This window comes from Pseudomonas sp. 2hn (genome assembly GCF_019646095.1).
Classification (GTDB): Bacteria; Pseudomonadota; Gammaproteobacteria; order Pseudomonadales; family Pseudomonadaceae; genus Aquipseudomonas; species Aquipseudomonas peradeniyensis.
Genome location: NZ_CP081016.1, coordinates 5479001 through 5702986, shown reverse-complemented (window position 1 = coordinate 5702986; position 223986 = coordinate 5479001). Strand labels below are relative to the sequence as shown.

Annotated in this window: 204 protein-coding genes and 2 pseudogenes (1 of these 206 running past the window's edge); 103 read left to right on the top strand and 103 right to left on the bottom strand. The window is 65.3% G+C overall.

Features of this window, described 5'->3' with window-relative positions; genetic code table 11:
• The 3 genes in view from lpoB to K2O50_RS25700 are tightly spaced (at most 21 nt apart) and all read right to left on the bottom strand, a layout consistent with a single transcriptional unit that may run on beyond the window.
• Window positions 1-520: the 5' portion of a penicillin-binding protein activator LpoB gene (lpoB, locus tag K2O50_RS25710; RefSeq protein ID WP_028689243.1), read on the bottom strand. The gene continues 68 nt to the left of window position 1, outside the view; the window shows 520 of its 588 coding nt (coding positions 1-520); it begins with the start codon at window positions 518-520; its stop codon lies off the left edge, out of view.
• Between the two features lie 21 nt (window positions 521-541).
• Window positions 542-910, bottom strand: coding sequence for a YcfL family protein (locus K2O50_RS25705; RefSeq protein ID WP_050707479.1), 369 nt, complete (start codon window positions 908-910; stop codon window positions 542-544).
• Window positions 911-924: 14 nt separating this feature from the next.
• On the bottom strand, window positions 925-2316 hold the full coding sequence (locus K2O50_RS25700; protein ID WP_050707478.1) for a COG3014 family protein: 1392 nt from the start codon (window positions 2314-2316) through the stop codon (window positions 925-927).
• A gap of 289 nt (window positions 2317-2605) precedes the next feature.
• On the opposite strand from K2O50_RS25700, the gene K2O50_RS25695 reads away from it, so the two are divergent.
• Together K2O50_RS25695 and K2O50_RS25690 are read left to right on the top strand one after the other, a co-directional pair.
• Window positions 2606-4549 carry a cytochrome c/FTR1 family iron permease gene (locus tag K2O50_RS25695; RefSeq protein WP_050707477.1) on the top strand — a complete coding sequence of 648 codons (1944 nt, stop codon included), beginning with the start codon at window positions 2606-2608 and terminating at the stop codon, window positions 4547-4549.
• A gap of 133 nt (window positions 4550-4682) precedes the next feature.
• Window positions 4683-5135, top strand: coding sequence for a YaiI/YqxD family protein (locus K2O50_RS25690; protein ID WP_050707476.1), 453 nt, complete (start codon window positions 4683-4685; stop codon window positions 5133-5135).
• 114 nt (window positions 5136-5249) lie between these two features.
• Here K2O50_RS25690 and elbB read toward each other — a convergent pair whose 3' ends face one another.
• A complete protein-coding gene (gene elbB, locus K2O50_RS25685; protein ID WP_050707475.1) occupies window positions 5250-5918 on the bottom strand; it encodes an isoprenoid biosynthesis glyoxalase ElbB in 669 nt (222 codons plus the stop codon).
• 113 nt (window positions 5919-6031) lie between these two features.
• Between elbB and K2O50_RS26765 the strand changes: the two are divergent.
• A pseudogene (locus K2O50_RS26765) lies at window positions 6032-6610 on the top strand (sterol desaturase family protein); the annotation flags it as partial.
• 549 nt (window positions 6611-7159) lie between these two features.
• On the opposite strand, the gene K2O50_RS25675 reads toward K2O50_RS26765, so the two are convergent.
• Window positions 7160-7804 carry a DedA family protein gene (locus K2O50_RS25675; RefSeq protein ID WP_082337832.1) on the bottom strand — a complete coding sequence of 215 codons (645 nt, stop codon included), beginning with the start codon at window positions 7802-7804 and terminating at the stop codon, window positions 7160-7162.
• Window positions 7805-8011: 207 nt separating this feature from the next.
• Between K2O50_RS25675 and hemB the strand changes: the two genes are divergently transcribed.
• Window positions 8012-9022 carry a porphobilinogen synthase gene (gene hemB / locus K2O50_RS25670; protein ID WP_050707473.1) on the top strand — a complete coding sequence of 337 codons (1011 nt, stop codon included), beginning with the start codon at window positions 8012-8014 and terminating at the stop codon, window positions 9020-9022.
• 19 nt (window positions 9023-9041) lie between these two features.
• Window positions 9042-11282: a polyphosphate kinase 1 gene (gene ppk1, locus K2O50_RS25665; protein ID WP_050707472.1), complete on the top strand. Its 2241-nt coding sequence runs from the start codon at window positions 9042-9044 to the stop codon at window positions 11280-11282.
• Window positions 11283-11423: 141 nt separating this feature from the next.
• Here the strand turns inward: ppk1 and ppx are convergent, their stop codons facing one another.
• Entirely contained in the window at window positions 11424-12926 is a 1503-nt protein-coding gene (ppx, locus tag K2O50_RS25660; RefSeq protein WP_050707471.1) for an exopolyphosphatase, read from the bottom strand.
• Window positions 12927-13171: 245 nt separating this feature from the next.
• Between ppx and trxA the strand changes: the two genes are divergently transcribed.
• The 4 genes from trxA (at window position 13172) to K2O50_RS25640 (ending at window position 17707) form a co-directional block, all read left to right on the top strand.
• Window positions 13172-13498, top strand: coding sequence for a thioredoxin TrxA (trxA, locus tag K2O50_RS25655; protein ID WP_050707470.1), 327 nt, complete (start codon window positions 13172-13174; stop codon window positions 13496-13498).
• Between the two features lie 309 nt (window positions 13499-13807).
• Window positions 13808-15067 carry a transcription termination factor Rho gene (gene rho / locus K2O50_RS25650; RefSeq protein ID WP_011536308.1) on the top strand — a complete coding sequence of 420 codons (1260 nt, stop codon included), beginning with the start codon at window positions 13808-13810 and terminating at the stop codon, window positions 15065-15067.
• 205 nt (window positions 15068-15272) lie between these two features.
• Complete coding sequence (gene ubiD, locus K2O50_RS25645; RefSeq protein WP_050707469.1) at window positions 15273-16739, top strand: 4-hydroxy-3-polyprenylbenzoate decarboxylase; 1467 nt, start codon at window positions 15273-15275, stop codon at window positions 16737-16739.
• Window positions 16739-17707, top strand: coding sequence for a CDP-6-deoxy-delta-3,4-glucoseen reductase (locus K2O50_RS25640; protein WP_050707468.1), 969 nt, complete (start codon window positions 16739-16741; stop codon window positions 17705-17707). Before ubiD ends, K2O50_RS25640 begins: the two co-directional genes overlap by 1 nt.
• Window positions 17708-17772: 65 nt before the next feature.
• Here K2O50_RS25640 and K2O50_RS25635 read toward each other — a convergent pair whose 3' ends face one another.
• Entirely contained in the window at window positions 17773-17976 is a 204-nt protein-coding gene (locus K2O50_RS25635; protein ID WP_256206042.1) for an AraC family transcriptional regulator, read from the bottom strand.
• On the opposite strand from K2O50_RS25635, the pseudogene K2O50_RS26760 reads away from it, so the two are divergent.
• Window positions 17935-18111: pseudogene (locus tag K2O50_RS26760) on the top strand (type II secretion system F family protein); the annotation flags it as partial. The gene K2O50_RS25635 and the pseudogene K2O50_RS26760 overlap by 42 nt on opposite strands.
• A 78-nt stretch (window positions 18112-18189) precedes the next feature.
• Here K2O50_RS26760 and K2O50_RS25630 read toward each other — a convergent pair.
• Genes K2O50_RS25630 through K2O50_RS25620 form a run of 3 tightly spaced genes read right to left on the bottom strand, consistent with a single transcriptional unit; the run spans window position 18190 to window position 20455 of the window.
• Entirely contained in the window at window positions 18190-18450 is a 261-nt protein-coding gene (locus K2O50_RS25630) for a DUF3613 domain-containing protein (protein WP_050707467.1), read from the bottom strand.
• A 2-nt stretch (window positions 18451-18452) separates the two neighbouring features.
• Complete coding sequence (locus K2O50_RS25625; RefSeq protein ID WP_050707466.1) at window positions 18453-19184, bottom strand: lipopolysaccharide assembly protein LapB; 732 nt, start codon at window positions 19182-19184, stop codon at window positions 18453-18455.
• Between the two features lie 26 nt (window positions 19185-19210).
• Window positions 19211-20455 carry a type II and III secretion system protein family protein gene (locus K2O50_RS25620; protein WP_050707465.1) on the bottom strand — a complete coding sequence of 415 codons (1245 nt, stop codon included), beginning with the start codon at window positions 20453-20455 and terminating at the stop codon, window positions 19211-19213.
• 364 nt (window positions 20456-20819) lie between these two features.
• Between K2O50_RS25620 and K2O50_RS25615 the strand changes: the two genes are divergently transcribed.
• Complete coding sequence (locus K2O50_RS25615; RefSeq protein ID WP_050707464.1) at window positions 20820-21470, top strand: gamma-glutamylcyclotransferase; 651 nt, start codon at window positions 20820-20822, stop codon at window positions 21468-21470.
• Between the two features lie 16 nt (window positions 21471-21486).
• On the opposite strand, the gene tcyN is transcribed toward K2O50_RS25615, so the two are convergent.
• Genes tcyN through tcyJ form a run of 3 tightly spaced genes read right to left on the bottom strand, consistent with a single transcriptional unit; the run spans window position 21487 to window position 23721 of the window.
• Window positions 21487-22248, bottom strand: coding sequence for an L-cystine ABC transporter ATP-binding protein TcyN (gene tcyN, locus K2O50_RS25610; RefSeq protein WP_050707463.1), 762 nt, complete (start codon window positions 22246-22248; stop codon window positions 21487-21489).
• A gap of 1 nt (window position 22249) precedes the next feature.
• Window positions 22250-22918: a cystine ABC transporter permease gene (gene tcyL / locus K2O50_RS25605; RefSeq protein ID WP_046857530.1), complete on the bottom strand. Its 669-nt coding sequence runs from the start codon at window positions 22916-22918 to the stop codon at window positions 22250-22252.
• Window positions 22915-23721 (bottom strand): cystine ABC transporter substrate-binding protein, encoded by an 807-nt coding sequence (gene tcyJ / locus K2O50_RS25600; protein ID WP_050707462.1) that lies wholly within the window; start codon window positions 23719-23721, stop codon window positions 22915-22917. Before tcyJ ends, tcyL begins: the two co-directional genes overlap by 4 nt.
• Before the next feature lie 362 nt (window positions 23722-24083).
• Here tcyJ and epsC point away from each other — a divergent pair, with 362 nt between their 5' ends.
• Window positions 24084-25022 carry a serine O-acetyltransferase EpsC gene (gene epsC / locus K2O50_RS25595; RefSeq protein ID WP_050707461.1) on the top strand — a complete coding sequence of 313 codons (939 nt, stop codon included), beginning with the start codon at window positions 24084-24086 and terminating at the stop codon, window positions 25020-25022.
• A gap of 310 nt (window positions 25023-25332) precedes the next feature.
• Entirely contained in the window at window positions 25333-27294 is a 1962-nt protein-coding gene (betT, locus tag K2O50_RS25590) for a choline transporter BetT (protein ID WP_162232990.1), read from the top strand.
• A gap of 100 nt (window positions 27295-27394) precedes the next feature.
• Here the strand turns inward: betT and tauD are convergent, their stop codons facing one another.
• From tauD to tauA, 4 genes are all read right to left on the bottom strand, one after another.
• On the bottom strand, window positions 27395-28228 hold the full coding sequence (gene tauD / locus K2O50_RS25585; RefSeq protein WP_050707493.1) for a taurine dioxygenase: 834 nt from the start codon (window positions 28226-28228) through the stop codon (window positions 27395-27397).
• A gap of 132 nt (window positions 28229-28360) precedes the next feature.
• Complete coding sequence (gene tauC, locus K2O50_RS25580; RefSeq protein WP_050707459.1) at window positions 28361-29200, bottom strand: taurine ABC transporter permease TauC; 840 nt, start codon at window positions 29198-29200, stop codon at window positions 28361-28363.
• Window positions 29197-29976, bottom strand: a complete 780-nt coding sequence (gene tauB / locus K2O50_RS25575) for a taurine ABC transporter ATP-binding subunit (RefSeq protein ID WP_050707458.1) — start codon at window positions 29974-29976, stop codon at window positions 29197-29199. Before tauB ends, tauC begins: the two co-directional genes overlap by 4 nt.
• 13 nt (window positions 29977-29989) lie before the next feature.
• On the bottom strand, window positions 29990-30961 hold the full coding sequence (gene tauA, locus K2O50_RS25570) for a taurine ABC transporter substrate-binding protein (RefSeq protein WP_050707457.1): 972 nt from the start codon (window positions 30959-30961) through the stop codon (window positions 29990-29992).
• 540 nt (window positions 30962-31501) lie between these two features.
• On the opposite strand from tauA, the gene K2O50_RS25565 reads away from it, so the two are divergent.
• The 8 genes from K2O50_RS25565 to K2O50_RS25530 all read left to right on the top strand — a co-directional run bounded on the left by K2O50_RS25565 (window position 31502) and on the right by K2O50_RS25530 (window position 38706).
• Window positions 31502-32830, top strand: coding sequence for an OprD family porin (locus K2O50_RS25565; RefSeq protein WP_050707456.1), 1329 nt, complete (start codon window positions 31502-31504; stop codon window positions 32828-32830).
• Window positions 32831-32994: 164 nt separating this feature from the next.
• Window positions 32995-33633, top strand: a complete 639-nt coding sequence (locus tag K2O50_RS25560) for a peroxiredoxin (RefSeq protein ID WP_050707455.1) — start codon at window positions 32995-32997, stop codon at window positions 33631-33633.
• A gap of 343 nt (window positions 33634-33976) precedes the next feature.
• A complete protein-coding gene (ssuE, locus tag K2O50_RS25555) occupies window positions 33977-34570 on the top strand; it encodes an NADPH-dependent FMN reductase (RefSeq protein WP_028689218.1) in 594 nt (197 codons plus the stop codon).
• A 95-nt stretch (window positions 34571-34665) separates the two neighbouring features.
• Window positions 34666-35631, top strand: a complete 966-nt coding sequence (locus tag K2O50_RS25550) for a sulfonate ABC transporter substrate-binding protein (protein WP_050707454.1) — start codon at window positions 34666-34668, stop codon at window positions 35629-35631.
• A gap of 60 nt (window positions 35632-35691) precedes the next feature.
• On the top strand, window positions 35692-36840 hold the full coding sequence (gene ssuD / locus K2O50_RS25545) for an FMNH2-dependent alkanesulfonate monooxygenase (protein ID WP_050707453.1): 1149 nt from the start codon (window positions 35692-35694) through the stop codon (window positions 36838-36840).
• Between the two features lie 11 nt (window positions 36841-36851).
• A complete protein-coding gene (gene ssuC / locus K2O50_RS25540; RefSeq protein ID WP_050707452.1) occupies window positions 36852-37649 on the top strand; it encodes an aliphatic sulfonate ABC transporter permease SsuC in 798 nt (265 codons plus the stop codon).
• The gene (ssuB, locus tag K2O50_RS25535) at window positions 37649-38461 is read left to right on the top strand and encodes an aliphatic sulfonates ABC transporter ATP-binding protein (protein ID WP_028689214.1); all 813 of its coding nucleotides are present in this window, start codon (window positions 37649-37651) and stop codon (window positions 38459-38461) included. Before ssuC ends, ssuB begins: the two co-directional genes overlap by 1 nt.
• 29 nt (window positions 38462-38490) lie before the next feature.
• Entirely contained in the window at window positions 38491-38706 is a 216-nt protein-coding gene (locus K2O50_RS25530) for a molybdopterin-binding protein (protein ID WP_008095172.1), read from the top strand.
• 123 nt (window positions 38707-38829) lie between these two features.
• Here the strand turns inward: K2O50_RS25530 and K2O50_RS25525 are convergent, their stop codons facing one another.
• From K2O50_RS25525 to K2O50_RS25510, 4 genes are all read right to left on the bottom strand, one after another.
• Window positions 38830-39462 (bottom strand): TetR/AcrR family transcriptional regulator, encoded by a 633-nt coding sequence (locus tag K2O50_RS25525; RefSeq protein ID WP_050707451.1) that lies wholly within the window; start codon window positions 39460-39462, stop codon window positions 38830-38832.
• Window positions 39462-41039 (bottom strand): glutamate--cysteine ligase, encoded by a 1578-nt coding sequence (gene gshA, locus K2O50_RS25520; RefSeq protein ID WP_162232989.1) that lies wholly within the window; start codon window positions 41037-41039, stop codon window positions 39462-39464. Before gshA ends, K2O50_RS25525 begins: the two co-directional genes overlap by 1 nt.
• 229 nt (window positions 41040-41268) lie before the next feature.
• Window positions 41269-41652 (bottom strand): PaaI family thioesterase, encoded by a 384-nt coding sequence (locus tag K2O50_RS25515; protein ID WP_050707449.1) that lies wholly within the window; start codon window positions 41650-41652, stop codon window positions 41269-41271.
• On the bottom strand, window positions 41652-43976 hold the full coding sequence (locus tag K2O50_RS25510) for a Tex family protein (protein WP_050707448.1): 2325 nt from the start codon (window positions 43974-43976) through the stop codon (window positions 41652-41654). The genes K2O50_RS25515 and K2O50_RS25510 overlap by 1 nt, the downstream gene beginning before the upstream one ends.
• A 229-nt stretch (window positions 43977-44205) precedes the next feature.
• Between K2O50_RS25510 and ompR the strand changes: the two genes are divergently transcribed.
• Window positions 44206-44946, top strand: coding sequence for a two-component system response regulator OmpR (gene ompR / locus K2O50_RS25505; RefSeq protein ID WP_050707447.1), 741 nt, complete (start codon window positions 44206-44208; stop codon window positions 44944-44946).
• Window positions 44947-45040: 94 nt separating this feature from the next.
• The gene (locus tag K2O50_RS25500; protein ID WP_050707446.1) at window positions 45041-46354 is read left to right on the top strand and encodes an ATP-binding protein; all 1314 of its coding nucleotides are present in this window, start codon (window positions 45041-45043) and stop codon (window positions 46352-46354) included.
• Between the two features lie 114 nt (window positions 46355-46468).
• Here K2O50_RS25500 and rimK read toward each other — a convergent pair whose 3' ends face one another.
• Window positions 46469-47374 (bottom strand): 30S ribosomal protein S6--L-glutamate ligase, encoded by a 906-nt coding sequence (rimK, locus tag K2O50_RS25495; RefSeq protein ID WP_011531656.1) that lies wholly within the window; start codon window positions 47372-47374, stop codon window positions 46469-46471.
• Window positions 47371-47853, bottom strand: a complete 483-nt coding sequence (locus K2O50_RS25490) for an ATP-dependent zinc protease (RefSeq protein ID WP_050707445.1) — start codon at window positions 47851-47853, stop codon at window positions 47371-47373. The genes rimK and K2O50_RS25490 overlap by 4 nt, the downstream gene beginning before the upstream one ends.
• A 109-nt stretch (window positions 47854-47962) precedes the next feature.
• On the opposite strand from K2O50_RS25490, the gene K2O50_RS25485 reads away from it, so the two are divergent.
• The 6 genes from K2O50_RS25485 to gcvP all read left to right on the top strand — a co-directional run bounded on the left by K2O50_RS25485 (window position 47963) and on the right by gcvP (window position 55916).
• Entirely contained in the window at window positions 47963-48364 is a 402-nt protein-coding gene (locus K2O50_RS25485; RefSeq protein WP_050707444.1) for an RNA-binding S4 domain-containing protein, read from the top strand.
• 123 nt (window positions 48365-48487) lie between these two features.
• Window positions 48488-49489, top strand: coding sequence for an extracellular solute-binding protein (locus K2O50_RS25480; protein ID WP_050707443.1), 1002 nt, complete (start codon window positions 48488-48490; stop codon window positions 49487-49489).
• A 116-nt stretch (window positions 49490-49605) separates the two neighbouring features.
• Entirely contained in the window at window positions 49606-51228 is a 1623-nt protein-coding gene (locus K2O50_RS25475) for an iron ABC transporter permease (RefSeq protein ID WP_050707442.1), read from the top strand.
• Window positions 51229-51352: 124 nt separating this feature from the next.
• On the top strand, window positions 51353-52435 hold the full coding sequence (gcvT, locus tag K2O50_RS25470) for a glycine cleavage system aminomethyltransferase GcvT (protein WP_220689955.1): 1083 nt from the start codon (window positions 51353-51355) through the stop codon (window positions 52433-52435).
• A 49-nt stretch (window positions 52436-52484) separates the two neighbouring features.
• Window positions 52485-52868, top strand: a complete 384-nt coding sequence (gene gcvH, locus K2O50_RS25465; RefSeq protein ID WP_050707440.1) for a glycine cleavage system protein GcvH — start codon at window positions 52485-52487, stop codon at window positions 52866-52868.
• A 174-nt stretch (window positions 52869-53042) separates the two neighbouring features.
• Window positions 53043-55916, top strand: a complete 2874-nt coding sequence (gene gcvP / locus K2O50_RS25460; RefSeq protein ID WP_050707439.1) for an aminomethyl-transferring glycine dehydrogenase — start codon at window positions 53043-53045, stop codon at window positions 55914-55916.
• A gap of 148 nt (window positions 55917-56064) precedes the next feature.
• Here the strand turns inward: gcvP and K2O50_RS25455 are convergent, their stop codons facing one another.
• The 3 genes from K2O50_RS25455 to K2O50_RS25445 all read right to left on the bottom strand — a co-directional run bounded on the left by K2O50_RS25455 (window position 56065) and on the right by K2O50_RS25445 (window position 58568).
• On the bottom strand, window positions 56065-56379 hold the full coding sequence (locus K2O50_RS25455; RefSeq protein ID WP_050707438.1) for a DUF2388 domain-containing protein: 315 nt from the start codon (window positions 56377-56379) through the stop codon (window positions 56065-56067).
• 92 nt (window positions 56380-56471) lie between these two features.
• Window positions 56472-58154 carry a GspE/PulE family protein gene (locus tag K2O50_RS25450; RefSeq protein WP_050707437.1) on the bottom strand — a complete coding sequence of 561 codons (1683 nt, stop codon included), beginning with the start codon at window positions 58152-58154 and terminating at the stop codon, window positions 56472-56474.
• A gap of 99 nt (window positions 58155-58253) precedes the next feature.
• On the bottom strand, window positions 58254-58568 hold the full coding sequence (locus tag K2O50_RS25445; RefSeq protein ID WP_050707436.1) for a hypothetical protein: 315 nt from the start codon (window positions 58566-58568) through the stop codon (window positions 58254-58256).
• 126 nt (window positions 58569-58694) lie between these two features.
• On the opposite strand from K2O50_RS25445, the gene K2O50_RS25440 reads away from it, so the two are divergent.
• Complete coding sequence (locus K2O50_RS25440) at window positions 58695-59165, top strand: Lrp/AsnC family transcriptional regulator (RefSeq protein ID WP_050707492.1); 471 nt, start codon at window positions 58695-58697, stop codon at window positions 59163-59165.
• A 57-nt stretch (window positions 59166-59222) separates the two neighbouring features.
• On the opposite strand, the gene K2O50_RS25435 is transcribed toward K2O50_RS25440, so the two are convergent.
• Window positions 59223-60602: an inorganic triphosphatase gene (locus K2O50_RS25435; RefSeq protein ID WP_050707435.1), complete on the bottom strand. Its 1380-nt coding sequence runs from the start codon at window positions 60600-60602 to the stop codon at window positions 59223-59225.
• A 134-nt stretch (window positions 60603-60736) separates the two neighbouring features.
• Between K2O50_RS25435 and argE the strand changes: the two genes are divergently transcribed.
• Together argE and argA are read left to right on the top strand one after the other, a co-directional pair.
• Window positions 60737-61882: an acetylornithine deacetylase gene (gene argE, locus K2O50_RS25430; RefSeq protein ID WP_050707434.1), complete on the top strand. Its 1146-nt coding sequence runs from the start codon at window positions 60737-60739 to the stop codon at window positions 61880-61882.
• A 109-nt stretch (window positions 61883-61991) separates the two neighbouring features.
• Window positions 61992-63290 carry an amino-acid N-acetyltransferase gene (gene argA / locus K2O50_RS25425; protein ID WP_050707433.1) on the top strand — a complete coding sequence of 433 codons (1299 nt, stop codon included), beginning with the start codon at window positions 61992-61994 and terminating at the stop codon, window positions 63288-63290.
• Window positions 63291-63483: 193 nt separating this feature from the next.
• On the opposite strand, the gene K2O50_RS25420 is transcribed toward argA, so the two are convergent.
• A complete protein-coding gene (locus K2O50_RS25420; RefSeq protein WP_050707432.1) occupies window positions 63484-64860 on the bottom strand; it encodes a glutamine synthetase family protein in 1377 nt (458 codons plus the stop codon).
• 667 nt (window positions 64861-65527) lie between these two features.
• Between K2O50_RS25420 and K2O50_RS25415 the strand changes: the two genes are divergently transcribed.
• The 7 genes from K2O50_RS25415 (at window position 65528) to K2O50_RS25385 (ending at window position 73826) form a co-directional block, all read left to right on the top strand.
• Window positions 65528-66886 (top strand): glutamine synthetase family protein, encoded by a 1359-nt coding sequence (locus K2O50_RS25415; protein WP_028688542.1) that lies wholly within the window; start codon window positions 65528-65530, stop codon window positions 66884-66886.
• Window positions 66887-66934: 48 nt separating this feature from the next.
• Complete coding sequence (locus K2O50_RS25410) at window positions 66935-68296, top strand: aspartate aminotransferase family protein (protein WP_050707431.1); 1362 nt, start codon at window positions 66935-66937, stop codon at window positions 68294-68296.
• Between the two features lie 169 nt (window positions 68297-68465).
• Entirely contained in the window at window positions 68466-69563 is a 1098-nt protein-coding gene (locus K2O50_RS25405) for a polyamine ABC transporter substrate-binding protein (protein WP_011536274.1), read from the top strand.
• A 161-nt stretch (window positions 69564-69724) separates the two neighbouring features.
• On the top strand, window positions 69725-70819 hold the full coding sequence (locus K2O50_RS25400) for a polyamine ABC transporter substrate-binding protein (RefSeq protein WP_050707430.1): 1095 nt from the start codon (window positions 69725-69727) through the stop codon (window positions 70817-70819).
• A 57-nt stretch (window positions 70820-70876) separates the two neighbouring features.
• A complete protein-coding gene (potA, locus tag K2O50_RS25395) occupies window positions 70877-72019 on the top strand; it encodes a polyamine ABC transporter ATP-binding protein (protein WP_028688539.1) in 1143 nt (380 codons plus the stop codon).
• Between the two features lie 35 nt (window positions 72020-72054).
• Window positions 72055-72936, top strand: a complete 882-nt coding sequence (locus K2O50_RS25390; protein WP_177330865.1) for an ABC transporter permease subunit — start codon at window positions 72055-72057, stop codon at window positions 72934-72936.
• Complete coding sequence (locus K2O50_RS25385; protein WP_050707428.1) at window positions 72933-73826, top strand: ABC transporter permease subunit; 894 nt, start codon at window positions 72933-72935, stop codon at window positions 73824-73826. The genes K2O50_RS25390 and K2O50_RS25385 overlap by 4 nt, the downstream gene beginning before the upstream one ends.
• Window positions 73827-73920: 94 nt before the next feature.
• Here the strand turns inward: K2O50_RS25385 and K2O50_RS25380 are convergent, their stop codons facing one another.
• Window positions 73921-74376 carry an REP-associated tyrosine transposase gene (locus K2O50_RS25380; protein ID WP_050707427.1) on the bottom strand — a complete coding sequence of 152 codons (456 nt, stop codon included), beginning with the start codon at window positions 74374-74376 and terminating at the stop codon, window positions 73921-73923.
• Window positions 74377-74669: 293 nt separating this feature from the next.
• Between K2O50_RS25380 and K2O50_RS25375 the strand changes: the two genes are divergently transcribed.
• From K2O50_RS25375 to K2O50_RS25290, 18 genes are all read left to right on the top strand, one after another.
• Window positions 74670-75758 (top strand): efflux RND transporter periplasmic adaptor subunit, encoded by a 1089-nt coding sequence (locus K2O50_RS25375; RefSeq protein WP_050707426.1) that lies wholly within the window; start codon window positions 74670-74672, stop codon window positions 75756-75758.
• Complete coding sequence (locus K2O50_RS25370; protein ID WP_050707425.1) at window positions 75755-76822, top strand: efflux RND transporter periplasmic adaptor subunit; 1068 nt, start codon at window positions 75755-75757, stop codon at window positions 76820-76822. The genes K2O50_RS25375 and K2O50_RS25370 overlap by 4 nt, the downstream gene beginning before the upstream one ends.
• Complete coding sequence (locus K2O50_RS25365; protein WP_050707424.1) at window positions 76819-79884, top strand: efflux RND transporter permease subunit; 3066 nt, start codon at window positions 76819-76821, stop codon at window positions 79882-79884. Before K2O50_RS25370 ends, K2O50_RS25365 begins: the two co-directional genes overlap by 4 nt.
• 259 nt (window positions 79885-80143) lie before the next feature.
• Complete coding sequence (gene oscA / locus K2O50_RS25360) at window positions 80144-80326, top strand: sulfur starvation response protein OscA (protein WP_016489716.1); 183 nt, start codon at window positions 80144-80146, stop codon at window positions 80324-80326.
• A 48-nt stretch (window positions 80327-80374) separates the two neighbouring features.
• Window positions 80375-81382, top strand: coding sequence for a sulfate ABC transporter substrate-binding protein (locus K2O50_RS25355; RefSeq protein WP_050707423.1), 1008 nt, complete (start codon window positions 80375-80377; stop codon window positions 81380-81382).
• A 190-nt stretch (window positions 81383-81572) separates the two neighbouring features.
• Complete coding sequence (gene cysT, locus K2O50_RS25350; protein WP_028688531.1) at window positions 81573-82391, top strand: sulfate ABC transporter permease subunit CysT; 819 nt, start codon at window positions 81573-81575, stop codon at window positions 82389-82391.
• Between the two features lie 12 nt (window positions 82392-82403).
• Window positions 82404-83276, top strand: a complete 873-nt coding sequence (cysW, locus tag K2O50_RS25345; RefSeq protein ID WP_050707422.1) for a sulfate ABC transporter permease subunit CysW — start codon at window positions 82404-82406, stop codon at window positions 83274-83276.
• A gap of 3 nt (window positions 83277-83279) precedes the next feature.
• The gene (locus tag K2O50_RS25340; protein ID WP_011536261.1) at window positions 83280-84269 is read left to right on the top strand and encodes a sulfate/molybdate ABC transporter ATP-binding protein; all 990 of its coding nucleotides are present in this window, start codon (window positions 83280-83282) and stop codon (window positions 84267-84269) included.
• Between the two features lie 385 nt (window positions 84270-84654).
• Window positions 84655-85443, top strand: a complete 789-nt coding sequence (locus K2O50_RS25335; RefSeq protein ID WP_050707421.1) for an energy transducer TonB — start codon at window positions 84655-84657, stop codon at window positions 85441-85443.
• Between the two features lie 30 nt (window positions 85444-85473).
• Complete coding sequence (locus K2O50_RS25330; protein ID WP_028688527.1) at window positions 85474-86196, top strand: MotA/TolQ/ExbB proton channel family protein; 723 nt, start codon at window positions 85474-85476, stop codon at window positions 86194-86196.
• A gap of 1 nt (window position 86197) precedes the next feature.
• Complete coding sequence (locus K2O50_RS25325) at window positions 86198-86599, top strand: biopolymer transporter ExbD (RefSeq protein ID WP_028688526.1); 402 nt, start codon at window positions 86198-86200, stop codon at window positions 86597-86599.
• 231 nt (window positions 86600-86830) lie between these two features.
• Entirely contained in the window at window positions 86831-87412 is a 582-nt protein-coding gene (locus K2O50_RS25320; RefSeq protein ID WP_050707420.1) for an alpha/beta hydrolase, read from the top strand.
• A gap of 62 nt (window positions 87413-87474) precedes the next feature.
• Window positions 87475-88422 (top strand): sigma 54-interacting transcriptional regulator, encoded by a 948-nt coding sequence (locus tag K2O50_RS25315; RefSeq protein WP_050707419.1) that lies wholly within the window; start codon window positions 87475-87477, stop codon window positions 88420-88422.
• 181 nt (window positions 88423-88603) lie between these two features.
• On the top strand, window positions 88604-89389 hold the full coding sequence (locus K2O50_RS25310; RefSeq protein ID WP_050707418.1) for a MetQ/NlpA family ABC transporter substrate-binding protein: 786 nt from the start codon (window positions 88604-88606) through the stop codon (window positions 89387-89389).
• Between the two features lie 553 nt (window positions 89390-89942).
• Window positions 89943-90608: an amino acid ABC transporter permease gene (locus K2O50_RS25305; protein ID WP_050707417.1), complete on the top strand. Its 666-nt coding sequence runs from the start codon at window positions 89943-89945 to the stop codon at window positions 90606-90608.
• Window positions 90589-91248 carry an amino acid ABC transporter permease gene (locus K2O50_RS25300; RefSeq protein WP_050707416.1) on the top strand — a complete coding sequence of 220 codons (660 nt, stop codon included), beginning with the start codon at window positions 90589-90591 and terminating at the stop codon, window positions 91246-91248. Before K2O50_RS25305 ends, K2O50_RS25300 begins: the two co-directional genes overlap by 20 nt.
• Window positions 91245-92018, top strand: coding sequence for an amino acid ABC transporter ATP-binding protein (locus K2O50_RS25295; protein WP_050707415.1), 774 nt, complete (start codon window positions 91245-91247; stop codon window positions 92016-92018). Before K2O50_RS25300 ends, K2O50_RS25295 begins: the two co-directional genes overlap by 4 nt.
• A complete protein-coding gene (locus tag K2O50_RS25290) occupies window positions 92015-92887 on the top strand; it encodes a transporter substrate-binding domain-containing protein (RefSeq protein ID WP_050707414.1) in 873 nt (290 codons plus the stop codon). Before K2O50_RS25295 ends, K2O50_RS25290 begins: the two co-directional genes overlap by 4 nt.
• An 84-nt stretch (window positions 92888-92971) precedes the next feature.
• On the opposite strand, the gene K2O50_RS25285 is transcribed toward K2O50_RS25290, so the two are convergent.
• Window positions 92972-95338 carry a penicillin acylase family protein gene (locus K2O50_RS25285; protein ID WP_050707413.1) on the bottom strand — a complete coding sequence of 789 codons (2367 nt, stop codon included), beginning with the start codon at window positions 95336-95338 and terminating at the stop codon, window positions 92972-92974.
• A gap of 88 nt (window positions 95339-95426) precedes the next feature.
• On the opposite strand from K2O50_RS25285, the gene K2O50_RS25280 reads away from it, so the two are divergent.
• On the top strand, window positions 95427-95993 hold the full coding sequence (locus tag K2O50_RS25280) for a sugar O-acetyltransferase (protein WP_050707412.1): 567 nt from the start codon (window positions 95427-95429) through the stop codon (window positions 95991-95993).
• On the opposite strand, the gene K2O50_RS25275 is transcribed toward K2O50_RS25280, so the two are convergent.
• Window positions 95972-96529 carry a DUF6436 domain-containing protein gene (locus K2O50_RS25275; RefSeq protein ID WP_050707411.1) on the bottom strand — a complete coding sequence of 186 codons (558 nt, stop codon included), beginning with the start codon at window positions 96527-96529 and terminating at the stop codon, window positions 95972-95974. The genes K2O50_RS25280 and K2O50_RS25275 overlap by 22 nt on opposite strands.
• Before the next feature lie 191 nt (window positions 96530-96720).
• Here K2O50_RS25275 and K2O50_RS25270 point away from each other — a divergent pair, with 191 nt between their 5' ends.
• The gene (locus K2O50_RS25270; RefSeq protein ID WP_050707410.1) at window positions 96721-97647 is read left to right on the top strand and encodes an alpha/beta hydrolase; all 927 of its coding nucleotides are present in this window, start codon (window positions 96721-96723) and stop codon (window positions 97645-97647) included.
• Here the strand turns inward: K2O50_RS25270 and K2O50_RS25265 are convergent, their stop codons facing one another.
• A complete protein-coding gene (locus K2O50_RS25265; protein ID WP_050707409.1) occupies window positions 97648-98400 on the bottom strand; it encodes a DUF2059 domain-containing protein in 753 nt (250 codons plus the stop codon). It abuts the gene before it with no gap.
• 121 nt (window positions 98401-98521) lie between these two features.
• Between K2O50_RS25265 and K2O50_RS25260 the strand changes: the two genes are divergently transcribed.
• Window positions 98522-99145, top strand: a complete 624-nt coding sequence (locus K2O50_RS25260; RefSeq protein ID WP_050707408.1) for a 2OG-Fe(II) oxygenase — start codon at window positions 98522-98524, stop codon at window positions 99143-99145.
• On the top strand, window positions 99132-99635 hold the full coding sequence (locus K2O50_RS25255) for a DUF523 domain-containing protein (protein WP_050707407.1): 504 nt from the start codon (window positions 99132-99134) through the stop codon (window positions 99633-99635). Before K2O50_RS25260 ends, K2O50_RS25255 begins: the two co-directional genes overlap by 14 nt.
• Before the next feature lie 176 nt (window positions 99636-99811).
• On the opposite strand, the gene K2O50_RS25250 is transcribed toward K2O50_RS25255, so the two are convergent.
• A complete protein-coding gene (locus K2O50_RS25250; RefSeq protein WP_050707406.1) occupies window positions 99812-100294 on the bottom strand; it encodes a transporter substrate-binding domain-containing protein in 483 nt (160 codons plus the stop codon).
• Between the two features lie 228 nt (window positions 100295-100522).
• Between K2O50_RS25250 and K2O50_RS25245 the strand changes: the two genes are divergently transcribed.
• Complete coding sequence (locus tag K2O50_RS25245) at window positions 100523-100999, top strand: DUF4399 domain-containing protein (protein ID WP_050707405.1); 477 nt, start codon at window positions 100523-100525, stop codon at window positions 100997-100999.
• A gap of 58 nt (window positions 101000-101057) precedes the next feature.
• Here the strand turns inward: K2O50_RS25245 and K2O50_RS25240 are convergent, their stop codons facing one another.
• Window positions 101058-101927 carry a LysR family transcriptional regulator gene (locus tag K2O50_RS25240; protein WP_050707404.1) on the bottom strand — a complete coding sequence of 290 codons (870 nt, stop codon included), beginning with the start codon at window positions 101925-101927 and terminating at the stop codon, window positions 101058-101060.
• Between the two features lie 168 nt (window positions 101928-102095).
• Window positions 102096-104327, bottom strand: coding sequence for a heavy metal translocating P-type ATPase (locus tag K2O50_RS25235; protein WP_050707403.1), 2232 nt, complete (start codon window positions 104325-104327; stop codon window positions 102096-102098).
• Between the two features lie 110 nt (window positions 104328-104437).
• Here K2O50_RS25235 and cadR point away from each other — a divergent pair, with 110 nt between their 5' ends.
• The gene (gene cadR / locus K2O50_RS25230) at window positions 104438-104881 is read left to right on the top strand and encodes a cadmium resistance transcriptional regulator CadR (RefSeq protein ID WP_050707402.1); all 444 of its coding nucleotides are present in this window, start codon (window positions 104438-104440) and stop codon (window positions 104879-104881) included.
• 205 nt (window positions 104882-105086) lie between these two features.
• Here the strand turns inward: cadR and K2O50_RS25225 are convergent, their stop codons facing one another.
• From K2O50_RS25225 to K2O50_RS25210, 4 genes are all read right to left on the bottom strand, one after another.
• Window positions 105087-106052 (bottom strand): IS110 family transposase, encoded by a 966-nt coding sequence (locus tag K2O50_RS25225; protein ID WP_050707628.1) that lies wholly within the window; start codon window positions 106050-106052, stop codon window positions 105087-105089.
• A 251-nt stretch (window positions 106053-106303) separates the two neighbouring features.
• Window positions 106304-107275 (bottom strand): thymidylate synthase, encoded by a 972-nt coding sequence (locus K2O50_RS25220; RefSeq protein WP_050707399.1) that lies wholly within the window; start codon window positions 107273-107275, stop codon window positions 106304-106306.
• A gap of 48 nt (window positions 107276-107323) precedes the next feature.
• Window positions 107324-108133: a prolipoprotein diacylglyceryl transferase gene (gene lgt, locus K2O50_RS25215; protein ID WP_050707398.1), complete on the bottom strand. Its 810-nt coding sequence runs from the start codon at window positions 108131-108133 to the stop codon at window positions 107324-107326.
• A gap of 16 nt (window positions 108134-108149) precedes the next feature.
• Window positions 108150-108932, bottom strand: a complete 783-nt coding sequence (locus tag K2O50_RS25210) for a sulfite exporter TauE/SafE family protein (protein WP_050707397.1) — start codon at window positions 108930-108932, stop codon at window positions 108150-108152.
• A gap of 131 nt (window positions 108933-109063) precedes the next feature.
• On the opposite strand from K2O50_RS25210, the gene K2O50_RS25205 reads away from it, so the two are divergent.
• Window positions 109064-109810 carry an NRDE family protein gene (locus tag K2O50_RS25205; protein ID WP_050707396.1) on the top strand — a complete coding sequence of 249 codons (747 nt, stop codon included), beginning with the start codon at window positions 109064-109066 and terminating at the stop codon, window positions 109808-109810.
• A gap of 109 nt (window positions 109811-109919) precedes the next feature.
• Here the strand turns inward: K2O50_RS25205 and ptsP are convergent, their stop codons facing one another.
• Together ptsP and K2O50_RS25195 are read right to left on the bottom strand one after the other, a co-directional pair.
• Window positions 109920-112193, bottom strand: coding sequence for a phosphoenolpyruvate--protein phosphotransferase (ptsP, locus tag K2O50_RS25200; RefSeq protein WP_050707395.1), 2274 nt, complete (start codon window positions 112191-112193; stop codon window positions 109920-109922).
• Window positions 112194-112215: 22 nt separating this feature from the next.
• The gene (locus K2O50_RS25195; RefSeq protein ID WP_028688498.1) at window positions 112216-112695 is read right to left on the bottom strand and encodes an RNA pyrophosphohydrolase; all 480 of its coding nucleotides are present in this window, start codon (window positions 112693-112695) and stop codon (window positions 112216-112218) included.
• A 141-nt stretch (window positions 112696-112836) separates the two neighbouring features.
• On the opposite strand from K2O50_RS25195, the gene K2O50_RS25190 reads away from it, so the two are divergent.
• On the top strand, window positions 112837-113493 hold the full coding sequence (locus tag K2O50_RS25190) for an HAD family phosphatase (RefSeq protein ID WP_050707394.1): 657 nt from the start codon (window positions 112837-112839) through the stop codon (window positions 113491-113493).
• Between the two features lie 120 nt (window positions 113494-113613).
• On the opposite strand, the gene K2O50_RS25185 is transcribed toward K2O50_RS25190, so the two are convergent.
• On the bottom strand, window positions 113614-114039 hold the full coding sequence (locus tag K2O50_RS25185; protein ID WP_050707393.1) for a DUF2269 domain-containing protein: 426 nt from the start codon (window positions 114037-114039) through the stop codon (window positions 113614-113616).
• A 128-nt stretch (window positions 114040-114167) separates the two neighbouring features.
• Window positions 114168-115682 (bottom strand): threonine ammonia-lyase, biosynthetic, encoded by a 1515-nt coding sequence (gene ilvA / locus K2O50_RS25180; RefSeq protein WP_050707392.1) that lies wholly within the window; start codon window positions 115680-115682, stop codon window positions 114168-114170.
• 127 nt (window positions 115683-115809) lie between these two features.
• Between ilvA and rpiA the strand changes: the two genes are divergently transcribed.
• Window positions 115810-116484: a ribose-5-phosphate isomerase RpiA gene (gene rpiA, locus K2O50_RS25175; RefSeq protein ID WP_050707391.1), complete on the top strand. Its 675-nt coding sequence runs from the start codon at window positions 115810-115812 to the stop codon at window positions 116482-116484.
• Between the two features lie 71 nt (window positions 116485-116555).
• Here rpiA and K2O50_RS25170 read toward each other — a convergent pair whose 3' ends face one another.
• The 4 genes from K2O50_RS25170 to K2O50_RS25155 all read right to left on the bottom strand — a co-directional run bounded on the left by K2O50_RS25170 (window position 116556) and on the right by K2O50_RS25155 (window position 120708).
• The gene (locus K2O50_RS25170; protein ID WP_050707390.1) at window positions 116556-117461 is read right to left on the bottom strand and encodes an SdiA-regulated domain-containing protein; all 906 of its coding nucleotides are present in this window, start codon (window positions 117459-117461) and stop codon (window positions 116556-116558) included.
• 86 nt (window positions 117462-117547) lie between these two features.
• A complete protein-coding gene (locus tag K2O50_RS25165) occupies window positions 117548-118468 on the bottom strand; it encodes an SdiA-regulated domain-containing protein (protein ID WP_050707389.1) in 921 nt (306 codons plus the stop codon).
• Between the two features lie 151 nt (window positions 118469-118619).
• Entirely contained in the window at window positions 118620-119285 is a 666-nt protein-coding gene (locus K2O50_RS25160) for a fumarylacetoacetate hydrolase family protein (protein ID WP_050707388.1), read from the bottom strand.
• A gap of 25 nt (window positions 119286-119310) precedes the next feature.
• The gene (locus K2O50_RS25155) at window positions 119311-120708 is read right to left on the bottom strand and encodes an FAD-binding oxidoreductase (protein WP_050707387.1); all 1398 of its coding nucleotides are present in this window, start codon (window positions 120706-120708) and stop codon (window positions 119311-119313) included.
• Window positions 120709-120878: 170 nt separating this feature from the next.
• Between K2O50_RS25155 and serA the strand changes: the two genes are divergently transcribed.
• The 4 genes from serA to K2O50_RS25135 all read left to right on the top strand — a co-directional run bounded on the left by serA (window position 120879) and on the right by K2O50_RS25135 (window position 126129).
• A complete protein-coding gene (gene serA, locus K2O50_RS25150) occupies window positions 120879-122108 on the top strand; it encodes a phosphoglycerate dehydrogenase (RefSeq protein ID WP_050707386.1) in 1230 nt (409 codons plus the stop codon).
• Between the two features lie 183 nt (window positions 122109-122291).
• The gene (locus tag K2O50_RS25145) at window positions 122292-123350 is read left to right on the top strand and encodes a putative 2-aminoethylphosphonate ABC transporter ATP-binding protein (RefSeq protein ID WP_050707385.1); all 1059 of its coding nucleotides are present in this window, start codon (window positions 122292-122294) and stop codon (window positions 123348-123350) included.
• A gap of 1 nt (window position 123351) precedes the next feature.
• The gene (locus K2O50_RS25140) at window positions 123352-125076 is read left to right on the top strand and encodes a putative 2-aminoethylphosphonate ABC transporter permease subunit (RefSeq protein ID WP_050707384.1); all 1725 of its coding nucleotides are present in this window, start codon (window positions 123352-123354) and stop codon (window positions 125074-125076) included.
• 30 nt (window positions 125077-125106) lie between these two features.
• Window positions 125107-126129 carry a putative 2-aminoethylphosphonate ABC transporter substrate-binding protein gene (locus tag K2O50_RS25135; RefSeq protein ID WP_050707383.1) on the top strand — a complete coding sequence of 341 codons (1023 nt, stop codon included), beginning with the start codon at window positions 125107-125109 and terminating at the stop codon, window positions 126127-126129.
• Between the two features lie 171 nt (window positions 126130-126300).
• Here the strand turns inward: K2O50_RS25135 and ilvD are convergent, their stop codons facing one another.
• Window positions 126301-128142, bottom strand: coding sequence for a dihydroxy-acid dehydratase (gene ilvD / locus K2O50_RS25130; protein ID WP_220689954.1), 1842 nt, complete (start codon window positions 128140-128142; stop codon window positions 126301-126303).
• A gap of 316 nt (window positions 128143-128458) precedes the next feature.
• Here ilvD and K2O50_RS25125 point away from each other — a divergent pair, with 316 nt between their 5' ends.
• Window positions 128459-130135, top strand: coding sequence for a DUF4153 domain-containing protein (locus K2O50_RS25125; protein WP_050707381.1), 1677 nt, complete (start codon window positions 128459-128461; stop codon window positions 130133-130135).
• 177 nt (window positions 130136-130312) lie between these two features.
• On the opposite strand, the gene K2O50_RS25120 is transcribed toward K2O50_RS25125, so the two are convergent.
• Entirely contained in the window at window positions 130313-131509 is a 1197-nt protein-coding gene (locus tag K2O50_RS25120) for a class I SAM-dependent rRNA methyltransferase (protein WP_050707380.1), read from the bottom strand.
• A 252-nt stretch (window positions 131510-131761) separates the two neighbouring features.
• Here K2O50_RS25120 and K2O50_RS25115 point away from each other — a divergent pair, with 252 nt between their 5' ends.
• Together K2O50_RS25115 and mutM are read left to right on the top strand one after the other, a co-directional pair.
• Window positions 131762-132580, top strand: a complete 819-nt coding sequence (locus K2O50_RS25115) for an HDOD domain-containing protein (protein WP_177330864.1) — start codon at window positions 131762-131764, stop codon at window positions 132578-132580.
• 3 nt (window positions 132581-132583) lie between these two features.
• A complete protein-coding gene (gene mutM, locus K2O50_RS25110; RefSeq protein ID WP_050707378.1) occupies window positions 132584-133396 on the top strand; it encodes a bifunctional DNA-formamidopyrimidine glycosylase/DNA-(apurinic or apyrimidinic site) lyase in 813 nt (270 codons plus the stop codon).
• A gap of 90 nt (window positions 133397-133486) precedes the next feature.
• Here mutM and ggt read toward each other — a convergent pair whose 3' ends face one another.
• From ggt to K2O50_RS25080, 6 genes are all read right to left on the bottom strand, one after another.
• Window positions 133487-135169 carry a gamma-glutamyltransferase gene (gene ggt / locus K2O50_RS25105; RefSeq protein WP_050707377.1) on the bottom strand — a complete coding sequence of 561 codons (1683 nt, stop codon included), beginning with the start codon at window positions 135167-135169 and terminating at the stop codon, window positions 133487-133489.
• On the bottom strand, window positions 135169-135420 hold the full coding sequence (locus K2O50_RS25100; RefSeq protein WP_011531711.1) for a YfhL family 4Fe-4S dicluster ferredoxin: 252 nt from the start codon (window positions 135418-135420) through the stop codon (window positions 135169-135171). Before K2O50_RS25100 ends, ggt begins: the two co-directional genes overlap by 1 nt.
• A gap of 109 nt (window positions 135421-135529) precedes the next feature.
• Window positions 135530-136009 (bottom strand): pantetheine-phosphate adenylyltransferase, encoded by a 480-nt coding sequence (gene coaD, locus K2O50_RS25095; protein WP_028689146.1) that lies wholly within the window; start codon window positions 136007-136009, stop codon window positions 135530-135532.
• 111 nt (window positions 136010-136120) lie between these two features.
• The gene (locus K2O50_RS25090; RefSeq protein ID WP_050707376.1) at window positions 136121-137719 is read right to left on the bottom strand and encodes a GMC family oxidoreductase; all 1599 of its coding nucleotides are present in this window, start codon (window positions 137717-137719) and stop codon (window positions 136121-136123) included.
• 137 nt (window positions 137720-137856) lie between these two features.
• Entirely contained in the window at window positions 137857-138342 is a 486-nt protein-coding gene (locus K2O50_RS25085) for a hypothetical protein (protein WP_050707375.1), read from the bottom strand.
• A 12-nt stretch (window positions 138343-138354) separates the two neighbouring features.
• The gene (locus K2O50_RS25080) at window positions 138355-139785 is read right to left on the bottom strand and encodes a coniferyl aldehyde dehydrogenase (RefSeq protein ID WP_050707374.1); all 1431 of its coding nucleotides are present in this window, start codon (window positions 139783-139785) and stop codon (window positions 138355-138357) included.
• Between the two features lie 145 nt (window positions 139786-139930).
• On the opposite strand from K2O50_RS25080, the gene K2O50_RS25075 reads away from it, so the two are divergent.
• Both K2O50_RS25075 and K2O50_RS25070 read left to right on the top strand, forming a co-directional pair.
• Window positions 139931-140596 (top strand): TetR/AcrR family transcriptional regulator, encoded by a 666-nt coding sequence (locus K2O50_RS25075; protein WP_050707373.1) that lies wholly within the window; start codon window positions 139931-139933, stop codon window positions 140594-140596.
• Window positions 140597-140631: 35 nt separating this feature from the next.
• Window positions 140632-141486 (top strand): sulfurtransferase, encoded by an 855-nt coding sequence (locus K2O50_RS25070; RefSeq protein ID WP_050707372.1) that lies wholly within the window; start codon window positions 140632-140634, stop codon window positions 141484-141486.
• A gap of 89 nt (window positions 141487-141575) precedes the next feature.
• On the opposite strand, the gene K2O50_RS25065 is transcribed toward K2O50_RS25070, so the two are convergent.
• The 4 genes from K2O50_RS25065 to K2O50_RS25050 are packed head-to-tail and all read right to left on the bottom strand — an operon-like array spanning window position 141576 to window position 146084.
• Window positions 141576-142568, bottom strand: coding sequence for a hydrolase (locus tag K2O50_RS25065; RefSeq protein WP_050707371.1), 993 nt, complete (start codon window positions 142566-142568; stop codon window positions 141576-141578).
• A gap of 60 nt (window positions 142569-142628) precedes the next feature.
• On the bottom strand, window positions 142629-143243 hold the full coding sequence (rsmD, locus tag K2O50_RS25060) for a 16S rRNA (guanine(966)-N(2))-methyltransferase RsmD (protein ID WP_050707370.1): 615 nt from the start codon (window positions 143241-143243) through the stop codon (window positions 142629-142631).
• Window positions 143243-144736, bottom strand: a complete 1494-nt coding sequence (locus K2O50_RS25055; RefSeq protein WP_050707369.1) for a pitrilysin family protein — start codon at window positions 144734-144736, stop codon at window positions 143243-143245. Before K2O50_RS25055 ends, rsmD begins: the two co-directional genes overlap by 1 nt.
• Complete coding sequence (locus K2O50_RS25050) at window positions 144729-146084, bottom strand: pitrilysin family protein (protein WP_050707368.1); 1356 nt, start codon at window positions 146082-146084, stop codon at window positions 144729-144731. Before K2O50_RS25050 ends, K2O50_RS25055 begins: the two co-directional genes overlap by 8 nt.
• A 234-nt stretch (window positions 146085-146318) precedes the next feature.
• Here K2O50_RS25050 and ftsY point away from each other — a divergent pair, with 234 nt between their 5' ends.
• The 4 genes from ftsY (at window position 146319) to rpoH (ending at window position 150540) form a co-directional block, all read left to right on the top strand.
• The gene (ftsY, locus tag K2O50_RS25045) at window positions 146319-147881 is read left to right on the top strand and encodes a signal recognition particle-docking protein FtsY (RefSeq protein WP_050707367.1); all 1563 of its coding nucleotides are present in this window, start codon (window positions 146319-146321) and stop codon (window positions 147879-147881) included.
• Entirely contained in the window at window positions 147878-148549 is a 672-nt protein-coding gene (gene ftsE, locus K2O50_RS25040) for a cell division ATP-binding protein FtsE (RefSeq protein WP_011531723.1), read from the top strand. The genes ftsY and ftsE overlap by 4 nt, the downstream gene beginning before the upstream one ends.
• The gene (ftsX, locus tag K2O50_RS25035) at window positions 148546-149574 is read left to right on the top strand and encodes a permease-like cell division protein FtsX (RefSeq protein ID WP_050707366.1); all 1029 of its coding nucleotides are present in this window, start codon (window positions 148546-148548) and stop codon (window positions 149572-149574) included. The genes ftsE and ftsX overlap by 4 nt, the downstream gene beginning before the upstream one ends.
• Window positions 149575-149685: 111 nt before the next feature.
• Entirely contained in the window at window positions 149686-150540 is an 855-nt protein-coding gene (rpoH, locus tag K2O50_RS25030) for an RNA polymerase sigma factor RpoH (protein WP_050707365.1), read from the top strand.
• Between the two features lie 165 nt (window positions 150541-150705).
• Here the strand turns inward: rpoH and mtgA are convergent, their stop codons facing one another.
• The gene (mtgA, locus tag K2O50_RS25025) at window positions 150706-151416 is read right to left on the bottom strand and encodes a monofunctional biosynthetic peptidoglycan transglycosylase (protein WP_050707364.1); all 711 of its coding nucleotides are present in this window, start codon (window positions 151414-151416) and stop codon (window positions 150706-150708) included.
• 64 nt (window positions 151417-151480) lie between these two features.
• On the opposite strand from mtgA, the gene K2O50_RS25020 reads away from it, so the two are divergent.
• The 4 genes from K2O50_RS25020 to trmB all read left to right on the top strand — a co-directional run bounded on the left by K2O50_RS25020 (window position 151481) and on the right by trmB (window position 153752).
• Window positions 151481-151852: a DUF423 domain-containing protein gene (locus K2O50_RS25020; RefSeq protein ID WP_050707363.1), complete on the top strand. Its 372-nt coding sequence runs from the start codon at window positions 151481-151483 to the stop codon at window positions 151850-151852.
• 102 nt (window positions 151853-151954) lie between these two features.
• Complete coding sequence (gene thiS / locus K2O50_RS25015) at window positions 151955-152155, top strand: sulfur carrier protein ThiS (protein ID WP_050707401.1); 201 nt, start codon at window positions 151955-151957, stop codon at window positions 152153-152155.
• 52 nt (window positions 152156-152207) lie between these two features.
• Window positions 152208-153020, top strand: coding sequence for a thiazole synthase (locus K2O50_RS25010; RefSeq protein ID WP_050707362.1), 813 nt, complete (start codon window positions 152208-152210; stop codon window positions 153018-153020).
• 9 nt (window positions 153021-153029) lie between these two features.
• Complete coding sequence (gene trmB, locus K2O50_RS25005; RefSeq protein WP_028689129.1) at window positions 153030-153752, top strand: tRNA (guanosine(46)-N7)-methyltransferase TrmB; 723 nt, start codon at window positions 153030-153032, stop codon at window positions 153750-153752.
• 1319 nt (window positions 153753-155071) lie between these two features.
• Here trmB and K2O50_RS25000 read toward each other — a convergent pair.
• From K2O50_RS25000 to K2O50_RS24960, 9 genes are all read right to left on the bottom strand, one after another.
• Window positions 155072-155398, bottom strand: a complete 327-nt coding sequence (locus K2O50_RS25000) for a DUF3392 family protein (RefSeq protein ID WP_011531731.1) — start codon at window positions 155396-155398, stop codon at window positions 155072-155074.
• 9 nt (window positions 155399-155407) lie between these two features.
• Window positions 155408-156586 carry a radical SAM family heme chaperone HemW gene (hemW, locus tag K2O50_RS24995; protein ID WP_050707361.1) on the bottom strand — a complete coding sequence of 393 codons (1179 nt, stop codon included), beginning with the start codon at window positions 156584-156586 and terminating at the stop codon, window positions 155408-155410.
• Window positions 156583-157179, bottom strand: a complete 597-nt coding sequence (gene rdgB / locus K2O50_RS24990; RefSeq protein WP_050707360.1) for an RdgB/HAM1 family non-canonical purine NTP pyrophosphatase — start codon at window positions 157177-157179, stop codon at window positions 156583-156585. Before rdgB ends, hemW begins: the two co-directional genes overlap by 4 nt.
• Window positions 157176-157610 (bottom strand): DUF4426 domain-containing protein, encoded by a 435-nt coding sequence (locus K2O50_RS24985; RefSeq protein WP_028689126.1) that lies wholly within the window; start codon window positions 157608-157610, stop codon window positions 157176-157178. Before K2O50_RS24985 ends, rdgB begins: the two co-directional genes overlap by 4 nt.
• 25 nt (window positions 157611-157635) lie before the next feature.
• Window positions 157636-158256: a methionine biosynthesis protein MetW gene (metW, locus tag K2O50_RS24980; RefSeq protein ID WP_011531735.1), complete on the bottom strand. Its 621-nt coding sequence runs from the start codon at window positions 158254-158256 to the stop codon at window positions 157636-157638.
• Between the two features lie 7 nt (window positions 158257-158263).
• Entirely contained in the window at window positions 158264-159403 is a 1140-nt protein-coding gene (locus K2O50_RS24975; protein ID WP_050707359.1) for a homoserine O-acetyltransferase, read from the bottom strand.
• 88 nt (window positions 159404-159491) lie between these two features.
• Complete coding sequence (locus K2O50_RS24970) at window positions 159492-160082, bottom strand: YggT family protein (RefSeq protein WP_050707358.1); 591 nt, start codon at window positions 160080-160082, stop codon at window positions 159492-159494.
• 10 nt (window positions 160083-160092) lie between these two features.
• Entirely contained in the window at window positions 160093-160911 is an 819-nt protein-coding gene (gene proC, locus K2O50_RS24965; RefSeq protein WP_050707357.1) for a pyrroline-5-carboxylate reductase, read from the bottom strand.
• Window positions 160912-160949: 38 nt separating this feature from the next.
• Entirely contained in the window at window positions 160950-161636 is a 687-nt protein-coding gene (locus K2O50_RS24960) for a YggS family pyridoxal phosphate-dependent enzyme (protein WP_050707356.1), read from the bottom strand.
• Between the two features lie 65 nt (window positions 161637-161701).
• On the opposite strand from K2O50_RS24960, the gene K2O50_RS24955 reads away from it, so the two are divergent.
• Window positions 161702-162697 carry a type IV pilus twitching motility protein PilT gene (locus K2O50_RS24955; RefSeq protein WP_050707355.1) on the top strand — a complete coding sequence of 332 codons (996 nt, stop codon included), beginning with the start codon at window positions 161702-161704 and terminating at the stop codon, window positions 162695-162697.
• A 183-nt stretch (window positions 162698-162880) separates the two neighbouring features.
• Here K2O50_RS24955 and K2O50_RS24950 read toward each other — a convergent pair whose 3' ends face one another.
• Window positions 162881-163528, bottom strand: coding sequence for a C40 family peptidase (locus K2O50_RS24950; protein ID WP_050707354.1), 648 nt, complete (start codon window positions 163526-163528; stop codon window positions 162881-162883).
• 158 nt (window positions 163529-163686) lie between these two features.
• Between K2O50_RS24950 and K2O50_RS24945 the strand changes: the two genes are divergently transcribed.
• On the top strand, window positions 163687-164112 hold the full coding sequence (locus K2O50_RS24945) for a TM2 domain-containing protein (RefSeq protein ID WP_023630210.1): 426 nt from the start codon (window positions 163687-163689) through the stop codon (window positions 164110-164112).
• Window positions 164113-164151: 39 nt separating this feature from the next.
• On the opposite strand, the gene K2O50_RS24940 is transcribed toward K2O50_RS24945, so the two are convergent.
• From K2O50_RS24940 to K2O50_RS24930, 3 genes are all read right to left on the bottom strand, one after another.
• On the bottom strand, window positions 164152-164850 hold the full coding sequence (locus tag K2O50_RS24940; RefSeq protein WP_050707353.1) for an SPOR domain-containing protein: 699 nt from the start codon (window positions 164848-164850) through the stop codon (window positions 164152-164154).
• 1 nt (window position 164851) lies between these two features.
• Window positions 164852-166588, bottom strand: coding sequence for an arginine--tRNA ligase (gene argS / locus K2O50_RS24935; RefSeq protein WP_050707352.1), 1737 nt, complete (start codon window positions 166586-166588; stop codon window positions 164852-164854).
• A 188-nt stretch (window positions 166589-166776) separates the two neighbouring features.
• Complete coding sequence (locus tag K2O50_RS24930) at window positions 166777-168996, bottom strand: primosomal protein N' (RefSeq protein ID WP_050707351.1); 2220 nt, start codon at window positions 168994-168996, stop codon at window positions 166777-166779.
• 169 nt (window positions 168997-169165) lie between these two features.
• On the opposite strand from K2O50_RS24930, the gene rpmE reads away from it, so the two are divergent.
• From rpmE to K2O50_RS24915, 3 genes are all read left to right on the top strand, one after another.
• Window positions 169166-169381, top strand: a complete 216-nt coding sequence (gene rpmE, locus K2O50_RS24925) for a 50S ribosomal protein L31 (protein WP_011531746.1) — start codon at window positions 169166-169168, stop codon at window positions 169379-169381.
• Between the two features lie 2 nt (window positions 169382-169383).
• Window positions 169384-170205: a thermonuclease family protein gene (locus K2O50_RS24920; RefSeq protein WP_050707350.1), complete on the top strand. Its 822-nt coding sequence runs from the start codon at window positions 169384-169386 to the stop codon at window positions 170203-170205.
• 179 nt (window positions 170206-170384) lie between these two features.
• Window positions 170385-171653: a malic enzyme-like NAD(P)-binding protein gene (locus K2O50_RS24915; RefSeq protein WP_050707349.1), complete on the top strand. Its 1269-nt coding sequence runs from the start codon at window positions 170385-170387 to the stop codon at window positions 171651-171653.
• 188 nt (window positions 171654-171841) lie between these two features.
• On the opposite strand, the gene K2O50_RS24910 is transcribed toward K2O50_RS24915, so the two are convergent.
• Window positions 171842-174292, bottom strand: coding sequence for a penicillin-binding protein 1A (locus tag K2O50_RS24910; RefSeq protein WP_371263166.1), 2451 nt, complete (start codon window positions 174290-174292; stop codon window positions 171842-171844).
• 169 nt (window positions 174293-174461) lie between these two features.
• On the opposite strand from K2O50_RS24910, the gene pilM reads away from it, so the two are divergent.
• The 11 genes from pilM to K2O50_RS24855 all read left to right on the top strand — a co-directional run bounded on the left by pilM (window position 174462) and on the right by K2O50_RS24855 (window position 189531).
• A complete protein-coding gene (pilM, locus tag K2O50_RS24905; RefSeq protein ID WP_050707347.1) occupies window positions 174462-175358 on the top strand; it encodes a type IV pilus biogenesis protein PilM in 897 nt (298 codons plus the stop codon).
• Window positions 175355-175894, top strand: coding sequence for a PilN domain-containing protein (locus K2O50_RS24900; RefSeq protein WP_050707346.1), 540 nt, complete (start codon window positions 175355-175357; stop codon window positions 175892-175894). Before pilM ends, K2O50_RS24900 begins: the two co-directional genes overlap by 4 nt.
• Before the next feature lie 59 nt (window positions 175895-175953).
• Window positions 175954-176904 carry a pilus assembly protein PilP gene (locus tag K2O50_RS24895; protein ID WP_050707345.1) on the top strand — a complete coding sequence of 317 codons (951 nt, stop codon included), beginning with the start codon at window positions 175954-175956 and terminating at the stop codon, window positions 176902-176904.
• Window positions 176861-178084, top strand: coding sequence for a type IV pilus secretin PilQ (locus K2O50_RS24890; RefSeq protein WP_052896131.1), 1224 nt, complete (start codon window positions 176861-176863; stop codon window positions 178082-178084). Before K2O50_RS24895 ends, K2O50_RS24890 begins: the two co-directional genes overlap by 44 nt.
• A 4-nt stretch (window positions 178085-178088) precedes the next feature.
• Entirely contained in the window at window positions 178089-178607 is a 519-nt protein-coding gene (aroK, locus tag K2O50_RS24885) for a shikimate kinase AroK (protein WP_050707343.1), read from the top strand.
• A 95-nt stretch (window positions 178608-178702) separates the two neighbouring features.
• Window positions 178703-179800: a 3-dehydroquinate synthase gene (gene aroB / locus K2O50_RS24880; RefSeq protein ID WP_050707342.1), complete on the top strand. Its 1098-nt coding sequence runs from the start codon at window positions 178703-178705 to the stop codon at window positions 179798-179800.
• Between the two features lie 15 nt (window positions 179801-179815).
• Complete coding sequence (locus K2O50_RS24875) at window positions 179816-181429, top strand: AAA family ATPase (RefSeq protein WP_050707341.1); 1614 nt, start codon at window positions 179816-179818, stop codon at window positions 181427-181429.
• A 374-nt stretch (window positions 181430-181803) separates the two neighbouring features.
• Window positions 181804-186249: a glutamate synthase large subunit gene (gene gltB, locus K2O50_RS24870; protein WP_050707340.1), complete on the top strand. Its 4446-nt coding sequence runs from the start codon at window positions 181804-181806 to the stop codon at window positions 186247-186249.
• 106 nt (window positions 186250-186355) lie between these two features.
• On the top strand, window positions 186356-187774 hold the full coding sequence (locus K2O50_RS24865; protein ID WP_050707339.1) for an FAD-dependent oxidoreductase: 1419 nt from the start codon (window positions 186356-186358) through the stop codon (window positions 187772-187774).
• 194 nt (window positions 187775-187968) lie between these two features.
• Window positions 187969-189033, top strand: a complete 1065-nt coding sequence (gene hemE, locus K2O50_RS24860; protein WP_050707338.1) for a uroporphyrinogen decarboxylase — start codon at window positions 187969-187971, stop codon at window positions 189031-189033.
• Window positions 189034-189183: 150 nt separating this feature from the next.
• Entirely contained in the window at window positions 189184-189531 is a 348-nt protein-coding gene (locus tag K2O50_RS24855; protein WP_028689103.1) for a YgiW/YdeI family stress tolerance OB fold protein, read from the top strand.
• Between the two features lie 115 nt (window positions 189532-189646).
• Here K2O50_RS24855 and K2O50_RS24850 read toward each other — a convergent pair whose 3' ends face one another.
• Window positions 189647-190804: an MFS transporter gene (locus K2O50_RS24850; protein ID WP_371263165.1), complete on the bottom strand. Its 1158-nt coding sequence runs from the start codon at window positions 190802-190804 to the stop codon at window positions 189647-189649.
• A 206-nt stretch (window positions 190805-191010) separates the two neighbouring features.
• On the opposite strand from K2O50_RS24850, the gene K2O50_RS24845 reads away from it, so the two are divergent.
• Window positions 191011-191916 carry a LysR family transcriptional regulator gene (locus K2O50_RS24845; RefSeq protein ID WP_050707336.1) on the top strand — a complete coding sequence of 302 codons (906 nt, stop codon included), beginning with the start codon at window positions 191011-191013 and terminating at the stop codon, window positions 191914-191916.
• A gap of 40 nt (window positions 191917-191956) precedes the next feature.
• On the opposite strand, the gene K2O50_RS24840 is transcribed toward K2O50_RS24845, so the two are convergent.
• The 21 genes from K2O50_RS24840 to K2O50_RS24740 form a co-directional block, all read right to left on the bottom strand.
• Window positions 191957-192391, bottom strand: a complete 435-nt coding sequence (locus K2O50_RS24840; protein WP_050707335.1) for a hypothetical protein — start codon at window positions 192389-192391, stop codon at window positions 191957-191959.
• Between the two features lie 27 nt (window positions 192392-192418).
• Window positions 192419-193645, bottom strand: a complete 1227-nt coding sequence (locus K2O50_RS24835) for a beta-ketoacyl-ACP synthase (protein ID WP_050707334.1) — start codon at window positions 193643-193645, stop codon at window positions 192419-192421.
• Entirely contained in the window at window positions 193645-194373 is a 729-nt protein-coding gene (gene fabG / locus K2O50_RS24830) for a 3-oxoacyl-ACP reductase FabG (RefSeq protein ID WP_050707333.1), read from the bottom strand. The genes K2O50_RS24835 and fabG overlap by 1 nt, the downstream gene beginning before the upstream one ends.
• The gene (locus K2O50_RS24825) at window positions 194366-194836 is read right to left on the bottom strand and encodes a hotdog family protein (RefSeq protein WP_050707332.1); all 471 of its coding nucleotides are present in this window, start codon (window positions 194834-194836) and stop codon (window positions 194366-194368) included. The genes fabG and K2O50_RS24825 overlap by 8 nt, the downstream gene beginning before the upstream one ends.
• Complete coding sequence (locus K2O50_RS24820) at window positions 194833-196026, bottom strand: beta-ketoacyl-[acyl-carrier-protein] synthase family protein (RefSeq protein ID WP_050707331.1); 1194 nt, start codon at window positions 196024-196026, stop codon at window positions 194833-194835. Before K2O50_RS24820 ends, K2O50_RS24825 begins: the two co-directional genes overlap by 4 nt.
• The gene (locus K2O50_RS24815) at window positions 196023-196508 is read right to left on the bottom strand and encodes a hypothetical protein (RefSeq protein ID WP_050707330.1); all 486 of its coding nucleotides are present in this window, start codon (window positions 196506-196508) and stop codon (window positions 196023-196025) included. Before K2O50_RS24815 ends, K2O50_RS24820 begins: the two co-directional genes overlap by 4 nt.
• Complete coding sequence (locus K2O50_RS24810) at window positions 196505-197236, bottom strand: class I SAM-dependent methyltransferase (RefSeq protein ID WP_050707329.1); 732 nt, start codon at window positions 197234-197236, stop codon at window positions 196505-196507. The genes K2O50_RS24815 and K2O50_RS24810 overlap by 4 nt, the downstream gene beginning before the upstream one ends.
• A complete protein-coding gene (locus K2O50_RS24805; RefSeq protein WP_050707328.1) occupies window positions 197233-198480 on the bottom strand; it encodes an NAD(P)/FAD-dependent oxidoreductase in 1248 nt (415 codons plus the stop codon). The genes K2O50_RS24810 and K2O50_RS24805 overlap by 4 nt, the downstream gene beginning before the upstream one ends.
• Entirely contained in the window at window positions 198467-199624 is a 1158-nt protein-coding gene (locus K2O50_RS24800) for a sodium:proton antiporter (protein WP_050707327.1), read from the bottom strand. The genes K2O50_RS24805 and K2O50_RS24800 overlap by 14 nt, the downstream gene beginning before the upstream one ends.
• A gap of 2 nt (window positions 199625-199626) precedes the next feature.
• Window positions 199627-201942, bottom strand: coding sequence for an MMPL family transporter (locus tag K2O50_RS24795; protein ID WP_052896129.1), 2316 nt, complete (start codon window positions 201940-201942; stop codon window positions 199627-199629).
• Entirely contained in the window at window positions 201932-202474 is a 543-nt protein-coding gene (locus tag K2O50_RS24790; RefSeq protein ID WP_050707326.1) for an outer membrane lipoprotein carrier protein LolA, read from the bottom strand. Before K2O50_RS24790 ends, K2O50_RS24795 begins: the two co-directional genes overlap by 11 nt.
• 143 nt (window positions 202475-202617) lie before the next feature.
• Window positions 202618-203043, bottom strand: coding sequence for a thioesterase family protein (locus K2O50_RS24785; protein ID WP_050707325.1), 426 nt, complete (start codon window positions 203041-203043; stop codon window positions 202618-202620).
• Window positions 203036-204580 carry a histidine ammonia-lyase gene (gene hutH, locus K2O50_RS24780; RefSeq protein WP_220689953.1) on the bottom strand — a complete coding sequence of 515 codons (1545 nt, stop codon included), beginning with the start codon at window positions 204578-204580 and terminating at the stop codon, window positions 203036-203038. The genes K2O50_RS24785 and hutH overlap by 8 nt, the downstream gene beginning before the upstream one ends.
• Window positions 204561-205499, bottom strand: coding sequence for a glycosyl transferase (locus K2O50_RS24775; RefSeq protein WP_050707323.1), 939 nt, complete (start codon window positions 205497-205499; stop codon window positions 204561-204563). The genes hutH and K2O50_RS24775 overlap by 20 nt, the downstream gene beginning before the upstream one ends.
• A complete protein-coding gene (locus K2O50_RS24770) occupies window positions 205496-206230 on the bottom strand; it encodes a glycosyltransferase family 2 protein (protein ID WP_050707322.1) in 735 nt (244 codons plus the stop codon). The genes K2O50_RS24775 and K2O50_RS24770 overlap by 4 nt, the downstream gene beginning before the upstream one ends.
• The gene (locus K2O50_RS24765; protein ID WP_050707321.1) at window positions 206223-207893 is read right to left on the bottom strand and encodes an acyl-CoA synthetase family protein; all 1671 of its coding nucleotides are present in this window, start codon (window positions 207891-207893) and stop codon (window positions 206223-206225) included. Before K2O50_RS24765 ends, K2O50_RS24770 begins: the two co-directional genes overlap by 8 nt.
• Window positions 207890-208435: a hypothetical protein gene (locus K2O50_RS24760; RefSeq protein WP_050707320.1), complete on the bottom strand. Its 546-nt coding sequence runs from the start codon at window positions 208433-208435 to the stop codon at window positions 207890-207892. The genes K2O50_RS24765 and K2O50_RS24760 overlap by 4 nt, the downstream gene beginning before the upstream one ends.
• Complete coding sequence (locus tag K2O50_RS24755; protein WP_050707319.1) at window positions 208432-208686, bottom strand: acyl carrier protein; 255 nt, start codon at window positions 208684-208686, stop codon at window positions 208432-208434. The genes K2O50_RS24760 and K2O50_RS24755 overlap by 4 nt, the downstream gene beginning before the upstream one ends.
• A gap of 9 nt (window positions 208687-208695) precedes the next feature.
• Entirely contained in the window at window positions 208696-208968 is a 273-nt protein-coding gene (locus tag K2O50_RS24750; protein WP_050707318.1) for a phosphopantetheine-binding protein, read from the bottom strand.
• Window positions 208937-209755: a 1-acyl-sn-glycerol-3-phosphate acyltransferase gene (locus K2O50_RS24745; protein ID WP_050707317.1), complete on the bottom strand. Its 819-nt coding sequence runs from the start codon at window positions 209753-209755 to the stop codon at window positions 208937-208939. Before K2O50_RS24745 ends, K2O50_RS24750 begins: the two co-directional genes overlap by 32 nt.
• Window positions 209731-210453, bottom strand: coding sequence for a beta-ketoacyl synthase chain length factor (locus K2O50_RS24740; protein WP_050707316.1), 723 nt, complete (start codon window positions 210451-210453; stop codon window positions 209731-209733). Before K2O50_RS24740 ends, K2O50_RS24745 begins: the two co-directional genes overlap by 25 nt.
• A 317-nt stretch (window positions 210454-210770) precedes the next feature.
• Between K2O50_RS24740 and K2O50_RS24735 the strand changes: the two genes are divergently transcribed.
• The 3 genes from K2O50_RS24735 to K2O50_RS24725 all read left to right on the top strand — a co-directional run bounded on the left by K2O50_RS24735 (window position 210771) and on the right by K2O50_RS24725 (window position 212261).
• The gene (locus K2O50_RS24735) at window positions 210771-211544 is read left to right on the top strand and encodes a ParA family protein (protein WP_050707315.1); all 774 of its coding nucleotides are present in this window, start codon (window positions 210771-210773) and stop codon (window positions 211542-211544) included.
• 62 nt (window positions 211545-211606) lie between these two features.
• A complete protein-coding gene (locus K2O50_RS24730) occupies window positions 211607-211915 on the top strand; it encodes a type II toxin-antitoxin system HigB family toxin (RefSeq protein WP_050707314.1) in 309 nt (102 codons plus the stop codon).
• Window positions 211905-212261, top strand: coding sequence for a type II toxin-antitoxin system HigA family antitoxin (locus K2O50_RS24725; protein WP_050707313.1), 357 nt, complete (start codon window positions 211905-211907; stop codon window positions 212259-212261). The genes K2O50_RS24730 and K2O50_RS24725 overlap by 11 nt, the downstream gene beginning before the upstream one ends.
• A 6-nt stretch (window positions 212262-212267) precedes the next feature.
• Here the strand turns inward: K2O50_RS24725 and trxC are convergent, their stop codons facing one another.
• From trxC to betI, 7 genes are all read right to left on the bottom strand, one after another.
• Complete coding sequence (trxC, locus tag K2O50_RS24720; RefSeq protein ID WP_050707312.1) at window positions 212268-212702, bottom strand: thioredoxin TrxC; 435 nt, start codon at window positions 212700-212702, stop codon at window positions 212268-212270.
• 135 nt (window positions 212703-212837) lie between these two features.
• Complete coding sequence (gene selO / locus K2O50_RS24715) at window positions 212838-214298, bottom strand: protein adenylyltransferase SelO (RefSeq protein WP_220689952.1); 1461 nt, start codon at window positions 214296-214298, stop codon at window positions 212838-212840.
• A gap of 120 nt (window positions 214299-214418) precedes the next feature.
• Entirely contained in the window at window positions 214419-217724 is a 3306-nt protein-coding gene (gene mscK, locus K2O50_RS24710; protein WP_050707310.1) for a mechanosensitive channel MscK, read from the bottom strand.
• 35 nt (window positions 217725-217759) lie between these two features.
• The gene (locus K2O50_RS24705; RefSeq protein WP_050707309.1) at window positions 217760-219502 is read right to left on the bottom strand and encodes a potassium/proton antiporter; all 1743 of its coding nucleotides are present in this window, start codon (window positions 219500-219502) and stop codon (window positions 217760-217762) included.
• A 252-nt stretch (window positions 219503-219754) separates the two neighbouring features.
• Window positions 219755-221452, bottom strand: a complete 1698-nt coding sequence (betA, locus tag K2O50_RS24700; protein ID WP_050707308.1) for a choline dehydrogenase — start codon at window positions 221450-221452, stop codon at window positions 219755-219757.
• 76 nt (window positions 221453-221528) lie between these two features.
• Complete coding sequence (gene betB, locus K2O50_RS24695; protein WP_050707307.1) at window positions 221529-223001, bottom strand: betaine-aldehyde dehydrogenase; 1473 nt, start codon at window positions 222999-223001, stop codon at window positions 221529-221531.
• 38 nt (window positions 223002-223039) lie between these two features.
• The gene (betI, locus tag K2O50_RS24690; RefSeq protein ID WP_050707306.1) at window positions 223040-223696 is read right to left on the bottom strand and encodes a transcriptional regulator BetI; all 657 of its coding nucleotides are present in this window, start codon (window positions 223694-223696) and stop codon (window positions 223040-223042) included.
• Between the last annotated feature and the right edge of the window lie 290 nt (window positions 223697-223986).

Below are 223986 nucleotides of genomic sequence, written 5' to 3'. Positions count from 1 at the left end.
TCAGCTGCAGGCTGAACTTGTAGAACACGTCCTTGTAGTCGCTGCTGCGCTTGACGATCGAGCTGATCGAGCCTTCCAGGCGGTACTTGGCGGCGATCATGTTGCCGGTCTTGGCCACGGTCTTCTTCTTGTACAGGCCGCTCTGGTTCTGCAGCTTGAGCTGGTCGACCTGGCTTTGCATGTCGGTGTTGTCGCTGGCGAAGCGGGCGGCGCCGGACTTCATCAGCTGGGTCTTGATCGAGGTGGTGATCTCGCGGGTATCGATGTACTCGCTGGTCTTGTTCTTCACGTCGTACACCTGCACCACCGGGCGGCCGTGCAGCACGCCGGACTGGGCCAGGGAACGGGTCATGCTCTCGGCGATCATCTGCAGGTCGGTGGAGCCGAACTCGTTGGTCACCAGCTCGACGGCCTTGCTGTCGCCGTAGCTGATGTTCTTGCCGCCGAGAACCGGCGACGGGGTGCTGCAGCCGCTGACCAGGGCGATGGCGATGGCGGCGAGGGAAAGGCGTGCAAACATGGAACGTGCTCCTGAAAGGGGTTACCGGGTGTGGACTTCGAGGCGGAAGTCGCGGGCAGCGGGGGTCGGGGCGATGGCGGGCAGGAACTTGGCCTGCTTTCCGTACAGCGGCAGGGCCTTCCAGCTCTCCTCGTCGGCCACCGGGAAACCATCGTCGCCCAGCCAGGCGAAGCGGTAGTAGAGCGTGCGATTGCTGCGGCTGGTGTTGGTCAGCGCCACGTTGACGGTGAGGTAGCCGTTTTCGCGGGCGACGCGCATCTGGCCGACTTCGATGTCATCCAGCTGGCCCATGGTCACCACCTTGCTGGCGGCGCTGCCGGGGGCAGGGGGCGGGGTGGCGCAGCCGGCCAGGAGGGCGACGGCGGCCAGGGCGAGGCATGTTCTGCGCATGTTCGATCCTTGGGTTACTTGAGGCTGGCGACAGCGGTGGCTGCTGCCTGCGGGGCGACGATGACGGCCGGGCCGCCAGCGAATACGCGGTTGCCGACCACGCGCAGGCTGACCACCTGATATGGGCGATCGATCTTCACCGTGACCTGGGTGCCACCGAGGCTCGACGGCAGGCTCAGGTGGTGTTCACCCTGCTTGAGGCGTACCCGGGCCACCTGGGTCTCGTCGGGCAGGGTGCGCCAGGTGCGGGTATCGGCACCTTCCAGCACGGTGGAGGCAATGCCCACCACCAGCCCGGCCATCGGGTTGGCCTTGTTCAGGTTCTTCTGTGCCACGCCGCGGCTGATGGCGCGCACGCTGGTACGCAGGATGATGCCCGGCATGTCGTCGCGCAGGGCGCGGCGCGACATGGCCGTGGTGCTGTTGAGCGCGGTCAGGGCCAGGGCCTTGTCGTTGAGCTGGATCTCGCCCAGGTGCGCGGTCGAGGTGTCTTCCTTGATGATCGGGAACGACAGCGGGGTGATCACCAGGTTGTCCTGGATAGGAAGCGGCAGGGGAATGCGGATCGAATCGCGTGCCGGGGCCAGGCCGGTCTGCACCACGATCAGCACATCGCTTTCACCGGCCTTGGCGCTGTTCTTGTCCAATTCGAGCAGCGCCTGGTCGAGCAACGGCGTGTTCGGGCGCAGTTCGGCGGCCTTGCGATAACCCGGCGCGGCCAGGCCTTTCTCGCCGAGGGCCTCGTAGACATAGCCGGACAGGTAGTGGCTGAAAGCGCTCTGGTAGCTGTTCTTCAGGCCGACCACCTCTGGGGCGTCGAGGCTGGCGACCGGGTAACCCTGCAGGTCCTTGTACTCGGTCTTGATGCCTTCCTTCTCGGCCTGTTCCTCGCGCTTGAGGTATTCCTTGTCGCGCAGCTCGGCGATGATCGCCTCGCGCTCGTGGGTCTTCTTGATCTCGGTGCGGGCGCCATCGAAATCGTTCTGTGCCAGCAGGTTCAGGGCCATTTGCGTGGTCAGCATGACTTTTTCGTAGTCATAGCCTTCATAGCGGCGGACCTTGTCGTTGACCAGGTAGCTGCCGAACTGGCTCAGGTACTTGTCGGTGTCGAGCTTGACCGACTCTTCCCACTGGAACACCACGCTGTCGGCCGAGCGCCAGGCGTCCTGGCTGCCCTTGAGGTCACCCTTGGAGCGCAGCAGCTCGCCTTTTTCGAAGTAGTAGAGCAGGTCTTTCTGCTCGCCCTTGTTGTTGCTCTCGAGCAGGGCGAGGGCGGCGTCGACGTTGCCGGCGGCCAACTGCTTGTTGGTCTCCTGCAGTTCGCTGTCGTAGCTGCGGAACACCGAGCAGCCGGTGAGCTGCACGGCGGCGACCAGGGTCGCCAGGGTGAGGGCGCGGGATACCATCGGACTTTCTTCTTTCCCTGAAACGGTTGGCCGCGTAGGCGGGGGCGGCAGATCCCTCTGTTTTATCGCCAGAACCTCTCGATGGAGGCGCCTTGATTGCTAATGGCTATTACGGCGGCGCGGGATTATACCCAAAGTAGTAGCGCCGTGATGGCGAATTGCTTCGCATTTTTAGGTTGATGCCATCAGTCGGAAAAAGCCGTTCCCACGGACTGTTCCGCCAATTTGTCTCAAGATTTTTCATGAAATCTGCCCCTGAGCCTTGAGCGGGGGAGAGTGGAAGTGAACAATGTTCTCTTTCGTATTTCCGTCGAGATTGGCCATGATTTCCCGTTCCCGTCTGCTTGCCTGGCTGCCTGCCCTGTTGCTTGGCCCGGTACTGGCGCTGTGCAGCAACCCGACGCTGGCCGAGGCTCCTGCCGAGGCGACCAAGGCACTGCACCTGCTGGACTACATCGGTGCCGACTACCCGCCGACCGTGCGCGACGGCAAGGTGGTGGACGACGGGGAATACCGCGAGCAGCAGGAGTTCAGCGGCGTGCTGGCCGAACTGGTCAAGGGCCTGCCCGCGCATGCCGAGCGTGGCGCCCTCGAGCAGGGCGTGCAGAGCCTGCGTCAGGCCATCGACCAGCGTCAGGACGGTGCCGCCGTCGCCCGCCAGGCCCGGCAGCTGGGGGCGCGCCTGGCAGTGGCCTACGAGGTCAGCCAGGCCCCGGTGATCACCCCCGACCCTGCTCGCGGCGCCTCGCTGTATGCGCAGAACTGCTCGATCTGTCATGGTGACACGGGCCTCGGCGACGGCCCGGCCGGGGTCGGCCTGGAGCCTGCGCCAGCCAACCTGCGCGATGCCGGGCGCCTCGACCAGTTGAGCCTGTTTGACCTGTACAACACCCTTGGGCTGGGCATCGAAGGCACCGAGATGCCGTCGTTCGCCGACCAGCTCGACGAACGCCAGCGCTGGGACGTGGCGGCCTACATCGCCAGCTTCACCGCCGATCCGCAGGCGGCCAAGGGCGACAAGACCTGGAACATCGCCGACCTGGCCCGGCAGACCCCGGCCGAAGTCGCCGCCAGCGAAGGCGCGGATGCCGTGGCCGCGTTCCGCGCCCAGCGCGCGCAGCCGCCGCAGGTCAAGCGTGGCCCGGCGCAGCTGCTCGAATACACCTCCAGCACCCTGGACAAGAGCCTGGCGGCCTACCGCGCCGGCGACCACGACCAGGCCTACGACCTGTCGGTGGCGGCCTACCTGGAAGGCTTCGAGCTGGTGGAAAGCTCGCTCGACAACATCGACGCCCAGGCCCGCAAGGACACGGAAAAGTCGCTGATGGCCTACCGTCAGTCGTTGCAGGACGGCCTGCCGGTGGCCCAGGCCGAACAGCGCCTGGCCGAGGCCAAGGCCAAGCTGGAGCAGGCCTCCAAGCTGCTGGGCAGCGATGGCCTGAGCTGGTCGCTGAGCTACGTCTCCGGCCTGCTGATCCTGCTGCGCGAGGGCCTGGAGGCAATCCTGGTTTTGGCGGCGATCCTGGCCTTCCTGCGCAACACCGGGCAGCAGTCGGCGGTGCGCAGCGTCAATATCGGCTGGGGTCTGGCGCTGGTCGCCGGTTTCGCCACCTGGGCCCTGGCGGCCTATGTGATCGACGTTGGCGGGGCGCAGCGGGAACTGCTCGAAGGTTGTACGGCACTGTTCGCCGCAGTGATGGTGCTGTGGCTCGGCGTGTGGATGCACGACCGCCGCCACGCCGCGGCCTGGCAGGACTACATCAAGAGCAGCCTGGTCAGTGGCGGTGGACGCTTCGGCTTTGCCGTGCTGGCGTTCTTCTCGGTCTACCGCGAGCTGTTCGAGGTGATCCTGTTCTACGAGACCCTGTGGCTGCAGGCCGGTCCGGCCGGTCATCAGGCGGTGCTGGCGGGTGGTGCCACGGCGCTGGTGCTGCTGGTGGGGCTGGCATGGGTGATCCTGCGTGGTTCGGCCAAGCTGCCGCTGTCGTTGTTCTTCAGCATCAATGCCGCCTTGCTGTGCGCGCTGTCGGTGGTGTTCGCCGGGCATGGCGTCAAGGCGCTGCAAGAGGCTGGAGTGCTGGGTACGCGGCCGGTGGCGTTCTTCGAGTTCGACTGGCTGGGGATTCATGCCGACGCCTATTCGCTAGGCGCGCAGGCGCTGGCGTTGCTGGCCATCGTGTTCCTCTATGGGCGCAGCCGGTTGACCGAGAAGCGTCGGGCGGCGGCCAGCTGAACCTGTGCAGGGGCGCGTGGACGGGCTTGCCCCGCGACGACGTCGGGGCTGGCATAATGTCAGCCTGTTCAGGCGCTATCGCGGGGCAAGCCCGCTCCCACGACGTCATTGCCCGGAGTACAGGAATAATCCCATGCGTGTATGGATCGATGCCGATGCCTGCCCCAAGGCGGCCAAGGACCTGATCGTCAAGTTCGCCCTCAAGCGCAAGCTCGAAGTGGTGATGGTGGCCGGCCAGCCGCAGATCAAGCCGGCCTTCGCCTGCGTGCGGCTGATCGTGGTGCCCAGCGGCATGGATGCGGCCGATGACTACCTGGTGGAGAACGCCGAGCCCGGCGAGCTGGTGATCTGCAGCGACGTGCCGCTGGCCGATCGCCTGATCAAGAAGGGCGTGGCGGCGCTGGATCCGCGCGGTCGCGAGTTCGACGAGCGCAACATGGGTGAGCGGTTGGCGGTACGCAACCTGTTTACCGAACTGCGTGAGCAGGGCCAGGTCGGCGGTGGCCAGGCGCCCTATGGCGAACGCGAGAAGCAGGCGTTTGCCAATGCGCTGGACCGGATCCTGAGCCGCTTGTCCAAGCTTTAGCTGACAGGGCCTGCTGTGCAGGCCATCGCGGCACAAGGCCGCTCCTACAGGTACAGCGCATTTCTGTAGGAGCGGCCTTGCGCCGCGAAAAGGGTGCGGAGCGCCTCCAGCGCCTTACTTGTCGTTCTCGTGGGTCAGTTCCAGCACCCGATCCACCAGCTTGTAGATGCCGCCCGCCGCCTCGCTGATCGACTTGGCCAGCATGTATGCCGGGGTGGTTACCAGCTTGCGCTGGGTATCCTCGACGATGTCGTGCACATCGCATTCCTCATGGGTGCCGCCCATCTTCACCACCGCCGCGCTGGTGCCGGCATCGTTGCCGATGGTGCAGACCACGCCCGGCCCGTAGATCTTCGCCGCCAGGGCCGGCGAGATGCAGATCAGGCCGACTGGCTTGCCAGCCTCGGCAAAGGCTTCGGCCAGGGCCAGTACATCCGGGTTCACGGTGCAGTTGGCGCCTTCGACGGCGAAGTTGGACAGGTTCTTCGCCGCGCCGAAGCCGCCAGGCACGATCAGGGCGTCGAAGTCCGAGGCATTGGCTTCGCGAATGTCCTTCACCTCGCCACGGGCAATGCGCGCCGACTCCACCAGCACATTGCGCGATTCGGGCATCTCTTCCCCGGTCAGGTGGTCGATCACATGCATCTGCGCGATGTTCGGCGCGAAGCACTGCACCTGGGCGCCACGCTGGTCCAGGCGCAGCAGGGTGATCACGCTTTCGTGGATCTCGGCGCCATCGTACACGCCGCAACCGGACAGAATCACCGCAACTTTTTTCGTCATGCTCAATACTCCAGTGTCGAGGCGCTAAATGTCCTCTAGTTTGGCAGATGTAGCCATGGGATTTGCCCCGTAGGCGGCCTAATCTTCGTGGACAACCTTGGAGGTGGCCGTTCATGGACCTGATTCTGCTGGCCGTGCCGTTCTTCTTCGTGCTGATCGCGGTGGAGCTGATCGCCGACCGCGTGCGCGGGCGGCGCAACTACCAGCTCGCCGACTCGATCAACAGCCTGAGCACCGGCGCGCTGTCCACCAGCACCGGGTTGCTGACCAAAGGGGTGGGGCTGGTCACCTATGCCGTGGCCTGGGAGCACCTGGCCTGGCTGCGGCTGCCGGCCGATGCCTGGTGGGTGTGGGTGGTCGCCTTCGTGCTCTACGACCTCTGCTACTACTGGCTGCACCGCCTGGGCCACGAGCGCAACGTGCTGTGGGCGGCGCACTCGGTGCATCACCAGAGCGAGGAGTACAACCTGACCACCGCCTTGCGCCAGACCAGCAGCGGCTTCCTGTTTTCCTGGATCTTCTACCTGCCGTTGGCGCTGCTGGGCGTGCCGCCCCTGGTATTCATCACCGTGGCGTCGCTGAACCTGCTGTACCAGTTCTGGGTGCACACCCGCCATGTGCCCAAGCTGGGCTGGCTGGAGTGGATCTTCATCACGCCGTCCAACCATCGCGTCCACCATGCGCAGAATCCTCTGTACTTGGATCGCAACTATGGCGGTGTGTTCATAATCTGGGACCGACTGTTCGGCACCTTCCAGGAGGAGGACGAGCGCGAGCCGGTGATTTTCGGCGTGACCACGCCGCTGGCCAGCTGGAACCCGCTGTGGGCCAACGTGCAGTTCTACGCCCAGCTCTGGCATGACGCCCGCCGCACTGCCAGCTGGTGGGACAAGCTGCGCATCTGGTTCATGCCCACCGGCTGGCGCCCGGCGGATGTGGCCGCGGCTTATCCACAGCCCAAGCAGGACCTGGCGGCGTTTCGCAAGTTCGCGATTCCCCTGGGCAGCGCGCAGCAGCTGTACGTCACCGTGCAGTTCGCGGTCTACGTGGCGCTGGGCAGTTATCTGATGGAGGTGGCGGAGCAGGTGGCGCCCGCAGCCCTGGTGCTGGGCTGGACGGTGATGGCGTTCGGGCTGTTCGTGCTGGGCGCGGCGCTGGAGGACCGGCACTGGGCGGGGCGCCTGGAGACCGTGCGACTGCTGTCGAACGCGCCGGCGCTGTATCTGGCCGGCGCACTTGGCTTAGTGCTGGTCACGCCCGTGTTCTGGTGGCTGCTGCTGGGCTACAGCCTGCTCAGCCTCGGCGGCCTGGCCCTCTGCCGCCGCGCGGCGCTCGGCGCGGATGTTGCGAAAACGCCGGCGCAGCCAGAGCAGCAGGCCCAGCACCAGCAGGCCGCCGAGCACCCATAGCTCGTATTTCTTGATGCTGCCGAGCATGCCTTCGAGGATGGCGCCGAAGTGGTAGGCGGCCAGCCCCAGGGCCAAAGCCCAGACTGCGGCGCCGATGCCGTTGAGCAGCAGGTAGCGGCGTGGCGGGTAGCCGGACAGGCCGATGGCCACCGGCATCACCGTGCGCAGGCCGTAGACGAAGCGGAAACTCAGTACCCAGATATCCGGATGGCGGCGGATGTGCTCCAGCGCCCGGTCACCCATGGCTTGCCAGCGCGGCTTGCGGGCAAGGATCTTGCGCCCGTGGCGGCGGCCCATGAAGTACCACAGCTGGTCACCGGCGTAGCTGCCGCAGAAAGCCACCAGGACCACCAGCTTGATGTCCATGTATTCGCGGAACGCAAGAAAGCCCGCGAGCACCAGGATGGTCTCGCCCTCGAAGAACGTGCCGAGAAAAAGGGCAAAGTAGCCGAAATCGTTCAGGAATTGTTGAAGCATTTTCTGGCGTGCTGGCGAAATGAACGCGCAGCCTACCCCTTCGGGCGCGTTGGGGAAAGTGTCCAAATGTGTCTCGACGTGAAGATTCCCTGCAACGACAATGGCTGCGGCCACAAGTCGCAGGGTTGCCTAAGGATGTAACACAGGCGTCATAATGGCCGCTTATAACTGTCGCGCTGCCCGCCCGCGCGGGCTCAGGAGTCTGCCGTGAGCTTTACCCCCGCCAACCGTCTGTTTCCTGCCACCCGCCTGCGTCGCAACCGCCGGGACGAATTTTCCCGTCGCCTGGTTCGCGAAAACACCCTGACCGTCGATGACCTGATTCTTCCGGTATTCGTGCTGGACGGCGAGGGCCGTCGCGAAGAAGTGCCGTCCATGCCGGGCGTCGAGCGCCTGTCGATCGACCTGCTGCTGGAAGCCGCACAGGGCTGGGTGGAATTGGGCATTCCGGCGCTGGCACTGTTCCCGGTGACCCCGACCGAGAAGAAGTCCCTCGACGGCGCCGAAGCCTGGAACCCGGACGGCATCGCCCAGCGCGCCACCCGTGCCCTGCGTGCCCGCTTCCCGGAGCTGGGGGTGATCACCGACGTGGCCCTGGACCCGTTCACCACCCACGGTCAGGACGGCATCCTCGATGAAGAGGGCTACGTGCAGAACGACATTACCGTCGAGGCCCTGGTCCGTCAGGCGCTGTCCCACGCCGAGGCCGGCGCCCAGGTGGTGGCCCCGTCGGACATGATGGACGGTCGCCTCGGCGCGATCCGCCAGGCCCTGGAAGAGGCCGGCTACGTCAACGTGCGCATCATGGCCTACTCGGCCAAGTACGCCAGCGCCTACTACGGTCCGTTCCGCGACGCGGTCGGCTCGGCGCTGAACCTGGGCAAGGCCAACAAGGCTTCCTACCAGATGGACCCGGCCAACAGCGACGAGGCCCTGCACGAAGTGGCCACCGACCTCGCCGAAGGCGCCGACATGGTCATGGTCAAGCCGGGCATGCCGTACCTGGATATCGTCCACCGCGTGAAGACCGAGTTCAAGGTGCCGACCTTCGCCTACCAGGTCAGCGGCGAGTACGCCATGCACATGGCCGCGATCCAGAACGGCTGGCTCAGCGAGGCCGTGATCCTCGAATCCCTCACCGCTTTCAAACGGGCAGGCGCTGATGGCATCCTGACCTATTTCGCCGTGCGTGCCGCTCAATTGATGAGAGGGCAGTAACGCCCTCCAGGAACGTCAGATGAATAACGAAGTGCTAACCCCTGTCGAGATCAAGGATGCCCAGGCCGTGCCCGAAGAAATGGTGCAGACCCCGCCCGACCTGCCGGCGGTAGCGGAGCCGGAAGCGGTCGTCGAAGCCGCCCCGGCACCCGCGCCTGCGCCGGCCCCGGCGATCGCCGTGCCGAGCCTGGACGACAGCAGCCTGTACATTCATCGCGAGCTCTCGCAGCTGCAGTTCAACATCCGCGTGCTGGAGCAGGCGCTGGACGAATCGTACCCGCTGCTCGAGCGCCTGAAGTTCCTGCTGATCTTCTCCAGCAACCTCGACGAGTTCTTCGAGATCCGCGTGGCGGGCCTGAAGAAGCAGATCAACTTCGCCCGCGAACAGGCCGGCGCCGATGGCCTGCAGCCGCACCAGGCGCTGGCGCGCATCAGCGAGCTGGTGCACCTGGAGGTGGACCGTCAGTACGCGATCCTCAACGATGTGCTGCTGCCGGAGCTGGAAAAGCACGCCATCCGCTTCATCCGCCGGCGCTACTGGACACCCAAGCTCAAGACCTGGGTGCGCCGCTACTTCCGCGACGAGATCGCGCCGATCATCACCCCTATCGGCCTCGACCCGACCCACCCGTTCCCGCTGCTGGTGAACAAGAGCCTGAACTTCATCGTCGAGCTCGAGGGTGTCGACGCCTTCGGCCGCGACTCGGGCCTGGCGATCATCCCGGCGCCGCGCCTGCTGCCGCGGGTCATCCGCGTGCCGGAAGAGGTCGGTGGCCCGGGCGACAACTATGTGTTCCTGTCGTCGATGATCCACGCTCACGCCGACGACCTGTTCCAGGGCATGAAGGTCAAGGGCTGCTACCAGTTCCGCCTGACCCGCAACGCCGACCTGGCGCTGGACTCCGAGGAGGTCGACGACCTGGCCCGCGCCCTGCGCGGCGAGCTGTTCTCGCGCCGCTACGGCGATGCCGTGCGTCTCGAGGTGGCCGACACCTGCCCGAAACACCTCTCCGACTATCTGCTCAAGCAGTTCAGCCTGAGCGAGAGCGAGCTGTACCAGGTCAACGGCCCGGTCAACCTGACTCGCCTGTTCAGCATTACCGGCCTCGACAGCCACCCGGAGCTGCAGTACACGCCGTTCACCCCGGCGATCCCCAAGCTGCTGCAGAACGCCGACAACATCTTCAGCGTGATCGGCAAGCAGGACGTGCTGCTGATGCACCCGTTCGAGTCGTTCACTCCGGTGATCGACCTGTTGCGCCAGGCCGCCAAGGACCCGCACGTACTCGCCGTGCGCCAGACCCTGTACCGTTCTGGCGCCAACTCGGAGATCGTCGACGCCCTGGTGGACGCGGCGCGTAACGGCAAGGAGGTCACCGCGGTGATCGAGCTGCGTGCGCGCTTCGACGAAGAGTCCAACCTGCAGATGGCCAGCCGCCTGCAGGCCGCAGGCGCGGTGGTGATCTACGGCGTGGTCGGTTTCAAGACCCACGCCAAGATGATGCTGATCCTGCGCCGCGAGCAGGGCGAGATCGTCCGTTACGCGCACCTGGGCACCGGCAACTACCACGCTGGCAACGCCCGCCTGTACACCGACTACAGCCTGCTGACTTCCGACGACGCCCTCACCGAGGACGTCGGCAAGCTGTTCAGCCAGCTGATCGGCATGGGCAAGACCCTGCGCATGAAGAAGCTGCTGCACGCGCCCTTCACCTTGAAGAAGGGCATGCTCGACATGATCGCCCGGGAGACCCAGTTCGCCCTGGAAGGCAAGCCGGCGCACATCATCGCCAAGTTCAACTCGTTGACCGACGCGAAGATCATCAAGGCGCTGTACAAGGCCAGCCAGTCGGGCGTGCGCATCGACCTGGTGGTGCGCGGCATGTGCTGCCTGCGTCCGGGCATTGCGGGGGTGTCGCACAACATCCACGTGCGCTCGATCATCGGCCGCTTCCTCGAGCACACCCGGGTGTTCTACTTCCTCAATGGCGGCGAGGAGCAGATCTACCTGTCCAGTGCCGACTGGATGGAGCGCAACCTCGACAAGCGCGTCGAGACCTGCTTCCCGGTGGAGGGCAAGAAGCTGCTGCTGCGGGTGAAGAAAGAGCTGGAGGGGTACCTGACCGACAACACCCAGGCCTGGACCCTGCAGCCGGACGGGCGCTACGTGCGCAGCACGCCGACCGGCAACCAGAACCCGCGTAGTGCCCAGGCGACGCTGCTGGAGCGGCTGAGCAATCCGGTGCTCAACGTTCGGTAGTACCGATATCGGGGGCGCGCTTCACGCCCCCCTGTGGGAGCGGCTTTAGCCGCGAACACCGGCGTAGCCGGTGCCAGGCACCGCGTTGCTTGCTTCGCGGGTAAACCCGCTCCCACAGGGTACGCGTCGCCCGAACCAGCACTATCTGACGCTGAGAACAAAGTTGACCCGCGCCAGCCACTCCGCCTCGTTGGCGAAGTCGGCCTGGGTCAGCTGGTTCTGCTCCAGCCAGCCGCTCGGGAAGACCACCGTCAGGCTGTTGTCGCCGGCCTGCAGCTCCACCTTGGGCATCTGCTGGGTGCCGCGGATATGGTGGAACAGGATGGCGAAGCGCAGCAGCACGCACAGGCGGATCAGCTTGACGCCTTCGTCGCCGAACTCGGCAAACTTGTCCTTGGGAATGTTGCGACGGTGACCACGCACCAGCAGGGCCATCATCTGCTGGTCTTCGCGAGAGAAACCCGACAGGTCGGAGTGCTCGATCAGGTAGGCGCCGTGCTTGTGGTAGTGGTAGTGGGCAATATCCAGTCCTATTTCATGGATTTTTGCCGCCCAACCCAGCAGATCGCGCCAGTTTCCCTCCTCCAGATCCCACGCATTGGCCACCTGGTCGAAGGCATGCAGCGCCTTGCGCTCCACGCGCGCGGCCTGGCCCTGGTCGACGTGGTAGCGCTCCATCAGCGAGTTCAGGGTGCGTTCGCGCACGTCCTCGTGGTGGTGTCGGCCCAGCAGGTCGAACAGCACGCCTTCGCGCAGGGCGCCGTCGCAGTGGTCCATGCGCTGCAGCTCGAGGGCGTCGAAGATCGCCTCGAGGATGGCCAGGCCCGCCGGGAAGATGGTCCGCCGATCCGGCTTGACCCCTTCGAAGTCGATCTTGTCGGTCTCGCCGAGCTTGAACAATTTGCGCTTGACCGCCGCCAGGCCCTCGGCGTTGACCTCGCCGCTGCCCTGGCCGATGGCCTTGATCGCCGCGGCGATGGCGCGGATGGTCCCGGACGAGCCGATGGCCTCGTCCCAGGTCAGGCGGTGCAGGGCGTTCTCGATGCTCATCAGCTCCAGGCGCGCGGCGGTGTAGGCCTGGGCGTAGCGCGCCGGGGTGATCTTGCCGTCGCGGAAGTAGCGCTGGGTGAAGCTCACGCAGCCCATCTGCAGGCTTTCGCGCAGCAGCGGCTCGAAACGCTGGCCGATGATGAACTCGGTGCTGCCGCCGCCGATGTCGGCGACCAGGCGCTTGCCAGGGGTGTCGGCCAGGGTGTGGGACACGCCCAGGTAGATCAGGCGCGCTTCTTCGCGGCCGGAGATGACCTCGACCGGGTGGCCGAGGATGGCTTCGGCGCGCAGGATGAATTCGTTGCGGTTGCGCGCTTCGCGCAGGGCGTTGGTGCCGACGATGCGCACCGAGCCCTGGGGCATGCCGTTGATCAGCTGGGCGAAGCGCTTGAGGCATTCCAGGCCGCGCTGCATGGCTTCTTCGCTGAGCTTGCGCTCTTCATCGATGCCGGCGGCGAGCTGAACCTTTTCTCCAAGCCTTTCGAGGATGCGGATTTCCGTGTGATGGGCCTTGGCCACGACCATGTGGAAGCTGTTGGAGCCCAGGTCGATGGCGGCGATCAGAGACAGGTTCTTCGCGGTGGTGTGCGGCATGGTCTGGGGGTTCTCGGTCGTTAACCCGGCAATCGTGCCACGATCGCGGGCATACGCCAACGAGCGGCACGGCAAGGCTTGATGCATGGCAATGTCATAGCAATGTTATGACCGTGACATGACGGTTTCGATTCGTGGCGTCTTGCACAACTATAGTTACACTCAATCAGCTGTGGCTTCCTGTCGCGTCAGGGTGCCGCTATGATGGGCAACGTTTTTTATTGCTTACGACCTTGGAGATTTCCATGAGCGACAAAATCAAACACGTCACCGACGCCACCTTCGAAGCCGACGTACTGAAGGCTGAAGGCGCGGTCCTGGTCGACTACTGGGCTGAATGGTGCGGTCCATGCAAGATGATCGCTCCGGTACTGGACGCCATTGCCGAAGACTACGCAGGCAAACTGGTCGTCGCCAAGCTGAACATCGACGAAAACGCCGAAACCCCGGCCAAGCACGGCGTGCGCGGCATCCCGACGCTGATGCTGTTCAAGAACGGCAACGTCGAGGCCACCAAGGTCGGCGCGCTGTCCAAATCGCAGCTGCAAGCGTTCATCGACGCCAACCTGTGATTTGATGAAGCCCCGCAAATGCGGGGCTTTTCTTTATCTGATGTAGGCATTTTCCGTGAGGGCCGACGAGCCCCGCTATCACGCCCATCCAGACGGATAGCCCCGGAAAACGGTGGTCAAAACCACTAGACGTCGAAAAAAGCAAGTGTTACATTCGGCCTCGCACTGCTTCTCCAGTGCCCTCTGCACGCCGTCGCCGAAGCATCCCTAATTCGAATCAGTACGCGATCCTGTCGCCATCTTGCGGCGCGGCCTCATTAAGCCAACGCTTAATTTCTCCCTTCCTTACATGATTACGTCACTCCCCTTATGAACCTGACAGAACTCAAGCAAAAGCCGATTACCGATCTTTTGGAAATGGCCGAACAGATGGGCATCGAAAACATGGCCCGTTCGCGCAAACAGGACGTGATTTTCGCCCTGCTGAAAAAGCATGCGAAAAGCGGCGAAGAGATCTCGGGTGACGGCGTGCTGGAGATTCTCCAGGATGGTTTCGGTTTCCTGCGTTCGGCGGATGCCTCTTACCTGGCCGGCCCTGACGACATCTACGTTTCGCCCAGCCAGATCCGTCGCTTCAACCTGCGCACCGGCGACACCATCGTCGGCAAGATCCGTCCACCGAAGGAAGGCGAGCGTTACTTCGCGCTGCTGAAGGTCGACACCATCAACTTCGACCGTCCGGAAAACGCGAAGAACAAGATTCTCTTCGAAAACCTGACGCCGCTGTTCCCCAACAAGCGCCTGAAGATGGAAGCCGGCAACGGCTCCACCGAAGACCTCACCGGTCGCGTCATCGACCTGTGCGCCCCGATCGGCAAGGGCCAGCGCGGCCTGATCGTCGCCCCGCCGAAAGCGGGCAAGACCATCATGCTGCAGAACATCGCGGCCAACATCACCCGTAACAACCCCGAGTGCCACCTGATCGTCCTGCTGATCGACGAGCGCCCTGAAGAAGTGACCGAGATGCAGCGCACCGTGCGCGGCGAAGTGGTCGCCTCGACCTTCGACGAGCCGCCGACCCGCCACGTGCAGGTCGCCGAAATGGTCATCGAGAAGGCCAAGCGCCTGGTCGAGCACAAGAAGGACGTGGTCATCCTGCTCGACTCGATCACCCGTCTGGCCCGTGCCTACAACACCGTGATCCCGAGCTCCGGCAAGGTGCTGACCGGTGGTGTCGACGCCCACGCCCTGGAGAAGCCGAAGCGTTTCTTCGGTGCCGCGCGTAACATCGAGGAAGGCGGTTCGCTGACCATCATCGCCACCGCGCTGGTCGAGACCGGCTCGAAGATGGACGAAGTGATCTACGAAGAGTTCAAGGGTACAGGCAACATGGAGCTGCCCCTGGACCGTCGCATCGCCGAGAAGCGTGTGTTCCCGGCCATCAACATCAACAAGTCCGGTACCCGTCGCGAAGAGCTGCTGACCGCCGACGACGAACTGCAGCGCATGTGGATCCTGCGCAAGCTGCTGCACCCGATGGACGAGATCGCCGCCATCGAGTTCCTGGTCGACAAGCTCAAGCAGACCAAGACCAACGATGAGTTCTTCCTGTCGATGAAGCGCAAGTAAACGTTTCAGGCTGGAACCGATTGGGGCTGCTGCGCAGCCCATCGCGGCACAAGGCCGCTCCTACAGGATTAACCATCCCCTTGTAGGAGCGGCCTTGTGCCGCGATGGGTCGCGAAGCGGCCCCTTTTCATTTTTGCCCCCAAACAAGGCGTGAACAACGCTACACTCTGCCCCCCGACCGATACGCCCAACACGAGGCCCTTGCATGCAGTATCGCGATCTGCGCGACTTCATCCGTGGCCTGGAACAGCGCGGTGAACTCAAGCGCATCCAGGTTCCCATCTCCCCTGTACTGGAAATGACCGAAGTCTGCGACCGCACCCTGCGCGCCAAGGGCCCGGCGTTGCTGTTCGAAAAGCCCACCGGCTTCGACATCCCGGTGCTGGGCAACCTGTTCGGCACCCCTGAGCGGGTGGCCATGGGCATGGGCGCCGAATCGACTGACGAACTGCGCGAGATTGGCAAGCTGCTGGCATTCCTCAAGGAGCCCGAGCCGCCGAAGGGCCTGAAGGACGCCTGGTCGAAACTGCCGATCTTCAAGAAGGTCGTGTCCATGGCGCCGAAGGTGGTCAAGGACGCGGTATGCCAGGAAATCGTGGTCGAAGGCGACGACGTCGACCTGGGCCAGTTGCCGATCCAGCACTGCTGGCCGGGCGACGTGGCGCCGCTGATCACCTGGGGCCTGACCGTCACCCGCGGGCCGAACAAGGACCGCCAGAACCTCGGTATCTACCGCCAGCAGGTGATCGGCCGCAACAAGGTGATCATGCGCTGGCTGAGCCACCGTGGCGGTGCGCTGGATTACCGCGAATGGTGCGAGAAGCACCCCGGCCAGCCGTTCCCGGTGGCCGTGGCCCTGGGCGCGGACCCGGCGACCATCCTCGGCGCCGTGACCCCGGTCCCGGACACCCTTTCCGAATACGCCTTCGCCGGCCTGTTACGCGGCAATCGCACCGAGCTGGTCAAGTGCCGTGGCAACGACCTGCAGGTGCCGGCCACCGCCGAAATCATCCTCGAAGGGGTCATCCACCCCGGCGAGATGGCCCCGGAAGGCCCGTACGGCGACCACACCGGCTACTACAACGAAGTGGACAGCTTCCCGGTGTTCACCGTCGAGCGCATCACCCACCGGCAGAAACCGATCTACCACAGCACCTACACCGGCCGACCGCCGGATGAGCCGGCGATCCTCGGCGTGGCGCTGAACGAAGTGTTCGTGCCGATCCTGCAGAAGCAGTTCCCCGAGATCACCGACTTCTACCTGCCGCCGGAAGGCTGCTCGTACCGCATGGCGGTGGTGACCATGAAGAAGCAGTATCCAGGCCACGCCAAGCGCGTCATGCTGGGTGTGTGGTCGTTCCTGCGACAGTTCATGTACACCAAGTTCGTTATCGTCACCGACGACGATATCAACGCCCGCGACTGGAACGATGTGATCTGGGCCATCACCACGCGCATGGACCCCAAGCGTGATACGGTGATGATCGACAACACCCCGATCGACTACCTCGACTTCGCGTCGCCGGTGTCGGGCCTGGGGTCGAAGATGGGCCTGGACGCCACGCACAAATGGCCGGGCGAGACTACACGCGAATGGGGGCGGGTCATCGTCAAGGACGAGGCCGTCACCCGCCGTATCGATGAGCTGTGGGACCAGTTGGGAATAGATTGATGCAGGTAACCTTGCAGCCTTCCGGGGCGGTACTGGCGGTCGAACCGGGTGAAAGGATTCTGGATGCCGCGCGGCGCCTGGGCTACGACTGCCCAAGCAGCTGCCGCAACGGCAACTGCCATGTATGTGCCGCGCTGCTGGTGGAAGGCAGTGTTCGCCAGGAAGGCCAAGTCCGCGATCACGGTGAACTGTTCACCTGCATCGCCGAGCCGCTGGAGGACTGCGTGTTGCTGTGGGATGGTGTGCTGGCCCTGGGCGAGCTGCCGGTGCGCAAGCTGGCCTGTACCGTGAGCGAATGCGTCGAGGTCGGTGGCGACGTCTGGCGCGTGCGCCTGCGCGCGCCCGCCGGCAAGCCGCCGCGCTATCACGCGGGGCAGTACCTGATGATCGAGCGCGAGGGTATGGACAAGGCGGCCTTCTCCCTCGCCTCGGCGCCCCACGGTGGTCGTGACCTGGAGCTGCATGTGCTGGCCCGGGAAAGCAGCGCCGTGCAGTTGATCGAGCAACTGCGGCGCAGTGGCTTGGCGCGTATCGAACTGCCGTTCGGTGATGCCCATCTGGCGGAGCTGCCCGACGGCCCGCTGGTGCTGATCGCCGCCGGTACCGGCATGGGCCAGATGCATAGCCTGGTCGAGCACTGCCGCGCCCAGGGCTTCAAGCATCCGGTGCATTTGTACTGGGGCGTGCGCCGGCCCGAGGACTTCTACGAGATCGAGCACTGGGACGAGTGGCAGCGCCTGCCCAACCTGTTCCTGCACAAGGTGGTCAGCGACCTGTGCGGCTGGGAGGGGCGCTGCGGCCTGTTGCACGAGGCGGTGTGCGAGGACATCGGCGACCTGAACCAGGTGCACGTCTATGCCAGCGGCTCGCCGAACATGGTCTACGCCACCCTCGATGCATTGGTCGAGGCCGGCATGGATGCCCACCGCATGCGTGCTGACGTGTTTGCCTACGCGCCGCGGGGGTGATGGCCACTTATCTTTGAGCAAATCAGCGCGGGGCTTGCACGCCGTCGTTTCGGCGAGCGGTTCATTCAGCGATTGGCAAGCTGCTGAAGGCTTTCGACGACCTCTGACAAGTCTTCGGTAAATGGCGATGCCGTCGCAGCGTCGGCGTGTTGCGCCTGGCGGTATTCGCTAGGGGTACAGCCGACTAGTTGCTTGAAGGCGCGGGCGAAGTATGACGGGTCCTTGCCTTGTGCATCTATGCCGAGGAGTTTCGTGACCGACGCACGCAAATGGCCGAGGAGAGTGCGGCAGAGATCGGTACCAAACTGGTGTTCCCGCTGATCTTCTGCCTGTGGCAAAGCTTCTTCCTGGTGGCCATCGGGCCTGCGATCGTTGGTGTGTTCAAGGTGTTCGGCAAGCTCTGAGCAAACGCCGCATACAAACCGGGCCCGGGCCTCCAGCGCAAGGAAACGCTGAAGGCCCGGGCCCGGTGCCGTCTGTGGCTATTTGCGTTGTCCGCCGGAGTATTCCTTGTAGTACTCGGGGATGGCGTGTTTGTAGCTCTCCAGCCAGCGCTGCAAGGCCAGGTCGCGCTCACTGGCCGCAGCCGTTTGCCGGATGGGCGACATGGCCTGGCCGTGAGATTGCAGCACCAGCCAGTCTTCGGTTTGCTGCTGTTGCTCCGAGGAAGGGCCGGGTTCGATGGCCTGGGCTGCGAGCGGAACGAGCAACAGCCCCAGGCAACTGGCTAGGTTGTTTTTCATCACTACCTCTGCGTTGTTGACGGGTTGGCAACCGACGGCTCGAGGGCCGTTGTGACACGATCACTGGGCACCGCCGCCGCGGTCGTCGATGCCTTGAGTTTTTCCGCACGCTCCTTGGCCTGGGTGACTTGCTCGGGGTTCAGGCCGGCACGGTTGGCCAGCTCCGAGGCTTGCTTCCAGTTGCCTTGGTAAATCAGCAGGGTCACCAGGTTGCTGGCTGCCAAGGTATCGGACGGCTTCAGTTCCATGGCGGTGATCAGTTCGAAACGGGCTTCCTTGAGTTTCAGTTGCTTGAGGTAGACCACGCCCAGATCGTTGCGAATCTTCTCATCGGTGGGGGACAGGCGCGCGGCGCGCTGCAGGTGTTCGAGCGCTTGCGCGGCGTCGGCGCGGGAAGTCGCCAACTGACCCAGGCCGTGCTCGCCCTCAGCGGTCAGACAGGTACCGAGCAAGCTGCGATACAGCGGTTCGGCCTCACTCTGGCCAAGCATGCGATAGATCTTGGCCTTGCGCAGGCGTACTGCGGCAAGGTCGTCAGGGAGGTTCTGCAGGTTGGCCAGGCCTGCGTGCAACTTGCCGTCGCCGATCATGTCGTCAGCCATGCTCAGCGACAGCTCTTGATCGGGGGTTGGTTTGGCGCAACTGGCGCTTCCCAGGCTTGACCATCTGCCGCCCCCATCGGTGGCGCAGCCACCGAGCATCATCAATCCCAGCACCGCGATCAGTGCTTTCACCCTGTGCTCCCTCAAGGCCCTGATGCTCATTGCGACAACCCACTGAGCCGGTCGAAGTTACCGTCTTCGAGGAAATACATGCGGAACCAGTTCGGGTCGTAATTACGCAGGTTCTCCCCCGGCAACGACGGCAGGCGGGCATCCGCCGCCAACGGTTGCACCAGGTGCGGGGTGACGATCATCAACAGTTCCTTTTCCTCGCGGCTGATGGTGGAGTCACGGAAGAACGCCCCCAGGACCGGAACGTCGCCCAGGCCTGGAAACTTGCTCACGGACGAAATGTTGCTGGTACTGATCAATCCACTGATCACGAAGCTCTCGCCGTTGGCCAGGGAAATACTGGTGTCGGTGCGACGCACGCTCAGCGCCGGTACGGTGATGCCCGCGATGCGCACGCCGTTGTTGTAGTCGAGTTCGCTGACCTCTGGCGCCACTTTCAAGGCGATACGGTCACGTCCGACGATGGTTGGCGTGAGGGTCAGGCGAATGCCGAACTCCTTGTACTCGATCGAGATGGTGTCGCTGCCGCTGCTGGGCACCGGAATCGGTACCTCACCCCCGGCCAGGAAGCTCGCGCTCTGGCCACTGAGTGCCACCAGGCTCGGCCGCGCCAGCGTGTAGGCGAAGCCACTGCCTTCGAGCGCGTTGATCAGCCCGAGCACTTTGCCGCCGCCGATACCGATGTTGAACGTGCTGTTGTCCAGCGGGATCGCGGTGGCTGTGTTACCGAGTTGGCCGGGCGACACGGTCACCAGCGGGACGGTGCCCGGGGAGCCGAACAGGAAGCTTCCGCCTTTGCCGAAGATCGAGGTACTGGCTTCCTTGAGCTTGGTACGGCTGACTTCGACGAAGCGTATGTCGGTTTGCACCTGGCTGGGCAGCGAGGGGTCTTCCGACGGCGGTAACGCCGTGCTCATCAGCGAGCCGGCACCCTTGCCCTGGACGAACACCATGCTTTGGCGCGGGGCGCTGGAGCAGGCAGTCCAGACCATCAGGCTGGTGGCACCGGGGGCGATGCCGGTCAGCAGGTACGCATCATTTTTACCATAGGTCTGAACGTCAGCGACTTTTGGATCGCCAATGGCCAGACGCGTGATGGCAACCTCCGAGTTCATCACCTTCTGCATACCTTCGCCGACCTCGATCACCGCCGGCAGGGCGGACAATGTAGAGCAATTGCCGGGGGTGGCCTGGGCGATGTTCATGGACAGTCCAGTGAAGATCAACGTCCATGCAACGCGCTTGAGGACTTTCACGCAATCACTGTCCATTCACTGATTCCTTGTCTGGTTTAGGTCTGGATACTGCGGTTCGCTCAAACCTAGTGTTCGGCCAGGGAGCCCGGGCACGGGCACGTCACTGGCTCGAACAAACGTCGTTGTTATCTGACGTTAGCGAAGAAAGATCAAAATGCTATTAATTGGGAAAATTCCATTCGTCGGCGCCGGGGATTGCTTGTTCACTGGACGCTGTCCTTGCGTTTAGCCTAGGATCCAGCCGAAGATCATTACAAAGAAAGGCATCACTTTGGATCTTCCGGGGTTTGTCCGAGAACAAGGTGCAACGGAGCATGCAGTTCGCGTTGTCGACTCTGTGAAGATGCGCAGGATTGATTGACCCCTATGGCGGCAGCTCATGTCGACACTTGAAAGTTCATCCTGGCAAATAGCCTATCCGCCGTCACTCGACTTCGGGCAGCAGTTGACCCGCGAACAACTGCAGCGCTCGATGCAGGAAACCATGTCTCTGCACGAAGGCGGCCCGGTCTGGCTGTTCGCCTACGGCTCGCTGATCTGGCGCCCCGAATGCAATTCGGTCGAGCGCCAGCGGGCACGGGTGCATGGCTACCATCGCGGCCTGTACCTGTGGTCTCACGAGCATCGCGGCACTCCGGAATGCCCGGGCCTGGTGTTTGGCCTGGACCGTGGCGGTTCCTGCAGCGGTTTCGCCTACCGTCTGGATGACAGCAACCTGGATGATTCGCTGATGGCCCTGTGGCAACGGGAAATGCCGTTCCCGGCCTATCGCCCGCACTGGCTCAGCTGCCGCCTGGGCGACGGCAGCAAGGTTCAGGCCTTGGGCTTCGTACTGGAACGGCACCTGCCGTGCTACGCGGGCAACCTGCCGGACACCCTGCTCAGCCAGATCCTCGCCAGCGCCAAGGGGCGCTACGGCACGACGCGCGACTACGTGGAGCAGACCCTCAACGCCCTGCGCAGTCACCAGATGCCCGATCGCAACCTGGAAGCCCGTTTCCGGCGTTGCCACAACCTGCGCGAGGTGTGAGCCCCGCGCATCGGGCTCATTCCTGGCCGGCGGCGGTGCCGAGGAACTTGCGCAGGAACTGGCGGGTGCGTTCTTCCTTGGGGTTGGCGAACAGCGCCTTGGACTCGCCCTGCTCGACGATCACGCCCTTGTCGAAGAAGATCACCCGGTTGGCGACATCGCGGGCGAAGCTCATTTCGTGGGTGACGATGATCATGGTGCGCTTTTCCTCGGCCAGGCCGCGGATGGTCTCCAGAACCTCGCCCACCAGCTCCGGGTCGAGCGCCGAGGTGGGTTCGTCGAACAGGATCACTTCGGGCTCCATGGCCAGGGCGCGGGCGATGGCCACCCGCTGCTGCTGGCCGCCGGACAGGCGGCGCGGGTAGGCGTCTTCCTTGCCCGCCAGACCGACCTTGGCCAGCAGGCGCCTGGCCAGCTCGATGGCCTTGTCGCGGGGCGTCTTCTTGACGATCACCGGCCCTTCGATGACGTTCTCCAGGGCGGTGCGGTGGGGAAACAGGTTGAAGTTCTGGAACACGAACCCGGCCTGCTGGCGCAGGCGGCGGATGGCACCCTGCTGGCCGCCCAGCGGGCGATTGGCGTCGATGCTGATGTCGCCGATCTGGATGCGCCCGGCATCGGGGGTTTCCAGCAGGTTCAGGCAACGCAGGAAGGTGGTCTTGCCCGAGCCGCTGGGGCCGATGATGGCGACCACCTCGCCCGGTTGCACGGTCAGGTCGATGCCGTTGAGCACGGTATGGCCCTTGAACTGCTTGCTCAGGCCTTCTACTACGATCATCTCAGTGCTCCTGGTCGTGCTGGTTGACCCGCGCTTCCATGCGGTTCTGGAAGTGCGCCAGGATGCTGCAGAGGATCCAGTAGACCACCGCGACAGCCAGGTACATGGTGAAGACCTCGAAGGTCCGGGCGGTGATCAGCTGCGCCTGGCGGAACAGCTCGGGCACCTGGATGGTCGCCGCCAGCGCGGTGTCCTTGACCAGCGAGATGAAGCTGTTGCCCAGCGGCGGCAGGGCGGTGCGCAGGGCTTGCGGCAGGATCGCCCGGCGCATGGCCTGGGTGCGGGTCATGCCGATGCTGGCCGCCGCTTCCCACTGGCCACGGTCGATCGAGGAGATCGCCGCGCGGAGGATTTCGCAGATATACGCCGCCATGTTCAGCGACAGGCCGATCAGCGATGCCGGGATCGGGTCGAGCTCGATGCCGATCTGCGGCAGGCCGAAGTAGATCACGAACAGCTGCACCAGCAGCGGCGTGCCGCGGAAGAACGACACGTAGATGCGGGCGAGCCAGTCCAGCGGCAGGATCTTCGACAGGCGCATCAGCGCCAGGGCGAAGCCCAGCACCAGGCCGAAGAACATGCCGCCGACACTGAGCAGCACGGTATAGCCCGCGCCCTTGAGCAGGAAGGGCGCGGAATCGACAACGAGTTGCAGGCTTTCAGCGATCATTTGGTGACATCGGCACCGAAGTATTTCTCGGACAGCTTGGCCAGCGTGCCGTCGGCCTTGAGCTTGTCGATGGCCTTGTTCAGCGCCGCGAGCAGTTCAGGCTCGCCCTTGCGCAGGGCCACGCCCGATTCCAGCTTGGAGAATTTCTCGCCGGCCAGCGCGGTCGGTTTCTTGTCCTTGGCGGTTTTCTGCACGTACTCGAGTGCGGCCAGGCGGTCGATCAGGATGGCGTCGATACGGCCGTTGCGCAGGTCGGCGAATTTGGTCGGGTCATCTTCGTAGGTGCGGACATCGGCTGTCGGCACGTCCTGTTTCACCCATTGCTCGTAGTTGGTGCCCAGGCCGACGCCGACCTTCTTGCCACCGAGGTCGGCGGCGGTCTTGATGTTCTTCTCGTTGTCGCTGCCCTTGAGGACCAGGGCCTGGATGCCGGAAACGGTGTAGGGCTCGGAGAAGTCGTACTTCTTCTTGCGCTCTTCGGAGATGGTCACCTGGTTGATCACCACGTCCAGGCGCTTGGACTCCAGGGCGGCGAGGATGCCGTCCCACTTGGTCGGCTGGACCTTGGCCTTGACCCCAAGCTCCTTGGCCAGCAGTTCGGACAGCTCGACTTCAAAGCCGGACAGCTTGCCGTTCTCGTCCTGGAAACTGAACGGTGGGTAGGTGCCTTCCAGGCCGACGTTGATCACGCCTTTCTCCTGGATGGTCTTCAACTGCTCGCCGGCGAAGGCCTGGCCGAGCAGGCCGGCGCCGAGCAGGAGCGCCAGGCTGGCGTTGAGAAGGGGTTTGGCGAATTTGGTCATGGCAGGCCCCGCGCTTGTTGTGGAAGTAGTGAGGTGGCGACTATAGAGGTGGGCTTTATAGGTCGGGAAATAATAAAAAATCAGGTTGTTATTCCCGTTTCTGCATTTTGCAGTCGCTTATGCCCGACTTAGCTCAGGATGGAATAAAGCGTTGTTTTTTCCAAGAGGCAGATTTGACGTATCGTGGCTTACACCCTCCCTGTAGGAGCGGCCTTGGGCCGCGAAAGGGCCGCGCAGCGGCCCCGCCGATAGGTGCTTCTGCGCGAAGATCCCAGGGCCGCTGCGCGGCCCCTTCGCGGCACAAGGCCGCTCCTACAGGGAACGTAGGTATATCGAGATAGCCGCCTGGCAGGAGAAACACCGTGAGCGAACAACCATCAACCGGGCACTGGCAATTGCAGGGCATTGTCAGTGGCCTGCGCAGCGCCCGAGAACAGTGGCGCAGCAGCAACGGCCGCAGCAGCGGCGAGCAGGGCGGGCGCGAACTGCCGTCGCGCGAGGCGCTGCGCCAGATTCTCGAGCAGCTGTGCGGCGCGCTGTTTCCCATGCGCCTGGGCCCGGTGGACCTGCGTGAGGAGAGTGAAGACTTCTACGTCGGCCACACCCTCGATGCCGCGCTCACAGCGTTGCTGGCCCAGGCCCGCCTGGAGCTGCGCTACGCGGCGCGCCATGGCAAGACCGATGTGGTCGATGTCGATGGCCATGCCCTGCGCCTGATCCAGGACTTCGCCGCGGCCCTGCCGGCCCTGCGCGTGCTGCTGGACACCGACGTGCTCGCCGCCTACCACGGCGACCCGGCAGCGCGCAGCGTCGACGAGGTGCTGCTGTGCTACCCGGGCATCCTGGCCATCATCCACCACCGCCTGGCCCACCACCTGTACCGGGCCGGCCTGCCGTTGCTGGCGCGTATCAGCTCGGAGCTGGCGCACTCGGCCACCGGCATCGACATCCACCCCGGCGCGCAGATCGGCCCGAGTTTCTTCATCGACCACGGCACCGGCGTGGTGATCGGCGAGACCGCGATCATCGGCGAGCGGGTGCGTATCTACCAGGCCGTGACCCTGGGCGCCAAGCGCTTCCCCAGCGACGAATCGGGCACCCTGCACAAGGGCCTGGCCCGCCACCCGATCGTCGAGGACGACGTGGTGATCTACGCGGGTGCGACCATTCTCGGAAGGATCACCATCGGCAAGGGCTCGACCATCGGCGGCAACGTGTGGCTGACCCGCAGCGTGCCGGCTGACAGCAACATTACCCAGGCTAACCTGCAGCTGGATTGTGAGGGCAAGAAAGCCTTCTGACTCAAGGGCTGGGATGCGTGGGAGCGGGCTTGCCCCGCGATGGCGATGGTGGGCGTGACCCTGCAATCGCGGGGCAAGCCCGCTCCCACGTGCATTCTGTTCGGTCCCCGCCCAGCGGCATCGGGTCGCATTGAAACTCGATCCATGTTTAACTTGAACGCTTGTTCAACGAAAAACGCTGGTCCATTGCCGGTGTTCAAAAGGAGGAATCGCCTTTGCTGAACCCGTTCAATCCGAACCTCACGTCCTTCGACGAGGTGCCCGTTCAATGAGTGCACCGACCCCCGACCTTGCCCACGGCAAGATCCGCATGAACCCCCCCGTGTTCTACTTCGCGGCAAGCTTCATCCTCCTCTTCGGCCTGGTCGTCATCGCCCAGCCCCAGGCCGCCGGGGACTGGCTGCTGGCGGCGCAAAACTGGGCAGCCAACACCGTCGGCTGGTACTACATGCTGGCCATGACCCTGTACCTGGTCTTCGTGGTGGTCACCGCCTTGTCCGGCTACGGCAAGATCAAGCTCGGTGCCGACCACGACGAACCCGAGTTCAGCTACCTGTCCTGGGCCGGCATGCTGTTCGCCGCCGGCATCAGCATCACCCTGTTCTTCTTCTGCGTCTCCGAGCCGCTGACCCACATGCTACAGCCGCCGCAGGGCGAGGCCGGCACGGCCGAGGCCGGGCGCCAGGCGATGCAGATCCTGTTCCTGCACTGGGGCCTGCACGGCTGGGGCGTGTTCGCCTTCGTCGGCATGGCGCTGGCCTACTTCGCCTACCGGCACAACCTGCCGCTGGCCCTGCGCTCGGCGCTGTACCCGCTGATCGGCAAACGCATCAACGGCCCGATCGGCTATGCGGTGGACGGCTTCGGCATCATCGCCACGGTGTTCGGCCTGGGCGCCGACATGGGCTTCGGCGTGCTGCACCTGAACGCCGGCCTCGACTACCTGTTCGGCATCAGTCACAGCCAGTGGGTGCAGGTGATCCTCATCACCCTGATGATGGGCGCGGCGGTGGCCGTGGCGGTCGCCGGGGTGGAGAAGGGCGTGCGGGTGATGAGCGACATCAACCTGTTCCTGGCCTGCGCGCTGCTGCTGTTCGTGCTGTTCGCCGGGCCCACCCAGCACCTGTTCAACACCTTGATCCAGAACCTGGGTGACTACCTGGGCGCGTTGCCGCGCAAGAGCTTCGATGTGTACGCCTACGGCGAGCAACGCGACTGGCTGGGTGGCTGGACGGTGTTCTACTGGGCCTGGTGGATTGCCTGGGCGCCGTTCGTGGGGCTGTTCATCGCGCGCATTTCGCGCGGGCGCACCATCCGCGAGTTCGTCTTCGGCGTGTTGCTGATCCCGCTGGGCTTCACCCTGGCGTGGATGTCGATCTTCGGCAACAGCGCCCTGGACCAGGTGATCAACCACGGCATGACCGCGCTGGGGCAGTCGGCCATCGACAACCCGTCGATGAGCCTGTACCTGCTGCTGGAAACCTACCCGTGGAGCAAGACGGTGATCGCCGTGACGGTGTTCATCAGCTTCGTGTTCTTCGTCACTTCGGCCGACTCCGGCACGGTGGTGCTGTCGACGCTGTCGGCCAAGGGCGGCGGCGCCGACGAGGACGGCCCGAACTGGCTGCGCATCTTCTGGGGCGCGATGACCGCGCTGATCACCAGCGCGCTGCTGTTCGCCGGCAGCATCGACTCGCTGAAGTCGGCGGTGGTGCTGACCTCGCTGCCGTTCTCGCTGATCCTGCTGTGCATGATGTGGGGGCTGCACAAGGCCTTCTACCTGGAAAGCCAGCGGCAGATCGCGCAGATGCACTCGCTGGCGCCCTTCGCCCAGTCCCGGCGTGGGCGTGGTGGCTGGCGCCAGCGGCTGAGCCAGGCCGTGCACTTCCCGTCGCGGGACGAGGTGTATCGCTTCATGGACGACGTGGTGCGTCCGGCGATCGCCGAGGTGCGCGAGGTGTTCGAGCAGAAGGGGCTGGTGCTGATCACCCAGGACGACCCGAGCCACGACAACGTCAGCCTGAAGATCGGCCATGGCGAGGAGCAGCCGTTCATCTACCAGGTACAGATGCGTGGCTACTTCACGCCGTCGTTCGCGCTAGGTGGGCTGGGGACGCAGGAGTTGAAGAATCGTCGCTACTACCGGGCCGAGGTGCACTTGAGCGAAGGTAGCCAGAACTATGATCTGGTGGGCTACAGCAAGGAGCAGATCATCAACGACATCCTCGACCAGTATGAGCGGCACATGCAGTACCTGCATCTGGTGAGGTAAGCCTGTTCCGGCCTCTTCGCGGGACAAGCCCGCTCCTACAGGGATCGCGTAACCCTTGTAGGAGCGGGCTTGTCCCGCGAAGAGGCCCGCACAGGAAACCTCAGAACGGCGCATCCCCCAGAATGGTCGCCCGATGCATCACCCGCCGATTGGGCCGGTAGTCATCCACCGCAAAGTGCTGGGTCACGCGGTTGTCCCAGAACGCCACGTCGTTTTCCTGCCAACGCCAGCGAATGCTGAACTCCGGCCGCGTCGCATGGGCGAACAGCAGCTTGAGCAGTGCCTCGCTCTCCTGCTCGTTCAGCTCGTTGATCCGCGTGGTGAACCCCTCATTGACGAACAATGCCTTGCGCCCGCTGACCGGATGGGTACGCACCACCGGGTGCGACAGCGGTGGGTTGTTGCGCCGGGTGGCTTCCCAGCGCGCCAGGTCTTCGGCGGTGGTGCCGAAGCGCTCCAGCGGGAACGACTTGGTGAAGTCGTGGGTGGCGGTCAGGCCGTCGAGCATCGCGCGCAGCGGCGCCGACAACGCCTCGAACGCGGCGATCCCGCTAGCCCACAGGGTGTCGCCGCCAAAGGCCGGCAACTGCTTGGCGCTGAGTACCGCGCCCAGCGCCGGGGTCGGCAGGAAGGTCACGTCGGTGTGCCAGACGGCGTTGTCGCGCACATCGGTGACCGCGGTGTCGAGGATCAATACCTGCGGCGTCTGTGGCACATTGGGGTAGATCGGGTGGATGTGCAGGTCGCCGAAGCGGGCGGCGAAACGGGCCTGCTGCTCGGGGGTGATCGGCTGGTCGCGGAAGAACAGCACCTGGTGTTCGAGCAGTGCCTGCTCGATGGCGTCACGCTGTTCGAGGGTGATGTCGCGGCTGATGTCCACGCCGCTGATCTGCGCGCCCAGTGCCGGGCTCAAGGGGGTAACGGTCAGGCTCATGTCGGTCTCGCTCAAAGGTTCGTTCCCGCTGTCGGGTATACAGATCGAGAATCTCTATCGCGGGGCAAGCCCGCTCCCACGAGGTGAGTGCTTGGCGTGGGAGCGGGTTTGCCCCGCGATTGTCAGGAGGTATCAGTGGCTCTGGCCATGCCAGGGCACCAGCTTGCGCTGCAGGGCGCGCAGGCCCATCTCCAGGGCAAAGGCGATCAGGGCGATCAGCAGGATCCCCAGCACCACCACGTCGGTGACCAGGAACTGCGCCGCCGACTGCACCATGAAGCCCAGGCCGCTGGTGGCGGCGATCAGCTCGGCGGCGACCAGGGTCGACCAGCCCACGCCGAGGCCGATGCGGACGCCGGTGAGGATGTCGGGCAGGGCGCTGGGCAGGATCACATGGCGGATCAGTTGCGCCCGGGTGGCCCCCAGCGACTGCGCGGCGCGCAGCTTGGCCGGGTCGACGGTGCGCACGCCGGTGGCGGTGGCGATGGCGATCGGGGCGAAGATCGCCAGGTAGATCAGCAGCACCTTCGACAGCTCGCCGATACCGCACCAGATGACGATCAGCGGCAGGTAGGCCAGCGGCGGGATCGGTCGGTAGAACTCGATCAGTGGGTCGAGGATGCCGCGGGCCACGCGGTTGTAGCCGATGGCCAGGCCGACGGGGATGGCGGTCAGTGTCGCCGCCACCAGCGCCAGGCCGATACGGCCCAGGCTCGCGCCCAGGTGCTGCCACAGGCTGGCGTCCATGTAGCCCCGGGTGAGCAGCGTCCAGCCCTTGGCCAGGATGTCGGCGGGCGAGGGCAGGAACAGGGGTTCGATCCAGCCGGCGGCGGTCACCAGCCACCACGCCAGCAGCAGGGCGGCCAGGGTGAGGGCGCTGATCCAGCGGGTCGACAAGGGCTTGCGGGTCTTCACGACAGGAGGCGTGCGTTGTGCCTGCTTGGCGGCGGCCGGCAATTCGATGCTGCTCATGCGGACTCCTGACGTTGCGAGAACACCCGCGCCAGCACGTGCTCGCGGGTTTCGATGAAACGGGGATCGGACTTGATCGCCCGGGCCGACTCACCAGCGGCATAGCGCTGGCCGAACTCCAACTGCAGGCGCTCGACCACACGCCCCGGATTGGGCGCCAGGAGCACCAGCTCGGTGGCGAGGAACACCGCTTCCTCAATGTCGTGGGTGATCAGGAACACCGGCTTGGCGGTGCGCTGCCAGACCTGCAGCAGCAGCTCCTGCATCTGTTCGCGGGTAAAGGCATCGAGGGCGCCGAACGGCTCGTCCATCAACAGCACCCGCGGGTCGGCGGCCAGCGCCCGGGCCAGGCCCACGCGCTGCTTCTGCCCACCGGACAATTGCCAGATGCGTCGCTCGCCGAAGCCGGCCAGGTCGACCAGCGCCAGCATCTCGCGGGCCTTGGCTTCACGCTGTGCACGGGGCACGCCGGCCAGCTCGAGGCCGAAGGCGACGTTGCCGAGCACGTCCTGCCAGGGCAGCAGGGCATCGTCCTGGAATACCACGCCACGCTCGGCGCCCGGGCCTTGCACCGGCGCGCCGTCGAGGCTGATGCGCCCGCCGCTGGGGGCGACGAAGCCGGCGATCAGGTTGAGCAGCGAGGTCTTGCCGCTGCCGGATGGCCCGAGGGCCACCAGCAGCTGGCGCGGGCCCAGGCTCAGGTTGATGTCGGCCAGCACCGGGGTGGTGGCGCCGGGGTACTGTGCGCTGATGCGCTCCAGTTCGAGCAAGGCCATGACGGGCTCCGGATCAGTTGGGCAGGTATTGGGCGCTGACGTAGGGCGAGTAGTCAGGCAGCACGGCGTCGACCTTGCCTTGTTGCTTGAGGAAGGTCGCGGTGTCGGTCAGTGCCTGGGTGGTCGGCGCGCCCAGTGCGCTGGCCTGGTCGGCGGCCAGCGGGTAGACGTTGCCCTGCAGCAGCACCGGGATATCGGCCGGCTTGGCGCCGGACAGCTTGACCAGCTTGGCAACGTTGTCCTTGTCGGCCAGCCAGGCTTTCGGGTCCTTGCGGTAGTCGGCGTAGGCGTCAAGGGTGACCTTGGCGAACGACTTGACGATCTCCGGGTGCTTGGCGGCGAAGTCCTTGCGCACGATCCAGGCATCGAAGGTCGGCGCGCCTTTCTCGGCCAGCTCGCCCGAGGTGATCAGCACCTTGCCGTTCTCCTTGGCCACGCCCAGGGCCGGGTCCCAGACGTAGGTGGCGTCGATGTCGCCGCGTTTCCAGGCGGCGATGATTGCCGGTGGCGCGAGGTTGAGGATCTGCACCTTCGACGGGTCGATGTTCCAGCTCTTGAGCGCGGCCAGCAGGCTGTAATGGCCGGTGGAAACGAACGGCACGGCGACTTTCTTGCCCACCAGGTCCTGCGGGGTCTTGATGCTGTCGCGGGCGACCAGGGCTTCGCCTGCGCCTATCTGGGTGGCGATCAGGAAGGTTTCGACCGGCAGCTTGCGGGTGGCGGCGGCGGCCAGCGGGCTGGAGCCGAGGTAGCCGATCTGCACGTCGCCCGAGGCGACGGCGGTGATCACATCGGCGCCATTGTCGAATTTGCGCCAGTCGATGCTGGCCTTGCTGTCCTTTTCATAGGTGCCATCGACCTGGGCCACCTTGGCCGGGTCGACGGTGGTCTGGTAGGCGACGGTCAGGTCGGCGGCCTGGGCCAGCCAGCTGGCACTGGCGAGGGTCAGGGCGGCGAACAGGCGCAGCGGAGCGTGCGGGATCATGGTTGAACCTCTCGTCAGGCATTCTGGGATGGATGGCGAGAAGACTAGATGATCTAAGAAATAGTAAATAAATAACTTTTTGGACTTAGCTTAAAAGCCAAACGCTCTGACCCCCCATGTTGGTGTGGGGCCGTTTTCATCGCAGGACAAGCTCGCTTCCACAGGCGGGGGCGAAGCTGGCGGAATCGCTCAAGACGGCTAGTCTTGTTCGGTTCCTGCGGAGGGACCGCTGGTCGAAAGCTCGGCAAACGTTTGCACATAACCTAAAGGTATGATTGACGGCGTCGATACAACGTTTCGTAGGAATGGTTCCGATGTTATTCCGTAAAAATCTTACAGATTCATAAAACGGTCATTTTGGATTTATAGGATTGTCATTATCCTGTAGTGCAGGTCGGCGGGTTAGACCAAAGTCGCAGATCGACCGTTAGCGATTGACTTGGCGGTCACGCATTGGTGCTAAATCGCCAATCCGGGCGAGTGGGGCAGCAGATCCCGCCGCTTGAGACGCACAAAAATTAGAACGTAGAGGAGCAAAACATGTACAAGTCCAGCCTGGCCCTGGCCGTGGCACTGGGGGTTCTCGCCCAACAAGCAGGCGCTGCAGGTTTCGTCGAGGACAGCAAGCTGTCCCTGAGCTCGCGCACCATGTACTTCAACAACGACAACCGTGAAGCGCCTGGTAGCAAGCCACGTCCTGACGTGCGTGAGTCCGGTCAAGGTTTCAAGCTTGACTACATCTCCGGCTTCACCGAAGGCACCGTTGGCTTTGGTGTGGACGCTCAAGCCCTGTGGGGTATTCACCTGGATGGCGGCAAGGGCTACCACCAGAACGGCAGCAGCTTCTTCCCTAGTGACTCCGACGGCTCTGCCGAGAAGCAGTGGGCACGTCTGGGCGCCAATGCAAAGGCTCGTTTCTCCAAGACCGAGGCGCACTTCGGTAGCGCACTGGCACCTAACCTGCCAATCCTCGTGTCCAACGATGGTCGTCTGCTGCCACAAACCTTCGAAGGCGGCACCATCTCTTCGAAAGAGATCGACAACCTGACCCTCAATGCCGGTCAGCTGACCCACGCTATGGGTCGTTCGTCGAGCAACCGCACTGGTCTGTCGGTGCAGGGTGCTACGCAGGAAAGCAACAAGTTCCGTTACGCCGGTGCTGACTGGAAGGTCACCAAGGACCTGACCCTGCAGTACTACTACTCGAACCTGGAAGACTTCTACAAGCAGCACTTCCTGGGCGCGACTCACGTGTTCCAGATCGCTGACGACCAGTCGTTCAAGACTGACCTGCGCTACTTCAAGAGCAGCAAGGACGGCAAGAACGGTGAAGCCGGTTACGAGTTCAAGAACAACAACGGCTACGCCAAGAACCCAGGCGAGGTCGACAACAAGACCTGGTCGGCCATGTTCACTTACACCCTCGGTGGCCATGCCCTGATGCTGGGCCACCAGCAGGTCAGCGATGATGGTGGTTTCGTCTGGCTGAACCAAGGCAGCCTGGTCGACGAAGGTGCTGGCGGCGCAAGCTTCTATCTGTTCACCGACAGTATGATCAACCAGTTCGCCAAGGCCGGTGAAAACACCACCTTCGGTCAGTACTCCTACGACTTCGCTCGCCTGGGTGTGCCGGGCCTGAAAGCCTCCGTCGCCTACCTGCGCGGTGAAGATGGCCGTGCCACCAATGGCCATGGCACCTTCAGCGAATGGGAGCGTGACGCACGTGTTGATTACGTTCTGCAAAGCGGCGCGCTCAAAGGCTTGGGCTTCAGCCTGCGCCAGGGCGTCTACCGTGGTACCGGTTCGGGTTCGGCGAACGACCAGGACCAGACTCGCTTCATCGTCAACTACACTTACGCCTTCATGTAAGTCGTAGCGGCATCAAAAAAGCCTCCCCTAGTGCGAGGCTTTTTTGTGTCTGCGAATCCGTATGCTTAATGGTTATAAATAAATCGATATATATTCTTTTTATTTTTATTCGGAAGCAGGCACATTGAACCCACAAGGCCAGACACAGCACAGGAGCCGCTTCCATGAGCCTCAAACTCGGCGATATCGCCCCCGATTTCGAACAGGATTCCAGCGTCGGCAAGATCCGTTTCCACGAATGGCTGGGCGACAGCTGGGGCGTGCTGTTCTCCCACCCGGCCGACTTCACCCCGGTGTGCACCACCGAGCTGGGCCTGACCGCCAAGCTCAAGGAAGACTTCGCCAAGCGTGGCGTGAAAGCCATCGCCCTGTCGGTGGACCCGGTCGACTCGCACCACAAGTGGATCGATGACATCAACGAGACCCAGAACACCGTGGTCAACTTCCCGATCATCGCCGACGCCGACCGCAAGGTCTCCGACCTGTACGACCTGATCCACCCCAACGCCAGCGACACCCTGACCGTGCGCTCGCTGTTCGTCATCGACCCGAACAAGAAGGTGCGCCTGACCATCACCTATCCGGCCAGTACCGGGCGCAACTTCAACGAGATCCTGCGGGTGATCGACTCGCTGCAGCTGACCGACAACTACAAGGTCGCCACGCCAGGCAACTGGCAGGACGGCGACGAGGTAGTGATCGTGCCTTCGCTCAAGGACGAGGACGAAATCAAACGGCGTTTCCCGAAAGGGTACCGGGCGGTGAAACCCTATCTGCGACTGACCCCGCAACCGAATCGATGAGGCATTCCTCGTTGCATTGCTCTTAGCCAAGCAGGGATCTTCGGGCCGTTTCGACGGCCCTTTTTTATGTCCGCCGAAAGCCTGTAGGAGCGGCCTTGTGCCGCGAAAGGGGTGCGCAGCACCCCCAAGATTTCAGCGTCAATGCACCTATCACCGGGGCCGCTTTGCGGCCCTTTCGCGACACAAGGCCGCTCCTACAGAGATAAATCTTAATATCTCTATATGGAATAAATAAATACTAAAATATGATTTATAGATATATGTGACGAACTGTTAATGTCACTTCCATCCAGCGGGGACAACCCCTCGCGGCCCTGCAATCGAATCGAAGGAAGCGCTTTCAATGCTGGTTGTTTCTGTCGGTGGTAGCCCCAGTCTTCGTTCACGCTCAGGCGTGCTGCTAGAACGCTCGCGCGACTGGCTGCAGGAGCGCGGCGTCGAGGTGGTGACCTTCCAGGTGCGGGAATTCCCCGCCGAGGACTTGCTCCACGCGCGCTTCGACAGCCCGCAGGTGCGTCACTTCAATGAACTGGTGGCCCAGGCCGATGGCCTGGTGGTTGCCACCCCGGTGTACAAGGCCTCGTTCGCCGGCGCCCTGAAGACCTTGCTCGACCTGCTGCCCGAACGTGCCCTGGAACACAAGGTGGTCCTGCCGATCGCCACCGGCGGCAGCATCGCCCACATGCTGGCCGTGGACTACGCCCTCAAGCCCGTGCTGTCGGCCCTCAAGGCGCAGGAGACCCTGCAGGGGATCTTCGCCGACGACAGCCAGGTCGCCTACGGCGAAGGCACCCGACCCGCGCAACTGGCCGCTGCCCTGGAGCAGCGCCTGCAGGATTCGCTGGAAACGTTCCACAGCGCCCTGGCACGCCGGCCTCGGCCGGTGGTGCCGGGCGAGCTCAACGAACGCCTGATCAGTGCCCGTTGGAGCATCTGATCGCCCGCTACACCGCTTGACCGTTGTTCCCACCTTACTCGCCCGTCAACGAGGCAAGCAGGTGCTACCCGAACCCACTCGCACAGGAGAGCGCCATGCGCACAATCTTCTTGCGTCGCGGTCTGGTCGCCCTGTTTGCGGCGGCTGTGTCCTTCGGCGCCATCACTCAAGCCCAGGCCGAGAGCCTGCGCATCGGTTATCAGAAATACGGCACCCTGGTGCTGCTCAAGGCCAAGGGCTCGCTGGAAAAGCGCCTGAAGGAACAGGGCATCGACGTGCAATGGACCGAGTTCCCCGGCGGCCCGCAACTGCTCGAAGGCCTCAATGTCGGTTCCATCGACTTCGGCGTGACCGGCGAAACCCCGCCGGTGTTCGCCCAGGCCGCGGGTGCCGACCTGCTGTACGTCGCCTATGAGCCGCCAGCCCCGCACAGCGAGGCGATCCTGGTGCCGAAGGGATCGACGATCCAGTCGGTGAAGGAGCTCAAGGGCAAGAAAGTCGCCCTCAACAAGGGTTCCAACGTGCACTACCTGCTGGTGCGCGCCCTGGAAGACGCCGGCCTCAAGTACACCGATATCCAGCCCGTCTACCTGCCGCCGGCCGATGCCCGCGCCGCCTTCGAGCGCGGCAGCGTCGACGCCTGGGTGATCTGGGACCCGTACCAGGCCGCCGCCGAGCAACAGCTGCAGGCACGCACCCTGCGTGACGGCAAGGACCTGGTCGACAACCACCAGTTCTACCTGGCCACCCGCAGCTATGCCACCCAGCACCCGGCGGTGATCAACACCCTGGTCGAGGAAGTGCGCGCCGTGGGCGAATGGTCCCGGGCCAACCCGCAGCAGGTCACCGACCAGGTCGCGCCGCTGCTCGGCCTGCCTGCCGACATCACCCTGACCTCGGTGAAACGCCAGGGCTACGGCGCGGCGCCGCTGACCCCGGAAGTGATCGCCGCGCAGCAGAAGATCGCCGACACCTTCCAGGCCCTGAAGCTGATTCCCAAGCCCTTGAGCATCAAGGACGTGATCTGGACACCCCCGGCCAAGGTCGCCAGCGCGCCTTGAACGATTCGCCTGCGCCGGGGCGCCGCCCCGGCATGAGCCACCCTTGAGGAGACAACTCCAATGAGCCTTAACATCTTCTGGTTCCTCCCCACCCACGGTGACGGCAAGTACCTGGGCACCAGCGAAGGCGCCCGCGCCGTCGACCACGGCTACCTGAGCCAGATCGCCCAGGCCGCCGACCGCCTGGGCTTCGGCGGCGTGCTGATCCCCACCGGACGTTCCTGCGAGGACTCCTGGCTGGTGGCGGCGTCGCTGATTCCGCTGACCGAGCGCCTGAAGTTCCTGGTGGCCTTGCGCCCGGGGATCATTTCGCCGACCGTGGCCGCGCGTCAGGCCGCCACCCTCGATCGCCTGTCCAACGGCCGGGCGCTGTTCAACCTGGTGACCGGCGGTGATCCGGACGAACTGGCCGGCGACGGCCTGCACCTTAACCACCAGGAACGCTACGAGGCGTCGGTGGAATTCACCCGCATCTGGCGCAAGGTACTCGAAGGCGAAACGGTCGACTACGACGGCAAGCATATCCAGGTGAAAGGCGCCAAGCTGCTCTACCCGCCGATCCAGCAGCCGCGTCCGCCGCTGTACTTCGGTGGCTCCTCCGAGGCCGCCCAGGACCTGGCCGCCGAGCAGGTCGAGCTGTACCTGACCTGGGGCGAGCCGCCGGCGGCCGTCGCCGAGAAGATCGCCCAGGTGCGCGAGAAGGCTGCGGCCCAAGGCCGTGAAGTGCGCTTCGGCATCCGCCTGCACGTGATCGTGCGGGAAACCAATGAAGAGGCCTGGGCCGCCGCCGACAAGCTGATCTCGCACCTGGACGAGGACACCATCGCCCGCGCCCAGGCATCGCTGGCGCGCTTTGATTCGGTCGGCCAGCAGCGCATGGCCGCCCTGCATGGCGGCAAACGCGACAAGCTGGAAGTGGCGCCGAACCTGTGGGCCGGTGTCGGCCTGGTGCGTGGCGGTGCCGGCACCGCGCTGGTGGGTGATGGCCCGACCGTCGCGGCGCGGGTCAAGGAATACGCCGATCTTGGCATCGACACGTTCATCTTCTCTGGTTATCCACACCTGGAGGAGTCGTACCGCGTCGCCGAGCTGCTGTTCCCGCACCTGGACGTGCAGCGCCCGGAGCAGCCGAAGACCGGTGGCTATGTGAGCCCGTTCGGTGAAATGGTCGCCAACGACATCCTGCCCAAGTCCGTGTCGCAGAGCTGAGGACCGGGGCCATGAGTCGTGCATCCCCCACCACCTGGTCCAAGCGCTTGGCGCCCTGGGCCCTGCCGATCCTGCTGCTGGCGGTATGGCAACTGGCGGTCAGCGCGGGCTGGCTGTCGACCCGCATCCTGCCAGCGCCGAGCGCGGTGGTCAGTGCCGGTGTCGAGCTGGTGCGCAGCGGCCAGCTCTGGACCCACCTGGCCATCAGCGGCTGGCGCGCCGGCCTGGGCTTCGTCATCGGCGGCAGCCTCGGCCTGTTGCTGGGCTTCATCACCGGCCTGTCGAACTGGGGCGAGCGCCTGCTCGACAGCTCGGTGCAGATGATCCGCAACGTGCCGCACCTGGCGTTGATCCCGCTGGTGATCCTGTGGTTCGGCATCGACGAGTCGGCAAAGATCTTCCTGGTGGCGCTGGGGACGCTGTTCCCCATCTACCTGAACACCTACCACGGGATCCGCAACGTCGATCCGGCACTGGTGGAGATGGCGCGCAGCTACGGGCTGTCGGGCTTCGCCCTGTTCCGCCAGGTGATCCTGCCGGGGGCGCTGCCTTCGATCCTGGTCGGTGTGCGCTTCGCCCTGGGCTTCATGTGGCTGACGCTGATCGTCGCCGAGACCATCTCGGCCAACGCCGGCATCGGCTACCTGGCGATGAACGCCCGCGAGTTCCTGCAGACCGATGTGGTGGTGCTGGCCATTGTCCTGTACGCGGTGCTGGGCAAGCTGGCCGACCTGGCTGCCCGGGGCCTGGAGCGGGTGTGGCTGCGCTGGCACCCCGCGTACCAGGTGGCAAAGAAGGAGGGCGCATGATGACCGTGCTCAAGGAACAGCCGCCACGCCTGCTACGTGGCATCCCCCTGGCGGCCCGGGACCTGCGTCGCACCTTTGGCCAGCGTGAAGTGCTGCGCGGCATCGACCTGCACATTCCGGCCGGCCAGTTCGTCGCCATCGTCGGTCGCAGTGGCTGCGGCAAGAGCACCTTGCTGCGCCTGCTGGCCGGGCTCGACCAACCCAGCGCCGGCCAACTGCTGGCGGGGGCCGCGCCGCTGGCCGAGGCCCGCGAGGATACCCGCCTGATGTTCCAGGACGCGCGTCTGCTGCCCTGGAAGAAGGTGATCGACAACGTGGGCCTGGGCTTGTCCGGCAACTGGCGGCCCCGCGCCCTGGAGGCATTGGAGGCGGTCGGCCTGGTCGATCGCGCCAACGACTGGCCGGCGGCGTTGTCCGGCGGCCAGAAACAGCGGGTGGCCCTGGCCCGGGCGCTCATTCACCAGCCGCGCCTGCTGCTGCTGGACGAGCCATTGGGTGCGCTGGATGCCCTGACCCGTATCGAAATGCAGCAATTGATCGAGCGCCTGTGGCGCCAGCACGGTTTCACCGTGCTGCTGGTCACCCACGACGTCAGCGAAGCCGTCGCCGTGGCCGACCGGGTGATCCTGATCGAAGACGGCGCCGTCGGCCTGGACCTGGTCGTTGACCTGCCCCGGCCACGGGTGCGGGGTTCGCACCGCCTGGCGGCGCTGGAAAGCGAAGTGCTCAACCGTGTTCTGTCCGTCCCGGGCACGCCGCCCGATCCGGAACCTGTAGCCCCATTGCCCACGCAGTTGCGTTGGGCTCACTGAATCCTCGAAGCCGCAAAAGGAATGACGCCATGACCATCAAAGCCATCAACGTTCGCAACCAGTTCAAAGGCACCGTGAAGGAAATCCTCGAAGGCCCGGTACTGTCGGAAATCGACGTGCAGACTGCCTCCGGTATCGTCACTTCGGTGATCACCACCCGCTCCGTGAAGGAACTGGAGCTGCAGGTGGGCAGTGAAGTGATCGCCTTCGTGAAATCGACCGAGGTGTCCATCGCCAAGTTGTGATGGTCTGGAGAGGGGGCGCTGTGCGCCCCTTTCGCGGCACGAGGCCGCTCCTACAGAGGATCGCATAACCCCTGTAGGAGCGGCCTCGTGCCGCGAAAGGGCCGCAAAGCGGCCCCAAGGATCTCACGCCGAACGCTTGGCCAGATAAGGCGGCAGATACAGCCCCAGATACGCCTCGAACACCCGCATCCCCTCTTCCGCCATGCGCGGCGTGATCGCTTCATGCAACTGCATCGAGCGGACATACACCCGGTCGCTCAGCTCCATCGCCAACGCGAACACATCCATGTCCCGAGGCATCGCCGGCAGCTGGAAATGCCGGTCGAACAGCCTGTGCATCAGCTCGCCCAGCTCCAGGTCGTGCTGACGATCAGCCTGCACCACCTCACTCAACCCATGCTGGGCCAGGATCAGCTGCCGCGCCGCGGCATCTTCGTTGTAGATGTCGAGCATGCGCTGCTCGATCAGCCGCGACAGTTGCGGCCAGGTACTGAATGCGCTGCTGTCGATGGGCGCGTTCAGGGCCTCGCGAAAAGCCCGGTGCACGTCGGCGGTCAGCGCCTCGAGCAAGGCCGGCACGCTGGCGAAGAAGTGATACACCGACGACGGCGGAATCTGCGCCCGTTCGGCCACGCTGTAGATCGACAGCGCCGCCACCCCTTGCCCGGCCAGCAGCTCGCGGGCCGCGGCCAGGATCGCTTCGATCCTGGCCTGGCTGCTGGCACGTGGCTTGCGCGGGGAGGCGGGGCGGGTCATCAGTTGCTGATCGCCAGGATGCTGGCCTGGTAGGCGCCGACGAACAGGTCGAAGTCACCCACTTCCTGCTGCTCCAGGCGCGACTGCTCGGCCAGGGACTCGCGGGCAAGGGTCTCGAAGGCCTGTTGGCGTTCGGCGGGCAGCGGCTGCTCGCGGAAAGTCTCGGCGTGCAGGCGGCTCTGGCGCAGGGAGAACTGGACGAAGCTCTCGTCGTGCTCGGTCATGCGCGCCAGCACCTGGGCCGATGGTGTCAGCTCGGGGTCGTCGACCTTGGCCTGCTGCGCTTCCAGGGCCTTGGCGTGGTCATTGCCACCCTGGGCGCGGTCGAGCAGCCCGGCCAGCTGGCCGATGCGTCCGATCAGTTCGCTCGCCCATGCCTTCAGCGCGACCGGCTGGCCGTCACGGCGCAGTTCCAGGCCCGGGCGACGACCTTCCTTGACCACGGTAAGGAAGTTGTCGGTGCACTGGCCGCACTCGCCGTTGTCCAGCTGCGGGCTTTCTTCCAAGGCGCAGAACAGCAGGAACGCGTCGAGGAAGCGCGCCTCGGTCAGGTCGATACCCACCGGCAGGAACGGGTTGATGTCCAGGCAGCGCACTTCCACGTACTGCACGCCACGGGAGGTCAGGGCCTGGATCGGCCGCTCGCCGGTGTAGGTGACGCGCTTGGGGCGGATGTTCGAGTAGTACTCGTTCTCGATCTGCAGGATGTTGGTGTTCAACTGCACCCACTCGCCATCTTTGTGCGTGCCGACCTCGACATACGGCGGGTAGGGCGTGCCGACGGCCTTGCGCAGGCTGTCGGTGTAGCTGGCCAGGTTGTTGTAGCAGGGCGTCAGGCCCGCCTGGGCGTTGCTCTGGTAGCCCAGGTCGCTCATGCGCAGGCTGGTGGCGTAGGGCAGGTAGAGGGTCTGGGCATCCAGCTCTTCGAGCTGGTGCGGGCGGCCGCGCAGGAAGCCTTTGTCCAGGGCCGGGGAAGCGCCGAACAGGTACATCAGCAGCCAGCTGTAGCGGCGGAAGTTGCGGATCAGCGCGATATAGGCCGAGGACTGGTAGTCGCGGTCGTCCTGTTCGCCGCCTTCGGCGTCGCGCAGCAACGGCCACAGCGCCTCGGGCAGGGAGAAGTTGTAGTGGATGCCGGCGATGCACTGCATGGTGCGGCCGTAACGCAGGGCCAGGCCCTTGCGATAGACGTGCTTGAGCTTGCCGATATTGGAGCTGCCGTATTCGGCGATCGGGATATCTTCCTCGGCCGGCAGCGCGCAGGGCATCGACGGGCTCCACAGGTATTCGTCGCCCAGTTTGGTGTAGACGAAACGGTGGATCTGGTCGAGGCTCTCGAGCACCTTGGCAGGGTCCGCCAGGGCCGGGGTGATGAACTCCAGCAGCGACTCGGAATAGTCGGTGGTGATCTGCTCGTTGGTCAGCGCCGAACCCAGGGCCTCGGGGTGCGGGGTCTGGGCCAGGCGACCGTCGTCGGTCACGCGCAGGCATTCGCGCTCAATGCCGTGCAGGCACTGCTTGAGCAGGTCGATATTGTCGCCGAGCAGGCTCAGGCGGCGGTTGAGGAGGTCGCTCAAGATGGATTCCTTCACGCGTCAGTCGCCCCAATATGGGGGTAGGGATGACGGTCTACAAGGGTAGTTGGGAAAGGAACTGGCGTTGTCGCCTGGTTTGCTCGGTTCCGGTGCATCCGATCGCGGGGCAAGCCTGCTCCCACGAAGTCTGTGAACGTTCGTGGGGGCGGGCTTGCCCCGCGATCAGGTGTACAGCAATGCGCCGAAAATACCGCAGATGGGGGCCTGTCAGCTAGAGAACCGCGAAGGTTCCCTGGGCCTTGGCCACCAGCTTGTCGTCCTGAAGCACGTCGGCGTCGACCACCAGCGTGCGCCGCCCGGCGTGCAGCACCCGGGCGGTGCACAGCACCTCGCCCTCGCTGACGGCGCGCATGTAGTTGATCTTGCACTCGATGGTCACGCTCTGCTGGTCGAAGCCATGGCTGGCCGAGCAGGCCAGGCCCATGGCGATGTCCACCAGGCTGAAGAGCGCTCCGCCGTGCAGCTTCTGGCCGCGGTTGCGCAGGTGCGGCTCGAGCGCCAGGGCCACCTCTGCAACACCCGTGTCCAGGCGTTGCAGGCGGCAGCCCAGGAGCTGGCTGAAGGCGCTCTCGACGTACTCCTTCGGTACGTCCATCACTTCTTCTTCAGCTGCTTGGCGTTGGCGAACAGCGACGCCATGGCGTTGTTGGCCGGCGCGGCGGTGCTGGTCTCGCGCTGGCGCGGCGCCTGCTGCTGGCGGTCGCCGCCGTTGCCACGGTTGCCACCGCGATTGCCCTCGACCTTTTCGCCCGGGGTGTCGCTCATGCGCATGGACAGGCCGACGCGCTTGCGCGGGATGTCCACTTCCATGACCTTGACCTTGACCACGTCGCCGGCCTTGACCGCTTCACGCGGGTCCTTGACGAACTTCTCCGAAAGCGCCGAGATGTGCACCAGGCCATCCTGGTGCACGCCGATGTCGACGAAGGCACCGAAGTTGGTGACGTTGGTCACCACGCCTTCGAGGATCATGCCCGGCTCCAGGTCCTTGAGGTCCTCGACGCCGTCCTGGAAGGTGGCGGTCTTGAACTCCGGGCGTGGGTCGCGGCCCGGCTTGTCCAGCTCCTGGAGGATGTCGGTGACGGTCGGCAGGCCGAAGCTTTCGTCGGTGAACTTCTTCGGATCCAGGCGTTTGAGGAAACCGCTGTCGCCGATCAGCGAGCGAATGTCGCGGTCGGTGTCGGCGGCGATGCGTTGCACCAGCGGGTAGGCTTCCGGGTGCACCGCCGAGGCGTCCAGCGGGTTGTCGCCGTTCATCACGCGCAGGAAGCCGGCGGCCTGTTCGAAGGTCTTCTCGCCCAGGCGGCTGACTTTCTTCAGCGCGGCGCGGGTGGCGAATGGGCCGTGGGCGTCGCGGTGGGCGACGATGTTCTGCGCCAGGGTAGCGTTGAGGCCGGAGATGCGCGTCAGCAGCGCCACGGAAGCGGTGTTGACGTCCACGCCCACGGCGTTCACGCAGTCCTCGACCACGGCGTCCAGGCCGCGGGCCAGCTTGACCTGCGACACGTCGTGCTGGTACTGGCCGACGCCGATGGATTTCGGATCGATCTTGACCAGTTCGGCCAGTGGGTCCTGCAGGCGGCGGGCGATGGACACCGCGCCACGGATCGACACGTCCAGGTCAGGGAATTCGCGAGCGGCCAACTCGGAAGCCGAGTACACCGAGGCGCCGGCCTCGGAGACCATGATCTTGGTGATCTTCAGGGCCGGGTACTTCTTGACCAGCTCGGCCACCAGCTTGTCGCTTTCGCGGCTGGCGGTGCCGTTGCCGATGGCGATCAGCTCGACCGAGTGCTTGGCGCACAGCGCGGCCATGATGGAAATGGTGCGGTCCCAGTCGTTCTTCGGCGCGTGCGGGTAGACCGTGGTGTGGTCCAGCAGCTTGCCGGTGGCGTCGACCACGGCGATCTTGCAGCCGGTGCGCAGGCCCGGGTCGAAGCCCAGCGTTGCGCGCGGACCGGCCGGGGCGGCCAGCAGCAGGTCGTGCAGGTTGTGGGCGAAGACGTTGATCGCCTCGCCTTCGGCGTTGTCGCGCAGCTCGCCGAACAGGTCGGTTTCCAGGTGGGTGTACAGCTTCACCTTCCAGGTCCAGCGCACCACTTCGCCCAGCCATTTGTCGGCCGGGCGGTTGCGGTTCTCGATGCCGACATGGTTGCCGATCATCAGCTCGCACGGGTGCAGGGTGCCCGGCAGCTCCTCGCCGACTTTCAGCGAGGCGCTCAGCACGCCTTCGTTGCGCCCGCGGAAGATCGCCAGGGCACGGTGCGACGGCGCGCTGCGCAGCAGTTCGTCGTGGGCGAAGTAGTCGCGGAACTTGGCGCCTTCCTCTTCCTTGCCGGCGATTACGCGGGCGGTCAGCACCGCTTCCTGCTTGAGGAAACCGCGCAGCTTGTCGAGCAGGGCGGCGTCCTCGGCGAAGCGCTCCATGAGGATGTACTTGGCGCCTTCCAGGGCGGCCTTGACGTCGGCCACGCCTTTTTCGGCGTCGACGAAACGTGCCGCTTCGCTTTCCGGGTTCAGTTGCGGGTCGTTGAACAGGCCGTCGGCCAGCTCGCCCAGGCCCGCTTCCAGGGCGATCTGGCCCTTGGTACGGCGCTTCTGCTTGTACGGCAGGTACAGGTCTTCGAGGCGGGTCTTGGTGTCGGCCAGCTTGATCTCGCGGGCCAGCTCCGGGGTCAGCTTGCCCTGCTCCTCGATGCTGGCCAGGATGCTGGCGCGGCGCTCGTCGAGCTCGCGCAGGTAGCGCAGGCGCTCTTCCAGGTGGCGCAGTTGGGTGTCATCCAGGCTGCCGGTCACTTCCTTGCGGTAACGGGCGATGAAGGGCACGGTCGATCCTTCGTCCAACAGGCCCACGGCCGCTTCGACCTGCTGTGGGCGCACGCCCAGTTCCTCGGCGATACGGCTGTTGATGCTGTCCATGAAAACCACCTGACAAATAGTGAATGCAAGGCCGCGGGTGGGCATTCATGCCCGGCGGCGCTGGGTGAAAGGCGCGCATTATACCCATCGTGCCGGGCTTGCGGTGATGGCGCGGCGCCAGCCGACGACGGGGCGACAGTGGCATGCCGGGAAAAATCTGCTAACAATGCACACGGCACGCGCTGCAGTGGCTACGCCATAATGCGCGGCGATATCAGAGGAGTTATTCATGACCAGCACCGCAAACGCCGCAGAAGGCGACAAGATTCTCATCGTCGACGACGACCCGGGCCTGAGCAGCCTGCTGGACCGTTTCTTCACCAGCAAGGGCTTCCGTGTCCGCACCGTGCCAAACGTCGAACAGATGGACCGCCTGCTGGCCCGTGAAGTGTTCAACCTGGTGGTCCTGGACCTGATGCTGCCGGGCGAGGACGGCCTGTCCGCGTGCAAGCGCCTGCGCGCGTCGAACAACCAGATCCCGATCATCATGCTCACCGCCAAGGGTGACGAGCTCAGCCGCATCAAGGGCCTGGAGCTGGGCGCCGACGACTACCTGGCCAAGCCGTTCAACCCAGACGAGCTGGTGGCCCGGGTCAAGGCCGTGCTGCGCCGCCAGTCCCCGAGCGTGCCGGGCGCGCCGGGCAGCGAGGAAGAGACCGTCACCTTCGGCGACTACGAGCTGTCGCTGGCAACCCGCGAACTCAAGCGCGGCGACGAGACGCACATGCTCACCACCGGTGAGTTCGCCGTGCTCAAGGCCCTGGTGATGCACGCCCGCGAGCCGCTGACCCGCGACAAGCTGATGAACCTGGCCCGTGGTCGCGAGTGGGACGCCCTGGAGCGCTCCATCGATGTGCAGATCTCGCGCCTGCGCCGGATGATCGAGCCCGACCCGTCCAAGCCACGCTACATCCAGACCGTATGGGGTGTGGGCTACGTCTTCGTGCCGGACGGAAACGCCGGCAAATGAGCCTGTCGGCTCGTCAGGGTGCAGCAGGGCGACCCATGCGGGTCGCCCTGTTTTCGTCTGTGGCGGCCGGCCTTTTCAGCACAGTAGTTGATCGATGAAAACGCCTCTCTGGTTCCCGCAAAGCTTCTTCGCCCGCACCCTCTGGCTGGTGCTGATCGTCGTGCTGTTCTCCAAGGCACTGACGCTCGTGTACCTGCTGATGAACGAGGACGTGCTGGTCGATCGCCAGTACAGCCACGGCGTAGCCTTGACGTTGCGCGCCTACTGGGCCGCGGATGAAGAGAACCGTGACCAGATCGCCGAGGCGGCCGGCCTGATCCGCGTGACCGGCGCCGGCGTGCCGGAGGGCGAGCAGCACTGGCCCTACAGCGAGATCTACCAGCGCCAGATGCAGGCCGAGCTGGGCGATGACACCGAGGTGCGCCTGCGCATCCACGCGCCGCCCGCGCTGTGGGTGAATGCCCCGAGCCTGGGCCCGGGCTGGCTCAAGGTGCCGCTGTATCCGCACCCGCTGCGTGGGCAGAAGATCTGGAACGTGCTCGGTTGGTTCCTGGCCATCGGCCTGTTGTCCACGGCATCGGCCTGGATTTTCGTGCGCCAGCTCAACCAGCCGCTCAAGCGCCTGGTGTTCGCCGCCCGCCAGCTGGGCCAGGGGCGCAGTGTGCGCCTGCCGATCAGCGACACCCCGAGCGAGATGACCGAGGTGTACCGCGCGTTCAACCAGATGGCCGAGGATGTCGAGCAGGCCGGGCGTGAGCGCGAGCTGATGCTGGCTGGGGTGTCCCATGACCTGCGCACGCCGCTGACCCGGCTGCGCCTGTCGTTGTCTCTGATGAACAACGACAGCGATCTCAGCGAGGACATGGTCCGCGACATCGAGGACATGGACGCGATCCTCGACCAGTTCCTGGCGTTCATTCGGGACGGGCGCGACGAACCGGTGGAGGAGGTCGACCTCAACGACCTGATCTACGAAGTGGTGGCGCCCTACAACCAGCACAAGGAGCAGGTACGGCTGTGCCTGGAGCCTATCCCGCCGTTCCCGCTGCGCCGGGTGTCGCTCAAGCGCATGCTGGGCAACCTGATCGGCAACGCCCTGCATCACGCCGGCAAGGGCGTCGAGGTGGCGGCCTATGTGTCGGGCGACCAGAGCGCGCCGTATGTGGTGCTCAGCGTGCTGGACCGTGGCGCGGGCATCGACGAGTCGGAGCTGGAGACCATCTTCAACCCGTTCATCCGTGGCGACCGGGCACGGGGCGGCAAGGGCACCGGGCTGGGGTTGGCGATCGTCAAGCGCATTGCCGCGCAGCATGGCGGCAACGTGGAGCTGCGCAACCGCTCCGGTGGCGGGATCGAGGCGCGGGTGAGGTTGCCGCTGGGGCTGTTGTTGCCGCGTAATGCCGTGTGATTTCCGGGGCCGCTTTGCGGCCCTTTCGCGACATCAGGCCGCTCTTACAGGACTGCGCGAGTCCCTGTAGGAGCGGCCTTGTGCCGCGATGGGCTGCGCAGCAGCCCCGGAATCTCAGCCCTTGCCCTTGGTCCGCGTCTGATTCGGCCCGCTGTTCTTCTCGAGATGCTCGATGATCATCCCGGCCACGTCCTTGCCGGTGGTTACCTCGATACCCTCAAGCCCCGGCGATGAATTCACCTCCATCACCAGCGGCCCGTGATTGGAGCGCAGGATATCCACCCCCGCCACGCTCAGGCCCATGACCTTCGCCGCGCGAATGGCGGTCATGCGCTCCTCGGGGGTGATCTTGATCAGGCTGGCCACGCCACCGCGGTGCAGGTTGGAGCGAAACTCGCCCGGCTTGGCCTGGCGCTTCATCGAGGCGATCACCTTGTCGCCCACCACGAAGCAGCGGATGTCGGCGCCCCCGGCCTCCTTGATGTATTCCTGGACCATGATGTTCTGCTTCAGGCCCATGAACGCCTCGATCACCGATTCGGCGGCCTTGGTGGTCTCGCACAGCACCACGCCGATGCCCTGGGTGCCTTCGAGCACCTTGATCACCAGCGGCGCGCCGTTGACCATCTGGATCAGGTCGGGGATATCGTCCGGCGAGTGGGCGAAACCGGTGATCGGCAGGCCGATACCGCGCCGAGACAGCAGCTGCAGCGAGCGCAGCTTGTCCCGTGAGCGGGCAATGGCCACCGACTCGTTGAGCGGATACACGCCCATCATCTCGAACTGGCGCAGCACCGCGCAGCCATAGAAGGTGACCGATGCGCCGATGCGCGGGATCACTGCATCGAACCCCTCCAGCGGCTTGCCGCGGTAATGGATCTGCGGCTTGTGGCTGGCGATGTTCATATAGGCCCGGAGCGTGTCGATCACCACCACTTCGTGGCCCCGCTGGGTACCGGCCTCGACCAGGCGGCGGGTGGAATACAGACGCGGATTGCGCGACAGCACAGCGATCTTCATGCAGCACCTGTGACAGGGGAAAGGGTGGCCGGGAAGGCCGGTTTGTCCTGGACGTACTTAAGGCCTGGGTTGACCACCAGCTGGCCATGGATGAGCGCCTTCGAGCCGAGCAGCAGCCGATAGCGCATGCTCTTGCGGCAGGCCAGGGTGAACTCGACCTCCCAGACCCGGTCGCCGAGCGCCAGGGCCGTCCGGATCACGTAGCGGACCTGGGCCTGGCCGTTGGAGCTCTTGATGGTCTTCATGGTCACCAGCGGCGCCTCGCAACGCCGGTGGCGCAGCTGCACCACCGAGCCCAGGTGCGCAGTGAAGCGCACCCATGGCTGGCCATCGCGCTCGAACGGTTCGACCTCGGTGGCATGCAGGCTGGAGGTGCTGGCGCCGGTGTCGATCTTGGCGCGCAGCCCGGCGACACCCAGCTCGGGCAGGGCGACCCACTCGCGCAGGCCGATCACAGTCAGGTGGTCAAATGTCTTCACGAAGCGTGCCCTGCGGATATGGAGGTGAACTGTAATGACGGCACGGACTTTTTGCATCCGTCAGTCACGGTAGTACAGTTCCGTGAAAGACAGAGTTCGAGGAAAGACCATGGCACAAAAGCCTGAAGACGACGACAAGGTCCGCCTGGACAAATGGCTGTGGGCGGCGCGCTTCTACAAGACCCGCGCCCTGGCCAAGGCGGCGATCGAAAGCGGCAAGGTGCACTGCCGGGGCGAGCGCTGCAAGCCGGGCAAGGAGCCGCGGGTGGGCGACGAGTTCGTGCTGCGCACCGGTTTCGACGAGCGCACCGTGGTGGTCAGGGCATTGTCGGTGGTGCGCCGCGGCGCGCCCGAGGCGCAGGCGCTGTATGAGGAAACGGCCGAAAGCATGAAGCGCCGCGAACAGGCGGCCGAGATGCGCAAGGCGGGCGCGCTGGGCATGACCAGCGACGGGCGACCGAACAAGAAGCAGCGGCGCCAGATCCATCAGTTGCACGGCAGTTTCGATTGATCGGGGCTGTCGTTTGGTTCGTTGCAACCAGCCCTTGCAACATTCGGTAACTCCTCGGCAGATGAGCAAGAAAATGGGATTCACTACCATTTACAGCTCTCAATCCAGCGAGGAGTACCCCCGATGTTGCCCCGCAAGCCCCTACTGGCCGCCCTGGCCCTCACTCTGTTCGGCGGCACCGCCCAGGCGGCGGATGAAGTGGTGGTGTACTCCTCGCGCATCGACGAGCTGATCAAGCCGGTGTTTGACGCCTATACCGCCAAGACCGGCGTCAAGATCAAGTTCATCACCGACAAGGAAGCCCCGTTGATGCAGCGCATCAAGGCCGAGGGCGAGAACGGCGTGGCTGATCTGCTGCTCACCGTCGATGCCGGCAACCTCTGGCAGGCCGAGCAGATGGGCATCCTGCAGCCGATCAAGTCGGCGGTCATCGACCAGAACATCCCGCCGCAATACCGCGCCTCGTCCCATGACTGGACCGGCCTGAGCCTGCGCGCGCGGACCATCGCCTACTCCACCGACCGGGTCAAACCGGGGGAGCTCAGCACTTACGAGGCCCTGGCCGACAAGAACTGGGAGGGCCGCCTGTGCCTGCGCACGGCGAAGAAGGTCTACAACCAGTCGCTGGCCGCCACGCTGATCGAGAACCACGGCGAGGCCGCGACCGAGAAGCTGATCAAGGGCTGGGTCAACAACCTGTCCACCGATGTGTTCTCCGACGACACCGCAGTAATCCAGGCCATCGCCGCCGGCCAGTGCGATGTGGGCATCGTCAACACCTACTACTACGGGCGCCTGCACAAGGAAAAACCTGATCTGCCGGTGAAGCTGTTCTGGCCCAACCAGGGTGATCGTGGCGTGCACGTCAACCTGTCGGGCATCGGCCTGACCAAGCATGCACCGCATCCGGAAGCTGCGAAGAAACTGGTGGAGTGGATGACCGGCGAGGAGGCGCAAAAACTGTTCGCCGACATCAACCAGGAGTTCCCGGCCAACCCGAAGGTCAAGCCTTCGGCGGAAGTCGCGGCCTGGGGCAGCTTCAAGGCCGACAGCATTCCGGTGGAAGTCGCCGGCAAGCGCCAGGCCGAAGCGATTCGCTTGATGGACCGGGCTGGCTGGAACTGAGCCTGTCGCCTTATCCTTGAGAACCAATCGCGGGGCAAGCCCGCTCCCACGAACCATGCGGACGTGGGAGCGGGCTTGCCCCGCGATGCTATCGCCCAGCCATCGAGATCTTCGATTTGCCCCACACCCCCCAACGCCGCTGGTACCTACCAGTCTCCCTGACCGCTGCCCTGGTCCTGCTCCCACTGAGCGTCCTGCTACTATCCTGGCAATCGGTCGACATACAGATCTGGTCGCACCTGCTCGACACCCAGATGAGCCGCCTGCTGGGTAACACTCTCACGTTGGTGGTCGGCGTTGGCGCCGGCGTGACCGTACTGGGCGTGAGCCTGGCCTGGCTGACCAGCCTCTGCGAATTCCCCGGTCGGCGCTGGCTGGACTGGGCGCTGATGCTACCGTTCGCGATTCCGGCCTATGTCCTGGCGTTCGTCTTCGTCGGCCTGCTCGACTTCGCAGGCCCCGTGCAGACGGCCCTGCGCGAGGTGTTCGGTCCCATGCGCCTGCCACGGGTACGTTCCACCGGCGGGGTGATCACAGTATTGGTGCTGGTGTTCTATCCCTACGTCTACCTGCTGGCGCGCACCGCGTTCCTGGCCCAGGGCAAGGGCCTGATGGAGGCCGCGCGGGTGCTCGGGCTGTCGCCGCTGCAGGCGTTCTGGCGGGTGGCCTTGCCCATGGCGCGCCCGGCCATCGGCGCCGGCATCGCCCTGGCGCTGATGGAAACCCTGGCCGATTTCGGCGCGGTGGCGGTGTTCAACTTCGACACCTTCACCACGGCCATCTACAAGACCTGGTACGGCTTCTTCAGCCTGTCCAGCGCGGCGCAGCTGGCCAGCCTGCTGCTGCTGGCGGTGATGCTGGTGCTGTATGGCGAGCGCCGCGCACGGGGGGCCAGCCGCAGTGGCAACGAGCGGCCACGAGGGCAGGCGCTGTATCACTTGCGAGGCATCAAGGCCCTGGCCGCCAGCGGCTGGTGCCTGCTGGTGTTCGCCTGCGCCTTCGTCATCCCGATGCTGCAGCTGCTGGCGTGGTTCTGGCAGCGCGGCCGGCACGACCTGGACGAGCGCTACCTCGGCCTGGTCATGCACACCCTGTACCTCGGCGCCATGGCGGCGCTGATCACGGTCAGCGTGGCCATGCTGATGGCCTTCGCCCGGCGCCAGGCGCCGACCACGGCCATCCGTGCCGGGGTCGGCCTGGCCAACCTTGGCTATGCCTTGCCGGGTTCGGTGCTGGCCGTATCGATCATGCTGGCGTTCAGCTACCTGGACAACCAGCTGGTGATACCGCTGTCGCAGTGGTTGGGCGGGGCGGGCAAGCCATTGTTGCTGGGCAGCCTGTCGGCCCTGCTGCTGGCCTACCTGGTGCGGTTCATCGCCGTGGCCTATGGCCCGCTGGAAAGCAGCCTGGAGCGGATCCGCCCGTCGTTGCCGGAGGCGTCACGCAGCCTCGGGGTCGCCGGGCCGGGATTGTTTTTCAAGGTGTATCTGCCGCTGCTGGTGCCCGGTGCGCTCAGCGCCGCCCTGCTGGTGTTCGTCGACGTGTTGAAGGAGATGCCGGCGACACTGCTGATGCGCCCATTCGGCTGGGACACCCTGGCCGTGCGGGTGTTCGAGATGACCAGCGAGGGCGAATGGGCACGGGCCTCGCTGCCGGCCCTGACCCTGGTGCTGGTCGGCCTGCTGCCGGTGATCGGCCTGATCCGTCGCTCGGCCCATCGTCCGGGCCACCCGCGCTGAGGGTGCCACGCAGCGTCCTTGCGGCTACAATGCGCGGCATTCGCAGCGACGGGTCCTACAAAAACAGGTGATGATTGAACATCGCCGACCGCCGCCGCCTCGCCACGCCCGGAAGGAGAAACCCATGGGACAGCGTACGCCTCTGTATGACCTGCACCTGGCGCTCGGCGCCAAGACGGTCGATTTCGGCGGATGGGACATGCCCCTGCATTACGGCTCGCAAGTCGAGGAGCACCACCAGGTGCGCAGTGACTGCGGGGTCTTCGATGTCTCCCACATGACCGTCATCGATATCGACGGTTGCGCCGCCACGCCCTGGCTGCAACACCTGCTGGCCAATGACGTGACGCGTCTGGAAAACCCCGGCAAGGCCCTCTACAGTCCCCTGCTCAACGCCGATGGCGGAGTGATCGACGACCTGATCGCCTACCGCACCGAGGACGGCTACCGCCTGGTGGCCAACGCCGCCACCCGCGACAAGGTACTGGCCTGGCTGCAGGCGCGCAGCGAAGGTTTCAAGGTCAGCTTCAAGGTCCGCCTCGAACTGGCCATCCTCGCCATCCAGGGCCCTCATGCCCGGGAAAAGGTCGCCGCCCTGCTCAGCGCCTCGCGTGCCGCGCTGATCCGCGAGCTGCGCCCCTTCGAAGGCCTCGCCGACGGTGACTGGTTCATCGCCCGCACCGGTTACACCGGCGAGGACGGCCTGGAGATCATCCTTCCCGGCGAGCAGGCCCCGGCGTTCTTCAACGACCTGGTCGGCGCCGGCATCGCCCCGAGCGGCCTGGGGGCGCGCGACACCCTGCGCCTGGAAGCCGGCATGAACCTGTACGGCCAGGACATCGACGAAGCCCACACCCCGCTGACCTCCAATCTGGGCTGGAGCGTCGCCTGGGAGCCGGCGGGCCGCGAGTTCATCGGCCGTGCCGGCCTGCTGGCGGAAATCGAGCAGGGCGTGAAGGAAAAACTGGTCGGCCTGGTGCTCGAGGAGCGTGGTGTTCTTCGTGCCCACCAGGTGGTCCGTGTATCCGGGATTGGCGAAGGAGAGATCACCAGTGGTAGTTTCTCGCCTACGCTGAGCAAATCCATTGCCCTGGCCCGCGTGCCCATGGCCACCGGCGACCGCGCCGAAGTGGAGATCCGTGGCAAGTGGTACCCGGTGCGGGTGGTCAAGCCGACCTTCGTGCGCCATGGCAAGATCCTGATCTGATTATCCAAATGGCGGGCCGACCGCTGACCCTAACGAGGAATACAAGACAATGAGCCAAATCCCCGCCGACCTGCGTTATGCCGAAAGCCATGAATGGGCCCGCCTGGAAGCCGATGGCACCGTGACCGTGGGCATCAGCGACCACGCCCAGGCCGCACTGGGTGACGTGGTGTTCGTCGAGCTGGCCGAAGTCGGCAAGGTGTTCGCCGCCGGCGACGCCGCTGGCGTGGTCGAGTCGGTCAAGGCTGCCTCGGACATCTATGCGCCGGTGGGCGGCGAGGTGATCGCGGTCAATGAAGAACTGGCCGACAGCCCGGAACTGCTCAACGAAGAGCCCTACGAATCGTGGATCTTCAAGCTGAAGCCGAGCGACAAGTCCGAGCTGGAAAAGCTGCTGGATGCCGCTGGTTACGCAGCCCTGATCGGCGAGTGACAATACCGGCCTCATCGCGGGGCAAGCCCGCTCCCACGCATGGTACACATCGTGGGAGCGGGCTTGCCCCGCGATGAGGCCTGCACTGCAAATGCAATAATCCCCGCACATTTGGCAATCCTTCCTAGACTTGTAAGTCTCCCTTGAGAACTGGTCCAGGAAGAGATCGTCGCCATGTCCCAGTCGCCATCCCTGCATCAACTGCAAGAGCCCAACCCTTTCCTGCGTCGCCACCTGGGACCCGATGCCCAGGAGCAGCAGGCCATGCTCGACGTCCTCGGCGTCGCCAGCCGCAGCGAACTGATCGAGCAGACGGTACCGCCGGGCATCCGCTTCAACCGCCCGCTGGACCTGCCGCCGGCCCTCGATGAGCAGGCCGCGCTGGCCAGGCTGGCGAGCCATGCCGCGCAGAACCAGCTGTGGACCAGCCTGATCGGCATGGGCTATCACGCGACCATCACCCCCACCGTCATCCTGCGCAACGTGCTGGAGAATCCCGGCTGGTACACCGCCTACACGCCCTATCAGCCGGAGATCGCCCAGGGGCGGCTGGAGGCGCTGCTGAACTACCAGCAGATGGTCATCGACCTCACCGGCTTGGCGCTGGCCAATGCCTCGTTGCTCGACGAGGCCACCGCCGCCGCCGAGGCCATGGCCCTGGCCAAGCGCGTGGCGCGCAGCAAGAGCAACGCCTTCTTCGCCGACGAACACTGCCACCCGCAGACCCTGTCGGTGCTCAAGACCCGTGCCGAGGGCTTCGGTTTCGAGCTGATCATCGATTCTGTGGATAACCTGGCCAAGCACAAGGTGTTCGGGGCGTTGCTGCAGTACCCGGATACCCATGGCGAGGTGCGCGACCTGCGCCCGCTGATCGACCAGTTGCACGCCCAGCAGGCCCTGGCCTGCGTCGCCGCCGACATCCTCAGCCTGGTGGTGCTCACGCCGCCGGGCGAACTGGGGGCCGATGTGGTGCTCGGCTCGACCCAGCGTTTTGGCGTGCCGATGGGCTACGGCGGGCCGCACGCGGCCTATTTTGCCTGCCGCGACGACTACAAGCGGGCCATGCCCGGGCGCATCATCGGGGTGTCCCGCGATGCCCGCGGCAACACCGCGCTGCGCATGGCCCTGCAGACCCGCGAGCAACACATTCGTCGGGAGAAGGCCAACTCCAATATCTGCACGGCCCAGGTGCTGCTGGCCAACATCGCCGGCTTCTACGCCGTCTACCACGGCCCTGAAGGCCTGCAACGCATCGCCCAGCGGGTGCACCGGCTGACCTTCATCCTCGCCGCCGGCCTCGAAGCCAAGGGCATCAAGCGCCTCAACCAGCACTTCTTCGACACCCTGACCCTGGACGTCGGCGGCACCCAGGCGGCAATCATCGAGAGCGCCGAGGCCGCGCGTATCAACCTGCGCATCCTCGGGCGCGGGCATCTGGGGGTGAGCCTGGACGAAACCTGTAACGAAGCCACGGTGCTCAAGCTGCTGGATATCTTCCTCGGCGTCGATCATGGCCTGGACATCGCCATGCTCGATCAGCAGGTGCTGCCCGAAGGCATCCCCGGCGCGCTGGTGCGGCGTACGCCGATCCTCGGGCACGCGGTGTTCAACCTGCACCACAGCGAAACCGAGATGCTGCGCTACCTCAAGCAGCTGGAGAACAAGGACCTGGCGCTGAACCAGTCGATGATCCCGCTGGGCTCGTGCACCATGAAGCTTAACGCCAGCAGCGAGATGATCCCCATCACCTGGCCGGAGTTCGCCCAGCCGCATCCCTTTGCCCCGGCCGCCCAGGTGCAAGGCTACAAGGCGATGATCGACGAGCTGGAAAGCTGGTTGTGCGCGATCACCGGCTTCGACGCCATCTGCATGCAGCCCAACTCCGGCGCCCAGGGCGAATACGCCGGGCTCATGGCCATCACCCGTTACCACCGCAGCCGTCACCAGCCCGGGCGCACCTTGTGCCTGATTCCGTCCTCGGCCCATGGCACCAACCCGGCATCGGCGCAGATGGCCGGCATGGAGGTGGTGATCGTCGAGTGCGACGAAGACGGCAACGTCGATCTCGACGACCTCAAGGCCAAGGCCCACGCCGCCGGCGAGCGGCTGTCATGCCTGATGGTGACCTACCCCTCCACCCACGGCGTGTACGAGGAGGGGATCCGTGAGATCTGCGAGGTGGTGCACCAGTACGGAGGGCAGGTGTACATGGACGGCGCCAACCTCAATGCCCAGGTGGGGCTGGCACGGCCAGCGGACATCGGTGCCGACGTCTCGCACATGAACCTGCACAAGACCTTCTGCATCCCCCATGGCGGCGGTGGCCCGGGCATGGGCCCGATCGGCATCCGCGCCCACCTCAAGCCGTTCGTCGCCAGCCATCCGGTGGTGCCGGTGCCCGGGCTGGAGCCGACCAACAGCGCGGTGAGCGCGGCGCCCTGGGGCAGTGCCAGCATCCTGCCGATCAGCTGGATGTACATCGCCATGATGGGGCCGCAACTGGCTGACGCCAGCGAGGTGGCGATCCTGTCCGCCAACTACCTGGCCAGCCAGCTACGTGATGCCTTCCCGGTGCTCTACCGGGGCCGCAACCAGCGGGTGGCCCATGAGTGCATCTTCGACCTGCGGCCGCTCAAGGCGCTGACCGGCATCACCGAGGAAGATGTGGCCAAGCGCCTGATGGACTACGGCTTCCATGCCCCGACTATGTCGTTCCCGGTGCCGGGCACGCTGATGGTCGAGCCCACCGAGAGCGAGTCGAAGGCCGAACTGGACCGTTTCGTCGAGGCGATGCTGGCGATCAGGGCGGAAATCGCCGAAGTGCAGGAGGGCAACTGGCCGGCCGAGGACAATCCGCTCAAGCACGCGCCGCACACCCTGGCCGACGTGTTGGCGCCGTGGGACCGGCCATACAGCATCGAGCAGGGCATCGCCCCCAGCGCTCACGCGCGCCAGCATAAATACTGGCCGGCGGTGAACCGGGTCGACAACGTGTATGGGGACAGGAATCTGTTCTGTGCGTGCGTGCCGGTGGAGGCGTATCGCTGAGAGGGGTTCCTTGCTCCCATGTAGGAGCGGCCTTGTGCCGCGAAAGGGCCGCAGAGCGGCCCCAGGATTTCAGCGTTGACGCAAAGATCGCCGGGGCCGCTCTGCGGCCCTTTCGCGGCACAAGGCCGCTCCTACAAGGGGTAGAGTTTTATTCGGCCACGGCGTTCTTGGCCAGGATCGCGTTGGCCAGTTCCATGTCGCTGGCCTGGACGCCCGGGTTGTCCGCGCGTACCTGGCGGATCGCGGCTTCCAGGAACGGACCGCGGATGGCGCCTTCACTGGCGACGAAGCTGCCGGCGTCGTCCTGGGCGGCGACGATCAGCTTGTGGTCCTTGAAGGTCAGGTAGGTCGAGGCAGTGGTGGCACCGGAGGAGATGACGTTGCGCCAGAACGTGTCGGCCATGGCGGAGCCAAGGGGCAGCGAGCAGAGGACGGTGGCTGCGATGGCTGTTTTGAAACGCATGATGAATCACCTCGGTCGATGAGGGCTGTCGGAATGCCGGTTTGATCCGGTTTACCGCTGCCAAGTTCCCGACCACACAGGGGATTTCTTACTTATCCACAGACCCGCAGCACTTCCTCCAGGGAGGTCAGCCGTTGCTCGGCCAGCCGGCGCCCGCAGCGGCGCAGGTCGTGCAGGCCATCGGCGGCCGCCTGCTGGCGCAGCGCCTCCAGGTCGGCGCCCGGGGTGATGCGCTGGCGCAGCGCGCTGCCGACCCGGAGCAGCTCGAACAGCCCGGTGCGGCCATGAAAGCCGCTGCCCCGGCAGGTCTGGCAGGCGGGGCGATCGGCATGCTCCACGCCATGACAGTCCGGACATAGGGTGCGCACCAGTCGTTGGGCCATGACCCCGAGCAACGTGGCCCTGATCAGGTAGTCGGCCACCTTCAGCTCCTGCAGGCGGGTGATCGCCGCGCAGGCATCGTCGGTGTGCAGGGTGGACAGCACCAGGTGGCCGGTCAAGGCCGCCTGTACCGCCACCTGGGCGGTTTCCTGATCGCGGATCTCGCCGATCATGATGATGTCCGGGTCTTGCCGCAGCAGGGCGCGCACGCCTTCGGCGAAGCCCAGGCCCAGGCCGGGTTGCACCTGCAACTGGTTGATCGCCGGCTCCAGGCGCTCGATGGGGTCTTCGATGCTGCACAGGTTGACCTGGGGCGTGGCCAGGTGGCGCAGGCTGGCGTACAGGGTGCTGGTCTTGCCCGAACCGGTGGGGCCGGTCACCAGCAGGATGCCCTGGCGCCGCTGCAGCAGGGCTTTCCACTGGGCCAGCAAGGGCGCCTCCAGGCCAAGGTGTTCGAGGGCTTCGTGGCATAGCTGCGGATCGAACAGGCGCAGCACCAGCTTCTCGCCGAATGGCGTGGGCAGCGTGGACAGGCGCAGTTCGATCTGCGCGCCATCCGGCAGGCGGCTTTTCAGGCGACCGTCCTGTGGCCGGCGTTTCTCCGCCACGTTCATCCGGCCCAAGTGCTTCAGGCGGCTGACCATGGCCAGGGCGACGCCCGCCGGGAAGGCGTAGACAGGGTACAGCAGGCCATCGATGCGCAGGCGCAGGTGACCCTGTTCGCGGCGCGGTTCCAGGTGGATATCGCTGGCGCGCTGCTCGATGGCGTACTGCAGCATCCAGTCGACGATGCGCACCACATGTTGATCCTCGGCGCCCGCCTGGGCCTGGCTGGCGCCCAACTCCAGCAGTTGCTCCAGCTCGCCGAGCCCGGTTGCCGGGGGCTGTCCGGCGCCGCGCAGCGAATGCGCCAGGCCGAAGAAGGTGGGCGTCAGCTGGCGAATCTGCCGTGGACTGGCCAGCACCCGTTGCACGCGCTTGCCCAGGCCTTGGCTCAGGTCGGCTTCCCAGTCACGTCGATAGGGTTGGGCGCTGGCCACGGTCACGCTGCTGTCATCCAGCGCCACGGCGAGGATGCCGTGACGCTCGGCGAAGGCCGCGGACATCAGGCTGGCGACCTGTGCCAGGTCGACCTGCAGCGGGTCGATGTGCAGGAACGGCTGGCCTACCTGGTCGGCCAGCCAGTGGCAGAGCGCATCGAGGCCCAGGCGCTGGCCAGGGTGCAACGGGTCTGCCAGGGCCAGCTCGGCGATCAGCTCCAGGGGATGTTCGTCAGGGTGCTGCCTGGCCCGCTCGAGCGCCTTGAGCGCGTCGCAGGCGGCGATCCGTTGTTCGGCGAGCAAGGCGTCGAGCAGCCGGTTCAGGTCCAGGTCTTGGCTAGCGTTGGCGAACATGGCGATATCCCTGCCAGGTGATCCATGACGCTGGCAAGGCTAGCCAGAGGGCGCGCCGGTCGGGTGAATAAAGGGTTTCGGAATCTTGCCGGAGCGCGATCAGGCCGAGGCGGCCTGCGCCAGGCGTGGCCGGCACTCCAGGCTGACATCGGCCACGCAGACCAGGTTGCGCAGCTTCTGCGCGATGACTTCGGCGCGGTGCCAGCTCAGGCCGCCGATGCCGATTTCCATGTCCAGCAGGTCATCGCACTGGTTGACCCGCACGCTGTGCGGCGTGAGGAACTGCAGGGCGAACAGGTTGAGCACGCGGCACAGGCTGTCCGGTTCCGCCTCGGCCTGCAGGCGATAGTGGACAGTGCTGTGGGCGGTGTTGGCGGCCCAGGCGTCGATCCTGGGGTGTTCGGCTGCGTGCATGGCGTTTCTCCGCGAAAGTGGAGAAATTCTTGCACGTTGGTGGTGGTATTTTTTCGCTATGATTTAAGTATTTTGTATTGTTTGCGAATAATTCAATTCGCAAAGTCAGACTTTGGAGAATTGATGATGCATGGCGAACTGGATGCCTATGATCGGCGGATCCTCGAACTGCTGCAGGAGGACGCGTCACTGTCCAGCGCGCAGATCGCCGAGCGTGTGGGCCTGTCGCAGTCGCCGTGCTGGCGGCGCATCCAGCGCTTGAAGGAGGAGGGCGTGATCCGTGGGCAGGTGACCCTGCTGGATCGCAAGAAGGTGGGGCTGAACACGCAGATCTTTGCCGAAGTGAAGCTCAACGCCCACGGGCGGTCGAACTTCGCCGAGTTCACCGAGGCGATCCGCGGTTTTCCCGAAGTGCTGGAATGCTACGTGCTGATGGGGGCGGTGGACTTCCTGCTGCGCATTGTCACCTCGGATATCGAGGCTTACGAGCGGTTCTTCTTCGAAAAGCTATCGAACGTGCCGGGTATCCAGGAAGTGAATTCGATCGTGGCGTTGTCGGAGATCAAGTCGACCACCAGCTTGCCGTTGAGACCCTGAAGCGTCGATCGCGGGGCAAGCCCACTCCCACGCAGTGCAGGAGCGGGCAGTACAGACTCAGGCCTTGAGCAGGTGCTTCCAGGCGCGGTTCTGCTCGATGGCGCGGGCCTGCTCGATGCGGGCTTCGAGCAGTTCTTCCTTGCCTTCTTCGACCAGCGGCTGCTCGGCCAGCTCGTGCAGCTTGTTCAGCTCGCCGTAGAGGCGGTCCTGCTGTGGCAGGTCCAGTACCTGGCGGGCGTGGTGCAGCCAGGTCTGCACGCATTCGATGCGTGGCAGCTGCTCGGCCAGGTCTTCCGGGCGCTGCACGTACAGCGGCAGCTTCAGGGCGCGGGACTCCTCGCCCAGCAGGTGCTGCAGCCAGCTGGCCAGCTGCGCCTTGCCCTGGCGCTCGCCACGGCCCTTGCGCTCGGCGGTCCAGGCGCGGGCGCTCAGCCAGCGCGCGGTCTCCAGGGAGAACTGGCCCCAACGCGGGTCTTCCAGCTCTTCGGCGAACTGCTCGGGGGCGGCGCGGCGAATGTCCTCGTCATCGTTGCCGGCCAGCACCAGCGGGCGCCAGTCTTCCAGCAGCGCGTCGAGGCTGGCGCGCAGGGCGCGAGTGGTTGGGCGCGGCGCGGCCTGGCCAAGGCTGGCGGTGAGGGCGCGCAGTTCGGCCAGGCAGCGAACCCAGTCCTGCAGCAGGCGCCAGTGGCCATTGTGGCGATACTGCTCGGCCAGGCGCTGGCTGCTGCCCAGCAGTTGCCAGGCGAGGGCGGCATAGGCGTCGTCCAGCGGCATCTCGGCCTGCAGTTCGGTCACCGGCAGGCCCAGCTCGTAGCTGTCCGGATCGAGCAGGCGGTAGCCGCGCTCGGCCTTGCTGATGTCGCAGGGCATCAGCGGCAGGCTGGCGGCCAACTCGGCGGCCAGCTCCAGCAGCGCCTCAGGGGTGCCTTCACGCAGTTCCAGCTCCAGCTCGCAGATTTCTTCCTTGCGCTTGCCTGCGATCACGAAACCTTGGTCCAGCGCGGCCTCGATCACTACCTTCGCCTTGCCGCGGCCCCAAGCGATCTCGGCGTACTCGCGGGTGAAGTCGGTGGTGAACAGCGGCTTGATGGTCTTCTTGTCCAGCTCGGCCAGTTGCTCGGGCCAGCAGGTGGCGTCGAGCTTCTTCAGGTCGAGCTTGACCTTGTCCAGGTGCCACTCGTGCTCGTTGCGCTCGGACAGCCCGGCGACGCTCTGGCCACGGCACTTGAGGGTCTGGATGATGACCTCGCCATCGCGGCGCAGGCGCAGGGCGACGCGGGCGGCGGACAGGTCGCGCTCCGGGGTGTCGAAGTACTGGTTGAGCAGTTCGCGGGTCTGCCAGCCAGACTTGTTGCGCTTCTTCAGCAGGGGGTGCTCGCGCAGCGCGGCAAGGGTCTCGCGGCTGGCGCGGAGTTTGAGTTCGGTTTCTTTGTGCATCGCGGGCTCGGGAAGGGGCGTCGTAGGCGTGCAGTCTACCGTAGTTACGGCCTGAATCCTTGTTCGTGGGAGCGGGCTTGCCCCGCGATGCTTTCGCGTTGCTATGATGGGCCACGCTTCCGAGGAGTCCGCGCATGCCGTTGCCGTCGCTGAAAGACCAGTTCGCCGCCCTGATCGCCGCGCCCTCGGTCAGTTGCACCCAGCCTGCGCTGGACCAGTCCAACCGCGCGGTCATCGACCTGCTGGCCGGCTGGCTGGGCGACCTGGGGTTCACCTGCGAGATCCAGCAGGTCAGCCCCGGCAAGTTCAACCTTCTCGCCAGCCGCGGCACCGGCCCGGGCGGCCTGGTGCTGGCCGGGCACAGCGATACCGTGCCCTACGACCCGCAACTGTGGAGCAGCGATCCGCTCAAGCTGACCGAGGTTGATGGCCGCTGGGTCGGGCTGGGTAGCTGCGACATGAAGGGCTTCTTCGCCCTGGTCATCGATGCGGTCATCCCGCTGCTCGAGCACGATTTCAAGCAACCGCTGCTGATCCTCGCCACCTGCGACGAGGAAAGCTCGATGTCCGGCGCCCGCGCCCTGGCCGAGGCCGGCCAGCCGCTCGGACGGGCGGCGGTGATCGGCGAACCCACCGGGCTCAAGCCGATCAGGATGCACAAGGGCATCCTCATGGACCGCATCGATATCCTCGGGCGCAGTGGCCATTCGTCGGATCCGAGCCTGGGCCGCAGTGCCATGGAAGCCATGCACGCGGTGATGGGCGAGCTCATGGGCCTGCGTCGCACCTGGCAGGAGCAGTACCGCAACCCGCAGTTCACGGTGCCGACGCCAACCCTGAACTTCGGCTGCATCCATGGCGGCGACAACCCCAACCGCATCTGTGGCCAGTGCACCCTGGAATTCGACCTGCGCCCGCTGCCGGGCATGGATGTCGAGCAGCTGCGCGCGGCGATCCGCGGCAGGATCGCGCCACTGGCCGAGCGCCACGACGTGCGTATCGACTATGCGCCGCTGTTCCCCGAAGTGCCGCCGTTCGAGCAGAACGCCGACAGCGAACTGGTGCGCCTGGCCGAACGCCTGACCGGCCACCGCGCCGAAGCGGTGGCCTTCGGCACCGAAGCGCCTTATCTTCAGCAGCTCGGTTGCCAGACCATCGTGCTCGGCCCGGGGGACATCGCCTGTGCCCACCAGCCCGGCGAATACCTTGAAATGTCACGAATCGAGCCTACCGTGCGTCTATTGCGTGACCTGATCCGGCACTATTGCCTGAGCCATTGATCTTTCCCTGAGCAGAGGAGACCGCGTGTGACCGCAAGCCTGTTCCGACGATGACTTTCGAACGTTGTGCGCCTTTTCGTTCTCCGTTCACTTATCCACAGGCCTTGTCATGCCCGATTACGTCAACTGGCTGCGTCATGCGTCTCCCTACATCAACGCCCACCGCGACTGCACCTTCGTGGTCATGCTCCCCGGTGACGGCGTCGAACACCCGAACTTCGGCAACATCGTCCACGACCTGGTGCTGCTGCACAGCCTTGGCGTGCGCCTGGTGCTGGTCCACGGCTCGCGCCCGCAGATCGAAAGCCGCCTGGCCGCGCGCGGCCTGACCCCGCACTACCATCACGGCATGCGCATTACCGACGCGGCGACGCTCGATTGCGTGATCGATGCGGTCGGCGCCCTGCGCCTGGCCATCGAGGCGCGCCTGTCGATGGACATGGCGGCCTCGCCGATGCAGGGCTCGCGCTTGCGGGTGGCCTCCGGCAACCTGGTCACCGCACGGCCGATCGGCGTGCTCGAAGGGGTCGACTACCACCACACCGGCGAGGTGCGCCGGGTCGACCGCAAGGGCATCAACCGCCTGCTCGACGAGCGCTCCATCGTGCTGCTGTCGCCGCTGGGCTATTCGCCGACCGGCGAGATTTTCAACCTCGCCTGCGAGGACGTGGCCACCCGCGCCGCCATCGAGCTGGGCGCCGACAAGCTGCTGCTGTTCGGCGCCGAACCGGGACTGCTGGACGCGCATGGCCAGCTGGTGCGCGAGCTGCGGCCGCAGCAGATCGCCCCGCACCTGCAGCGCCTGGGCAGCGACTACCAGGCCGAGCTGCTGGACGCCGCCGCCGAGGCCTGCAAGGGCGGCGTGGCGCGCAGCCATATCGTCAGCTATGCCGAGGACGGTGCGCTGCTGACCGAGCTGTTCACCCGTGGCGGTGGCGGTACGTTGGTGTCCCAGGAGCAGTTCGAAGTGGTGCGCGAGGCGACCATCGAGGATGTGGGCGGCCTGCTGGAGCTGATCAGCCCGCTGGAAGAGCAGGGCATCCTGGTGCGCCGTTCGCGCGAGGTGCTGGAGCGGGAGATCGAGCAGTTCAGCGTGGTCGAGCGCGAGGGCATGATCATCGCCTGCGCGGCGCTGTACCCGATTGCCGACTCCGAGGCCGGGGAGCTGGCGTGCCTGGCAGTGAACCCGGAGTACCGGCATGGCGGGCGTGGCGACGAACTGCTCGAGCGCATCGAGGAGCGGGCGCGCAAGCTGGGGCTCAATACCCTGTTCGTGCTGACGACCCGGACCGCGCACTGGTTCCGAGAGCGAGGCTTTGCGCCCAGTGGCGTGGAACGGCTGCCGGCGGCGCGGGCTTCGCTGTACAACTACCAGCGCAATTCGAAGATCTTCGAGAAGCCGCTCTGACAGTAAATACGGCCCTTGTAGGAGCGGCCTTGTGCCGCGAAAGGGCCGCGCAGCGGCCCCGGCAATTTCAGAATTGATGCACAAATCTTGGGGGCGCTTCGCACCCCTTTCGCGGCACAAGGCCGCTCCTACACATGGATGGGTGTATCTGCGGGCCAAACAAAAACGCCGCCCTTGTGGGCGGCGTTTTCGTTTACACGGTATGCAGGTACCAGTTGTACTCGAGGTCGGAGATCGAATGCTCGAACTCCTCCAGCTCGCTCTCCTTGCACGCGACGAAGATGTCGATGTACTTCGGATCGATGTACTTGTTGAGGATCTCGCTGTCGTCCAGCTCGCGCAGGGCATCGCGCAGGTTGTTCGGCAGGCTCTGCTCCAGCTGCTCGTACGAGTTGCCTTCGATCGGCTCGCCCGGTTCGATCTTGTTGGTCAGACCGTGGTGCACGCCGGCCAGCACGGCGGCCATCATCAGGTACGGGTTGGCGTCGGCGCCGGCCACCCGGTGCTCGATGCGCACGGCGTCCGCCGAGCCGGTCGGCACGCGCAGGGCCACGGTGCGGTTGTCCAGGCCCCAGCTCGGTGCGTTCGGCACGTAGAACTGCGCGCCGAAACGGCGGTACGAGTTGACGTTCGGGCAGAGGAACGCCATCGAAGCGGGCAGGGTCTCGAGCACACCGCCGACAGCGTGACGTAGCGCGGCGTTCTGCTCGGGATCCTCGCTGGTGAAGATGTTGTTGCCATCCTTGTCCAGCACGGAGATGTGTACATGCAGGCCGTTGCCTGCCTGGCCCGGGTAGGGCTTGGCCATGAACGTGGTGTCCATTTCATGGTCGTAGGCGATGTTCTTGATCAGGCGCTTGAGCAGCACCGCGTAGTCACAGGCCTTGAGCGGGTCGGCGACGTGGTGCAGGTTGACTTCGAACTGCGCCGGGGCGCTTTCCTTGACGATGGCGTCGGCCGGGATGCCTTGCTCCTTCGCGCCTTCGAGGATGTCCTGCAGGCAGTCGGCGTATTCGTCGAGGTCGTCGATCAGGTAGACCTGGGTCGACTGCGGGCGCTTGCCCGAGATCGGCGAGCGCGGCGGCTGCGGACGGCCGTTCACGTTCTCCTGGTCGATCAGGTAGAACTCCAGCTCGAACGCGGCGCAGATGGTCAGGCCCATCTCGGTGAACTTGCTCACCACCTGGCGCAGTACTTCGCGCGGGTCGGCGAAGAAGGGTTCGCCTTCGAGTTCGTGCATGGTCATCAGCAGCTGCGCGGTCGGGCGCTTCTGCCAGGGTTCGTTGGAGAGGGTGCCGGGGATGGGGTAGCAGATACGGTCGGCATCGCCGATGTCCAGGCCAAGGCCGGTGCTTTCGACGGTAGAACCGTTGATATCCAGGGCGAAGAGGGAGGCAGGCAGGTTGATGCCTTTCTCGTAAACCTTGTGGAGGCTGGTGCGCTCGATGCGCTTGCCACGCACCACACCATTCATATCTGCAATCAGAAGGTCAACGTAGAGAACCTCAGGATGTTCCTTAAGGAACGCGTTCGCTTCGTTAAGCTGAACGGCACGCGGGGGTACCGACATGATGCAACACCTTTGTTGTTAAAAATATCAATCAAGGGGGGCTTGCAACCTCAGTCAATCGGAAAGACCAGGTGAAGTCAAGCCAAGCCCATGATGCCCTTAAATGGCACATCTACGGCAGATTTGCTGCATATCGGGGCGTGCCATTATCCGCTATTTTCGCCCTGAAGGGTTATCCCGAGCAGGGCGTGTTTTATTTTTTACGGAGAGGTTGTGTAAAAAAATGAACGAGGATAAGCTCGGTCACAACCCAGAACACAATAATACGAGGGTCACATGGTCCGCTTGCCGAGACCTGTCAGCGCCGCATGCACGGTGCGTTCAGGTACATCTCCCGGTTGCCGTCCGGTCATCGCACGCCTGCATCGAAGGGGCGCCGCGCTGGCCGCAATAATTGACGGTTCGCGTAAAAAAGCCATACCTCGTAACGCTTTACCGCAACACCTCCTTTCTTTCTGCCCTTCGCTTTCTGTCCGGACGCGCCGTCATGGCGTGCCGCCACTGTCGTCCTGCGCGAGGGTTTTTGCTTTAGCCATGCACAGCATCCAGAATCAAGGCGCGGGCCTTTCCAGGCCCCTCGGCGCCCTGCGCGCCGACTTTGCCCGACGCCTGGCGTCAGTGGCCGCCGGTTGCCTTCAACCGCGCCACATTACCTCCTGAGGTATTTATGAGTCACAACCTCGACCAGCTCACCGATTGGTTGAAAGAGCACAAGATCACCGAAGTGGAATGCCTGATCAGCGACCTGACCGGCATCACCCGCGGCAAGATCTCGCCCACCAACAAATTCATCGCCGAGAAAGGCATGCGCCTGCCCGAAAGCGTGCTGCTGCAGACCGTGACCGGCGACTACGTCGACGATGACATCTATTACGAACTGCTCGACCCGGCCGACATCGACATGATCTGCCGCCCCGACGAGAACGCGGTGTTTCTCGTGCCATGGGCCATCGAACCGACCGCCCAGGTGATCCACGACACCTACGACAAGAAGGGCAACCCGGTCGAGCTGTCGCCGCGCAACGTGCTGAAGAAGGTCCTGAAACTCTACGCCGACAAGGGCTGGCAGCCGATCGTCGCGCCCGAGATGGAGTTCTACCTCACCAAGCGTAGCGAAGACCCGGACTTTCCGCTGCAGCCGCCGGTAGGCCGTTCCGGCCGTCCGGAAACCGGGCGGCAGTCGTTCTCCATCGAGGCGGCCAACGAATTCGACCCATTGTTCGAGGATGTCTACGACTGGTGCGAACTGCAGCAGCTGGACCTCGACACGCTGATCCACGAGGACGGCACCGCGCAGATGGAAATCAACTTCCGTCACGGCGATGCCCTGCACCTGGCCGACCAGATCCTGGTGTTCAAGCGCACCATGCGCGAGGCCGCGCTCAAGCACAACGTGGCCGCCACCTTCATGGCCAAGCCCATGACCGGCGAGCCGGGCAGCGCGATGCACCTGCACCAGAGCGTGGTCGACGTGGCCACCGGCAAGAACATCTTCTCCAACGCCGACGGCAGCATGAGCGAGCTGTTCCTGCACCACATCGGCGGCCTGCAGAAGTTCATCCCCGAGGCGCTGCCGCTGTTCGCCCCCAACGTCAACTCGTTCCGCCGCTTCCTGCCCGACACCTCGGCGCCGGTGAACGTCGAGTGGGGCGAAGAGAACCGCACCGTCGGCCTGCGCGTGCCGGATGCCGGCCCGCAGAACCGCCGGGTCGAGAACCGCCTGCCGGGCGCCGACGCCAACCCCTACCTGGCCATCGCCGCGAGCCTGCTGTGCGGCTATATCGGCATGGTCGAAGGCATCGAGGCCAGCGCGCCGGTGCAGGGCCGGGGCTACGAGCGGCGCAACCTGCGCCTGCCGCTGACCATCGAGGATGCCTTGGAGCGCATGGAGAACAGCCGCGCGCTGGTGCAGTACCTGGGCAAGAAATTCATCACCGGCTACGTCGCCACCAAGCGCGCCGAGCATGAGAACTTCAAGCGCGTCATCAGCTCCTGGGAGCGTGAGTTCCTGCTGTTTGCTGTGTGATCAACCCTGAGGCCGCCTGCGGGCGGCCACCGGAAAATGGAGAGGCACATGAGCGTCAACAACCCGCAAACCCGTGAATGGCAAACCCTGAGCGGCGAGCACCACCTTGCACCTTTCAGTGACTACAAGCAGCTGAAGGAGAAGGGGCCGCGCATCATCACCAAGGCGCAGGGCGTGCATTTGTGGGACAGCGAGGGGCACAAGATCCTCGACGGCATGGCCGGCCTGTGGTGCGTGGCGGTCGGCTATGGCCGCGAAGAGCTGGTGCAGGCGGCAGAAAAGCAGATGCGCGAGCTGCCGTACTACAACCTGTTCTTCCAGACCGCCCACCCGCCGGCGCTGGAGCTGGCCAAGGCGATCACCGACGTGGCGCCCGAGGGCATGACCCATGTGTTCTTCACCGGCTCCGGTTCCGAAGGCAACGACACCGTGCTGCGCATGGTCCGCCATTACTGGGCGCTCAAGGGCAAGCCGCACAAGCAGACCATCATCGGCCGCATCAACGGCTACCACGGCTCCACCTTTGCGGGTGCGTGCCTGGGCGGCATGAGCGGCATGCACGAGCAGGGCGGCCTGCCGATTCCGGGCATCGTGCATATCCCTCAGCCGTACTGGTTCGGCGAGGGTGGCGACATGACCCCGGACGAATTCGGCGTGTGGGCGGCCGAGCAGCTGGAGAAGAAGATTCTCGAAGTCGGCGAGGACAACGTCGCCGCTTTCATCGCCGAGCCGATCCAGGGCGCGGGCGGGGTGATCATCCCGCCAGAGACCTACTGGCCGAAGGTCAAGGAGATCCTCGCCAAGTACGACATCCTGTTCGTCGCCGACGAAGTGATCTGCGGTTTTGGCCGCACCGGCGAGTGGTTCGGCTCCGACTACTACGACCTTGCGCCTGACCTGATGACCATCGCCAAGGGCCTGACCTCCGGTTACATCCCCATGGGCGGTGTGATCGTGCGTGACACAGTGGCCAAGGTGATCAGCGAAGGTGGTGACTTCAACCACGGCTTCACCTACTCCGGCCATCCGGTGGCGGCGGCGGTGGGCCTGGAAAACCTGCGCATCCTGCGCGACGAGAAGATTGTCGAGCGTGCCCGCAACGAAACGGCACCGTATTTGCAAAAACGACTGCGTGAGCTGCAGGACCACCCGCTGGTGGGCGAGGTACGCGGCCTGGGCCTGCTCGGCGCGATCGAGCTGGTCAAGGACAAGGCCACCCGTAGCCGCTACGAGGGCAAGGGCGTCGGCATGATCTGCCGCACCCACTGCTTCGAGAACGGCCTGGTGATGCGCGCGGTGGGCGACACCATGATCATCGCGCCGCCGCTGGTGATCAGCCGCGAAGAGATCGACGAACTGGTGGAAAAGGCGCGCAAGTGCCTGGACCTGACCTACGAAGCGGTCAAATGACAGTCTGCTAGGCTGGCGAGGTGACATTAATGTCGTTGCAAGGCCCTGCTTTGGTTGAAACAGCGCCTTGTAACTTGCCAGACTAACGGCTGTTTAGTCGCCCAACGCGCGTCCCGTGGTACCTGGCTGCTGAACAGATGGCTTGATAATAAATTCTGGAGCATTACGCATGAAGAAATTGGGCAAGACGCTGCTGGCCGCCGCCCTGATGGGTGCCATGGCCACCGCTGTTCAGGCTGACGACAAGGTGCTGCACGTCTACAACTGGTCGGACTACATCGCCCCGGACACCGTGGCCAACTTCGAGAAGCAGACCGGCATCAAGGTGGTCTACGACGTCTTCGACAGCAACGAGACCCTCGAAGCCAAACTGTTGGCGGGCAAGTCGGGCTACGACATCGTCGTGCCGTCCAACAACTTCCTGGCCAAGCAGATCAAGGCGGGTGTCTACCAGGAACTGGACCGCTCCAAGCTGCCCAACTGGAAGAACCTCGACCCGGCGCTGCTCAAGGCCGTGGGTGATGCCAGCGACCCGGGCAACAAGTTCGCCTTCCCGTACATGTGGGGCTCCATCGGCATCGGCTACAACCCGGAGAAGGTCAAGGCCGCGCTGGGCGTGGACAAGATCGACTCGTGGGATGCCGTGTTCAAGCCCGAGAACATCGCCAAGCTCAAGAGCTGCGGCGTGAGCTTCCTCGATGCCCCGACCGAGATGATCCCGGCCGCGCTGCACTACCTGGGCCTGCCCAGCGACAGCACCAAGAAGGAAGACCTGAAGGCCGCGGAAGACCTGTTCCTGAAGATCCGTCCTTCGATCACCTACTTCCACTCCTCCAAGTACATCTCGGACCTGGCCAACGGCAACATCTGCGTGGCCGTGGGTTACTCGGGTGACCTGGAACAGTCCAAGGCCCGTGCCCATGAAGCCGGCGACAAGGTCAAGCTGAGCTACACCATTCCGAAGGAAGGTGCCGGTACCTTCTACGACATGGTCGCCATTCCGAAGGATGCCGAGAACGTCGAAGCCGCCTACAAGTTCATGGACTTCCTGCTGCAGCCGGAAGTGATGGCGGGCATCACCAACGCCGTGCGCTTCCCGAACGGCAACAAGGCCGCCACCCCGCTGGTGGACAAAGAGATCACCAGCGATCCGGCGATCTATCCGTCCGATGAGGTGAAGGCCAAGCTGTACGCCATCAAGGCACCGGAGAAGACCGCCCAGCGCGAGATCACCCGCAGCTGGACCAAGATCAAGTCGGGCAAGTAAGCCTGATGCAAGGCCCTCTGGGCCGGGGTTTCCCGGCCCGGAGGCAGGTAAAGGCAAATAAGTTTGCGGCATCCACGCCGTGAAGGTAAGTTGCGCGCCGGTTTTGCGTGTGCGGCCGAGTTTTTCCGCCACTTGAGGCACTGATTGTGAGGACCACCCACTTGTCTATTTCTGTATTTCGCAAGGCCTTGATGGCTGGAGCGGGTCTGACGCTGGCTTGCAGCGTCCAAGCGGCGCCCACGGTGCACATCTACAACTGGTCCGACTATGTTGGTCCGAATACCCTTGCCGATTTCCAGAAGGAAACCGGCATCACCCCGAAATACGACGTCTTCGACAGCAACGAGACGCTGGAAGGCAAGCTGCTGGCCGGACGCACCGGTTATGACGTGGTCGTGCCGTCCAACCATTTCCTCGGCAAGCAGATCAAGGCGGGCGCGTTCCAGAAGCTCGACCGTGATTTGCTGCCCAACTACGCGAACCTCGACCCGGCGCTGATGAAGCGTCTGGAGAAGAACGACCCGGGCAACCAGTACGCCGTCCCCTACCTGTGGGGCACCAATGGCATCGGCTACAACGTCGAGAAGGTCAAGGCGGCGCTGGGCACCGACAAGATCGACTCCTGGGCGGTGCTGTTCGAACCCGAGAACATGAAGAAGCTCAGCAAATGCGGCGTGGCCTTCCTCGACTCGGCCGACGAGATGCTCCCGGCGGTGCTCAACTACATGGGCCTGGACCCGAACAGCAGCAACCCCAAGGACTACCAGAAGGCGGAAGAGAAACTGCTGGCCGTGCGCCCGTACGTGACCTACTTCCACTCTTCCAAGTACATCAGCGATCTCGCCAACGGCGATATCTGCGTGGCCGCTGGCTTCTCCGGCGATATTTTCCAGGCCAAGGCCCGCGCTGAAGAAGCGAAGAAGGGCGTGAAGCTGGCCTACGCCATTCCCAAGGAAGGCGGCAACCTCTGGTTCGATGTGCTGGCGATTCCCAAGGACGCCAGCAACGTCAAGGAGGCCCACGCCTTCATCAACTATTTGCTGAAACCTGAGGTGATCGCCCAGGTCAGTGATTACGTCGGTTACGCCAACCCGAACCCCAAGGCTGGCGACCTGATGGACCAGGCCGTGAGGACTGACGCCGCGGTTTACCCACCGCAGGAAGTGCTGGACAAGATGTTCGTCAACGCCGAGTTGCCACCCAAGGTGCAACGTTTGATGACCCGCAGCTGGACCAAGGTCAAGTCGGGCAAGTAACAATCCAGGCCCGCCAGCGCAGCGGCGGGCACATAAATCTTGTTGGGAGTTTCACTCATGGCAGTTGCCTCCGGTGCCTATAAGAAAGCCCTCGAGGGTGGCCAGCAACCCAAGCAGGTGCTGGTCAAGATCGACCGGGTCACGAAAAAATTCGACGAAACGGTAGCCGTGGACGATGTGTCCCTGGAAATCCGCAAGGGCGAGATCTTCGCCCTGCTGGGCGGCTCCGGGTCCGGCAAATCGACCTTGCTGCGCATGCTGGCCGGCTTCGAGCGTCCGACCGAAGGGCGGATCTTCCTCGATGGCGTCGACATCACCGACATGCCGCCCTATGAGCGGCCGATCAACATGATGTTCCAGTCCTACGCGCTGTTCCCGCACATGACCGTGGCGCAGAACATCGCCTTCGGCCTGCAGCAGGACAAGATGCCCAAGGCCGAGATCGACGCCCGCGTGGCCGAGATGCTCAAGCTGGTGCACATGACCCAGTACGCCAAGCGCAAGCCGCACCAGTTGTCCGGTGGCCAGCGCCAGCGGGTGGCCCTGGCCCGTTCGCTGGCCAAGCGTCCCAAGCTGCTGCTGCTCGACGAGCCGATGGGCGCGCTGGACAAGAAACTGCGCTCGCAGATGCAGCTGGAGCTGGTGGAGATCATCGAGCGCGTGGGCGTGACCTGCGTGATGGTGACCCACGACCAGGAAGAGGCCATGACCATGGCCCAGCGCATCGCCATCATGCACCTGGGCTGGATCGCCCAGATCGGCAGCCCGATCGACGTCTATGAAACCCCGACCAGCCGTCTGGTCTGCGAGTTCATCGGCAACGTCAACCTGTTCGAGGGCGAGGTGGTCGACGACGCCGAAGGCCACGCGATCATTGCCAGCCCGGAACTGGAGCGCAAGATCTACGTCGGCCACGGCGTCACCACCTCGGTCGAGGACAAGCACATCACTTACGCCCTGCGTCCGGAGAAGCTGCTGGTCACCACCGAGCAGCCGACCTGCGAGCACAACTGGTCGCGCGGCAAGGTCCACGATATCGCCTACCTCGGCGGCCACTCGGTGTTCTACGTCGAGCTGCCCGGCGGCAAGATCGTCCAGTCGTTCGTCGCCAACGCCGAGCGCCAGGGCACTCGCCCAACCTGGGATGACGAAGTCTACGTGTGGTGGGAAGACGACAGCGGCGTGGTACTGCGCTCATGAAACCACGAAAGCTCAAACGAGCCCTCCAGCGCTTGATCCCCGAAGGGCGGCACATGGTGATCGGCGTGCCGTTCATCTGGCTGTTCCTGTTCTTCATGCTGCCGTTCTTCATCGTCCTGAAGATCAGCTTCGCCGAAGCCGACGTGGCGATCCCGCCGTACACCGAGATCTACACCTATCTCGAAGGCAAGGTGCAGCTGGTGCTGAACCTGGCCAACTACGGCCTGCTCACCGAGGACGAGCTGTATATCGCGGCCTACCTCGGTTCGTTGAAGGTGGCCTTCTTCAGCACTTTGCTGTGCCTGCTGATCGGCTACCCGATGGCCTACGCCATCTCCAAGGCCAAGAAGGAGTCGCAGACCGTCCTGCTGCTGCTGATCATGATGCCGACCTGGACCGCGATCCTGATCCGCGTCTATGCCTGGATGGGCATTCTCAGCAACAACGGGCTGCTCAACAGCTTCCTGCTGTGGCTGGGCCTGATCGACCAGCCGCTGCAGATCCTCAACACCAACCTGGCGGTGTATATCGGCGTGGTCTATTCGTACCTGCCGTTCATGATCCTGCCGTTGTACGCCAACCTGGTGAAGCATGACGAGAGCCTGCTCGAAGCCGCGTCGGACCTGGGTTCGAGCACCTTCAACAGCTTCTGGAAGATCACCGTGCCGCTGTCGAAGAACGGCATCATCGCCGGCTGCATGCTGGTGTTCATCCCGGTGGTGGGCGAGTTCGTGATTCCTGAACTGCTCGGCGGCCCGGAAACCCTGATGATCGGTAAAGTGCTGTGGCAGGAGTTCTTCAACAACCGCGACTGGCCGGTGGCGTCCGCCCTGGCGGTGGTGATGCTGGCGATCCTGATCGTGCCGATCCTGCTGTTCAACCGTAGCCAGGCCAAAGAGATGGAGGGCCGCGCATGAAACGCTTCAGTTTCTCCAAGCTGATGCTGGTGCTCGGCTTGCTGTTCATCTACCTGCCGATGCTGATCCTGGTGATCTACTCGTTCAACGCCTCGAAGCTGGTGACGGTGTGGGGCGGCTGGTCGGTGAAGTGGTACGTCGGCCTGCTCGACAACACCCAGCTGATGGGTTCGGTGATGCGCTCGCTGGAGATCGCCTGCTACACGGCGGTCGCCGCGGTGGCGCTGGGCACCCTGGCGGCCTTCGTGCTGACCCGGGTCACCCGCTTCAAGGGCCGCACCCTGTTCGGTGGCCTGGTCACCGCGCCGCTGGTGATGCCCGAGGTGATCACCGGTCTGTCGCTGCTGCTGCTGTTCGTGGCCATGGCGCAGATGATCGGCTGGCCCCAGGAGCGTGGCATCGTCACCATCTGGATCGCCCACACCACGTTCTGCGCCGCCTATGTGGCGGTGGTGGTGTCGGCGCGCCTGCGCGAGCTGGACCTGTCCATCGAAGAGGCGGCCATGGACCTGGGCGCCAAGCCGTGGAAGGTGTTCTTCCTGATCACCATCCCGATGATCGCGCCGTCGCTGGCGGCGGGCGGCATGATGTCGTTCGCCCTGTCGCTGGATGACCTGGTGCTGGCCAGCTTCGTCTCCGGCCCGGGCTCGACCACCTTGCCGATGGAAGTGTTCTCGGCCGTGCGCCTGGGCGTGAAGCCGGAGATCAACGCCGTGGCCAGCCTGATCCTGCTGTCGGTGTCGCTGGTGACCTTCCTGGTCTGGTACTTCAGCCGCCAGGCCGAAGAGCGTCGCCGTCGGGCGATCCAGCAGGCCATCGAAGAGGGCGCCGCAGCGAACGTCTCGCAGCCGCAGACCCGCCGTCCGGCCCAGGCCACCGCGCAGGCCTGAGCCGACGCATCGCGGGGCAAGCCCGCTCCCACAGGACTTGTGTGCATCTCGGTCCCTGTGGGAGCGGGTTTACCCGCGAATGCCTCCCGCCGCCTCAAAGCCAGACCGCATCCCAATGCGGATAGTCCCTGACGCTAGTGACCAGCCCCGCCCGCAACGGATTGGCAACGATGTACCTGGCGACATGGACCACATTCTCTTCCCGACGTAATGCGTGGTCCTGATATCCGGTCTGCCAGATCGGATGATGCCTGACACCAGCCTTGTGCAGTTCAAGGCTGGAACGCGACTTGAACCTGCGCATCAGTGTTCCGAGCGTTACCGACTTCAACTCGATCAACCAATGCAGATGATCCGGCATCACGACCCAGGCCAGTGATCGGCAGGCTTGTTCCTGATCTGATCGACGCAGTTGCTGAACGACCAGACGCGCATGATGGAAGTCGTGGAACAGAGGCTTGCGTTGGTGAGTGATAGTGGTCAGCAGGTAGAGCCTTTCAGGCTCGGAGAAGCGGCCACGACGCAGCAGATGGGATTGGGCGACAGGCATTCGAGTCACTCCTTGAAAACACATCTCTTCTGAACGGTAGCGGTTGGAATGAAGAGCCTTTGCTGCGGATGGTTTCTGGATATGGCAAGAAGTGGTGCTGGCTTTGATGGCCCTTTCGCGGGTAAACCCGCTCCCACAGGGGCCAAGGTGCACTCGATACCTGTGGGAGCGGGTTCACCCGCGAAGAGGCCCTTCCGGCCACCACGAATTCCAGCCCAGTACCCTTTTCCAATCCCTGATCTACGCTAACAGTCGCATCCCACGAATCATCTGCGCGCAAGCAAGGAGCCCGAATGACGTTGACACGTCCATCGTCGGTCGTTTGCCTGGGGCTGCTGTTCATGCTTACGGGCTGTGGCAAGGAAGAGGCCGCCCCGGTATTGCCCCGGGTCGCGGTGCAACAGGTGCAACCCACCGACTTTGCCGCCCGGGTCACCTTGACCGGTGACGTGCAGGCGCGGGTGCAGACCGACCTGTCGTTCCGCGTGGGCGGCAAGATCATCGCCCGTAGTGTCGATGTCGGCGACCACGTCAAGGCCAACCAGGTGCTGGCGCGCCTGGATCCGAAGGACCTGCAGAACAACGTCGACTCGGCCAAGGCCGAGGTGTTCGCCGAGCAGGCCCGGGTCACCCAGACCAGCGCCGCGTTCGTGCGCCAGCAGAAGCTCCTGCCCAAGGGCTACACCAGCCAGAGCGAGTACGATTCCGCCGAAGCCGCGCTGCGCAGCAGCCAGAGTGCGCTCAAGGCCGCCCAGGCGCAGCTGGCCAACGCCAATGAGCAGTTGAGCTACACGGCGCTGGTGTCCGAAGCCGACGGGGTGATCACCGCGCGCCAGGCCGAGGTCGGCCAGGTGGTGCAGGCGACCATGCCGATCTTCAGCCTGGCGGTCGATGGCGACCGTGACGCGGTGTTCAATGTCTACGAATCGCTGCTGGTGAAATCCCCCAGCGACGAGGGCGTCGTCGTCAGCCTGCTGGACAACCCGGCGATCAAGGCCGAAGGCCGGGTCCGCGAGATCACCCCGACGGTGTCCGCCGAGAGCGGTACGGTGCAGGTCAAGGTCGCGCTGCGCAACGTGCCGGCCGGCATGCAGCTGGGCTCACCGGTCACGGCCACTGGCAACACCCAGGGCCGGCCCAGCATCGAATTGCCGTGGTCGGCATTGACCAAGGCGCTGAAGGAGCCGGCGGTGTGGGTGGTGGGCGAGGGCGACAAGGTCGAATTGCGCAAGGTCCAGGTCGCGCGCTACCTCACCGGCAAGGTGGTGATCGCCGACGGTATCAAGGGCGGCGAGACCGTGGTGGTGGGCGGTGGACAGCTGCTGCACCCGGACATGCAGGTCGAGAAGGTCAGCGCCAAGGACGGAGGGGCCGCGCCATGAAACGTCAGATGCTGATACTGTCAGCCAGCCTGATGCTGGGGGCCTGCGGGGGCGATGAGGCGCCGCCTGAGGCGATACGCCCGGTGCTGTCGACGCTGGTCGAGCCGCAGGTACAGTCGCAGCTGGGCCGCTTTGCCGGTGCCATTCAGGCCCGCTACGAAAGCACCCTGGGGTTTCGGGTGTCCGGACGCATTGCCCGGCGCTGGCTGGATGTGGGGACGCGGGTAAGCCCTGGCGATACCCTGGCCACCCTCGATCCGACCGACCAGCAAAACCAGTTGCGCGCAGCCGAGGGCGATCTGGCCAAGGTCCAGGCGCAATGGATCAATGCCCAGGCCAATGCTCGCCGCCAGCAGCAGTTGTACGACCGTGGTGTCGGCGCCCAGGCCCAGCTGGACATCGCCCAGACCGACCTGAAAACCACCGGTGCCGCGCTGGAGCAGGCGCGCTCGGCGGTCAGCCAGGCCCGCGACCAGCTCGGCTACAGCACCCTGCGCAGTGATCATGCGGCGGTGGTCACTGCCTGGCAGGCCGAGGCGGGGCAGACCGTCAGCGCCGGTCAGGCCGTTGTCACCCTGGCCCGTCCGGATGTCAAGGAGGCGGTGATCGACCTGCCGATCCCGCTCGCCGAACAGTTGAACAAGGACCTTACCTTTACCGTCGCTTCGCAGCTCGACCCGGGCATCAACACCACCGCCACGCTGCGCGAGCTCGAGCCACAGGCTGACGCCACCACCCGTACCCGCCGCGCCCGCTTGACCCTGACCAGCACGCCCGATGCCTTCCACCTGGGCACCGCGGTCAGCGTCACCCTGACCTCGGCGGTGAGCCCGCGCAGCGAATTGCCGCTGACCGCGTTGCTTGAACGTGACGGCAAGCCCCAGGTGTGGGTGGTCGATCCGCAGCAGAAAACCGTGGCCACTCGTGACGTCGCGTTGATCGAGCGTACCGCCGACAGCATCGTCCTGGCCTCCGGCGTGCAGCCCGGCGAGCGCGTGGTGACCGCTGGAGTGAACAGCCTCAAGCCCGGCCAGAAGGTCACCTTCGACGAGGACGCGCAATGAAAGGAAGCTTCAACCTCTCGGAGTGGGCGCTGAAGCACCAGTCCTTCGTCTGGTACCTGATGTTCGTTGGCCTGCTGATGGGGATCTTCTCCTACTTCAACCTTGGCCGTGAGGAGGACCCGTCCTTCACCATCAAGACCATGGTCATCCAGAGCCGCTGGCCGGGCGCCACTCAGGACGAGACCCTGTACCAGGTCACCGATCGCATCGAGAAGAAGCTCGAGGAACTCGACTCGCTCGACTACGTGAAGAGCTACACCCGCCCGGGCGAATCCACGGTCTACGTCTACCTTCGCGACACCACCAAGGCCAAGGACATCCCCGAGATCTGGTACCAGGTACGCAAGAAGATCCAGGACATCCGCGGGCAGTTTCCCGCAGGTATCCAGGGGCCGGCGTTCAACGATGAGTTCGGCGACGTGTTCGGCTCGATCTACGCGTTCACCGCCGACGGCCTCACCCTGCGCCAGCTGCGCGACTATGTCGAGGTGGCGCGGGCCGAGGTGCGCGAAGTGCCCAACATCGGCAAGGTCGAGCTGATCGGCACCCAGGACGAAGTGCTGTACCTGAACTTCTCCACCCGCAAGCTGGCCGCGCTGGGCATCGACCAGCGCCAGGCCATGCAAGCCCTGCAGCAGCAGAACGCAGTGACCCCCGCCGGTGTGATCGAGGCCGGGCCCGAACGCATCTCGGTGCGCACCACCGGGCAATTCGCCTCGGAGAAGGACCTGCAGACGGTGAACCTGCGCATCAATGACCGGTTCTTCCGCCTGGCCGACATCGCCGATATCGAGCGCGGCTATGTCGACCCGCCGTCGCCGATGTTCCGTTTCAATGGCCAGACCGCCATTGGCCTTGCGATCGGCATGAAGGCCGGCGCCAACATCGAGGTGTTCGGCGCGGCCCTGAAGGCGCGGATGGACAGCATCGTTCGGGACCTGCCGGTGGGTGTTGGCGTGCACAACGTGTCCGACCAGGCGGTGGTGGTCAAGCAGGCGGTCGGCGGCTTCACCAGCGCGCTGTTCGAAGCCGTGGTGATCGTGCTGGCGGTGAGCTTCGTCAGCCTGGGTATTCGCGCGGGACTGGTGGTGGCTTGCTCGATTCCGCTGGTGCTGGCCATGGTCTTCGTGTTCATGGAGTACAGCGACATCACCATGCAGCGGATCTCGCTCGGTGCGCTGATCATCGCCCTGGGCCTGTTGGTGGATGATGCGATGATCACCGTCGAGGTGATGGTCACGCGCCTGGAGATGGGCGAGACCAAGGAGCAGGCGGCCACCTTCGCCTACACCTCCACGGCGTTCCCCATGCTCACCGGCACCCTGGTGACGGTGGCCGGTTTCGTGCCGATCGGCCTCAACGCCAGTTCCGCGGGCGAGTACACCTACACCCTGTTCGCGGTGATCGCCGTGGCCTTGCTGGTGTCCTGGGTGGTGGCGGTGTTCTTCGCTCCGGTACTGGGCGTGCATATCCTCAGCAGCAGCAAGCTCAAGCCCCACGAGGCCGAGCCCGGGCGTGTCGGCCGGGCGTTCGAAGGCGGGCTGCTGTGGTGCATGCGCCACCGCTGGCTGACCATCATCGGTACAGTGGTGCTGTTCGCCCTGTCGATCTTCAGCATGCGCTTCGTGCAGAACCAGTTCTTCCCGTCGTCGGACCGCCCGGAGATCCTCGTCGACCTCAACCTGCCGCAGAACGCCTCGATCGAGGAAACACGCAAGGTTGTCGACCGCCTGGAGGCGAGGATCAAGGACGACCCGGACCTGGTGCGCTGGAGCACCTACATCGGCCAGGGCGCGATCCGCTTCTACCTGCCCCTCGACCAGCAGTTGCAGAACCCGTACTACGCCCAGCTGGTGATCGTCAGCAAGGGCTTCGAGGAGCGCGAGGGCATGATGCAGCGCCTGCAGAAGCTGCTGCATGAGGAGTTCGTCGGCATTGGCACCAACGTCCAGTCGCTGGAAATGGGGCCGCCGGTGGGCCGGCCGATCCAGTACCGGGTCAGCGGCAAGGACATCGACCAGGTGCGCAGGCACGCCATCGAGCTGGCGACCCTGCTCGACAGCAACGAACACATCGGCGAGATGATCTACGACTGGAACGAGCCCGGCAAGGTGCTGCGCATCGAGATCGCCCAGGACAAGGCGCGTCAGCTGGGCCTGTCGTCCGAGGACGTGGCCAATGTGATGAACAGCATTGTCAGCGGCGTGCCGGTCACCCAGGTCAACGACAACATCTACCTGGTCAATGTGGTGGCCCGCGCCGAAGACAGCGAACGCGGCTCGCCGGATACCTTGCAGAACCTGCAGATCGTCACGCCCAGCGGCGCCTCGATTCCGCTGCTGGCCTTCGCCACCGTGCGCTACGAGCAGGAGCAGCCGCTGGTATGGCGCCGCGACCGCAAGCCGACCATCACCATCAAGGCCTCGGTGGTCGGTGATATCCAGCCCACCGACCTGGTGGCCGAACTCAAGCCCGGCATCGATGACTTCGCCAGCAAGCTGCCGGTGGGCTATGACGTGGCCACCGGCGGTACGGTGGAGGAGAGCAGCAAGGCCCAGGGGCCGATCGCCGACGTTATCCCGCTGATGCTGTTCCTGATGGCGACCTTCCTGATGATCCAGCTGCACAGCGTGCAGAAGCTGTTCCTGGTGGTCAGCGTCGCGCCCCTGGGGCTGATCGGCGTGGTGCTGGCGCTGGTGCCCACGGGCACGCCGATGGGCTTCGTGGCGATCCTCGGGATCCTCGCCCTGGCCGGGATCATCATCCGCAACTCGGTGATCCTGGTGACCCAGATCGACGAGTTCGAGGAGCAGGGCTATACGCCGTGGGATGCGGTGGTGGAGGCGACCAATCACCGGCGCCGGCCGATCCTGCTGACGGCGGCGGCGGCGAGCCTGGGCATGATCCCGATCGCCCGGGAAGTGTTCTGGGGGCCGATGGCCTACGCCATGATTGGCGGCATCATCAGTGCAACGCTGCTGACGCTGCTGTTCCTGCCGGCGCTGTATGTGGCCTGGTACAAGATTCGCGAGCCGCAGGACAAGACACAGCGACCACATTGACCCCTGTAGGAGCGGCCTTGTGCCGCGATGGGCTGCGCAGCGGCCCCAGGTTGTGGGCATCCTGCAGAATTCTCGGGGCTGCTGCGCAGCCCATCGCGGCGCAAGGCCGCTCCTACAGGGTAGCTACCTAAAGTTGGTTATATAAACATTCTTAAACAGTATTTTTAAGAATATCCGCGCCTCACTAGTATTGCCTTCAAGCCAGGCGCAAATCCCCTTCAAACCTCTGCCCGGCACCCTTACTCACAGGAGAACGAGCATGAGTGCATCTCTGCGCAGCATCGACGGTCAGGACGAAGCCACCATTCTGCGTGAAATCCAGAGCGCGCTGCGCGACCTGCGCTTCGGCGCGGTGGAGATCACCGTGCACAACGCCCAGGTGGTGCAGATCGAACGCAAGGAGAAGTTCCGCCTGCAGCAGCCCGGCAACAAGTCCGGCTGACACCGCATCACTTCAAAAACTAGAAAAATGCCAATCGGGAGCTTCACCATGTCCATCCGCCGTTATGCGCTTGCCGCCCTGGCCAGTGCCGTTTTTGCCGGTTCCGCGATCGCCAAGGACTACGAACTGCTGAACGTGTCCTATGACCCGACCCGCGAGCTTTACCAGCAGTACAACGCCGAGTTCATCAAGCACTGGCAAGCCGCCCATCCGGGCGACAAGGTGAAGATCCAGCAGTCCCACGGTGGTTCGGGCAAGCAGGGGCGCGCGGTCATCGACGGCCTGCGCGCCGACGTGGTGACCCTGGCCCTGGCCGGCGACATCGACGAGATCGCCAAGCTCGGCAAGACCCTGCCGGAGGACTGGCAGAAGCGCCTGCCGGACGCCAGCACGCCGTATACCTCGACCATCGTGTTCCTGGTGCGCAAGGGCAACCCGAAAGGCATCAAGGACTGGGGCGACCTGATCAAGAAGGACGTCTCGGTCATCACTCCCAACCCGAAAACCTCCGGCGGCGCCCGCTGGAACTTCCTCGCCGCCTGGGCCTACGGCCTGAAGACCGGCGGCAATGAAGACAAGGCCAAGGCCTACGTGCAGGAGCTGTTCAAGCACGTGCCGGTGCTCGATACCGGCGCCCGTGGCTCGACCATCACCTTCGTCAACAACGGCCAGGGCGATGTGCTGCTGGCCTGGGAGAACGAGGCCTTCCTGGCGCTGAAGGAAGACGGCGGCGCCGACAAGTTCGAGATCGTCGTGCCTTCGCTGTCGATCCTGGCCGAGCCACCGGTGGCGGTGGTCGACAAGAACGCCGAGAAGAAAGGCAACGAGAAGATCGCCGAGGAATACCTCAAGCACCTGTACAGTCCGGCTGGCCAGAAGATCGCCGCGCAGAACTTCTACCGTCCGCGTGACGCCAAGGTCGCCGCCGAATTCGGCAAGCAGTTCCCGAAACTGGACCTGGTGACCATCGACAAGGACTTCGGCGGCTGGAAGACTGCGCAGCCGAAGTTCTTCAATGATGGCGGTGTGTTCGACCAGATCTATCAGGCACAGTGATCGGCTGTTCAAACCATGTATCGTGATGGCGTGGGAGCGGGCTTGCCCCGCGATTGCAGGGGCGGCCCTATCGCGGGGCAAGCCCGCTCCCACGATGTTCCGAACAGGGCTTTGCCAACGCTTCACCCTTCAGTAGCCTGCACCGGCCCGGGATGACTCCCGGGCTTCGTGCGTTCAACCAGGGACCTTTATGTCACGTCGCATTTCCCCCGTCATACCCGGCTTCGGGCTGACGCTGGGCTACACCTTGGTGTACCTCAGCCTGATCGTGCTGATACCGCTGGCCGCCATGTTCGTGCATGCCGCGCAGCTCACCTGGGAGCAGTTCTGGAACATCATCAGCGCACCACGGGTGCTGGCCGCGCTGAAACTGAGTTTCGGCACTGCCCTGTTCGCCGCCATCATCAACGGTGTGATCGGCACCCTGCTGGCCTGGGTGCTGGTGCGCTACACCTTCCCAGGGCGCAAGGTCATCGACGCGATGATCGACCTGCCGTTCGCCCTGCCCACCGCTGTTGCCGGTATCGCCCTGACCGCCCTGTACGCCCCGGCGGGCTGGGTCGGCCAGTTCGCCACCGACCTCGGCTTCAAGATCGCCTACACCCCCCTGGGCATCACCCTGGCGCTGACCTTCGTCACCCTGCCGTTCGTGGTGCGCACGGTGCAGCCGGTGCTGGCCGACATCCCGCGTGAAGTCGAGGAGGCCGCCGCCTGCCTGGGCGCCAAACCGCTGCAGGTGTTCCGCCACGTGCTGGCGCCGGCGCTGCTGCCGGCGTGGCTGACCGGCTTTGCCCTGGCCTTCGCCCGGGGCGTGGGCGAGTACGGTTCGGTGATCTTCATTGCCGGCAACATGCCGATGAAGACCGAGATCCTGCCGTTGCTGATCATGGTCAAGCTTGACCAGTACGACTACACCGGCGCCACCGCCATCGGCGTGCTGATGCTGGTGGTTTCCTTCATCCTGCTGCTGCTGATCAACCTGCTGCAGCGGCGCATCGAAACCCCTTGAAGGAGGCCGGCAATGTCTAGTCAACCCATGAGCGCAACCGCCGCCGCCAACGCCGCCCGACGCAGCAGCGCCACCTCGCGCCGGGTGCTGATCACCCTGGCCTGGATCGTCTTCGCGCTGTTCCTGGCGCTGCCGCTGGTGATCGTGGTGTCGCAGGCCCTGAAGAACGGCTTCGGCACGTTCTTCGAAGCGATCTTCGAGCCCGACGCGCTGTCCGCGCTCAAGCTCACCCTGCTGGCGGTGGCCATCTCGGTGCCGTTGAACCTGGTGTTCGGCGTATCCGCCGCCTGGTGCGTGAGCAAGTACAGCTTCCGCGGCAAGAGCATCCTGGTCACCCTGATCGACCTGCCGTTTTCGGTGTCGCCGGTAATCGCCGGTCTGGTCTACGTGCTGATGTTCGGTGCGCAGGGCCTGTTCGGGCCGTGGCTGCAGGACCACGATATCCAGATCGTCTTCGCCCTGCCGGGCATCGTCCTGGCGACCATCTTCGTCACCGTGCCGTTCGTCGCCCGCGAGCTGATCCCGCTGATGCAGGAGCAGGGCACCCAGGAGGAGGAGGCCGCGCGCCTGCTCGGCGCCAACGGCTGGCAGATGTTCTGGCATGTCACGCTGCCGAACATCAAGTGGGGCCTGATCTACGGCGTGGTGCTGTGCACTGCCCGGGCCATGGGCGAGTTCGGCGCGGTGTCTGTCGTGTCGGGCCATATCCGTGGCGTTACCAACACCTTGCCGCTGCACGTGGAGATCCTCTACAACGAGTACAACCATGTCGCGGCCTTCAGCGTGGCCAGCCTGCTGCTGATCCTGGCGCTCTTCATCCTGCTGCTCAAGCAGTGGAGCGAGAACCGTATTAACCGCCTGCGCCACAGCGCCGCGGAGGAATGATTCATGTCGATCGAAGTTCGTAACGTCAGCAAGCGCTTCAACAGCTTCCAGGCCCTGGACAACATCAACCTGGATATCCACAGCGGCGAGCTGGTGGCCCTGCTCGGCCCGTCCGGCTGCGGCAAGACCACCCTGCTGCGCATCATCGCCGGCCTGGAGACCCCGGACAACGGCAGCATCGTATTCCACGGCGAGGACGTGTCCGGCCATGACGTGCGTGATCGCAACGTTGGTTTCGTGTTCCAGCACTACGCGCTGTTCCGCCACATGAGCGTGTTCGACAACGTCGCCTTCGGCCTGCGCATGAAGCCCAAGGGCGAGCGCCCGAGCGAAAGCAAGATCGCCGAGAAGGTCCATGAGCTGCTGAACATGGTCCAGCTCGACTGGCTGTCCGACCGTTACCCCGAGCAGCTGTCCGGCGGCCAGCGCCAGCGCATCGCCCTGGCCCGTGCCCTGGCGGTGGAGCCCAAGGTGCTGCTGCTCGACGAGCCGTTCGGGGCGCTGGATGCCAAGGTGCGCAAGGAGCTGCGCCGCTGGCTGGCGCGCCTGCACGAGGACATCAACCTGACCTCGGTGTTCGTCACCCACGACCAGGAAGAGGCCATGGAAGTCGCCGACCGCATCGTGGTGATGAACAAGGGTGTGATCGAGCAGATCGGCTCGCCGGGCGAGGTATACGAGAAGCCGGCCAACGACTTCGTCTACCACTTCCTTGGCGATTCCAACCGCCTGGCGCTGAGCGAAGGGCACCACGTGCTGTTCCGTCCGCACGAAGTGTCGCTGTCGCGCCACGAGACCGAGGGGCATCATGCCGCCGAAGTGCGCGATATCCGTCCGTTGGGGGCGACCACGCGAGTGACGCTGAAGGTGGAAGGGCAGAGCGAGCTGATCGAGGCCGAAGTGGTCAAGGATCACGACAGCCTCACCGGGCTGGCGCGTGGGGAGACGTTGTTCTTCCGGCCGAAGGTGTGGCAGAAGGTGGCGGATATCTGAGCTGGTGCTTGTGATGGAAAACCCGGGCATGGTCCTGGGTTTTTTATTGCCTGTGAGATTGCCGGGGCTGCTGCGCAGCCGATCGCGGCACAAGGCCGCTCCTACATAAGAGATTGCGGTGCCCTGTAGGAGCGGCCTTGTGCCGCGATCGAGGGCGAAGCCCTCGCGTGAATTGATGCCTTGAACGAATATTTTGAATGCCTACAAGGCATCATTCGTGAGCTGTTCTGCGGCAGGCCGCGAACGACGCGGGCTGTGGGCAGACCACCAAAATCATTATTCCATTAAGATCTAGTTTTACGTTTAAACATTACTTTATGAGCTAAGTCTCTGGGCCCGATGATTCAGCCACACACCTGAATCAAGAACCCCAGGAGTTTTAGCAATGGGCAATGTCCAGACGGCCGTCAGGGCCTACGACCAGCCATGGCGCCCGGCATCGGGTGATCTGGTCGAGCTCGGACGCACGCTACGCCTGCCGCTGGGCCAGTTGCGCCTGCAACGCACGCCGGTCAGCGGTCTCAAGCGTCGCGACAAGCTGGTGCTGGGCCTGCTGGTGCTGGTGCTGCACGGCGCGGCGGCGTACTGGGTCAGCCACCAGCCGACCCCCGAGCTGCCGGTCATCCCGCCGAAGATTCCGCCCATGACCATCGAGTTCGCCGCGCCCGCACCACCGGTGGTCGAGCCGCCGCCGGCCCCTGTGGTCCAGCCACCACCACCGCCACCGGTGGTCGACGAACTGGCTGCCAAGCCCGCGCCCAAGCCGGTCCCGAAACCCAAGCCAGTGCCCAAGCCCGTGGCCAAGCCGCAGCCCAAGCCAGTCGAGGCGCCACCGCCGACACCGGTTGCCGCGCCAGCACCCCCGGCACCTGCACCACCCGCACCTGCGCCAGTGACCCCGGCCTCGGCCAACGCCGCGTACCTGAAGAACCCGGCGCCGGAGTATCCGCAGATGGCCCAGCGCCGCGGCTGGGAAGGCACGGTGCTGCTGCGCGTGGAGGTGCTGCCCAGTGGCAAGCCGGGGCAGATCCAGATCCAGAAGAGCAGTGGCCGCGACGCCCTGGACGCCGCTGCGCTGGCTGCGGTGAAGCGCTGGAGCTTCGTCCCGGCCAAGCAGGGCGACGTGGCCCAGGTGGGCTGGGTCAGCGTACCGATCGATTTCAAGCTTCGTTAACTTGCGACCGCATACAGGAAGGACTTCATCATGAGCTTGTTGGCATCTCCCCTCGAATCCGTTGAAAGCGCGGTCATCTGGCTGCTGGTCGGCTTCTCCGTCGCCACCTGGGCGCTGGCCCTGGTCAAGGTCGTGCAGTTCGTGCGCCTGAAGAACCAGGACAAACGCTTCCACCAGCAGTTCTGGGCCGCGTCCAGCCTCGACTCTGCCGCCGAGCCCGCCCACGACCTGCCCGGCCCGGCCGCCCGTGTCGCCCAGGCGGGCTTTGCCGCGATCGCGGTTGGCGAGCCTGGCCAGGCCAGTGACCTCAGCCAGGCCATCAACCACCAGGACCGCCTGGAGCGCGCCCTGCGCCAGCAGATCGTCCGCGAGCGCCGCTCGCTGGAAACCGGCCTGGCGGTGGTCGCCAGTATCGGCAGCACCTCGCCCTTCATCGGCCTGTTCGGCACCGTGTGGGGCATCATGGAGGCGCTCAAGGGTATCAGCGCGGCGGGCTCGGCCAGCCTGGAAACCGTGGCCGGCCCGATCGGCGCGGCGCTGGTCGCCACCGGCGTGGGCATCGCCGTCGCGGTGCCGGCGGTGCTGGTCTACAACTACTTCCTCCGTCGCCTGAAGCTGACCGCGGCGGACCTCGACGACTTCGCCCACGACTTCTACAGCCTGGCGCAGAAGAGTGCCTTCCGCGTGCTGGTGCACCCGGCGGTGCAGCGCCAGCACACCGGCTTCACCCAGCCTGTGAAGGAGGCCTCCTGACATGGCCTTCTCGACCCAGGACAGCGATGAAGTGTTGAGTGAAATCAACGTCACGCCATTGGTGGACGTCATGCTGGTGCTGTTGGTGGTGTTCATCGTCACCGCGCCGTTGCTGACCAATGCCATCCCGATCAACCTGCCCAAGACCGAGGCCGTGGCCCCGGTCGAGCAGAAGGACCCGCTGGTGGTGAGCATCGACGGCAGCGGCAAGCTGTTCATCAACAAGGACGAGATCCAGCCCGACCTGCTGGAGACCAACCTCAAGGCTGCCAAGGACAAGGACGCCGAGCTGCGTGTGCAGCTGCAGGCCGACGATGGTGTGAACTACGGCGAGGTCGCCCGCGCGATGGCGGCGATCGAACGTGCCGGGATCAGCAAGCTGGCGGTGATTACCGCCCGCTGACCGGCGATACCCTCTTCAGGCAAGTGCTTAGGGGCCATTTTCCTTGGCAGGGGATGGCCCTTTTTTTATTGGAGAAGCGGATTTGAAGCCTTTCGCGATCCCTGCAGGGGCAGGGCTCGAACACTGTGGCTTTGAATTTATGGTTATTAATAAATAGCTTCTTATTCCTTTACGAATATAACCCCCTCCCTATACTTGCACCCAAGCACGCAAACTTCCGGAGGCGTCCCCATGCGCAATGAGTCGATTCGTTACCTGATTGTGCCGGGCTGGCAAGGATCGCCAGACAACCATTGGCAGAGTCACTGGCAGCGCAGCCTGCCCAACAGCGCCCGGGTCGAGCAGCATGACTGGCTGACCCCGCAACGACGCGACTGGGTCCAGGCGCTGGAGCAGGCGATTGCCGCCGAACGCTCGCCGGTGATTCTCATCGCCCACAGCCTGGGCTGCATCACGGTCGCCCATTGGGCCGCCCAGGCCAGTCCCGAGCTGCTACGCCGGGTACGTGGTGCATTGCTGGTGGCGCCGGCGGATGTCGAGCGTCCGACCTGCGCGCCGGCCTTGCGCAATTTCGCGCCGATTCCACTGCAGGCCTTGCCGTTCCCCAGCCAGGTGGTCAGCTCCGACAACGACCCGGCGGTGAGCGTGCCGCGCGCGCTGTACCTGGCCCAGGCCTGGGGCGCCGAGGCCGGGCTGCTGGCCGACGCCGGGCATATCAACGTCAAGTCCGGCCATGAGCGTTGGGAACAGGGCTTCGCCTACCTCTACCGCCTGCAGGCCCGTGTCGATCAGCGCGCGCTGCGCCGCGCCTGATCCGCCGGATTCTTCGAACGAGTCGAATCCCCGGCCGCCTGCGGCTGGGGCGGGAGTATTCCATGACGTTTCACACTGCTTTCGGCCAGCCGTTGCTGACCTTCCCCGAACTGGACAAGAGCCCACTGAGCATCCGCGCCAAGGCGCTGGTGTTCGTCGATCCGCGTTCCCAGGCGCTGCGCCAGGCCCTGGAGCGATTGGCGCCACAACCGCTGCCGGTGCTGATCCGTGGCGAGACCGGCACCGGCAAGGAGTTGCTGGCCCGGCAGATCCACCGCGCCAGTGACCGCGGCGGGTTGTTCGTATCGGTCAATTGCGCGGCCATCAGCCCGACCTACGCCGATGCCGAGCTGTTCGGCTACAGCGCCGGCACCCAGGGCGGTACCGCCAGCAGTCGAGCCGGCTGGTTCGGCTCGGCCAACGGCGGCACGCTGTACCTGGACGAGATCGCCGACCTGCCCCTGGCGATCCAGGGCAAGCTGCTGGCGGCCCTGGAAAACCGCGAGGTGACCCGGGTCGGCGCCGCCCAGCCGCAGGCGGTCGATGTGCGGCTGGTGGCCGCTTCCAGCATCGACCTGGCACAGGCCGTGCGCGCCGGGCGCTTCAACGAGCGGCTCTACCATTACCTGCACGAGGGCGAGCTCGAGCTGCCGGCATTGCGTGATCGGGTCGGCGATATCCTGCCGCTGGCCGAGTACTTCGTCGGTATCTACAGCGTGCGCCTGGATCGGCCACTGCCGTTGATCAGCGAGGCGGCCCAGCAGGCGCTGGAGGCCCATGCCTGGCCGGGCAATACCCGTGAGCTGGAGAACGTCATTCACTTCGCCCTGCTGGTCAGTGATGGTGAGGAGATCCTTCCCGCGCATCTCGACCTTCCGGATATCACACCCTTGGCCAGCCTGGCCCGTCAGCTCGCGCAACTGGGTGCCAGTCGGGAGCCGCAAACCCTGGCCGACCTGCGCGGGCTGCTGGGCGCAGCCTTGGCGCAATTGGGCAAATCCGCGCCGTAGAGCTGTGCGTGGCCGCTCATAAGCAAAGGTCGTGATGGCGATTTGTTTTTGGAATAAGCAGCTAATCAAAAGATATTGTTACGGAATAAAAAATCTCGGTATTGTCCGTTTCACGCCCACCCGAACGGATGGGCACCCGACTCGCCATCTGCGATGGCCCAGCTTTAGAACAAGGATCACCATGAAAAAGACCCTGCTGACCACCGCCCTGGCCGCCGCCCTTTCGTTCGCTGGCCTGGCCAATGCCGCCGAGAAACTGGTGGTCGCCGCCACGCCCGTGCCGCATGCCGAAATCCTCGAACTGATCAAGCCGACCCTGGCCAAGGAAGGCGTGGACCTGCAGATCAAGGTCTTCACCGACTATGTCCAGCCCAACGTGCAGGTCGACCAGAAGCGCCTGGACGCCAACTACTTCCAGACCCTGCCGTACCTGAAGAACTTCAACGAAGGCAAGGGCACCCACCTTGAAACCGTGATCGGCGTGCATGTCGAGCCGTTCGGTGGCTACTCGAAGAAGGTCAAGAGCCTGGCCGAGCTGAAGGACGGCGCTACCGTCGCCATCCCCAACGAAGGCAGCAACAGTGGCCGCGCCCTGCTTCTGCTGCAGAAGGCTGGCCTGATCACTCTGAAGGACCCGAAGAACGCCCTGGCCACGCCGAAAGACATCGCCGAGAACCCGAAGAAGCTCAAGTTCCGCGAGCTGGAATCGGCCATGCTGCCGCGTGTGCTGGACCAGGTCGACCTGGACATGATCAACACCAACTACGCCCTGGAAGCCGGCCTGAACCCGGCCAAGGACGCCCTGGTGATCGAAGGCAGCGACTCGCCGTACGTCAACTTCCTGGTCGCCCGTCCGGACAACAAGGACAGCGAGGCCATCCAGAAGCTGGCCAAGGCGCTGACCAGCCCGGAAGTGAAGGCGTTCATCGAGAAGAAGTACAGCGGTGCGGTACTGCCGGCGTTCTGATTCGCGGCCTGGTACGAAAAACGCCGACGCATTTTGCGTCGGCGTTTTTGTTTGGGCTGGCTTGAAGAGGGCTCGGCAGGTCCGGCCCTATCGCGGGGCAAGCCCGCTTCCACGCAGCCCGCTCCCGCAAAAGTGGGGGCGCTTGTGGGAGCGGGCTTGTCCCGCGATGGCGTTTTCAGCGCTGACTGGCCAGCGCCCGGCGCAGGGCCAGGAGCCACAGCAGTTGTTCATTCGAAGCAGGCAAGCAGGGGCTGTTCATCGTTGTCTTCCTTGTTGAATGTGATGGGCCGTGCAAGTCACAGTTTGAAACCCCTTGGAGGGGGAAAATCTCGGAAAGGTCCGTGTGTAATGAAGGAAATTTCCGAGCGTCACGGGGCGGTGATATAGATATGCGATAAAGGTATTTATAAAAATATTTTTATACCTTTAGAGTCTAGGAATCGTGCTTACCGGCACAGCGCCACCATTCGTGAAACGACGCCGAGCCACCCTCGTGCCGATCCTGGACCTGCCCCATGCCGTACCTTCGTGACCCCGTGTCGAGGCCCCTTCCATGAGCTTCGACACCGCTTTCATGCTTAGCACACTGCCGGCCTTCTTCAAGGCCGTTGGCGTGACCCTGCAAGTCGGGGCGATCGCCATCGTCACTTCGTTGCTGGTGGCGCTGCTCAACGCGACGATCCTGGTGCTGCGCACGCCGTACCTGTGGCGCCTGGTCAAGGGCTATGTGGAGCTTGCCCGCAACACACCACTGCTGATCCAGCTGTTCTTCGTCTACTTCGCCTTGCCGAGCCTGGGGTTGAAGGTCTCCGGCTTCGCCGCCGCGATCATCACCCTGACGTTCATGGGCGGTGCCTATCTCACCGAGGTGCTGCGCGCCGGGGTCGAGGCCGTGCCGCGGGCGCAACTGGAGTCCGGGCGCTCCATCGGGCTCTCCGAAGGGCAGTTGCTGCGCCACGTGATCCTGCCCCAGGCCGGCATCCTCAGCCTGCCGGCACTGTTCGCCAACTTCGTCTTCCTGCTCAAGGAGACCACCGTGGTCTCGGCGGTGGCGGTGCCGGAGATCCTCTACACCACCAAGAACTACATCGCCCTGTACTACAAGACCTACGAAATGCTCGCCGTGCTGACCCTGCTCTGCGTGCTGATCTTCCTGCCGCTGTCGCTGCTGCTGCGCTACCTGGAACGGAGGCTGCAACATGGCCAGTTCGGGCATTGAGCTGCTGCTGGTTTCGCTGCCGCAACTGGCCACGGGCGCCGGGCAGACCCTGGCGATCTCGGCCCTGGGCATCCTGTTCGCCACCTTGGGCGGCGTGCTCTACGGCGTGCTGGCGACCCTCGGCAACCGTTGGCTGAACATCCTGCTGCAGGTGTACCTGGAGTTGTTCCGGGCGATTCCGGTGCTGGTCTGGCTGTACCTAGTGTTCTTCGGCTTGCCGATCTTCTTCGGCCTGAGCATCCCCAGCTTCTGGTGCGCGGTGCTGGTGCTGGGCCTATGGGGCGCCAGCGAGGTCGGCGAGGTGGTGCGCGGCGCCTTGCAGTCGCTGCCACGCGGGCAGCGCGAGGCGGGGTTGTCGATCGGTCTGGGCGGCTGGCAGCTGTATGGCTACGTGCTGCTGCCCCAGGCGCTCAAGCGCATGACCCCGCCGACCATCAACATCTACACGCGGATCATCAAGACCAGCTCGCTGGCGGTGCTGATCGGCGTGGTCGAAGTGATCAAGGCGGGGCAGCAGATCATCGAGCGCACCTACGAATCGGTGCTGATCTACGGTGCGCTGTTCCTGTTCTTCTTTCTTGTCTGCTACCCGCTGTCGGCCGCCTCCCGCGTGCTGGAGCGACGCTGGGCCCACGCATGAATCCATTGATCGAATTCCAAGGCTTCAACAAGTTCTTCGGCCAGCACCAGGTGCTCGCGGACATCGACCTCAAGGTCCAGGCCGGCGAGGTGGTGGTGATCCTCGGCCCCAGCGGCTGCGGCAAGAGCACCCTGCTGCGCTGCCTCAACGGCCTGGAGGAGGCCCAGGGCGGCAGCCTGCGCCTCGAGGGCCAGGAGCTGCTCGGCCCCGACACCGACTGGCGCCAGGTGCGCCAGCGGGTCGGCATGGTGTTCCAGAGCTATCACCTGTTCGGCCACATGAGCGTGATCGACAACCTGCTGCTGGGGCCGTTGAAGGTGCAGAAGCGCGAACGTCGCGAGGCCCAGGCCCAGGCCGAGGCGCTGCTGGCCCGGGTCGGCCTGCTGGACAAGCGCGACGCCTTCCCCCGCCAGCTCTCCGGTGGCCAGCAGCAACGCATCGCCATCGTCCGTTCGCTGTGCATGAACCCCGAGGTGATGCTGTTCGACGAGGTCACCGCCGCCCTCGACCCGGAGATGGTCAAGGAGGTGTTGCAGGTGATCCAGGGCCTGGCCCGCGAAGGCATGACCCTGCTCATCGTCACCCACGAAATGGCCTTCGCCCGCGCGGTGGCCGACCGCATCGTGTTCATGGAGGCCGGCAGGATCCTTGAACAGAACCACCCCGAGCGCTTCTTCACCCAACCGCAGACCGCACGCGCGCAGCAGTTCCTGGAGAAATTCTCGTTCGTCGAAAGCCTGCCCAAGACACTGCACAAGGAACTGTCATGAAGACTGCCCCGTTCGCCAAACTGCTCGCTCCACTGCTTGGCCTGGCCCTGCTGGCCGGCTGCAACAAATCCGAAGACCCGGCCAAGCCCGCCGGCGCCTCGCCGGCCACCAGCTACCTGGAAACCATCAAGGCCCGCGACAAGCTGATCGTCGGCGTGTTCACCGACAAGCCACCGTTCGGCTTCGTCGATGAAAGCGGCCGCTACGTGGGCTTCGACACCGACATCGGCCGCCGCTTCGCCAAGGACCTGCTGGGCGATGAAAGCAAGGTCGAGTTCGTCGCCGTGGAGCCCGCCAGCCGCATTCCGTTCCTGCAGAGCGACAAGGTCGACCTGATCCTCGCCAACATGACCGTCACCCCCGAGCGCAAGGAAGCGGTGGACTTCACCAACCCCAACCTGCGTGTGGCGGTGCAGGCCATCGTCGCTGATGGCAGCCCGGTGCAGAAGCTCGACGACCTGGCCGACAAGACCATCATCGTCACCACCGGCACCACCGCCGATATCTGGCTGACCAAGAACCACCCGGACTGGAAGCTGCTGAAGTTCGAGAAGAACACCGAGTCGCTGGCCGCCCTGGCCAATGGCCGTGGCGATGCCTATGCCCAGGACAACCTGATCCTGTTCAGCTGGGCCAAGCAGAACCCGGGCTACCGCGTGCTGCCGCAGCTGCTGGGCGACGAGGCGCCGATTGCTCCGGCCGTGAAGAAGGGCAACACCGAGTTGCGCGACTGGGTGAACAGCGAGCTGGCCAAGCTGGGTGAGGAGAAGTTCCTGCTCAAGCTGTACGACCAGTACGTGCGCAAGGAACTGAGCGACGACACCAAGCCTGAGAGCGTCATCGTCGAAGGCGGCAAGTGGCAGGGTTGAGCCCCGCCTGCTGATCGCGGGACAAGCCCGCTCCCACAACTGGCATTCGTGCGTGGGAGCGGGCTTGCCCCGCGATGGGGCGAATCAATTACCCGGCACCAACCGCAACGTGCTCTGCGCCGGAATCACTCCCATCCGCGCCTTGTGATAGCGCCCCTCGATATAGTCTTCGGCCTGGTCGCCGTAATGCCGGTCGAACGGCACGCCACTCTGCCCGACCGGGTTGATGGTCAGCGCGGTGCCTGCGTCTGCAAAGTCGATCAACCGGCGCGTGGAAGGGCCATAGGTGACCGGCCAGGGCGCCGGGCCGATCTTCGCCGACAGGTTGTTCGGCACCTCGTGGGTGCCGGGCGCGGCAAACGGGCCGACGTTGAACAGCAGGTTGAGCGGCTTCTTCACCCCCAGTGGATGGTTGTGGGTGAGGGTGTGGGCCTTGCCCCATTGCCAGCTGGCCGGATCCTTGCCGAATGTCTCGTGCAGGTGCTTGAGGCTGCGTTGCCAGGCCAGGCGCACGATGGCGCCACGGTCGGTGCGTTCGCTGGCGCCGCGCAGGTTCCACCAGGGCGATGCCGGGGCCGCGGCCAGGCGGGGCAGGGCGGCGTCGATGGCGCGGGTGCTGATCAGCACCGGGAACCAGGTGTCGCCCAGCTCGTCGTGCAGGGCGGCGAACGCCAGTTCGTAGAGGAACTGGTTGAACAACGTGGCACTGGTGGAGTCCAGCGGATAGTCGCCGCGCCAGGCGGCCAGTTGCTCGACCAGCTCCTTCTCCTCGTCGCCCTGGGCGACGTTGCGCAAGGTGCCGAGCAGCGGCGCCAGGGTGCGCGGGCCGTAGTCGGTGCTGGTGTCCAGTTGCAGGGCCTGGCTGTTCTGGGTGTCCCACTTGATGTCCGGGTCGCTCAGCTGGCGATCGAGCTGACGACCGCGATCGGCCAGGTTGTAGTAACCGGGCACGGGGATTGCGCCGGGCGGCTGGTAGTTGGCCGAGACGATGTAGCCGCTCGCCGGATTCTCCTGCTGCGGATTGGCGCTGAACGGGTAGAAGCCCGGCTTGGCGGCCTGGCCGCTGGCGCCATCGAGAATGAACGCCGGGTTGACGCCGTCCGGGCGGATCGGCAGTCGTGCCGCCGCCCACCAGCCGATATCGCCCCGGGCATTGGCCCATACCAGGTTCAGCCCCGGCGCCTGGACCTTGGCGGCTGCCTCGCGCATCTTGCCCAGGGTGTCGGCGCGGTTGATCTGGTAGAAGCCTTCGAGGATCGGGTTGTCGGTTTCCAGGAACGCCCACCACATGGCGATGGGCGTCGGGCCGGCGGTATCGCCGAGCACGCTGTTGACGATCGGGCCATGGGGCGAGCGGCGCAGGGTGATGCTGGCAGGTTCCGCGCCCTTGACCGCGATCTTCTGCTCGGTCTTTTCCAGTGGCTGCCATGTGCCGTCGACCATTACCTGCTCGGGGTCCTGCGGATTGGTCCGCTCCGTGATCAGGTCGACGTCGTCGTTCTGGAACATGGTCAGGCTCCAGCCGAAGTCGCGATTGTGGCCGAGCAGGGCGAACGGGTTGAGCGCCTGGAAGTAGCCATACAGGTTGAAACCCGGCGCCGACAGCTCCGCCTCGTACCAGATCGCCGGCACGGCGAAGCTGATATGCGGGTCGCCCGCCAGCAGCGGCCGGCCACTGCGGGTGCGGCTGCCGGCCACGGCCCAGGCGTTGCTGCCCTCGAACTGCGGAATGCCGGCGTCGCCCAGGGCCTCGTGGCTCAGCCGCGCCAGCTGCTCCAGGCTGCGCCAGTCGGCGGCGGCCAGGGGCGTGGCCACGGCGCCGTCGGGCTGCCAGTCGAGGTCGAAGATCGTCAGGTAGTCGGGGCCGAGCTGGTCGCGGATGTAGGTCAGCGCGGGGTCGGTACGAAACGCCGCGGCGAAGCTGTAGGCGAGGTAGCCGGCGATGCTCAGGGTGTCCTCGGCGGTGAAGGGGCGTGGCGGGATGCCGAGCAGGTCGAACTCCATCGGTTTGGGATGGCTGGCCTGCCACTGGTTGATGCCGTCCAGGTAAGCCTGCAGCGCCTGCCAGGCCGGCGACTGGCGGTCCTGGCGCTGCGCCATCAGGGCTGCCTGGTCGCGGATGCGCAGGCTGCGGAACAGGGTGTCGGTGGGCAGCAGCTTCTCGCCCAGCACCTCGGCCAGCTCGCCACGGGCCAGGCGGCGCATGATCTCCATCTGGAACAGGCGGTCCTGGGCGTGCACGTAGCCCAGGGCGCGGTACAGGTCCTGCTCGTTCTGGGCCTGCAGGTGCGGTACGCCCCGGGCATCGAAGCGCACGCTGACCGGCGCCTGCAATCCGCCGACGGCCACCTCGCCGTCACGTTGCGGCTGCTTGTCCCGCACGTACCAGTAACCGGCGCCTGCGGCGGCCACGGCGATCACCACCGCCAGCAAGGTCAGGCTGCGCTTCATCGAGACTCCTTGTGCACTCGAACGAGAAAATGTGGTCCGATCATCGGTGGATTCGCGAACTGAGCATAGTCCCCTGGAAGGAGTTTCCATGTCTCTCAGCGAAAAACAGAAAATGCTGGCAGGCCAGCTCTACCATGCCGGCTGCCCCGAGCTGCAAGCCGAGCAGGCGGCCAACCGGCAGTGGATGCATCGCTACAACGGCAGCGTCGAGCAACCTAATGAGGCGCGCCATGATTTGTTGAAGGCGCATTTCGCCAGCGTGGGCGAAGGGGTGGTGATCCGACCGCCGTTCCACTGCGACTACGGCTACAACATCAGCGTGGGCGCCAACACCTTCATGAATTTCAACTGTGTGATCCTCGACGTGCTGCCAGTGCGCATCGGTGCCGATTGCCAGATTGCTCCGTCGGTGCAGATCTATACCGCCGACCATCCGTTGGATCATGAGTTGCGCCGTAGCGGTCTGGAACGCGGGCGTCCCGTGACCATCGGCGACAATGTATGGATCGGTGGCGGTGCGATTATCCTGCCGGGGGTGACTATCGGCGACAATGCGGTGGTGGGCGCCGGGAGTGTGGTAACCCGCGATGTGCCGGCGGGGGCGGTGGTGGTGGGCAATCCGGCGCGGGTGCGTCAGCCGGCCCAGGGGCAATAGCAGCCGACGGCCAGGGTATTGGATGCCTGCACCCGGCGGCCTTCATTCAGCGCTGTGAGGATCGGCTCGATGAAACTGTTACTGGAGTTGCACACCGCGCCTTCGCTGTAGGGGCCGAAGTAGGCGAGGTTGCCGTCGCGGTCCCAGATCGCCACGGCGGGGGTGGCTGGCAGCTGCTCGCTGCCGGGCAGGCTGGCCAGGGGCTTGAGCGCGGCGAGGTTGGCCGGCAACTGGCCGTGGCTGCCGGCGCGCTGCACAACATGGAAGCTGACGCCCTGCGGCGCGAAGTGCTCGACCAGTTCGCCCAGGTGCTGCTGGTTGCCGACGTTGCACGGGCACGCCGGGTCCCAGAAGTGCACCACGCGAATCGGGCCCGGGCCTGCCAGCTCGGGGGGCAGGCGCAGCTGGCTGCCGTCGAAGAAGGTGGTCTGGTTGTCGAAGGTGCGCAGGTAGCGGGACTGGAAGCTGTCGTAGGCCCACCAGAGGGCGGCGGCGCAGAGTAGCAGTACAAGGAGTGTGAGAAGTCGCTTCGCCATGGGGGCCTTGGCGCGATTTGCGTGGGAGCGGGCTTGCCCCGCGATGGCGCCTGTGAGTCTGGCGCTGCCATCGCGGGGCAAGCCCGCTCCCACGAGGTCGCATTGTTCGTCGGAGGAGGGGCCAAGCTTGCCATGACGCGGCCCAGAGCTGAATATCGCAGATCAATACTTGCTTCACTGTGGATCTACTGATGCCCGCCAGCTTCAATCCCGACCAGCTGCGTACCAGCCTGTCGCCCCTCGTTGATCGTCAGCCGTTGTCCGCCCAGGGCCAGGCCTACCAGCGCTTCTATGGCCTGGATCTGCCTGCGCGCAGTTGGCTGGGTGGCTTCCGGGTGGCGGGCTTCGATCTGGTCGGCCAGCTCTGGCTGCCGGAGCAACCGGTGGCGACAATGTTCCTGCTGCACGGCTACTACGATCACATGGGCCTGTACCGGCATGTGATCGCGTGGGCATTGGGCCAGGGCTACGCGGTGATCGGCTGCGACCTGCCCGGCCATGGCCTGTCCAGCGGCGAGCGGGCCAGCATCGATGACTTCGGCATCTACCAGCAGGTGCTCGATGCGCTGTTCGAGCAGGCCCGCCTGCTGGAACTACCGCGCCCCTGGCATCTATGTGGACAGAGCACCGGCGGGGCGATCGTGGTCGATCACCTGCTGCACCAGGGCGAACGCAGCCCGGCCGACGGCCAGGTGATCCTGCTGGCACCCCTGGTGCGCCCGCGTGCCTGGCACTGGTCGAAACTGAGCTATCGGGTGCTGCGCCACTTCGTCAACGGCATCGAGCGGCGCTTCAGCGAGAACACCAACGACCCGGCCTTCCTGCCCTTCCTCGAGGCCGATCCGCTGCAGCCACGGCGGCTGCCGACCGCCTGGGTCGGGGCGCTGATGAAATGGGTCCGGCGTATCGAAGCCGCGCCGCGCAGCACACGCCGGCCCCTGATCGTGCAGGGCGAGGCGGACGGCACGGTGGACTGGCCCTACAACCTCAAGGTGCTCAAGGCCAAGTTCGCCGAGCCGCAGATCCTCATGCTGCCCGAGGCGCGGCATCACCTGGCCAACGAGCTGCCCGGCATTCGCCAGCGCTACTTCGACTTCATCGGCCAGCGTCTGGGCTGATCACTTCAGCTCGGCGGCGTTCTGGCCCACGGCCAGGGCGGCGCGTACTGCGGCCACCGCTGCCTTGTAGTAGGCCTGGCCGTCGGCGGATTCGGCGAAGGTGGCGAATTGCTCCAGCTCGGCGTCCGACAGGTCGCGATAGACGTACAGCAGGGTGTTGTTCAGGTCTTCGCCGACCTGGTTCATCAGGCGCTGGCGCTGGCCATCGAGCAGGTTCTGCGCCTGGCCGCCGCCGAACAGACCGGGCAGCATCGAGCTCAGGCTGTCGGCCGCTACCCCGGCGATTGCCAGGCTGACCTCGGCGCCGGCTTCGCGGGCCGGCAGGGCCTGGGCCAGGTGGCCGACGATCAGCAGGCGGTTGTCGCTGGCCTGGACCTTCGGCAGGCCCTTGGCGTTCTTCGCCAGCTGGTCCTTGCGCGTGGCCAGCAGCTCGGCGGCCACCACCTTGCGCCCCAGTGGCGACTGGAAGAACGCCAGGGCCGGCGAGGGGTTCGCCAGGTTGGCGCGCAGCTGCGCCTGAGCCCGGCGGTCCATGGCCTGGGCCTGGAAGCGCTGGTTGCTGTTGTTGACCAGCGCCTGGTAGACGGCAGGCGGCAGGCTGTTGCGGTAGCGCTGCTGGGCGGCGCTCACGGCATCGTTGAAATGGGCGCGCTGGTCGGGCCAGCCGGCGGCCTTGTACAGCTGATCGAGGCTGTCTGCCCAGACAGGCATGGTGCAGATCATCAGCAGAAGCAGGGAAAACAGACGGCGCATTCAGGACTCCTGTCGGCAGGCCGCTATTGTCCTAGGCGTGGCGGGGCTTTGTCGAGTCGCCAGCGGCGCTTCCTGACCAAGTGGCGCTGTGCGAGCGATTAGCGAATGGCTATGATGCGCCATGCACACTCCTTTCGAACATCCTCTGCTGTCGACGATCGTCGACGACCTGGCCACCCGTGGCTGGTCGCAGCAACCTCTCTTCCTGCCCGACGCGCTGTCGCGCGCGCTGGCGGCCGAATGCCGTCGCCGTCACGCCGAGGGCGAACTCAACCCGGCCAGCGTCGGTCGTGGCGCCGCGCAGGAGATCCGCGAGGCGATCCGTGGTGATCAGATCCAGTGGCTCGACCCCGGTGAGTCGGAGGTCTGCGACCGCTACCTGGGCGCGATGGACAGCCTGCGCCAGGCCATCAACCAGGGCTTGTTCCTGGGGCTTGAGGATTTCGAGTGCCATTTTGCCCTGTATCCGCCGGGGGCGTTCTACAAGCGCCATCTCGACCGCTTCCGTGACGACGACCGGCGCATGGTGTCGGCCGTGCTCTACCTCAATGAAGGCTGGCAGCCGGAGGATGGCGGGCAGTTGCGGATGTTCCTGCAGGACGGTGTCGAGCACGACGTGCAACCGGTCGCGGGCAGCCTGGTGGTGTTCCTGTCGGGTGAAGTGCCGCACGAAGTGCTCCCGGCCGGGCGTGAGCGCCTGTCGTTGACCGGCTGGTTCAGGCGCCGTGGCAATGATCCATTCTGAGCTGCCGAAGGTATTGGTCAGTGCCTGCCTGCTGGGCCAGCCGGTGCGCTATGACGGGCGTGCCAGCGGTCATCCCGACGTGTTGCAGCGCTGGCAGGCCGAAGGCCGGGTGGTGCCGCTGTGCCCGGAGGTGGCCGGTGGCTTGCCGACGCCGCGCCCGCCTGCGGAAATTCCGGGCGGGCAGGGCGGCCAGGTCCTGGATGGGCAGGCGCGGGTAGTGACGGTGTCTGGCGACGATGTCAGCGAGGCGTTTCTGGCCGGGGCCCGACTGGCGCTGGAGCTGGTGCGTCGGCATGGTATCCGTGTGGCGGTGCTCAAGTCCGGCAGCCCGTCGTGTGGCAACCTGCAGACCTATGACGGCAGCTTCAGCGGTGTGAAGGTGGCGGGGGAAGGAGTGACCACGGCCTTGCTGCGTCGCGAAGGGGTGCTCGTTTTCAGCGAGCTGGAGCTGGAAGACGCGCAGCGAGCGTTGTTGGGTACCCATCTGTAGTCGCGGGTAAACCCAAATCTTCAGACCATGCGCAATCCCTGTAGGAGCGGCCTCGTGCCGCGAAAGGGCCGCAAAGCGGCCCCGGCTATCTCTGCGTCACCTGGGGCTGCTACGCAGCCCTTTCGCGGCACAAGGCCGCTCCTACAGGTCGGTGCGGACTTGCATTGGTAGCATGACTACTGTCCGGCGCTGGTCTCGCGCGCAGCCGTAAGCCATTTCTTCTCCAGCGCTGCCAGGCGGCCATCGTCCTCGATCCGCTGCAGGGCATTGTTCACAGCCGTCTCGAAGGCCGGATTGCCCTTCTGGTACGGGATCACCAGTTTCTGACTGGCCAGGGTACGAATGGCGTCGAGCTTGTCGCTCAGTTCGATGTCCTGCTTGTTGAAGGTCATGTCGTACTTGCCGCTCTCCACCCCGGGCAGCACCTCTTCGGCGGCGGTCTCGACGAACTCGGCCCGCACATCCAGCTCCTTGGCCAAGGCCTGCCCCAACTCGATCTCGAAGCCAGTCAGGTGTTCGTTCTCCTTGAACGCATAGGGTGGCGCGTCGCCAAGCACGGCGATGCGCAGTTCGCCACGGTCATTGATTTCGTCGATCAGTTCGGCCTGGGCCAGTGGGCTGAACAGTACCGCCAGCAGAATGCCAATGGTCAAACGCATGAGTGCCCCTTTCTTGTTCGGCAGATGAAGTGCATTCGCCGTGGCTTTCTCGTCTGCCCCGGTCGAACGCAGCCTAAGACCTCCAGGTCGCGGCAAGGTTTTCTTCTGCCCTGAAATATTTCTGTCCCTGTTTTTGAACCTCTGCCGGCCGAGCTGGACTATGGTGAAGTACCGCCATACTTCGTTTAAGTGATAGCGGTCAATTGAAGTGAATCACAGGAGAAGTGAATGAAAAGCCTAATTTCGCGTGCTGCCGTCGCCGGTCTGCTGATGGGGGCGTCGGTGTTCGCCAGTGCCGCGGATGCCCTGAAGAGCGAGCAGCCACCGGAAGGCGCCAAGGTCTTCATCGTTTCGCCCGCCGATGGGGCCACGGTCGACAAGACCTTCACCGTCAAGTTCGGCATCGAAGGCATGGGCCTCAAGCCCGCAGGTGACCAGACCCCGCACACCGGCCATCACCACCTGCTGGTGGACGTGGACAAGGCCCCGCTGGCCGACCAGCCGCTGCCCACCAGCCTGATGCCGGAAAACAACGCGCCGCTGCCGGCAGGTCCGCAGGTGTTGCACTTCGGCAAGGCGCAGACTGAGGCGACCATCACCCTCACGCCAGGCAAACACACCCTGCAGCTGGTGCTGGGCGACAAGTACCACGTGCCGTTCAAGCCAAGCGTCGAGTCGCAGAAGATCACCGTCAACGTGAAGTGACCCGCCGCGCCATCGCCGGCCGGCCCGCTTGCCGGCGATGAGCTCATTGCCGGCCGTTTCAGAACTGCGAGCCAACCACTTCCTGCGCCACGCCCAGAAAAGCCGCCGGCAGTCGCGCCTGGCGCCGTTCCTTCAGGCAGTACAGGTACTCGTGCATCACCGGTGCCTCCTCCAGCGCCAGCACCCGCAGTTCCGGGTTATGCGGCACCTCGTGGCGGGCGATGATGCTGATGCCGATATTGCGCAGCACCGCCTCGCGGATCGACTCGCGGCTGCCGATCTCCAGCAAGGCCCCGGCCTTCACATTGGCTTCTTGCATCATCTGCTCGGTCAGCTTGCGCGTGGTCGAGCCCTGCTCGCGCATCAGCAGGCAATGCCCGGCCACCACGTCGATGGACACCGCCTGACGCTGGGCCAGCGGATGATTGCGGTGCACCGCCACCACCAGCGGGTCGGTGCCCAGCACCCGGCGCACCAGGCGCGCATCCTCGAGCAGTTGTGAGGACGCGGCGATATCCACCCGGTAATCCTCGAGCATCTCCAGCACCTGCTGCGAGTTGCCGATTTCCACTGCCACTTCCACCTGGGGCAGGCGCTCGCGGAAGATCTTCACCAGGTCGAGGATGTAGTAGGGCGCCGTGGCGGCGATGCGCAGGCTGCCCTGGGCCTGACCGCTGTTGCGCAGCTCGAACTCGATGTCGGCCTCCTGCTGCAGCAGTGCCTTGACCATCGGCAGCAGGCGCACGCCTTCCTCGCTCAGCACCAGGCGCCGGCCACCGCGGTAGAACAGCTCGACGTTGTATTGGCCTTCGAGATTGCGAATCTGCGTGGTCACCGTCGGCTGGCTGAGCCCGAGCTTCTTCGCCGCCAGGGTGATGCTGCCCAGACGGGCCACCATGTAGAAGGCTTTGAGCTCGGCGCTCAGCATTGTGGATAACCTCTAGTTGAAAGATTCGCTGTGTACTCTGTAGGAGCGGCCTTGTGCCGCGAAAGGGCTGCATGGCAGCCCCAGGATTTCGGCATCATGGGACATCGCTGGGGCCGCGTTGCGGCCCTTTCGCGGCACAAGGCCGCTCCTACAGGGAACGTCCCAACCTTACTTGCGCAGCAGGCGTAAGCCGTTGAACACCACCAGCAGGCTCACGCCCATGTCGGCGAACACCGCCATCCACATGGTGGCCATGCCGGCAAAGGTGATCGCCAGGAAGATCGCCTTGATCCCCAGGGCCAGCACGATGTTCTGGGTGAGGATCGCCGCGCTTTGGCGCGACAGCCTGACGAACGCCGGGATTTTGCGCAAGTCGTCGTCCATCAGCGCCACGTCGGCGGTCTCGATGGCCGTGTCGGTGCCGGCGGCGGCCATGGCGAAGCCTATCTCGGCACGGGCCAGGGCCGGTGCGTCGTTGATGCCGTCACCGACCATGCCGACCCGATGGCCCTCGCCGTACAGGCGCTCGATGCTGGCCAGCTTGTCCGCCGGCAGCAGGTTGCCCTCGGCGCGATCGATCCCCACCTGGGCGGCGATGGCCTGGGCGGTGTGGGGATTGTCGCCGGTCAGCATGACAGTCTTGATGCCCAGCTCGTGCAGTTCGGCGATGGCCTGGCGGCTGCTGTCCTTGACCGTGTCGGCCACGGCGAACAGCGCCAGCGGACCGGAGCGGTCGAGCAGCAGCACCACGGTCTTGCCCTGGCGCTCCAGCACATCGAGCTGCGCTTCAAGCTCCGGGGAGCACAGGCCGAGCTCTTCCACCAGGCGATGGTTGCCCAGGTGGTAGGTCTGGCCCTCGATATCACCGCGCACACCGCGACCGGCCAGGGCGGCGAAATCGCTGACCTCGCTCAAGGCCAGGCTCTGGTCCTTGGCAAACAGGGCGATGGCACCGGACACCGGGTGATCGGAGCGGGCAGCCAGGCTGGCGGCCAAGGCTTGGGCCCGGCCTTCGAACAGCGGGTCGAGTACCTTGCTGTCGGTCTGCACCGGCTTGCCGTGGGTGATGGTGCCGGTCTTGTCCAGGGCGAGGAAGTCCAGCTTGCGCCCGCCTTCGAGGTACACGCCGCCCTTGATCAGGATGCCCTTGCGCGCCGCCGCGGCCAGGCCGCTGACGATGGTCACCGGGGTCGAGATCACCAGCGCGCACGGGCAGGCCACCACCAGCAGCACCAGGGCGCGGTAGATCCAGTCGAACCAGGCGCCGGCCATGAACAGCGGCGGGATCACCGCCACGGCCAGGGCCACGGCGAACACTACCGGGGTGTAGATGCGCGAGAACTGGTCGACGAAGCGCTGGGTCGGCGCACGGGCGCCCTGGGCCTCCTCGACGGCCTTGATGATCCGCGCCAGGGTCGACTGGCCGGCGGCGGCGGTGACGCGGTACTCCAGGGCGCCGGCCTGGTTGATGGTGCCGGCGAACAGCTTGTCGCCCACGGCCTTCTCGACCGGCAGGCTCTCGCCAGTGATCGGCGCCTGGTCGACGCTGGACTGGCCACTGACCACCTCGCCATCCAGGCCGATACGCTCGCCCGGACGCACCCGCACCAGGGTGCCGATCGGCACCTCGCGCACGTCGAGCTCGCGCCACTGGCCGTCAGCCTGCTGCACGGTGGCCAGGTCCGGCGCCAGTTGCATCAAGCCGCCAATGGCATTGCGCGCGCGATCCAGCGAGCGTGCCTCGATCAGCTCGGCGATGGTGAACAGCACCATGACCATGGCCGCCTCCGGCCATTGGCCGATCAGCACGGCGCCGGTCACGGCGATGCTCATCAGGGCATTGATGTTGAGGTTGCGGTTCTTCAGGGCGATCCAGCCCTTCTTGTAGGTGCCCAGGCCACAGCCGAGGATCGCCGCCAGGGCCAGCGCGGCGACCACCCACTCCGGCGCCTTGCCGGAGAAGTGCACGACTTCGGCGGCGATCGCGGCAATACCCGACAAGGCCAGCGGCCACCAGCGGGTCTTGCTCGGCTGGGGCGCATTGGCGCTGCCGTCGTCCTCGGCGGCCAGCGGTTCGGCCTTCATCCCCAGGCTGTCGATGGCCCGCTCGATCTCGGCGGTGCCAACCAGCGTGTGGCGCACGCCGAGCACCCGGTTGATCAGGTTGAATTCCAGCTGCTCGATGCCGGCCAGCTTGCCCAGCTTGTCCTGGATCAGGGTCTGTTCGGTGGGGCAGTCCATGGCCTCGATGCGGAAGCGGCTGAGCTGCGCCTGGGCGCTGGCCTTTTCGGTCAGCTGCACCAGGGCCGGTGCCGCCTTGCTGGCACAGCAGCTGTGGGCGTGGGGCTCATGGCCATGCGCGTGGTCATGCTTGTGGTCGGGGCTGACAGGCTGGTTCATGGAATCATCCTTAACTGAGCACTGGCCTCTGCGGATATCCACAGAGTGGTTGTTGCCAAGTGAACACCCTGTAGTCACTATAGGGTCAAGTCCTCTGCTGGAGATTTGCCATGAAGATCGGAGAACTGGCCAAGGCCACCGACTGCGCCGTGGAGACCATCCGCTACTATGAACGCGAGCAGCTGCTGCCCGAGCCCGCCCGCAGCGACGGCAACTATCGGCTCTACACCCAGGCCCATGTCGAGCGGCTGACCTTCATCCGCAACTGCCGCACCCTGGACATGACCCTCGATGAAATCCGCAGCCTGTTGAGCCTGCGCGACAGCCCCGACGGCTCATGCGGCAGCGTCAATGCGCTGATCGACGAGCATATCGAGCATGTGCAGGCGAGGATCGACGGGCTGGTGGCGCTGCAGGCGCAGCTGGTGGAGTTGCGCCAGCAATGCAATGCGCAGGGGGCGGAGTGCGCGATTCTGCAGCAGCTGGAGACCAATGGGGCGGTGACGGTGCCGGAGACCGAGCATTCCCATGTGGGGCGCAGTCACGGGCATTGATACCAAAAGCATCGCGGGGCAAGCCCGCTCCCACGTGACTAAATGCATACGTGGGAGATTCTATGGCGAGAGGCAAATTTTCAACCGAAAAGCTCTCTCTCGCCATTTTCCAGCATCCGGCCACAGTCCGGCGCGCGTGAGAAATCTCTCAAGCGTGGAGCCACTCCAAGTAGTTTGAAGATGGGCTGCGCAGCAGCCCCCAGTTTCAGCTGGGTAGCGTGGCACCCCCGGTGTATATCTCAGGCTTCCAGTCCGTCTCATGTCTCATAAGGCCGAAAGCCAGCCGGGCCAAGCGGCGAGCAAGAATTACGAACGCCTGAGTGGTTTTCTTCCCACGCCCCAAGTGGTAAGCGTGGAATGCCTTCCAGGTCGCGGTTCGACTGCCGCTCATCGAAGCGTTATACAACAGTCTACGAACCTCCGAGTCCCCTCGCTTACTCAACTTGCCTCTACCTGACCATTTGCCCGATTGGGCAACCGTCACATCCATTCCAAGGTAAGCGACAAAAGCATCGCTGTTGGCGAACTCACCACGCATGAAGGACATAACCAAACCAACGGCAGTAAGAAAACCGACACCAGGGAGTTGTTGGACGCGACGCAGTTGATCGTTGAGTCCGGCGTCCTTGACCTCCTTGCGCAATCTTTTTTCTATCGCAAGTTCTGTGCGTTTGAGTGTCCGTTCGATCTTTTTGAGCTCTGCGGCGAACATCTTGTCACCCGAAAAGCTCTCCCGCAGCATGCCGCGGACTTCCACCAGCTTGGCGCGGCGGCGCAATAGCATCTGGATCTGCCGATGCCCTGATGGTGGGGGCGTCCAGACCTTCAAGGAGCTCCGTTCGTTGCTCAAGTAGCGCGCCAGCAAAGATGCATCCTGGGCGTCTGTTTTGGCCCGAACAGCAATGCTTTCCCTGTACTTGGCCAACCTGAAGCCGTCGACCACATACACTGCAAAACCTGCAGCATGAGCCTGCTCGGCCATCTCCATGTGGTAGGTACTGGTCGCTTCAATGGCTAGCGCCGAGCCTGCCGGCAATGTTTTGAGCCAAGCCTTGATGGACTTCGGGGTATTGGGGATGGCGAAGGGTTTTGTATCGGGAGCGCCTTGTATCACCAGTTCATCTTTGGCGGTATCTACGCCTGCTTCGATTGGTGTCTTGGGCATTGCCATGAAAAGCGGCTCCTTGTAGCGTAGCGAGACTTGAAGGGCACACTCTGGCGCAGGCTTGCATCTATCGTCGTTTGCAAACGAGGCATTCCTTATCGGCGCTTGAGTGCTGAAAGGAGGAGGGGTGATTTCTCCCACGGTCTGTACTGCTGTGAACAGTCAGAAGCGAGCTATGTCCCTCCTCCTCCCTTCAAGTCCTACCATACAAGCGGGCTTGCCCCGCGACTGCGTCAGCTCAGACAGATGAAGATCTGTCAGACCGCCATCGGCGCCGTCATCGGCGCATGGTGCTCGTAGCCTTCCAGCCAGAAGTCGCTCGGCTCGATCTTCTCCAGCCACTGCGGCTCGTATTTGCCGGTCTCGGCGAATGCCGGCACGCGGTCGCTGATCACAAGCTTCGGCGCGGCCAGCGGTTCGCGCTTCATCTGCTCGCCCAGCATGTCCAGGTGGTTCTCGTACACATGGGCATCGCCGATGAAGTAGGTGAACCAGCGCGGGGTGTAGCCGGTCAGGCGGCCGAACAGCGACAGCAGCGCCGCGCCTTCGGTGAGGTTGAACGGCGTGCCCAGGCCCAGGTCGTTGGAGCGGATGTAGAGGGTCAGGGAGATTTCCTTGGTCTCGACATTCGGGTGGAACTGGTACAGCAGGTGGCACGGCGGCAGGGCCATCTCATCCAGCTGGGCGCAGTTCCAGCCGTGGAACAGGATGCGCCGGCTGCCCGGGTCGTTGGCGATGGTGTCCAGGCACTGGCGCACCTGGTCGATGGCCTTGTACAGGATGACGAACGCCTGGCCGTCTTCCTCGTCCTGGGCGATACGGCGGAAACCGGCCTTCTCGGCCATCTCGATGGCCGCCGGGTTGCTCAGCGGGATACGCTTGTAGCCCGGCCACTGGCGCCATTGCACGCCGTAGATCTCGCCGAGGTCGTCATGGCCCTGGCGGAACGGGTTGGCCAGCCACTGGGCGTTCTCGTTGGCGTTCTGGTCCCAGACCTTGCAGCCCAGCTCGCGGAACTCGCCGGCGTTCTTCACTCCGCGCAAAAAGCCCACCATCTCGCCGATCGCCGACTTGAACGCCAGCTTGCGCGTGGTGATGGCCGGGAAGCCTTTCTGCAGGTCGAACTTGAGCATGGCGCCCGGCAGGCTGATGGTGCGGATGCCGGTGCGGTTTTCCTGCAGCGTGCCGTTTTCGATGACGTCACGGACCAGATCTAGATACTCTTTCATGGCTTACCTGTAGCAAGAACGGCAGGAGGATCGCCCCTGCCGTGAAAATCAGACGGTGGCCTTGGCCGACGGTTTACGGTTGTAGGCCCACCAGATCAGGAAGATGCCGCCGACGATCATCGGCACGCAGAGCAGCTGACCCATGGTCAACCAGCCGAAGGCGATGTAGCCCAGCTGGGCGTCGGGTACCCGCACGAATTCCACGATGAAGCGGAAGATGCCGTAGAACAGCGCGAACATGCCGGAAACGGCCATGGTTGGGCGCGGCTTGCGCGAGTACAGCCAAAGGATGACGAATAATGCCACACCTTCGAGGGCGAACTGGTACAGCTGCGACGGGTGACGCGGCAACTGGGCCGGGTCGCTGAACGGCGGGAACACCATTGCCCACGGCACGTCGGTGGCCTTGCCCCACAGTTCGGCGTTGATGAAGTTGCCGATACGCCCGGCGCCCAGGCCGATCGGCACCAGCGGCGCGACGAAGTCCATCAGCTCGAAGAACGACTTGTTGTTGCGCTTGCCGAACCACAGCGCGGCCAGCATCACGCCGATGAAACCGCCGTGGAACGACATGCCGCCTTTCCACACCTCGAAGATCAAGGTCGGGTTGGCCAGGTACTGGTGCAGGTCGTAGAACAGCACGTAGCCCAGGCGCCCGCCGACGATCACCCCCATCGACAGCCAGAACACCAGGTCGGAGAGTTTCTCGCGGCTCCAGGTCGGGTCGAAGCGGTTCAACCGGCGCGAGGCCAGCAGCCAGGCGCCGCCGATGCCGATCAGGTACATCAGGCCGTACCAGTGGATTTTCAGTGGACCGAGGGCCACGGCCACCGGGTCGATCTGCGGGTAAGGCAGCATTGTCTTTCCTCTAGGTTCAGATAAGGAAGCTGAGTCCGACGCAGAACAGCAGCGCGGCGAACAGACGCTTGAGCACGCGCGGCGACAGCTTGTGCGCCAGTCGCGCGCCGTAGCGGGCGAAGAACATGCTGGTGGCAGCGATGCCGACCAGCGCCGGAAGGTAGACGTAGCCCAGGCTGTGGGCCGGCAGGTGTTCCTCGTGCCAGCCCAGCCAGATGAAGCCCAGGGCACTGGCCAGGGCGATCGGCAGGCCGCAGGCCGACGAAGTCGCCACTGCCTGCTGCATGGGCAGGCTGCGCCAGGTGAGGAACGGCACGGTCAACGAGCCGCCACCGATGCCGAAGATGGCCGAGGCCCAGCCGATCACCCCGCCGGCGGCGGTCAAGCCGGGCTTGCCGGGGATGCCGCGGCTGGCCTTGGGCTTGAGGTCCAGGGCCATCTGCGCGGCGATCACCAGGGCGAACACGCCGATGATCTTCTGCAGCATCGGGCCCTGGATCAGCGAGGCGGTCTTGGCCCCGACCAGCGCGCCGAGCAGGATGCCCACGGTCATCCAGGCGAAGATCGGCCACTGCACCGCGCCCTTGCGCTGGTGCTCGCGCACGGCATTGATCGAGGTGAAGACGATGGTCGCCAGCGACGTGCCGACCGCCAGGTGGGTCAGCACCGAAGGGTCGAAGCCCTGCAGGGTGAAGCTGAACACCAGCACCGGCACGATGATGATGCCGCCACCGACGCCGAACAGCCCGGCCAGCACGCCGGCGCAGGCGCCCAACAGCAGATAGAGAGCGAATTCCATTCGTGGCCCCAGTGGAAAACAATCCGGCATGGTAACGGAAGCCAAGCCCGGCGCTCTAGTGAACTCTGTGTCAGATGATGGCTAGCGGTCGGCGGCGCGGGTAGAGTGGCCGAAAACACAGGGGACAACCTATGTGCCTGATCGTATTCGCCTGGCGGCCGGGGACAGCCCGGCCGTTGATCGTCGCGGCCAACCGCGACGAGTTCTACGCCCGGCCGACCCAGGCCCTGGCCGCCTGGGAGGATGCCCCGGGGGTGCATGCCGGGCGTGACCTGGAGGCAGGCGGAACCTGGCTGGGGGTAGGGCCGAACGGGCGCTTCGCCGCGCTGACCAATATCCGCGATCCGCGCCAGCCGCTCGGGCCGCGCTCACGGGGCGAGCTGGTGGCGGCGTACCTTCAGGGCGAGCTGGGGGTCGAAGCCTACCTGGACCAGGTGGCCAGTCGCAGCGGGCAGTACTCGGGCTTCAACCTGCTGGTGGGTGATGGCGAACGGCTGGGCTACCTGCATGCCCGCGAGGCCGCGCCGCGCATGCTGGCGCCTGGTGTCTACGGGCTGTCGAATGCCGGGCTGGATACGCCGTGGCCGAAGCTGGTCAAGGCGCGCAGCGGGCTTGAGGCGTTGCTCGAGGCCGCCGATCCGCAACAGCTATTGGCCTTGCTGGGCGATGCACAGCCCGCGCCGGACGGCGAGCTGCCGGAGACTGGTGTGGGGCTTGCCACCGAGAGGCTGCTGTCGAGCGTGTTTATCGCCAGCCAGAACTACGGGACGCGGGCGAGCACGGTGCTGATCGTCGATGACCAGGGGCGGCGGCGGATGGTCGAGCGCAGTTTCGGGCCGTTTGGTGGGCACCTGGGTGAGGTAGAGCTGGAGGCGTGATCAAGGTATGCATCGCCTGTACTGGCCTCTTCGCGGGTAAACCCGCTCCCACAGGTTGCGCGCAGAACCTGTGGGAGCGGGTTTACCCGCGAAGAGGCCAGTAAGGGCTTCAGAGGGTCTTGTTCGGCCCGATCATCCGCGCCAGGCCAAGGTTCTTCAGCGCCAGTTGCAGCGAGCTGTGGATAACCTGCGGGTTGTCATGGCTCATGGCGTCGGCCAGCAGTTCCTTGGCTTTGCCCAGGTTGATCTGGCGCAGCATCCACTTCACCTTCGGCAGGTTGGTGGCGTTCATCGACAGGCTGTCGAAGCCCATGGCCATCAGCAGGATCGCTGCGGCAGGGTCACCGGCCATCTCGCCGCAGATGCTCACCGGCTTGCCTTCCTCGTGGGCGACGCTGACCACGGTCTGCAACGCCTGCAGCACCGCCGGGTGCAGGTAGTCGTACAGGTCGGCGACCCGCGGGTTGTTGCGGTCGACCGCCAGCAGGTACTGGGTCAGGTCGTTGGAACCGACCGAGAGGAAGTCGACCTGGCGCGCCAGTTCGCGGGTCTGGTACACGGCGGCGGGAATCTCCACCATCACCCCCACCGGCGGCATCGGCACGTCGGTGCCTTCGTCGCGCACCTCGCCCCAGGCACGGTGGATCAGGTGCTGGGCTTCTTCCAGCTCGTGGATGCCGGAAATCATCGGCAGCAGGATGCGCAGGTTGTTCAGGCCCTCGCTGGCCTTGAGCATGGCGCGGGTCTGTACCAGGAAGATTTCCGGGTGGTCGAGGGTGACGCGGATGCCGCGCCAGCCGAGGAACGGGTTTTCTTCCTTGATCGGGAAGTACGACAGCGACTTGTCGCCGCCGATGTCGAGGCTGCGCATGGTCACCGGCAGCGGGTGGAACGCCTGCAGCTGCTCGCGGTAGATCGCCAGCTGTTCCTTCTCGCTGGGGAAGCGCTGGTTGATCATGAACGGCACTTCGGTGCGGTACAGGCCGACGCCTTCGGCGCCGCGCTGCTGGGCACGGGCCACGTCGGCGAGCAGGCCGGTGTTGACCCACAGCGGCATGCGATGGCCGTCCGGGGTGATGCACGGCAGCTCGCGCAGGGCGTCGAGGCCACGGGCCAGCTGGCGCTCTTCCTCGACCACGTCGCTGTACTGCTTGCGCAGCACCTCGCCGGGGTTGGTGAACACCTCGCCCTTGTAGCCGTCGACGATCATCTCGATGCCGTCGGCCTTCGAATATGGCAGGTCGACCACGCCCATGACGGTCGGGATGCCCATGGCACGGGCTAGAATCGCCACATGGGAGTTGCCCGAGCCCAGTACCGAGACCAGGCCCACCAGCTTGCCTTCCGGCACCTCGCCGAGCATGGCGGGGGTCAGCTCCTCGCTGACCAGGATGGTGTTGTCCTGGTAGACCAGCGACTGCGAACGGGCTTCCTGCAGGTAGGCCAGCAGGCGCCGGCCCAAGTCCTTGACGTCCGAGGCGCGCTCGCGCAGGTAGTCGTCGTCCATCAGCTCGAAGCGGTTGACGTGCTCGCCGACCACCTGGCGCAGGGCGCCCTGGGCCCACTGGCCGGTCTTGATGACCTCGACCACCTCGCCACCGAGGGCGGCGTCCTCGAGCATCATCAGGTACACGTCGAACAATGCGCGCTCTTCGGGGCGCAGCTGGGTGGCGAGCTTGGCCGACAGCTTGCGCATGTCTTCGCGCACGCCTTCGAGGGCGTTGTTGAACAGCTTGAGTTCGTTGTCGATGTCCTCGACGGTGCGGTCCGGCACCACCTCGAGGTCGGCGGGCGGCAGCATTACCACCGAGCGGCCGACGGCGGCGCCCGGGGAGCCTGGCACGCCGACGAAGCGGGCCTCCTGGATACCCTTGCCCTGGCGGCCCAGTCCACGAATGGAGCCGGTCGCCTCGGCGTGGGCGATAACCCCGGCGAGCTGGGCGCTCATGGTGACCAGGAAGGCCTCTTCGCCTTCGTCGAACTGGCGGCGCTCCTTCTGCTGGATGACCAGTACCCCCACCACGCGGCGGTGGTGGATGATCGGCGCGCCGAGGAAGGAGGCGAATTTTTCTTCGCCGGTCTCGGCGAAGTAGCGGTAGCGGGGGTGGTCGGCGGCGTTCTCGAGGTTCAGCGGCTCCTCGCGGGTGCCGACCAGGCCGACCAGGCCCTCGTTGGGGGCCATGCTGACCTTGCCGATGGAGCGCTTGTTCAGGCCCTCGGTGGCCATCAGCACGAAGCGGTTGCTGTCCGGGTCGAGCAGGTAGACGGAGCAGACCTGGCTGCCCATCGCCTCCTTGACGCGCAAGACAATGATACCCAACGCCGTCTTGAGATCTTTGGCGGAGTTCACTTCCTGGACGATCTTGCGCAGCGTATTGAGCATGGCTCGGGGTCGGACTCCGTCGTCAGTCGCGCGTCAGCAGGCGCGGGGCTAGCTCTTTCAGGGCGCGGCGGTATACCTCGCGCTTGAATGTCACCACCTGGCCCAGCGGATACCAGTAGCTGACCCAGCGCCAGCCATCGAATTCCGGTTTGCCGGTGAGGTCCATGCGCACCCGTTGCTCGTTGCTCACAAGGCGCAGCAGGAACCACTTCTGTTTCTGGCCGATGCACAGCGGCTGGCTGTGGGTGCGCACCAGGCGCTGGGGTAAACGATAACGCAACCAGCCACGGGTGCAGGCAAGAATTTCCACGTCCTGGCGTTCCAGGCCCACTTCTTCGTTCAGCTCGCGGTACAGGGCATCTTCCGGCGTCTCGTCAGGGTTGATGCCACCCTGGGGAAACTGCCAGGCATCCTGGTTGATCCGCCGAGCCCATAGCACCTGCCCGGCATCATTCGTGAGAATGATCCCGACATTGGGGCGAAAACCATCCGGGTCGATCACGGCAGCAACCTCGCAAACGCATGTCACCGCATTGTTCCACAAAGCCTGAGCGCGCAGCAACGCGCCCGCCAAGCTTATGTGCAGCGAGGTGAAAACTCCGTATTCTGCGGGACTCTTCCGTGGCTGATGCGAGTGACCGCGATGCGCCTGGCTTTATTCGACCTGGACAATACCCTCCTCGGTGGCGATAGCGACCACGCCTGGGGCGACTACCTGTGCGAGCGGGGCATTCTCGACCCGGTCGCCTACAAGCAACGCAACGATGCCTTCTACCAGGACTACCTCAACGGCACCCTGGACATGCAGGCCTACCTGGCCTTCTCCATGGAAATCCTCGCGGCCAGCGAACCCGTGCAGCTGGAGCAGTGGCACCGCGAGTTCATGCGCGACTGCATCGAGCCGATCATCCTGCCCAGGGCCGAGGCCCTGCTGCGCCAGCACCGCGAGGCTGGCGACCAGCTGGTGATCATCACCGCCACCAACCGCTTCGTCACCGCGCCGATCGCCCGCCGCCTGGGCGTGCGCGTGCTGCTGGCGACCGAATGCGAAGCGCAGGACGGGCGCTATACCGGGCGCAGTACCGATATACCCTGTTTCCGTGAAGGCAAGGTGACGCGGCTGAACCGCTGGATGCTGGAGAACGGCTTTGACCTGGAGGACAGCTACTTCTATAGCGATTCGCTGAACGATGTGCCGTTGCTGGAGGTGGTGGCGAACCCGGTGGCGGTGGATCCGGATCCGAGGCTGCGGGCGGAGGCCGAGCGGCGGGGGTGGCCGGTCGTTTCGTTGCGCGCTTGAAGGCCTGATCGCGGGGCAAGCCCGCTCCCACGATCTGAACTGCTTCCGGGTGTTGGATCAATGTCCAATATCTTGGGCGCAACTCGATCTGGCGTGGGAGCGGGCTTGCCCCGCGATGCTTCAGACCGGCTTGGCGCCCATCAGGCCCGCGATGGACAGGAAGCAGACGCCGCTGAACAGCGCCAATGCCAAGGTGAACTTCAAACCCACGGTTTCAGCCTTGCGCATCCGGTTCAGACGCACCACCAGCCACCACACGGCAAACGCGCCCAGCGTATAGATGATGCTGGACGCCAGCACCCAGGTCTGCCCCAGCGGCCAGCCGACCAGGTGCACCAGCCACCAGCCGGTGAACGGCATGCTCACCAGGCACAACCCCATCAGCAGCCAGACGAACACCAGCGGCCGGCGCAACAGCTTGCCGTAGGCCTCGACATCGCCCTGGCGGCGGGCGCGGACAGTCCAGATCGCCAGGCCCAGGCCGCCCAGCAGCAACAGGGCGGTGGCGAGGATATGCAGGGTCTTCAGGGTGGTCAGGTGTTCCATGTCTTCATCGTCCTTCAGCAGGGTAATTCGCGCCCGTCTCTTCGCGGGTAAACCCGCTCCCACAGGTGACGCGCCAACCCTGTGGGAGCGGGTTTACCCGCGAAGGGCCATACGCCCAGCTTAGTCAGTTAACCCAAGAACAGCCGGTAGGCCGGGTTCTCGGTCTCGTCCCAATACGGATAGCCGATCTTGGCCAGCGCCGCCGGCACCAGGTGGCGCTCCTCCTCTGGTACCTGCAGGCCCGCGACCACGCGGCCATCGGCGGCGCCATGGTTGCGGTAGTGGAACATCGAGATGTTCCAGCGCCCGCCCAGCTTGTTGAGGAAGTTGAACAGCGCGCCCGGGCGCTCGGGGAACTCGAAGCGCAGCACCATCTCGTCGCTGGCCCCGGCCGAGTGGCCGCCGACCATGTGGCGGATGTGCAGCTTGGCCAGCTCGTTGTCGGTCAGGTCGGTGACCGGGAAGCCTTGCTCGGTCAACTGCTGGACCAACGCCGCGCGCGGGTCGGTTTCCGGGTGGGTCTGCACGCCGACGAAGATATGCGCCTCGTCCGAGGTGTGCTTGCGGTAGTTGAATTCGGTGATCTGGCGTTTGCCGATGGCCTCGCAGAAGGCCTTGAAGCTGCCCGGGCGCTCCGGAATGGTCACGGCGATGATCGCCTCGCGCTTCTCGCCCAGCTCGGCGCGCTCGGCGACATGGCGCAGACGGTCGAAATTGACGTTGGCGCCCGAATCGATGGCCACCAGGGTCTGCCCGGCGACGCCCTTGAGCTCGACGTACTTCTTGATACCGGCCACGCCCAGCGCTCCGGCAGGTTCGGTGATCGAGCGGGTATCGTCGTAGATATCCTTGATCGCCGCGCAGATCTCGTCGGTGCTGACGGTGATCACCTCGTCCACATGGTGACGGCAGATGTCGAAGGTGTGCTGGCCGATCTGCGCCACCGCCACGCCATCGGCGAACAGCCCGACCTGCGGCAGCACCACGCGCTCGCCCGCGGCCATGGCGGCCTGCAGGCAGTTGGAGTCATCCGGCTCGACGCCGATCACCTTGATCTCGGGGCGCAGGTACTTCACGTAGGCGGCGATGCCGGCGATCAGCCCGCCGCCGCCGACCGGCACGAAAATCGCGTCCAGCTTGCCCGGGTGCTGGCGCAGGATTTCCATGGCCACCGTGCCTTGCCCGGCAATGGTGTGCGGATCGTCGTAGGGATGGATGTAGACGAAGCCCTTTTCCTCCACCAGCTTCAGCGAGTAGGCCAGCGCCTCGGGGAAAGTGTCACCGTGCAGCACCACCTTGCCGCCCCGGGAGCGCACGCCTTCGATCTTGATCTCCGGGGTGGTCTTGGGCATGACGATGGTCGCCTTGATCCCCAGCTCCCGCGCCGCCAGGGCCAGGCCCTGGGCGTGGTTGCCGGCGGAGGCTGTGACCACGCCGCGGGCCAGTTCCTCGGTGCTCAGTTGCGCGAGTTTATTGTAGGCCCCGCGGATCTTGAACGAGAACACCGGCTGCAGGTCCTCGCGCTTGAGCAGCACCGTGTTGCCCAGGCGCTTGCTCAACTGCCCGGCACTGTGCAGCGGGGTTTCGACGGCAACGTCGTAGACGCGCGAGGTGAGGATCTTCTTGACGTACTGTTCGAGCATCGGAAAGCATCACTGGGCCGCGGGACAAGGGCTGGGAGTCTACCGCAGCGCCACGTCGGGCGACCACAGCAAAGCCGCGGGAGCCGTTATACTAGGCAATTTCCGCCCAGCCCCTCCCGGAGCCCGCATGACCCAGGACCAACTCAAACAGGCCGTCGCCCAGGCCGCCGTCGATCTCATCCTGCCGAAACTGCATGAGAAAAGCGTCGTCGGCGTCGGTACCGGTTCGACCGCCAACTTCTTCATCGACGCCCTGGCCCAGCACAAGACCGCCTTCGACGGCGCCGTCGCCAGCTCCGAGGCCACCGCCCAGCGCCTGAAGGGCCATGGCATCCCGGTCTACGAGCTGAACAGCGTCAGCGAGCTGGAGTTCTATGTCGACGGCGCCGACGAAAGCGACGCTCACCTGAACCTGATCAAGGGCGGCGGGGCGGCCCTGACCCGCGAGAAGATCGTCGCGGCGGTGGCCAAGACCTTCATCTGCATCGCCGACGCCAGCAAGCTGGTGCCGGTGCTGGGCGCCTTCCCGCTGCCGGTCGAGGTGATTCCGATGGCCCGCAGCCATGTGGCGCGCCAGCTGGTCAAGCTGGGCGGCGACCCGGTCTACCGTGAAGGCGTGGTGACCGACAACGGCAACGTCATCCTGGATGTGCACAACCTGCAGATCACCAACCCGGTGGAGCTGGAGAGCCAGATCAACGCCATCGTCGGCGTGGTCACCAATGGCCTGTTCGCGGCGCGTCCGGCGGATGTGCTGCTGCTGGGGACCGCTGAAGGCGTGAAGACCCTCAAGGCCGAGTGAGCCTCATCGCGGGGCAAGCCCGCTCCCACGGTGGGAGCGGGCTTGCCCCGCGATAGCGTCAGCCCAGGCAATCAATCGGCCGGCTGCTTGAACACATAGAACAGGTTCGGCTCGCTGACCAGGTAGATGGTCCCGGCGTCGTCCATCGCAATTCCCTCTGCCTGCGGCACCGTCTGTTTCAAGCCCTGGAACCCCTTGCGCAGCGACAGCGTGCTCAATGGCCTGCCCTTCACATCCAGCTCCAGCACCAGTCGCGACTCGTCCGACAGCGCCAGCAGGTGCCCGCTGCGTTCGTCGAACTGCAGGCTCGACAGGTCCCTCACGAACAACCGCCGGTCACGCTTGCGATCCTGCACCACATGCACGGCATAGGGTTTGTCGGGGTTGTCATGGGGAAAACCGTGCACCTCGTAGATCATCATCGGGTCGCGTTCCTTGGCCACGAACAGGCGCTTGCCCGCCGAGTCGTAGGCCAGACCCTCGAAACCTTTGTTGCCGTTGAGGCCAATGCCCAGGGACAACTGCTCGGCATCGTTGGCGTCCAGGAACAGGGTGTCGTCGTCCAGGCGCACGCGAATCAGCCGCTGCTGGCGCTCGTCGGTGATCACGTAGCTGTTGGGCCCCACATACTCCACCGCCTCGGGGTCGCCGAAACCGGTCAACGGCACGCGGCGCAGGATGCGGCCGTCCAACGACAGCTCGATCAGCTCCGAGCGGGCATTGGTGACGGTGAACAGGCTCTTGCGGTCGGGGTCGTAGGTAAGCGCCGAAATGTCGTCGTCCAGCCCGACGATGGGCTGTGCTTCGATCGCCACCTGGTAGTGGTCCAGGCCGATGCTCTGCTCGGCCGGCTGCCACCAGGTCTTGAGGTTGAACCAGCCGCGCTCGAACAGGCGGAACTCATGCCCGGCGGCGCCCAGGACGAGCAGGGCAACAAGCACGATGAAGGCGAAGATCAGGCGAAGGTGGCGGCGCATGCGGTCGGACTCGGCGAAAGGAGCACGTATCTAACCACTATCAACTGAAGCAAAGCTTAATGCCATCATCAGACCAATCTGACCGATCAGGGCTTCCTGAAGCGATAGAACAGATTGGGCTCGCTGACGATATACAGGTTGCCCTGGTCATCCATCGCCACGCCTTCGGCCCGAGGGATGGTGTCAGCCAAGCCATTGAAGCCGCCCAACAAGGTCATGAAGCTGACCTGCTCACCTTTCTCATCCAGCTCGAGCAGCATGTTGGAGTCCGCCGACAGTGCCAGCAGGTGCCCGGTGCGCGGGTCGATGCCCAGCGCGGACAGGTTGCGCAGGTCCAGCTCGTCGCTGGGCAGCGGCTGCTTTTCGCCCTTGAGCGGGCCGTGGCCATCGGTGCTCCAGATGAACAGCTTCGGTGGCCGCTCGGCGCCGATGATCAGGCGCTGGCGGATTTGGTCCCAGGCAATGGCTTCGAAGCCCTTGTTGCCATCCTCGGTATCGCCCAGGTCATAGGGCTGGTAGTCGGCGCGGTTCAGCGACGTCGTGGCGGCATCCACCTTGACCAGTGTCAGGTCGTGATTGCGCTCGTCGACAATGGCGATCTGGCCGTCCTCAAGCACCGCCACGCCTTCCGGGTTGGACCAGCCAACCAGGGCAATCTTGCGCAACACATCGCCATCGAGGGTGAGTTCGACCAGGAACGGATGTTTGCCCATGACCGAGAACAACGTCCGGGTGTGCGGATTGAACGCCAGGTCCGAAGCCTCGTCGCGCTCCATGCCCGGCAACGGTTTGGCATCGATGTCGGCCACGTAGTCTGGCAACCAGATACTTTCCTGGCGCTCGGCCTGGCTTTCGAAACCTTCCTTTATCCACAGCAGGCCACGGTCATCCCAGTGCATGGCCACCACCAGGCCATAGGCGATGATCGCCAGCGCAATTATCCACAGCGACCAGCGGGTGATCAGGCGTCGCTTTGGCGGAAGGGATGCGCTGGAAGGGTTGGTCATCGATCGGAGATCCTGAAAGTAGGCGGCAGCGTGCTCGCCACTGTCGGCAAATGAAGGTTAATAGAGGAATTATCCGGATCAATTGTGAAAAAAACGACAAATCCCGGCGGAACAGTCAGCGACGACGGCGTTGCACCGTCGTCGCCCGGAGTCAAAGCACCCGGCCTTCGAACCGGCTTGCGCCGGGAAGTTCCAGCACCAGCTCATCGCCGACATTGAACGGCCCCACGCCCGCCGGGGTACCGGTGAGGATGACATCGCCGGCCTGCAGGGAGAAGTGCGTGGCCATGTGCTGGATCATCGGTACGATCGGGTTGAGCATCAGCGCGCTGTTGCCGTCCTGGCGCACCTCGCCGTTGATGGTCAGGCGGATGCCGATGTCTGTCAGGTCCTCGAAGGTGCCGGCCGACACGAACGGCGGCAGCACGCAGGCGCCGTCAAAGCACTTGGCCAGCTCCCAGGGCAGGCCCTTTTCCTTCAGTTTCGCCTGCACATCACGCAGGGTCAGGTCCAGCGCCGGGGCAAAGCCGGAGATGGCGTCGAGCACCTCTTCCTCGGAAGGGTGGGTGGACAGGGGTTTGCCCAGCAGCACGGCGATCTCCGCCTCGTAGTGCACCGAACCGCGCTCGGTCGGGATCTTGAAGCCGCCTTCCAGGGGCACCACGCAGCTGCCGGGCTTGATGAACAACAGCGGCTCGCTGGGAATGGGGTTGTCCAGTTCCTTGGCATGCTCGGCGTAGTTGCGGCCGATGCACACCACCTTGCCCAGCGGGAAGTGGATGCGCGTGCCGTCTACGTACTGGTGCTGGTAACTCATGGCCGACTCCTGTGAATACTGCTTTTTATTCGGGAGCGAAGATCTTACCCGGATTCATGATGCCGTTCGGGTCGAACACCGCCTTGATCGCCTTCATGCAGGCGATTTCCTCCGGCGAGCGGCTGTAGCCCAGGTAGTCGCGCTTGGTCATGCCCACGCCATGCTCGGCGGAGATCGAGCCGTTGTAGCGTTCGACGATCTCGAACACCCACTTGTTGACCTTGGCACAGGAGGCGAAGAAGTCGTCCTTGGTCATGTGGTCGGGCTTGAGGATGTTCAGGTGCAGGTTGCCGTCGCCGATATGGCCGTACCAGACCACTTCGTAGTCCGGGTAGTGCTCGCCGACGATGGCGTCGATATCGCGCAGGAAGGCCGGCACCTTCGATACGGTGACCGAGATGTCGTTCTTGTACGGTGTCCAGTGCGAGATGGTCTCGGACAGGTACTCGCGCAGCTTCCACAGGTTCTTCAGCTGGGTCTCGCTCTGGCTCATCACGCCATCGAGCACCCAGCCCTGCTCGACGCAGTGCTCGAAGGTGGCCAGGGCTTCGTTGGCCACTTCCTCGGTACTGGCTTCGAACTCCAGCAGGGCATAGAACGGGCAGTCGGTTTCGAACGGCGCGGGCACATCGCCCCGGGCGAGGATCCTGGCCAGGCCCTTGTCGGAAAAGAACTCGAAGGCCGTCAGGTCGAGCTTGCCCTGGAAGGCGTGCAGCACCGGCATGATCGCGTCGAAATCGGGGGTGCCCAGGACCATGGCGGTGAGGTTGCGCGGCGCGCGGTCCAGGCGCATGGTCGCCTCGACCACGAAGCCCAGGGTGCCTTCGGCGCCGATGAACAGCTGGCGCAGGTCGTAGCCGGTGGCGTTCTTGATCAGGTCCCTGTTCAGCTCGAGCAGCTCACCCTTGCCGGTGACCACCTTCAGCCCGGCCACCCAGTTGCGGGTCATGCCATAGCGAATCACCTTGATCCCGCCGGCGTTGGTACCGATATTGCCGCCGATCTGGCTGGAGCCGCTCGAGGCGAAGTCCACCGGGTAGTAAAGCCCCTGGTCCTCGGCGAACTGCTGCAACTGGCGGGTGACGACCCCTGGCTGGCAGACCACGGTACGGTCGAATTCGTTGAAGGCGAGGATCTGGTTCATGTAGTCGAAGGCCACCACCACCTCGCCATGGGCGGCCACGGCGGCGCCCGACAGCCCGGTACGCCCGCCCGACGGCACCAGGGCGACCTTGTGCCGGTTGGCCCAGCGCACGATGGCCTGCACCTGCTCGACGGACTTGGGGAAGACGATGGCGCTTGGCGCCGGCGGGTAGTGCTTGGTCCAGTCCTTGCCGTAGGCCTCGAGCGAGGCCGGGTCGGTGAGGACCTTGCCAGGGTCGACCAGGGTCATCAGCTCATCAATTACCACGGACTGGGTCATCGCTGGAACTCTCGACTTATTCATAGTCACCCTGAGCACGCTTCACCTGTCGGGATAAGCTCAGGTTGTGTCGCGTATGCTAGCATAGCCCTCCCGCCGTTCGTGCTAAGGCCGACGCCGCGCCGCTTTACCCTCCTCGCCATTTTTCTCCGGGATACAGGTTTACGCAGATGAGCAAGACTTCTCTCGACAAGAGCAAGATCAGGTTCCTTCTTCTTGAAGGTGTGCACCAGAACGCGGTCGATACCCTCAAGGCTGCCGGCTACACCAACATCGAATACCTCACTGGTTCGCTGCCGGAAGCCGAGCTGAAGGAAAAGATCGCCGATGCCCACTTCATCGGCATCCGTTCGCGCACCCAACTGACCGAAGAGATCTTCGACTGCGCGAAGAAACTGGTCGCGGTCGGCTGCTTCTGCATCGGCACCAACCAGGTCGACCTGGAAGCGGCCCGCGAGCGCGGTATCGCCGTGTTCAACGCCCCTTACTCGAACACCCGTTCGGTGGCCGAGCTGGTGCTGGCCGAAGCCATCCTGCTGCTGCGCGGCATCCCCGAGAAGAACGCTTCCTGCCACCGTGGCGGCTGGATCAAGAGTGCGGCCAACTCCTTCGAGATCCGTGGCAAGAAGCTGGGTATCGTCGGCTACGGCTCGATCGGCACCCAGCTGTCGGTCCTGGCCGAAAGCCTGGGCATGCAGGTGTACTTCTTCGACCCGCTGACCAAGCTGCCGCTGGGCAACGCAGTACAGGTCACCAGCCTGCACGAGCTGCTGGGCCTGGCCGACATCGTCTCGCTGCACGTGCCTGAGCTGCCGTCCACCCAGTGGATGATCGGCGAGAAGGAAATCCGCGCGATGAAGAAGGGCTCGATCCTGATCAACGCCGCCCGTGGCACCGTGGTCGAGCTGGACCACCTGGCCGCCGCGATCAAGGACAAGCACCTGATCGGCGCTGCCATCGACGTGTTCCCGGTCGAGCCACGCTCCAACGACGAAGAGTTCGAAAGCCCGCTGCGCGGCCTGGACAACGTGATCCTGACCCCGCACATCGGTGGTTCCACCGCCGAGGCCCAGGCCAACATCGGCCTGGAAGTGGCCGAGAAACTGGTCAAGTACAGCGATAACGGTACCTCCGTGTCGTCGGTCAACTTCCCGGAAGTGGCCCTGCCGGCCCACCCAGGCAAGCACCGCCTGCTGCACATCCACGAAAACATCCCGGGCGTGCTCAGCGAGATCAACAAGGTGTTCGCCGAAAACGCCATCAACATCTCCGGTCAGTTCCTGCAGACCAACGAGAAGGTGGGCTACGTGGTCATCGACGTCGACGCCGAGTACTCGGACCTGGCCCAGGAGAAACTGCAGCACGTGAAGGGCACCATCCGCTCGCGCGTACTGTTCTGAGTTTCACTGCGTCATGAAAAGGGAGGCCCTGGTGGTCTCCCTTTTTTATTCGGCTAACGCCTGAAAACTGGATGGCCACTACAAAAATTCACCAATACCACTATCACTCGTTTTTGCCCCCTCGCCACACAACCGTCTCACAGCCTTCCTAGCATGGCCCCATCTCTTTGATGAGGCCTTGCCATGAACAACGCCACTCCAGGCGCACAGATGAAAGTGCGCGGTATCCACAAGCGCTTTGGCGCCTTCACCGCACTCAACGACGTCTCCCTCGACGTCGCCGCCGGCGAGCTGGTGTGCCTGCTCGGCCCGTCGGGCTGTGGCAAGACCACCCTGCTGCGCTGCATCGCCGGGCTCGAGCGCCAGGACCGCGGGACGCTGTACATCGGCGACCGCGATATCTCCGAGCTGCCACCCCAGGCCCGTGACTACGGCATCCTGTTCCAGTCCTACGCCCTGTTCCCCAACCTCACCGTCGAAGCCAACATCGCCTACGGCCTGACCGGCAACAACCGCGAGGCCTCGCGCCAGAGAGTCGGTGAAATGCTCGAACTGGTCGGCCTTGCCGGCAGCGAGAAGAAGTACCCCGGCCAGCTGTCCGGCGGCCAGCAACAACGCGTGGCCCTGGCCCGCGCCCTGGCGCCTTCGCCGTCGCTGCTGCTGCTCGACGAGCCGATGTCGGCGCTGGACGCCCGTGTGCGCGAGCACCTGTGTACCGAACTGCGCCAGTTGCAGCGCCAGCTGGGTATCACCACGCTGATGGTCACCCATAACCAGGACGAGGCCATGCTGATGGCCGACCGCATCGCCGTGATGAACAACGGCCAGGTCGAGCAGTACGCCACGCCCCAGGAAATCTACGACCAGCCGGCCACGCCGTTCGTCGCCGAATTCGTCGGCCAGGGCAACTGGCTGCCGTTCCAGCGCAGCGGCGACAGCCATGCCCAGGTCGGCGGCCTGCACATGCGCCTGGCGGCCAATGCCGCCGGTGCCAGCAGCGGCCGGCTGTTCTGCCGGCCCGAGGCGATCACCGTCAACCCGGTGGTACACGAGGAAAACCTGTTCCCGGCGAAGGTCCGCGAGATCACCTTCCTCGGCAACCGCTGCCGCATGAGCTTCGAGTTCAAGGCCCTGCCGGGCCACGCGTTGCTCGCGGAGTTGGCGCCAGAGGCGATGCCGCGCCTGGGTTCGCAGGACATCTGGGTGGCGCTGCCGCCGCAGAGCCTGCAGGTGTTCGCCTGAGATGGCCGCGCCGATGACCCTGCCGCTCACCGCCGCCAAGGCCGCACCTCGCAGCGGTGTCGCCCTGGGGGACCGCCTGTTCGTGGTCGGTGGCAAGAGCCTGCTGCTGATCCTGCTGGTGCTGGCGGTGCTGATGCCGCTGCTGGCGATCTTCTGGCGCGGCTTCAGCGCCGAAGCCGGGCAGGGCGGCGGACTGCCGGCTGCCCGTGAGCTGTTCGCCAGCGAGAACTTCCACTGGCTGCTCGGCAACAGCCTGTCGGTGGCGTTCACCGTCGCCGCCATCGTCGTGCCGCTGGCCTACCTGTTCGCCTATGCCCTGCAACGCACGCTGATCCCGGCCAAGGGCCTGTGGCGCGGCATCTCGCTGCTGCCGCTGCTGGCGCCATCGATGCTGCCGGCCATCGCGCTGGTGTACCTGTTCGGCAACCAAGGCCTGCTGCGTGGGCTGTTCAGCGACAATATCTACGGTTTCTGGGGCATCGTTCTCGGCGAGGCCATCTACACCTTCCCCCACGCCCTGATGATCCTGCTTTCGGCGCTGTCGCTGGCCGACGCACGGCTGTTCGACGCTGCCTCAAGCATGGGGGCGGGGCCGGCGCGGGCATTCTTCAGCATCACCTGGCCGGCCACGCGCCAGGCGGTGTTCGCCGCGTTCTGCCTGGTGTTCACCCTGACCATCACCGACTTCGGCGTGCCTGTCGTGGTGGGTGGGGATTATCAGGTACTGGCCCTGGAAGCCTACAAGGCGGTGGTTGGTCAGCAACAGTTCGGTCGCGGCGCGCTGATCGGCATGGTGCTGCTGGTACCGGCACTGCTCAGCTTCACCGTCGATGCCTGGCTGCGCCGCCGCCAGGGCGAGGCCATGAGCGGCCGCGCCCAGGTGTTCGAGCCCAAGCCGTCGCGGCTGCGCGATGGCTGCTTCCTGGCCATCGTGCTGCTGGTGTGCGCGGCACTGCTGGCGGTGATCGGCATGGCGGTGTACTCGTCGTTGGTCAAGTTCTGGCCGTACAACCTGTCGCTGTCGCTCAAGCACTACATGTTCGAGGACACCGCCGGTGGCGGCTGGCTGGCTTACCGCAACAGCGTGACCATGGCCATCGGCACCGCGCTGGTAGGCAGTGTGGTGGTCTTCACCGGTGCCTACCTGATGGAGAAGGCCCAAGGGCAGCGCCTGCTCAACCAGCTGCTGCGCTTGCTGAGCTTTATCCCGATGGCGGTGCCTGGCCTGGTGCTGGGCCTGGGCTACGTGTTCTTCTTCAACCTCAACGGCAACCCGCTGCATGTGTTCTACGGCAGCATGGCGCTGCTGGTGGTGTGCACCATCGCCCACTACCTGACCACCGCGCAGATGACCGCCACCACGGCCCTGCGCCAGCTCGATGGCGAGTTCGAGGCCGTCGCGCTGTCGCTCAAGGCACCGCTGTACAAGCATTTCATGCGGGTCACCGTGCCGATCTGCCTGCCGGCGCTGCTGGACATCATCCGCTACCTGTTCGTCTCGGCGATGACCACCGTGTCGGCGGCGATCTTTCTATACAGCCCCGACACCATCCTCGCCGCCGTCGCCGTGCTGAACATGGACGACGCCGGCAACGTCGGCGGCGCCGCCGCCATGTCGACCCTGATCCTGCTCACCAGCGCCGCCGCATCCTTGCTGCTGGCCGGTGCCTCACGCGGCCTGCTGCGCCGCTCCCAGGCCTGGCGCCAGCGCGCCCCAGGCCATTGACCGACTGCCCACACTGATAGGAACCGCATCATGTTCAAGCCCCTCGCACTTGCCGCTGCCGTATCCGCCGTCTTCAGCCTGCAGGCCTCGGCCGCGACCCAGCTGACGGTCTACACCGCCCTCGAGGCCGAGCAGCTCAAGAGCTACAAGCAGGCCTTCGAAAAGGCCAACCCCGACATCGAGATCAAGTGGGTGCGCGACTCCACCGGCATCATCACCGCCAAGCTGCTGGCCGAGAAGGACCGTCCGCAGGCCGACGCGGTGTGGGGCCTGGCCGCTTCCAGCCTGGCCATCCTCGACCAGAACGGCATGCTCGAAGCCTATGCGCCGAAGGACCTGGGCAAGATCTCGCCCAACTACCGCGACGCCGCCAACCCGCCGGCCTGGGTGGGCATGGACGTGTGGGCCGCGACCATCTGCTTCAACACCGTCGAGGCCGAGAAGCAGGGCCTGAGCAAGCCGGTGAGCTGGCAGGACCTGACCAAGCCTGAGTACAAGGGCAAGATCGTCATGCCCAACCCGGCCTCGTCCGGCACCGGCTTCCTGGATGTGAGCGCCTGGCTGCAGACCTTCGGCGAACCGCAGGGCTGGGCCTACATGGATGCGCTGCACCAAAACATCGGCCAGTACGTTCATTCCGGCTCCAAGCCGTGCAAGCTGGCGGCCGCCGGTGAATTCCCGATCGGCATCTCGTTCGAGTACCCGGCCGTGCAGCTCAAGCGCCAGGGCGCGCCGCTGGATATCGTGCTGCCCAAGGAAGGCCTGGGCTGGGAGATCGAAGCTACCGCAGTGATCAAGGGCTCGCCAAAGGCCGATGCCGCCAGGCGTCTGGCTGACTTTTCCGCCAGCCCCGCGGCCATGGAGCTGTACAAGGAGAACTTCGCCGTGCTCGCCGCGCCGGGCATCGCCAAGCCGCAGACCGAGTTGCCGGCGGACTACGAGCAGCGCCTGATCAAGAACGACTTCGCCTGGGCCTCGAAGAACCGCGACGAGATCCTCAGCGAGTGGCGCAAGCGCTATGACGGCAAGTCGGAAAAGGTCGCGCAACAGTAACGCGTCGACCTCATTGGTGGGTATGCCCGCTCTAATGGAACAAAAACATAGTTCCTTGATTTGACTGGGGAAACGTGGGAGCGGGCTTGCCCCGCGATCACCGGCTATGCCGGTGCCATACACCGCATCGCGGGGCAAGCCCGCTCCCACGCTGGTGATGCCGTCAGAGCCTCACAGCCCTTCGAGCATTGCCTTGTTGCGCACTGCGCCCTTGTCGGCGCTGGTGGCCAGCAGGGCATAGGCCTTGAGCGCGGTGGTCACCTTGCGTGGACGCACCTCGGCCGGCTTCCAGCCCTTCTTGTCCTGCTCGACGCGACGTTCGGCCAGCTCTTCGTCGCTGACCAGCAGGTTGATCGAACGGTTGGGAATATCGATCAGCACCTTGTCGCCATCGCGCACCAGGCCGATGGCGCCGCCCGCTGCCGCTTCCGGCGAGGCGTGACCGATCGACAGGCCCGAGGTGCCGCCGGAGAAACGGCCGTCGGTGAGCAGGGCGCAGGCCTTGCCCAGGCCCTTGGACTTCAGGTACGAGGTCGGGTACAGCATCTCTTGCATGCCCGGGCCGCCTTTCGGGCCTTCGTAGCGGATGATGACGATGTCGCCGGCCTGCACTTCGTCGGCGAGGATGCCGCGCACGGCGCTGTCCTGGCTCTCGAAGATCTTCGCGGTGCCTTCGAACACGTGGATCGACTCATCGACGCCGGCGGTCTTCACCACGCAGCCGTCCAGGGCGATGTTGCCGTACAGCACGGCCAGGCCGCCCTCCTGCGAGTAGGCGTGCTCGAAGCTGCGGATGCAGCCGTTCTCGCGGTCGTCGTCCAGGGTTTCCCAACGGGTCGACTGGCTGAACGCGGTCTGCGTCGGGATGCCGGCCGGGCCTGCCTTGAAGAAGGTGTGCACGGCTTCGTCATCGGTCTGGGTGATGTCCCACTTGGCGATGGCTTCTTCCATGCTTGGGCTGTGCACGGTCGGCAGGTCGGTGTGCAGCAGGCCGCCACGGGCCAGCGAACCGAGGATGCTGAAGATGCCGCCAGCGCGGTGCACGTCTTCCATGTGGTACTTCTGGATGTTCGGCGCCACCTTGCACAGCTGCGGCACCTTGCGCGACAGGCGATCGATGTCGCGCAGGTCGAAGTCCACCTCGCCTTCCTGGGCTGCAGCCAGCAGGTGCAGGATGGTGTTGGTCGAACCGCCCATGGCGATGTCGAGCATCATGGCGTTCTCGAACGCCTTGAAGTTGGCGATGCTGCGCGGCAGTACCGACGTATCGTTCTCGCCGTAGTAGCGCTTGCACAGCTCGACGATGGTGCGACCGGCGGTGAGGAACAGCTGCTCGCGGTCCGAGTGGGTGGCCAGGGTCGAACCGTTGCCCGGCAGGGCAAGGCCCAGGGCCTCGGTCAGGCAGTTCATCGAGTTGGCGGTGAACATGCCGGAGCACGAACCGCAGGTCGGGCAGGCGCTGCGCTCGTACTCGGCGACTTTTTCGTCCGAGGCCGAGGAGTCGGCGGCGATGACCATGGCGTCGACCAGGTCCAGGCCGTGGCTGGCCAGTTTGGTCTTGCCGGCTTCCATCGGGCCGCCGGAGACGAAGATCACCGGGATGTTCAGGCGCAGGGCGGCCATCAGCATGCCGGGGGTGATCTTGTCGCAGTTGGAGATGCAGACGATGGCGTCGGCGCAGTGGGCGTTGACCATGTACTCGACGGCGTCGGCGATGATCTCGCGGCTGGGCAGCGAGTACAGCATGCCGTCGTGGCCCATGGCGATGCCGTCGTCCACGGCGATGGTGTTGAACTCTTTCGCCACGCCACCGGCGCGTTCGATCTCGCGGGCGACCAGCTGGCCCAGGTCCTTCAGGTGCACATGCCCCGGGACGAACTGGGTGAACGAGTTGGCGATGGCGATGATCGGTTTCTTGAAGTCTTCGTCCTTCATCCCGGTGGCGCGCCACAGGGCACGGGCGCCGGCCATGTTGCGGCCTTGGGTGGAAGTCTTGGAACGATAATCAGGCATGGAGCGCTCCTGGCGGCTTAATCAGGTCTCTAACTAGGGGAGTGAGCTTCTCTTGTCCTGAACGCCTGGGCCGGTTGCCGCTGGCACGGATGGGGGTCGAAGGACCGCGCGGGATCGCCGCAGGCTCGACCAGAGCTCATAAACCCGCCGGGGATGTCTGGCGATGAATGGCTCGATTCTACACCGCCGCGCCCGTGAGGGAATGGCGTTGTGACAATTGGCTGTCGCCAGCCCGCAAGGTAAAGGCCTTGGCGTGGTCCGGACGGGTTTGGGTAGACTTGCGCGCTTCCTGTTCTACTGGCCAAAAGGATTTGCAATGCCAGCGCCAAGTCGCTCCTTATTGTTCTACGTCGTCATCGGCCTGATCCAGGGCCTGGTGCTGCTCACCACCGTGAAGGGGCAAGGCGAGCTGCTTGGCTTCAACCTGTCGGTAGCCCTGTGCGCCGCGGTGGTCGTGGCCGGCGTGAACCTGCAACTGCTCGGCAACGCGGTGCGCCAGCGTGGCACCGGCTGGCTGGTGCTGGGCCTGACCCTGCTGATCAGCGGGATCAGCGCCTGGGTCCTGGATAGCGGGCGCATGGGCTGGCTGCAGCAGACCTGGTTCCTGGCCGCCGTCGTGCTGGGCTATATCGGCACCGCGTTCATTCTTGCCTGGCCGACCCGCGATAATGGGCGGCCGCGCTATGAGGACCTGTTCCGGCATGCCTGGAACAACGTGTTCATCCTTTTCCTGGCGCAACTGTTGACCGGCCTGTTCTGGCAGCTGCTGTGGTTGTGTGCGTTGCTGTTCGGCATGCTCGGCATACCGCAGGTTACGGACGCGGTGGAGTCCCCGGTGTTTCTCTGGCTGGTGCTGCCGGTGGTGTTCTCCCTGGGGATGCGCATGGGGCGGGACAACGAGAAGGTCATTGGGTTGTTGCGCGGCATCCTGTTGACACTCTGTCGCTTCCTGTTGCCGTTGAGTGCGCTGATCGCCGTGGTGTTCACCCTGACACTGCCCTTCAGCGGCCTGCAGCCGGTGTGGGACACGGGCTATTCGACCGCTCTGCTGTTGGTGCTGGCAGGTATCAACCTGTTCCTGGCCAATGGCGTGTTTCAGGACGGCCATCAGGGCAATGCCTATCCTGCGCCGCTCAAACGCTTGGTCGAGGCCAGCCTGCTGTGCCTGCCGGTACTGGTGGGCCTGGCGGCTTATGCCAGCTGGATGCGCATCGACCAGTACGGCCTGACCCCATCGCGCATCATGGCCATGCTGTTGGTGGGTGTGATGCTGGCGCACAGCCTGGCGGCGGTGTGGGCGGTGGCGAGCTCACGGCAGGCCTGGCTGAATAGCCTGCGGTTGAGCAACCCGTTGATCGCCTTGCTCAGCGCGGTGCTGATAGTGCTGTTCTATACACCGTTGCTCGACCCGCAGGTGTTGAGTGCGAAAAGTCAGGTAGAGCGCCTTCTCGGTGGACGCACGCCGATTACCGAGTTCGATGCCGGGACCTTGTACCGCGACCTCGGTCAGCCTGGGCGTGCAGCCTTCGAGCAACTGGAGAAGCGGCTGGAAACGGATGAATTGTTCGATGCGAGTCGCCGCGAGCAATTGCTGGCGTTGATGGCGCAGGTACGTCGGCCGGAGGTGGTCGAAACGTATGGTCCGAAGTTCGAGTGGCTGGGGCCGGAGCAGTCCACCAGCGAGTCACTGGCCGATTCGACGCTTGCTCAAAGCCAGTGCGGTGGCAAGGGATGCTACTTGTGGGCGGTCGATCTGGATGGTGATGGGCACAATGAAGTGTTGATGATCCCACGGCACACCTATGCATCGAGTGTGTTCGTGTTCACCTGGGAGGAGCGCGAGTGGCGTGAGGTGGGCAGCCTGAGCGGCAAGATGGAAAACCTCGAGGGCCTGGCCAGGGGCATTCGCGAGGGCGCGGTGAAACTGGTGGCTCCGCGTTACAAGACGCTCAGCATCGATGGGCAGGAATTGGTGCCGGACTTCAGGCGGTAGCGGTTGGCGCGCATGAGAGTGAGCGTTTGAAGGAGCCGGGGCCGCTCTGCGGCCCTTTCGCGGCACAAGGCCGCTCCTACAGTGACCGCGTAACCCCGTTTATCAGGGGCGACTCAGATACTGTAGGAGCGGCCTTGTGCCGCGAAAGGCTGCGCAGCAGTCTCAAAGAAACGCCGCTTAGCTGTTGGGCAGCAACCGGCAGGTGATGCTCTTGATGTAGCGGGTTTCGGCGATCGCCGGGTGCACCGGGTGGTCCGGGCCCTGGCCGCCGCGCTCGAGCATTTGCAGGTTGCGGTCCAGGTGGCGGGCGCTGGTCAGCAGGATGTTGTTCAGGTCGTCCTCGGGCAGGTGCATCGAGCACGAGGCGCTGACCAGGATGCCGTCCTTGGTGAGCATGCGCATGGCCTGTTCGTTGAGGCGGCGGTAGGCGGCCTCGCCGTTCTTCAGGTCCTTCTTGCGCTTGATGAAGGCGGGCGGGTCGGCAATGATCACGTCGAAACGCTCTTCGGCGGCCTTCAGTTCGCGCAGGGCCTCGAACACGTCGCCTTCGATGCAGGTCAGCTTCTCGCTGATGCCGTTCAGCGCGGCGTTGCGCTCGACACCGTCGAGGGCGAAGCCCGAGGCATCCACGCAGAATACTTCGCTGGCGCCGAATGCGCCGGCCTGCACGCCCCAGCCGCCGATGTAGCTGAACAGGTCGAGCACGCGCTTGCCCTTGACGTAGGGGGCCAGGCGGGCGCGGTTCATGCGGTGGTCGTAGAACCAGCCGGTCTTCTGGCCTTCGCGCACCGGGGCTTCGAACTTCACGCCGTTCTCTTCCAGCGCGACCCAGTCCGGCACTTCGCCGTAGACGGTCTCGACATAGCGGCCGAGGCCTTCGGCGTCACGGGCGGCGGAGTCGTTCTTGAACAGGATGCCGCTAGGCTTGAGGACCTGGACCAGGGCGGCGATGACGTCGTCCTTGTGCGCTTCCATGGTGGCCGAGGCCAGCTGTACCACGAGGATGTCGAAGAAGCGGTCGACCACCAGGCCCGGCAGCAGGTCGGAGTCGCCGTAGACCAGGCGGTAGCACGGCTTGTCGAACAGGCGCTCGCGCAGCGACAGGGCCACGTTCAGGCGGTGCACCAGCAGCGACTTGTCCAGCGGCAGCTTGACGTCGCGCGACAGCAGGCGGGCGCAGATCAGGTTGTTCGGGCTCATGGCCACCACGCCCAGGGGCTTGCCGTTGGCGGCTTCGAGGATGGCCTGCTGGCCGGCCTTCAGGCCTTGCAGCGGGGTCGCGGCGACGTCGACTTCATTGCTGTAGACCCACAGGTGGCCGGCGCGCAGGCGGCGGTCGGCATTGGCTTTGAGGCGAAGGCTGGGCAGGGACATGACGTCGCTCCGGGAAAAAAGAGCGGGAGTATACCGTGTTGGCCTCGGCTTCGCTGGTGGGCGCGACCAAGCGCGAGCCTCGTCTTGGGGCCGACCGGCTCCGGCAGGCTAAAGAAATTCTTGGATCCAACGATCCACTGATAGTTACCCTGCCGGCGTACAGGGTTAGAATCCCCCGTCCCCAGCGAGAATGCACGAATGTCCCAGGAACTTACCGCCGAACAGATTCAGCAAGCCCTGCAGGGCATCACCATCCCGCCGCAGCCGCAGATCATGGTCGACCTGCAGTTCGAGCAGTACATGCCCGATCCGGACCTGGAGACCATCGCCAAGCTGATCAGCCAGGATCCCGGTCTGTCCGGCGCCCTGTTGAAACTGGTCAATTCGGCGCAGTTCGGCCTGGCGAACAAGATCGGCTCGATCCAGCGCGCGGTGAACTTGCTGGGTAGCCGCTCGATCATCAACCTGATCAACGCCCAGTCGATCAGGGGTGAAATGACCGACGAGACCATCGTCACCCTCAACCCGTTCTGGGACACCGCCCAGGACGTGGCCATGACCTGCCTGACCCTGGCCAAGCGCACCGGCATCCAGGCGGTGGACGAGGCCTATACCCTGGGCCTGTTCCACGACTGCGGCGTGCCGCTGATGCACAAGCGCTTCCCCAACTACATGGAAGTGCTGGAAGAGTCCTACGCCAAGGCCAATGACGAGGTCCGCGTGGTGGACACCGAGAACCGCGTGTTCAACACCAACCACTCTGTGGTCGGCTATTTCACCGCCAAGTCCTGGCGCCTGCCGGAGCACATCAGCGCCGCCATCGCCAACCACCACAACGCCCTGGCGGTGTTCCGCGACGAGTCCTCGCGCAATACCCAGACCCAGCTGAAGAACCTGTTGGCGGTGTTGAAGATGTCCGAGCACATCTGCGCCTCCTACCGCGTGCTGGGCAACCAGAGCGTCGACCACGAGTGGAACATGGTTGGCCCGCTGGTGCTGGATTACATCGGCCTGACCGAATACGACTTCGAGCAGCTCAAGCAGAACATCCGCGAAATGGGCGGGCACTGAGTCATGCCGGAACTGCCAGAGGTCGAGACGACGCGGCGCGGCATCGCGCCCCACCTGGAAGGGCAGCGGGTCAGTCGTGTGGTGGTTCGCGACCGGCGCCTGCGCTGGCCGATCCCGGAAGACCTCGACGTGCGCCTGTCGGGGCAGCGTATCGTCAGCGTCGAGCGCCGCGCCAAGTACCTGCTGATCAACGCCGAGGTCGGCACCTTGATCAGCCACCTGGGTATGTCGGGCAACCTGCGCCTGGTCGAACTGGGCTTGCCGGCGGCCAAGCACGAGCATGTGGATATCGAGCTCGAGTCAGGGCTGATGCTGCGCTATACCGACCCGCGCCGTTTCGGGGCCATGCTCTGGAGCGTCGATCCGCTCAACCATGAACTGCTGATTCGCCTGGGGCCGGAGCCGCTGACCGACCTGTTCGACGGCGAGCGGCTGTTCCAGCTGTCCCGAGGTCGGTCGATGGCGGTCAAGCCGTTCATCATGGACAACGCGGTGGTGGTGGGGGTGGGTAACATCTACGCCACCGAAGCACTGTTCGCCGCCGGGATCGACCCGCGCCGCGAGGCAGGTGGGATCTCCCGGGCGCGTTACCTGAAGCTGGCTATCGAGATCAAGCAGGTGCTGACGGCAGCCATCGAGCAGGGCGGGACCACCTTGCGCGACTTCATCGGTGGCGATGGCCAGCCGGGGTATTTCCAGCAGGAATTGTTCGTCTATGGGCGCGGTGGGCAGCCGTGCAAGGTGTGTGGCACCGAGTTGCGTGAAGTGAAGCTGGGGCAGCGGGCGAGCGTGTTCTGCCCAAAATGCCAGCGCTGATGCCTCAGGCCCTATCGCGGGGCAAGCCCGCTCCCACGAAAGCGAGCCAAGCCAGTCGTGGGAGCGGGCTTGCCCCGCGATAGGGCCGGATCAGTCGACTGCCGCCGCCTGCCCTACACCCCTGGGGTCACTGGCCGCCTCCACGGTCCCGCCAGCCTTGTCCCAATACAGCACCTGCTGATTCCCGTATTGGCGCCCGACATCCTTCAGCCGATATCCACGCTCCTCAAGCTCGGCCTTCTGCTGAGCGCTGAACGTCCCCGGCTCATGCTCCACCACGTCCGGCAGGTACTGATGGTGGTAGCGCGGCGTCGCCGGCCACTCGGTCACCGGCCGCCCTTCGAGGAACCCCATCACCGACAGCAGCACCATGCTCGGAATCCGGCTTCCGCCGGGCGTGCCAAAGCTGGCGAACTGCCTTGGGCTTTCGATGAAGGTCGGGCTCATGCTCGACAAGGGTCGCTTGCCCGCCGCCACCGCGTTGGCCGGGCTGCCGGCCAGGCCATAGCTGTTGCTGCCGGTGGGATCGGCGGCAAAGTCGTCCATCTCGTTGTTCAGCACAACGCCGGTGCCCGGCACGCTGAACGCCGCGCCGAACGGCAGGTTGACCGACAGCGTGGCGGACACCGCATTGCCGTCGGCGTCGATCACCGTGAAGTGGGTGGTGTGGTCGCCCTCGCGCCAGGCCGGCGAAGGCGGCAGGGCGTTGCTGGGGGTGGCCTGGCGCACGTCGATGCTGTCGGCCAGGCCGGTCAGGTACTGGCGCGCCAGCAGGCGGTTGATGGGGTTGGCCACGTAGTCCGGGTCGCCCAGCAGCCCGCGGTCGCGGTAGGCCCGGCGCAGCACTTCGATCACATAATGGCTGCGCTGCATGGGTTCGGCGCTCTGCCAGGGCAGGCGCTGGAGCATGGCCAGGCTCTGGGCCAGGGCCACGCCACCGGCCGAGGGCGGCGGACTGCTGATCAGCTCGCGCTGGTCGGCCAGCTGATAACGCAGCGGCTCGCGCCAGGCAGTGTGGTAGCCGGCGAGGTCATCGAGGGTCCAGACGCCGCCGGCCTGGCGCACGCCATCGACCAGCCGGTGGGCCGTCGGCCCACGGTAGAAACCGTCGCGCCCATGCTCGGCCAACGCCAGCAGGGTCGCGGCCAGTTCCGGTTGGCGAATCACCGTGCCGAGCGCCGGTACGTCGTTGTCGGCGAGGAACAGCCGGGCGCTTTCGGCATTGTCGCGCAGGGCACTCAGGCGCATGGTTGCGCGGTCGCGGTAGATGCGATCGACGGCAAAGCCCTGGTTGGCCAGGCGAATGGCTGGGGCCAGGCTGTCCTTGAGCGGCAGCCTGCCGTGGGTCGCGGCCAGGTCGGCCAGCGCCTGGGGCAGGCCGGGGATGGCCGCGGCCAGTGGGCCATTGACCGACAGGCCCGCCTGCACCTGGCCGTCCTTGAGGTACATGTCGGCCCGGGCGGCGGCCGGGGCGCGCTCACGGGCGTCGAGGAAGGCATAGCGTGGGCTGTCGGCGCTCTCGCGCAGCAGGAAGAAGCCGCCACCGCCAAGGCCGGAGCCATAGGGCTCGACAACGGCCAGCGTGGCGGCGATGGCCACGGCGGCATCGAAGGCGTTGCCGCCCTGCTGCAGGATCTGCCTTGCCGCCGCGGTGGCTTCAGCGTGCGGGCTGGCGATCGCCGCCTGGCCTGGCCCGGCGGCCAGGGCGCCATGGGCCAGCAGCGCCAGGAGGGCGCCGAGGGCTGCGTGGCGAAGCGCGGCGACGAACGGCATCAGGCCTTGCCGGTGATCCGGCGGTACTTGGCCATCAGTTCGTCTTCGGTTTCCGGGTGGGCTTCATCCAGGGGGATGCAGTCCACCGGACAGACCTGCTGGCACTGGGGCTCGTCGTAGTGGCCGACGCACTGGGTGCACAGGTTCGGGTCGATCACGTAGATCTCTTCGCCTTGCGAGATGGCGGCGTTCGGGCACTCGGGTTCGCAGACGTCGCAGTTGATGCAATCGTCGGTGATGATCAGGGACATGGGGACTCCGGCCGGGGCGTTGGGCCCGGGCATGTTTCAAAGCGATGGGCACAATTGTGCCGGATTCGCGCCCGCAGTGCACGCGGGCGCGACATCGTGACCGCGCGGCTTACTTGCGAAAGCGCTCAGTCAGTGCGTCGGCCACCGCCGGGTGGACGAACTTGCTGATATCACCGCCCAACGCGGCGATTTCCCGGACCAACGTCGAGGAAATGAACGAATAGCGCTCGGACGGCGTGAGGAACAGGCTCTCGACGTCCGGCGCCAGCTGTCGGTTCATGTTGGCCAGCTGGAACTCGTATTCGAAGTCGGATACCGCACGCAGGCCGCGCAGGAACACATTGGCGTTCTGCTCCTTGGCGAAATGCGCCAGCAACGAAGAGAAGCCGATGACTTCGACATTGGGCAGGTGCTTGGTGACCTCGCGGGCCAGCGCTACCCGCTGTTCCAGGGGGAACAGGGGATTTTTCTTGGGGCTGGCCGCCACGGCGATGATCACGTGGTCGAACAGGCGCGAAGCACGCTCGACCAGGTCGCCATGGCCTTTGGTAATGGGGTCGAAAGTACCCGGGTACAACACTCGGTTCATCGCGTCATCCTGGCTGGAGTGCGTTGGGGAGTCGGATGGTAGCGCAGCGATTGCGCCCGGCCAAGTCGCGTGGCTGGTCGATGGCACTATAGACAGCATGGCTATTGGCTGTCATGCGCCGGATGCCAGGCGGCCGACCAGCGCCTCGCTGAGCAGGGCGGTCAGGGCATAGACCGACAGCTGCGGGTTGGCGCCGATGCTGGTGGGGAACAGCGAACCGTCGTGGACCGACAGGTTTTCCAGCTGGTGATGCCGGCCCAGGCTGTCGCACACCGCCTGGCGCGGATCCTCGCCCAGGGCGCAGCCGCCCATGACGTGGGCGCTGCCCAGGCGCATGCGAAACAGTTCCAGGGGCAGGTTGTCGATCAATGCCTTGGCGTGTACCGGGTTGTCGGCATACCGGGCATCGGCATGCACCGGCAGCACCCGGCGGGCACCGGCGGCGAACTGGATCTGCGCCATGTTGTGCCAGGCCCGGCGCAGCCCGTCGCGCAGGTAGTCGGTGACCGGATAGTCGAGCACCGGCGAGCCATCGCCACGCAACTCCACCTGGCCGCCGGGGCTGTCCGGGTGGAAACCATCGCGCAGCAGCGCCAGCATCACGTGGGTATGGGGCAGCTCGGCCATGCGCAGGGCATTGTCCGGGCCATGGCCGCCGAGCAGGGTGCTGGCCAGGGCCGGGTGCAGTGGCGGGACTTCGAGCTTGTAGCCGACCGGGCCGGCGACGCCGTCCTGCCACTGGAACTGGTCGCTGTAGATCGACTGCGGCGCGCCGTAGTACGGGTCGATCTTCGCCTCGAACTGCGCGGCGCTGAAGTTGACCAGGTGCAGGAAGGTGCGTTTGCCCAGGCGCTGGTGAGGGTCGGGCGCGCCGGAGCGCAGCAGCAGCGCCGGGCTGTTGATGCCGCCGCCGGCCAGTACGTAATGCCGGGCACGCACGAGCACCTGTCGGCCGGTGGGCTGGATCCCCTGGGCGTCCAGGGCCTGGCATTGCAGGTGGTCGATGCGTTGGCCGTCGTGGCTGAAGCGCTCGGCGCGGGCCAGGTAGAGCAGTTCGCCGCCTTGCTCAAGGGTGGCCGGAATGCTGGTGACCAGCATCGACTGCTTGGCGTTGACCGGGCAGCCCATGCCGCAGTAGCCCAGGTTCCAGCAGCCGCGCACGTTGCGCGGGATCACCGCCCAGCGCAGGCCGAGTGCCTCGCAGCCGCGACGCAACACGTCGTTGTTGGCATTGGGCGGCATCATCCAGGGGCTGATGCCCAGGTGCTGCTCCATGCGTTCGAACCAGGGTTTCAGGCTGTCGCTGTCCAGGCCCTTGACCCCGTGTTCGCGGGCCCAGTGTTCCAGGGTCTGTGGCGGCGTGCGGAAACTCGAGGTCCAGTTGACCAGGGTGGTGCCGCCCACCGCCCGGCCTTGCAGGATGGTGATGGCGCCGTCCTTGCTCAGGCGGCCGAGGCCCTCCTGGTAGAGGTCGGCATAGGCTTCGTGTTCCAACAGATGGAAGTCGCTGCTGGTCTTCAGCGGGCCTTCTTCGATCAGCAGCACCTTCAGGCCGGCCGCGCTCAGCCGTTCGGCGGTTGTGGCGCCGCCCGCACCGCTGCCGATCACGGCGACGTCGGCTTCGAGGCTCAGGTCCTGCTCCAGGCGCGAGCCATCGTGGGTGATCCAGCCTCGAGCGAGGCCTTGGCGAAACGGGTCGGGGACGGGCATTTGGCTTCCCTTTTTTGTTTTGCGAGTCGGCAGTTCGTGGGAGCGGGCTTGCCCCGCGAAGCAGGCAGCGCTGTGCCTGGTACCGGCTTTGCCGGTGTTCGCGGGGCAAGCCCGCTCCCACAGGAGTATGTGACAGGTCAGATCTTCGGCGGTCCTGGATAGCCGCAGGCCGCCCAGGCCTCGGGGCGTTCGTACCAGGCCATGAGCAGCAGTTGCAGCAGCGAGGCATGACCCTGGCGCAGCAGGTTCAGCGAACTGTCCCGCCAGCGTTCGAGAAAGCGCTCCAGCTCGCTGTCCGTGGCGCTGGCCCAGCCGCCCCAGATACCGGTCAGCGGCCCTCGGGTCAGGGGCAGGGTGAGCACGTCGAACAGTTGCCGGGTCAGCTTGAGCATGGCGGGCGACAGCGCCGCCAGCTTGTGGTCGAGGCTGTGCAGCACCCATTCGGTGGAAGCCTGGGTACCCGCCAGCACGACGGGTATCAGGGCCTGCAGCAGAGGCAGGTCATCATCGCGCAGGACCTGATAACCGGGCGAGGCCGTCTGCGGCGAGCAGCCGACCAAACTGGTGGCGCCCAGGAACAGGCTGGCGCCGAAGCTGAACCTGAGCAGGTCGCGGCGATGCACAGGCGCCGGCACTCAGCGGATGAACAGCTTGTAGACCAGGCGCTGCAAGGCCTTGCCATAGGGCGGGTAGATCGTCTTGGCGGCATTGATGCGCTGCTTGGCCAGCACGGCCTTGGCCTTGCTGAATGTCAGGAAACCCTCGTGGCCATGGTAGTGGCCCATGCCGGACGGGCCGACGCCGCCGAACGGCAGGTCATCCTGGGCCACGTGCAGCAGGGTGTCGTTGAGGCAGACCCCGCCGGAGTGGGTGTCGCGCAGTACCCGTGCCTGCTCGCCCTTGTCGTAGCCGAAATAGTAGAGCGCCAGGGGCCGGGGACGCTGATTGATGTAGGCCAGGGCGTCGTCCAGGCGGTCGTAGGGCACCAGGGGCAGCAGCGGGCCGAAGATCTCGTCCTGCATCACCTGCATGCCGTCGTGCACCTGCAGCAGCAGGTGTGGCGGCAGATGGCGGCCCTGGCGGGGCTCGTCGGGGTAGAGGTCGACCACCTGGGCGCCTTGCTCGCGGGCATCGTCCAGCAGGCGATTGAGGCGAGCGAGCTGGCGCTCGTTGATGATCGCGCTGTAGTCGGGGTTGTCGGTCAGGCGCGGATAGAAGCGGCGCACGGCGCGCCGGTAGGCGTCGGCGAAGGCGTCCAGGCGTTCGCGGGGCACCAGCACGTAGTCGGGGGCGACGCAGGTCTGCCCGGCATTGAGGGTCTTGCCGAAGGCGATGCGTTCAGCGGTGGTGTCCAGCGGCACGTCGGCCGAGACGATGGCCGGCGACTTGCCGCCCAGCTCGAGGGTCACCGGGGTGAGGTTCTGCGCGGCGGCTAGCATTACGTGGCGGCCGACGCTGGTTGCCCCGGTGAACAGCAGATGGTCGAAAGGCAGGCGGGCGAAGGCCTGGCCGACCTCCACCTCGCCCAGTACTACACTGACCAGGTCGCTGGGGAATACACGCCCGAGCAGGTCCTTGATGGCCTGCCCGCTGGCGGGCGTGGACTCGCTGAGCTTGAGCATCACCCGGTTGCCGGCGGCCAGGGCGCCGGTCAGCGGGCCGATGGCGAGGAACAACGGGTAGTTCCACGGCACGATGATCCCCACCACCCCCAGTGGCTGGTACTCAACCCGCGCGCTGGCGGGCTGGAAGGCCAGGCCGACCTTGCGCCGCGAGGCGCGCATCCAGCGCCCCAGCTGTTTTTCCGCGTCGCGCAGGCCGAGGACCGACGGCATCAGCTCGGCGATCAGCGTCTCGTCGCGGCTGCGGCCACTGAAGTCGGCGTCGATGGTCGCGATCAGCGTCTCCTGCTCGGCCAGCAGCGCCTCGCGCAGGCTTTTCAGCCACTGCCGACGCTGCGCGGCCGGGGGCATCGGGTTGTCGGCGAAGGCCCGACGCAGGGCGTCGAACGTCGCTTGCAGGTCGAGGTCGGATTGCACAGGGGGGAGGACGGCAGGCGAGGTCATGGCGGCTCCGGGGGTGATAAGTGAATAGAGCATATACTCTAATTGGTACGATGGTGCACTCTTTTTCACCTGGCCGGCGGTGCACCCGACCTGCGGGAAGCCGTAAGATGAGCCCGATCAATCAAGCTGGAGACTGGAGCTGAGCATGGCCCCGCGCATGAAGACCCGAGAGCGCATCGTGCAGAGCAGCCTGGAGCTGTTCAACCAGCAGGGCGAGCGTTGCGTCAGCACCAACCACATAGCCGCGCACATGGAGATCTCGCCCGGCAACCTGTACTACCACTTCCCCAACAAGCAGGCGATCATCGCCGTGCTGTTCAACCAGTACGAAGAGCTGGTCGACAGCTTCCTGCGCCCGCCCCAGGGCCGCATCGCCACCGTCGAGGACAAGCGCTTCTACCTCAAGGCGCTGCTGGCGGCGATGTGGAACTACCGTTTCCTGCACCGCGACCTGGAGCACCTGCTCGACAGCGACCCGGAGCTGGCCGCCCGTTACCGGCGTTTCTCGCGGCGCTGTCTGCTGCAGGGACAGGCGATCTACCGCGGCTTCGTCGAGGCCGGCATCTTGAGCATGGACGGCCCGCAGATCGAGTCGCTGACCATCAACGCGTGGATCGTGCTGACCTCCTGGGTGCGTTTTCTCAGCACCACCCGTGAGCATTGCGCGCACCTGGGTGAAGAAGCGTTCATGCGCGGCGTCTATCAGGTGGTGGTGCTGGAACTGGGGTATGTCACCCCAGGCTCGCGTGCCGCGGTGCAGGCGTTGTGCGATGAGTTCCACGTTCCGTTCAACCAGGCCCTGGAGCAGTGATCCGGGGTCTTCGAGCCATTCATCAGGAGATTGTCATGCCCCTTGCGCAACTGATCACCCCGCAACAGCTGGCCGAACGCCTGGACGCGCCCGGCCTGGTGATCCTCGATTGCCGCTTTGCCCTGGAGGACGTCGATTACGGCCAACGCAGCTATGCCGAGGGGCATATCGCCGGGGCGCATTTCGCCGACCTCGAGCGTGACCTGAGCGGGCCGGTGGTCAAGGGCCGCACGGGGCGTCACCCGTTGCCCGATCCGCAGCGGCTGGTGGAGCGCCTGCGCGAGTGGGGCGTGGACAACGACAGCCAGGTGGTGCTTTACGATGACGGCCCCGGCGCCTTCGCCGCGCGCGCCTGGTGGCTGCTGGCCTGGCTGGGCAAGCGCGAGGCGGTGTTCATCCTCGACGGCGGCCTCAAGGCCTGGCACGCCGCCCACTTGCCATTGAGCCTGGACCCGCCCGTACGTCGCGAGGGGACGTTCAGCGGCGAGCCGGACATGAAGCTGCTGATCGACGCCACGCACCTGGGCAAGCGCCTGGACGATCCGGCGCTGACCCTGATCGATGCCCGCGGGTTGCCGCGTTTTCGTGGCGAGGTGGAGCCGATCGACCCGGTGGCCGGGCACATTCCGGGCGCCCAGTGCGCGGCGTTCACCGACAACCTTGGCGCCGACGGGCGTTTCCTGCCGGCCGACACGCTGAAGCAGCGTTTTGCCGAGAAGCTGGCCGGCCGTTCGCCGGAGGACCTGGTGGCCTATTGCGGCTCTGGCGTGACCGCCTGCCACAACCTGTTTGCCCTGGCGCTGGCGGGGTATCCGCTGGGGCGGCTGTATGCCGGGTCGTGGAGTGAGTGGATCAACGATCCGCAGCGTGGCGTGGCCACTGGCGAGTAATTCGTGAGGTGGGAGCGGGCCCGCTGATGCTATCGCGGGGCAAGCCCGCTCCCACGAAGCCCTCCCTCAGCCTTGTTCCTGGATGGGGTCTAGCGCCCGTCCATCAGCCATTGCGGAATACGCCGCTCCAGGTAATACCCCGGATTGCGCAGGCTGCCCTCGACGAACCCGACATGACCACCACGACTGTGCAGTTCGAACTGAGTCAGTGGCGCCAGTTCATCCACAGCCGGCAGGCTGTGACCGAACACGAACGGATCATCGCTGGCATGGATGATCAGCGTCGGCGTGCGGTTCTCCCCCAGGTAGTAGCGGCTGGATGCCCGGCGGTAGTAGTCATGGGCATCGCTGAAGCCATTGAGTGGCGCGGTCACCTTGCCATCGAAATCCCAGAAGGTGCGCAGGTTATGCAACGGCCCCAGGCGTTCCAGGGTCGCCAGCCCTTCATGGTGCCCCTTGTCCTGAAAGTGCCGCTGTTTGTCCTGCACGTATGCCAGCATCGCGCGCATGAAATGCGCCTGGTAGATCTTCGAGAAGCCCAGGCCGATGCGGTCGGCGCACTGGTCCAGGCGAAATGGTACCGACACCGCCACCGCCGCTTCCAGTTGGCTGGCCGAGCCACTTTCCCCCAGGTACTTGAGCAGCACATTGCCGCCCAGCGAGTAGCCCACGGCATACAGCGGCGCCAGGGGCCTCTGCGCCCGCAGGTGGCGGATGGTCTCGGCCAGGTCTTCGCTGGCCCCGGAGTGGTAGCTGCGTGCCAGCAGGTTGGGCTCGCCCGAACAGCCGCGCCAGTTCACCGCAACGCTGGCCCAGCCACGCCCCTGCAAGGCCAGTTGCAGGCCTTTGACGTAGGGTGAGTTGGACGAGCCGGTGAGGCCGTGGAGTACCAGCACCAGCGGCGTGTCGGGCTGGTGTGGCCCGTGCCAGTCGAGGTCGAGGAAGTCGCCGTCGGCCAGCCACAGGCGCTCGCGGTTGCGCGGCAGGTCCGGGAGCTTGCGCCAGAGGGGCCCCCACAGTGTCTGCAGGTGGGGGTTGGACAGGCCGGTGGCCGGGCGGAAGGTGGCGGTGAGACTGGGCATGCTGGGCGACTCGTGGTGTGCCTGCCTAGAGTGCCATGAAACACCGCCGCTGTACCTGCGCTATTGGTCGATGCCCGCTCGTTGCCACAACGCGTAGTGCACCTGGCCGGTCTTCTTCTCGCGGTGCAGGCGCCAGTTGCCCGGCATCGGCAGCGAGGAGGGTAAGGCTTCGCTTTCGGTGTAGATCCACGCCTGCTCGCGCAGCCACTGGCCCTGCTCCAGCAGGTTGCAGGTGTTGGCCAGCAGGTCCTGGTGGAACGGCGGGTCGAGGAACACCACGTCGAACTGCTGTTTGGCCGGGCCTTGCAGGTAGCGCAGGGCGTCTGTCTGCAGGATCTGCCCACGCGGGCAGCGCAGCAGCTCGAGGTTGTTCTTGAGGTTGGCGATGGCCGCCGGGTTGCTGTCCAGCGCCACGGCGTTCTCGGCGCCGCGGGACAAGGCCTCGAGCACCAGCGCGCCGCTGCCGGTGAAGGCATCGAGTACCAGGGCGCCTTCGATGTGCGGCGCCAGCCAGTTGAACAGGGTCTCGCGCACGCGGTCAGGCGTCGGCCGCAGGCCTTCGCCTTCCGGCACGGCCAGGCGGCGGCTGCGCCACTCGCCGGCAATGATGCGCAGTTGGCCGGGGCCCTTGCTGGCGCCCGGTGCCGGGCGCGCTGAGGTGTTGGGTCTTGCCATTAGTGCTCCGGTACGCCGAGCGGCTGCTCGGCGGGTTTGTCAGTGGGGGCCGGCAGGGGCTGCTGGGCCACCTTCGGGCCGACGGTGACGATCACCAGCTTGTCCGCCGCCAGATGTTTGTTCATGGCGGCCTTGACCTGCTCGACGGTCAGCGCCTGGGACTGCTGCATGAAGTCTTCCAGCCAGCTCAGCGGCAGGTTGTAGAAGCCGATCGCGCCCAGCTGGCCGACGATGCTGGCATTGCTGGCGTTGGACAGCGGGAAGCTGCCGGCCAGTTCGCGCTTGGCATCGTCCAGTTCCTGCTGGGTCGGGCCGCTCTTGAGGTAGTCGGCAAGGATATCCCGGACCAGCTTGAGCGTGCCCTCGCTGAGTTCGGCGCGGGTCTGCAGGTTGATCATGAACGGGCCGCGCACCTGCATCGGGCTGAACACCGAGTACACGCCGTAGGTCAGGCCGCGTTTTTCGCGCACTTCGCTCATCAGGCGGGTACCGAAGGCACCGCCACCGAGGATCTGGTTGCCCAGCGACAGGGCCGGCCAGTCCGGATCGTTACGGTCGATGCCCAGCTCGGCCAGCATCAGGTGGGTCTGTTTGGACGGGAAGTCGATATGGGTCGCGCCCGGCTTGGGTTCGACCGGTTGCTCGGGCTTGGCCAGGGCGGGGCCCTTGGGCAGGCCGGCGGAGACCTGGGCGGCAATGGCTTCGGCTTCGCCGCGGCTGAGGTCGCCGACCAGGGCGATCACCGCGTTGCCGGCCGAGTAGGCCTTGGCGTGGAAGCCACGCAGCTGTTCCAGGGTAATGCCGGGGATGGTTTCGGCGGTGCCGTCGCTGGGGCTGGCGTAGGGGTGCTTGCCATAGAGGTTGGCGAACAGGGTCTTGCCGGCGATCTTGCCCGGGTTCTGCTTCTCGTACTCGAAACCGGCCAGCAGCTGGTTCTTGATGCGCTTGAGGGCATCCTCGGGGAAGGTCGGCTGGCCCACCACCTCGGTGAACAGCTTCAGCGCCGGCTCGCGCTTGTCGCTGGCGCTGAGGCTGCGCAGCGACGCCACGGCCATGTCGCGGTACGAACCGTTGCCAAAGTCGGCGCCCAGGCCTTCGAAGCCCTCGGCGATGGCGGTAACGTCCTTGCCGGCCACGCCCTCGTTGAGCATGGCGTTGGTCAGGGTGGCCAGGCCCGGGGTGCCGCCGTCCTGGCTGCTGCCGGCGGCGAAGGTCACGCGCAGGTCGAACATCGGCAGCTCGCGGGCCTCGACGAACAGCACGCGGGCGCCTTCGGCGGTGGTCCAGTGCTGGATGTTCAGCTGGCGCCGGCTGGGGGCCTTGCCGTCCAGTTCGGCCAGCGATTGCAGGGTGTTGGCCGGGCGGGCCGCGGTGTCTGCCTTGCCTTGGCTGTCGGATTGGGCCGGGCGCGCCAGCAGCGCGGCGACGGCCACCACCAGCACGATGATCGCCAGGCCGAACAGGGTGTAGCGCGGTGCGCTGCGATCACTCATGGGCGGAATCCTCGGGCAGTACATGGGCAACGCTCAGGCGTTCGCGGGTGAAATAGGTGCGGGCGGCGGCCTGGATGTCCTCCGGGGTCACGCGCTTGAGGTCGTCGAGCTCGCTGTCGATCAGCTTCCAGGACAGGCCGACGGTCTCCAGCTGGCCGATGGTGGTGGCCTGGCTGCTGATGGAATCGCGGTCGTAGACCAAGCCGGCGATCACCTGGGCACGCACGCGTTCGAGTTCCTCGGCGGTCGGTGGTGTGGTCTTGAGTTCGTCGAGCAGCTGCCAGATGCCTTTCTCCACTTCGGCCAGGGTCTTGTGCTTCTGCACGTTGGGCGTGGCCGAGATCATGAACAGGCTGTCGCCGCGGGTGAAGGCGTTGTAGCTGGACGAGGCGCCGGCCACCAGTTCCTGGCCGCGCTCCAGGCGCGCCGGCATGCGGGCGCTGTAGCCGCCGTCGAGCAGGGCCGAGATCAGGCGCAGGGCGTTGACGCCGCGCGGGTCCTTGGCCGTGGCCAGGGCCGGTACGTTGAAGCCGTAGACCAGGCTGGGCAGTTGCGTGCGCAGGTGCAGGGTGAGCTGGCGCAGGCCCGGCTCGGCCAGCTCCAGCGGCAGCTTGCTTGGCGGCACGGCGCGCTTGGGGATGGGGCCGAAGTACTTTTGCGCGAGGGCCTTCACCTCGTCAGGCTTGACGTCGCCGACCACCACCAGGGTGGCATTGTTCGGCGCGTACCAGGACTCGTACCAGTGGCGCAGTTCCTCGACCTTCATGCGTTCGAGGTCGGCCATCCAGCCGATGGTCGGGGTGTGGTAGCCGCTGGCCGGGTAGGCCATGGCGCGGAACAGCTCGAAGGCCTTGGCGTTGGGCTGGTCGTCGGTGCGCAGGCGGCGCTCTTCCTTGATCACCTCGATTTCGCGGCTGAACTCGTCGGCCGGCAGGCGCAGGCTGGCCAGGCGGTCGGCTTCCAGCTCGAAGGCCACCGGCAGGCGGTCACGGGCCAGCACCTGGTAGTAGGCGGTGTAGTCGTCGCTGGTGAAGGCGTTCTCCTCGGCGCCGAGATCGCGCAGGATGCGCGAGGCCTCGCCGGGGCCGAGTTTGGCGCTGCCCTTGAACATCATGTGTTCCAGGGCATGGGACAGGCCGGTCTGGCCCGGCGTCTCGTAGCTGGAGCCGACCTTGTACCAGATCTGCGAAACCACCACCGGCGCACGGTGGTCCTCGCGCACGACCACCTTCAGGCCATTGTCGAGGATGAATTCGTGGGTGGGTTGCACATCGGCGGCGAAGGCCGCCAGCGGCAGGCACAGCGTGCCGAGCAACAGGCCAGCGGCGCGGCGGGCTAGAGCATTCATACGGTGTTCAACCTGTTCGGCGGCCCGCTTGGGTTTAGCGTCGGCGGGCCAGGAGGTGCTAGGATACTGATCCGGTTGCCTGGCGACCATGCCTGTCGCCGTTCTGGCCCGCAGGCCCTTACGACAAAACGTTGCGCATGAACCCGCTGGCTTCACAGTAGTCTGTTCTGCGTGACTCAAGAATTCCCGGTGCGCCACTGCTGGCGCATCGCTACCCTGAGATAGCCGTCTTCCATGTTTGGTTCCAACGACGACAAAAAAGCGCCGGCCGCGGCTGGCGAGAAGAAAGGCCTGTTCAGCTGGTTCCGCAAGAAGCCGGAACAACCTGTCGCCGAACAGCCGCAAGCCCCTCAACCGCCCGTCGAGGCGCCGGTGGTACAGCAGCCTCCCGCCGAGCAGCCCGCTCCGCTGGCTGAAGCACCCCAGCCTGCGCCAGTAAGCGTGCCGGCCGAGCCTGAACCGGTTGCTCCACAGGTGGTGCAACCCATCCAGCCTGTGCCGGTGGAAGTCCCGGTCGAGCCTGCCCTGGTGGTCGAGCCTGAGCCTGTTGTTCAGGTACAAGCGCCGCAGGCTCCTGTGGCAGAGGGCTTGCCCGCGAATGCGGCGGACCTGCCGACGGTCGTGGTTGAGCCAGCGCCACCTGCACCCGTGAGCAACCTGGTGCTGCCGGTCGCGGAAGAGCCGGTTGCATTGGTGCCAGACCTCGAAGCCAAGGCGCCGCCGGTCATCCCCGAGCGCCCGGCCCCTGAGGTGGTGGTGCCCGAGCCCGCCCCGGTGGTGGTTGCTCCCGTGGTCGAGCCTGAACCCGAAGTGCCTGTCGCGCCGGCTGCCGCGGAACCTTCGCCAGTCGCCGCCGAGCCCGCCAAACAAGGCTTCTTCGCCCGCCTCAAGCAGGGCCTGTCGAAGACCAGCGCCAGCATTGGCGAAGGCATGGCCAGCCTGTTCCTGGGCAAGAAGGTCATCGACGACGACCTGCTCGACGAGATCGAGACCCGCCTGCTGACCGCCGACGTCGGCGTCGAGGCCACCTCGACCATCGTCCAGAACCTGACGCAGAAGGTCGCCCGCAAGCAGCTGGCCGACGCCGACGCCCTGTACAAGTCGCTGCAGGACGAGCTGGCCGCCTTGCTGCGTCCGGTCGAGCAGCCACTGAAGATCGAGGCGCAGAGCAAGCCCTACGTGATCCTGGTAGTCGGCGTGAACGGCGCCGGCAAGACCACCACCATCGGCAAGCTGGCCAAGAAGCTGCAGCTCGAAGGCAAGAAGGTCATGCTCGCCGCCGGCGACACCTTCCGCGCCGCGGCGGTGGAGCAGTTACAGGTCTGGGGCGAACGCAACCAGATCCCGGTGATCGCCCAGCACACCGGCGCCGACTCGGCCTCGGTGATCTTCGACGCCGTGCAGGCCGCCAAGGCCCGTGGCGTCGACGTGCTGATCGCCGACACCGCCGGCCGCCTGCACACCAAGGACAACCTGATGGAAGAGCTGAAGAAGGTCCGTCGGGTGATCGGCAAGCTCGACGCCGAGGCGCCCCACGAGGTGCTGCTGGTGCTCGATGCCGGTACCGGGCAGAACGCCATCAGCCAGGCCAAGTACTTCAACCAGAGCGTCGAGCTGACCGGCCTGGCCCTGACCAAGCTGGACGGCACCGCCAAGGGCGGCGTCATCTTCGCCCTGGCCAAGCAGTTCAACATCCCGATCCGCTTCATTGGTGTGGGCGAGGGTATCGACGACCTGCGCACCTTCGAGGCCGAACCTTTCGTCAAGGCGCTGTTCGCCGAGCGGGAACCTTCATGATTCGATTCGAACAGGTAGCCAAGCGCTATCCCAACGGCCACGTCGGCCTGCACGAACTGAGCTTCCGGGCGCGTCGTGGCGAGTTCCTGTTCGTCACCGGCCACTCCGGCGCCGGCAAGAGCACCCTGCTGCGCCTGCTGTTGGCCATGGAGCGTCCGACCAGCGGCAAGCTGCTGCTGGCCGGGCAGGACCTGGGCCAGATCAGCAACGCTCAGATCCCGTTCCTGCGCCGGCAGATCGGCGTGGTGTTCCAGAACCACCAGCTGCTGTTCGACCGCACGGTGTTCAACAACATCGCCCTGCCGCTGCAGATCCTCGGGCTGTCCAAGGCCGAGATCGCCAAGCGCGTGGATTCGGCGCTGGAGCGCGTGTCGCTGAGCGACAAGGGCGAGCTGTTCCCGGCCGACCTGTCCACTGGCCAGCAGCAGCGCGTGGGCATTGCCCGCGCCATCGTCCACCAACCGGCCCTGCTGCTGGCGGACGAGCCCACCGGTAACCTCGACCCGCGCCTGGCCGCCGAGATCATGGGCGTGTTCGAGGACATCAATCGCCTGGGCACCACGGTACTGATCGCCAGTCACGACCTGGCGCTGATCGCGCGCATGCGCCACCGCATGCTGACGCTGCAACGCGGCCGCTTGATCGGCGATGGGGAGGCCGGGCAATGAGCACCACACGTACACCAAAGGTTTCCGAGCGCGTGGCGCCGAAAGCCGCCGACCCGCAACCGGCGAAGAAGAAGCGCGGCGACCACGACGACGACGGCCCGGACTTCCGCACCCTGCTGCACGCCTGGCTGGAAAGCCACCGCGCCAGCCTGGCCGACAGCCTGCGCCGCCTGGCCAAGCAGCCGATCGGCAGTTTCTTCACCTGCCTGGTGATGGCCGTGGCGCTGAGCATGCCCATGGGCCTCTCGCTGCTGCTGAAGAACGTCGAGAAACTCGGCGGTTCGTGGCAGCGCGCGGCGCAGATCTCGCTTTACCTCAAGCTCGACGCCAGCAGCCGCGACGGCGAGGCCCTGCGTGACGAGATCAAGGGCATGCCGGGCGTCGCCGAGGCCCAGTACGTCAGTCGCGAGCAGGCGCTGGAAGAGTTCCAGCAGCAGTCGGGCCTGGGCGAGGCGCTACGCGAGCTGCCGGACAATCCACTGCCCGGCGTGGTGGTGGTAACCCCGACCGAGGTCGACAAACCCGCCCTGGAGGCCTTGCGCCAGCGCCTGTCCGAGCTGCCTCGGGTGGAAGCGGCGCAGCTGGACCTGGTGTGGGTCGAGCGTCTGGCGGCGATTCTCAAGCTGGGTGACCGGTTCGTCTTCGGCCTGGCGGTGATGCTGATTTCCGCTCTGCTGTTAGTAATCGGTAACACAATTCGTCTACATATCGAAAACCGCCGGGTCGAGATCGAAGTGATCAAGCTCGTCGGCGGCACCGACAGCTACGTGCGCCGGCCTTTCCTGTACATGGGCGCGCTGTACGGCCTGGGTGCGGGCGTGCTGGCCTGGGGCATCCTGGCGTTCGGCCTGAACTGGCTGAACGACGCGGTGGTCGGGCTGTCCGGCCTGTATGGCAGTGATTTTGCCCTGGGTGGCGTGCCGGCCTCGGATGGCCTTTCACTCTTGATCGGGGCGGTGCTGTTAGGGTATATCGGTGCATGGATCGCCGTCGCTCGTCACTTGAACGAGCTGGCACCGCGATAAATGTTTCATGGCCAGTATTGACAAATTTTTCATCCTGGAACTTGTACAACGGTTCCTTGTCTATGCTGGCAGTGCCCACAAGGCACGAGTCTGTAAGCCGGAGGTACTTGAATGACCACATCGTTGCAACCTGCCTATGCCCTGGTTCCCGGTGCAAACCTGGAAGCCTACGTGCACACGGTCAACAGCATCCCCTTGCTGTCGCCGGAGCAGGAGCGTGATCTGGGCGAGCGTCTCTACTATGAGCAGGATCTCGAGGCCGCTCGTCAAATGGTGATGGCCCACCTGCGTTTCGTCGTACACATCGCCCGTAGCTACGCCGGCTACGGGTTGGCCCAGGCCGACCTGATCCAGGAAGGCAACGTCGGCCTGATGAAGGCGGTAAAGCGTTTCAACCCGGAAATGGGCGTGCGTCTGGTGTCCTTCGCGGTGCACTGGATCAAGGCCGAGATCCATGAGTTCATCCTGCGCAACTGGCGCATCGTCAAGGTGGCCACCACCAAGGCCCAGCGCAAGCTGTTCTTCAACCTGCGCAGCCAGAAGAAGCGTCTGGCCTGGCTGAACAACGACGAAGTGCATCGCGTGGCCGAAAGCCTCGGCGTCGAGCCCCGTGAAGTGCGCGAGATGGAAAGCCGTCTGAGCGGCCAGGACATGGCCTTCGACCCGGCGGCCGAAGCCGACGACGACAGCGCCTTCCAGTCGCCCGCGCATTACCTGGAAGACCACCGCTACGACCCGGCAGTGCAGCTCGAGGATGCCGATTGGAGCGACAACTCCACCAGCAACCTGCATGAAGCGCTGCAAGGCCTGGATGATCGCAGTCGCGATATCCTCTATCAGCGCTGGTTGGCCGAGGAAAAGGCCACGCTGCATGAGCTGGCGGAGAAATACAGCGTTTCGGCCGAGCGTATTCGCCAGCTCGAGAAGAACGCGATGAACAAGGTCAAGGCACTGATCGCGATCTGATCGGCGCCTGGCTGGAGTGAAAAAGCCGCTGTTCTCGCAAGAGACAGCGGCTTTTTTGTCTGCCGAGAATGTGGCGGGAGCGTGGGAGCGGGCTTGCCCCGCGATGGCGATGTTGCGAATGAATCGGCTATCGCGGGGCAAGCCCGCTCCCACGAAAGCCAGGTCTCAAAGCCTGCGCGAAGTATCCAGCTGCATCAGGTAGCTCGGCCCGCCCAGCTGGCTCATCTGCCGGCGAATCCAGCCCGCCCGGCTCGCCACATACGCGCTTGGCCGGCTGGCACTCCACTTGATCGGGCTCGGCAGCACCGCCGCGAGCTGTGCGGCCTGTTGTCGCGTCAGGCGGCTGGCGTTCACGCCGAAATGATAGCGTGCCGCGGCCTGGGCACCGAACACGCCCTTGCCCCATTCGGCGCTGTTCAGGTAGACCTCGAGAATCCGCTCCTTCGACCAGAACAGTTCGATCAGCGCGGTGAACCAGGCTTCCAGCCCCTTGCGCAGCCAGCTGCGTCCGGACCACAGGAACATATTCTTGGCCACCTGCTGGGTCAGGGTGCTGGCGCCACGCACTTTGCCGCCGCGCTCGTTGTAGGCCAGCGCCGCCTGGATCGCCGGGATGTCGAAGCCCCAGTGGCTGGCGAACTTCTGGTCCTCGCCGGCAATGACCGCGACCTTGAGTTCATCGGAGATGTCCTCCCACGGCGTCCAGTCGCGTTGCAGGTCGATGGGTTCGCCGCTGAACCACGACTCCACCTTGCGCTCGACCATCAGCGCGGTGCCGGGCGGTGGAACCCAGCGCAGCACCAGGACCACGGCGGCGCTGCCGGCTGCGAACCAGAGCAGGGCGCGGGAAAGACGGCGCAGGAGAGATGACAGCATGGTGATGGCTTGGCCGGACCGTTGGAACGGGCCATTATACAGACCCCTCCCGAGGAGTCGTCCCATGCTTCGCAGCTTCCTGATGCTCGCCGCGTTCTTCGGCTTTACCGGCGTTGCCCTCGGCGCCTTCGCCGCCCATGGCCTGAAGAGCCGTCTCAGCGCCGACTACCTGGCGATCTTCCATACCGGCGTGACCTACCAGCTGGTGCACGCCCTGGCGATCCTCGCGGTGGCGGTGCTCTCGGCGCACCTGCCGGGGCGCCTGGTCGGCTGGGCCGGCGGTCTGTTCGCCGTGGGTATCGTGCTGTTCTCCGGTAGCCTCTACGTACTGACCCTGAGCGGTCTGGGCAAGCTCGGCATGATCACTCCGCTGGGCGGCCTGTGCTTGCTCGCTGGCTGGCTGTGCCTGGGCCTGGCCGCCTGGCGCCTGGGCTGACCGAACGGTCCACAATCGCGACTAATGGCGCGCATCGCCCTTGGGTTGCGGGGTGGATCGGGGCTAGAATGCGGGCCCCAAAGAATAATGGTGGCCGTGCGCATGCGCATTCAATTGAACGGTGAACCTTACGAACTGCCCGAGGGCGAGAGCGTCGCGGCGCTGCTGGGCCGGCTGGAGCTGGCCGGCCGCCGGGTGGCGGTGGAACTGAACCTGGACATCGTGCCGCGCAGCCAGCACGAGAGCACGCGATTGAGCGAAGGCGACCAGGTCGAAGTGGTTCATGCCATTGGCGGTGGTTGAGCGCATCCCGCCGATTCATCCAAAGCCCCGTAACCTTTCCTGAGGAACATCGATGAGCAACGTTCGCAGCGACAAGCCTTTCGTCCTGGCCGGGCGCACTTTCCAGTCGCGCCTGCTGGTCGGCACCGGCAAGTACCGTGACATGGAAGAAACCCGCCTGGCCACCGAGGCCTCGGGTGCCGAGATCGTCACCGTGGCCGTGCGTCGCACCAACCTCGGCCAGAACGCGGGCGAGCCGAACCTGCTCGATGTGCTGTCGCCCGACAAGTACACCATCCTGCCGAACACCGCGGGCTGCTTCGATGCGGTCGAGGCGGTGCGTACCTGCCGCCTGGCCCGTGAGCTGCTCGACGGCCACAAGTCCCACGAGGAGCGGACGCTGGTGAAGCTGGAAGTGCTGGCCGACCAGAAGACCCTGTTCCCTAATGTGATCGAAACCCTCAAGGCCGCCGAAGTACTGGTCAAGGACGGCTTCGACGTGATGGTCTACACCAGCGATGACCCGATCATCGCCCGCCAGCTGGCCGAAGCCGGCTGCATCGCCGTCATGCCGCTGGCCGGCCTGATCGGCACCGGCCTGGGTATCTGCAACCCGTACAACCTGCAGATCATCCTCGAGGAATCCAAGGTGCCGGTGCTGGTCGATGCCGGCGTGGGTACCGCCTCCGACGCAACCATCGCCATGGAGATGGGCTGCGAGGCGGTGCTGATGAACTCGGCCATCGCCCATGCCCAGCAGCCGGTAATGATGGCCGAGGCCATGAAGCACGCCATCCTTGCCGGCCGCATGGCGTATCTCGCCGGGCGCATGCCGAAGAAACTCTATGCCAGCGCGTCCTCGCCGCTGGAAGGTCTGATCAAGTAAGAGCCCCAGATGACTGAATCGCAAGAAACGCCGATCACCGAAGACGGCGAAGCCCGCCCGCACCGCCGCATCAAGAGTTTCGTGATGCGTGCCGGGCGCATGACCGAAGGCCAGCAACGCGGCCTGGAGCAGGGTGGTCCGCTGTTCATCCTGCCGCTGACCGATAGCCCAGTGGACTACGACCAGGTGTTCGGCCGTTCGGCGCCGCGCACCCTGGAGATCGGCTTCGGCATGGGCCATTCGCTGCTGGAAATGGCCGCCGCCTCGCCGGAGCTGGACTTCATCGGTGTCGAAGTGCACCGTCCGGGTGTCGGCGCGTTGCTCAATGGCGTGCTGACCCAGGGCCTGAAGAACCTGCGGGTGTACGACTGTGATGCCATCGAAGTGCTCAACCGCTGCGTGGCCGACAACAGCCTCGATCGCCTGATGCTGTTCTTCCCGGATCCGTGGCACAAGGCGCGTCATCACAAGCGCCGGATCGTCCAGCTGGAGTTTGCCGAGCTGGTGCGCCGCAAGCTCAAGCCCGGTGGCGTATTCCACATGGCGACCGACTGGGAGCCCTATGCCGAATACATGCTGGAAGTGATGAGCGCAGCGCCAGGCTATCGCAACCAGGCGGCCGATGGCGCCTACGTGCCACGCCCGGAAGAACGGCCGATCACCAAGTTCGAGCGTCGCGGTGAGCGCCTTGGGCATGGGGTGTGGGATCTGAAGTTCGAGAAGGTGAGCTGAGCCGGATTCGTTCGGCGCTGTCCTTCAAGCCTGCGAGATTGCAGGTACAAAAAAACCGCCTTGAGAAGGGCGGTTTTTTTATGCGGGCTTCGGGTTACGAATCCTCTGCCTGCGTGTTTCACTTTCACTGGAGACAGTTCACGGTTCAAATACTAGGGTTGCCTGGAGGTCACGTCAATCGTGGAAATATCCAGCATTACGTGTGACTGGGCGAGTAACAGCTTCACCTTTTCAGAAAGCGTAAGATCACGCCGCTCCCATGTGATTCTTTCCAGTGTCGGGCCGGGAACGAATTCAATCCGTTGTCTCGGCCCCTTCGACGCGGCCCACGAACCGCGCCGGTGGAGTTTTCGAAGGGCCATCCACCTGGCCGCTTCACTGGAGATGGTTCACACGATTTCCGAAGGCGTCGAAGTGCCGGTCAGACGCTGGAAGATTGGCCCAGCCAACACGGAGGCCAAGGCATATGAAGCGTTTGCTGAATACGCTGAGCCGCGTCTGGAAGCTGATCCGGATCCTGATTGTTTTCAGGTCCGTCAGGGACTTCCTGCGCGATCACTTTGACGATGCCCGCTAAGGGTTAGTCGGGTGAGAAGCCGTCCTGGCTCGCCAGGGCGGCTTTTAGCAAGCGCTCAGCCCCGCCGATAAGCCGCCCCGTGCACCTTGGGATACATCGGCAGGGCGCCAGCCAGGTCTGCCTGCATCCATAAAAAAAACCGCCTGGCGAAGGGCGGTTTTTTTATGCGGGCTTTGGGTTACGAGCCCTAGGCCTGCCTACTTCAGTATCACTGGAGAGACTTCACAAGCGCGATACTAGGGCTGCCTTGATACTACGTCAATGGTGGAAATATCCAGCATTAACTGTGAACGTGCCAGTAACAACATTGAGTTTTCTGCTGGCGTAAAGTGGCGCCGCTCTCATGTGGATTAATCCAGTGATGGGCCGGGAAACGAACTCATTCTCGACCCCTTCGACGCGGCCCACGAACCGCGCCGGTAGTTTCTCGAAGGGCCACCCACCTGGCCACTTCACTGGAGAGACTTCACATGATCTCCGAAGGCGTCGAAGTGCCGGTCAGACGCTGGAAGATTGGCCCAGCCAACACGGAGGCCAAGGCATATGAAGCGTTTGCTGAATACGCTGAGCCGCGTCTGGAAGCTGATCCGGATCCTGGTTGTTTTCAGGTCCGTCAGGGACTCTGTGGGAGCGGGTTTACCCGCGAACACCGGCGAAGCCGGTGCCAACCATAGTGTTGTCTGCTTCGCGGGTGAACCCGCTCCCACAGGAGCGGTTCAATCTTGCGAAGTCGTGTCAGCACTCAGCCCCGCCGATCAGCTACGACCCCAATCAATACAAGCACCACCAGCAGCACCGGTGCCAGCGCATAGTTGTTGAACTGCCCCAGCCCCTTCACGATCCACGGCGTCGCATAGATCAGTGCCGCGCCGCTGCCGATCATCACCAGCAGCGCCATGAACGGCACCCGCAGGGCACCGGCCAGGCCACCCAGGCGGCCTTCCACCCAGCCCTTGATGTCGGTGCCGAACAGCACCAGCAGGCAGCCCACCAGGGCCAGCGAAATTTCTGACAGGTTGCTGCGGCTCCAGCGGGAAACGGTCGAGAGCAGGTCAAGTACCAGGTCCATGGGTCATCCTTAATTCAAGAAGTACTGCAGCAGGTCGTTGAGGAACAGCTGACCGCGCGGTGTGGCGGCCAGCCGATCCGGTTCGACCTGCAAAAGGCCTTTTTGTTCGGCTTCACGGCGGGCCTCGGCCAGTTGTGCCAAGGGTAGGCCGGTGCGCAGGCTGAACAGTTCGGCTTCCACTCCGTCGGTGAGGCGCAGGGCGTTCATCAGGAACTCGAAGGGTAGCTCATCGGCCGGCAGCAGCTTCTCGCCCGCCTTGAACGGCTTGGCCGGGTTCAGGTAGTCCTTGGGCAGGCGGGTCTTCCAGGTGCGCAGGATGCGTCCGTCCGGGAACGACAGTTTGCCATGGGCGCCGGCACCGATGCCGATGAAGTCGCCGAAGCGCCAGTAGTTCAGATTGTGCCGCGCGGCACGGTCGGCCTGGGCGTAGGCCGAGACTTCGTACTGGCGGTAACCGTGCTCGGCCATCAACGCCTGGCCGGCTTCCTGGATATCCCAAAGGATATCGTCCTCGGGCAGCTCGGGCGGCTGGTTCCAGAACACCGTGTTCGGCTCTACCGTCAGCTGGTACCAGGACAGGTGCGTCGGCGCCAGTTCGATGGCCTGGCGCAGGTCGCCCAGGGCGTCGCCGAGCGACTGGTCCGGCAAGCCGTGCATCAGGTCCATGTTGAAGTTGTCGAAGCCTGCCGCACGGGCCATGTCTGCGGCGCGCACCGCTTCGGCACCATTGTGGATGCGCCCGAGCTTCTCGAGCTTGGCTGGCTGGAAACTCTGCACGCCGATGGACAGGCGGTTGATGCCGGTCTGCCGGTAGGCCTTGAACTTCTCCTGCTCGAAGGTGCCCGGGTTGGCCTCGAGGGTGATCTCGATGTCCGGGGCGAACGGGATGCGTTGCTCGACTCCGCGCAGCAGACGACCCAGCGCATCGGCGCTGAAAAGGCTGGGGGTGCCGCCGCCGAAGAAGATCGTGCTGATCGGGCGGCCCTGGACGGCAGGCAGCTCCTGGTCGAGATCGGCCAGCAGGGCGTCGATGTATTCGGCTTCCGGCAGCGCCGGACCGGCCTGGTGCGAGTTGAAGTCGCAGTACGGGCATTTGCGCACGCACCAGGGAATATGGATGTACAGCGACAGCGGCGGGAGCTCGGGAAGGATCAGGCCCGCCGGTTGCACGAACAGCTTTTCGGTCATGCCAGGCCCAGACGTTGACGCAGCAGGGCCATGGCGCGGGCGCGGTGGCTGAGCTGGTTCTTGTCGACCGGGGCGAGGTCGGCGCTGGAGCAGTTGCGCTCCGGGACCCAGAACAGCGGGTCATAGCCGAAGCCATGCTCGCCGCTGGCCTCGAACAGGATGCTGCCGTGCCACAGGCCTTCGCAGAGGATCGGCAGCGGGTCGTCGGCGTGCCGCACCAAGGCCAGGACGCAGACGAACTGGGCGCCGCGTTGCTCCTGCGGCACGTCCTTCAGGGCTTCGAGCAGCTTGGCGTTGTTCGCCGCGTCGCCCTTGCCGTCGGCGTAGCGCGCCGAGTAGATGCCCGGCGCGCCGCCGAGGAAGTCCACCGCCAGGCCCGAGTCGTCGGCCAGGGCCGGCAGGCCGGAGATGCGTGCGGCGTTGCGCGCCTTGAGGATGGCGTTCTCGACGAACGACAGGCCGGTCTCTTCCGGCTCCACCTGGCTGAATTCGCCGATCGAACGCAGGTGCACGGACTCGCCGAGCATGGCCTGCAGTTCCTTGAGCTTGCCGGCGTTGTGGCTGGCCAATACGAGTTGCGTAAGATTCATCATTCGCCTGGGAACACTTCCTGGTTGAAGCTGAGTTTATGGCTGACGCCACCGGTTTCGACGTTGATATCGAAGGTGACGGTCTCGGCCTGGTCGATCTTGAACTGGGCGATGTAGTAGACCGCGCCCTGATCGGTGATCTGCTTGAACGACAGCGGGTTGCTGCGCCCGGTCAGGTCCTTCACCGTGCCGCTGACCACTGCTGTCGAAGGCTTCTCGGCCTTGAGCACGGCGATGTTGAGCACGCCCTGGTTCTTGCTGCGGGTCAGGCCCGTGGCGGCGGCGATGTCCGGTTGCAGCATGCTCGAGGTGAAGGCGCTGTAGTGGACCGTCACATCGCCGAACACCTCCTTGCGCTCCGGCTTGGCGGCATCGGCAGCCAGTACCGGCAAGGCCAGGCACAGGCTGATCAGAAACAGTGCTAGTCGACGCATGATCCCATTCCTCCGTTCGCGGGGGTCAGACCGCGAGCTGATGCTCCTGCAGGCCCGGGCTGCTGACCCGATAGATACCGATCTCACCTAGAAGATTAGGCCATAGCCGCCCGCCCAACCCGTTACGGTGCAGACGGTCGACGGCCAGGCGGTCGAGAACCTTGGCGTGGCGCTCATGGCACAGGTTCTCGAAGTCCTCGAAGGTGCAGAAGTGGATGTTCGGCGTGTTGTACCAGGTATACGGCATGAAGTCCGAAACCGGCATGCGACCCTTGGTCGCCAGGTACCAGCGGCAGCGCCAGTGGCCGAAGTTGGGGAAGGTAATGATGCACTGGCGGCCCACCCGCAACATCTCGTCGAGGATCCGGTCGGGGTACTCCACGGCCTGCAGGGCCTGGGTCATGACCACCACGTCGAAACTGTTGCTGGCGAAGTTGCCCAGGCCCTTGTCCAGGTCCTGCTCGATGACGTTGACGCCCTTGGCCACGCAGGCGGCGATGTTATCGGCGTCGATCTCCAGGCCATAGCCGGTGACGTTCTTGCGCTCGCGCAAGGAGGCCAGCAGTTCGCCGTTGCCGCAGCCCAGGTCGAGGACCCGGCTGCCGGCGGGGATCCAGTCTTGGATGATTTCCAGGTCGGCTCTCATGCGGTCCTCAGAGGGCGATGCGGTTCATGTAGTTCGCGAAACCCTGCATGTAGCGGGGCGTCGGGATGAGGAAGGCGTCGTGGCCATAGGGCGAGTCGATGTCCAGGTAGCAGACGTTCTTGCGCGCTGCCATCAGGGCGTCGACGATCTCCCGCGAGCGGGCCGGCGAGAAGCGCCAGTCGGTGGTGAACGACATGATGCAGTAGTCCGCCGTGACATGGGCCAGGGTTGCCGCCAGGTCGCCGCCATGGGCCGCGGCCGGGTCGAAGTAGTCCAGCGCCTTGGTCATCAGCAGGTAGGTGTTGGCGTCGAAGCGGCCGGAGAACTCCTCGCCCTGGTAGCGCAGGTAGCTCTCGACCTGAAACTCGACGCTGTGGAAGTCGTAGTTGAGCTTGTCGCTCTTGAGTTCACGGCCGAATTTCTCGCCCATCGAGTCGTCGGACAGGTAGGTGATGTGGCCGACCATGCGCGCCAGCATCAGGCCGCGCTTGGGAATCACGCCCTGGTCCTGGAACGAGCCGCCGTGGAACTCGGGGTCGGTGAGGATGGCCTGGCGCGCCACTTCGTTGAAGGCGATGTTCTGCGCCGACAGCTTGGGCGCCGAGGCGATGTCCACGCAGTGACGCACGCGGTCCGGGTAGGTGATGGTCCACTGCAGGGCCTGCATGCCGCCGAGGCTGCCACCGACGATGGCGGCCCAGGTCTGTACACCTAAGCGGTCGGCCAGGCGCGCCTGGCTGTGAACCCAGTCCTCCACGGTCAGTACCGGGAAGTCGGCGCCGTAGGGCTTGCCGGTGGCCGGGTTGAGGCTGCTGGGGCCGGTGCTGCCGTTGCAGCCGCCGAGGTTGTTCAGGCTGACCACGAAGAAGCGGTTGGTGTCGATCGGCTTGCCGGGGCCGATGCAGCTGTCCCACCAGCCCGGCTTGCGGTCGGTGGCGGCATGGTAGCCGGCGGCATGGTGATGGCCGGACAACGCATGGCAGATCAGCACGGCATTGCTGGCGGCGGCGTTGAGGGTGCCATAGGTTTCGTAGATGAGCTCGTACGAGGCCAGGGAGCGGCCACAAGCCAGGGCCAGCGGTTCATCGAACCGGGCAATCTGCGGTGTTACCAGACCGACGGAATCTTCGGGAAGGACAGTGGACATCGACCCTGCTCACGCTTGACGGAGGCGTAAGTCTAAAGAGCGCTACCCCCAGCGGCAAGCAAAGGCTTGCCGCTGGATGCAGTACGGATCAGATCATCCGCCACAGCTCTTGTGGCATGCCGGCGTAGGCCGCCAGCTGGGGCATCAGGAACGACTGGATCACCTGGATGGCGATGAAGGCGAAGATCGGCGAAATGTCCATGCCGCCGAGGTTCGGCACCAGGCGGCGGAACGGCGCCAGCACCGGCTCGCTGATCTGGTAGGCCAGCTCGGCAGCGGGGTTGTGGCTGTTCGGCGCGACCCACGAGACGATGACCATGACGATCATTGCCACCCAGAAGATCTTCAGGAACAGCGAGGTGATGCCCAGGATCGACCACATCAGCAGGTGCAGGATGTCGCCGAAGGTACCGTAGGTGACCATCAGCACGAAGGCCATCAGCAGCGCCTGGATCAGGATCGACAGCAGCAGCGAGGAGGTATCCAGGCCGGCGATGCTGGGGACCACCCGGCGCAGCGGCTTGAGCAGCGGCTGGGTGGCGCGCACGGCGAACTGGCTCAGCGGGTTGTAGAAGTCGGCCTTGACCAGTTGCAGCACGAAGCGCAGCAGGACGATCACCAGGTACAGGCTGACCAGGGTTTGCACCACGAAGATCGCGGCGCCGGACAATGCATTCATCAATGGCTCCTTATTTGCCCAGTTGTTCGGCCAGTTCGGCGGAACGCTTCGCCGCGGCCTGAAGTGCCTGCTCGACGATCGCCTCGAAACCGCTGGCCTGGAACGACTTGATCGCCGCTTCCGTGGTGCCGGCCGGCGAGGTCACGCGGCGGCGCAGCTCGGCGGCGTCGACATCGCTGGCAACCGCCATGCGGGCGGCTCCCAGGGCGGTCTGCAAGGTGAGTTGCGAGGCGGTTTCACGCGGCAGGCCGAGTTTCTCGCCGGCGGCTGTCATGGCTTCGATCAGCAGGAAGAAATAGGCCGGGCCGCTGCCGGAGACGGCGGTGACGGCATCCAGCTGTTGTTCCTTGTCCAGCCACAAGGCGGTGCCGACGGCCGAAAGCAGTTGTTCGGCCTGCTGGCGCTGCTCGGTGGACACTTCCCCGGTGGCGTACAGGCCGCTGACGCCCTGGCGCAGCAGCGCCGGAGTGTTGGGCATGCAGCGCACCACCGGTATCGCGCCCAGCCAGGCCTGCAGGCTGGCGCAGGTGATGCCGGCGGCGATGGACACCACCAGTTGGCCGGGCTTGAGGTTCGGCTTCAGCGTTTCGCAGACCGCCTTCATGACCTGCGGTTTGACCGCCAGCACGATCACGTCCACGCCTTCGATGGCCTGGGCGTTGCTTTCGAAGGCTTCGATGCCGTGCTCGGCCTGGATCCGCGCGCGGGTCTCGGCACCCGGGTCGCTGGCGCGGATCTGCGCGGCGTCCAGGCCCTGGGCACGCAGGCCGCCGATCAGGCTGGCGGCCATGTTGCCGGCGCCGATAAAGGCAATACGAGTCTTGCTCATGTCAGGTCCTTGAAGGAAAGAGTGAGTTAAGCATGGATTCAGGGCTGTCCGTAGTCGCGGGCGCCGAACAGGGCGGTGCCGATGCGGACCCAGGTCGCACCTTGGGCGATGGCGGCCTCCAGGTCGTGGCTCATGCCCATCGACAGGGTGTCCAGGCCGAGGTTCAGCTGCGCCTGGAGCTGGCGCAGGATGGCAAAGGCGGCTTCCTGCTCGGCGCGGTCCTCGGTCGGCTCCGGAATCGCCATCAGGCCGCGCAGGCGCAGACCGGGCAGGGCGTTCACAGCCTTGGCCAGGGCCGGCAGCTCGGCGGGCGCGCAGCCGGACTTGCTGTCCTCGCCGCTGACGTTGACCTGCAGGCAGACGTTCAGCGGCGCCAGGCCGGCAGGGCGCTGCTCGGAGAGGCGTTGGGCGATCTTCAGGCGGTCCACGGAATGTACCCAGTCGAAATGCTCGGCGATGGCCTTGGTCTTGTTCGACTGGATGGGGCCGATGAAGTGCCAGATCAAGGGCAGGTCGGAAAGTGCCTGTTGTTTTGTCAGGGCTTCCTGAAGGTAGTTCTCGCCCACATCGCGCAGCCCGGCGGCGTAGGCCTCGCGAATCGCGCTGGCGGGCTTGGTCTTGCTCACTGCCAGCAGATGGATGCTGGCCGGGTCGCGTCCGGCGGCCCTGGCCGCGCTGTCGATGCGGGTGGCAATGGCGCCAATGTTGTCTGCTAGGGTGGACATGGTTCGTCGCCGAAGGCTTTGTGGTCTGCGGCATTCTACCTGCTTGATCGCCGTTGGGGAGTCTCATGGATGTGACCGACCTGTTGGGCCGGGCCCTGGCTGCCGGTGCCAGCGACCTGCACCTGGCCGCAGGCGAGCGGCCGCTGCTGCGAGTGGATGGGGTGTTGCAGCGCCTGGACCTCCCGCTGCTGACGGCAGGAGTGCTGGAAGGCGGGATGGCTGCCTTGCTCGATGATGAGCAGCGGCGACAGTGGGCTGCCGGCGATGAGCTGGACCTGGCGGTGAGCCTGGATGGGCTGGGGCGTTTTCGGCTGAACCTGTTCCGCCAGCGCAATGGCCCGAGCGCCAGCGTGCGTTTGATCCCCGCGAGCGTGCCCTGTCTGGCGGCGCTTGAACTGACGGAAGTGTTTCAAATCATCTCCCGGTATCGGGATGGTCTGGTCCTGGTGGGTGGGGCCACCGGCAGCGGCAAGTCGAGTACCTTGGCGGCACTAATCGATGGGCTTAATTGCGAATACGCATTGCATATCGTCACGCTTGAAGAGCCGATCGAGTTCATCCATGCCAACCAGCGCAGCCTGGTCAGCCAGCGTGAGGTCGGCCTGCATAGCCGTGACTTTGCCCAGGCCTTGCGCAGTGCCCTGCGTCAGGACCCGGACGTGATCATGATCGGCGAGCTGCGCGATCTGCACAGCATTCGCCTGGCGTTGCGCGCCGCGGAAACCGGGCATCTGGTGCTGGCCACGGTGCATACGCGGTCGGCGGTGAGCAGCATCGATCGACTGGTGGAGGTGTTCGCGGCGGAGGAAAAACCGCTGGTGCGCAGCATGCTGGCCGACTCCCTGCGGTTGGTGGTTGCGCAGTTGCTGGTTCGGCGATCAGGCGGCGGGCGTGTCGCGGCGCGGGAGGTGCTGGTGGCGACGCCTGCGGTGCGCAACCTGATACGCGAGGGGCGCCTGGCGCAGATTCATTCGCTGATGCAGGCCGGTGCGGCGGTGGGGATGTGCACGATGGAGGGGGCGCTGCGGGCGCTGGAGGCGCGGGGTTTGATAGTGGGTTAGGAACGTCCACAGAGACTGAAAGTGCACCGCAGCCCCTGTGGGAGCGGCTTTAGCCGCGAACACCGGCGAAGCCGGTGCCATCCACCGCGTCGCTTGCTTCGCGGCTAAAGCCGCTCCCACAGGGTGCGCGCTGGTCGCGCAATCATGGTTCCCTGCGATCTCCCGCAGGGACTGCTGGGCGTTTCAGCGTTTGGCCAGGCTCAGCGCCTGTTGCTGCTTGGGCAGCACCCGCTTGGCCACAACATAATGCTTCTGCCAGTAAGGCTTCTCCAGGCTGTCGATGCTCACCCGCTTGCCGGTGCGTGGCGCGTGGATGAAGCGGTCGTTGCCCAGGTAGATGGCGACGTGGTTGACCCGACGGCTCTTGATGTTGAAGAAGATCAGGTCGCCTGGCTTGAGGTCGCCCTTGGCCACCTTGACGCCCTGGCCCTGGGCCATGGCATTGGAGGTGCGTGGCAGGTCGACATCTGCCACATCGTTGAACGCATACTTGACCAGGCCGCTGCAGTCGAAGCCCTTTTTCGGGCTGCTGCCGCCCCAGCGATAGGGCGTGCCGAGCACGTTCACCGCACGGCTGAGCACTTCGCTGCTCTGCTTGGGCGACATCGCCACCGCCTGCATGCCCACGGCGTGCTGCTTGGCGGCGTTGGCCGGGCGGGCGCGCAGGCTGGCCGTGTTGCGGTACTGGATCGGGGCGCGTTTCACCGTGGTATCGGCGTTGGTCGTGTAACCGGTGAATCCGCTGGGAAGACGTTGCTCACGGTTGGTGGCGTGGGCGGCCAGGGGCAATAAGAGGCAGAGGGTCAGCCATGTCTTGAAGAAAGGTGGCATAGATGAAGCTCTTTATAAGTGTTGGCGCGCAACTTTATAACAGCTTTTTGATCAAATTCTGATCCGTTGGTCGCTCAGCCACGTACCATATGTCGGGTCAAAACGAAAAAGTCACATTTTTCGTTAGAAAATTTTCGGCTATCCCACGAGGGCTTCGAATGAATGGTTATCAACAGGGTGCCCCTTCGCACGACACCCACAGCAAGGTCCTCGGCTATCTGCTGTGGATCTTCGGTTTCACCGGCTCGCACCGTTTCTACTACGGCAAGCCGATCACCGGGACAATCTGGTTCTTCACCCTCGGGCTGCTGGGTATCGGCTGGCTGATCGACCTGTTCCTGATCCCGTCGATGGACCGCGAGGCTGACATGCGCTTCGAATCGGGCGGGGTGGACTACAACCTGGCGTGGATCCTGCTGACCTTCCTGGGCATCTTCGGCGTGCACCGGCTGTACCAGGGCAAGTGGATCAGTGCCTTGATCTACCTGTTCACCGGCGGTCTGTTCCTGCTGGGCGTGCTGTATGACTTCTGGACGCTCAATAGCCAGATCTCTCAGGTCAATGCCGAGCGTCGCCGGGTATGAAAAAAGGCCTTGTCGCTAAGTGCGGCAAGGCCTTTCTCGTTACTGGCGCCGTTGTTGCAGCAGCAGGTTGCTGAAGCCTGCCCCGGCCAGTTGCTTCTGCGCCACGGTCAGCTGTTCACGGTTGCTGAACGGGCCGACCATCACGCGGTACCAGGTCTCTTCCTTGACCGTGCCCGACTCCACCTTGACCGCCTGGCCGAGCAGGATGATCTGCGCGCGGACCTTGTCGGCGTCCGCCTGCTTGCGGAACGAGCCGGCCTGCAGGAAGAACTGGGTGGTGGCCGCCGGCTTGATCACCGGAGGTGCTGGTGGCGGAGTCTGCCCCATCAGCGCGGCCTGGGCGCGGGCGGTGTCGATCTTCGCCGCTTCCGCCGGGGTGACCGGCGTGCTCGGCACGGGCGGCTGCGCCGGTACCGGCGGGGTCTTCTCCGGCACGGCCTCGGGCGGCACGATCACTTCCGACTCCGGCAGCAGGGTGTAGAAGTCGTACTTCGGCTTCACCGGCTGCTGTGGTGTCGGCGTGGTGGTCTTGCTTGCCTCGGCGACTGGCTTCTGTTGCTCGGGTTTGGCGCGCTTGATGTCGTCGCCGCCCGGCTCGAGCTTCATCAGGAAGACGATGAAGGCGCCGACCGTCAGGCCGACCGCCAGCCACACCCAGCCCGGGATCGGCTGCTTGCTGGCAGGCGGTTGGGAGCGGCTGGCGCCGCGCTTGGGTGCGGGTTTCTTCTTTGCAGCCAACTTACATGCGCTCCAGGGTTTCCAGGCCGAGCAGTTCCAGGCCCTGCTTGAGGGTGCGGCCGGTCAGGGCAGCCAGGCGCAGGCGGCTCTGCTGCTGTTCGGCGGTTTCGGCGGAAAGGATCGGGCAGTTCTCGTAGAAGCTGGAGAACAGGCCGGCGAGGTCGTACAGGTAGCTGCACAGCACGTGCGGCGTGCCTTTTTCGGCGACGTTGTTCAGGATCTCGCCGAACTGCGCCAGGCGCGCGGCCAGGTCCTGCTCGTGCGGTGCCTGCAGGACGATGCTGCCGTCGACTTCGTCAAAGCCCTTGCCGAGCTTGCGGAACACGCCGGCCACGCGGGTGTAGGCGTACAGCAGGTACGGCGCGGTGTTGCCTTCGAAGTTGAGCATCAGCTCGAAGTTGAAGCTGTAGTCGCTGGTGCGGTGCTTGGACAGGTCGGCGTACTTGACCGCGCCGATGCCGACCACCTCGCCGATGTGGCGCAGTTCGTCCTCGGCCAGCGACGGGTTCTTCTCCTTGACCAGCGCGTAGGCGCGGTCCTTGGCCTCGGTGAGCAGGTCGATCAGCTTGACGGTGCCGCCATCACGGGTCTTGAACGGGCGGCCATCGGCGCCGTTCATGGTGCCGAAGCCCATGTGCTCCATCTTCATCGGGTGGCCGACGAAACCGGCGCGGCGGGCCACTTCGAACACCTGGTTGAAGTGCAGGGCCTGGCGCTGGTCGACGAAGTACAGGGCGCGGTCGGCCTGCAGCGTGTTGCTGCGGTAGCGCACGGCGGCCAGGTCGGTGGTGGCGTACAGGTAGCCGCCGTCGGCCTTCTGCACGATCACCGGCAGCGGATCGCCCTCGGCATTCTTGAACTCTTCGAGGAACACGCACTGGGCGCCCTGGTCCTCGACCAGCAGGCCCTTGGTCTTGAGGTCGGCGACCACGTTGGCCAGGTCGGCGTTGTAGGCGCTCTCGCCCATCACGTCGGCCATGGTCAGCTTGACGTTGAGCAGCTCGTAGGTCTTCTGGCAGTGGGACAGCGAGATGTCCTTGAAGCGCGTCCACAGGGCCATGCACTCAGGGTCGCCGGCCTGCAGCTTGACCACCAGGCCGCGGGCGCGGGTGGCGAAGTCCTCGGACTCGTCGAAACGCTTCTTGGCGGCGCGGTAGAAGTTCTCCAGGTCCGACAGCTCGTCGCTGGTGATCGGGTTTTCTTCCAGGTAGGCCAGCAGCATGCCGAACTGGGTGCCCCAGTCGCCCACGTGGTTCTGGCGGATGACGTCATCGCCGAGGAACTCCAGCACGCGGGCGACGCTGTCGCCGATGATGGTCGAGCGCAGGTGGCCGACATGCATCTCCTTGGCCAGGTTCGGCGCCGACATGTCGATCACCACCTTCTCGGCCGGGCCGGCCTTGCGCACGCCCAGGTGCTCGTCGGCCAGGGCGGCGTCGAGGCGGCTGGCCAGGGCCTGGGTGTTCTGGAAGAAGTTCAGGAAGCCGGGGCCGGCGATCTCGACCTTGGTGATGTCGGGGCTGGCCGGCAGGCTGGCGATGAGTTTTTCGGCCAGATCGCGCGGCTTCATGCCGGCCGGCTTGGCCAGCATCATGGCGATGTTGCTGGCGAAGTCGCCGTGGGTCTTGTCCCGGGCGTTTTCCACCTGGATCGCCGGCGTCAGCCCTTCAGGCAGCACACCGTCGGCGACGAGTTGGGTGAGGGCTTGCTGGATCAGCTGGCGAATGGTGTCTTTCATGGGATTCTCTTTTCGACCGCAAGCGCGGTGAGCGCTTCGATGCGCAGGTGGAAAAACTGGGCATTATCCGTTGCCGGGGGCGGGTTGCCAACCTTTTGGGGCACAAGCCATTGTCGGCGTGGGAGCGGGCTTGCCCCGCGATGACGCCATCGCGGGGCAAGCCCGCTCCCACGACAACCCTGAAACAGTCAGTAAAGGTCGACCGGATCGACATCCAGCGACCAGCGCACCTGCCGCCCCGATGGCATCTGCTCCAACACTAGCAACCAGGCACTGATCAGTCGATGCAACTGAGCCCGGGCATTGGCCTGGAGCAATAGTTGCGCGCGGAAGCGGCCCGCCCGTCGTTCCATGGGCGCCGGGACCGGCCCCAGCAGCTCGATGCCGTGCAGACCCTGTTCGGCCATGACCCGCTCGGCGGCGGCGCAGGCTTCGTCGAGAAAGCTCTCGGCCTGGCCCGGCTTGTGCGCATCCGCACGCAGCAGGGCCAGATGGGCGAACGGCGGCAGGCCGGCGGCGCGGCGTTCGCTCAGGGCCTGCTCGGCGAAGGCGAAGTAGCCCTGTTCGGTCAGTTGCACCAGCAGCGGATGGTCGGCCAGGTGGGTCTGCACGATGACCTTGCCCGGTTCCTCGGCGCGTCCGGCGCGACCGGCAACCTGGACGATCAGCTGGGCCATGCGCTCGCTGGCGCGGAAGTCGCCGGAGAACAGTCCACCGTCGGCATCGAGAATCGCCACCAGGGTGACGCGGGGGAAGTGGTGCCCCTTGGCCAACATCTGGGTGCCGACCAGGATGCTCGGCTGACCGCGCTGGATGGTGGCGAACAGGTTGTGCATGGCGTCCTTGCGCGAGGTGCTGTCGCGGTCCACGCGCAGGATCGGGTAGTCGGGGAACAGCACCTTGAGCCGCTCTTCGGCACGCTCGGTGCCGGCCCCTACCGGACGCAGGTCGACATGGGCGCATTGCGGGCACTGCAACGGCAGGCGTTCATCGTAGCCGCAATGGTGGCAGCGCAGCACGGCGGAACGCTGGTGCACGGTCATGCGCGCATCGCAGCGCGGGCATTCGGACAGCCAGCCGCAGTCGTGGCACAGCAGCGTCGGGGCGAAGCCGCGGCGGTTGAGGAACACCAGCACCTGCTGGCCGGCCTCCAGGGTCTGGCGGATGGCCTGCTGTAGCGGACCGCTGATGCCGCTGTCCAACGGCAGGCTGCGCACATCAAGGCGCAGGAAACGGGGTGCCTTGGCGCCGCCGGCACGCTGGTTCATGCGCAGCAGGCCGTAGCGACCGCCGTGGGCGTTGTGCAGGCTTTCCAGCGACGGCGTGGCCGAGCCCAGCAGGATCGGGATGTTCTCCTGGTGGGCGCGGACCACGGCCAGGTCGCGGGCGTGGTAACGCAGGCCTTCCTGCTGTTTATAGGAGCCGTCGTGCTCCTCGTCGATGATGATCAGGCCCGGGTTCTTCATTGGCGTGAACAGCGCCGAGCGGGTGCCGATGATGATGTCGGCGTCGCCATCGCGGGCCGCCAGCCAGGCGTCCAGGCGTTCGCGGTCGCCCACCGCCGAGTGCAGCAGGGCGATGCGGGCGTTGAAGCGCTGCTCGAAGCGTTGCAGGGTCTGCGGGCCGAGGTTGATCTCGGGGATCAGGATCAGCGCCTGCTTGCCGGCTTCGAGGGTCTCGCGGATCAGCTGCAGGTACACCTCGGTCTTGCCGCTGCCGGTGACGCCGGCCAGCAGATAGGCGTGGAAGGCGCCGAAGCCCGCGCGCACCGCCTCGAACGCCGCGCGCTGCTCCTCGTTGAGCGGCAGCTCCGGCTGGGCCAGCCAGTGCTCGTGGCGTGCGGCGGGCAGGTGACGGCGGACCTCGACGTTCACCAGCTCCTTGGCCAGCAGCAGGTCGAGACTGTCCTTGTTCAGGCCGAGCTTGCTCAACAGGCTGTGGGCCACGCCGTGGGGGTGCTGTGACAGGGTCTTGAGGGCATCGCGCTGGCGCGGGGCGCGGGCGATGCGCGGGTCCTCCAGGCGTGCCCCGGGGGCGACGTGCCAGAAGCGCTCCTGACGCACCTCGGCCGGCTCGCCCTGGCGCAGCAGGGTCGGCAGCGCCCAGCTCAAGGTGTCGCCCAGGCTGTGCTGGTAGTACTGCGCCGTCCACAGGCACAGCTTGAACAGGGCGGGCGGCACTGGCGAAACCGGGTCGAGCAGGGCGCTGGCCGGCTTGAGCTTGTCGGCGGGGACTTCGCTGTGCGTCGCGGCCTCCACCAGCACGCCGATCATCTCGCGGCGACCGAACGGCACGCGGATGCGCATGCCCGGCGTCAGTGCCTGGCGCGCCATGCTCGCGGGCGCCCGGTAGTCGAACAGGCGACGCAGGGGCGAGGGCAGGGCAAGGCGCAGGATGACGTCGGACACGCGGAAGGTCTCTGGAGGGCGTTTCACAAATCAGGCGAGCCTAGCAGACGACGGTCGGTGCAAGCGACAACTTGCGCTGCCGCCGCGCTCTGGTATTATTCGCCGCCTAATTACGTGCGGTATTCAACAATAGGTGTTGGGTGGCGGCACGCAGCTCGAGGAAGTGACCATGAAAGCAGATATTCATCCGAACTACGAAGTAGTTGCAGTCACCTGCAGCTGCGGCAACAAGTTTGAAACCCGTTCGACCCTGGGCAGCGTCCTGGCGATCGACGTTTGCAACCTGTGCCACCCGTTCTACACCGGTAAGCAGAAAGTCCTGGACACCGGTGGTCGCGTACAGAAGTTCGCCGATCGCTTCGGTATGTTCGGTACCAAGAAGTAATCATGCGCATGGCGAATCTCTCGAGGTTCGCGTTGCTGCAAAAGAAGGCGCCCCTCGTGGGCGCCTTTTTTGTGGGCGCGATCTGGCATTTTCCGGCCCTGGCCTTCTGTCCGTTGCCCGAGCAGCCGCAGCAGGTGACGGTGCGCCAGGTGGTCGACGGCGACACCTTGCGCCTGGGTGATGGCCGCAATGTGCGGCTGATCGGCATCAATGCGCCCGAGATCGGCCGCAAGGGGCGCACCAGCGAGCCCTACGCCGAGGCTGCGAAACGGCGTCTGCAGGCGCTGGTCGAGGCCAGCGATGGTCGCGTCGGCCTGGTCCCGGGCGTGGAACCCAAGGACAAGTACGGTCGTACCCTGGCGCACATCTATAGCCGTACTGGCGACAATCTCGAAGCACAACTGCTCAGTGAAGGCCTCGGCTACCGGGTCGCCATCGCCCCCAACGTGGCCTTGTCGGGCTGCCAGCAACAGGCCGAGCAGCAGGCGCGCAACGCCGGAACCGGGCTGTGGCGCCAGTCGCCGGTGGTACGTGCGGGGGAGGTCAGGCAGTCCGGTTTTGCCGTGATCGGCGGCCAGATCAAGGGGATCGAGCGCAACCGTGGCGGTATCTGGCTGGAGCTCGACGATGCCGTGGTGCTGCAGGTCCCCGCTCGTCTGCAGCAGCGCTTCCCCGCCAGCTTCTTCGCTAACCTCAAGGGACGCCAGGTCGAGGCGCGTGGCTGGGTGCTGGATCGATCCCGCAAGGGAGGGCTCAAGCCCGGGCAGCGACGCTGGCTGTTGCCATTGACCGATCCGAGCATGCTGGCGATTGTCCCGGGGTAAATAGTTGTAGACATTTTGCTATTGGATTGTACACACTGGCTTCCGTAAGCCCCGTGGGTTATAGCGTAAAGTCGTAGGCCAAAGGCCTTGACACATAGTGACCGGGCAGTCTTGTCGCCCCCCGGCTCTTTGCGTATCCTCGGCGGTCCGTCAGAACAGTAAACAGCGGAATGCCCATCATGTCAGACCTGAAAACCGCCGCTCTCGAATACCACGCCCAGCCCCGTCCGGGGAAGCTGAGCGTCGAGCTCTCCAAGCCCACCGCCACCGCCCGTGACCTCGCCCTGGCCTACAGCCCAGGCGTCGCCGAGCCCGTGCGCGAGATCGGCCGTGATCCTGAGCTGGCCTACAAGTACACCGGCAAGGGCAACCTGGTTGCGGTGATTTCCGATGGCACCGCCATCCTCGGTCTGGGCGACCTCGGCCCGCTGGCCTCCAAGCCGGTGATGGAAGGCAAGGGTGTTCTGTTCAAGCGTTTCGCCGGTATCGACGTGTTCGATATCGAAGTCGAGTCGGAGAGCCCGCAGGCCTTCATCGACACCGTTCGCCGCATCTCCATCACCTTCGGTGGCATCAACCTGGAAGACATCAAGGCACCTGAGTGCTTCGAGATCGAGCGCACCCTGATCGAGCAGTGCGACATTCCCGTCTTCCACGATGACCAGCACGGTACCGCCATCGTTACCGCAGCCGGCATGATCAACGCCCTGGAAATCGCCGGCAAGAAGCTCGAGGAGGCGAAGATCGTCTGCCTGGGCGCCGGTGCCGCCGCCATCTCCTGCATGAAGCTGCTGGTGAGCATGGGCGCCAAGGTCGAGAACATCTTCATGATCGACCGCAGCGGCGTGATCCATGCCGGCCGCGACGACCTGAACCAGTACAAGGCCCAGTTCGCCCACGCTACCGACAAGCGCACCCTGGCCGATGCCCTGAACGGCGCCGATGTGTTCGTCGGCCTGTCCGGTCCGAACCTGCTGAGCCCGGAAGGCCTGAAGTCGATGGCCGCCAACCCGATCGTGTTCGCCTGCTCGAACCCGGACCCGGAAATCGCCCCGGAGCTGGCTCACGCCACCCGCAGCGACGTGATCATGGCTACCGGTCGTTCCGACTACCCGAACCAGGTCAACAACGTACTGGGCTTCCCGTTCATCTTCCGCGGTGCCCTGGACGTTCGTGCCAAGCGCATCAACGAAGAGATGAAGATCGCCGCCGCCATCGCCCTGAAGGACCTGGCCAAGCAGCCGGTACCGAAGGAAGTCTGCGACGCCTACGGCGTGCAGGCCCTGGAATTCGGTCGCGAGTACATCATTCCGAAGCCGCTGGATGCCCGTCTGATCACCGTGGTTTCCGATGCCGTGGCCAAGGCCGCCATCGAATCCGGCGTGGCCACCCTGCCGTATCCGAAGCACTACCCGCTGAAAAGCGTGGATGACGTGTTCAACGGCTGATCCGGTCGTAGCGTCATGAAAAAGCCCCGGCTCGTGAGAGCCGGGGCTTTTTGTTTGCTTTTGGATTCACCGAAGCCATTGTGGGAGCGGGTTTGCCCGCGAAAGCCTCGTTGGCTTCGCTGAAGCCTTTGCGGGTAAACCCGCTCCCACAGGATCGAAGTTGCCTTCGAGGTTTGTCGTTTACCTGGTCAGAACAGGTCCATCGGCGCCGCTTCATCCGCCGGCAGCGGGCTGCCTGGTGCCGCGCCATTGCCCAGCTCGTCCACCGAAGGAGGCGAGTCCTCGGCCTTGAACAGCTCGAAGTAGGCATTGGGCGTGCTTGGCGTGGCGGCGCGGCCGCTGACCGGGTCTACCCGCAGGCTGAGAATGCCTTCGGGTTCGGCCGGCGCGTGCTCAGGCTTGTCCTTCAGCGCCGCGCCCATGAAGCTCATCCAGATCGGCAGCGCCACGGTGCCGCCGTACTCGCGTCGGCCCAGGGTTTCCGGCTGGTCGAAACCGACCCAGACGGTGGTGACGTAGTCGGCGTTGTAGCCGGAGAACCAGGCGTCCTTGGACTCGTTGGTGGTCCCGGTCTTGCCCGCCAGGTCCGCGCGGCCGAGGGCCAGGGCGCGACGGCCGGTACCGCGCTTGATCACATCCTGCAGCATGCTGGTGAGAATGTACGAGGTGCGGCCGTCGATGATCTGCTCGGCCACGGCGGGTACCTGTGGTGCCGGGGCGACCTGGCCAAGGGCCGACGGTGCTTCGCCCGGCATCGGCGCGACGCTGATCGCCTGTTCGGGGGCGGCGAGGCCGGCCTGGTCCTGGCTGCCCTGGGGCACCCGTGCCGGGTTGGCGGTGAAGAGGGTTTCGCCGTTGCGGCTTTCGACGCGCTCGATCAGGTAGGGGTTGATCTTGTAGCCGCCGTTGGCGAAGGTGCTCCAGCCGGTGGCGATCTCCATCGGTGTCAGGGTCGCGGTGCCCAGTGCCAGTGACAGGTTGCGCGGCAGGTCCTGCTTGTTGAAGCCGAACTTGGCGATGTAGTCGATGGTGCGGTCCACGCCCATGGCCTGCAGCAGGCGGATCGAAACCAGGTTGCGCGACTTGTACAGCGCCTCGCGCATGCGGATCGGGCCGAGGAAGGTATTGGTGTCGTTCTTCGGACGCCAGACCTTGTCCAGGTACTCGTCGACGAACACGATCGGCGCGTCGTTGACCAGGCTGGCGGCGGTGTAGCCGTTGTCCAGCGCGGCGCTGTAGACGAAGGGCTTGAAGCTCGAGCCAGGCTGGCGCTTGGCCTGCATGGCGCGGTTGTAGTTGCTCTGCTCGAAGGAGAAGCCGCCGACCAGGGCGCGGATGGCACCGTTGTAAGGGTCGAGGGTGACCAGGGCGCTCTGGGCGCCGGGCACCTGGCTGAACTTGAGCTTGCCGTCCTCCAGGCGCTGCAGGCGCACCAGGTCGCCGACCTGGGCGACGTCGGCCGGCGATTGCGGCGAGCGCCCCTGCGAGTTGCTGTTGAGGTACGGGCGGGCCCACTTCATGGTGTCCCAGGCCACGGTTTCTTCCAGGCCGCTGCGGGTCATCACCTTCAGGCCGGTCTTCTCGACCTGGGTGACGATGGCCGGCTCCAGGCCGCCGAGGGTGCGCTGCTTGCCCAGTTCCTGCAGCCAGGCCGCACGGGTCTTGCCCGGGAAGCGTGCCTCGGGGCCGCGGTAGCCGTGGCGCTCGTCGTACTCGCTGAGGCCGTTGAGCACCGCGCTGTTGGCCATCTGCTGCATGTCGCTCGGTACCGTGGTGGTGACGCGGAAGCCTTCGGTATAGGCGTCGCTGCCGTAACGGCCGACCATCTCGGCACGGGCCATCTCGGCGACGTAGGGGGCGTTCACTTCCGGGGTCGGCACGTGGTAGCTGGCGTTCAGCGGTTCGGCCAGGGCCGCCTGGTAGCTGGCTTCGTCGATCTTGCCGAGCTTGTACATGCGCCCGAGGATCCAGTCACGGCGCTCCTTGGCGCGTACCGGATTGGCCAGCGGGTTGAAGCGCGATGGCGCCTTGGGCAGGCCGGCGATCATCGCCATCTGCGCCAGGCTCACGTCGCGGATCGACTTGCCGTAGTACACCTGCGCCGCGGCATCGATGCCGTAGGCGCGGTTGCCCAGGTAGATCTTGTTGACGTAGAGCTCGAGGATCTCGTCCTTGGTCAGCTCGCGCTCGATCTGCAGGGCCAGCAGGATCTCGTTGGTCTTGCGCGAGAAGCTGCGCTCGCTGGTGAGGAAGAAGTTCTTCGCCACCTGCATGGTGATGGTGCTGCCGCCGGTCTGGATGTGTCCGGACTTGAGCAGCTGCGATGCCGCGCGCATCAGGCTGCTCGGATCGACCCCGTAATGGTTGAGGAAATTGTCGTCTTCGGCGGACAGAAGCGCCTGGATGAACTGTGGGGGAATTTCCTGGAACTTGATCGGCGAGCGCCGCATTTCGCCGAACTCGGCAATCAGCTTGCCGTCGCTGCTGTACACCCTCAGGGGGATTTGCAACTGGACGCTTCTGAGCGCGTCGACCGAGGGCAGGCTGGGGCTAAGATACAGAAACGCACCGCTCACACCGAGCACGAGCGCGCAGATGACGGCGACGAGAGACCACCAGAAGAACTTCAGCAGACGTATCAAGGCTTTTGGGTGTCCAGGTTGAGGAGTGGATTGCGCGCGGGGCCGGCGGACAGAAAAACGCTGGCCATTATAAGCATTTTTCGTCCCACCGGGTGACCGCCCGGGGCGCGGGACGACCGCCCGCGCCGCAACGGCGGGGGCTGCCGATGACCAGGAAGGAACAGCCATGCTTGGACGCTTTGGTAGGGACGCCGGTTCACTGCTGGGGGTGGAAATTGCCTCCGATTCCATACGAATGCTGCATCTGCACCGTCAGCGCGGCGGTTGGCGTGTGCAGGGGTGGGCGCAGGAGCGCTTCGAGCCTGCACTGCCTGACAGTGCCTCATCCGACGAGGCAGAGGGGTTGGTCATGGGATTGCGCCGGGCCCATGTTCAATGTCGGACGAGGCAGTTCCGGGTCGCCTTGGCATTGCCCGCCTCCCAGGTCATCTGCAAGGTGTGCCGGTTACCTGTCGGGCTGGCCGACCTTGATGTCGAGGCCGCCGTGCTGGCACAGGCCGAGCAACTTTTCCCCTTCCCGCTGGAGGATCTGGCCCTGGACTTTTGGGTGCAGGGTGCATGCGCCAACGATCCCGGACAGGTCGAGGTACTGGTGGTGGCCTGTCGGCAAAGCCAGCTCGATCCGCTGGAGCGGGTGTTCACCAGGGCCGGATTGCAGCTTGAGGCCGTCGAGGTGGACAGCTTCGCGCTACGGCGAGCGCTGCTGCCTGAGGTGCCGGCTCGTGGAGCGGTACTGCTGCAGTTGGAGCCGGGCGAAGTGGTCATGCACCGCTGGCACGGCAGCCCCGCGCCGCAACGACAGCGGCTCGCCCTGGGCTCGCCGGCGCAATGGAGTGAGGCTGTCGATGATCTCTGGCGGTTGGGTGAACGGGCGCCCGTGGAGGAAGTTGTCCTGTTCGGCTGCGCTGCTGATGGGGATCGGGCGGCGTATTTGCGAGAGCACTTGGGTGTGAAATGCCAGGTGGGTTGCCCACACCCTCTGACCGGCCTGCTGGAGAGGGATGGCCTGCGCGCAGCTTCGATGGTCCTGGCCTGCGGGCTGGCCATGGGAGGCCGGGCATGATGGCGAGACTGAACCTGATGCCTTGGCGCGAGCAGCGTAGGGCCAGGGTTGTGCGACGATTGCAGATCATGCTGGTTGTCGCCCTGGTAGTGGCACTGTGCGGGGTCATATGGCTCGATCAGATGGCGCGGTCGCGTCTGGCCAGGCAATCACTGGTCGTCGCCTCGCATCAGGCGGAGCTCGAGCGGCTCGATGCCACATTGAGGCAGGTCGATCAGCTGCGCGGCATGCGGGCGGCGCTGCAGGCCGAGCATGCCGCAGTGACCGCTCTGGGGGCCGGGCGGTCGCAGATGCCTGGCCTGTTCCTCGCCCTTGAACAGGCCCTGCCAGAAGGGGCTCGCTTGACGGAGGTGGATGTCGAGGCAGGGCGTTTGCGCCTGGGCGGTCTGGCAGCCTCTGCGTCGGTGGTCGCCCGGTTCATGCGCGATCTGGAACAGGTGGGCATGGTGCGGGACCTCGAACTTGTTCACCTCAGGCGCCATCTCCAGGGTGACGAGTTCCTGCTGGCGGCGCGATTGTTGGCGGGTGAGTCGTGAGCCGCCGGTGGCCCCTTGACTGGCAGGCGCTGGCTGGCCGGTCGGGCGTGGTGAGGGCCATGGTGTGCCTGTTGCTCGCGCTCCTGGTGGCTGGCGTGGGCTACCTGGTTCGTCTGCGTGACCCGGTTCAGGGGCATGCCGAGTCTGTCCGGCTGCAGCTTCAGCTACAGAACGAACTGGAGGGGCGCAGGACGCGCCTCGTCGAACTGGGTGTCGAGCAACAGGCGCTTGAGAGTGCCCGGACGCTTTTGCAGGCGGCACGATGGCGGCTGGCCGCGGGAGAAGGCATGAGCGAGCTGCTCGACCAGCTGGCGTTATCGGGGCATGAACATGGCCTGGTATTCGAGCGAGTCGAAGTGCAGGAGGCGCAGCAGGCTTCAGTGTACCGAGTGCAACCGCTGGAAATCGCGGTGTCGGGACAGTATCCGGCGCTGCGCCTGTGGCTGGAGCAATGGCTGCGGCAATTGCGTCTGTTGAGCGTGGAACGGCTCAGGCTGGCCCTGGAGGATGAGGGTGTCGGGCGAGTTGATGCTCTGTTACGACTGCATGCCTACCACCCTGGGGAAGAGCTGCCAGTTCCGGCGTCATTGGCGGATGAACCGGCCCAGGCAGGCTTGTCGAGGGCGGCATTCGATCCGTTCCGGGCCTGGTCGTTTCCGAAAGAGGGCAGTGGGCCGGCGCATATTCCTTTGGCACGGCTGGAGATGGTCGGCAGCTTCTCCCAGGCAGGGCGACGACAGGCATTGCTGCGCTCCGCAGGTCGCCTGTATCGGATCGCGGCAGGCGAGCGGCTGGGGCTCGAAGGGGGTGTCGTGGTGGCCATCGAGGTCGATCGGGTGGAGGTCCACGAGCGGATCTACATCGATGGTCGCTGGCAGGCGCGACCCAGGTATCTGGTTCTTGGAACGCGTGAGCAAGGAGAGGTCAGGGATGAGACCGAGGCGATGGTGGAGCGGCGCGCTATTGATGCTGGGGCTGCCGATGGTGCAGGCCGGGACGTTTCAGGGTGAGCCGATGTCGCTCAACTTCCAGGATGTCGAATTGCGTTCGGTGCTTCAGGTCATGGCCGACCACGCGGGCATCAACCTGGTGGCGGGCGACTCGGTGCAGGGGCGGATAACCCTGCGTCTGGAGGATGTGCCCTGGGACCAGGCGCTTGACCTGGTGCTGCGCAGCAAGGGGCTGGGCAGGCGCCAGGAGGGGAATGTGCTGTTGGTCGCTCCCGTGGCCGAGCTCGCCGGGCAAGCCCAGGACATGCGTCAGGAGGTATTGCTAGAGCCACTGCAGCGTGAATTGATCCCTGTCTTCCATGCCAAGGCCGGCGAGCTGGCGGAGCTGCTGTTGTCGAGCCTGGCCGATGACGGTGCCCTGGCCGGGCGTGGCAGCCTCAGTGTGGACGCCCGCACCAATACACTGGTGGCTACTCAGCCTGCCGCCCGGCTCGCCGAACTGCGCAGGCTGGTCACGCAACTGGATGTACCGGTGCGCCAGGTCATGATCGAGGCCCGGATCGTCGAGGCCAATGTCGATTACGAAAAGGCCCTGGGCGTGCGCTGGGGTGGCCCTCTGTATGGCACGGATCGCCAGTTGGGCAGCGACCTGTTCGTCGATCTCGGCGTCGAACGCGCCGCTGCCGGGCTCGGAGTGGGGCTGCTGCGCAGCGATATCCTGCTCGACCTGGAGCTCAGCGCCATGGAAAAAAGCGGCAACGGCGAGATCATCTCCCAGCCAAAGGTGGTCACGGCCGACAAGGAAACCGCGCGCATACTCAAGGGCACCGAAGTGCCCTACCAGGAAACCACTCGCAGCGGCGCCACGTCGGTCTCTTTCCGCGAGGCGTCCCTGTCGCTGGAGGTGACCCCGCAGATCACGCCGGACGGCAAGGTGATCATGGCGGTGCGGGTGACCAAGGATGAGCCGGACTTCATCAATGCCCTCAACGATGTGCCGCCGATCCGCAAGAACGAGGTCAACGCCAAGGTGCGGGTGACCGATGGGCAGACCATTGTGATTGGTGGCGTGTACTCGACGTCGCAGAACAAAGTGGTCGACAAGGTGCCATTTTTTGGCGATCTGCCGTATGTTGGGCGGCTGTTTCGACGCGATGCATTACAAGAGAAAAAATCCGAGCTGCTGGTCTTCCTGACTCCGCGTATCATGAGTGACCAGGCGATTGCTGTGAGTCGTTGATTCTGTGCGAAATTTGATACTTGTGGGGCCCATGGGCGCTGGTAAAAGCACCATCGGGCGCCTGTTGGCCAAAGAGCTGCGCCTGCTGTTCAAGGATTCCGACAAGGAAATCGAACTGCGAACCGGCGCCAACATCCCGTGGATCTTCGACAAGGAAGGCGAACCGGGCTTTCGTGACCGCGAGCAGGCGATGATCGCCGAGCTCAGCGCGCTCGATGGCGTGGTCCTGGCCACCGGCGGCGGTGCGGTGATGCGCGACGCCAACCGTGCGGCGCTGCGCGCCGGCGGACGGGTGGTCTACCTGCACGCCTCGGTGGAGCAGCAGGTGGGGCGTACCTCACGTGATCGCAACCGGCCGCTGTTGCGCACCGCCAACCCGGAAGCCACATTGCGCGCCCTGCTGGAGACACGCGACCCGCTCTATCGCGAAATCGCCGACCTGGTGGTGGAAACCGACGAACGGCCACCGCGCATGGTGGTGCTCGACATCATCGAGCGCCTGCAGAAGTTGCCGCCCCGCTGAGCGGGGTCTATCCTCGGCGACCAACGCCGAGACGGGGCTGAACGTCACCGCGCGGGGCCGCACCGCCGCCGCGTCCAAGCACATTGTGGGGATACATGCAGACACTAAAGGTCGACCTGGGCGAACGTAGCTACCCGATCTACATTGGCGAAGGCCTGCTGGACCAGCCCGAGCTGCTGGCGCCGCACATTGCCGGGCGGCAGGTCGCCATCGTCTCCAACGAGACCGTCGCGCCCCTGTACCTCGAACGCCTGAGCAAGACCCTGGGCGCCTACTCGGTGCTGCCCGTGGTGTTGCCCGACGGCGAGGCCCACAAGAACTGGGAAACCCTGCAGCTGATCTTCGACGCCCTGCTCACCGCCCGCCATGACCGTCGCACTACCGTGGTCGCCCTGGGTGGCGGCGTGATCGGCGACATGGCCGGCTTTGCCGCGGCCTGCTACCAGCGCGGCGTCGACTTCATCCAGGTACCGACCACGCTGCTGTCCCAGGTGGACTCGTCGGTGGGCGGCAAGACCGGCATCAACCACCCGTTGGGCAAGAACATGGTCGGTGCCTTCTATCAGCCCAACGCGGTGCTGATCGACACCACCAGCCTGAATACCCTGCCCGAGCGCGAGCTGTCCGCGGGCCTGGCCGAAGTCATCAAGTACGGCCTGATCTGCGACAAGCCGTTCCTCGCCTGGCTCGAAGACAATATGCAGGCGTTGCGCGCCCTGGACTCCGCCGCCCTGACCGAGGCCATCCGCCGCTCCTGCGCGGCCAAGGCCGCGGTGGTCGGCGCCGATGAGCGCGAATCGGGCGTGCGTGCCACGCTCAACCTTGGTCATACCTTCGGCCATGCCATCGAAACACACATGGGCTATGGCGTCTGGCTGCACGGTGAAGCCGTGGCGGCGGGCACGGTCATGGCCCTGGAAATGTCCATGCGCCTGGGCTGGATAGACCAGCCGGCGCGTGATCGCGGAATTCGCCTGCTGCAGGACGCAGGATTGCCGGTGGTGCCACCACAGGAAATGACCCCGGCGCATTTCATGGAGCACATGGCGGTCGACAAGAAAGTGCTCGACGGGCGCCTGCGCCTGGTGCTGCTGCGCCAGCTGGGCGAGGCCGTCGTCACCGACGACTATTCGACAGAGATTCTACAGGCCACCCTGGCGGCGGATTACCGCGCGATCGTGGCCCAGCTTTGAGGTTGTGACAACGCAATGACCAGTCTGCATGCCGATGAGGCGTTCCTCGACCATTACCAGTTGAGCCACGATCCGTTCGCACCGCGAGTGCCCGGCTTCAAGTTCTTCCCCGCCCAGCGCAAACCCGTGCTCGGCCAGTTGCACCATCTGGCGCGCTACAGCCAGCTGATGCTGGTGGTCAGCGGCCCGGTGGGCAGCGGCAAGACCCTGCTGCGCCAGGCCCTGGTGGCCAGCACCAACAAGCAGTCGGTGCAGAGCGTGGTGGTGTCCGCGCGTGGCGCCAGTGACGCGGCCAGCGTGCTGGGCCAGGTGGCGCAGTCGCTGAACGTGGCGCAGCCGGAGGTGCAGGCGATCCTGTCGCAGGTGGTGCAGCTGGCGCTGACTGGCCAGGAAGTCTATCTGCTGGTGGACGATGCGGAACAACTCGACGAGTCGGCACTCCAAGCGTTGCTGGAGTTGGCGGCAGGCGTGGCCGAAGGGCGCCCGCATGTGTTCCTGTTCGGCGAACCTTCGCTGATTGCCGGGCTGGAAGAACTCAATACCGATGGCGAACGCTTCCATGTCATCGAGTTGGCCCCGTACAGCGAGGAAGAGACCCGCGAGTACCTGGAGCAGCGCCTGGAAGGCGCAGGCCGGGGCATCGAGGTGTTCAGCGCCGAGCAGATCGTCGACATCCACGAAAACTCCGACGGTTGGCCTGGGAACATCAACCAGGTCGCCCGCGATACCTTGATCGAAGCCATGATCGCCAGCCGTACCACGGTCAAGCGACCATCCATGGGGTTCAAAATGCCTAAGAAACACGTGCTCGCGTTGTCCGCTGTGGTCGTGGTCGCCGTCGGTGCGGCGGTCCTGATGCCCAAGAAGGGCGACAAGGCTCCGACCGAAGCACCGGCCGCCCAGGCGCAACTGCCACTGGGGCAGGGCGGCGCGCCCGCCATCGAGTTCTCCGGTTCCTCGCAGCCGATGCCGCTGCCGCTGGTCGGGCAGTCGCAGCCGGTGATGCGCGAGCCGCTGGCCCAGGCCGCCGGCATGGGCGAGGGCGAAGAGGGTGGGCCTGCGGGTGATACCGCCCTGCAGCCTGCCGCGCCATCGGCCGCCGTGCCGCCGACCGTGACCACCATCGCGCCGCCGCAAGGCGCCACCGCCAGCCCGGCACCGGCCCCTGCCCAGCCGGTGACTACCGCTCCGGTACAGCCGGTTGCGCCTGCGCCGAAGCCTGTCGCAACCCAGCCGGCAAAGCCGGTTGCACCTGCCAAACCGGCCCCGGCCCCCACCCAGGTCGCCAGCGCCAAGCCCGCGAGCAAGCCTGCCGAGAAACCAACCGCGGGCGGCGCCGGCAACAGCAGCTGGTATGCCGGCCAGAAGCCAGGCAATTACGTGGTGCAGATCTTCGGCACCAGCTCCGAGGCGTCGGCCCAGTCCTTCGTCAAGGCACAGGGTGGCGACTATCGCTACTTCAAGAAAAACCTGCAGGGCAAGCCGCTGTTTGTCGTCACCTACGGCAACTTCGCCAGCCGCGACGCCGCTGCTGCGGCAATCAAGAACTTGCCAGCCAAGGTCCAGGCTGGTAAACCTTGGCCACGTACCGTCGGCAGCGTCCAACAAGAGCTGGCCACGGCCCGCTGATACCTTCCGGGCGGCACCACCCCGCCGCCCAGTTGCTGAGCGACTTCTAGCTTTCGATCAGCCTGCTGCGCCCGAGCGCGGCAGGCTTTTCTGTCCCAGACTGCCGGCCACAAGCCCTGTGTTGCAGTCATGGCTGAAACGCTTCAGACTCTAGCCAAGCCGCTATCACGGCGCATGGCGTAAAAACATTCAAAATTGCGACATAAATTTTCAATGGTGAGACATGAAAATTTGTGGGCGTCGCTGTCGCTGTGCAACAATGGTTTTCCATGACCACCGCAAAAAAGCTGGCGTTTGATCGGCGTGGATGGTAAGTGGTTGTTAAAAAAGAGATTTGCCTCCGGTTGAGAGGTGAACCTGGTGAGAAAGTGTCTATGAAAACAGGTCTGTACCATCCCGAAGAATTCAAGGACAACTGTGGTTTCGGCCTGATCGCCCATATGACGGGGCAGCCGAGTCACCACCTTCTGCAAACCGCCATGCAGGCGCTGACCTGCATGACCCACCGCGGCGGCATCAACGCCGACGGCAAGACCGGCGACGGTTGCGGTCTGCTCATGCAGAAGCCCGATCAATTCCTGCGTGCCGTGGCCCAGGAGCACTTCGCCGTCGAGCTGCCCAGGCAGTACGCCGTCGGCATGGTGTTCTTCAACCAGGACCCGGTCAAAGCCCAGGCCGCCCGCGCCAACATGGACCGCGAGATCGTCAACGCCGGCCTCAAGCTGGTCGGCTGGCGCAAGGTGCCGATCGACACCAGCGTCCTCGGCCGCCTGGCCCTGGAGCGCCTGCCGCAGATCGAGCAGGTGTTCATCGGCGGCGAAGGCCTGAGCGACCAGGAATTCGCCATCAAGCTGTTCAGTGCCCGTCGCCGCTCGTCCGTGGCCAACGCCCACGACACCGACCACTACATCTGCAGCTTCTCGCACAAGACCATCATCTACAAAGGCCTGATGATGCCGCGCGATCTCGCGGCGTTCTATCCGGACCTGGGCGACGAGCGCCTGCAGACCGCGATCTGCGTGTTCCACCAGCGCTTCTCCACCAACACCCTGCCGAAGTGGCCGCTGGCCCAGCCCTTCCGCTTCCTCGCCCACAACGGCGAGATCAACACCATCACCGGCAACCGCAACTGGGCCATGGCCCGGCGCACCAAGTTCGCCAACGACCTGATCCCCGACCTCGAAGAGCTCGGCCCGCTGGTCAACCGTGTCGGTTCCGACTCCTCGAGCATGGACAACATGCTCGAGCTGATGGTCACCGGCGGCATCGACCTGTTCCGCGGCGTGCGCATGCTGGTACCGCCGGCCTGGCAGAACGTCGAGACCATGGACGCCGACCTGCGCGCCTTCTACGAATACAACTCCATGCACATGGAGCCGTGGGACGGCCCGGCCGGCATCGTCATGACCGAAGGCCGCCACGCGGTGTGCCTGCTCGACCGTAACGGCCTGCGCCCGGCGCGTTGGGTGACCACCACCAACGGCTACATCACCATCGCCTCGGAAATCGGCGTATGGGGCTACCAGCCCGAGGAAGTCCTGGCCAAGGGCCGTGTCGGCCCGGGCCAGATCCTCGCCGTGGACACCGAGACCGGGCAGATCCTCGACACCGACGCCATCGACAACCGCCTGAAGTCGCGCCACCCGTACAAGCGCTGGCTGCGCCAGCACGCCACGCGCATCCAGGCGACCCTGAGCGACGACCAGGGTGTGGCCAGCTACGACGCTGACCAGCTCAAGCAATACATGAAGATGTTCCAGGTCACCTTCGAGGAACGTGACCAGGTGCTGCGCCCGCTCGGCGAACAAGGCCAGGAAGCGGTCGGCTCGATGGGCGATGACACACCGATGGCCGTGCTTTCGCAGCGCGTGCGCTCGCCGTACGATTTCTTCCGCCAGCAGTTCGCCCAGGTGACCAACCCGCCGATCGACCCGCTGCGCGAGGCGATCGTCATGTCCCTGGAAATCTGCCTGGGCGCCGAGCGCAACATCTTCCAGGAGTCCCCCGAGCACGCCTCGCGGGTGATCCTCAGCTCGCCGGTCATCTCGCCCGCCAAGTGGCGTTCGCTGATGAACCTGGAACGCGAAGGTTTCGACCGTCAGCTGATCGACCTCAACTACGACGAAAGCGTCGGCCTCGAAGCGGCCATCCGCAACATCGCCGACCAGGCCGAAGAGGCCGTGCGCGGCGGCAAGACCCAGCTGGTGCTGAGCGACCGCTACATCGCCCCGGGCAAGCTGCCGGTGCACGCCTCGCTGGCCGTTGGCGCGGTGCACCACCGCCTGACCGAACAGGGCCTGCGCTGCGACAGCAACATCCTGGTCGAGACCGCCACCGCCCGTGACCCGCACCACTTCGCCGTGCTGCTGGGCTTCGGTGCCTCGGCCGTCTACCCGTACCTGGCCTACGAAGTGCTGGCCGACCTGATCCGCACCGGCGAGGTGCTGGGCGACCTGGACGAAGTCTTCAAGTACTACCGCAAGGGCATCTCCAAGGGCTTGCTGAAGATCCTGTCGAAGATGGGCATCTCCACCATCGCCTCGTACCGTGGCGCCCAGCTGTTCGAAGCCGTAGGCCTGGCCGAGGAAGTGGTCGGCCTGAGCTTCAAGGGCGTGTCGAGCCGCATCAAGGGCGCGCGTTTCGTCGACCTCGAAGGCGACCAGAAGCTGCTGGCCGCCGAGGCCTGGAGCGCGCGCAAGCCGATCCAGCAGGGTGGTCTGCTCAAGTTCGTCCACGGCGGCGAATACCACGCCTACAACCCGGACGTGGTCAACACCCTGCAGGCCGCCGTGCAGCAGGGCGACTATGCCAAGTTCAAGGAATACACCACGCTGGTCGACCAGCGCCCGGTGTCGATGATCCGCGACCTGCTCAAGGTCAAGGTCGCCGAGCAACCGTTGGCGCTGGAGCAGGTCGAGCCGCTGGAGGACATCCTCAAGCGCTTCGACTCTGCCGGCATCTCCCTGGGCGCGCTGTCGCCGGAGGCCCACGAGGCCCTGGCCGAGGCCATGAACCGCCTGGGCGCGCGCTCCAACTCCGGCGAGGGCGGTGAAGACCCGGCCCGCTACGGCACCATCAAGAGCTCGAAGATCAAGCAGGTGGCCACCGGCCGCTTCGGCGTGACCCCTGAGTACCTGGTCAATGCCGAGGTGCTGCAGATCAAGGTGGCCCAGGGCGCCAAGCCCGGCGAGGGCGGCCAGCTGCCGGGCGGCAAGGTCAACGGCCTGATCGCGCGGCTGCGCTACGCGGTGCCGGGCGTGACCCTGATCTCGCCGCCGCCGCACCATGACATCTACTCGATCGAAGACCTGGCCCAGCTGATCTACGACCTCAAGCAGGTCAACCCGCAGGCCCTGGTATCGGTCAAGCTGGTGGCGGAAGCCGGCGTCGGCACCATCGCCGCCGGCGTGGCCAAGGCCTACGCCGACCTGATTACCATCTCCGGCTACGACGGTGGCACCGGTGCTTCGCCGCTGACCTCGATCAAGTACGCCGGCGCGCCGTGGGAGCTGGGCCTGGCCGAAACCCACCAGACCCTGCGCGGCAATGACCTGCGCGGCAAGGTGCGGGTGCAGACCGACGGCGGCCTGAAAACCGGCCTTGATGTGATCAAGGCCGCCATCCTCGGCGCCGAGAGCTTCGGCTTCGGCACCGCGCCGATGATCGCCCTGGGCTGCAAGTACCTGCGCATCTGCCACCTGAACAACTGCGCCACGGGCGTGGCCACCCAGAACGACAAGCTGCGCAAGGACCACTACATCGGCACCGTCGACATGGTGATCAACTTCTTCACCTTCGTCGCTGAAGAAACCCGTGAGTGGCTGGCCAAGCTGGGCGTGCGCAGCCTGGGTGAGCTGATCGGCCGCACCGACCTGCTCGACGTGCTTCCGGGCGACACCGAGCGCCAGCATCACCTCGACCTGTCGCCGCTGCTGGGCAGCTCGCACATCCCGGCCGACAAGCCGCAGTTCTGCGAAGTGGACAGGAACCCGCCGTTCGACAAGGGCGAGCTGGCCGAGAAGATGGTCGCCATGGCCCTGCCGGCGATCCGCGACCAGGCCGGTGGCGAGTTCAGCCTCGACATCTGCAACTGCGACCGTTCCATCGGTGCGCGCATCTCCGGCGAGATCGCCAGGCTGCACGGCAACCAGGGCATGGCCGCGGCGCCGATCACCTTCCGCTTCAAGGGCACCGCTGGCCAGAGCTTCGGCGTTTGGAACGCCGGTGGTCTGAACCTGCACCTGGAAGGCGACGCCAACGACTACGTCGGCAAGGGCATGACCGGTGGCAAGCTGACCATCGTGCCGCCAGCCGGCAGCCCGTTCGAAACCCAGCACAGCGCCATTGTCGGCAACACCTGCCTGTACGGTGCCACCGGCGGCAAGCTGTTCGCCGCCGGCACCGCGGGCGAGCGCTTCGCTGTGCGTAACTCCGGCGCCCACGCTGTGGTCGAGGGCACCGGCGATCACTGCTGTGAATACATGACCGGCGGCTTTGTCTGCGTCCTGGGCAAGACCGGTTACAACTTCGGTTCTGGCATGACGGGCGGCTTCGCCTACGTGCTCGACATGGACAATAGCTTCGTCGACAAGCTCAACCACGAGCTGGTGGAAATCCAGCGCATCAGTGGTGAGGCGATGGAGGCTTACCGCAGCCATCTGGCGCGGGTCCTGGGCGAGTACGTGGAAGAAACCGGCAGCGAGTGGGGGCGTGAGCTCTCCGAGAATCTGGACGACTACGTGCGGCGCTTCTGGCTGGTCAAGCCGAAGGCGGCCAACCTCAAGCAACTGCTGTCCAGCACCCGTGCCAACCCGCAGTAAGAACAGCTGCAAGTGACGGCCCCGTGCGCGGGGCCCGTCCTGCTCAAGTGATTGTCTTGCAGCTTGCGGCTTATGGCCGGCAACTGCGGTAAAGAGGTTTTGAAAAATGGCTGAACGTCTGAGCAACGACTTCCAGTTCATCGAAGTGGGCCGCAAGGACCCGAAGAAAAAATTGCTGCGCCAGCGCAAGAAGGAGTTCGTCGAGATCTACGAACCTTTCAAGCCACAGCAGTCCGTGGAGCAGGCGCACCGCTGCCTGGGCTGCGGCAACCCGTATTGCGAATGGAAGTGCCCGGTGCACAACTTCATTCCCAACTGGTTGAAGCTGGTCTCCGAAGGCAACATCCTGGCCGCGGCTGAACTGTCGCACCAGACCAACACCCTGCCGGAAGTGTGCGGCCGTGTGTGCCCGCAGGACCGTCTGTGCGAAGGGGCCTGCACCCTGAACGATGGTTTCGGCGCGGTGACCATCGGCTCGGTGGAGAAGTACATCACCGACACCGCCTTCGCCATGGGCTGGCGCCCGGACATGTCCAAGGTCAAGCCCACTGGCAAGCGCGTTGCCATCATCGGTGCCGGCCCTGCTGGCCTGGGCTGCGCCGACGTGCTGGTGCGCGCGGGCGTGACCCCGGTGGTGTTCGACAAGAACCCCGAGATCGGCGGCCTGCTGACCTTTGGCATCCCCGAGTTCAAGCTGGAAAAGACCGTGTTGAGCAATCGCCGCGAAGTCTTCACCGGCATGGGCATCGAGTTCCGCCTGAACACCGAGGTGGGCAAGGACATCAGCATGGAGCAGCTGCTCGCCGAGTACGACGCGGTGTTCATGGGCATGGGTACCTATACCTACATGAAGGGCGGCTTCCCGGGCGAGGACCTGCCGGGCGTGCATGACGCGCTGGACTTCCTGATCGCCAACGTCAACCGCAACCTCGGTTTCGAGAAGTCGCCGGAAGACTTCGTCGACATGCAGGGCAAGAAGGTCGTGGTCCTGGGCGGTGGCGACACCGCGATGGACTGCAACCGCACCTCGATCCGTCAGGGCGCCAAGGCCGTGACCTGCGCCTATCGCCGTGACGAAGCCAACATGCCGGGTTCGCGCAAAGAGGTGAAGAACGCCAAGGAAGAGGGCGTGAAGTTCCTCTACAACCGCCAGCCCATCGCCATCGTTGGCGAGGACAAGGTCGAGGGTGTGAAGGTGGTCGAGACCCGTCTCGGCGAGCCGGATGCCCGTGGCCGCCGCAGCCCCGAGCCGATCCCAGGGTCCGAGGAGATCCTGCCGGCCGATGCCGTGGTGATCGCCTTCGGCTTCCGCCCGAGCCCGGCGCCGTGGTTCGAGCAGCATGGCATCCAGCTGGACAGCCAGGGCCGCGTGGTGGCACCGGAGAAGGGCAAGTTCAAGCACCAGACCAGCAACCCGAAAGTGTTTGCCGGTGGCGACATGGTGCGGGGGTCGGATTTGGTGGTGACGGCCATTTTCGAAGGCCGCACCGCTGCCGAAGGCATCCTGGATTACCTCGAAGTCTGATCCGGCCTAATCGCGGGGCAAGCCCGCTCCCACAGGTCATGTGTCCAACCTGTGGGAGCGGGCTTGCCCCGCGATGCTTTTTGTATACAAAAATGCTTGATCCATGGCACCTGATAGACAAAACGCATGGCCATGGCCGTGCCTTTTGCGTCCGCGTCTGAGAAAATGCCCGCACTTTTTTTCCGGATGCCGACATGACTGCCCTGAAGAACGATCGTTTCCTGCGTGCACTGCTCAAGCAACCCGTAGACGTCACCCCGGTATGGATGATGCGCCAGGCCGGCCGCTACCTGCCGGAGTACCGCGCCAGCCGCGCCAAGGCCGGTGACTTCATGAGCCTGTGCATGAACCCGCAGTTCGCCTGCGAGGTCACCCTGCAGCCGCTGGACCGCTACCCGCTGGACGCGGCGATCCTCTTCTCGGACATCCTCACCATCCCCGACGCCATGGGCCAGGGCCTGTACTTCGAGACCGGCGAAGGCCCGCGTTTCAAGAAGGTCATCAGCACCCTGGCGGACATCGAGGCGCTGCCGATTCCCGACCCGCAGAAGGACCTGGGCTACGTCATGGACGCGGTCAGCACCATCCGCCGCGAGCTCAACGGCCGCGTGCCGCTGATCGGTTTCTCCGGCAGCCCGTGGACCTTGGCCACCTACATGGTCGAGGGTGGCTCGTCGAAGGACTTCCGCAAGACCAAGGCCATGGCCTATGACAACCCTGAAGCCCTGCACCTGCTGCTGGACAAGCTGGCGCAGTCGGTCACCAGCTACCTCAATGGCCAGATCCTCGCCGGCGCCCAGGCCGTGCAGATCTTCGACACCTGGGGCGGCAACCTGTCGGCGGCGGCCTACCAGGAGTTCTCCCTGGCCTACATGCGCAAGATCGTCAGCGGCCTGATCCGCGAGCACGAAGGGCGCAAGATTCCGGTGATCCTGTTCACCAAGAACGGCGGCCTGTGGCTGGAAAGCATCGCCGAGGCTGGTGCCGACGCCCTGGGCCTGGACTGGACCTGCGAGATCGGCGACGCCCGCCGCCGCGTCGGCGACAAGGTGGCGCTGCAGGGCAACATGGACCCGACCGTGCTGTACGCCAAGCCCGAGGCGATCCGCAAGGAAGTGGCGCGCATCCTCGCCAGCTATGGCAAGGGCAGCGGCCATGTGTTCAACCTGGGCCATGGCATCACCCCGGAGGTCGACCCGGAGCACGCCGGCGTGTTCATCAATGCCGTGCATGAGCTGTCGGCGCAGTATCACCAGTAAGCGTCAGACCGATCGCGGGGCAAGCCCGCTCCCACGCCCCCTTGTATATGGCGTGGGAGCGGGCTTGCCCCGCGATTTTTCATATTAAGTTTCAATTCAGCGATCGTCGGTAATCTGGGACCATCAAAACGCAAACAGGACCCGATCACCATGAAAGCCCGTTACCTGCCCCTGATCCTCGCCCCGCTGTTCAGCACCGCCGCCCTGGCCGCCGGCTACACCGGCCCTGGCGCCCAGGCCGTGACCACGGTCGCCGCCGCCAACGATGCCGCCGACGACACCCCGGTGGTACTGCAGGGCTTCGTGACCAAGAAGATCAACAACGACGACAAGTACGAGTTCAAGGACAACACCGGCACCATCACCGTCGAGATCGACGACGAAGACCTGCCGCCAACGCCGTTCAACGACAAGACCAAGGTCAAGCTGACCGGCGAGGTGGAGAAGCACCTGATGAGCCGTGAGGTGGATGTGGATATCGTCGAGATCATCAACTGATCCGAAGCTTCACGCTTCAATGCGTGGGAGCGGGCTTGCCCCGCGATAGCGCCAGCCAGTGCAAGCCTCGTTGCCTGATAGGGCGACATCGCGGGGCAAGCCCGCTCCCACGATATCAGGCCGTTTTCGGTGGCAGCTTGCTCAGGTGCACCGCCACCAGCAACGCCACCGCCAGCAGGCCGCCGATGAACAGCCCGATGCCGTTCCAGCCCCACTGGTGCCAGAACACCCCGCCCGCTGTCCCCGCCACGCTCGACCCCGCGTAGTAACAGAACAGGTACAACGACGAAGCCTGCCCCTTGGCCTTCAGCGCCCGGCGGCCGATCCAGCTGCTGGCCACCGAGTGCGCGCCGAAGAAGCCGAAGGTGAACACCAGCATGCCGACGATGATCATCGCCAGCGGGTTGGCCAGGGTCATCAGCAGGCCGCCGGCCATCACCAGGATGCTGGCCCAGAACACCTTGCGTCTGCCCAGCTTGTCGGCCAGGGCGCCGACCTGCGCCGAACTGTAGATCCCCGACAGGTACACCACCGACAGCAATCCGACCAGCGCCTGGTTCATGTGATAGGGCCCGGCCAGCAGGCGGTAGCCGATGTAGTTGAACAGGGTGACGAAGGCGCCCATCAGCAGGAAGGCCTCGAGAAACAGCCAAGGCAGCCCGGCATCCCTGAAGTGCATGGCGAAGCCATCGAACAGGCTGCGTGGATTCAGCGTCCGGGACCGGAAGTTGCGCGATTTGGGCAGCACCTTCCAGAACACCAGGGCCGCAACCAGGGCCAGGCCGCCGATGGCGAGCATCGCCGTGTGCCAGCTGACGAAGTCGATCAGCACGCCGGTGATCAGGCGCCCGCTCATGCCGCCAATGGCGTTGCCGCCAATGTACAGGCCCATGGCCAGGCCGATGTGCTGCGGGTGGATCTCTTCGCTCAGGTAGGTCATCGCCACCGCCGCCAGGCCGCTCAACGACAGGCCCACCAGGGCGCGCGTCGCCAGCACCAGTTCCCAGCTCGGCATCACCGCGCTGGCCAGGGTCGACAGGGCGGCGCAGAGCAGGGCGAAGACCATCACCGGCTTGCGCCCGATACGGTCGGAGATCGGCCCGGTGACCAGCAGCCCGAACGCCAGCATGGCGGTGGACACCGACAGCACCAGGCTGCTCTGCGCGGCGTTGATGGAAAACTCCTGGGACAGCAGCGGCATCATCGGCTGCACGCAGTACAGCAGGGCGAAGGTGGCGAAGCCACCGCTGAACAGGGCCAGCACGGTCTTCATGAAGGCGGGGGAGCCTTTCTCGATCCAGATATCGTTGACGACAGGCTCGGGCTCGGCAGATAGGGGGACTGCGGCGGATCTCACGGAGGGTACCTCGGGCGCTGGGGCCGGTGCTGCGATGGAAAAAGCATATAGCTGGCTAATGATTAGATCCAATATATTGTTCGACCTGTTTAAGACGTTTTACGACCTGTTTGGAGTCGATCATGGAGCTGCGTCACCTGCGCTATTTCATTGCCGTGGCCGAGGAGCTGCATTTTGGTCGTGCCGCCCAGCAGCTGGGTATCTCCCAGCCCCCGCTGAGCCAGCAGATCCAGGCCCTGGAGCAGGAGCTGGGGGCGCGTCTGTTCGAGCGCACCAACCGCCGGGTCGAGTTGAGCGAGGCCGGGCGCCTGTTCCTCGAGGAAGCGCGCCAGGTGCTGGCCCAGGTGGAGAAAGCCGCCGACGTGGCGCGGCGGGCGCAGTTGGGGGAACTGGGCGAAATGAAGATCGGTTTTACCTCCTCGGCGCCTTTTACCTCGAAAATTCCCAAGGCCCTGCACGCGTTCCGCCAGCAGTTCCCGGCGGTACACCTGAACCTCAAGGAAATGAGCAGCCGTGAGGTGGCCGAAGGGGTGTTCGACGAATCCATCGAAGTGGGCCTGATGCGGCCGATGCCTTTACCGGAGGGGCTGGTGGCCACCGAGCTGTTGCGCGAGCCCTTGGTCGCGGTGATCAACGCCTCCCATCCGCTGGCCAAGGGCAGCGAGCAGGGGCTCTACATGCAGGCGCTGGCCCACGAGCCATTCGTGTTCTTTCCACGCAGCTATGGCAGCGGCTTGCATGCGCAGTTGCTGAGCCTGGCGCGCCAGGCGGGTTTCAGCCCGCATTTCGCCCAGGAGGCGGGCGAGGCGATGACCATCATCGGGCTGGTTTCGGCGGGGCTCGGGGTTTCGGTGTTGCCCGCCTCGTTCCAGCGCATGCGCATCGACGGGGTGGTGTACCGTACCTTGCTGGATGAAGAGGCGGTCACGGCAGTGTGGCTGGTGCAGCGCGAGCGCGGCGGGTCGGCAATGGCCAGGGCGTTCGCCGCGCTGCTGACAGGCCAGGCAGGCAGCCAAGCCAGCCCCTGAGCGCCGGTGCCGTTGGCGGCCCCGGCGTCCAGGCGCAGGTTCAGTTGGAGACGCTGGCGTTGCCTTGCTGCTGCAGGATGCGCTGGGTGTTCAGGGCGTTCAGCTCACGCAGGATGCTGCGGTCGAGGTTGTAGACCCAGCGGTTGTAGTTGCGGTGGATCTGGCCGTCCTTGTAGCCCAGTTCACGGCTGTCGCGGTAAGCGATGCGGAACTGGCTGGGGCTGTAGTGGATATCGACCGCCGCGAAGAAGGTGTTGCGCACGGTGATATCGGCCTGGATCACGCTGGCGCCGACGTTGCGCGCGGTCCAGCCGCGCTCGGCGACGGCCTTGAGGATCGCCTGCTGGACTTGTGCCTGGCTGTAGTTGTGCCCGGCGGTCAGTTGCTCGGCCGGGTTGAGCACGGGTTTCGAGGTGCAGCCGGCCAGGCCGGTCAGTGCCAGGCCCAGGGCCGCGGCACGGATCAATGGGGACATTCCATTCTCTCCAGTAGGGTGGGGGTGTCAGGGCCAGCGACGGAAGATCAACGACGTGTTGACCCCGCCGAAGGCGAAGTTGTTGTTCATCACATGCTCATTGTTCATCGCGCGGAACTCGCCGCGCAGGTAGTCCAGCTCGCCGCAGCGCGGGTCGACGTGGTCGAGGTTGAGGGTGGGCACGTAGCGGTCGCTGTTCATCATCTCGATGCTGAACCACGACTCCAGCGCGCCGCAGGCGCCCAGGGTATGGCCGAGGAAGCTCTTCTGCGAGCTGATCGGCATGCGTGGGCCGAACAGGCTGCTGGTGGCCTGGGTCTCGGCGATGTCGCCCTGCTCGGTGGCGGTACCGTGGCCGTTGACGTAGCCGATCGCCTCGGGAGCAAGGCCCGCGTCCTCCAGCGCCAGTTCCATGGCCCGGCGCATGGTGGCCTGCTCCGGACGGGTGGTGTGCTGGCCATCGGCGTTGCTGCCGAAGCCGACGATCTCGGCGTGGATCCGTGCGCCACGGGCCAGGGCGTGTTCCAGCTCCTCGAGCACCAGCATGCCGCCGCCTTCGCCGATCACCAGGCCATCGCGGTCGATGTCGTAGGGGCGCGGGCTCAGGTGCGGGGTGTCGTTCTTCAGGCTGGTGGCGTAGAGCGCGTCGAACACCATGGCCTCGGTGGGGCACAGTTCTTCGGCGCCGCCGGCGAGCATCATCGGCAGGCGCCCGTACTTGATCGCCTCGTAGGCGTAGCCGATGCCCTGGCTGCCGCTGGTGCAGGCGCTGGAGGTGGGAATCAGGCGACCGGTGAGGCCGAAGAAGATGCTGATGTTGGCCGCCGTGGTGTGGGGCATCATGCGTACGTAGGAGTTGGCATTGAGGCCGTCTGCCACCGAGTTGAGCAGCATGTTGCCAAAGGCCTTGATCTCGTCGGTGCTGCCGGTGGACGAGCCGCAGGCCACGCCCATGCGCCCGTCGCGGATGCTCGCATCGTCCAGCAGGCCGGCGTCGGCCAGGGCGCGTTCGGCGGCGGCGACCGCCAGGCGCGACACCCGGCCCATGCTGCGCAACTGCTTGCGGGTCCAGTGGCCGGGCACCTTGAAGTCATCGATGGGACCGGCCAGGCGGGTGTTGAGCTCTTCAAAGCGGTCCCACTCGTCCATGCGCCGGATGCCGCTGCGTTGCTGGGCGAAATGCCCGGCGATGCTGGCCCAGTCGTTGCCCAGGGCGGTGATGCCGGCCATGCCGGTGACGACGACGCGGCGCATCAGCACAGCCCTCCGTTGACCGCCAGCACCTGGCGGGTGATGTAGGCCGCCTCGGGAGACATCAGGAAATTCACCGCGCCGGCCACTTCCTCCGGCGTGCCCATGCGCCCGGCGGGGATCATCTTCAGCAGCTCGTCCACCGGCACGTGTTCGTCGAGCATGGCGGTGTCGATCAGCCCGGGGGCCACGCAGTTGACCGTGATCCGGCGCTTGCCCAGCTCGATCGCCAGGGCCTTGGCGGCACCGATCAGACCGGCCTTGGAGGCGCTGTAGTTGACCTGGCCACGGTTGCCGATCAGGCCGGACACCGAGGTGACACAGACGATGCGGCCCGGTGCGCGGCGGCGGATCATCGGCATCGTCAGTGGGTGCAGGACATTGTAGAAACCGTCCAGGTTGGTGCGCATGACCTGGTCCCAATCGTCCTCGGTCAGGGCCGGGAAGGCGCCGTCACGGGTCAGGCCGGCGTTGCATACCACACCGTAGTAGGCACCATGGGCCTCAACGTCGGCTTCCAGGATGGTCTTGCAGGCTTCGCGGTCGGCGATATCGAACTGCAGCACCCGCGCCTGCTGGCCCAGGGCCTGGACCTCGGCGGCGACGGTGTCGGCCTCGGTGCGGCCGCTGCGGCAGTGCAGGACCAGGTCGAAGCCGGCGCGCGCCAGGCGCAGGGCGATGGCCCGGCCGATGCCCCGGCTGGAGCCGGTGACCAGGATGGTGTCAGTCATGGGGTGACTCCTCAGGGCCCGCCTCGGCCAGGTAGCTGGCCACTTGCGGCGGGCGGTAGACATTCAGGCGGGCACTGGCGTTGATGCCGGGGCCGCGCAGGTGACATTCGAACACACCCATGCCGTTGTCATCCTCCAGCGAGCGCAGCGCGTGGATGCGCAGCTCGGCGCCGGCGGGGAAGTGTTCGACATCGCATTCGTACTTGCGGGTACCGAGCAGGAAGCCCAGCTCCACCGGCTGGCCCAGGCGGCGCGCGCGGCAGCCGGCGTAGGCGGCCACGCTCTGGGCCATCAGTTCCAGGCCCAGCCAGGCCGGCAGGCTGCCGTCCTCGCGGTTGAACAGCCCGCCGGGGCGGACGGTCACGCGGGTGTGGATCTGCTCCTCGTCGCAGCTGTCGACCTGATCGATCAGGATCATGTCGCCGGCATGCGGCAGCAGTTCGGCCAATGGCCAGGCAATCATGGGGTGTCTCCGAGAATCAGGCTCACGTTGTTGCCGCCGAAGGCGAACGAATTGCTCATCAGTCGGCGCGGGCGGCCCTGGGGCAACTGCTGGCCGGCGTCTGCCAGGGCCAGCTCCGCCAGTTGCGGGTCGCGCTGGCCGTCCCAGACATGGGGTGGCAGCCGCCCGTGCGGGTTGTGTTCGCTCAGGGCCAGCCAGCAGAAGGCCGCCTCCAGCGCCCCGGCCGCGCCCAGGGTGTGGCCGGTCATCGGCTTGCTGGATGAGCACGGTGTACTGGCGCCAAACAGGGCATGCACAGCCAGGCTTTCCATGGCGTCGTTGTGCTGGGTGGCGGTGCCGTGCAGGTTCAGGTAGTCGATCTGCGCCGCAGCCAGGCCGGCATTGTCCAGGGCCTTGGCCATGGCTTGCAAGGCGCCGTTGCCGGTGGGGTCGGGTGCCGAGATGTGATGGGCGTCGGAACTGGCGCCGGCGCCAAGCAGGGCGATGGCAGGCCCCTGTGCCGGGCGAGTCCGGCTCATGACGAACAGCGCGGCGGCTTCGCCGATGTTGATGCCGTTGCGGTTCACCGAGAACGGGTTGCAGCGTTGTTCGCTGACCGCCTCCAGGGCGCTGAAACCGTTGAGGGTCAGCCCGCACAGGCTGTCGACGCCCCCGCACAGCACGGCGTCGCACAGGCCCAGGTCGAGCAGGCGGCGCGCGCTCAGCAGCGCCCGGCCGCTGGAGGTGCAGGCGGTGGAGATCACGTAGGCCGGGCCGCTCAATTGCAGCCAGTCGGCCAGGAATTCGGCGGGAGCGCTCAGTGCCTGCTGGTCGTAGCGGTAGCTGCCTGGCAGCACGCCTTCGTGCAGGTAGTGGGCAATGTCGGCGCTGGCCTCGGCAATCCCCGAGGTGCTGGTGCCCAGCACCACGCCCACCCGCTGCGGACCGAAATCGGCAATCGCCTGGCGGATCGCCGGCTCGATCTGCAAGGCCGCGCAGTAGAGCAGCTGGTTGTTGCGGCTGTGCTGTTCAGGCAGGGGCACGGCGGGCAGTTCGCCACTGACCGCGCCCACCACAGGACGTCGGTCCTGCACCCAGCCCTCCTGGGGCAGCATGCCGGAGCAGTCACCGGCGAACAGGCGAGCGGCCACCTCGGCCTGGCCGCGGCCAAGGGCGCAGACCAGGCCCAGAGCGTTGAGATAGGCGGTCATGGAGTGTTCTCGCTGGGCAATGGGCTGACTTCATAACGCAGGCCCTGGCCCAGGTTCAAGGTGAAATGCTCGCTGGCCCGATAGTTGACCTGCCAGCGGTCGCCCAGCCAGCGTTGCTGTTCCTGTTGGCGGGCCTGTGGATAAAGACGCTGCAGTTGCTCGGACGGCGTCAGGGCGAACAGCACGGCGGCGAACAGTTCGCGTGCCGCCGGGTTGGGCGGCAGCAGGCCGTCGGCCTTCCATTGCCTGCCATCGAGCAACTGGCGGGCCTGGGGGATGCCCAGCAGGTCGAGCAGCGACCAGCGCAGACGGTGATCTTCGTTCTGGATCACCAGCAGCCAGTCCTGGCGTTGGCCGTCCTGCTCGCGTTGCACGTGCAACTGGCGCGGCAGTGTCAGCGTGGGTAGCGCCTCGGGCAGGGGCGGGCGCACGGCGCAGGCGCCGAGCAACAGGCACAGGCACAGCGCCAGCAGGTGTTTCATGGTTGCTCCAGGGGCTTGCGCGCCACCACGTTGACCAGGGTTTCCTCGCGCTGGCCAACCGGTGGCGGCTTGCGCAGTCCCAGGCGTTCGAGCAGGCCGAAGTCCTTTGAGCGGCTCCACCACAGATAAGGGTAGGACACGTTGCGCGCGGCGAACTCGAAGCCCTGGTCACGCAGCATCTGCAGGTAGCCTTCGGCGCTCTTCTGCACGTGCATGGGGTGGCGGAACAGCCAGCGGATCACCCAGGTGTCGATGTAGGCCTCGGTGGACTCGGCGAACAGCAGGTAGCCACCGGGTTTGAGCACTCGATGGAACTCGGCCAGGGCTTTCTCCTGCTCCACCAGGTGGTGGAAGGTCTGGTGGCAGAACAGGATGTCGACGCTGGCGTCGGGGAACTGCAGCGCCGCGCAATCGCTGCCGCGCAGTTCCACCTCGACACCCAGCCGCTGCGCCTCGGCGGCGCTCAGCGCCAGGCTGTGCGGGTCGGCGTCGGTGCCCAGCAGGCGCGACGGGGCGAACACCTGCAGCAGGTGCTTGAACGACTTGCCCTGGCCGCAGCCGGCATCGAGCAGCACCGGCGCCTGGGGTGGCTCGCCGTCGAACAGCCGGCGCAGGTCATTGATGGCCACGCGCAGCACATGGTGCTGCCAGGTGTGGCTGCGCAGGAACCAGAAGCCGATGCGGGTCTCTTCGACGTAGGTGTCGCTCAGGTAAGGTTGCTGGCTCATGCCGGCGTCCTCGCGCACAGCTCGGCCAGGGTGCGCAGGCGGCGCTTGGGTTCCGCGACGAACGGATTGCGCAGGTCCCAGGCATAGCCGGCGAGGATCGAGCTGATCATGGCGCGGATCTCCGGCGAGCTGCCGGGGTGGTAGATCACGTCCTGGAAGCTGCCGTCGTACCAGCCTTCGACATAGGCGCGGAAGGTGTCGACGCCGCGCTTGAGCGGCGTGGCGAACTCGGTTTGCCAGTCCACCGCCTCGCCCTCCAGCTGGCGGTGCAGCAGGTTGGCGGCCATGCTCGCCGAGCGCATGGCAATGGTCACCCCCGAGGAGAATACCGGATCGAGGAATTCGGCGGCGTTGCCCAGCAGGGCGAAACCCGGGCCGTGCAGGGTGCTGACGTTGGCCGAGTAGCCACCGATGGTGCGGGCCGGGGTATCCCAGACGGCATTGGCCAGCACCTTGGACAGGCTCGGGGTCTGCGCCACGAAGTACTTGAGGCAGGCGTCCAGGTCGGTCGGCGCCTCGGCGAAGCGCTCGGCGGCGGCGACCACGCCCAGGGAGGTGCGACCGTTGCTGAACGGGATGGTCCAGAACCAGATGTCACGGTGCTCGGGGTGGGTGGTGATGAGGATCTTGTCGCGGTCGAAGCCGGGGTGGTCGATGCGGTCTTCGATATGGGTGAACACCGCCTGGCGCACCGGGAAGTTCGACGGCGCTTCCAGCTCCAACAGGCGTGGCAGCACGCGGCCGTAGCCACTGGCGTCGAGCACGAAGGCGCTTTCCACTTCGTATTCGTCACCCTCGGGGCGGCGCACCCGCACGCGCGGGCAGTCACCGCCCACGTCGACGCTGACGATCTCGTGCTCGTAGCGGATCTCCACGCCCTGGGCCTGGGCCTGGTCGGCAAGCAACTGGTCGAACTGCGCACGTTGCACCTGGAAGGTACTTGGCTTGCCCTGGGAGAAGGTCAGGCCGAAGTCGAACGCGCTGTATTCCTCGCCCCAGGCGAAGGCGGCGCCGTTCTTGTGCTGGAAGCCCGCGGCCTCGACGGCTTCGAGCATCCCGGCCTCCTCGACGAAGTCCAGGCAGTGGGACAGCAGGCTCTCGCCGATGGAGAAGCGCGGGAAACGCTGGCGCTCGATTACCAGTACATCGTGGCCCTTGCGCTTGAGCAGGGCGGCGGCGATGGCGCCGGAAGGCCCTGCGCCGATCACCAGCACCTGGCGTTGTTGCAGTTCACAGTTCGGCATGAGGCCTCCTTGGCGTCGGGACAGTATTCAGGGGAATCCGGTGCAGGCCGGCCATCGCCGGCATCAGGGTGGCAACCAGGCTCATCAGCATCAGGGCGAAGTACAGCGCCGGGCCGATCAGGCCCTGCTGCAGCAGCAGGTTGAGAAAGACGATTTCGCTCAGGCCGCGAATGTTCAGCAGCAGGCTCTCGCGCCATTTGCTCGCGCCGGGGAACGATGGCGCGGCCCAGCACAGGCCCAGCCAGTTGCCCAGCAGCTTGCTGGCGATCGGCAGGGCCAGCAGGGCGGCCAGTTGCAGCGCATCGAAGCCTTGCAGGGCATGGTGCACGTCGATCTGCACCACGCCGTAGGTGAGGATCAGCGGGACCGCCACGCCTTGCTGCAGGCGGTGGCTCCAGGCCTCGGGCAACGGCATCCGCACCGGGACCTTGAGCCAGGCCAGGCAAGCCAGGTAGCCGATGCCAAAGACCAGGGCATTGAGCCGGTAGTGCTCGGCAACGAACAGCAGCACCAGGAACAGCGCACCATATACCCTGGGGGCCCGCAGGCCGGCGAAGTGCAGCGGCAGCGGCAGGGCCGCCGCCAGCAGCGGCCGGGCCAGGCTGCCCGGTTGCAGGCTGCCCTGGCCGAGGCCCAGCAGCAGCCAGCAGGCCAGGTCGATGAGGATCGCCGCCTGCAGCAGGCGGCGGCTGGCCGCGGGTGGATAGTTGATGGCGCGCAGGTACAGGTACAGCACCGGGATCGCGGTGATGGCGAACACCAGGCCCAGGGCCAGCGCGGTAAGGCCGCCCTGGTCCAGCAGCCATAGCGCGCAGGCCAGGCCGCAGGTAAAGGGCACCAGGAAGCTGGGCACGGCGAGCTTCAAAGCCTCACGGTCCACGCGCAGCTCGGCGACGTCAGCGAGGATGTGCCCGAGCAGCAAAGCGAAGCTGCAGCCGTAGAGGGTCTTCAACCAGCTCGGCGCGACCAGCGCGGCGCCGTCGAGCTGCCAGTGCGGCTCGACCCACAGCAGCATCAGCAGTGGCAGTACCAGGGTCGCCAGCAGCAGCTGGCTGACGATCGGGATCAGCCCCATGCGCTTGCCCAGCGCGCAGGCCAGGGCGAACAGCAGCAGGGCCAGGGCCCAGAACAACAACACGCTCATGATCAGCTGTGCGCTCCTTCGCGCGACGCGGCCCAGGGGGCCAGGATGAAGCTCATTGCCAGGCCCAGGCTTACTGCCAGGCCGAAATTGCTCACCGCCGGGGTGCTCGACAGGGCCAGCAGGCCGAACGACAGCCAGGTGGTCAGTGCCGCCAGCAGGGTGCCCAGCAGGCTCACCGCCTCGCCGCCGACGCGCTCATGCATGAGGATCGCGTAGTCGACGCCGATGGCGGTCACCAGCAGCAGGCCGAACAGGCTGAACAGCGTCAGCGGCTGCCCGAGCCAGCCCAGCAGGGCCAGGCTGCACAGCGCGGCGAGCAGCGGCAAGGCGACGATGCGCAAGGCACCGCGCAGGCCGAACGGCAGCACCAGCAGTACCAGGATCAATACGCACGACAGCAGCTTGAGCTCGGCGGCGCTGACCTGGGTGGCGGCGAACAGTTGGTTCAGCTCACCCAGCCGGTCCACCAATTGCACGCCAGGCAGACCCTCGGACTGCAGGCGCAGCAAGGCGGTATCGTTCAGCCCCTGGAGGCTGACGATGGCGGCCACGCCCTGGTCCACCTGGCCCAGCCACAAGGGGCGCCAGGCTTCGCCCAGGGGGCCGGCGAGGACATCGTCGATGGACTGGATCGGCAGCTGGTGCAATTGCTTGAGTTCGGCCAGCAGCGCGGTTTCCGGCACGCCCTGGGCCAGCAGTGGTTGCCAGTGTCCGGGCAGGCGATCCAGCGCCTGCAGCGTGCGCGCCTGCTCGGCGGAGCTGGCGACCAGGCGATCGAGGGACATGTAGCCCTTGAGCTTGCCCAGGTCGACCAGCTCGTCGAGTTTTTCCGACAGTGCCGCCAGGCGTTCCAGCAGTTGCTGTGGATCGGCGCCGCGCACCAGGTAGAACTGGCTGGTGGGCTGGTAGCCGGTGATGCGTGCCACGGCCTGGGCTTCTTCCAGCAGGTGCGGCGGGCTGCCGACCCACTGGCGCACATCGTTGCGGCTGTCCAGGCGCCACAGTCCGGCGGCGCAGAACAGCACCAGCAAGGCCAGCAGCGCGGCGCTGGGGACTCGGCGCAGAAGGCCGGCGCGCAGTTCGGTCAGCCATTGCGCGACGCGCAGTGGCCACTGGGCCGGGCGCAACTCGACACCGCCGAGCAACGCCGGTAGCAGGCACACGGCGCTGAGGTAGGCACCGACCAGGCCGGCGGCCGAGAATGCGGCGATCTGGGTCAGCGCGGGGAACGGCGTGAAGGCCAGGGCCAGGTAGCCAATGCAACTGGTCGCCAGGCTCAGGCTCAGCCCTGGCAGGGTCAGGCGCACGGCCGGCCAGCTGCGCCAGGGGTGCAGGCTCCAGCTCTTGGACAGGTAGTGCAATGGGTAGTCCACGGCCACGCCAATCAGGCTGGAGCCGAGTACCAGGGTCATCACGTGCATCTGCCCGAACAACGCCACGCACACCACCGAGCCGAACAGCATGCCCACCAGCACCGGCACGAAGGCCAGCAGCACGCGCCAGCGGCGGAAGGCCAGCAGCAACAGCAGCAGGATGCCCGCGGTGGCGCCGCCGCCGACCCAGGTGATCTCGCGGCTGGCCTGTTGCTGGCCGGCCGCGGCATGCAGCAGGCCGCTGGCCGCCAGCAGTCGGGCACCTTGCTGGCCGGCGTCGTCGCGGGCGCGGGCCAGCAGGTCGGCCACCTGCAAGGGCAGGTGCATGTCGAAGGCGTTGCCCAGGGTGCGGGCGCGCAGCAGCACCCACTGCTGGCCGTCGGCTTCGGCCACCAGGGCGCCGCTGGCGGTGTCCAGCTGCACGTTGACCGGCTTGGGCTGGCTCTGCTGGATGCGGCCGGTCAGGCCGAGCCAGTCATCCTGGCTTGCCACCAGGCTGAAGCCGGCGAAGGGGTCGAACAGGCTTTGCAGGCGTTGCTCGACAAAGGCGTCGGGCTGCTCGGCCAGCAGTTGCCGGTCGTGGGTCGAGAGCATGGCCACGCGGCCCTGCAGCAACTGGCTGCGTAGCGCTTGCAGGTCGGTCTGCAGGCTCCATTGCACCTTCTCGAACAGGCCGCTGGCCTGCCATTGCCCGGCCAGGCGTTGGGCCAGGGCGACGGCCTGCTCGCGCTGGGAATGGCCGACCAGCACCAGCAGCTCGCGGTTGAGCGGCTCCTGCATGCGCTGCTCGGCCTGCTTGACCAGCGGGTCCTGGGTGGCGCCGGGCAACAGGGTCATCAGGTCGGCCGACAGCGGCGCGCCGCGATGCCATTGCCAGCCGGCCACGGCAAGCATGATCAGCAGCAGGCCCGCGAACAGGCGCGGCAGCAGGCGTTCAGTCGGCAAAATCGCTGCGCTCCGCGTCGCTGAGGGCGCTGGCGCCACGGCTTTCGGGCATGCGCAGCACGGTGCTGTCGCCCTGGGTTTCGCTCAGCTCGATGCGCTCGACGTAGCGCCCGCCGGTGATGTCGATGCGGGTGAAGACTTGCTTGAGCAGCAGCGAGCGTGGGGTCAGGCGCAATTGCCAGTGCGCGGCGTCGCCTGAAAGCGCCAGTTCGAAATCGCGTTGCAGGCCGCTGCTGTCGCCTTGCAGCACGGCGAAGAACAGGCGGTTCTGCTCGGCGCCGGCACTGCGCGCGGGCAGGGTTTGCCAGCCGCTTAGGTCGCGGCGGGCGATGCCTTGGGCGTCGATTCGGTAGTCCTGGCGCAACGGGGACTGCAACAGCCAGAGCAGGCCGTGGTCGCGGGCCAGGACGAAGCGGCCCTTGCTGGTCAGCGGCTGGGCCAGGGCGCGCAGGTGCTTTTCCTGGATGAACGGGCCGCTGACCACGGCGGGTTCGCTGAGCTGCTTTTGCAGGTCGTCGAGGGTGAAGGCCATTGCCAGGGGGCTTATGAACAGCAGCAACAGGGCGAGCAGTGTCGGGACCTTCGCGGGTAAACCCGCTCCCACAGGTTTCGCGGTGCCTGTGGGAGCGGGTTTACCCGCGAAGAGGCCGGCAATGCCAGTGCACAGCGCGGCGCTCATGGCAGCACCTTGGCGACGGCATCGAGCATCACCTGGGGCGAGGCCAGCTGCATTTCGCCGCTTTCAAGGTGTACCGCCACCTGAACGGTGCTGGCGCGGGTCATGCGCTCGCCGCTGGCGGCGTCGCTGATCAGGTAGTGGATCTTCAGGCGGTTTTCCCATTCCACCAGGCTGGCGCGCACGGTCAGGCGCTGGCCGAAGGTGGCGCCGCGGATGTAGCGCAGCTGCAGATCGATAACAGGCCACGCATAGCCGCTGGCCTGCATCCGCAGATAGTCGTGCTCCAGGCGGTCGAGCAGCGCGCAGCGGGCGACTTCCAGGTACTTCACATAGTGGCCGTGCCAGACGATGTGCATGCTGTCGACGTCGAAGAATGGCACGACGATCTCGCTGTCGACGTGGAACACCCCGGGATTACGCATGCAGCCTCCAGTGGCGCTGGCCGATACGGGCCAGGCACAGGCGCAGGTCTTGCTCCAGGGCGCGGTCCTCGATGACTGGGGCGAAGTCCTCCAGCAAGGCCGCATGCATCTGCGCCAGGGTAGGCGGCAAAGCGTGCGCGTCGGCTAGGCGCTGGCGCAGCCAGACCCCCTGGTTGGCGGCCAGCAGGGTGGCGGCGGCAACCTGTTCGGTCAGCTCCAGCACGCGCAGGGCGTCGCGGGCGGCGATGGTGCCCATGCTCACCTTGTCCTGGTTGTGGCATTCGGTGGAGCGGGAGAACACGCTGGCGGGCATGGTCTGCTTGAGCGCCTCGGCGGTCCAGGCGCTGGCGCCGATCTGCACGGCCTTGAAACTGTGGTTGAGCATGGCGCGTTCGGCGGGGGCGCCCGAGAGGTTGCTTGGCAGGCCGTGGTTGTAGCGCACGTCCACCAGCAGGGCGAGCTGGCGGTCGAGCAGGTCGGCGACGTTGGCCACCAGGTTCTTCAGGCTGTCCATGGCGAAGGCGATGTGCCCGCCATAGAAATGCCCGCCGTGCAGCACGCGCTCGGCATCACCGTCGATGATCGGGTTGTCGTTGGCGCTGTTGAGCTCGGTTTCGATGAACCCGCGCAGCCAGCCCAGGCTGTCGGCCAGCACGCCCAGCACATGGGGCGCGCAGCGCAGCGAGTAGCGGTCCTGCAGGCGGTGCAGCGGCGGCAGCGGGGCTTCGATGGCCAGGTCCTGGCGCAGCCAGGCGGCGACCTGGGTCTGCCCCGGGTGTGGCTTGGCGGCGAACAGGCGCTCGTCGAAGTGTTCGGGGTTGCCCTGCAGGGCGACGACATTGAGCGCGGTGATGCGCGTGGCCAGCTTGAGCAGGTAATCGGCACGGGCGAAGGCCAGGCAGGCCAGGCCGGTCATTACCGCCGTACCGTTCATCAGCGCCAGCGCTTCCTTGGGGCGCAGCACCAGGGGCTGCCAGCCCAGTTCGCGGTGCACGTCGGCGCTGCTGCGGCGCTCGCCCCGGTACATGACTTCGCGCTCGCCCGACAGGGCCGCGGCCACGTAGGAAAGCGGTGTCAGGTCGCCGCTGGCACCAACCGAGCCTTCTTCCGGGATCAGCGGCAGGATGTCGTGCTCGATGAACGCCTGCAGGCGTTCCAGCAGCTCCAGGCGCACGCCCGACACGCCATGGCTCAGCGAGCGCAGGCGCGCCGCCAGCACGGCGCGGGTCGCCGGCGCCTCGAGCAGCCGGCCCAGGCCGCAGCCGTGGAAGGTGTAGAGGTGGCGGGGCAGGGCCTCGACGTGCTCCAGCGGCACGGCCACCACGCAGGAGTCGCCGTAGCCTGTGGTCACGCCGTAGATCACCCCTTCCTTGTCCAGCAAGGTGTCGAGGAAGCGCGCGCCACGGGCAATGCGCTCGCGGTAGGTGGCGTCAGCCTGCAGGCGCGACGGCGCGCGGCGCTCGGCCAGGGCCAGGACGTCTTCGATCGCCAGCGGCGCTTCGCCGAAGGTTACAGGCTCATGCGGATGCATCGTCATCGGTCTTCCAGAAGGGGTAGAAATTGAACCATTGCAGCGGTGCCTGGGCGCAGTAGTGGCCCAGGCGTTCGGCGTAGCGGGCGGTCCATTCGGCGATCACCGCGTCGCGTTGGCCACGGCGCCACTGCAGGCGCTCGACGAACGGCTCGAGGGTGACCTGGTAGCGGCCCTGAAGCTTGAGGCAGAACAGCAGGTTGAGCGGGCAGCCGAGCAGCCCGGCCAGCAGCCATGGCCCCTGGGGGAACGCCGCCGGGTGGCCGAGGAAGTCCACCTCCACGGTGCGACCGCCATGCAGCGGCACGCGGTCGCCGGCAATCGCCAGCCACTCGCCACGCTCCAGGCGCTCCGACAGTTGCAGCATCACTGCCGGGTCCAGCTCGCTGACCTGGATCAGCCGCAGGTGGCTGGCGCCGGCTTCGCCCAGCAGGCGGTTGAAGTGTTCGGCATGGCGGGTATGCACCAGCACGTTCATGGTCACTTTTTCGCCGATCTCGGCCAGGGCCCGGCACACTTCCAGGTTGCCCAGGTGCGCGCCCACCAGCATTTGCCCGCGTTCGCCGCGCAACTGCTGGCGCAGGTTGGCCGGGTCGACGATGTCGATCTGCGAAAGCGCCAGCCGACCGTTCCACACGTCGAGCTTGTCCAGCAGGGCTTCGGCAAATGACATGAACTGGCGGAACACGCGCCACTGGCCGGGCGCCTGGACCTGGCCGGCGCTCCAGCGGTGCAGGCGCTGCTGGTACTGCCAGGCGCTGCGCCGGGCGCGGCCGCCGAAGACGAAGAAGTAGGCGACGATCACATGGATCAGCGGGCTGAGCACGCGCCGCCCGAGCAGGCGGGCCAGGGTGGCGGTGAGCTTCATCAGCCAGAAGCTGCCGCGTTCCTGGTGCTCGGCCCAGTGTTGCGGGCGCTCGCTCATGCCTGCCACCTGCGCCAGAGGATCAGCGGGGCGCGCACGAGCATGCCGAAGAACAGCTTGGCGTGCATCTTCGAGATCAGTGCGTTGTCGTGGAACAGGCGAAAGTGCGACAGGCCGTCCTGGGGATAATGGACCTTGGTCGGCAACCAGCGCATCGGCTGGTTGCGCCACGCCAGGCGCACCAGGATCTCCGGGTCGAAATCCATGCGCCGGCCGAGGCTGACGCTGTCGATCAGCGCCAGGGTCGCGGGCAGCGGGTAGACACGAAAACCGCACATAGAATCGGGGATGCGCAGCGACAGGCTGTTGATCCACACCCACACGTGGGTCAGGTAGCGGGCATACAGGCGGCCCTTGGGCACGCTGGCATCGTACTGTGGATAACCGCACACCAGCGCCTGCGGATAAGCCTGCGACTGGGTCAGGAAGAGGCTGACATCGGCCAGGTCATGCTGGCCGTCGGCGTCCACCTGCAGGGAGTGGCTGAAGCCCAGTCGCGCAGCTTCGCGCAGGCCGGCCATCACCGCGCCGCCCTTGCCCTGGTTGACCGCCAGGGTGACCAGGTGAACGTCGTCGCGCTCGGCCAGCTGGCCCAGTACCCGGGCGCAGGCCGCGTGGCTGGCGTCGTCGACCAGCACGCAGGGCAGGCCGGCGCGCAGCAGGTCGTCGACCACCTTGGGCAGCGCCTGCTCGTGGTTGTACACCGGGATCACCGCGCAGGGCTTATGCATGGGCGGCCTCCAGCACGATGCGGCCACTGGAGCAGGGTTGTCCGGCACAGGTGTAGGCGAAGTAGAGTTTGCCGCGTGTTGCGTCGAAGCGCAGGGTTAGCAGCAGTTCGTCGCCCGGGCGCACCAGCTGCTGGAACTTGAGCACTTCCATACCGGCGAAGCGCTGGGCCAGTTGCAGGCGCGAGGCAGCCAGGGCGATTGCCCAATCGATCTGGACCACACCCGGGAGCACGGGCGTTTGCGGGAAGTGCCCGGGGAAGCAGGCGAGGTCCAGGGGGATGGCCAGGCGCAGATGCAGTTCTTCGCCTTGCTGCGTCTGGCCCAGCACCTCTGGTGCCATGCTGCGTGGGGCCAGCAGCAGGGCCTGCAGCTCGGCCTGGGGCAGCTTGCCCTGGGTGTTGAGCGGCAACTGCCGGGCCAGGCGCCAGCGCCGTGGCAGGGCCAGCGCCTCGCAATGGCCGGCCAGGTGCTGGCGCAGGCCGTCGATCACGGCGCGGCGGCCCTGGTTGCGCAGGGCGTGCAGCCCGGCCGGAGTCAGGGCCACCAGGGCGCCGAGGTAGGCGCGGCCTTCCTCGATCACCCCCAGGCGTGCTTCGGCGACCCAGGCATGGGCGCACAGGGCCTGTTCGAGCATGGGCAGCGAGATGCGTTTTTCTTCGAGCTTGACGATGCGGTCCAGCCGGCCGAGCAGGCGGAAGCGCCCGTCGTCGCTGAACTCGGCGGCGTCGGCGCTCTGTTCGACGTGACCGGCGGGCAGGTAGGGCGAAGCTATGCGCAGGGCGCCCTGGTCATCCTGGCTCAACTGCACGTCGGCAAAGGGTTGCCACAGCGGCTCGCCCTGGCGCCAGGCGATACCGCCGGTCTCGGAGCTGCCGAGGATCTCGGTGGGCCATTGTCCCAGGCGCTGTTGCAGGCTTTCGGCGGCGACCGACGGCAGTTCGCCGCCGGAGGAGAACACCCTGCGCACCGGGCCCAGGGCCGGCCAGTCGAGGTTGTCGCCCATGCGCTTGAGCAGTGCCGGGCTGGCCACCCAGGCGAACGCCGGGTGCTCGCGGCTGGCGCGTTGCAGGTCTTCGGGAAATGGCAGTTGGCGGCGCTCGAAGCCGCGCCCGGCACACAATGGCCAGAGGACGCGGAACAGCAGGCCGTAGATGTGCTGGGTGGCGACACTGCCGATGATCCAGGCCGTGCCGAGGTCCTTGCCCCAGAGCTGCTCCAGGGCATTGACCTCGTTGGCCAGCTGGCGCAGCTGCTTGTCGATGCGCTTGGGCTCGCCGCTGGAGCCGGAGGTGCACAGGCTGATGCGGCAGGTGTCGAGGTCGAGGTCGGTGGGGTCGAGGGCCTCACCCAGCAGGTCGTCGAGCTGTTCGTCGGTGGTCAGCCACAGGTCGACCTGGGCCTGCCAGCGCTCACGGGTGGCGGGTTGCAGGTCGGCGGGCAGCAGCACTTCGGCGCCAGCGCGCCAGGCGCCGAGCAGGGCGATGGCCAGCGACGCGGCGTCTTCCAGGTGCACGGCCAGGCGGCGGATCCCGCGCTCACGCAGGCCGCCGGCCAGGCGCAGGGCCTGCAGGCTGAGCTGGGCGTGGTCCAGGGATGGTGCGTGGGTCACCCGGCGCGGTGCGTCCAGCGGGCGCAGCAGGTGTTCGAGGTTGATCCAGTTCATGAGCGTCCTCGCACACGTTGTCTTATCAGCCATTCGACGGCGAACAGCAGGCCCATCGCGGCGTAGGCGATCAGGCCGTTGTACAGGGTCCACCAGGCCAGCGGCGCCCACAGGGTCAGGCCCGCGGCGACCACGCCATTGACCAGGAAGAACAGGCACCACACCTGCGTCACCCGCCGCGTGTAGCGCACCGCATGGGGCGGCAGGTCGGGGTCGCGCAGGCGCGCCAGGCGTTCGGCCACCGGCATGCCGCGCAGCAGGCTGGCGCCGAACAGGGCCAGCATGAAGGCGCTGATCAGCACCGGGTACCAGCGCAGCAGATGCGGACTGTCGGACAGACCCAGCAGGGCGCAGAACGCCAGCGCCGCCAGCGCCATCCACAGGCTGCCCGGGCGGCGCGGCGTGCTCAGGGCACGGGCCAGCCACAGGCCGCCGAGCAGCAGGCCGAATTGCCAGGGGGCGAAATGGGCCATGCCGAAGTGCACCGCGAAGGGGTACAGCAGCCCGGCCAGCAGCAGGCCGAGGCCGATCAGGCGTTTCATGCCGCCGGGTTGACCAGGCGGTGCACCGCCTCGACCACGTCACCGACGGTGCGTACCGACTTGAAGTCGTCGGCGGCGATCTTCTTGCCGGTCTGGCGCTTGATGTGGTCGATCAGGTCGACGGCATCGATGCTGTCGATTTCCAGGTCCTGGTACAGGTTGGCGTCCAGGGTCACGCGCTCGGATTCCAGTTCGAACAGCTCGACCAGGGCGTCGCGCAGGATGTTGAAGATGTCTTCACGGGTTTGCATGGTGCGGTCTCAGGCTGCCTGACGAGCGGTGACGAACGCCGCGAGGGTGGCGACGTTGCTGAAATGGTTGCGGGTGTCCTTGGCGTCGGCGTCGATCTTGATGCCGTAGCGCTTCTGGATCGCCAGGCCGAGCTCGAGGGCGTCCACCGAGTCCAGGCCCAGGCCTTCGCCGAACAGGGTCTGCTGTTCGTCGATGTCCTGCACGCTGATGTCTTCCAGGCCCAGGGCGTCGATGATCAGTTGCTTGAGGTCACGGTTCAGGTCTTGCTGTGGATCGCTCATCGGCGGCGAGCTCCTTTGTATAGTGCTGGTGCAGGAAATCGTTGAGTCGGCGCGACGCGATCGGCGCCGGGCCCATGGCGGCGAAGGCCTGGGGGTCGATGTCGGCGCCGACGCTGAAGCAGAAATGCACGCGGCGCCAGGGAATGCGGTACCAGGGCTCGTTCTTGGTCAGGGTGGTGGGGCTGACCCGGATGGTCACGGGCGTGATGATCTTCGCACCCCTGAGGGCGATGGCCGCGGCGCCGCGATGAAAGGCGGGGACATGGCCGGGCGCGGTGCGCGTGCCTTCGGGGAAGATGATCAGCGGCTGGCCTTGCTGCAAGGTGGCGACGGCACTGTCGAGCATGTCCATGCTGCCGTCGTTGCCGATGTACTGGGCCTCGCTCACCGGGCCGCGGGTGAACGGGTTGGCGAACAGGCTGTGCTTGACCACGCAGTTGGCCTGGCGCACCAGGCCGATGAGGAACACCACGTCGATCAGCGACGGGTGGTTGGCGATGATCATCTGCCCGGGGCGGCCCAGGCGCTCGGCGCCCTTGATCTCGTAGGTGAGCACGCCGGCCACCTGCATGAAACGGATGAAGCGCCAGAACAGCCAGCCGATGGTGCGCCGGGCGCGCTGGCGGTGGCGCGCGGGGTCACCCGGCAGGCAGGCTAGCAGGGGGAATACCAACAGGCGCAGGCACAGGCCACCCAGGCCGAACAGGCCAAAGCTCAGGGCGGTTGCCAGCAGGCGCCACAGGTAGGCGTCCCGGGGGCGCTCTATGGCTGTCGTTGCCAGTTCCATGTGCGGCGGTTCCAGGTATGGGAAAGGGTTCGGGCACCACCCAGCGTGGCTTGCAGCCAGCTCAAGGCGTGAGGCAGCGCGGGGCGGGGAGCATCGGGTGATGAGGGGTGGCCTAGTGCCAGCTGCCATTGTCGCCCAGGCGTGAGGCGCAATGCCAGGGCGTAGCCAAACGGCACGTCGTCGATCCAGGGGCCGTAGACCGACGGCGGTTGTTCCTCGGCGATGATCAGCAGCACCGCCGGCGCCCCTTCGCGCAGCAAGGCTGCGGCTTCCAGCAGGCCTTGCTCGAAACCGTCGCCAGCCGCGGCCAGGGCGGTCATCTCGCACGTCTCGCCGCGCAGGATCGACCACAGGCCGATCACGGCATTGTGCACCGAGAGGCTGAACTGGGTGGGCGACAGCGGCTGCCGTGCGGCCAGGTCGCTGAGGATCGACAAGGTGCGCGGCGTTTCGCCGTGGCGCGAGACGAACACCAGTGGCATCGGCTCGCAACCCTCGGCCAGCGGCCAGCCCACGGCGAACGCCATGCGTGCGAGCGGGCTCAGGCGGCGGCGTTGCATGGCGGGCAGGAACGAGACGTCCGGCACCTGCTCCACGGCGCATGGGTGCAGGTCATGGTCGGCCCAGGACTGCCAGTCGTCGGGCGTCTGCAGGCCGGGCGCCCAGGCGCGCCATTGGCTGATATCAAAGGTGATCACGGTGCTTGTTACTTCCCGCCCTGTGGGACTTCCTTGCCTTGGGGATGACTCGGAACACAGACCTTGCGGGGTGGCGCTTTGCCGAGTGGCGCGCATTATCCCGGTGACGGAGGTGTGTAGCAATTAGTCGTTACATTCCTGTCAGTCAGACATTGCATTTGCGCAGAAGTATCGAATCGGATCTGCTGCGTAAGTGTTTTCCGACGGCTGGTCAGTGACAGGTTGTCGGTCGCTGGCCGCCCAACTTGAGCGAAGTGCTGGCCATTAGCGGTGCGGCGCCACATACTCGGGCATTCGTTGATACACGGAGGTCTGTCATGCGGCGCGTGGTGTTCAATCAGAAAGGTGGCGTGGGCAAGTCGAGCATTGCCTGCAATCTTGCGGCGGTCAGTGCCAGTGAAGGCTATCGGACCCTGCTGATCGACCTGGATGCCCAGGCCAACTCGACCCAGTACCTCACCGGCCTGACCGGCGACGACATCCCCATGGGTATCGCCGACTTCTTCAAGCAGTCGCTGTCCAGTGGGCCGTTCACCAAGAAGAACAAGGTCGATATCTACGAAACCCCCTTCGATAACCTCCACGTGGTGACCGCCACCCCGGAGCTGGCCGACCTGCAGCCCAAGCTCGAGGCCAAGCACAAGATCAACAAGCTGCGCAAACTGCTCGACGAGCTGGACGAAGACTACGAGCGGATCTACATCGATACGCCGCCAGCGTTGAACTTCTACGCGGTTTCCGCGTTGATCGCCGCAGATCGCGTGCTGATTCCCTTCGATTGCGACAGCTTCTCGCGCCAGGCGCTGTACGGCCTGCTGGCCGAGATCGATGAACTCAAGGAAGACCACAACGACGAGCTGATGGTCGAGGGCATCGTGGTCAACCAGTTCCAGTCACGGGCCAGCCTGCCCCAGCAGATGCTCGACGAGCTGCTGGCCGAGGGCCTGCCGGTGCTGCCGGTGTACCTGGGCAGTTCGGTGAAGATGCGCGAATCCCACCATGCCAGCCTGCCGCTGATCCACCTGGAGCCACGGCACAAGCTGACCCAGCAGTTCGTCGAGTTGCATGATCTATTGGAGCGTAGTGCCTAGACGGTACTTGCGAGCAGTACTTATCCTGACTAGTATCTCCCAAAACGGGAGATTTCGCCGGGATGCGAATTATTGCAAAGCGATCATTGGTCCGGTTCTGGGAGCTGCCCGGGCATGAGGATGCCAAGGCGCCGCTGGAAAGCTGGCATGACCTGGTGCTCAAGGCCGATTGGTGTTCTCCACAGGACGTGAAGGCGCAGATTGGCAATGCCAGCATCTGCGCGAACAATCGTGTGGTGTTCAACATCGGAGGCAACAAGTACCGGCTCGTGGTGGAAATGCAGTATCGGGCAGGTATTGCCTGGGTGAAATTCGTCGGAACGCACAAGCGCTATGACGAGATCGACGTGGAGACGATCAATGAATATTAAGCCCATTCGCAGTGATGATGACCTGCAGGCCGCCTTCAAGCGGCTGGAAGCCATTTTCCAGGCCGAAGCCGGGACACCGGAGGCGGATGAAATGGAAGTGCTTGTGACATTGATCGAAGTTTATGAGAACAAGCACTATCCGATTCATTCAGCGGGGCCGATCGAAGCGATCAAGTTCTGCATGGACCAGCAAGGGCTGACGCCGCGTGATCTTGAGCGCTATATCGGTCCGAGCGGTCGCGTTTCCGAAGTATTGAACGGCAAGCGAGGCTTGAGTCTCTTGATGATCAAACGCTTGCATGATGGTCTGAGGATTCCCTATGAGTCCCTTCTGGCCAGTGTGTGAGCGTATCTAGACTCCTTGGCTGCGCAACCATTCCAGCAACGACTGCAGCGGAAACGCCCCAGCCTGGCGAGCCACTTCGCGGCCATTCCTGAACAGGATCAAGCTGGGGATCGAGCGGATGCCGAGCTGGCCGGCGAGGTTGCGGTTGGCCTCGCTGTCGAGCTTGGCCAGACGGCAGCGACCGGCGAGCTGGCGCGCGGCCTGTTCGAACACCGGGGCGAAACTCTTGCAGGGGCCGCACCAGTCGGCCCAGACATCCAGCAACAGCGGCAGGTCGCCCTTGATCTGGGCGGCGTAGGCACCCTCATTCAGTTCGAAGGGCTGAGCGAGCAGTACGTCCTGCTTGCAGCGGCCGCATTTGGGGCTGTCGCCCAGGCGCTCTGCGGGCAGGCGGTTGAGGCCGTTGCAGTGGGGGCAGGGGATTACCAGGGGTTCGGACATTTTATCTCCTTGATATTGCTGGGGCTGCTGTGCAGCCCTTTCCGGCCGGTCCGACGCCTCGGCAAGGCCGCTCCTACATGGGGATGCGTTTTCCTGTAGGAGCGGCCTTGTGCCGCGAAAGGGCCGCCCCGGGGTTCATGACGAACAGCTGATCTCCAGGTGCTTGCCCCACTCCGGCGGACGCTCGGCATAGGCCTGCATCCCGGGCTGTTCCTCGAACGGCTTGCCCAGCACCTGGTGCAGCCGCCGCACTTCACTGTAGTCGCCCGCCTCGGCGGCTTCGATGGCCTTCTGCGCCAGGTAGTTGCGCAGCACATACAGCGGGTTGACCGCATGCATGCGCTCGCGGCGCCCTTCTGCGTTGCCCGCTTCGCGCGCGCAGCGCGCCTGGTACTCGGCGCCCCAGGCGTCGAAACCGGCCAGGTCGATGAAGTCTTCCCGCACCACCTGCAGGGCCTCGGCCACGGGCTGCTCGCCCAGGCGGCGGAAGAACAAGGTGTAGTCCACGCCGCCCCGCTGCATGCATTGCAGCAGGCGCTCGACCAGCGCCATGTCGTCGTCCTCGGCGGTGGTCAGGCCCAGGCGGCGGCGCATCAGGTCCAGGTAGTGCGCCTGGTACAGCGGCAGGAACAGTCCCAGCGCCTCCTTCAGCGGCTCGACCTCGATCACGGTGGTCAGGGCCTGGGCCAGCGCGCTGAGGTTCCAGTGGGCGATCGGCACCTGGTTGGCGTAGCTGTAGCGACCCCGGTCGTCGGAATGGTTGCAGATGAAGTTGGCGTCGAAGTCGTCGAGGAAGGCGTAGGGGCCGAAGTCGAAGGTGATGCCGAGGATCGACATGTTGTCGGTGTTCATCACCCCGTGGCAGAAGCCGTAGGCCTGCCAGCGGGCGATCAGTTCGGCGTTGCGCTCGATGATGGTGCGGAACATGGCCAGGTAGGGCTGCTCGGCGTCGCGGCACTCGGGGTAGTGCTGCTCCAGCACATGGTCGATCAGCACCCGCTGCTGTTCCGGTTGCTTGGTGTAGTAGAAGTATTCGAAGTGGCCGAAGCGCACGTGGCTCTGGGCCAGGCGCAGGAGCATGGCGGCGCTCTCGCGGGTCTCGCGCCATACCGGGGTGCTCGAGCCGATCACGCACAGCGCGCGGCTGCTGGGAATGCCCAGGGCGTGCAGGGCCTCGGAGGCGAGGAATTCGCGAATCGACGAGCGCAGCACGGCGCGGCCGTCGCCCATGCGCGAATAGGGCGTCTGGCCGGCGCCCTTGAGGTGCAGGTCCCAGTGCTCGCCGGCCTCGTTGAGGACCTCGCCCAGCAGCAGGCCGCGGCCGTCACCCAGGCGCGGGTTGTAGGAGCCGAACTGGTGGCCGGAATACACCATCGCCCGTGGGTCGGCCTCTTCCCAGAGCTTGTGGCCGCTGAACAGCTCGGCGAACACCGGCAGCTCGGCCTGGGCCGGGTCGAGGTCGAGCAGGGCCATGGCTGATTCGCTGGCGACGACCAGGCGTGGATCGGCGATCGGGTCGGGCAGGACCTGGGTGGAGAAGGCGTCGCCGAGTTGGGCGAAGCGGTTGTCGAAGGTCAGGTGGTCGAGGTTTTTCACAGGCCGGCTCCGCGATTGGAATGATCGCGGGGCAAGCCCCCTCCCACGCAGCAGTGTGGAAGCGGGCTTGCCCCGCGATGCGGTAGGACATTGTCAGGGTGCATGCCCCTTGGCGTCCACTCAACTCGGCGGCGTGCTGTCCGGCTTGCGCTCCATCGGGATCAACTGCTGCTTGTCACCCTTGGTATCCATCAGGAACACCTCCACCTGGCGCACCGAGATCTTGATGTTGTGCGCCTTGAACTCGCGGTTGATATAGCGGTTCAGTTCGTCCAGCGTCGGGTTACGGTCGCCCAGGTCGCGCACGTGCATGCGCAGCTCGTGGTCCAGCGAGCTTTCGCCGAAGTTGAGGAAGTACACCAGCGGCTCCGGATCCTTGAGCACCCGCGGGTTCTCGTGGGCGCCCTTGAGCAGCAGGTCGCGCACCAGGTCCAGGTCCGAGCCGTAGTCGATGCCCAGCTTCAGCGTCACCCGGGTGACCGTGTCGGTCAGCGACCAGTTGATCAGCTGGCCGGTGATGAAGGTCTTGTTGGGGACGATGATGTCCTTGCGGTCGAAGTCGGTGATGGTGGTGGCGCGGATGCGGATCTTGCTCACTGTGCCGGACAGGTTGCCGATGGTGATGGTGTCGCCGATGCGCACCGGGCGCTCGAACAGGATCATGATGCCGGAGATGAAGTTGGCGAAGATCTCCTGCATGCCGAAGCCAAGGCCCAGCGACAGTGCCGCTACCAGCCATTGCAGCTTGTCCCAGCTGACCCCGAGGGTGGCCAGGGTGCTGACGATGCCGACGCCGGCGATCACGTAGGACAGCAACGTGGTGATGGCGTAGGCGCTGCCCTGGGCAAGGTTCAGGCGCGACAACACCAGCACTTCGAGCAGCCCCGGCAGGTTGCTGGCCAGGGCCACGGCGATACCGGCGATGACCATGGCGCCGAGCAGGTCGCCGAGGCTGATCGGCACCATGCTGGCCGCCGCGCCGGTGCCGCTGCTGTACTCGTAAAGGGTGATGTTGTTGAGGTAGGCGAATACCGTGATCAGGTCCGCCCATACCCAGTACAGCCCGCCGATGAAGCCGCCGAGCAGGGCCAGGCGGATCAGGCGCAGGGACTGCTGGTTGACCTGCTCGATGTCCAGGGTCGGCTCTTCGACCACCACCTCGCCGTCGAGCCCTTCCTTGGCCGCCTGGCGTTTGCTCAGGGCGCGCTGGTAGGCCAGGCGCCGCGCTGCCACCGACAGGCCACGCACGAACGCGGCCTCGATCACCAGCCAGAACAGCAGCAGGTAGAGGGTGTAGATCAGCCGGTCGGTGAGCTTGAGGGCGGTGTAGTAGTAGCCGAAGCACACCGCCACGAACAGGGCGATGGGCAGGGCGGTGAAAGCAACCCCGACGGCCTTGCGGAACAGCGAGGTGTTCTGGTGCGCCGGGCTGCTCAGCAGCAGGCGGCTGAGCAGCCAGGCCATCAGCGCATAGCAGGTCAGTACCACGCCGATGCCCAGCACGTCGTCGGCCAGGGCCGACGGCTGGTGCTCGGCCACCGCCACCACGCCGACCAGGGCCAGTACCACGGTGCCGAGCCGGCGTACCCAGCCGCGCAGGAACTCGACCTGCGGCTTGTGCCAGCGGAAGTGGATCTCGGCCACGCCGCCCGGGGCGAGGATGCGGTAGGCGGTGTAGAACACCAGCCAGGCCTGGGCGATCTGCCACAGGGCGGCGCCGAGGTTGGCATTCTGCCCACGGGCATCGAGCTGCAGGGCGTAGCTGCCCAGGGTCAGGGCCAGGGCCACTGGCAGGGCCAGGAGGATGTTGATCAGGATCGCCTGGGGCGTGTGCCACTGGCTGTCGCGCTTGAAGTGGCCGATGTCCTGGTGGACCTTGCCCAGCCGTCGGTACAGCGCCTTGCGCCGCCACAGCAGGGCGCCGATCACCAGGATCAGCGGCAGGAATAGCAGCGGTTGCTGCACCAGGCCGTCGCCCAGCTCCTTGATACCCGCGCCCCACGGCAGGCTGGCCACCTGGTAGGTCAGGCGCTCGGGCACTTCGCGCAGCCACTGCCAGTCCAGCGGCTTGTTGCTGGGGATCCAGAACATCTGCTCTTCCAGCGTGGTGCGCAGGTTCTGGGCGGTGCTCAGCAACTGCTTCTGGTTCAGTTGCAGGGTGATGCACTCGTTGAGCAGCGCCGACAGTTCGCGGTTCAGCCGTTCGAGCAGGTCGCCGCGGGTGATCGCCACTTCCAGCAGGGCCTTGCGCAGTTGCGGGGTGACATCTTCCTCGGGCTGGCTGGCCAGCAGCTTGTCCACGTAGTTGGACGGGCTGCTCATCTGTTCGCGCTGCTGGTTGACCTCGAACTGGTAGAGGCGGATATCGGCGATCTGGTCGGCCAGGTCGCGGTCAAGCTTCAGGTGCGGCAGGGCCTGTTTCTGCTTGTAGAGGATCTTCGACAGCAGCAGGCTGCCCTTGAGCACGTTGATCTGCTCGTCCAGGGCCTGGTCGGCCTGGGTAAGGCTGTCGAGCTGCTGCTTGGTGCGCAGGTTCTGCTGGGTCACCTCGTTGAGGCGGTCGGTGCTGCGCAGCAGGTAGTCGGACAGCTGCAGGTTGGCGGTGCTCTCCGTGGCCAGCAGGTTGCTGCCGCCGGCCTTCTGCGCCTCGATCGACTGGCGGGTGACGGTCTGTTGCGACTGGGCCAGGCGCTTTTCGTTGATCAGCGTCTGCAGGTCCTGGATTTCCTGTTCCAGGCGGGTGGCGCGCTCGATCAGCAGGTCGTGGCGGGCATTGCCCAGGTCCTGCAGCACGCTGTTGCCGGCCAGCTCCTGGCGGCGCAGCAGGGTCAGGGCGTTGAGCGAGGCCAGTTCGGCGTTGAGCTGGTTGCGCTGGTCGGCGTTGATCGACTTGCCGTTGTCCTTGCCGCTCTTGAGGCTGTTGTTGATCTGCTGGACGCGCATCTGGTTGTTGCTGATCTCGGCCTGGGCGCGTTCAGGGCGGGTCTGCGAATTGATGATCAGGCTGTTGGCTTCGGACAGCGCCTTCTGCAGGTCGCCCTGCTGGGTGCTGCGCTCGCTGAGCATCTGTTCGAGCTGCGGCACCGTCAGGCTGGCATAGCGCTGCGCCACCGGCAGGGTGGGGCTGGCCTTGAGCTTGATCAGCTCGCGCTGGCTGTCGCGGATTTCCTGGGGCGCGCTGGCCAGCTGCTGCTTGAGGGCTTCGAGCTTCTTTTCGCTGTCGTCGCGGGCGTTGAGCAGCGCCAGGGTCTGCTCCAGCACCTGCTGCACGGCTTTCTGCTCGGTTTCCGGCAGCTTGCGCTCGGCGATCTTGCTCAGGCTGCTCTGGATGCCCGGGGTGGTCGGGATTTCCACCGCGCCGGCGGCGAACGAGAAGGTCAGGCACAGCCCCAGCAGGGCTGCGCGGCAATGGTCACGCAGGGACATAGGCAGAGTTCTTGTGTTACGCGGCAAATCGGAGTTTAGAGGAACAGCCCGGGTCCGGGGCGGGTACCTTCGGGGAATCTGACGCCCACTTTCTGGATCTTGTTCCCGTCCATGACCGCGACGGTCCAGATCGTGCCGTGCCATTCGATCTGGTCGCCCACTACTGGAGCGCCTCCGACCTTCTGTCGGATGAACTGCGCCAGCGGCATCTTCGCGTCCAGGCCATCGAGTTTCAGGCCATACAGCGCGGCCACCGCGCCCAGCTCGGCATCGCCTTCGAGGACGAAGTCGCCGAAGAAGCGCAGGTCCAGGCCACGCTGCGGTGCCTGGCTGAACAGCTTGCCCAGCGCCGGCAGGTTATGTTCGTGGCCGATCACGCAGAGCATGTCGCCGATTTCCAGCACGGTGCTGCCCGACGGGTGCAGCAGTTGCTCACCGCGGAACAGCGCGGCGATGCGCGTGCCCTCGGGCATCTTCAGCTCGCGCAGGGCGGCACCGATGCACCATTTCTCGGCGCCCAGGCGATAGACGAACAGCTCCCACTCGCTGGTGACGTGTACTTCGAGCGCGGAGCGGGAAATCGGCGCCGGGTCAGGCGGTACCGTGACCTTCAGCAGCTTGGCCATCCACGGCAGGCTGGTGCCCTGCACCAGCAGCGACACCAGCACGATGAAGAAGGCCAGGTTGAAGAACAGCTGGGCCTGGGGCAGCCCCGCCATCAGCGGGAACACCGCCAGGATGATCGGCACCGCGCCACGCAGGCCGACCCAGCTGATAAAGCCCTTCTCGCGGCCATGGAAGGCCTTGAACGGCAGCAGGGCGGCCACCACCGACAGCGGCCGGGCCACCAGGATCATCCACAGCGCCAGGCCCAGGGCCGGCAGGGCGATGGGCAGCAGGTCGTGGGGCGTGACCAGCAGGCCGAGCACCAGGAACATGCCGATCTGTGCCAGCCAGGCCATGCCGTCGAGCATGTGCAGGATGCCGTGGCGGCTGCGGATCGGCCGGTTGCCCAGCACCAGGCCGCACAGGTAGACGGCGAGGAAGCCGCTGCCGTGCAGGGCGTTGGTCAGGGAGAACACCGCCAGGCCGCCAGCCACCACCAGGATCGGGTACAGGCCGCTGGCCAGGTTGATGCGGTTGACCAGTTGCAGCATCAGCCAGCCGCCGCCCAGGCCCATCAGCCCGCCGATGCCGAACTCGCGCAGCAGGTGGGTGAGCAGGCTCCAGTGCAGGCCGGTCTGGCCGCTGGCGATCATGTCGATCAGGGTGACGGTGAGGAACACCGCCATCGGGTCGTTGCTGCCCGACTCGATCTCCAGGGTGGCGGTGACCCGTTCGTTCAGGCCCTTGCCGCCGAGCAGCGAGAACACCGCCGCGGCATCGGTGGAGCCGACGATGGCGCCGATCAGCAGGCCCTGGATCAGGCTCAGGTCGAACAGCCAGGCGGCGACCATGCCGGTCAGGCCGGTGGTGATCAAGACGCCGACCGTGGCCAGCGACAGGGCCGGCCACAGCGCCACGCGGAAGCTCGCCACCCGGGTGCGCAGACCGCCGTCGAGCAGGATCACGGCGAGTGCCAGGTTGCCCACCAGGTAGGCGGTCGGGTAGTTGTTGAAGATGATGCCGCCACCATCGACCCCGGCGAGCATGCCGACCGCGAGGATGATGACCAGAATGGGGATGCCCAGGCGTGACGACAGCGAGCTGACCAGGATACTGGCCCCGACCAGCAGCGCGCCGATCAGGAACAGACTGTTTATGGTGCTCGCATCCAAAGGCAGGTACTCCGGGACAGCGGGGAATAAGACTTGCAGCATGAACTAGCAGGTCACGTGCCAATCGATTCTAACCTGATGAATTGGCAGGCTGTAAAGCGTTTCTGCATATGTAGAAAAGGCACCTCGAGAGGTGCCTTTTGGATCAGGGGGGAGCGTGGGAGCGGGCTTGCCCCGCGATGGTGTCCGTCAGAACAGCGATGTCAGCAGATCTCTCGCTATCGCGGGGCAAGCCCGCTCCCACGGGCCTGATCAGGCCTGCTTCACTTCACGCATCGGCTTGCCCTTCACTGGTGCATCGCCCGCCACGTAGTACTTGGCGGTGCTGCGCGGCAGCGGCTTGCGACCACGGATCTTGTCCGAGATCTTCTCGGCGATCATGATCGTGGTGGCGTTCAGGTTGCCGGTGATGATCAGCGGCATGATCGAGGCGTCGACCACGCGCAGGCCCTGCATGCCATGGACGCGACCTTCGCCGTCGACCACTGCCATGTCGTCGGTGCCCATCTTGCACGAGCAGGACGGGTGGAAGGCGGTTTCGGCGTGCTCGCGGATGAACTTGTCCAGCTCTTCATCGGTCTGCACGTGGGCGCCTGGGCTGATCTCGCGACCGCGGTACGGGTCCAGCGCCGGCTGGGCCATGATTTCGCGGGTCAGGCGAATACCGTCACGGAATTCCTGCCAGTCCTGCTCGGTGGACATGTAGTTGAACAGGATGCTTGGGTGCTGGCGCGGGTCTTTCGACTTGGCCTGGATGCGACCACGGGCCGGCGAGCGCATGGAACCCATGTGCGCCTGGAAGCCGTGTTCCTTCACACCGTTCGAGCCGTTGTAGTTAATCGCTACCGGCAGGAAGTGGTACTGGATGTTCGGCCACTTGAATTCAGGACGGGTGCGGATGAAGCCGCCGGCCTCGAACTGGTTGCTGGCGCCGATGCCAGTGCCGTTGAACAGCCACTCGGCGCCGATGGCTGGCTGGTTCCACCACAGCAGCGACGGATACAGCGACACCGGCTGGGTGCAGGCGTACTGCAGGTACAGTTCCAGGTGGTCCTGCAGGTTCTCGCCGACGCCTGGCAGGTCGTGGACCACCGGGATGTCGAGGCTTTCCAGCAGCGCGCGCGGGCCGACGCCGGAGCGCTGCAGCAGCTGCGGCGAGGCGATGGCGCCGGAGGAAACGATGACTTCCTTGCGGGCGCGGGCTTCGACGCGCTCTTCGCTGTCACCCACCAGGTAGGTCACACCAACGGCGCGCTTGTTGTCGAACAGCACGCGGTCGGTCAGGGCGTGGGTGACGATGGTCAGGTTCGGGCGCTTCTTGGCCTGGTCCAGGTAGCCGCGGGCGGTGCTGGAGCGACGGCCGTTCTTGGTCACCGAACGGTCCATCGGGCCGAAGCCTTCCTGCTGGTAGCCGTTGAGGTCTTCGGTGCGCGGGTAACCGGCCTGCACGCCGGCTTCGACCATGGCGTGGAACAGCGGGTTGTTGCCGGCTTTCGGCGTGGCCACGCTGACCGGGCCGTCGCCGCCGTGGTAGTCGTTCGGGCCGATGTCGCGGGTTTCGGCTTTACGGAAGTACGGCAGGCAGTCCAGGTAGGTCCAGTCCTCGAGGCCTGGCAGTTCCGCCCAGCCGTCGAAGTCCATGGCGTTGCCACGGATGTAGCACATGCCGTTGATCAGCGACGAGCCGCCCAGGCCCTTGCCGCGGCCACATTCCATGCGGCGACCGTCCATGTGCGGCTCCGGATCGGTCTCGTAGGCCCAGTTGTAGCGACGACCCTGCAGCGGGAAGGCCAGGGCGGCCGGCATCTGGGTGCGGAAGTCGAAGCGATAGTCGGGGCCACCGGCTTCCAGCAGCAGCACGGTGACGCTGGCGTCTTCGGTCAGACGGGTGGCCAGGGTGTTACCGGCCGAGCCGGCACCGACGATGATGTAATCGAATTCTTGGGACATGAAAAGTACCCTCGTTGGCGGTTGTCAGGGAGCGGAAACGCCCGTGCGCGAAGGCACGGGCGTGGCTAAACGGGGTTTAGAAAACCGAGTTGTAGCCGCCCAGCTCGACCTGGACCGACTTGATGCGAGTGTATTGAGCCAGCGAGCTGACACCGTTCTCACGGCCGACGCCCGACTGCTTGTAACCGCCAACCGGCATTTCGGCCGGCGACTCGCCCCAGGCGTTGATCCAGCAGATGCCGGCCTCGAGCTTGTGGATGATGCGGTGGGCGCGGCTGATGTCGTTGGTGCAGACGCCGGCGGCCAGGCCGTATTCGGTGTCGTTGGCACGACGGATGACTTCTTCCTCGGTCTCGTAGCTGAGGATGCTCATCACCGGGCCGAAGATCTCTTCCTTGACGATGGTCATGTCGTCGCTGCAGTCGGTGAACACGGTCGGGGCCACGAACGCGCCCTTGGCGAAGTCGCCGTCCAGCAGACGCTCACCGCCGCACAGTACGCGGGCGCCTTCTTCTTTACCCTTGGCGATGTACGACAGCACGCTTTCCATGTGCTGGAAGCTGACCAGCGGGCCGAAGTTGGTGTTCTCGTCTTCCGGGTTGCCGGCACGGATGCGGGCGACGCGCTCGGCGATCTTGGCTTCGAAGGCGGCTTTCATCGAGGCTGGGATGAACACGCGGGTGCCGTTGGTGCAGACCTGACCCGAGCTGTAGAAGTTGGCCATCATGGCGATGTCGGCGGCCTTGTCCAGGTCGGCGTCGTCGCAGATGATCAGTGGCGACTTGCCGCCCAGTTCCATGGTCACTTCCTTCAGCGACGAGCTGGAGGCGCTGGCCATGACTTTCTTGCCGGTGGTGGTGCCGCCGGTGAAGGAGACTTTCTCGATGCGCGGGTGCTCGGTCAGCCAGGTGCCGACTTCGCGGCCGCTGCCGGTCAGGACGTTGAACACGCCGTTCGGCAGGCCGGCTTCGGTGAAGATCTCGGCCAGTTTCAGGGTGGTCAGCGAGGTGACTTCCGACGGCTTGAAGATCATCGCGTTGCCGGCGGCCAGGGCCGGGGCGGATTTCCACAGGGCGATCTGGATCGGGTAGTTCCAGGCGCCGATACCGACGGTCACGCCCAGCGGCTCGCGGCGGGTGTAGACGAAGGACGATTCGCGCAGCGGGATCTGCTCGCCTTCGATGGCCGGTACCAGGCCTGCGTAGTACTCCAGTACGTCGGCGCCGGTGACGATGTCGACGTAGCGGGTCTCGGAGTACGACTTGCCGGTGTCCAGGGTTTCCAGCATGGCCAGCTCATCGTTGCGCTCGCGCAGGATGTCGACGGCGCGGCGCAGGATGCGCGAACGCTGCATGGCGGTCATCGCCGCCCAGACTTTCTGGCCGCGCTCGGCGCTTTCGACGGCTTTTTCGACGTCGGCTTGGGTCGCGCGCTGCACATGGGCGAGGACTTCGCCGGTGGCCGGGTTGATGGCTTCGAAGGTGGCGTCGCTGCCAGCGTCGACGTAAGCGCCATCAATGTAGAGTTTTTGCGTTCCGAAACGGGCCATAGTGTCCTCGCAAGTGCAGTGTGTGGTTGGCTGCCGCGTCACGCTCCTGCCGGTTGGCTGGTCGCTGCGCGCGGCTGTTCAGAGGCCTGGTCGGTTGTGCCCAGGGACTGCTGTTTCGCCAGTTGTAGATCCATGTATTCGTAAGCGATGCGTATCGCCTGGTCGGTGTCGAATGCATCCCCCGACAGGGCGCCACGCAACCACAGGCCGTCGATCAGGGCTGCCAGCCCGCGGGCAGCCTTGCGCGCATGGTAGAGCGGCAGGGCGCGGCGGAACTGACAGCACAGGTTGGAATACAGACGGTGATCGTTGATCCGCTGCAACCTGTGCAAAGACGGTTGGTGCATGCTGGAGGCCCAGAAGGCCAACCAGGTTTTCATTGCCGGGCCATTCACCTGGCTCGCATCGAAGTTGCCTTCGATGATCACCTTCAGGTGGGCACGCGGGCTGTCGTCCGTGAGTGCCTGACGACGCGCGATCACACCCTCGTTGAGCATGTTCATGATGTGGCGCATCGTCGCTGCGATCAGGCCGTTCTTGTCCTGAAAGTAGTGACTGATGATGCCGTTCGACACGCCGGCCAAACGGGCAATCAGCGCAATGCTGGCATCGCCCAGTCCGACCTGATCGACCGCCTGCAATGTGGCTTCGATCAACTGCTGGCGGCGGATGGGTTGCATACCGACCTTGGGCATCTTGCTATCTCCTCAGGCCTGCGGGCAGACGACGAGCGGCTGCCTCGGCGAGGCCAGTCTATTTTGTTTTGATTGAACGTTCAATCAATAAAGAATAAGCTCTGCGACAATTTGTGCCATTGACAGTTTTTCAGGCCGTCAAAGGGACACGAATCGACACCCCAGGAAATCGTGTAACCCCCGGAATACAAGGCGTTGACGGGCATGAGCGATGCAAAGGACAGATTCTGCCGAGCGGTCATGGACTGCGCGGTCGGCCCTTGGAGCGGGCCAGGTGGTCTGTGGCGAAT

What these genes read in the sequence shown, in the direction of transcription:
- K2O50_RS25705 (WP_050707479.1), bottom strand. Translation starts at nt 910, where the DNA reads ATGCGCAGAACATGCCTCGCCCTGGCCGCCGTCGCCCTCCTGGCCGGC.
- K2O50_RS25700 (WP_050707478.1), bottom strand. Translation starts at nt 2,316, where the DNA reads ATGGTATCCCGCGCCCTCACCCTGGCGACCCTGGTCGCCGCCGTGCAG.
- K2O50_RS25695 (WP_050707477.1), top strand. Translation starts at nt 2,606, where the DNA reads ATGTTCTCTTTCGTATTTCCGTCGAGATTGGCCATGATTTCCCGTTCC.
- K2O50_RS25690 (WP_050707476.1), top strand. Translation starts at nt 4,683, where the DNA reads ATGCGTGTATGGATCGATGCCGATGCCTGCCCCAAGGCGGCCAAGGAC.
- elbB (WP_050707475.1), bottom strand. Translation starts at nt 5,918, where the DNA reads ATGACGAAAAAAGTTGCGGTGATTCTGTCCGGTTGCGGCGTGTACGAT.
- K2O50_RS25675 (WP_082337832.1), bottom strand. Translation starts at nt 7,804, where the DNA reads ATGCTTCAACAATTCCTGAACGATTTCGGCTACTTTGCCCTTTTTCTC.
- ppk1 (WP_050707472.1), top strand. Translation starts at nt 9,042, where the DNA reads ATGAATAACGAAGTGCTAACCCCTGTCGAGATCAAGGATGCCCAGGCC.
- ppx (WP_050707471.1), bottom strand. Translation starts at nt 12,926, where the DNA reads ATGCCGCACACCACCGCGAAGAACCTGTCTCTGATCGCCGCCATCGAC.
- trxA (WP_050707470.1), top strand. Translation starts at nt 13,172, where the DNA reads ATGAGCGACAAAATCAAACACGTCACCGACGCCACCTTCGAAGCCGAC.
- rho (WP_011536308.1), top strand. Translation starts at nt 13,808, where the DNA reads ATGAACCTGACAGAACTCAAGCAAAAGCCGATTACCGATCTTTTGGAA.
- ubiD (WP_050707469.1), top strand. Translation starts at nt 15,273, where the DNA reads ATGCAGTATCGCGATCTGCGCGACTTCATCCGTGGCCTGGAACAGCGC.
- K2O50_RS25640 (WP_050707468.1), top strand. Translation starts at nt 16,739, where the DNA reads ATGCAGGTAACCTTGCAGCCTTCCGGGGCGGTACTGGCGGTCGAACCG.
- K2O50_RS25630 (WP_050707467.1), bottom strand. Translation starts at nt 18,450, where the DNA reads ATGAAAAACAACCTAGCCAGTTGCCTGGGGCTGTTGCTCGTTCCGCTC.
- K2O50_RS25620 (WP_050707465.1), bottom strand. Translation starts at nt 20,455, where the DNA reads ATGGACAGTGATTGCGTGAAAGTCCTCAAGCGCGTTGCATGGACGTTG.
- K2O50_RS25615 (WP_050707464.1), top strand. Translation starts at nt 20,820, where the DNA reads ATGTCGACACTTGAAAGTTCATCCTGGCAAATAGCCTATCCGCCGTCA.
- tcyN (WP_050707463.1), bottom strand. Translation starts at nt 22,248, where the DNA reads ATGATCGTAGTAGAAGGCCTGAGCAAGCAGTTCAAGGGCCATACCGTG.
- tcyL (WP_046857530.1), bottom strand. Translation starts at nt 22,918, where the DNA reads ATGATCGCTGAAAGCCTGCAACTCGTTGTCGATTCCGCGCCCTTCCTG.
- tcyJ (WP_050707462.1), bottom strand. Translation starts at nt 23,721, where the DNA reads ATGACCAAATTCGCCAAACCCCTTCTCAACGCCAGCCTGGCGCTCCTG.
- betT (WP_162232990.1), top strand. Translation starts at nt 25,333, where the DNA reads ATGAACCCCCCCGTGTTCTACTTCGCGGCAAGCTTCATCCTCCTCTTC.
- tauD (WP_050707493.1), bottom strand. Translation starts at nt 28,228, where the DNA reads ATGAGCCTGACCGTTACCCCCTTGAGCCCGGCACTGGGCGCGCAGATC.
- tauC (WP_050707459.1), bottom strand. Translation starts at nt 29,200, where the DNA reads ATGAGCAGCATCGAATTGCCGGCCGCCGCCAAGCAGGCACAACGCACG.
- tauB (WP_050707458.1), bottom strand. Translation starts at nt 29,976, where the DNA reads ATGGCCTTGCTCGAACTGGAGCGCATCAGCGCACAGTACCCCGGCGCC.
- tauA (WP_050707457.1), bottom strand. Translation starts at nt 30,961, where the DNA reads ATGATCCCGCACGCTCCGCTGCGCCTGTTCGCCGCCCTGACCCTCGCC.
- K2O50_RS25565 (WP_050707456.1), top strand. Translation starts at nt 31,502, where the DNA reads ATGTACAAGTCCAGCCTGGCCCTGGCCGTGGCACTGGGGGTTCTCGCC.
- K2O50_RS25560 (WP_050707455.1), top strand. Translation starts at nt 32,995, where the DNA reads ATGAGCCTCAAACTCGGCGATATCGCCCCCGATTTCGAACAGGATTCC.
- ssuE (WP_028689218.1), top strand. Translation starts at nt 33,977, where the DNA reads ATGCTGGTTGTTTCTGTCGGTGGTAGCCCCAGTCTTCGTTCACGCTCA.
- K2O50_RS25550 (WP_050707454.1), top strand. Translation starts at nt 34,666, where the DNA reads ATGCGCACAATCTTCTTGCGTCGCGGTCTGGTCGCCCTGTTTGCGGCG.
- ssuD (WP_050707453.1), top strand. Translation starts at nt 35,692, where the DNA reads ATGAGCCTTAACATCTTCTGGTTCCTCCCCACCCACGGTGACGGCAAG.
- ssuC (WP_050707452.1), top strand. Translation starts at nt 36,852, where the DNA reads ATGAGTCGTGCATCCCCCACCACCTGGTCCAAGCGCTTGGCGCCCTGG.
- ssuB (WP_028689214.1), top strand. Translation starts at nt 37,649, where the DNA reads ATGACCGTGCTCAAGGAACAGCCGCCACGCCTGCTACGTGGCATCCCC.
- K2O50_RS25530 (WP_008095172.1), top strand. Translation starts at nt 38,491, where the DNA reads ATGACCATCAAAGCCATCAACGTTCGCAACCAGTTCAAAGGCACCGTG.
- K2O50_RS25525 (WP_050707451.1), bottom strand. Translation starts at nt 39,462, where the DNA reads ATGACCCGCCCCGCCTCCCCGCGCAAGCCACGTGCCAGCAGCCAGGCC.
- K2O50_RS25515 (WP_050707449.1), bottom strand. Translation starts at nt 41,652, where the DNA reads ATGGACGTACCGAAGGAGTACGTCGAGAGCGCCTTCAGCCAGCTCCTG.
- K2O50_RS25510 (WP_050707448.1), bottom strand. Translation starts at nt 43,976, where the DNA reads ATGGACAGCATCAACAGCCGTATCGCCGAGGAACTGGGCGTGCGCCCA.
- ompR (WP_050707447.1), top strand. Translation starts at nt 44,206, where the DNA reads ATGACCAGCACCGCAAACGCCGCAGAAGGCGACAAGATTCTCATCGTC.
- K2O50_RS25500 (WP_050707446.1), top strand. Translation starts at nt 45,041, where the DNA reads ATGAAAACGCCTCTCTGGTTCCCGCAAAGCTTCTTCGCCCGCACCCTC.
- rimK (WP_011531656.1), bottom strand. Translation starts at nt 47,374, where the DNA reads ATGAAGATCGCTGTGCTGTCGCGCAATCCGCGTCTGTATTCCACCCGC.
- K2O50_RS25485 (WP_050707444.1), top strand. Translation starts at nt 47,963, where the DNA reads ATGGCACAAAAGCCTGAAGACGACGACAAGGTCCGCCTGGACAAATGG.
- K2O50_RS25480 (WP_050707443.1), top strand. Translation starts at nt 48,488, where the DNA reads ATGTTGCCCCGCAAGCCCCTACTGGCCGCCCTGGCCCTCACTCTGTTC.
- gcvT (WP_220689955.1), top strand. Translation starts at nt 51,353, where the DNA reads ATGGGACAGCGTACGCCTCTGTATGACCTGCACCTGGCGCTCGGCGCC.
- gcvH (WP_050707440.1), top strand. Translation starts at nt 52,485, where the DNA reads ATGAGCCAAATCCCCGCCGACCTGCGTTATGCCGAAAGCCATGAATGG.
- gcvP (WP_050707439.1), top strand. Translation starts at nt 53,043, where the DNA reads ATGTCCCAGTCGCCATCCCTGCATCAACTGCAAGAGCCCAACCCTTTC.
- K2O50_RS25455 (WP_050707438.1), bottom strand. Translation starts at nt 56,379, where the DNA reads ATGCGTTTCAAAACAGCCATCGCAGCCACCGTCCTCTGCTCGCTGCCC.
- K2O50_RS25450 (WP_050707437.1), bottom strand. Translation starts at nt 58,154, where the DNA reads ATGTTCGCCAACGCTAGCCAAGACCTGGACCTGAACCGGCTGCTCGAC.
- K2O50_RS25445 (WP_050707436.1), bottom strand. Translation starts at nt 58,568, where the DNA reads ATGCACGCAGCCGAACACCCCAGGATCGACGCCTGGGCCGCCAACACC.
- K2O50_RS25440 (WP_050707492.1), top strand. Translation starts at nt 58,695, where the DNA reads ATGCATGGCGAACTGGATGCCTATGATCGGCGGATCCTCGAACTGCTG.
- K2O50_RS25435 (WP_050707435.1), bottom strand. Translation starts at nt 60,602, where the DNA reads ATGCACAAAGAAACCGAACTCAAACTCCGCGCCAGCCGCGAGACCCTT.
- argE (WP_050707434.1), top strand. Translation starts at nt 60,737, where the DNA reads ATGCCGTTGCCGTCGCTGAAAGACCAGTTCGCCGCCCTGATCGCCGCG.
- argA (WP_050707433.1), top strand. Translation starts at nt 61,992, where the DNA reads ATGCCCGATTACGTCAACTGGCTGCGTCATGCGTCTCCCTACATCAAC.
- K2O50_RS25420 (WP_050707432.1), bottom strand. Translation starts at nt 64,860, where the DNA reads ATGTCGGTACCCCCGCGTGCCGTTCAGCTTAACGAAGCGAACGCGTTC.
- K2O50_RS25415 (WP_028688542.1), top strand. Translation starts at nt 65,528, where the DNA reads ATGAGTCACAACCTCGACCAGCTCACCGATTGGTTGAAAGAGCACAAG.
- K2O50_RS25410 (WP_050707431.1), top strand. Translation starts at nt 66,935, where the DNA reads ATGAGCGTCAACAACCCGCAAACCCGTGAATGGCAAACCCTGAGCGGC.
- K2O50_RS25405 (WP_011536274.1), top strand. Translation starts at nt 68,466, where the DNA reads ATGAAGAAATTGGGCAAGACGCTGCTGGCCGCCGCCCTGATGGGTGCC.
- potA (WP_028688539.1), top strand. Translation starts at nt 70,877, where the DNA reads ATGGCAGTTGCCTCCGGTGCCTATAAGAAAGCCCTCGAGGGTGGCCAG.
- K2O50_RS25385 (WP_050707428.1), top strand. Translation starts at nt 72,933, where the DNA reads ATGAAACGCTTCAGTTTCTCCAAGCTGATGCTGGTGCTCGGCTTGCTG.
- K2O50_RS25380 (WP_050707427.1), bottom strand. Translation starts at nt 74,376, where the DNA reads ATGCCTGTCGCCCAATCCCATCTGCTGCGTCGTGGCCGCTTCTCCGAG.
- K2O50_RS25375 (WP_050707426.1), top strand. Translation starts at nt 74,670, where the DNA reads ATGACGTTGACACGTCCATCGTCGGTCGTTTGCCTGGGGCTGCTGTTC.
- K2O50_RS25370 (WP_050707425.1), top strand. Translation starts at nt 75,755, where the DNA reads ATGAAACGTCAGATGCTGATACTGTCAGCCAGCCTGATGCTGGGGGCC.
- K2O50_RS25365 (WP_050707424.1), top strand. Translation starts at nt 76,819, where the DNA reads ATGAAAGGAAGCTTCAACCTCTCGGAGTGGGCGCTGAAGCACCAGTCC.
- oscA (WP_016489716.1), top strand. Translation starts at nt 80,144, where the DNA reads ATGAGTGCATCTCTGCGCAGCATCGACGGTCAGGACGAAGCCACCATT.
- K2O50_RS25355 (WP_050707423.1), top strand. Translation starts at nt 80,375, where the DNA reads ATGTCCATCCGCCGTTATGCGCTTGCCGCCCTGGCCAGTGCCGTTTTT.
- cysT (WP_028688531.1), top strand. Translation starts at nt 81,573, where the DNA reads ATGTCACGTCGCATTTCCCCCGTCATACCCGGCTTCGGGCTGACGCTG.
- cysW (WP_050707422.1), top strand. Translation starts at nt 82,404, where the DNA reads ATGTCTAGTCAACCCATGAGCGCAACCGCCGCCGCCAACGCCGCCCGA.
- K2O50_RS25340 (WP_011536261.1), top strand. Translation starts at nt 83,280, where the DNA reads ATGTCGATCGAAGTTCGTAACGTCAGCAAGCGCTTCAACAGCTTCCAG.
- K2O50_RS25335 (WP_050707421.1), top strand. Translation starts at nt 84,655, where the DNA reads ATGGGCAATGTCCAGACGGCCGTCAGGGCCTACGACCAGCCATGGCGC.
- K2O50_RS25330 (WP_028688527.1), top strand. Translation starts at nt 85,474, where the DNA reads ATGAGCTTGTTGGCATCTCCCCTCGAATCCGTTGAAAGCGCGGTCATC.
- K2O50_RS25325 (WP_028688526.1), top strand. Translation starts at nt 86,198, where the DNA reads ATGGCCTTCTCGACCCAGGACAGCGATGAAGTGTTGAGTGAAATCAAC.
- K2O50_RS25320 (WP_050707420.1), top strand. Translation starts at nt 86,831, where the DNA reads ATGCGCAATGAGTCGATTCGTTACCTGATTGTGCCGGGCTGGCAAGGA.
- K2O50_RS25315 (WP_050707419.1), top strand. Translation starts at nt 87,475, where the DNA reads ATGACGTTTCACACTGCTTTCGGCCAGCCGTTGCTGACCTTCCCCGAA.
- K2O50_RS25310 (WP_050707418.1), top strand. Translation starts at nt 88,604, where the DNA reads ATGAAAAAGACCCTGCTGACCACCGCCCTGGCCGCCGCCCTTTCGTTC.
- K2O50_RS25305 (WP_050707417.1), top strand. Translation starts at nt 89,943, where the DNA reads ATGAGCTTCGACACCGCTTTCATGCTTAGCACACTGCCGGCCTTCTTC.
- K2O50_RS25300 (WP_050707416.1), top strand. Translation starts at nt 90,589, where the DNA reads ATGGCCAGTTCGGGCATTGAGCTGCTGCTGGTTTCGCTGCCGCAACTG.
- K2O50_RS25295 (WP_050707415.1), top strand. Translation starts at nt 91,245, where the DNA reads ATGAATCCATTGATCGAATTCCAAGGCTTCAACAAGTTCTTCGGCCAG.
- K2O50_RS25290 (WP_050707414.1), top strand. Translation starts at nt 92,015, where the DNA reads ATGAAGACTGCCCCGTTCGCCAAACTGCTCGCTCCACTGCTTGGCCTG.
- K2O50_RS25285 (WP_050707413.1), bottom strand. Translation starts at nt 95,338, where the DNA reads ATGAAGCGCAGCCTGACCTTGCTGGCGGTGGTGATCGCCGTGGCCGCC.
- K2O50_RS25280 (WP_050707412.1), top strand. Translation starts at nt 95,427, where the DNA reads ATGTCTCTCAGCGAAAAACAGAAAATGCTGGCAGGCCAGCTCTACCAT.
- K2O50_RS25275 (WP_050707411.1), bottom strand. Translation starts at nt 96,529, where the DNA reads ATGGCGAAGCGACTTCTCACACTCCTTGTACTGCTACTCTGCGCCGCC.
- K2O50_RS25270 (WP_050707410.1), top strand. Translation starts at nt 96,721, where the DNA reads ATGCCCGCCAGCTTCAATCCCGACCAGCTGCGTACCAGCCTGTCGCCC.
- K2O50_RS25265 (WP_050707409.1), bottom strand. Translation starts at nt 98,400, where the DNA reads ATGCGCCGTCTGTTTTCCCTGCTTCTGCTGATGATCTGCACCATGCCT.
- K2O50_RS25260 (WP_050707408.1), top strand. Translation starts at nt 98,522, where the DNA reads ATGCACACTCCTTTCGAACATCCTCTGCTGTCGACGATCGTCGACGAC.
- K2O50_RS25255 (WP_050707407.1), top strand. Translation starts at nt 99,132, where the DNA reads ATGATCCATTCTGAGCTGCCGAAGGTATTGGTCAGTGCCTGCCTGCTG.
- K2O50_RS25250 (WP_050707406.1), bottom strand. Translation starts at nt 100,294, where the DNA reads ATGCGTTTGACCATTGGCATTCTGCTGGCGGTACTGTTCAGCCCACTG.
- K2O50_RS25245 (WP_050707405.1), top strand. Translation starts at nt 100,523, where the DNA reads ATGAAAAGCCTAATTTCGCGTGCTGCCGTCGCCGGTCTGCTGATGGGG.
- K2O50_RS25240 (WP_050707404.1), bottom strand. Translation starts at nt 101,927, where the DNA reads ATGCTGAGCGCCGAGCTCAAAGCCTTCTACATGGTGGCCCGTCTGGGC.
- K2O50_RS25235 (WP_050707403.1), bottom strand. Translation starts at nt 104,327, where the DNA reads ATGAACCAGCCTGTCAGCCCCGACCACAAGCATGACCACGCGCATGGC.
- cadR (WP_050707402.1), top strand. Translation starts at nt 104,438, where the DNA reads ATGAAGATCGGAGAACTGGCCAAGGCCACCGACTGCGCCGTGGAGACC.
- K2O50_RS25225 (WP_050707628.1), bottom strand. Translation starts at nt 106,052, where the DNA reads ATGGCAATGCCCAAGACACCAATCGAAGCAGGCGTAGATACCGCCAAA.
- K2O50_RS25220 (WP_050707399.1), bottom strand. Translation starts at nt 107,275, where the DNA reads ATGAAAGAGTATCTAGATCTGGTCCGTGACGTCATCGAAAACGGCACG.
- lgt (WP_050707398.1), bottom strand. Translation starts at nt 108,133, where the DNA reads ATGCTGCCTTACCCGCAGATCGACCCGGTGGCCGTGGCCCTCGGTCCA.
- K2O50_RS25210 (WP_050707397.1), bottom strand. Translation starts at nt 108,932, where the DNA reads ATGGAATTCGCTCTCTATCTGCTGTTGGGCGCCTGCGCCGGCGTGCTG.
- K2O50_RS25205 (WP_050707396.1), top strand. Translation starts at nt 109,064, where the DNA reads ATGTGCCTGATCGTATTCGCCTGGCGGCCGGGGACAGCCCGGCCGTTG.
- ptsP (WP_050707395.1), bottom strand. Translation starts at nt 112,193, where the DNA reads ATGCTCAATACGCTGCGCAAGATCGTCCAGGAAGTGAACTCCGCCAAA.
- K2O50_RS25190 (WP_050707394.1), top strand. Translation starts at nt 112,837, where the DNA reads ATGCGCCTGGCTTTATTCGACCTGGACAATACCCTCCTCGGTGGCGAT.
- K2O50_RS25185 (WP_050707393.1), bottom strand. Translation starts at nt 114,039, where the DNA reads ATGGAACACCTGACCACCCTGAAGACCCTGCATATCCTCGCCACCGCC.
- ilvA (WP_050707392.1), bottom strand. Translation starts at nt 115,682, where the DNA reads ATGCTCGAACAGTACGTCAAGAAGATCCTCACCTCGCGCGTCTACGAC.
- rpiA (WP_050707391.1), top strand. Translation starts at nt 115,810, where the DNA reads ATGACCCAGGACCAACTCAAACAGGCCGTCGCCCAGGCCGCCGTCGAT.
- K2O50_RS25170 (WP_050707390.1), bottom strand. Translation starts at nt 117,461, where the DNA reads ATGCGCCGCCACCTTCGCCTGATCTTCGCCTTCATCGTGCTTGTTGCC.
- K2O50_RS25165 (WP_050707389.1), bottom strand. Translation starts at nt 118,468, where the DNA reads ATGACCAACCCTTCCAGCGCATCCCTTCCGCCAAAGCGACGCCTGATC.
- K2O50_RS25160 (WP_050707388.1), bottom strand. Translation starts at nt 119,285, where the DNA reads ATGAGTTACCAGCACCAGTACGTAGACGGCACGCGCATCCACTTCCCG.
- K2O50_RS25155 (WP_050707387.1), bottom strand. Translation starts at nt 120,708, where the DNA reads ATGACCCAGTCCGTGGTAATTGATGAGCTGATGACCCTGGTCGACCCT.
- serA (WP_050707386.1), top strand. Translation starts at nt 120,879, where the DNA reads ATGAGCAAGACTTCTCTCGACAAGAGCAAGATCAGGTTCCTTCTTCTT.
- K2O50_RS25145 (WP_050707385.1), top strand. Translation starts at nt 122,292, where the DNA reads ATGAACAACGCCACTCCAGGCGCACAGATGAAAGTGCGCGGTATCCAC.
- K2O50_RS25140 (WP_050707384.1), top strand. Translation starts at nt 123,352, where the DNA reads ATGGCCGCGCCGATGACCCTGCCGCTCACCGCCGCCAAGGCCGCACCT.
- K2O50_RS25135 (WP_050707383.1), top strand. Translation starts at nt 125,107, where the DNA reads ATGTTCAAGCCCCTCGCACTTGCCGCTGCCGTATCCGCCGTCTTCAGC.
- ilvD (WP_220689954.1), bottom strand. Translation starts at nt 128,142, where the DNA reads ATGCCTGATTATCGTTCCAAGACTTCCACCCAAGGCCGCAACATGGCC.
- K2O50_RS25125 (WP_050707381.1), top strand. Translation starts at nt 128,459, where the DNA reads ATGCCAGCGCCAAGTCGCTCCTTATTGTTCTACGTCGTCATCGGCCTG.
- K2O50_RS25120 (WP_050707380.1), bottom strand. Translation starts at nt 131,509, where the DNA reads ATGTCCCTGCCCAGCCTTCGCCTCAAAGCCAATGCCGACCGCCGCCTG.
- mutM (WP_050707378.1), top strand. Translation starts at nt 132,584, where the DNA reads ATGCCGGAACTGCCAGAGGTCGAGACGACGCGGCGCGGCATCGCGCCC.
- ggt (WP_050707377.1), bottom strand. Translation starts at nt 135,169, where the DNA reads ATGCCGTTCGTCGCCGCGCTTCGCCACGCAGCCCTCGGCGCCCTCCTG.
- K2O50_RS25100 (WP_011531711.1), bottom strand. Translation starts at nt 135,420, where the DNA reads ATGTCCCTGATCATCACCGACGATTGCATCAACTGCGACGTCTGCGAA.
- coaD (WP_028689146.1), bottom strand. Translation starts at nt 136,009, where the DNA reads ATGAACCGAGTGTTGTACCCGGGTACTTTCGACCCCATTACCAAAGGC.
- K2O50_RS25090 (WP_050707376.1), bottom strand. Translation starts at nt 137,719, where the DNA reads ATGCCCGTCCCCGACCCGTTTCGCCAAGGCCTCGCTCGAGGCTGGATC.
- K2O50_RS25080 (WP_050707374.1), bottom strand. Translation starts at nt 139,785, where the DNA reads ATGACCTCGCCTGCCGTCCTCCCCCCTGTGCAATCCGACCTCGACCTG.
- K2O50_RS25075 (WP_050707373.1), top strand. Translation starts at nt 139,931, where the DNA reads ATGGCCCCGCGCATGAAGACCCGAGAGCGCATCGTGCAGAGCAGCCTG.
- K2O50_RS25070 (WP_050707372.1), top strand. Translation starts at nt 140,632, where the DNA reads ATGCCCCTTGCGCAACTGATCACCCCGCAACAGCTGGCCGAACGCCTG.
- K2O50_RS25065 (WP_050707371.1), bottom strand. Translation starts at nt 142,568, where the DNA reads ATGCCCAGTCTCACCGCCACCTTCCGCCCGGCCACCGGCCTGTCCAAC.
- rsmD (WP_050707370.1), bottom strand. Translation starts at nt 143,243, where the DNA reads ATGGCAAGACCCAACACCTCAGCGCGCCCGGCACCGGGCGCCAGCAAG.
- K2O50_RS25055 (WP_050707369.1), bottom strand. Translation starts at nt 144,736, where the DNA reads ATGAGTGATCGCAGCGCACCGCGCTACACCCTGTTCGGCCTGGCGATC.
- K2O50_RS25050 (WP_050707368.1), bottom strand. Translation starts at nt 146,084, where the DNA reads ATGAATGCTCTAGCCCGCCGCGCCGCTGGCCTGTTGCTCGGCACGCTG.
- ftsY (WP_050707367.1), top strand. Translation starts at nt 146,319, where the DNA reads ATGTTTGGTTCCAACGACGACAAAAAAGCGCCGGCCGCGGCTGGCGAG.
- ftsE (WP_011531723.1), top strand. Translation starts at nt 147,878, where the DNA reads ATGATTCGATTCGAACAGGTAGCCAAGCGCTATCCCAACGGCCACGTC.
- ftsX (WP_050707366.1), top strand. Translation starts at nt 148,546, where the DNA reads ATGAGCACCACACGTACACCAAAGGTTTCCGAGCGCGTGGCGCCGAAA.
- rpoH (WP_050707365.1), top strand. Translation starts at nt 149,686, where the DNA reads ATGACCACATCGTTGCAACCTGCCTATGCCCTGGTTCCCGGTGCAAAC.
- mtgA (WP_050707364.1), bottom strand. Translation starts at nt 151,416, where the DNA reads ATGCTGTCATCTCTCCTGCGCCGTCTTTCCCGCGCCCTGCTCTGGTTC.
- K2O50_RS25020 (WP_050707363.1), top strand. Translation starts at nt 151,481, where the DNA reads ATGCTTCGCAGCTTCCTGATGCTCGCCGCGTTCTTCGGCTTTACCGGC.
- thiS (WP_050707401.1), top strand. Translation starts at nt 151,955, where the DNA reads ATGCGCATTCAATTGAACGGTGAACCTTACGAACTGCCCGAGGGCGAG.
- K2O50_RS25010 (WP_050707362.1), top strand. Translation starts at nt 152,208, where the DNA reads ATGAGCAACGTTCGCAGCGACAAGCCTTTCGTCCTGGCCGGGCGCACT.
- trmB (WP_028689129.1), top strand. Translation starts at nt 153,030, where the DNA reads ATGACTGAATCGCAAGAAACGCCGATCACCGAAGACGGCGAAGCCCGC.
- K2O50_RS25000 (WP_011531731.1), bottom strand. Translation starts at nt 155,398, where the DNA reads ATGGACCTGGTACTTGACCTGCTCTCGACCGTTTCCCGCTGGAGCCGC.
- hemW (WP_050707361.1), bottom strand. Translation starts at nt 156,586, where the DNA reads ATGACCGAAAAGCTGTTCGTGCAACCGGCGGGCCTGATCCTTCCCGAG.
- rdgB (WP_050707360.1), bottom strand. Translation starts at nt 157,179, where the DNA reads ATGATGAATCTTACGCAACTCGTATTGGCCAGCCACAACGCCGGCAAG.
- K2O50_RS24985 (WP_028689126.1), bottom strand. Translation starts at nt 157,610, where the DNA reads ATGCGTCGACTAGCACTGTTTCTGATCAGCCTGTGCCTGGCCTTGCCG.
- metW (WP_011531735.1), bottom strand. Translation starts at nt 158,256, where the DNA reads ATGAGAGCCGACCTGGAAATCATCCAAGACTGGATCCCCGCCGGCAGC.
- K2O50_RS24975 (WP_050707359.1), bottom strand. Translation starts at nt 159,403, where the DNA reads ATGTCCACTGTCCTTCCCGAAGATTCCGTCGGTCTGGTAACACCGCAG.
- K2O50_RS24970 (WP_050707358.1), bottom strand. Translation starts at nt 160,082, where the DNA reads ATGAATGCATTGTCCGGCGCCGCGATCTTCGTGGTGCAAACCCTGGTC.
- proC (WP_050707357.1), bottom strand. Translation starts at nt 160,911, where the DNA reads ATGAGCAAGACTCGTATTGCCTTTATCGGCGCCGGCAACATGGCCGCC.
- K2O50_RS24960 (WP_050707356.1), bottom strand. Translation starts at nt 161,636, where the DNA reads ATGTCCACCCTAGCAGACAACATTGGCGCCATTGCCACCCGCATCGAC.
- K2O50_RS24955 (WP_050707355.1), top strand. Translation starts at nt 161,702, where the DNA reads ATGGATGTGACCGACCTGTTGGGCCGGGCCCTGGCTGCCGGTGCCAGC.
- K2O50_RS24950 (WP_050707354.1), bottom strand. Translation starts at nt 163,528, where the DNA reads ATGCCACCTTTCTTCAAGACATGGCTGACCCTCTGCCTCTTATTGCCC.
- K2O50_RS24945 (WP_023630210.1), top strand. Translation starts at nt 163,687, where the DNA reads ATGAATGGTTATCAACAGGGTGCCCCTTCGCACGACACCCACAGCAAG.
- argS (WP_050707352.1), bottom strand. Translation starts at nt 166,588, where the DNA reads ATGAAAGACACCATTCGCCAGCTGATCCAGCAAGCCCTCACCCAACTC.
- rpmE (WP_011531746.1), top strand. Translation starts at nt 169,166, where the DNA reads ATGAAAGCAGATATTCATCCGAACTACGAAGTAGTTGCAGTCACCTGC.
- K2O50_RS24920 (WP_050707350.1), top strand. Translation starts at nt 169,384, where the DNA reads ATGCGCATGGCGAATCTCTCGAGGTTCGCGTTGCTGCAAAAGAAGGCG.
- K2O50_RS24915 (WP_050707349.1), top strand. Translation starts at nt 170,385, where the DNA reads ATGTCAGACCTGAAAACCGCCGCTCTCGAATACCACGCCCAGCCCCGT.
- pilM (WP_050707347.1), top strand. Translation starts at nt 174,462, where the DNA reads ATGCTTGGACGCTTTGGTAGGGACGCCGGTTCACTGCTGGGGGTGGAA.
- K2O50_RS24900 (WP_050707346.1), top strand. Translation starts at nt 175,355, where the DNA reads ATGATGGCGAGACTGAACCTGATGCCTTGGCGCGAGCAGCGTAGGGCC.
- K2O50_RS24895 (WP_050707345.1), top strand. Translation starts at nt 175,954, where the DNA reads ATGGTGTGCCTGTTGCTCGCGCTCCTGGTGGCTGGCGTGGGCTACCTG.
- K2O50_RS24890 (WP_052896131.1), top strand. Translation starts at nt 176,861, where the DNA reads ATGCTGGGGCTGCCGATGGTGCAGGCCGGGACGTTTCAGGGTGAGCCG.
- aroB (WP_050707342.1), top strand. Translation starts at nt 178,703, where the DNA reads ATGCAGACACTAAAGGTCGACCTGGGCGAACGTAGCTACCCGATCTAC.
- K2O50_RS24875 (WP_050707341.1), top strand. Translation starts at nt 179,816, where the DNA reads ATGACCAGTCTGCATGCCGATGAGGCGTTCCTCGACCATTACCAGTTG.
- gltB (WP_050707340.1), top strand. Translation starts at nt 181,804, where the DNA reads ATGAAAACAGGTCTGTACCATCCCGAAGAATTCAAGGACAACTGTGGT.
- K2O50_RS24865 (WP_050707339.1), top strand. Translation starts at nt 186,356, where the DNA reads ATGGCTGAACGTCTGAGCAACGACTTCCAGTTCATCGAAGTGGGCCGC.
- hemE (WP_050707338.1), top strand. Translation starts at nt 187,969, where the DNA reads ATGACTGCCCTGAAGAACGATCGTTTCCTGCGTGCACTGCTCAAGCAA.
- K2O50_RS24855 (WP_028689103.1), top strand. Translation starts at nt 189,184, where the DNA reads ATGAAAGCCCGTTACCTGCCCCTGATCCTCGCCCCGCTGTTCAGCACC.
- K2O50_RS24850 (WP_371263165.1), bottom strand. Translation starts at nt 190,804, where the DNA reads ATGAAGACCGTGCTGGCCCTGTTCAGCGGTGGCTTCGCCACCTTCGCC.
- K2O50_RS24845 (WP_050707336.1), top strand. Translation starts at nt 191,011, where the DNA reads ATGGAGCTGCGTCACCTGCGCTATTTCATTGCCGTGGCCGAGGAGCTG.
- K2O50_RS24840 (WP_050707335.1), bottom strand. Translation starts at nt 192,391, where the DNA reads ATGTCCCCATTGATCCGTGCCGCGGCCCTGGGCCTGGCACTGACCGGC.
- K2O50_RS24835 (WP_050707334.1), bottom strand. Translation starts at nt 193,645, where the DNA reads ATGCGCCGCGTCGTCGTCACCGGCATGGCCGGCATCACCGCCCTGGGC.
- fabG (WP_050707333.1), bottom strand. Translation starts at nt 194,373, where the DNA reads ATGACTGACACCATCCTGGTCACCGGCTCCAGCCGGGGCATCGGCCGG.
- K2O50_RS24825 (WP_050707332.1), bottom strand. Translation starts at nt 194,836, where the DNA reads ATGATTGCCTGGCCATTGGCCGAACTGCTGCCGCATGCCGGCGACATG.
- K2O50_RS24820 (WP_050707331.1), bottom strand. Translation starts at nt 196,026, where the DNA reads ATGACCGCCTATCTCAACGCTCTGGGCCTGGTCTGCGCCCTTGGCCGC.
- K2O50_RS24815 (WP_050707330.1), bottom strand. Translation starts at nt 196,508, where the DNA reads ATGAAACACCTGCTGGCGCTGTGCCTGTGCCTGTTGCTCGGCGCCTGC.
- K2O50_RS24810 (WP_050707329.1), bottom strand. Translation starts at nt 197,236, where the DNA reads ATGAGCCAGCAACCTTACCTGAGCGACACCTACGTCGAAGAGACCCGC.
- K2O50_RS24805 (WP_050707328.1), bottom strand. Translation starts at nt 198,480, where the DNA reads ATGCCGAACTGTGAACTGCAACAACGCCAGGTGCTGGTGATCGGCGCA.
- K2O50_RS24800 (WP_050707327.1), bottom strand. Translation starts at nt 199,624, where the DNA reads ATGAGCGTGTTGTTGTTCTGGGCCCTGGCCCTGCTGCTGTTCGCCCTG.
- K2O50_RS24790 (WP_050707326.1), bottom strand. Translation starts at nt 202,474, where the DNA reads ATGGCCTTCACCCTCGACGACCTGCAAAAGCAGCTCAGCGAACCCGCC.
- K2O50_RS24785 (WP_050707325.1), bottom strand. Translation starts at nt 203,043, where the DNA reads ATGCGTAATCCCGGGGTGTTCCACGTCGACAGCGAGATCGTCGTGCCA.
- hutH (WP_220689953.1), bottom strand. Translation starts at nt 204,580, where the DNA reads ATGACGATGCATCCGCATGAGCCTGTAACCTTCGGCGAAGCGCCGCTG.
- K2O50_RS24775 (WP_050707323.1), bottom strand. Translation starts at nt 205,499, where the DNA reads ATGAGCGAGCGCCCGCAACACTGGGCCGAGCACCAGGAACGCGGCAGC.
- K2O50_RS24770 (WP_050707322.1), bottom strand. Translation starts at nt 206,230, where the DNA reads ATGCATAAGCCCTGCGCGGTGATCCCGGTGTACAACCACGAGCAGGCG.
- K2O50_RS24765 (WP_050707321.1), bottom strand. Translation starts at nt 207,893, where the DNA reads ATGAACTGGATCAACCTCGAACACCTGCTGCGCCCGCTGGACGCACCG.
- K2O50_RS24760 (WP_050707320.1), bottom strand. Translation starts at nt 208,435, where the DNA reads ATGAAACGCCTGATCGGCCTCGGCCTGCTGCTGGCCGGGCTGCTGTAC.
- K2O50_RS24755 (WP_050707319.1), bottom strand. Translation starts at nt 208,686, where the DNA reads ATGCAAACCCGTGAAGACATCTTCAACATCCTGCGCGACGCCCTGGTC.
- K2O50_RS24750 (WP_050707318.1), bottom strand. Translation starts at nt 208,968, where the DNA reads ATGAGCGATCCACAGCAAGACCTGAACCGTGACCTCAAGCAACTGATC.
- K2O50_RS24745 (WP_050707317.1), bottom strand. Translation starts at nt 209,755, where the DNA reads ATGGAACTGGCAACGACAGCCATAGAGCGCCCCCGGGACGCCTACCTG.
- K2O50_RS24735 (WP_050707315.1), top strand. Translation starts at nt 210,771, where the DNA reads ATGCGGCGCGTGGTGTTCAATCAGAAAGGTGGCGTGGGCAAGTCGAGC.
- K2O50_RS24730 (WP_050707314.1), top strand. Translation starts at nt 211,607, where the DNA reads ATGCGAATTATTGCAAAGCGATCATTGGTCCGGTTCTGGGAGCTGCCC.
- K2O50_RS24725 (WP_050707313.1), top strand. Translation starts at nt 211,905, where the DNA reads ATGAATATTAAGCCCATTCGCAGTGATGATGACCTGCAGGCCGCCTTC.
- trxC (WP_050707312.1), bottom strand. Translation starts at nt 212,702, where the DNA reads ATGTCCGAACCCCTGGTAATCCCCTGCCCCCACTGCAACGGCCTCAAC.
- mscK (WP_050707310.1), bottom strand. Translation starts at nt 217,724, where the DNA reads ATGTCCCTGCGTGACCATTGCCGCGCAGCCCTGCTGGGGCTGTGCCTG.
- betA (WP_050707308.1), bottom strand. Translation starts at nt 221,452, where the DNA reads ATGTCCCAAGAATTCGATTACATCATCGTCGGTGCCGGCTCGGCCGGT.
- betB (WP_050707307.1), bottom strand. Translation starts at nt 223,001, where the DNA reads ATGGCCCGTTTCGGAACGCAAAAACTCTACATTGATGGCGCTTACGTC.
- betI (WP_050707306.1), bottom strand. Translation starts at nt 223,696, where the DNA reads ATGCCCAAGGTCGGTATGCAACCCATCCGCCGCCAGCAGTTGATCGAA.